The following is a 230,686-nucleotide window of genomic DNA, read 5'->3' as shown; positions in this document are numbered from 1 at the left end:
CTGCTGAATTGAATCCATTACATAAATCACCTTTGATGGATTATTATAATTACTAATAAATTCTCTGATGTTTAGACTGTATATTTGATTTTCTGTTTTTCTTCATGACGCTCCAAGGCAAGCTTCACAAGTGTTTCAATTAACGCTGGATAGTCAATGCCTGTGTGCTTCCACAATAACGGGAACATACTGAATGGAGTAAATCCTGGCATTGTATTAACTTCATTAATATAGATTTTTCCTTCTTTTGTTAAAAAGAAATCAGCTCGAACCAGTCCAGAACAGTCTAATGACTTAAAGGCCGTTATAGCCATTTCAGATAAAGCTGCATATTCACTTTCCTTTATCTCCGCTGGAATGACCATCGCTGAATTACCGTCAACATATTTTGCTGAATAATCATAGAAGGCAAAGTCTTTCTTAGGAATAATTTCTCCTGCTACTGAACAAGAAGGGTCATCATTACCAAGAATACCAAACTCAACTTCACGAGCAATGACTCCTTCTTCGATGATTATCTTTCGGTCAAATTGAAATGCTTCTGCAACTGCTTTTTCTAATTCGTCTGCATCATTACATTTGCTGATACCGACACTTGAACCTAAATTAGCCGGTTTAACGAAGCATGGGTACCCTAACTCTTCTGCCACCTTATTAATGGAGCTTTCAGTATTTTTCTCCCACTCAGAGCGGATAAACCAAGTGTACTTCACTTGCGGAAGACCAGCCTGAGCAAAAATATTTTTCATGATTACCTTATCCATTCCAGCAGATGAAGCTAGAACTCCATTCCCTACATAAGGAAGATTCAATAGCTCAAGCATCCCTTGTACGGTTCCATCTTCCCCATTCGGTCCGTGAAGGAGTGGGAAAATGACATCATATCCCGTAGACCCACTATTTTCATCCGTTGAATGAGCTTGTATAGCAAGAGGAGAGATCGATCTTTCAGTTGTAAAAGTTAGAGCCTCCACACTCTCAGCAGGTCCTGTTAACTTCGGTCCATTTATCCAAGAACCATCTTTTGTTATGTAAATCGGATATATATCAAACTTTGCTAAATCGAGAGCTTTAATGACCGCTAAAGCCGTCTGCATAGAAACATCATGCTCCGCAGATTTCCCACCATAAAGCAAACCAAGTTTAGTTTTCATGAGTTATTACCCTCCAATATTCTATTAACCTTGTTCATTGTATCATTTTACACTAAAACGGATAAAGTGAAACTTCTATCATTGGTGGTTTTCCAATGATTACCTTAGTGAGATCGCAGGCTAAATTCGCCACGTCCTGTGGCAACTCCTGCGCTAGCACATCCTGTGCGTCGGAACCAATCGGGCATTTACAGGCTGTTGACCCGAATTTCCCCCTTTTTTATTACCTTTACAGCCTGTTGATGCGGGGAAAAGTGAAACTTCTATCATTGGTGGTTTTCCAATGATAATATAGACCATTAATTACTTTATGCATGGGATAGTAATTTTTACACCTAAAAACCTCATATATATCAAGGGTGCAAAAAATTCCTTCTATGTAACCCCAGTCAACTTTCGAGGGATTATGAGAATGAGTTGCTTTTTATAACACTCTCCCATACTTTTTCCTTTCGATGAAAGGTGATAAAGACATCAGGTTCTTTTATTTTTCTATCAGAAAAGTCGTCATACATCTCATCCATGTTTAAATAATCCCCCACAACCCATGCCGGAACCTCAATCTTAGTCCTTGAGTACTTAACATGCCTGAATGAAAAAATGAGACCCTCTGCCAGAATAGGGGCCAAGGCAGTAATGATATCTATGGGAATAGCAGTTAATTCTTTTTTCTTTCTGATCCTCAACCAATTTCTTTCCACTTTTAACGGCTCCAGCTTCAATGGAATTAGACTCCCTAACATATTATAATATGTCGAAAGAGAACGAAAATAAATTTTATTAAACCAGCCGTCATCCTGAGCAAGATACACGAACTGATTATTCAGTTTACGAAAAAAAGGAGGCTCCAAATGATTTTTCGTATGCCCTAAATATAAAAGTTCCGATATTTCCCTCCCCTCTAATTCATCTAATCCGTCTGCCTCTTCAAAATCGATCCAACAGAAATCCCCATACCCTCGAACATTCTCTTTAAGGAGTTTAGAAATATCTTCAGATGATACGCTTTCAAGCAGAACATTCAAATTATATTCCCCACCATCGAATTGATGTTTCAATAATAAGATGGAATTCAAGGTATATGGCAGTGAGAAGGCAAACTCTTGAAAAGTAAGACCGTTAAAAAGGACAAACCGTTCGGAAGCCTGCATATGCATATATAAAATATCATTACTTTCATTTTTCATAACCTTATCCCCTCCGATCCTTTCAATCATTAGTGTTATTTTATCAAACTTTTTGGATTTCACGAAGGTTATATAATTAAGAATGTAAATCCACACCTGCATTTATGACATCATAGTGAAAGATATATGCCTTTATTTCTTACCATGTAAAAAGTTCAGCCTTTAATTTAAATAAGATAGATCCAAGCTCGACAAAAATAAATAACCATATTATAGTAAAAATAAAGGTTTGGAGGAATGACGATGGATAAAATTGATAAAGGTTTTATCATTAATTCTTTTCATGAAGCCGCTCCCCTTTATGCCGATGCAACGAAAAAGATAGGCCTGTGGCAATCTGAAAAGTATGCATTCGAGAAATATTTTTCCCAAGATGACAAAATCCTTGATATCGGTTGTGGTACAGGAAGAACCACCTTTTCCTTATATAGACAAGGTTTCCATAAGATAACCGGGTTCGACTTAACTCCTGCCATGCTACAAGAAGCCCGGAAAATATCACGTGAAGAAAACCTAGATATACCTTTTATCCTTGGCGACGTCACAGACCTTCCTTTCAATAACTCATCATTCGATAAAGCAATCTTCACCTTTAATGGTTTAATGCAAATCCCTCAACGAAAAAACCGCATTCTAGCTTTAAAAGAAATTAACCGTGTTTTAGTACCTGATGGCATTTTCATTTTTACCACCCATGACCGTGACAAAAATGAAAATTACCTGAATTTTTGGGAGCAGGAAGAAATGATTTGGTGTGAAGGTAAACAGGATGACCGGCTATATGAGTTTGGTGATATTTTCACCTCTGGAAAGACCCTACAAAAAGATACCTTTCTTCATATACCTAATCAACGGGAAGTCTTTGACTGTCTCAATGAAGCAGGTTTTACTGTCCTAGAAAGTTTTTACCGAAGTGAATTATTCCATGAAAGCGATGATGTCATCACTTTCTCATCAGATTGCCGCTTCTGGATTGTTAAATAAGAATTAGTTTTTTAAAATTCACAAAAAAAAACCAGAGTGACATATCACTCTGGTTTTTTATATTAAGAAACTTGTTCTAGTTTTTCATTATTGGCAGGAGGGTTGAATTGACCTTCCCATTTTGAGATAACGATTGCCGCAAGTGAATTACCAATAACGTTTACTACTGTACGGCCCATATCAAGAATACGGTCAATACCAGCAATAAATGCTAAACCTTCAATTGGAATACCAACTGTTCCTAATGTTGCTAAAAGAACTACGAAAGATACACCAGGTACACCTGCAATCCCCTTAGATGTGATCATTAACACTAACATTAGTGTAATTTGTTCATAAGCGCTTAAATCAATCCCATACATTTGAGCGATGAAGATAGCTGCTAACGCTTGATATAATGTAGAACCATCAAGGTTAAATGAGTATCCTGTCGGAATAACAAACGTAGCAATATGTTTCGGGCATCCCGCTTTTTCCATTTTTTCCATGATTCTCGGAAGAACTGCCTCTGAACTTGCTGTCGAGAACGCGAGAATTAATTCTTCTTTAAGAAGCTTAATTAACGTAAAGATATTGAAACCTACAAATTTTGCAATAAGGCCTAAAACGACAATTACAAAGAAAATCATTGTTCCGTATACAGAAAGCGCTAACTTACCTAATGGAATTAAAGATTCCAAACCGAACTTGGAGATGGTCACACCGATAAGTGCGAATACCCCAATAGGAGCAAATTTCATGACCATATTAGTTAAGTAGAACATTCCTTCTGCTGAACCTTGGAAGAAACGGAATACAGGTTTACCTTTTTCACCGATAGCCGCAATACTAAGTCCAAACAAAACAGAGAAGAAAATGATCGCTAGCATATCGCCTTCTACCATAGCTTTAATTGGATTGGATGGTACAATGTGAACAATTGTATCTACAAAAGATTCATGTTGCTTAGTTTCGGCTGTATCAACATAGGTAGAAATATCAGTTTGTTCTAGCTTGTCCATATTTACACCAACACCAGGCTGGATAATATTCGCGGAAACTAGACCAACAACAATCGCTATCATAGTTACCACCACAAAGTATGATATTGATTTAGCTCCAAGTTTACCTACTGATTTTAAATCACCTACACCTGCAACTGCAACGATAAGACTTGACACAATGATTGGTACAACAATCATTTTAATCATTCGTAGGAAAATGTCTCCGAATGGCTGTAAAAAGTTTTGGGCCGTCTCATTACCATAAAAAATGGCACCAACAATAATCCCTAGAATTAAACCAATAAAAATTTGGCTAGCTAAACTTAATTTAAATTTCTTCATTTACTTTCCTCACCTTCCATAAAGTCTTTGATGCAAAAACATTTTGTCTCGGTAAGGGAAACAAGATACTAATAGAAAGAAAGTAATTTTTCTTTTATTGAAAAACTCTATCTTTACGCCGAAAAAAAAGACACTTCATGTGTCGATTTCCTATAGGCGTGAATATTCACACATGTTCCCTTAAAGACGCTGACGAGGTTAGCTGTCGGGTTAGGAATTGGAAACACAAAAGCCCTTTCATTTCTGAATTCACCCCTAGCGAAAAAAATCCGCAAAAATGGGTCCCCCGTTCTTGTAAAAGATTAAGCGAATACTTAATAATAAAATATTATACTAAAAATGTTATTCTGTAAATATTTTTTCTTGTCCCTTTAAGAAAAAACCTTTGCAAATGTCTGAATATTCTGTATTAGTGACCATTTTACCTATAATAACACATTCTCTATTTTGCTTAATTTTGTTATATGGATATATAAATAACAATAAAACTGATTGATATGTCCCCTCTCTTGAATAATGAAAAATGGATTATTTTTCTAACATTCCCAGTAATATATACCTCACTTTTTCCCGAGTGGTGAATTTTTTATAACTAGCAGATTTCACCTTCTCAAACTGAATTGGAGTAACAAAATAAGAATGATTTTTCACAATCCTATTCGGTTCTATTAGGATGACATCACCTACCGCCGGTCCCTTTATGAGTTCTTGCTTTCCTTCTGCTTTAAGCCCTTTTATAATATAGTGTTTATCCACATAGCCTTTTTTAGTCAATTTGTAGACATGCGGCTGTTTTTTATGATGTACTGCCTCTACAGGGATAGAGGGTACACCCGCTTTCTCATTGGTTATTACAGTAAGATTGACTTTTGACCCTACCAACAAAGGTTTAGTTACTTCATCTCCCGGTTCAATCATTGCCTGAAATGGAAATCTGTTATCTTTTTTTAGTGATGGCTCCTCCGCTGGATAAGAATGTATACGACCTATTGTTCCGTTCAACGCCTTTTTTAAATCAGGGGAACTTGCCTTTATAGTCATGCCCACTTCAGCTTTTTTCATCTCCTCTTCGGAGAAATCCCCTTCAATTGCCACATTTGTTGAAACAATGGATATAATGGGATTATTCAGGTTTTTATTGATATTTTTCACAACACCATCAGCCTCACTCGCCGTCTCAACCGCGCCTTTTTGCTCCTCAATTGAACTTAATTGAGCATCCAGCATAACAACCTTTTCTTCCAAGCGGTTTATTTCAAGTTCCAGCTTGTACATTTCTTGCTCAATATTACTTTCAATCAAGTCTGAAGAGGTAGTTGTTATATCAATATTTAAGCTCTTTTCTATCGAATTATCGATTACTGCTTTATTAGAATTACTTGTCAAACTTCCTTGATAAGCTTTCAACTTATCAATGTAATCATTAATCCCCACAATTTCACCCTCAGCGGCAGTTTTTTCCGCTTCTAGATTTCCTTTGAGAGCATCCAGTTCGGGTGTAGTATATTCAAACAACGAAGATCCAGCCGTTACCTCATCTCCCTCTTTTACAAGGAATTTCTGAAAATCATTTTTCTTGGTATCGAAATAGATATCATACTCTTCTACAGGTTTAATTACCCCTTTTGTTTGAAAAGTATCCGTAATTGTATCTTTTTTTACCTTTGTCCAGTTTTCAGCAAAAACAGTTCGTTCCACTTTGCTTTCTTTTTTCTCGATCAGGTAAAAATTAACGGTTATTAATGCAGCAGATGCCACTGATACGGCTGCAATTTTCCATTTTTTCATTGTTTTCACCCACCTTATACAAATACGCCCACTTGGATGTACGCTAAAAAGGCTTTAACAAACCACGTGGCCAGATAGAATAGAACAATCATTAAAAGCACCAAATAATTATTCCGTTCTGAAAATTCCTTTAAATAGAAATATTGCAGAGCAATAATCAGAAATTGAAAAATGGTGATTTCACTGAAAAAGTGAATAAAGTAATCACTTCTGAGAAAGTACTGACTGATAACTCCCAATGAAAAAGGATTTGCATCGTTTCCGATATCCATTAATACTAATATAGGGATTAGAAACACCTTTTCTAATAATTGCAAACCAAAAATAATCATTTGAACGATTACTAATTTTATGTATGGGATATCTATAACAATCCAAAAGAATAGAGATGATAAAAATAAGTATATGGTAGGGTAAAATAGACCCGCTATTATATTGCCGCCTACTATCAACAACTTTCCCACTTCAAATTCACTAGCATCCATCTTCGCAATTTCTTTGGAAAACGATTCCGATCCAACGCCAAAATATCCTTCCACAGCAAAAACTATGAAACTAAGAAAATATAATAATAGTAATTTCCATCCAAGTCGTGTGACTGCTTCTGCATTTTGCAGCTGATAACGACTCCTACGAGGCTCTAAAATGCCCTTTAACAATCTGACCTGGTACACCATATGTGTTCCTCCTGCAATAAATGAAATATCACTCTATATTTTATCTTATTTTGGAAACAATTGCAGAAATAAGGAATGAATAAAACAAAAAAAACACATTAATATTAAATAATACTTTCTCTCCCTAATTTGGAGTTAATATAGAAAGATGATGCTTAATGACGTTGATTCGCATTGGCGATTTGCTATAATTCCCTCCATACTTATCTACCTCAAACGGCACCTTTGTTTCAATATTCAGATGCTCCGCCTTCACATTCTTCAACCCTGACTGAGTTAGGATTTTCAGATTAGGAAAGCTTGAATTTGCGACGATGGCACGTTAAAAAACCCAGCGCCTGGACTGACCATGGGGAAATGCATTAAACTCGGGCCTATAAAACTCTTCTGGACCAAAACCATCATAGTCTTCCCTACATCAATCGACGAAACTTGCTATTTAATTAAGCTTCTAGACTTCTTTCAAACTTATCATTTCCATAATTTTTATTATAAATTAACATTCCCTTTTTCCTTTTCTGACCTCAATCTCATATAAAAAGTTACCTTCTTCCTACTCTTTCCTAATAATCAATTTTGAAATTTAATCATAATCATGAGAAGAAATTTATATAGGAGGTATTTAGAAAAAGGTTTAAATAAAAGAAGAGGCAGTATGCCTCTTCAGAAAAATCTTTAATTTTTTGTCAAATAATCTTTCATTAAAATGATAAGCTTAGAACACATGGTATTTCGTTTTTCGTTTTTTTCTAAAAATAATAAAAGTCCTTCTAATATTATGCCATTTGGTCTAACTTTAGAGAATTCCTCTTGAATTGCTTTTAACGCTTCAACATTTTTACTTGTCTCTAACCCCTCTTCTTTATGTTTTCCTACTTCCAATACCTGGCGAATGATTGAATTAATTTCCTCTTTAGGGCTCACTTTTTGTATGGAACATTCAATTAAAGGGAATTCTTTCAATAAAGGATCGTCCGTTTTATGTAGACCTTTTATAATGGAATCCATCCGATTTAAAATGAAGATAGGCAGCCTCTCCACTTCAAATGAATGTCTGTTTCTGAATAAAATTCCGATATAACCTTTGAAAAGTGCGTCTAACATAATAGTACAATCTGGCAGGAAGTTTGTCGGTATTTCTGGATACAATTCTACTATTTTACGTTTGAACCAAACTAAGCCCTCTTCATGGATATAGTGTAAAAACCTATCTAGCTCTTTACTGATATGAACCATTTGTTCCTGCATCATCATTCGAATTAAGTTGGTATTTCCTGTCACATGCTCTATTTGTACAATGATTTGCATCAAAAATTTCTCTTTACTGGATAAAGAATCATCTAACTCAATATCAAGCAACGAGTCCGTTAATGCACCATAATAATATTTGAAAATTGAAACAAGCAACTCTTCCTTCGATTTAAAATAATTATAAAAGGATCCCTTGGCTATCCCACACTTTTCAGTAATTTCCTGAACGGAAGTAGCATGATAACCTTTCTCTGCGAAAATCTCTACGGACTTATCTATAATTATTTTATGCTTTTCATTCATCAAATTCATCCTATCTCTTAAATATTGTCCCCTAGATGACCAGTGAGTCATTTCTTCCACATTGTATCTCAAAACCCTTGAAATCACAACGTTACACCAACTGAATATTATTTATTGCATTCATAATCTATATACTATATATTTGAGTTTATGACCGACTAGTCACAATATAAAGTATGGAGGGTAAAAGTTTGAATTCAATCATTAAATTTTCTTTGAAAAACAAACTGGCAATCTGGTTGCTGACAATTATCATCGTTGCAGCAGGTCTATATTCCGGTTTAAACATGAAGCAAGAGACCATTCCAAACATCTCTACTCCTTTAATAAGCATTTCCACGGTATACCCTGGTGCTGCACCTGAAGAAGTAGCCAATAAACTTACAGATCAAATTGAACAAAAAGTCACAAACTTATCAGGAGTTGAATTAGTTAGTTCTTCTTCTATGGCTAATGTTTCTTCAATCCAATTACAATATGACTATGATACGGATATGGACGATGCAGTAAAAGAAGTGAAAGAAGCATTAGAAAAATTAGAACTACCTGAGGGGGTTGATAGCCCCAGCGTATCTAAACTAGAGTTAAACGCTTTTCCTGTTGTAGCACTCAGTATAACAGATAAAGATTCGGATTTACCTGCCCTAACAAAAAATGTCGAAGAGGTGTTAGTCCCTAAACTTGAAGGAATTGACGGAGTGACTTCCGTAACAATTTCAGGACAACAGGTAAATGAGGGTAGCCTTGAATTCAATCAAGAAAAGATGGCTCAATACGGGCTAGATGAAGAGACCGTAAAAAAAGTCATCCAAGCTGCTAATGTAACAATGCCACTTGGTCTATATAACTTTGATGATAAAGAAAAAACAATTGTTGTTGATGGAAACATCTCCACTTTAAAAGACTTAAAAAACATAAAAATACCTTTAACAGGCGGTTCTAACACAAAGACACCAACTCAAACAGCGCCGGGAACCAATCAAGTATCACCTGAACAAGCACCTGGTGCAACAGTTCCTCAACTACAAAGTGTCAAATTATCAGACATTGCTGATGTGAAAATCACCGGTAAGGCTGAGACTATATCAAGAACAAACGGTAGTGAATCAATCGGGATTCAAGTAACCCGATCGCCGGATGCCGATACAGTTGCAATCGTAGACGAAGTACAAGAAGAAGTCTCGAATTTCAAAGAAGAATTTATAGGCGTAAGCGCACATACTACGCTAGATCAAGCCAAACCAATTAAAGATTCTGTTGAAACCATGATAAGTAAGGCAATTTTCGGCTGTCTGTTTGCAGTCATTGTTATCATGCTTTTCCTAAGGAACTTAAAAACGACTCTAATTTCTGTCATTTCGATTCCACTATCATTGTTAGCAGCCCTGTTGGTGCTCAAACAATTGGACATCTCATTAAATGTTATGACACTAGGAGCTATGACAGTTGCCATTGGCCGAGTCGTCGATGACTCCATCGTCGTAATTGAAAATATCTACAGAAGAATGGCTTTAAAAGGCGAACAATTAAAAGGCGGCGAATTAATTCGCTCAGCCACAAAGGAAATGTTCATCCCTATCCTGTCATCGACAATCGTAACCGTTGCTGTATACTTGCCGTTAGCAAGCGTTACAGGACCTGTTGGCGAACTATTCATGCCATTCGCTTTAACGATGGTTTTTGCATTAGTCGCATCATTAATAATTGCCATCACTCTTGTACCGGCCATGGCAGACTCATTATTTAAAAACGGCCTTTCCGAAAAAGAATTGAAATCACATGAAGAAAAGCCAAGCAAGCTATCTGGATTCTACCGTAAAGCACTGAATTGGTCATTAAGCCATAAGTTGATCACATTCGGTACAGCAATAGTATTATTAGTCGGTAGCTTATTCCTCATTCCAAGCATCGGTGTCAGCTTCATGCCTGCGGATGAAGAGAAGCAGATCATCGTCACTTATACCCCAGCACCTGGCGAATTAAAAGAGGACATTGAAAAGGAAACGGAAAAAGTAGAAAAGTACCTAATGGATAAAGATGATGTGAAGACAGTCCAATACACACTAGGTGAAAACATGATGAGTGGCATGATGGGCGGCTCTAGTAACTCAGCCCTCTTCTATGTACTTTATGATGAAGACACCGAAAACTTCGGGGAAAAGAAAGAAAAGATCATAAAACATTTAACCAATCTTGACTCTCCTGGAACGTGGAAGCAACAAGAATTCACTTCCACATCAAGCAACGAAACGACCCTTTATGTCTATGGAAATACACAAAAAGACATTGAACCGGTAATCGATGATATTCAAAACATCATGAAGAAAAATAAAGAATTGAAAGATGTCGATACAAGTCTTTCCGATGCATATGAGCAATACACACTCGTGACAGACCAGAAGAAACTTAGTGAACTTGGATTAACAGCCGCCCAAGTTGGCATGTCCATTGCAAATTCAAACAAAGATGATGTTCTAACTACAATTAAGAAAGATGGAGAAGAAGTCAAAGTATATGTAGAGACAGAAGAAAAGACATTCGAAGATAAAAAAGATCTCGAGAATACGACAATTACTTCTCCAATGGGAATGGAAATTCCTTTAAAAGAGCTTGTTAAAATCGAGGAAGGCAAGGCATCCGATACTATAAGCCGTCGCGATGGAAAAATTTACGCGGACGTTTCTGCAACAATCAAATCGGATGATGTTGCAGCAGTAACATCAGAGGTACAAAAGGAAGTTGAAAAATTAGACCTTCCAGCAAGTGTCACTGTAGACTATGGTGGAGTAACCGAAGATATCCAAGAATCATTCACTCAACTTGGAATCGCTATGTTGGCAGCCATCGCTATCGTTTACTTTGTCCTTGTCGTTACTTTCCATGGCGGGTTAGCGCCAATCGCCATTCTATTCTCCTTACCATTCACGGTAATCGGAGCTTTAGTAGGCTTATTCATTGCCGGTGAGACCATCAGCGTTTCGGCCATGATGGGTGTGCTCATGCTTATCGGTATCGTTGTAACCAACGCCATCGTATTAGTGGACCGGGTAATCAAAAATGAAGAATCCGGCTTATCTACACGTGAAGCATTACTCGAGGCGGGATCTACCCGTCTACGTCCAATCTTGATGACTGCCCTTGCTACGATCGGTGCTTTAATACCATTGGCCATAGGAGCAGAAGGCAGTGGCTTGATCTCACAAGGTTTGGGAATTACCGTTATCGGCGGACTAGTGAGTTCTACATTGCTGACACTTGTCATCGTACCGGTAGTATATGAAGTAATAATGAAAATTGGTAAAAAGAAAAAAACAGCTAAGTAAGCAAGCAAGAGGGTATCTCATACTGGGATACCCTCTTTAGTTTGATAATTTGAACCCACATCGTTATCCAATACATCATAATTCTTATCGATGTTATTAATGTGGTGGCTTCTAAACCTAAAAAAATGTTTTATTGACTTAACCCTCACCTTCCTTGAGAGATAAAACAGTTAAAAGTTTATTCTTACAAGTTTTCGGTTTCTGCTTCACTAAGAGACTCCATATTGTGCATCATTAATTGTTTCAGGGTGCTACATCAATCAGACTCCGTATTCCTTTTCATCCAACCCTGCCGACAGAAACTAGACAACTGACTCCCTATCCCCTGACAATCCATAGTCTCAAATACCAATTTTTATAACAAAAAAAGGAAGGGTTACCCCTTCCTTTTTAATTTATATAGATTAATGCTTGGTAAAAGTCTGATCTATCGCATTTTCAAGATTCAGTGATTTATCTTTCAAATAACGCTTCGTGACGTTCAAATCTTTATGACCAGCTAACTTGGAAATGGTTTGTACATCTATCCCGTTATCCACTAATCTTTGACAAAATGTATGACGTAATTTATGTGGGTGTACATTGTACTTTTTCAAAATATATTGTACCGATCTCGGAGTGATTCTTTGATTGTAACTTGAAATAAACAACGGATCTGCTTTTTCTTTTAATGAATAAAGATAATTTTTAACATGTTGTATAGCCGATACTGTAAGTGGGACTTCCCTATCAATTTCACCCTTCGCGTTCCGGACAAGGATATAATTTCGATCTGTATCCATGATGACATCTCTACTATTTAAGTCGCATAATTCAGAGACACGAATTCCAGTATGTAATAATAGGTAGACGATGGCAATATTCCTCAGATTTCCCTCTGCCTCTATATCCCTTAAAAGTGCCTCCTGCTCTTTGATACTTAAGGTTTCTGGCACCTCATGCTTGTGCTCCTTTACCTTACGCTCAACAGAAAGCATTATCTGTGGCTTTTCTAAAAATTTAAAGAAGACATTTAGAGCAATATAATGCTTTTCAATTGTCCCTGGACTTTTCTTGCAATTTTCTAAATAATCGAGATAATCTTGAATATCCTCAGAGTGAATCTCCATTAATATCTTCTGTGTCTGCTCACAAAACTGTGAAAGAACACCAGTATACGTTTTGATCGTATTATCTGATTTGCCTTGGTCTCTCAACCATCCAGCAAACGAAAAAATCATTTCATCTTTAGCAGAGGTATCCATCGGCTATTCCCCCAATGACAGTTTCAGAACTAAGTTAAGTTTAACATATATCCCTTTAGAAACGAAGAATTCTGTCCATTTGTCTTTACACAGGTATGATTATACAGAGATAAGAAAAATATCCCTCACGAACAATAAAAAGTAAATTTAATGTATCATTGGATATAGTATGTCTATATCCTACACACTTCCCTATGCTACATCCAATTTTTCTCTACAGTTATCATTCTCTACCTTTTATGTTAACACAATGGTGTTTAGACCTTTATTATACCAATATAAATATAATACAAAAAAAGACCAGCCAAGGATGGCTGATCTTTTCAAAATGGCTTGGCGGCGTCCTACTCTCACAGGGGGAAACCCCCAACTACCATCGGCGCTGAAGAGCTTAACTGCCGTGTTCGGAATGGGAACGGGTGTGACCTCTTCGCTATCGTCACCAAACAATAAAGGAACGTTGTTCCTTCAAAACTAGATAATAAGAAGGTATTTCATTTTTTAAAGCGTGGTTAAGTCCTCGATCTATTAGTATCAGTCAGCTCCACATGTCGCCACGCTTCCACCTCTGACCTATCAACCTGATCATCTTTCAGGGATCTTACTAGCTTGCGCTATGGGAAATCTCATCTCGAGGGGGGCTTCATGCTTAGATGCTTTCAGCACTTATCCCGTCCGCACGTAGCTACCCAGCTATGCCTTTGGCAAGACAACTGGTACACCAGCGGTGCGTCCATCCCGGTCCTCTCGTACTAAGGACAGCTCCTCTCAAATTTCCTGCGCCCGCGACGGATAGGGACCGAACTGTCTCACGACGTTCTGAACCCAGCTCGCGTACCGCTTTAATGGGCGAACAGCCCAACCCTTGGGACCGACTACAGCCCCAGGATGCGATGAGCCGACATCGAGGTGCCAAACCTCCCCGTCGATGTGGACTCTTGGGGGAGATAAGCCTGTTATCCCCGGGGTAGCTTTTATCCGTTGAGCGATGGCCCTTCCATGCGGAACCACCGGATCACTAAGCCCGACTTTCGTCCCTGCTCGACTTGTAGGTCTCGCAGTCAAGCTCCCTTGTGCCTTTACACTCTACGAATGATTTCCAACCATTCTGAGGGAACCTTTGGGCGCCTCCGTTACTCTTTAGGAGGCGACCGCCCCAGTCAAACTGCCCACCTGACACTGTCTCCCACCCCGATAAGGGGCGCGGGTTAGAATTTCAATACAGCCAGGGTAGTATCCCACCAACGCCTCCACCGAAGCTAGCGCTCCGGCTTCTCAGGCTCCTACCTATCCTGTACAAGCTGTACCAAAATTCAATATCAGGCTGCAGTAAAGCTCCACGGGGTCTTTCCGTCCTGTCGCGGGTAACCTGCATCTTCACAGGTACTATAATTTCACCGAGTCTCTCGTTGAGACAGTGCCCAGATCGTTACACCTTTCGTGCGGGTCGGAACTTACCCGACAAGGAATTTCGCTACCTTAGGACCGTTATAGTTACGGCCGCCGTTTACTGGGGCTTCGGTTCAAAGCTTCGCTTGCGCTAACCTCTCCCCTTAACCTTCCAGCACCGGGCAGGTGTCAGCCCCTATACTTCGCCTTGCGGCTTCGCAGAGACCTGTGTTTTTGCTAAACAGTCGCCTGGGCCTATTCACTGCGGCTTTTCTGGGCTATTCACCCTAAAAAGCACCCCTTCTCCCGAAGTTACGGGGTCATTTTGCCGAGTTCCTTAACGAGAGTTCTCTCGCACACCTTAGGATTCTCTCCTCGCCTACCTGTGTCGGTTTGCGGTACGGGCACCTTACATCTCACTAGAGGCTTTTCTTGGCAGCGTGGAATCAGGAACTTCGGTACTATATTTCCCTCGCCATCACAGCTCCGCCTTAATGGAAACGGGATTTGCCTCGTTTCCGGCCTAACTGCTTGGACGCGCATATCCAACAGCGCGCTTACCCTATCCTTCTGCGTCCCCCCATCGTTCAAACGATGTATAGGTGGTACAGGAATATCAACCTGTTGTCCATCGCCTACGCCTTTCGGCCTCGGCTTAGGTCCCGACTAACCCTGAGCGGACGAGCCTTCCTCAGGAAACCTTAGGCATTCGGTGGAAGGGATTCTCACCCTTCTTTCGCTACTCATACCGGCATTCTCACTTCTAAGCGCTCCACCAGTCCTTCCGGTCTGACTTCAACGCCCTTAGAACGCTCTCCTACCATCGACACCATACGGTGTCAATCCACAGCTTCGGTGATACGTTTAGCCCCGGTACATTTTCGGCGCGGAGTCACTCGACCAGTGAGCTATTACGCACTCTTTAAATGATGGCTGCTTCTGAGCCAACATCCTGGTTGTCTAAGCAACTCCACATCCTTTTCCACTTAACGTATACTTTGGGACCTTAGCTGGTGGTCTGGGCTGTTTCCCTTTCGACTACGGATCTTATCACTCGCAGTCTGACTCCCAAGAATAAGTATTTGGCATTCGGAGTTTGACTGAATTCGGTAACCCGTTGGGGGCCCCTAGTCCAATCAGTGCTCTACCTCCAATACTCTCATCTTGAGGCTAGCCCTAAAGCTATTTCGGAGAGAACCAGCTATCTCCAGGTTCGATTGGAATTTCTCCGCTACCCACACCTCATCCCCGCACTTTTCAACGTGCGTGGGTTCGGGCCTCCATTCAGTGTTACCTGAACTTCACCCTGGACATGGGTAGATCACCTGGTTTCGGGTCTACGACCTCATACTCATTCGCCCTATTCAGACTCGCTTTCGCTGCGGCTCCGTCTTATCAACTTAACCTCGCATGAAATCGTAACTCGCCGGTTCATTCTACAAAAGGCACGCCATTACCCATTAACGGGCTTTGACTACTTGTAGGCACACGGTTTCAGGATCTATTTCACTCCCCTTCCGGGGTGCTTTTCACCTTTCCCTCACGGTACTGGTTCACTATCGGTCACTAGGTAGTATTTAGCCTTGGGAGATGGTCCTCCCTGCTTCCGACGGGATTTCTCGTGTCCCGCCGTACTCAGGATCCACTCAGGAGGGAACGAAGTTTCAACTACAGGGTTTTTACCTTCTTTGACGGACCTTTCCAGATCACTTCATTTACCCCGTTCCTTTGTAACTCCATGTTGAGTGTCCTACAACCCCAAGAGGCAAGCCTCTTGGTTTGGGCTAATTCCGTTTCGCTCGCCGCTACTCAGGAAATCGCATTTGCTTTCTCTTCCTCCGGGTACTTAGATGTTTCAGTTCCCCGGGTCTGCCTTCAGTACCCTATGTATTCAGGTAAAGATACTGTTCCATTACGAACAGTGGGTTTCCCCATTCGGAAATCTCCGGATCAAAGCTTACTTACAGCTCCCCGAAGCATATCGGTGTTAGTCCCGTCCTTCATCGGCTCCTAGTGCCAAGGCATCCACCGTGCGCCCTTTCTAACTTAACCGTTAAAAAAGATCTTACTGATGCTTTGAAAAAATTAATTGCCTTCTATCTATTATCTAGTTTTCAAGGAACAAAGAAGAAAGAATTCCATCACTACGTGATGAGATCTTTCGAATCTGAATGAATTACTCATTCAAAACTGAACAAAACAAAAGCGCTCTCGTATTTATCCTTAGAAAGGAGGTGATCCAGCCGCACCTTCCGATACGGCTACCTTGTTACGACTTCACCCCAATCATCTGTCCCACCTTAGGCGGCTGGCTCCATAAAGGTTACCTCACCGACTTCGGGTGTTACAAACTCTCGTGGTGTGACGGGCGGTGTGTACAAGGCCCGGGAACGTATTCACCGCGGCATGCTGATCCGCGATTACTAGCGATTCCGGCTTCATGTAGGCGAGTTGCAGCCTACAATCCGAACTGAGAATGGCTTTATGGGATTCGCTTACCTTCGCAGGTTTGCAGCCCTTTGTACCATCCATTGTAGCACGTGTGTAGCCCAGGTCATAAGGGGCATGATGATTTGACGTCATCCCCACCTTCCTCCGGTTTGTCACCGGCAGTCACCTTAGAGTGCCCAACTGAATGCTGGCAACTAAGATCAAGGGTTGCGCTCGTTGCGGGACTTAACCCAACATCTCACGACACGAGCTGACGACAACCATGCACCACCTGTCACTCTGTCCCCCGAAGGGGAACGCCCTATCTCTAGGGTTGTCAGAGGATGTCAAGACCTGGTAAGGTTCTTCGCGTTGCTTCGAATTAAACCACATGCTCCACCGCTTGTGCGGGCCCCCGTCAATTCCTTTGAGTTTCAGCCTTGCGGCCGTACTCCCCAGGCGGAGTGCTTAATGCGTTAGCTGCAGCACTAAAGGGCGGAAACCCTCTAACACTTAGCACTCATCGTTTACGGCGTGGACTACCAGGGTATCTAATCCTGTTTGCTCCCCACGCTTTCGCGCCTCAGTGTCAGTTACAGACCAGAAAGTCGCCTTCGCCACTGGTGTTCCTCCAAATCTCTACGCATTTCACCGCTACACTTGGAATTCCACTTTCCTCTTCTGCACTCAAGTTCCCCAGTTTCCAATGACCCTCCACGGTTGAGCCGTGGGCTTTCACATCAGACTTAAGGAACCACCTGCGCGCGCTTTACGCCCAATAATTCCGGACAACGCTTGCCACCTACGTATTACCGCGGCTGCTGGCACGTAGTTAGCCGTGGCTTTCTGGTTAGGTACCGTCAAGGTACCAGCAGTTACTCTGGTACTTGTTCTTCCCTAACAACAGAACTTTACGACCCGAAGGCCTTCTTCGTTCACGCGGCGTTGCTCCGTCAGACTTTCGTCCATTGCGGAAGATTCCCTACTGCTGCCTCCCGTAGGAGTCTGGGCCGTGTCTCAGTCCCAGTGTGGCCGATCACCCTCTCAGGTCGGCTACGCATCGTCGCCTTGGTGAGCCATTACCTCACCAACTAGCTAATGCGCCGCGGGCCCATCTATAAGTGACAGCTAGAGGCCGTCTTTCCATCTTCTCTCATGCGAGAAAAGAACGTATCCGGTATTAGCTCCGGTTTCCCGAAGTTATCCCAGTCTTATAGGCAGGTTGCCCACGTGTTACTCACCCGTCCGCCGCTAATCTCAGGGAGCAAGCTCCCATCGATTCGCTCGACTTGCATGTATTAGGCACGCCGCCAGCGTTCGTCCTGAGCCAGGATCAAACTCTCCGAAGAAATGTTTGACTTGCTCATTTTGCTTTTTGATAGTGTGTGCTCACTTAAAAAATTAACGTTGGCGCTTTGTTTTGTTCAGTTTTCAAAGAGCAATTTCATCGTTGTTCTTTCGAACAACTTGTTTATTCATCATAACACGCTATTGATTAGTTGTCAACTTCTGCGAAGTTTTTAACTTATTTTAAATCGCTGTGTTTTTCAGCGACCATTTCATCTTAACACTTTCATAATAAGAAGTCAATAGTTATTATTTCTTTTAGTAATCTACCAAAAGTGGATGATTTTTTTGTTTGTCGTACTTGGTGCTTATTTATATTAATCCTTTCCTACCTTAAAGTCAACACATTATATATAAAAATTTCTGTTTTATTTTAAGTTCTAGTAAGAATGCCCTTTATTAAGAAGAAACAATACCTATAATTCTTCTTGGTATGCAGCTTCATTGTAAAACCACTAGGATAGTGACTGCCTCTAAGATAGTTTGTCTTGAGAGATTGCCACTCTTATAAGATGCAACTTCGACCTTTAAGGGATTAATCAACTGAAAACCTTCTACCCCAGCACAAAACCGTTGCGGTCTGCAGCCGCATGAAATGAATAGGCAAACTGTTTTATTCGTTCATCTTTTACATAGTAGCCACTCTCAGGGTCAGTTGTACTTTCTTTAATTTCTTTGGTTTCTTCTTTATCAAATTTATCCGGTGGAAAAGGCTTAACTTTCTTTCTGAAGCTGTCATTAAGATACGATAAAAAATCTGTTCAAACAGGTCTGTATTCTTTAAAGCGACGCTCATAATTTTTCCCGAACGTTGAGAAGTGAGGTACTTTATCATGGAAACCGTAACCTAAAAACCAACTGTAAGCCATATTCGTTTCAACTTCTTCAATCGTTTTACGCATCGAACGAATACCGAAGGTATATTGAATGAATGTCAATTTAACTAAAATAACTGGATCAATACCTGGGCGCCCTATCTCTGAATACATCTCTTTCACCAAGTCATAAATGAAAGTGCAGTCAATGGCCCCCTCAATTTTACGAACCAAATGGTTCGCTGGCACCAGTTGATCCAAAGTAATCATTTCAAGTTGATCTCGCTGAATAGAATTATGTTTCGAAAGCATCGTCATCACCTCAAGTTTTAATACTCCTATATTAAAACAAAAAAAACTGTAGGCAAAAGTGTTTATATCTAATTGTTAAAACAAAGTTGATTGGAACGGAAGGTGCGAGACTCCTGCGGGAAAAGCGTGTCCAAGGGAGACCCCACAGGCGCAAAGGCGCCGAGGAGGCTCCCTGACCGCCCGCGGAAAGCGAGTGCCTGGAGTGAAAATCAACGTTCGAATTTTTACAACCCCTCAAAAAAAGCGATAAAGACAAGACCGTTTATACGGTCTTGTCTTTATCGCTTTTTTCTTCATATTTGATATTGTGTTTTGTATCTTGTGCAGGGTGATTTCTTTTAACATCATCTTTTTTTCCCATAACCATGTCATCATAAGGTGTATACATGTTAGAAGGCGTTTTCTTTTTGAAAATCATTCTGTAACCAATCAGTCCTATAATGCCAACCACAATTATAGTAAATACATACGCCACCATACATACCCCTCCAAAAAAAGTTACTATATAAATTGAACTTATCAATGCAGCAAATATTCATTACCATATTATAACATATAACTTGTGAGTCAAGATTACTCTGGTATCCCTTCAATATCTCTTTTCTTGCGTACTATTTCTTACTTGATTGCGTGAAATTATTGTTTTTTAAGGATGGTGTTTATCTCTAGATTTTAAAAAAAGATGCACAGCTGACTTATCCATTGAAGAAAAACAAATTCTTATTCTATAAAATCAAATGAAGTAAATAATCATAAAAGTTACAAAAGGCAATAAAAGTAAGGCGATATTGGAAAAGTGGAGTGAAGCATACTTAGAGAAGGAAATCACATCAATTTTAAGTGAATCACAATTTTATTATCAACAAATGCCACAAGACAATAACCGTTTTATTCATATGGTTAGTAAACTACTACCATTTTCTTTTCTATTAAGTAGACATCTACCGGTATAGGGAAACGATAGACTTATAACCAATAAGAGATTAATGGGATCTTATTTTAGAACAAAAAATGGCGAATACCCATAAGAGCACCGCCGTATAAAGTAATATAAAGAAAATGGCATCAAAAATACACCTCTAAATATGGATATTTTTTTAAAGGTTTAAGCCAGATTTGCGCTTTTTTGTGAGTACGGTACTTTTCCCAAATCGTTGGTAGTGGTGCTTCCACTTGATGGTAAAACGTTTCAATATCCACCAATATATAAGTTACTATCATCTAAGAATTGAATCACATATTCTTGAAGCTTTACATTAATAAAGACTCCAACAGATTTTATCTTGTTTCCTTTACGCATTAGTCTTCCAGTTGCTCTAACTTTTGACGTTTCTTCATTATATGCTTCCTTTTCAATAATGCGGAACCTGGCTTAATATGTAATCCTTACTTACGACCCAAAATTGCGTTATAATTTTTGTTCTGCACTTTTCAAATTATATAAACACAAAAAAGACCAGCCAAGGATGGCTGATCTTTTCAAAATGGCTTGGCGGCGTCCTACTCTCACAGGGGGAAACCCCCAACTACCATCGGCGCTGAAGAGCTTAACTGCCGTGTTCGGAATGGGAACGGGTGTGACCTCTTCGCTATCGCCACCAAACAATAAAGGAACGTTGTTCCTTCAAAACTAGATAATAAGAAGGTATTTCATTTTTTAAAGCGTGGTTAAGTCCTCGATCTATTAGTATCAGTCAGCTCCACATGTCGCCACGCTTCCACCTCTGACCTATCAACCTGATCATCTTTCAGGGATCTTACTAGCTTGCGCTATGGGAAATCTCATCTCGAGGGGGGCTTCATGCTTAGATGCTTTCAGCACTTATCCCGTCCGCACGTAGCTACCCAGCTATGCCTTTGGCAAGACAACTGGTACACCAGCGGTGCGTCCATCCCGGTCCTCTCGTACTAAGGACAGCTCCTCTCAAATTTCCTGCGCCCGCGACGGATAGGGACCGAACTGTCTCACGACGTTCTGAACCCAGCTCGCGTACCGCTTTAATGGGCGAACAGCCCAACCCTTGGGACCGACTACAGCCCCAGGATGCGATGAGCCGACATCGAGGTGCCAAACCTCCCCGTCGATGTGGACTCTTGGGGGAGATAAGCCTGTTATCCCCGGGGTAGCTTTTATCCGTTGAGCGATGGCCCTTCCATGCGGAACCACCGGATCACTAAGCCCGACTTTCGTCCCTGCTCGACTTGTAGGTCTCGCAGTCAAGCTCCCTTGTGCCTTTACACTCTACGAATGATTTCCAACCATTCTGAGGGAACCTTTGGGCGCCTCCGTTACTCTTTAGGAGGCGACCGCCCCAGTCAAACTGCCCACCTGACACTGTCTCCCACCCCGATAAGGGGCGCGGGTTAGAATTTCAATACAGCCAGGGTAGTATCCCACCAACGCCTCCACCGAAGCTAGCGCTCCGGCTTCTCAGGCTCCTACCTATCCTGTACAAGCTGTACCAAAATTCAATATCAGGCTGCAGTAAAGCTCCACGGGGTCTTTCCGTCCTGTCGCGGGTAACCTGCATCTTCACAGGTACTATAATTTCACCGAGTCTCTCGTTGAGACAGTGCCCAGATCGTTACACCTTTCGTGCGGGTCGGAACTTACCCGACAAGGAATTTCGCTACCTTAGGACCGTTATAGTTACGGCCGCCGTTTACTGGGGCTTCGGTTCAAAGCTTCGCTTGCGCTAACCTCTCCCCTTAACCTTCCAGCACCGGGCAGGTGTCAGCCCCTATACTTCGCCTTGCGGCTTCGCAGAGACCTGTGTTTTTGCTAAACAGTCGCCTGGGCCTATTCACTGCGGCTTTTCTGGGCTATTCACCCTAAAAAGCACCCCTTCTCCCGAAGTTACGGGGTCATTTTGCCGAGTTCCTTAACGAGAGTTCTCTCGCACACCTTAGGATTCTCTCCTCGCCTACCTGTGTCGGTTTGCGGTACGGGCACCTTACATCTCACTAGAGGCTTTTCTTGGCAGCGTGGAATCAGGAACTTCGGTACTATATTTCCCTCGCCATCACAGCTCCGCCTTAATGGAAACGGGATTTGCCTCGTTTCCGGCCTAACTGCTTGGACGCGCATATCCAACAGCGCGCTTACCCTATCCTTCTGCGTCCCCCCATCGTTCAAACGATGTATAGGTGGTACAGGAATATCAACCTGTTGTCCATCGCCTACGCCTTTCGGCCTCGGCTTAGGTCCCGACTAACCCTGAGCGGACGAGCCTTCCTCAGGAAACCTTAGGCATTCGGTGGAAGGGATTCTCACCCTTCTTTCGCTACTCATACCGGCATTCTCACTTCTAAGCGCTCCACCAGTCCTTCCGGTCTGACTTCAACGCCCTTAGAACGCTCTCCTACCATCGACACCATACGGTGTCAATCCACAGCTTCGGTGATACGTTTAGCCCCGGTACATTTTCGGCGCGGAGTCACTCGACCAGTGAGCTATTACGCACTCTTTAAATGATGGCTGCTTCTGAGCCAACATCCTGGTTGTCTAAGCAACTCCACATCCTTTTCCACTTAACGTATACTTTGGGACCTTAGCTGGTGGTCTGGGCTGTTTCCCTTTCGACTACGGATCTTATCACTCGCAGTCTGACTCCCAAGAATAAGTATTTGGCATTCGGAGTTTGACTGAATTCGGTAACCCGTTGGGGGCCCCTAGTCCAATCAGTGCTCTACCTCCAATACTCTCATCTTGAGGCTAGCCCTAAAGCTATTTCGGAGAGAACCAGCTATCTCCAGGTTCGATTGGAATTTCTCCGCTACCCACACCTCATCCCCGCACTTTTCAACGTGCGTGGGTTCGGGCCTCCATTCAGTGTTACCTGAACTTCACCCTGGACATGGGTAGATCACCTGGTTTCGGGTCTACGACCTCATACTCATTCGCCCTATTCAGACTCGCTTTCGCTGCGGCTCCGTCTTATCAACTTAACCTCGCATGAAATCGTAACTCGCCGGTTCATTCTACAAAAGGCACGCCATTACCCATTAACGGGCTTTGACTACTTGTAGGCACACGGTTTCAGGATCTATTTCACTCCCCTTCCGGGGTGCTTTTCACCTTTCCCTCACGGTACTGGTTCACTATCGGTCACTAGGTAGTATTTAGCCTTGGGAGATGGTCCTCCCTGCTTCCGACGGGATTTCTCGTGTCCCGCCGTACTCAGGATCCACTCAGGAGGGAACGAAGTTTCAACTACAGGGTTTTTACCTTCTTTGACGGACCTTTCCAGATCACTTCATTTACCCCGTTCCTTTGTAACTCCATGTTGAGTGTCCTACAACCCCAAGAGGCAAGCCTCTTGGTTTGGGCTAATTCCGTTTCGCTCGCCGCTACTCAGGAAATCGCATTTGCTTTCTCTTCCTCCGGGTACTTAGATGTTTCAGTTCCCCGGGTCTGCCTTCAGTACCCTATGTATTCAGGTAAAGATACTGTTCCATTACGAACAGTGGGTTTCCCCATTCGGAAATCTCCGGATCAAAGCTTACTTACAGCTCCCCGAAGCATATCGGTGTTAGTCCCGTCCTTCATCGGCTCCTAGTGCCAAGGCATCCACCGTGCGCCCTTTCTAACTTAACCGTTAAAAAAGATCTTACTGATGCTTTGAAAAAATTAATTGCCTTCTATCTATTATCTAGTTTTCAAGGAACAAAGAAGAAAGAATTCCATCACTACGTGATGAGATCTTTCGAATCTGAATGAATTACTCATTCAAAACTGAACAAAACAAAAGCGCTCTCGTATTTATCCTTAGAAAGGAGGTGATCCAGCCGCACCTTCCGATACGGCTACCTTGTTACGACTTCACCCCAATCATCTGTCCCACCTTAGGCGGCTGGCTCCATAAAGGTTACCTCACCGACTTCGGGTGTTACAAACTCTCGTGGTGTGACGGGCGGTGTGTACAAGGCCCGGGAACGTATTCACCGCGGCATGCTGATCCGCGATTACTAGCGATTCCGGCTTCATGTAGGCGAGTTGCAGCCTACAATCCGAACTGAGAATGGCTTTATGGGATTCGCTTACCTTCGCAGGTTTGCAGCCCTTTGTACCATCCATTGTAGCACGTGTGTAGCCCAGGTCATAAGGGGCATGATGATTTGACGTCATCCCCACCTTCCTCCGGTTTGTCACCGGCAGTCACCTTAGAGTGCCCAACTGAATGCTGGCAACTAAGATCAAGGGTTGCGCTCGTTGCGGGACTTAACCCAACATCTCACGACACGAGCTGACGACAACCATGCACCACCTGTCACTCTGTCCCCCGAAGGGGAACGCCCTATCTCTAGGGTTGTCAGAGGATGTCAAGACCTGGTAAGGTTCTTCGCGTTGCTTCGAATTAAACCACATGCTCCACCGCTTGTGCGGGCCCCCGTCAATTCCTTTGAGTTTCAGCCTTGCGGCCGTACTCCCCAGGCGGAGTGCTTAATGCGTTAGCTGCAGCACTAAAGGGCGGAAACCCTCTAACACTTAGCACTCATCGTTTACGGCGTGGACTACCAGGGTATCTAATCCTGTTTGCTCCCCACGCTTTCGCGCCTCAGTGTCAGTTACAGACCAGAAAGTCGCCTTCGCCACTGGTGTTCCTCCAAATCTCTACGCATTTCACCGCTACACTTGGAATTCCACTTTCCTCTTCTGCACTCAAGTTCCCCAGTTTCCAATGACCCTCCACGGTTGAGCCGTGGGCTTTCACATCAGACTTAAGGAACCACCTGCGCGCGCTTTACGCCCAATAATTCCGGACAACGCTTGCCACCTACGTATTACCGCGGCTGCTGGCACGTAGTTAGCCGTGGCTTTCTGGTTAGGTACCGTCAAGGTACCAGCAGTTACTCTGGTACTTGTTCTTCCCTAACAACAGAACTTTACGACCCGAAGGCCTTCTTCGTTCACGCGGCGTTGCTCCGTCAGACTTTCGTCCATTGCGGAAGATTCCCTACTGCTGCCTCCCGTAGGAGTCTGGGCCGTGTCTCAGTCCCAGTGTGGCCGATCACCCTCTCAGGTCGGCTACGCATCGTCGCCTTGGTGAGCCATTACCTCACCAACTAGCTAATGCGCCGCGGGCCCATCTATAAGTGACAGCTAGAGGCCGTCTTTCCATCTTCTCTCATGCGAGAAAAGAACGTATCCGGTATTAGCTCCGGTTTCCCGAAGTTATCCCAGTCTTATAGGCAGGTTGCCCACGTGTTACTCACCCGTCCGCCGCTAATCTCAGGGAGCAAGCTCCCATCGATTCGCTCGACTTGCATGTATTAGGCACGCCGCCAGCGTTCGTCCTGAGCCAGGATCAAACTCTCCGAAGAAATGTTTGACTTGCTCATTTTGCTTTTTGATAGTGTGTGCTCACTTAAAAAATTAACGTTGGCGCTTTGTTTTGTTCAGTTTTCAAAGAGCAATTTCATCGTTGTTCTTTCGAACAACTTGTTTATTCATCATAACACGCTATTGATTAGTTGTCAACTTCTGCGAAGTTTTTAACTTATTTTAAATCGCTGTGTTTTTCAGCGACCATTTCATCTTAACACTTTCATAATAAGAAGTCAATAGTTATTATTTCTTCTACCAAAAGTGGATGAAGTTTTTTGTTTGTCGTACTTGGTGCTTATTTATATTAATCCTATTCCACTTGAAAGTCAACGATTATTCCTATTTTTATAGTTTTTATTTTGTTAGGCATTTTAACAACCTCTTAGATCGGTATTTTAGTAAACATATATTATAGAAGGAGTTGTATTAATTGAAACCAAGCTAGATTTCTTTGTTATATTTAGGTACTCGCGTCAACGTATATCTTCCACAAGTATTTGCAGCCCTGTTTTTTTCTTGCCTTAAGTACCTTCTTGATGTATTGAACAAGAAACATAACCAAGTTGACTTTCTAAATCTTGTTATGATATTATATAACCAAGTAATATAATCGGAATAGTTAATATTGTTAAAAAGACAGAGTCTAATAATCAATAACCCCTTTTTTAATAGATTATGATTTAAAGGAGATGGAGATATGACAGCAGCAAAGGTAATACCAGGTGCAGAATCTTTTTTCCTCCCTGGCAATTCTATCGGAATCCTCATTTGCCATGGCTTTAATGGAACACCACAAAGTGTAAGGTATTTAGGTGATAACCTTGCTGCCAAAGGCTATACAGTCTATGCTCCACGTTTGAAGGGCCATGGAACCGATGAGCTGGATATGGAAACGAGCCATTATCAAGATTGGGTACATGATGTCGAGACTGCCTATGCAAAGCTAAAGCAAACCTGCACATATGTATTTGCAATAGGACAATCAATGGGCGGCGCCCTTGTTTTGGATTTAGCGACAAAAGTACCTTGTGAAGGAATTCTCACTATTAACGCCGCACTTCAAGTTCCTGAGTATGAAATCTATCGTAACCAACCGGTTCCGCGTTTCATTCCTGAAGGTGAGCCTGACGTAAAAGACGATACTGTTACTGAAATCACTTATGACCAAGTTCCCTCAAAAGCAATTAATCAGTTACTTGATATTATGGAGCATACAAGTCAACAGCTCGAAAACATTAGCTGCCCGATACTTCTTTTTCATTCTCCAGAAGATCACGTTGTACCAGCCCGCTGTTCCAATCAAATATACGATACTGTATTGTCCCTTGATAAGGAATTAATCGCCCTTGAAAATTCCTATCATGTTGCTTCGTTGGATTATGATAAAGATCAAATCATTGAACAGGCTTATCGGTTCATTCAAATTCACAGTAAAAAGGCAACAATCGCTTCATAAATGATTCTTATATACAACTTGGTTTACTCGACCTATACACGGGTATATATAGTATATAAAGAAAAAGGAGGCAGCATAATGAGTAGTTTATCAGACAAAGTAAAAAGTACGGTCAATAAAGTAAAAGGCGAAACAAAAGACCAGGTCGGTAACGCGAAAAATGATCCTCACTTACAAGCAGAAGGTAAAGTTGATAAATTAAAAGGCAATCTCCAAGACGCTGTTAGTAAATTGAAAAATAAACGTTAATTAGCAAATTAAAATCGCAGGATACTACATTGAATCTCTCCTATTCAAGAACATTCACAATTTCCACACCCCCTTATATACAGAAGAGGCTGCAGGTATAAACTGCAGCCTCTTCCTTTTTCAATTAGCTTGAATTACAACAACACACATATCATCCGGCTGGTCTTGTTGCATTTCAGGGGGCATAACAAAATCAATAGGAGCGGTTTCCTTGATATCAAACCAACTCGTTGAGACCGCTTCTTGTATTTGATTCAGCCCTTCGGTGCCATCCCGATCGATAGCCTCCATGACTCCATCTGTAAATAACAGAAGTTGAATTCTGTCTTCATAATGAATGATTGATTTCTCTATATTCATCTCAGTGAAGAATCCCACAGGACATGTCCCTTTTGAAAGAGAAGCCACTTTTCCATCATCCATTAAAGCGAAGCCTGGAGGATGTCCAGCGTTAACATATTCCACTGTTTTTTGCTCTGTATCAATAATCATATAAATCGCTGTAAAATAATAGTGCACTTGGTTATCTTCTTTATTAAGGACACTCATCCAGTGATTCATTTCGTTTATGACTGCAACAGGATCTGTATGTGTCCGAATCGCATCCCTCAAAACAGAGGAAATAAACATACAAACAAGTGAAGCGGATATTCCATGTCCCATCATATCAAGCAGAATGATTCCATATCGATTTTCATCAATGCGATGCCAATAGTACATGTCTCCCGCTAACTTATTTGCAGGTAAGTATGAGGCTTTGATAGTTAAGTGGTCATTGTGAATGGGCTCACTTAAGAGACTGCTTTGGACCTGCATCGAGAGATCTAATTCATTACGAATTTTTTCATCCTGCATTTTATGCCAATCTTTTTCATATTTAAGCCTTAATCCCACACGAATCCGGGCCAACAAGTCAATTTTATTAATAGGCTTCATTATATAATCAATACCGCCCACATCAAGCGCCTCGGCCACCTTGTTTGAATCTTCAAGTGCGGTCACAAAAATCACGGGTATATCTTTAAGGTGTGGGATATTTTGAAGTCGTCTGCACGCCTCTATTCCATCGATTTCAGGCATCATAATATCAAGCAGAATGATATCAACAGAAGTCTCCTTTGGTTTCAGACCATCCACCTGTAAATATTCAAACATCTCCACAGCAGAAGTTAATGATAGAAAATCCGTATAGCCAGCCCTCTTTAGAATTTTCTCTATAACGAAAAGGTTAACCTGGTTATCATCTACGATTAATATCGTCATTCTTTTATTCCCCTTTTGGCTTATATCGAGCGGCAAGTTTTTATCTTTATTATGTAAATGCGTTTCATTATTGTGGTTCCCTATAGGGTAGTTTCCATTTTATTATAACGAAGCTCAGTCTCTTTTAATAATAATAAACCACTTTATCATCACATTCGCAGACCAATTCATTATATATACCCGTTACTATGACACTCTAAACATATTATAAGAATTTTTTTGTATCACCCAAAAACAGGGTGAAAACATATTACTAGTTGCCCCTAATAAAAAGAGGAGTCCGCTAGATATGCGAACTCCCCCTTCTTATAATTTCCGATAAATCCGTTCCTTTGAATCAAAGTCCTCATAATCTTCCGATAAGTAAGATGTATGAAGTGTTTCCTTACTACCAACTGCAAGAAAGCCTTCTTTACTAAGACTGTCATAAAACAAATGGTTTACATAGGTTTGTAATTCACCGGTAAAGTAAATCATCACATTTCGGCACAAGATAATATGAAACTCATTGAATGAACCATCAGTGACCAAATTATGCTGGAAAAACACTATGTTTTTAAGAAGGCTAGAATTAAGATAGGCATTTTGATAATCCGTCGTATAATACTCCGAAAATTCCTGTTTTCCGCCGGCCTGCAAATAGTTTTTTGTATAAGACTGCATTCTATTTAGCGGAAGTATCCCTTTTTCCGCATGACGGAGGACATCTTCATTCATATCAGTCGCATAAATTTTCGCCTTTTCATAAAGCCCCTCTTCCTTAAGAAGGATGGCCATTGAGAAGGCTTCTTCACCAGTCGAACAACCCGCATGCCAAATTCTAATTTCCGGAAGCTGTTTTAAAAGCGGTACAATTTTTAATCGAAAAGCTTTAAAGAAATCCGGGTCGCGAAACATTTCAGTAACGTTTATCGAAAAATCATTCAGAAGTTTCTCGACATACCCTTTTTCATATAAAACCATTTCAATCATTCCACTTATCCTACGAATATGGTCCAGCCTCATCCGATTTTCAACTCTCCGCTTTATAGAAGAACGCATATATTTCCGAAAATCGAAGCCGGAGACAGAATAAATGGCTTGCAATAATAATTCAATTTCTATATCTTCTCGTTCTTCAACAGTTAATGTATCCTTCATGAAAAACCTTCCTTACCCGTACTATCAATTAATTAGTCAGCCACACACGAAGAACTGATAGCAACTGATCTAATTTTAATGGCTTACTGACATAGTCGGACGCGCCAGCTTTCAGGCATTTTTCCCTATCGCCTTTCATCGCTTTAGCTGTTAAAGCGATGATTGGAAGATTCTCGAACTTATTCTGCTCGCGAATTCTAGTCATCGTTTCATAACCATCCATTCCTGGCATCATTATATCCATTAATATTGCATCTATATTATTCCCTTTTTCAAGAAGCTCCAAACATTCATAGCCATTTTCAGCCGTAAGGATTTCCATCCCCTCATGCTTCAGGGCATTTTTTAGTGCAAAGATATTACGGTGGTCATCATCGACGACCAGTACGGTTTTATTGCAGAATGGATTACCATTTTTCTTGCCGTCACCATCGAATATTACGACATCCTGTTCTTCCTGCTCTATAAAAGATTCGGTTGCTTCATGGGTAGCTGCTGCCACTTCAGGAGAAGCAGCTATTGCTTCGCCAACATGTTTGAAGCCCTCTGGCATGCTTGGAATAAAGAAGGTAAATGTACTACCTTGGCCTTCTTTACTATCTACAATGACCCAGCCTCCTAGCAGCTTAGCAAATTCACGACATATGGAAAGCCCAAGTCCTGTACCACCGTATTTTCTCATTGTAGCTCCGTCGCCTTGCTGGAACGCCTCAAAGATTAGTTTTTGCTTTTCTTTGGAAATTCCAATACCAGTATCCGCCACATTAATTTCAATCCAATTACTTGCACCTTTTGTTTGAATCCACTGTGCGACATTTTCTTCATCCGCTTTTTTAATTTGGACAGACACAGAACCTTTTTCCGTGAATTTAAATGCGTTGGACAATAAGTTTTTCAAGATTTGCTGGAAGCGCTGTTCATCCGTAAAGAAAATGTCCGGTACATTTTTATCTTTATTGATTAGAAAGTCGATGTTCTTTTTCTTCGCTACATGATCAAAGTTACGGTGCAATAGCTCAGGCAGCTCACTCATATTCATTTCGTCAAAGACAACTTCAAGTTTTCCAACTTCAACTTTTGATAAATCCAAAATATCATTAATCAATGTTAATAAATCTTGACCTGAAGAGTTAATAACACGAGCAAATTCCTGCTGCTCTTCATTTAATTTACTATCGTTAGGATCAGAAAGCATTTCAGATAAAATCAAAATACTGTTAAGCGGCGTCCGCAATTCATGGGACATATTAGCCATGAACTCCGATTTGTATTTTGAACTTAACTTTAATTCTTCTGCTTGTTTTTCAAGATTTAATTTTGCGACTTGAAGCTCTTTCGATTTATCTTCGGTTTCGCGATTTCTCTCTTCTAATTGTTCGTTAATCATCCGCAACTCTTCAGCCTGTGTTTGCAATTCCTCTGATTGGGCCTGCATTTCCTCTGACTGAGATTGTAACTCTTCCGATTGAGCCTGCAACTCTTCGGTCTGTGCCTGTGATTCTTTCAATAAACGCTCTATTTCCATCCGACCTTCTACGTTATTGATCGTGATGCCCAGAGTATCCAACACACGGGTTAAGAAACTTTTTTGCAACTTCGTAAAGGTCTCCAAACTTGCCAATTCAACCATTGCAATAACTTCATCCTCAAATACGACCGGTGCAATGACAATACTTTTAGGATTGACTTCCCCTAGCCCTGTTGTAACCAAATGGAAGTCTTCAGGAATATTTTCGATGAATTTCGATTTTCCTTCTTGGGCGCATTGGCCAATCAAACCTTCACCCAATTGGAATTCACGTCTGCCTGCATCCTCACCATCTCCTGCAAAGCTGGAAAGCTTTACAAAACGCATATCTTTTCCCTTTCCTCGCCTGACGTAAAACGCCCCAATGGACGCTCCCATCATAGGAGCAAGCCTTGTAATGAATCTGTCAGCAAGAACCTCCACATCAACAATACGCTGATACATGGTAGCAATATCTGCAACACGAGTCTGAATCCAGTTCTGTTCACTGATTTTTTCAGTGAAATCTTTCTCCTTTTGATTATAGGCTTCAAGCGATTCTGCCATATCATTGAAGGATTGAGCGATATCACCAATTTCATCTTTTGTTCGAACTGAAATTCTTGGTACTACCGATAAGTTTTTAAAATCAATATTCTTGATGACTTTCGTAATGGATTGCAAATCTTTTGATGTGCTGCGAATCATCCAAACCATCGTTACTGAAATAACTAAAATGCTAAGAATAACAGCGAAGATTGTGAAACTAATCATATCTTCATAGGTTTGTTTCGCATTCCTTAAGGTTTCTTTCATAACGCCTTCTTGGTAATCTTTAAAGTCATCCATCGCGCTGATAACTTTTGTCCGCTTTTCCCGCTGATCTCTCATCAACCTGGAAATATTTTTAGAAGAATTTTCTTCTTGTATATTTTGAATAATCTCAGTCTCTGTTATGGAGTAAGATGTATATTGAGTCTCAAACTCTTTCAACAATTGCTTTGCTTTTACTTTATTTAAAGTACCTGATAATTCAGCAATTTGTGATTCAATCAAACTATGATTCTCTTTTATAATTTCTAGACTATTGGCTCTTTCTTCTTTATTCGCATCATCAGCTGCAAACAAAATTTCACGGTCTGACCTTGAAAACAACTGACGGATTTCCATCGAAGCTTGAACTTTTTCATAGCGGTTTTCAACTATTTCGGTCATACTGCTCTTTAAATTGTTAAGCGTAAACATCATGAAAGAAAGTAATATAGCCAAGAAAAGCAAGATTAAACCGAATCCTAACATTTGCTTCCTCTTAAAACCCATTTTTCCGCCTACCTTCTTTTCTTAATTTATAATCAGCCAGAAAAAGAATGTCTTTGCAAAGATAAATCTTATTACTAACATTCCAATATATTTATATTTAGATAGATTTAATGTCTCACTCTACATTTTAACATTTCCATAGTATAAATTGTGACCTACAGCGTTATTATTCATGAATTCCTTTTCCATTAGAGTAGTAGTCTACCTTTTTAATTGTAAGAAAATCCAAAGCACATTGTGTTCGAATCCATACTCAATTATTAATTCATTATTTAGTAAAATTATAAAAACCGAAAGCTTTCGCTTTCGGTTTTTCATGATTATTAAATTTTCTTAACTTCAACATATAAGACATGATGGCCATCCATCTCTTTTACGGTAAATTCAAAGCCGGCATATTCTATTCTATCGCCGACTGCAATTTCAAATCGCCCTGTTAGGAACCAGCCGCCCAATGTATCTATATCTTCTTCTGGTAATTCTATTGCAAGGGTATCATTAACATCTTCGACCAATGTTTTTGCATCAAAAACATAATGTCCCTCATCAATTTTTTGAATAAGCGGCCGTTCGTCTTGGTCAAATTCATCTCGTATTTCTCCGACGATTTCTTCGAGAATGTCTTCAACCGTAACAAGACCTGCAGTACCGCCATATTCATCTGTTAAAACGGCCATATGAATCCGTTCCTTCTGCATTTTCAGTAGTAAATCATGAATTGCGATTGTTTCAAGAACACGAATAATTGGTGTTACAAATGAATCAACCGTCAATTCTGAAACATTTTCTTCTGTAATTGTTGCTGTATAAAGACGCTTGATATTGACCATACCCACTACATTATCTTTATCACCGTCTATAACAGGATAACGAGTGTATTGCTCTTCTTGAATGAGTTCAACAACTTCCAATAAGGGCATACCTTTTTCAATTACGGTCATTTCCGTTCGAGGAACCATAATCTCATTGGCAATACGCTCATCAAATTCAAAAATTTGGTTTACATATTTATATTCTGATTGATTAATCTCACCGCTTTTATAGCTTTCTGATAAAATAATGCGCAGTTCTTCTTCTGAGTGAGCCATTTCAGATTCAGAAGCAGGCTTTAACCCGAACATGCCTGTAAGAACACGAGCAGAACCATTCAATAACCAAATAAATGGGTACAAAATACGATAAAACAGAATTAATGGCTTTGAAAACATTAATGTTACTTCCTCAGCCTTTTGAATCGCAACTGTTTTTGGTGCTAGTTCCCCGACTACAACGTGAAGGAATGTGACAGAACCAAACGCGATCACGAAAGAGATAATATGACTTACGGACTCATCTAATCCCCATCTTAAAAACAATGGTCTAAATATTGCCTCCACCGTAGGTTCACCCAGCACCCCTAAACCTAATGCGGTTACTGTAATCCCCAATTGACAAGCAGATAAGTACTCATCAATATGTGTGGTTACTTTCTTGGCTGCAAGTGCATTTCTATGTCCTTCTTCAATCAATTGATTAATGCGAGAACTTCTGACTTTTACGATTGCAAATTCTGAGGCAACAAAAAATGCCGTTAATGCTATTAATACAGCTACTGCTAATAATTTTATAAAAATCTCCAATATGTGCGGGTTTACCATGTATATACCCTACCTTGAGTAATACCAAGGAATAGGCAAACACGGTTTAATCCCAAGCACCTCCTGTGTAAATGGTTAATGTCCATTTCAAAAACAAACTGAATTTTAACATGAATGCCGCATCCCAACCATTTTGTGAAGATGTCCTTTATTAATATGCACCTTAGTACAGTAAACTATCGAGAATAAATCTGGATTATACTAACAACACTAATAATGATTGGATTAAGGCAATGCTTTCGTGAGAAATCTGTTTTTTTAGAAGAAGTTCATTTTTTTCGTCCTTTTCAATCAGCCTGATTACTTCCCGTAGCTCCTCATTCAAGCCATCCAGTTTACTTTTCAGTTGAAGTCCTGTTTCCTCAATGGCAGATGAAACTTCCTTGTCCTGGTTAAATAGTTCCTTTATATCTTCTAATGAAAGGTTTTTTCTTTTATACTCCTCAATACGGTGAAGCCGTTCAAGTTCCCTGACTGAATAATAACGGTAGTTAGAGGCGGAACGTTCTGCTTTTAGCAGGCCCATGTTTGTATAGTAATCAACAGTTCTCTTCGTAACATTCGCCATTTCCGCCAACTCGCCAATTTTCAACGTCTCGATCCCAATATAACCCCTCCCAACCGTCACGTGATGGTTTAGACACTAATACATTGTCTTTTGTTCCACCCTGACATTAAATTCTATTCTCTAATCGTACATTATTTTTACTCAAAATAAAAATATTTAATATTGGATAAAAAGATACTTTTTTTAGTTACACATCTTTACACTCCACAAGTAAACAAAAAACCGATTATTTCCAATAACCGGTTTAATTTATCATTCTATTTTATGCAGTTTATTTTTTTGTTTTAGCTGAAAATTGATTGCTCAATATTTTAGGACCGCATTGGCATATTGAAGAATGCTTTAGTTTTTTTATTGGTGTACCGCATGTTTGACAAACTTTTGTTACCATTATACCGTCCTCCTACTTTAACTAATTGTTATATATTATATTATACTGTTTTAATAATAATAATCAATACTAAATTAAAATTATTACAAATAAGAAGGTTGAGTTTTGATTTTATAGGCTTTGTTATCATTCCCACTTAACAAGTAGCTATAATAAAGATAAAAGATAAAATATAATAAAACTCATCAGGGAGGTTGGCATTCAAATGACGAGTGAAATTCGTTCTATTCCCCGTCCCTTAGTACGCACGAATCAATGGGTCATATTTTCAAGTGTGGTGACTGCCTTACTAACCGGTCAAATATGGATATTAGCGATTCCGTTTACAGCAGGACTTTTAGGGCTTATCTTTAATTTCAATCCGATTATGCGGCTTGCAAAGCTCTTCTTGAAAAAGCGGCCTTCTGATTATATTCCGGAAGATCATTCACAACAGCAATTCAACCAAGTTATTGCAGTCGTTTGCTTGGGACTTGGATTAATTTCTTTCTTGCTTGGTTGGACCGTTTCAGGATATATTTTTACGGTGATGGTCGGACTTGCTTCTTTCATAGCCATCCTTGGATTCTGCATTGGTTGCTTTATCCTCTATCAATGGAAACAATATTCCTATCGCCGATCTCTGCGCTAGATACTACAAAAGAGGACTGACATTTGAAGTGAACCCAAAAAGTTAGACACTTTATTTAATTAGGCAGCCTTGAGGGCATGAACCCGGTAATCTACCGGGCTCATGCCTTTTAATTTTACCTTGATTCGTTGATGATTGTAGTAATGGATATATTCTTCTAATTCTTGTTTGAAATGCTCCATGCTTTCAAATTCTTGAAGATAAAGTAACTCTGATTTTAATAGGCCAAAGAAGTTTTCTATGACCGCATTATCGAGACAATTTCCTTTACGGGACATGCTTTGTGTAATGTTATGTCTTTTCAAATCATGCGAATATTGTTTCATCTGGTAATGCCAGCCCTGATCTGAATGAAGAATGGGTGAATCTTTCGATTCCAAGCGGTCAAAGGCTTTCTCCAGCATTTTGGAAACGAGGGGATAAACAGGCCGAGATTCGATATTATAGGCGATGATTTCTCCATTAAACAGATCAAGAATGGCCGATAAGTATAGTTTCTCCCCAGCTAGATGGAATTCTGTGACGTCTGTCACCCATTTTTCATTTGAGTTTGCCGCCTTGAAATCACGTGCTAGAATGTTGGGCGCAATCTTGCCGATTTTCCCTTTGTACGAACGGTATTTCTTCATGCGAACCAATGACTTCAATCCTAGTTCATTCATCAATCGGAGAACTGTTTTATGATTGATGCGAGCACCTCGGTTACGTAATTCTAGTGTGATACGCCGATACCCATAACGCCCTTTATGCGTATGGAAAATCTCTTTGATAAGGGATTTCATTTCTGTGTATTTATCCTTACGCCCGAAGGCGTTTACCCAATAATAGTACGTACTCCGTGCCATTTTAGAAATGGATAGAAGCAGATTTAAATCAAATTGTTCCCTTAGTTCATGGACTACTTTCGCTTTGTCTTTCTTTGTAGGGCTTCCTTTTCTTGAACTAAGGCATTCAACTTTTTTAGATAGGCATTCTCTGCACGTAAGTATTCTAATTCGGCAAGAAGTGCTTCTTGAGAGCCTTTAGCTGGTGATGTTTTCTTGGTTTCTTTTTTCATGGATAGACGCCCCTTTTTCTTTGGTTTAAGGGCGTCTATACCTCCTTCCTTCAACTGATTTGACCATTTCAAAAGTGTAGAATCGGAAGGAAGATTATAGTGTACAGCGGTCTCGCTGATCGATGCCCCATAATCGTTCATATATTTAAGTACCTCTAGTTTAAAGGGCAGAGTGTAATTTGTATAGGATGAAGCAATTCCTTCCATCCCATGTTCTAGATAGCGAGCGACCCATCTCTTCAAAGGGGATAAACCTACATTTCTTTCTTGTGCAATGGATTTATAGGATTTTTTCCCCTCCAAGTACTCTAAAACTGCATGTAATTTTTCGTCTATCGTATATTTAGTCAAAAAAACTGCACCTCCAATTGTTAGATGTTGTCTAACAATTGGGGTGCAGTTCAATTCGTCAGTCCCTTTTTTTATTCAGATGCATGTACAGAATTGTTTTTTTTAACCCAATAGGTAGCCAGTAAGATCAACAGAATTAATACAGCTTGCGGCAGTATCGTTTCTACTGTCGGATAAAGTCCTATCCATTCTACAAACGGGAAGGAAGTAATCGTATGTGTCTTCAGCACTTGTGAAACTTGAAGTGAATGAATAGAGACCCCAAGAATCTTAAATGCCAAAACATAGATGAGTATCGTTGCTCCTTTAAAGAATAGGGTAATCGGTAGTTTCACGCTGTAACGTAGCATGATAAAACCAATCACTACTAATATGAGGAAGGCAATTGCAATCCCGCTTAATAGCTGCTTCAATTCCATATACGGCGCCATTCCTGCATAAAAGATAATTGTCTCCGCACCTTCACGGAAAATGGATAGAAAGCTAATTAAAGCAAACGAGACGATACTACCTGTAGCAATTGCTTGGTCCATTCGCTTGCCAATATAACGATTCCATGCATGGATATTCGATTTACTATGGAGCCAAAGGCCAATTGTCAACATCATCAATACTGCCACTATTCCAGTGATTCCCTCAATGTACTCACGGCTTGACGCAGCCGTAATTTGAGAGAAAACAATATTGATGATGACCGCAAAGATGGTACTCGCGGCTAATCCAGCACCGACCCCTGTCCAAATCCATTTTTGTTTGTCAGCTTGTCCAATTTTCTTTAGAAAAGACAATAATGTCGCTACAATCAAGAGTGCTTCTAGCCCCTCCCGTAAAAGAATCAAAGCAGCATCCCATGTTGTATAGCTCGTATCATCAATCAAGGGTAGCAACCGGGTGTTTAAATCCGAAACGATATCCTTCGCTTCCTCTGCTTTTATCTTTTTCGATTGTAACAAGCTGATTGCGGTCGGAACTTTTGTTTCCATATCACTGTACAACTTGCTGTCTCTTGTTGAAACTTCCCCTTCGACATTAGGCCAAATTGTTAAAATTTCATTTAACTGATCAATCGCCGAATCGATATCATTTTTTTCAATATCGGCTACGCTTCCTTGTAAGAGTTGTGTAACATCTCCAAGTGAATAAGTCACCTTCTGGTCTTCTTCTTCAACCTTACCAGCAAGAAAATCCTCCATTAAACCTTTTAATTCAGTAAGATTCGTTAAGGCTTTTTCCGAATCAGGAGGATCCTGTGTAATGGCTATCCGCACAAAGGCCATAGCTGTTTCAATCTTACCGTATGAAGCAACACTTTCCTCCCGGACAACAACCTCAGCGTCAGTCCATTGATTCAGCAGGTTTGCATATTGACTCTTAGCTTGAACAAAGTCTCCTTCAGCTATCGTTGCATCCAACTCATCAATTAATGGGATTAACGCTTGTAACCGGTCTTTATAGTCCGTCTTATCTACTGGATTTTCCTCTGTATCATATGTAATTAGAGTACTTGATAAAGCCGATAATTGCTTTTTAATTTCATCTGCGTCTGCTTGGTTCTTCACAGCACTTTTTACAGCCAATAATTGCTTGTCAACTTTCTTCGCAACTTCACTGTCCGTTTTTATCATTTTCCATTCTTTTTCAAATTGAGCTATATTATCCGAAACTGCGTCAAGGTCGCCGGATTTTGTCTTCATTAAACTATCGCCAATATAGACAAAAAGCTGATCATGATTTTCACCTGCTGAAACAACTCGTACTGCAGATGAAATAAATAAAAGACTGACTATTAAAACCAATATCCCACTTTTCCATTTAGAAACAGTCATACTGGTCCCTCCTTATTTATGAACTAAAATCGCCAACCCGGATACGCATCCATGCTGGCGATTTTCTCGTCTATCTTTTAAAATTCAATTACCTAAAAAGGGATTCTCCGATATAGCCACCCTTTTTCACACCTGGCAAACAAGCAAATACAGCACTACCTCGGTGAATGATATATTCATTCAGCTTATCATTTTTCGCAAGGCGTTCCTGTATAGGAACAAATTGTTTACTTGGGTTGCGTTGATAACAAATGAACAGAAGGCCAGCGTTCAAGCTTCCTGTTTTAGGATCCATTCCATCCGCATATGAATAAGGACGCCGCAGAATCTTTGCTTTTCCGTCCCCCCTGGATAGACTCATATGCGAATCTTCTGGAATAATCCGATTTCCATTCTTATCTTTAGCTTCTAAATCAACCTTATCAAATTCATTCTTCATCCCTAATGGAGCTCCACTGTCACGGTGACGGCCAAATGTATTTTCCTGCTCTTTCAATATAGTACGGTCCCATACTTCAATGTACATCTGAATTCGGCGTACAACCATATAACTGCCGCCAACAAGCCAGTCTGGACCATCCCCAGCCTTTACCCAAACATGTTCATTCATTTCACTGCTGTTCTTCTTATCCGGATTGGCAGTTCCGTCCTTAAACCCGAATAAGTTACGCGGTGTTGTTTTTTGAGAATCGGCTTGTTTAGTACGTTGGAAACCTGTTTGGGCCCAATGAATAATCGTTTTCCCTCTCCCGATTCTCACTAAGTTCCTAACGGCATGAAAAGCAACCTGAAGATCATCTGCACATGCTTGAATACAAATATCTCCGCCGCTCCAAGAATCTTCTAACGCATCTAAAGGGAATTTGGGCAGATCCTTTAATTCAGCAGGCTTTTTCGATTTCAAACCAAACCGATCTTTACCATTCTTCGTAAATAGGGTAGGACCCACTCCAAAAGTAATCGTCAAATTAGAAGGTGACAATTCTTTTGCTTCCCCAGTATCTTTTGGAGGCATACTAGTATTTAGAGAAGCTTCACCTACCAATTTTCCCTCTGTCATCTGAGCCGCTGCTTCTGTCCAGTCCTTAAATAGCTGGATTAAGTCGGATTTATTATCTGTCGTAACTTCCAGTGCTGCAAAATAAAGGTTATCCTGAGCTTCAGTAGTAATGCCCGCTTGATTTGTCCCATAAAATGGAACAACATTATTAGTTTGTCCATTTGCCTTCGAATCAGATAGATTCAAAAGCCCACCAAATCCAGAGGCTCCTATCACGACTCCGACCCCACCAACTCCTGCTGTTTTCAACATATTGCGACGACTTACTTTTTTAGTAAAAAGCGAAGTTTCGTCATTTGGCGTGTTTTCTTTCAATTATGATTCCTCCGTTACAATCCCTATTTGCGAAAGTGGTTCAGCTAATGCATCAATGGCTTGGCTTAGCTCTTTAACCTCAGATTCTTTTAAATCCGTATAAGAGGTATAGCCATTACCTTCTTTATGCTTCTCAAGCAAGCTGTATACATCGTCAAAACGTTGTTGGATTTCCGTTACAAGCTTTTCGTCTTTTTCTTTAAGAGCTGGTGTAAGAAGTTCGTAGATTTTTTCGGCACCTTCTACATTTGCAACAAAGTCATATAAATCTGTATGAGAGTATCGATCCTCTTCTCCAGTTACCTTACTCGTAGAAACTTCATTTAATAAATCAACCGCACCTGTGATTAATAAATCCGGTGTGACCTCAACAGTTTCAACTTTGGCACGAAGCAAATTGACATCACTCATCAACTGATTTGCATACTCTTCATAACCTTTTGTTGTGTTTTCTTCCCATAAACCCATTTCAATCCGGTGGTATCCGCCCCACTCTTCATCTTTAACGTCCCCTTTACGCGCATCAATTTTGGGATCAAGATCGCCAAATACTTCTGCAATTGGTTCAGCTCTCTCATAATGCATACGGGCCGGTGCGTATACTTCCTTCGCTTTTTCAATATCACCAGACGTTACAGCTGTCGTAAACTCTTCAGTCGCTTTTACAAACTCCTCTATTTCACCAATCGCATATTCCCGATATTCGCTAGATACATCATCTAAAGCACTCGCACTTGCACTCGTTTCTTTGGCATTCTTGTCTGCCGGTTTTACTTCTTCCTTTTCCTGTGAACAGCCAAATAGTAGGCTAGTAGATAGTAAGACTGCTAATGATGCCTTTGTTTTCTTCATATATGAATCTCCCTTTTAAATGAATTCTAGATTCATATTAGCAGACAATGAAAATCATTATCAATATAAATTTTGTTGAAAACGAGACATTTTTCATATGTTGTGGAAGAATTTGTTATATCTCTAACGTTTTTCTTTCTCATTAAAAAGGGAAAAACGCCTATTTCACACTCCTCATATCTCTAAAAGTAAAAAGGGTAGCCTTTATTTCAGCCACCCTTCCCGTTCACTCATTAACTTGTCATTTTCCTTGTCCATAATTTCTGAGATATCCTCCACAAATTGAAGGATAAATGTAAGCTCTTGCTCATTATAAGCGGAACATAGATTTTTGGTAGCCGTAGAGAGTGATTGATAATGCGATTTGATCTGTTCTTGTCTTGCGGGCATCGGGACAATCATTACCCGCCTTCCATCCAATTGATCTCGTTCCCTTTTTACATAGCAAGATTTTTCAAGACGATCGATTAGCGCCGTTACCGAGCCCGTGCTCAACCCCGTAATTTTCGATAGTTCACCGGCGGTTATCGGTCCTGTTTCATTCAATATCTCAGCAGTCTTTAAGTCCGTATGGGTAACTCCTATTTTTTGGGCCATGTTTTGTTGAAATAAAACCGATCTCATTCCATATCTTTTCAGACTATGCGTTAACTTCTCTAACAAATCTGCATTCACCATATTATCGCTTGACATAAAATACCACCCCTCTTACACTTAAATTTATCTTGATAATCAAGATAAATGATTTTATTTTATCTTAATGGTTATCATTCATTTATGTAAATAAAATTATGAAATATTAGTACGCACTAAGGAGGAAAATAAATGAAAGAACAAAAAAACCAAAAATTCATTGTTGCCGGTTTATTATTAGGTATCTTGATGTCAGCAATGGATAATACGATTGTTGCGACTGCCATGGGAACGATCGTTTCAGATTTAGGCGGTTTCGATAAGTTTGTCTGGGTGACATCCGCTTATATGGTCGCCACAATGGCAAGCATGCCAATTTTCGGTAAGCTTTCCGACATGTATGGACGGAAGAGGTTTTTTATTTTTGGCCTCGTAGTCTTTCTAATCGGCTCTGCATTATGTGGTATGGCTCAAAGCATAGTCCAGTTAAGTATTTTTCGGGCAATCCAGGGGATTGGTGGCGGCGCTTTAATGCCGATTGCTTTTACAATCATATTCGATATTTTCCCACCTGAGAAACGCGGAAAATTAACTGGGCTTTTCGGAGCTGTATTTGGAGCTTCAAGTGTATTGGGCCCGCTTTTAGGTGCTTATATTACAGAGTATTCTAGCTGGAACTGGATTTTCTATGTCAATGTTCCAATCGGAATCATTTCTTTATTTTTCATCATGCGATATTACAAAGAGTCAGCCAATACCCAGGAACAAAAAATTGATTGGGGTGGGGCAGCAACACTCGTTATTGCCGTTATTAGCTTAATGTTTGCCCTCGAACTGGGCGGAGAGTATGGTTGGGATTCATTTCCTATCATAGGTCTGTTTGCAAGCTTTTTAGTTTTCTTCATTTCTTTTTTCTTTTTCGAAAAAAGAGCAAAAGATCCTATCATTTCATTATGGTTATTTAAAAGACGGTTGTTTGCAACCTCTCAAATCTTGGCCATCCTATATGGCGGTACATTTATTATTTTAACTGTCTATATACCAATTTTCGTCCAAGCTGTTTACGGGGGATCTGCAACAAATGCCGGGTTAATTCTTACTCCCATGATGCTTGGTTCCGTCGTTGGTAGTGCAATTGGTGGGATATTCAATACAAAGACCAGCTTCCGCAACTTGATGACAATTTCTGTCGTCTGCTATTTTGCAGGAATGCTTCTGTTAGGGACAATTACCCCTGATACAAGCAGAACTTTACTAACACTTTACATGATTCTGACTGGCTTCGGCATGGGCTTTTCGTTCTCTCTTTTGCCTATTGCTTCGATTCATAATTTGGAACCGAGGTTTCGCGGATCGGCCAACTCTACAAACTCATTCCTACGTTCTTTTGGGATGACACTCGGTGTTACGATTTATGGAGCGATACAGAATAATGTATTCACAAGTAAAATGACAGACGCATTTAAAGGGATGCAGGGAGGACCGGACACATCAGTACTAATGGAGGACCCTCGTCAGCTCTTCCAATCAGATGCACGTGCCCAGATTCCGGACTTTATCCTAGATAAAATTGTTCATGCAATGTCTGATTCAATTTCCTTAATATTCACTTTGGCCCTCATCCCAATCGGTCTTGCTGCAATCACGGTTTTCTTTATGGGAAAAACAAGAGTAGAAACGCCTCCAAAAGAGGAATCGTTACAATAGACTAAAAAAGCGCTGGGCTTTCAGCGCTTTTTTAAGTTTTTATTAAGGAAAAGCGGGTACTATTTCAATAAAATACCTCTCTTCTATATGAATAGAAAGTAAAGTTTGCTGAAAAACTATTCTACTACTAAAATAATAAGTAACACAGTCACATACCGAGGTGAGAAATTTGAAGATTGTATGTTTTGGGGATAGTTTAACCAGAGGTATTTCTTATGTTAAAGGTCGGCTTCGCATTATTAAAGACAATTATCCGAACTCTTTAGCTAAGCTTACAGAATCGTTGCCATTCGTTGAAGTATTGAATAAAGGGGTTTTCAATGACAACTCCGACCTGCTAGTTAGCCGGATCGATAAAGATGTCATGTCAGAAAATCCTGATATCGTATTAATAGAGGTTGGTGGAAACGACTGTAACTTCCATTGGGATGAAGTCGCCAAAAATCCAGAAGGTGATCATGAGCCAATTGTTCCCATCGAACGGTACCTAGAAAATATTACTCATCTTGTCAAACAGGTTCAGGACAAGCATGTCACACCTTTTCTTTTAACCCTCCCACCACTAGATCCAGCTAGGTATTACCGGTCTATTGCTGAAAGGTTCGGGCCTTCAATCGGGCATTTTGTGTCCCAAGTCGGCGGAATTGAACATTGGCATGGAATGTATAACCGCCAATTGAAAAACCTCGCTGAAGAACTTAAGGTGCCACTGATTGATGTGCGTTCCTACATTAAATCCGCTGGCGACTTGAACCACTTAATTAGCGATGATGGCATCCACCTCACTTCCAAAGGATACCAACAAATGAGTATGGCCATATTCAGTGATTTACAGAAGCATATGGCAGGGAGAATTCTTCCACAATCTTAAACATGTAAAAAGGCAAAGCATTGGCGCTTTGCCTCTTTGGTATTACAAGCTTTTCACTTCTACATTTTCTGGAAGCTTGAAAGGGTTCTCGATATTGATACGATCATAAAACATCATCCCGTTTAAATGATCTAGCTCATGTTGAAACACGATAGCAGCAAAGCCCTTCAGCCGCATCTCGATTTGCTCACCTTTGCTATCCAATGCTTTAATTTTAACCCGTTCATAACGAGGTACATAGCCTTTTATATCACGGTCAACAGAAAGACAGCCTTCACTTTGCGGTAAATAAATCATCGTAGCTGAATGGCTGATTATTTTCGGGTTCACAACGGCATATTCAATCAGCTTCCCTTTTTCATCCGGAAAATACATAACAAACATGCGTTTATTCAAGCCAATCTGATTTGCCGACAAACCAACACCTTCACGCAAATTGTATTTCTTTTGAAGTTTTGGGTCTTGGCTATTTTTTAAATATTGCATCATGCACTCCAGCGTTTCACGATCTTCATCTGAAATCGGCAGGCTAACTTCATCCGTTACCTGGCGCAGAATTGGATCTCCTTCTCTGACGATATCCTTCATTGTAATCAAATAGTCTTTTATAAATTTACTCATAGAACTTCACACTCTTCTACCTTTTTATTTTTTCATGACTTAGACCATTTCACTTTAGCATTTCATTTTTAAAAAGTCTAATATGCAGGTTGAAAATAGACTAGTACTCATCCCTAAGTTATTGCCATTTCGCACCTTTACATTATTTACCTAGATTTCAAGGACTAAAGACCTATAGAATACACGTTTAAATATTCTATACTGAATATATATCCTTAAAGGAGATGAAAATTTGAACTCGAATTCTAAATTTGTCTCGAAGTTGCTGCCGTTCTTAACGGCTTTCATTGTGATAATAGGTGGAATTAGTTGGTATGTTGTAACTCAATCAAAGGAAATGGTTATTCCCTTTTCTTCTGTTGAAAAGACAATTAAAGCTCAAAATGGGGCCCTTGTCTCAATAGAAGAGAAACGAAACGGTACCCTTCACATCACTACACCAGATGGAGAATATGTTTCTAATATTCCCCCCAACAGTCAAATGATCAATAAACTAGTCGAAACTTATAATGTTCAATATTCATTCTCATCAACTAATAAGTCAGCATTATGGATTTTAGGTGGATTGATGGCAGCATTAGTCACAACCATTGTTATTATACAGAAAAGGTCAAAAGGTGGATTACTTATTGGCAGCAAGAAACAAAGCATTTCTGCTCCTAGAGCTTTGCCCGAGATAACTTTGGAGGATGTAGGCGGTTTGCAAACCGAAATCAAACAAGAAATCCTGCAAACCCTAACTACTCTAAAAGAACCAGAACGTTCAGCTAAAATTGGAATTAAGCCTCCTCAAGGCATTTTATTATACGGCCCCCCAGGAACTGGGAAAACGCTTCTTGCACAGGCAATTGCAAAAGAATTGGGTGCCAACTTCTTCTCAACAAGCGGTTCGGCCTTCAACGAAATGTTTGTCGGTGTTGGAGCAGCCCGTGTCCGTAGTCTTTTTCAAAATGCACGTAAGCAATCACCAGCTGTCATTTTCATTGACGAAGTAGACGCATTAGCGGGTAAACGGAAAGCTCATGGTGGAGAAGAAGGCGAAAAAACGCTGACTGAACTACTTGTCCAATTGGATGGAGGCCATCCAAATGAAGGCATTTTATTTATTGCCGCAACAAACCGGAAAGATATGCTCGATGAGGCATTTCTTCGCCCTGGTAGAATTGATTTTTCCTTTCAAGTACCACTTCCAGATACACAGGGAAGAAAAGAAATCATTGCTATCCATACTAAAGGAAAGCGACTCGCAACAGATGTACTTGCTTCCTTGGATGAACTGGCTGAAAGCACATCAGGTTTCTCCGGGGCAGATTTAAGGTCTCTATTTGATACTGCTTCCCGTCATGCTCTCAGAAATGAACAGGAAATGATTCGCAAACAAGATCTCGATTATGCAATTGACCGTACAATTCTTGGTGCCACATCACGTACCTTGAATGATGTAGATACTAAACGCCGCGTGGCCATCCATGAAAGTGGACATGCTTTGATTGCAGCCCTAACCAAACCTGGCTCTGTTCGAAAAGCTACCATCATACCGCGTGGTGAAGCTCTTGGATATGTAGCACCGATTCCGAAAGAACTTCATTTATCTACAGCAAGTGAATTACTTGATCAAGTCAAAATGATTTTAGCAGGTGGCGTTGCAGAAAGAATGTATTTAGGGGAACACAGCATCGGTGTAGGCGGCGACGTACAACAGGCGAAACATCTACTTGAGCAAATGGTCGATACCGGAATGCTTCAAGATGGATTTACCCTAACATTTAATAAAGGCGAGAAAGAACAAAAGATGCAGGAACTGTTCACAAAAGCGATTCAGGAAACGGAAAAATTGCTCGATTCAAATCGCCCGCAGTATGAAGAGCTGGTCGAAGAGCTACTGAAAAAAGAAACGCTTGAAGGGACGGAAGTTCAAAATATTGTTGATGCTTCACCTCAGGAACTGGTTTTGGTTTAATTTAAAAGAAGGCGTCCTATTGGACGCCTTCTTTTTTACTGTTATTTAAAGTTTTTCCAACCGAACGATGTCTGCTGTATTTTGTTTCTGGAACCCTGTCTTCTGTAATTTCACTGCCGTTCCTTCAGGTAAGTTAGTGAATATGATAGGAGTAACAGTAGACGGAGCATTTATTTTTATGAAATCTAGGTCAACTTCCAAAAGAGGCGTTCCTTTTGTTATCTTTTGACCTTCTTGTACAAGAGATGTAAAGCCTTCTCCATTTAATTTAACTGTATCTAAACCAACATGGATCAGAATTTCCAGACCATTATTCATTTTCAATCCCAATGCATGCTTTGTTGGGAAGATACTTAACACTTCCCCATCAATTGGTGATACGAGTGTCCCATTTACCGGCTCAATTGCGAAGCCGTCACCCATCATTTTCATAGCAAACACTTGATCAGGAACTTGGTCCAACGGCAAAACATTACCTTCTAACGGAAGAACAAAATCATTTACACCTAATGCTTGGTTTTCTACTACTGTTTCAGCCATTACTTGTGCTGATGGATTTGTTTTAACTTGGCTTGAATAGGCATCATTCTTTACAAGTTGTTTCATCGCATTGGCAACAAATTCTACATTTGTTCCAACAATGACCTGAACACTTGATTTATTTAACTTCATTACGCCACGTGCACCATGTCTTTTTAATGCTACTTCATTCACATTATCTGAATTGCCAACCTCTAAACGTAACCGTGTTGCACAATTATCTATAACTTTAATATTTTCTTTACCGCCAAGGTCTTGAATGAAAAGTGACCCCATATCGGCATATTTATCCCCTGTTTTCACAACAGTATCTTCTTCTGCTTCTTCCTCATCATCTTCACGACCAGGTGTTTTTAAATCCATAATTTTTATAACAAAATAGAAAATCACAAAGTAAATTGCAGCGTAAACTAATCCAATCGGTATTAACCATAGTGGTTTTTGAGCAATACCAAAGTTCAAGAAATAATCAATGGCTCCTGCTGAGAATCCAAAACCATGATGGATATCCAATAGAACAGCGAGAGCTAATGAGATCCCAGTTAAAATTGCATGTATTACATATAATACTGGAGCAATGAACATAAACAGAAATTCAATTGGTTCAGTGATTCCTGTTAAGAAAGAAGTGAAAGCTAAACCAACCAGCATCCCCGTTACTAATTTACGTTTCTCTTTCTTAGCAGCTGCAATCATCGCTAATGCTGCTGCTGGTAAACCGAACATCATGATAGGGAAAAATCCTGTCATAAATGGCCCAGCAGTTGGATCACCTGCGAAGAAACGGTTTATATCACCAGTTGCTCCATTGTATTCACCAAAAACAAACCATACCATACTATTCAAGACGTGATGCAAACCTACTGGAAGCAATAAGCGATTCAATACGCCAAATACACCAGCACCTAAAGCTCCTGCACCTGTAATCCAGTCTCCAACGTTATTGATTACATCTTGAATTGGCGGCCATACAAAACCAAATATTCCTGCCAGTATTATCATCGCTAACGATGTAATAATCGGAACAAATCGTTTCCCTGAAAAGAATCCAAGCCATTCAGGGAGTCTTATTTCAGAGTATCTATTATATAGGAAGGCAGCAACTATACCTGATAAAATCCCACCTAAAACAGCCATATCGATATCTTTATTAATTGCTTGTGTACCATTCGTTAAAACAAAGTAACCAACAAGACCAGCTAATGCTGCTGCACCGCTTCCGTCTTTAGATAATCCTATCGCTATACCTAAAGCGAACAGTATGGCAAGATTATCAAAAATCGCTTTTCCTGCGGCAGCTATAAATGCAATATCAAGTAAATCCGGTTGACCTAGGCGAAGCAATAAAGCCGCTGCAGGCAAAACAGCGATCGGTAACATCAAAGCTTTCCCAATCTTTTGTAAAAAATTTAACATCGAACTCATCTCCCTTGTTCCTAACTTCTTTTGATTCAGCAGAACGAAAAGACGTATAAAGCGTTTTCATTTTGTCAATATAATAAGTTTTCTTTGGATTATACTAGCATAGAAAATATATAGATGTCTATACCAATTCATTTGAAAATATACTATATTCTTCGAAAATAAAGCAAAAATATCATTTTTATTCCCGTCACTCCATAACTGGTCTAGACAACTTATAATAAAAGCGATAAAATGAGGGCAAAATATATGAGACCAATTTATGACTCATTCATTAAGTTTTACTTTCATAAAGGAGATTATGTATGAAAACATTCATTATTAATAATCTAATAGTTTATAGCGAAAAGGAAACATACAAAAATGGGTACATTAAAGTCGTCGACGGAAAAATTGCCGAAGTAGGTCCAGTCAACCAATACAAACATGACGATGATGCTAAAGTAATTACACTTTCACCGGATTATCAGGTGATTCCAGGTGCCATCGATATTCATATTCACGGGGCATCTAATGCTGATGCAATGGACGCCACATATGAAGCTTTATCTACAATGGCAGAAACTCTTCCAAAAGAAGGAACTACCAGCTTTCTGGCCACTACAATGACTCAATCAACAGATGCCATTGAATCAGCACTTCTTAATGCGGGTAATTATATCGGAAGTCAAACACAGAATCACGCTGAAATAGTTGGGATTCATTTAGAAGGTCCTTTCATTTCACCAGCACGTAAGGGAGCACAGCCTGAAGAGTACATCGTTGATCCTGATGTCCCTCTATTTAAAAGATGGCAGGAAATTGCCCAAAATCAGATCAAGCTTGTAACGCTTGCACCTGAACAACAAAACGGATTAGATCTTGCAGCTCACTTAAAGGAAACAGGCGTCGTCGCTTCCATTGGACATTCAGATGCAACGTATGACCAAATAGGTGAAGCGATTTCTGCAGGGACTACTCACGTCACGCATCTTTATAATGGGATGCGGGGTCTTCATCACCGCGAGCCTGGTGTATTGGGTGCTGCTTATCTTAGAGACGAGCTGTTTGTTGAACTTATTGCTGATGGCATTCACTGCCGACCGGAAATGGTGAAGTTAGCTTATAGCCAAATTACCAGTGACCGGATGATCTTGATAACGGACTCGCTTCGTGCCAAATGGCTTGAAAAGGGTACCTATGATTTAGGCGGCCAGCCCGTGTATGTTAACGAAACGACAGCAACCCTATCAAATGGAACACTCGCAGGCAGTATATTGAAAATGAACGATGCCATTAAGAACACCTTGCAATATACAGGTTGTTCCATGACTGACATTATTAAAATGACGGCAGAAAATCCTGCCAAACAGCTTCGGATTTTTGATCGAAAAGGTAGTATACATGTTGGAAAAGATGCTGATCTTGTAATATTAAATGAAAAATTGGATGTTGAAATGACGTTCTGCAGAGGTAAATTAGCATTTAAAAAGGAGAATGTATAATGAATATTATTAAAGTGCAGGATTACAAAGAAATGAGTCAGTCAGCTGCAAATATAGTCATTCGAAAAGTTAAAGAGAATTCGAAAATCAAGCTCGGTCTTGCAACAGGCGGGACGCCAAAAGGGACGTACGATACGCTAATTGAAGATCACATGCAAAATAATACTTCTTATGAAAACGTAACATCATTTAATCTTGATGAGTATATCGGCTTAGATTCAAATGATCCAAACAGTTATCATTATTATATGGACCAGTCATTATTTGCTCATATTAATATAAATAAAGAACAAACTTATCTTCCAAATGGTACAGCCGATAATCTGGACAAGGAATGTACTCGTTTTGACAAAATGATTGAAACATTGGGTGGGATTGACCTTCAAATACTTGGAATTGGACAAAATGGTCATATTGGTTTTAATGAACCAGGAACTTCTTTCTCATCTGGTACACATGTAGTCGCACTTGAGGAATCAACTCGACAAGCGAACGCACGCTATTTCGACTCCATCGACGAAGTACCCACACATGCAATTACGATGGGTATTGCCACAATAATGAAAAGTAAAGAAATTCTGCTGCTAATATCAGGAGAAGAGAAAGCCGAAACCTTGAAGAAATTAATACACGGGGAAATAACAGAGGAATTTCCTGCATCTATCCTTAAAAAACATAATAATGTTACAATTATCGCGGACCAAAAAGCGTTATCTGGAGTGTTAATACCCTAAAGGAGCGAAAATCAATGATTGATAAAAACTCACCTCTTCCAATTTATTTTCAAATCGAAGAACAAATAAAAAGACAAATAGAAAGTGGTGAGTTCCAAGCGCACAATGCCCTTCCATCTGAACGTGAATATGCAGAACAATTTGAAATTAGCCGAATGACTGTCCGTCAAGCCATAAATAACCTAGTTAATGATGGATACCTATATCGTCAGAAAGGCAGAGGAACCTTTGTAGCCGATAAGAAGCTGGAGCAGCAGCTTAATGGACTGACTAGCTTTACAGAGGATATGAAAGCCCGAGGGTTAAACCCAAGCAGTAAACTGCTGAGCTTCGAAATCATTCCGGCAAATAAAAAAATTGCTAATGAACTGCACATTTCCACTTATGCTCCTGTTTATGAAATAAAGCGGATACGATTGGCCGATGACGTTCCAATGGCACTCGAAACGATGTATATGTCTGCGAATTTAATTAAGGGATTAACTGAAGAAATTATCAATCTGTCTCTTTACCAATATATAGAAAATTACGCTAAACTTAAAATCGACTATGCTACGCAAACATTAGAATCAGCGATTGCTTCAGATACAGAAATTACCCATTTAGCGATTCCTAAACATTCGCCCATTTTATTCATTCAAAGGAATACGTTTTTACAAGATGGAACCCCCCTAGAATATGTTAAATCAGCTTATCGTGCAGACAGGTATAAGTTTATAATCAACATTACTAGATAATTTGAATATTTTCACCGGATATGCAAGTTAGGACAAATTCATCACTATAATCTTTTAATGCTAAAGGTAATCGGAGGGTGTCACATATGAACTCATATTTTGAAGCAGTGCAGGATTTACTCTCAACTGTGGTAGAACAGGAAAAGCTTTCGATTAAGGAATCTGTGAAACACATCTCAAAAGCAGTAATGTCAGATGGAATCATCCATTTGTTCGGAAGCGGACACTCTCATATTTTGACAGAAGAGGTATTCTACCGCTCAGGCGGGTTAGCAGCCATTCGTCCTATTTTCGTTGAAGATTTGATGCTTTTTAAGGGAGCATCAAGGTCATCGCAACTTGAAAGACAAAATGGCCTATCAGAGAAATTCATGAATGATGAGGATATCCGTCCTGGTGATGTCTGTATCGTTATTTCATCCTCTGGTGTGAATCCCGTTCCCATCGATGTTGCTACAATCGCAAAAGAAAAAGGCGCCTTTGTTATTGGATTAACTTCACCTGAGTATGCTAACAGTTGTTCTTCACGGCATAAACAGAAACTTTATCTCCACGATGTCGTTGATTTAGTCATAGACAATCATATTTCCAAAGGTGATACATTACTGAAATCAAACAATATATCATTTGGATCTGGATCGACTGTAATTGGAGCTGTCCTTCTAAATATGATTTTCACCCAAGTCATTGAGACCATTATTAAATCAGGGGTGACCCCTCCCGTTTTCCTAAGTGGGAATATCGAAGGGGCAGATGAACACAATCAAAAACTAATAGCGAAATATAAAACAAGGATTCCCCAATTGTGAATCCTTTTACCCAAAAAGAATACATAAGTTTTTTGTTTCGTTAGTTCCATATGCAAAATTAAAAGAAGGCATCCGTATGGATGCCTTCTTTTAATTTTAGAGGTACTCCCTTTTATTCCTTGTTTTTATTATACAAGTTTAAGCTATGGTAAATAAGGGAAAACCCTAATAAGCAATCAATCTACTATTCTTAGAGGAGGAAATATAGATGACACAACCAACTATTGAAACTGAAACGAATAGCAAACTGTTAAAAGGTATTCTTATAGGCGGACTTGTAGGCGGTGCTTTAACCTTACTTGACTCCAACACAAGGAATAAAGTAAAAAGATCGGCAATCCTTTTAAAAGACAACTCCGTGAATATGATTGAACAAGTTAAGGAAAATCCAGACGAAGTGAAGGAACAGATGGTATCTGGCGTTAAAGGAGCAACCAACACGATTAAAGAGGCAATCAATGACGTTGAAACTTTATATGAAAACGTTAATGAAGACGTGGTAGGTAAGGTAACCGAAGTAAAGGATATCTCCACTGATGCCCTTGATTCAGCCAAAGAAGCAACAAGTGAACTAAAATGCATCAGCTCCAAAGTTGTAGTGGCGGGAAAACAATTGAAAGAAACCCCAGCTCAGTCATTAAAAGATGACAATAATAAAGGAGAAAAAGAAAGTGATGAACTAGTTACAAAATCAGAACTCTCCAATGAAAAGTCCATTTCATCTAACTTCTAACAAATAAAAAAGGAGAAGAGGACATTACGTCTCTGCTCCTTTTTTCTAAATATGGTCCTATCCTCTTCAATGATCATATTTTCAAAAAGATTACTAAATACAATGGATAGTGTTATAAAAAAGATGGTCCAAAGTGGATGTTATTCGATTTGGAATCATCCTTTTCACCCCTTATTCAGTACCTTCTAATTTATTCGTTATCTCATGATCTTCTTTTACTTCAGCTAACCAAACAGAATATTCCTCTTGTAATCTTTCAGAAAGAAGCGTTTCTTTAATTTCTTTTTTACTGTCTTCTAAATTAGCTTTTTTCGCTTCCTTCTTACCGGTTACTTTTATGATATGGTACCCATAATCGGATTTAACTGGATCACTGACTTTATCTATATCAAGATCAAAGGCAACGTCTTCAAATTCCTTCACCATATCACCTTTACCAAAGTATCCTAAGCTTCCACCCTTTTCTGCCGTTTTTGTATCAGTAGAATATTCAGCTGCCAATTTAGCAAAATCGCCACCTTCTGCAATTTCTTTCGCAACTTTCTTAGCCGTTTTTTCGTCATCAACTAAAATATGACTAGCTTCCACTTGTTCTGCTTGAGCAAAGGTATCTTTATTATCTTCAAAATACGTACTGATTTCATCATCTGTCACGGTAATTCTCGGTTCAATCAATTTTTTCGTTTGAAGATAAACCACGATGTCTTTTTTCAAGGCATCCATGGAAGAACCGCTTGCTTCCAATTGTTCTTTGAACGCTTTTTCATCACCATAGGATTCTACCAGAGTATCGATCTCTTTCTGGATTTCTTCATCCTTAATTTTAATTCCCTCTTTTTCCGCTTCCAATGCAACCAATTTATTTGTAATTAATAAGTTTAATGTATCCGCTCCATACCCCTCAACAAGTGCGTCATAAAGCTCATCCTTATTGATTTTCTCTCCATCCACGCTCGCCATTGTCTTATCTGTAGACGAAATCATCGCAAATACCATGATACCGGCAATGATTAAACTGCTTCCTGCCCAAACATATGCCTTCTTGCTTCTTAATAGTTTCATGAATACTCTCCTTAATTTTTCTATTATAATAGCTTGGAAATATTAATAAATCCTTAAGATTTTACTCCCACTGCTGTATGCACCTTATCCTGTCATTATACTAACATACTTACCTCTCAACTGATATTTTAGAGTACTTTTACTAAAGACTGATCGTCTACCCTTTGACCAGGTCAATAAAGATTCGTTATTCCAAAGATGATAAGTTATATCATAATACTGAATTTTGGAGTGAAGTCATCAGAGGTGATGGTGTACTTTTCTATGTTTAGCACGAAATCCCCATTAGAACTTGTCACAAACTTAGAAAAGAAAAAGCATGGTGTAAGAAGAAGATTCCTCTTACACCATGCTTTTTTTGTGTTATTTACGATGCATTTTGAATTCCAAAAAGAGTTCATTGTAATGGGCTAAGTTTTTCTTCCCAAGGTTTTCGTACACTTCCAGTTTCTCTGTTAATTCTGGTGATGGATAAAAACGTTCATCCTTCACTACTTCTTCCGGCATATATTTCAACGCTTCTTTATTAGGAGTTGAGTAGCTAACATATTCAGCATTTTGTGCCGCTACTTCTGGATCCAGCATGAAATTGATAAACTGATGAGCCGCGTCCACATTTTTGGTCGTTTTCGGTATAACCATATTATCAAACCATAAATTGGACCCCTCTTTTGGCACCACATATTCGAGATCTTCATTTTCAGCCATAATTTCAGAAGCCACTCCAGACCAAACCAGACCAATCGCCGCCTCCTGTGCTTCCAATAGCATGCGGCTTTCATCCCCAACAATTGCTTTAATGTTCGGAGTGAGTGTATCTAGCTTGGCTTTTGCCTCTTGAAGATGTTCTTCATTCGTATCATTCAGTGAATAATTCAAAGAGTTCAGCCCCATACCCATTACTTCTCGGGCACCATCTGTTAAGAGGATTTCATTTTTCAAATCCTTATCCCATAAATCTGCCCAGGCAGTAATCTCTTTACCACCAAGCATCTTAGAATTATAAACAATGCCAACAGTTCCCCAGAAGTAAGGAACGGAAAATTTATTTTCTGGATCGAACGGCAGGTTGATAAATCGCTCGTCGATATTTTTCAAATTAGGAAGCTTGGAATGATCCAAGGGAACAAGTAAATCTTCTTCACGCATTTTATCAATCATATATTCGGACGGAATAGCGATATCATAAGTCGTACCGCCCTGTTCGATTTTGGTCATCATTGCTTCATTAGAATCGAACGTCTCATAAATGACCTTGATGCCTGTTTCTTCTTCAAAACGGTCGATTAAATCTGAATCGATGTAATCGCCCCAATTATAGATGGTAAGCGTATTGCTGCTCGTAAAACCCTGCGATGTATTCAATCTTGAAATCGCATATAAAAGCAGGGCAGATACGACAGAAATGACTAAGAACATTTGGACGAGCTTTTTCATCGTCTCCCCCCCATTCCCGTCTGCCTGACTCGTTGAGTAATAAAATAATAAACGACAACCAACAGAAGTGTTACTGCGAACAGCAATGTCGATAACGCATTAATATTTAATGAAATTCCACGGCGCGCCAATGAATAGATTTCCACGGAAAGGGTGGAGAATCCGTTACCGGTCACAAAAAATGTAACCGCAAAATCATCGAGTGAATAAGTCAAAGCCATAAAAAACCCAGCAAAGATACCTGGTAAAATGTAAGGCAAGATAACCTTCGTCAATACATCCCACCGACTTGCCCCTAAATCACGGGCAGCATCGATTAAGGTCGGACTCATCTCCTGAAGTTTTGGAAGCACGAGTAGAACAACAATTGGAATACTGAAGGCGATGTGTGACAACAGTACGGAGTAAAACCCGAGCTTGATTCCGGCCATTGTGAAAAGAATCAGGAAGGAGGCACCAATAATCACATCTGGGCTGACGATCAATACGTTATTCAGAGACAATAACGTATTTTTTGCTTTACTGCTCGTAAAGGACCGGATTCCAATTGCTCCAATCACGCCAATGATCGTAGCGATTAGTGCAGATAATAAAGCAATCACAAGTGTATTTAATACAATGATCAACAACCTTGTATCTTGGAACAGCTCCTTATACCATTCAAAGGTAAACCCTTTAAAGTCATACATCGTACCACCGCTGTTAAACGAGTAAAATACTAAAAAGAAAATCGGTGCATAGAGTATGAGAAAAATCAAAACGAGAAACGCTTTTGATAATGGTGATAATTTATTACTCATTTTACACACCCTGCTTTCGGTTACCCGTTACAAACATAATCAGGAACATTATAATAATCAAAAAGACAGCAATTGTGGAACCCATTCCCCAATCCTGTGTCACGAGAAAATGCTGCTCGATTGCCGTACCAAGGGTAATGACACGATTACCGGCAATCAACCTTGTCAACATGAACAATGAAAGTGCTGGGATGAAGACGACCTGGCACCCCGTCTTAACACCATCGATTGTTAACGGGAAAATCACGCGGCGGAATGTCATCCATCGGGACGCTCCTAAGTCATTTGCCGCATCTAAAAGTGTTGGATTCATTTCGTCCAGTGCATTGAATATCGGTAAGATCATGAACGGGATAAATATATAAACCGAAACGAATATGAAACTGAAATCTGTAAAGAGAATTTGCTGCTTCCCAATTCCTATCGCTTCTAGAAAACCATTCGCCACACCATATGTGCCAAAAATACCGATAAAGGCATAAGCTTTTAAGAGTAAATTAATCCAAGAAGGTACGATGATCAGTAACAGCCACAACTGCTTATGTTTGGTTTTTGTCAACAAGTAAGCAGTCGGATAGGCCACTAACAGCGATATCCCTGTAATTAAAAAAGCATACCAAAATGAGCTCAAAGTCATTTTTAAATAAACGGGTGTAAAGAATTTTTGATAGTTAATCAATGATAGATTTCCTTCGATATCAAAAAAAGAATAATAAAGGATGAGCAGAATAGGCGCAATAACAAATAGAGCAATCCATAGGACATAAGGAATGAAGTAAATATTACGGGACATTTTATTCTGCATGACTTTCCCCATCATGATACGCTTCTAGACGCTTATCGAATTCTTCCTCTGTTTCACCTAACCTCATGACATGAATTGCTTCAGGATCGAAATACAGTCCAATTTCGTCTCCAACTGTCGCCTTTTTAGTAGATTGGACAAGCCATTCATTACCATCATGGTCATAGCAGCTGATTTCGTAATGCACACCACGAAATAGCTGAGAATCCACTCGAACCTGCAGTTTCCCGCGATCAACAGAAGTAATCTCTAAATCTTCTGGACGGATGACAATATCCACTGCTTCATTACGATTCAAACCTTGGTCGACGCATTCAAATTGCCTGCCGACAAATTCCACTAGATAATCTTCAATCATTTTTCCTTTTACGATGTTAGACTCACCAATGAAATCGGCAACAAATCGATTCAGCGGCTCATCATAAATATCCGTAGGCGTCCCACTTTGCTGAATTTTCCCTTTGTTGAGGACAAAGATTTCATCCGACATCGCGAGTGCTTCCTCTTGGTCATGAGTGACGAAGATAAAGGTGATTCCAAGCCTTTGTTGTAGTTCACGTAATTCATATTGCATTTCTGTACGCAATTTCAAATCAAGGGCAGATAACGGTTCATCAAGAAGGATAACTTCTGGTTCATTAACAATCGCTCGTGCAATCGCTACCCGTTGGCGCTGACCGCCGGACATTTCCCTGATTTCACGTTTTTCATAGCCCTCCAAATTTACGAAGCTCAGAGCTTCCTTTACCTTTATTTCTACATCCGCATTTTTCATTTTTTTGATTCTGAGCCCGAATGCCACATTTTCAAATACATTTAAATGCGGAAAAAGTGCATAATCTTGAAAAACCGTATTAACTTGTCGTTTATTGGCTGGAACATTATTGATTTTTTTTCCTTCAAAATAAATATCGCCCTTGGAAGCTTCCGTAAATCCCGCAATCAAGCGAAGGATAGTTGTCTTACCACAGCCTGAAGGACCTAAGAGTGTGTAGAACTTGCCCCTCTCAACTTCAAAACTAACATTATCGAGAACAACGGTATCATCATCAAATTGCTTTGTAACGTGTTCGAAGCGTATAATCTTCTCGTTTGTCATAGCTACTTCCCTCTTTCCATTACCTTAATAATCTATTTTTACCCTAAACAAACGGCAGCATATGTTTTAGTTTCTATAAATATGATTCCGTCACCACAAGCAATAACTCCGATGGACCATCAAAATCATTGATGATTTGGTGTTCATCAGATGCATGAAAATAAATCGATTCCCCGGCTTTTACGAGATAAGTATGTGTACCTAGCTTTACAATAACTCTTCCGCTTAATACGTAACCGAATGTTTCCGATAAGGATGGTTCAAATTTTTTGAATTCCCCTTTTTCCTGAAGAGTCAGGCGAATTGGTTCCATTTCCTTCTCATTCGATTCAGGTACAAGCCACTGAATTTGATAGCCTCGTTCCTCATCGATAAAAAATGTTTGTGCCTCTTCCTCATAAACTACTTTCTGGACCTGTTCCTCTTCATCGAAGAATTGCTTTGGGGTACAGCCTAGTACTTCTAAAATATTGAAGAAAGTTTCAATTGAAGGCGAACTCAAATCTCTTTCTAATTGTGAAATATACCCTTTGCTTAAATCAGTTCTTTCTCCCAACTCTTCTTGGGTCAATCCCTTTTTCAAACGAAGGTTTTTTATTTTCTTTCCAATTTGCATAATTTTACCCTCAATCGGTTTACAAATAGTAAACTCAAAGTGCATAAAGTTTTGTATTAGTAAACTTAAAGTTTAATTTAACGAATATTATTATACAGGAAATGCAGGAAACTTCAAACGAAATTTCCAGGATAGCAGATACAAAAAAAGGACTGCCCCCCTGGCAGTCCCCCTTTACAACTTCGCATAAATCTCTTGTGCTTTCTTTTCCCCATCTGCAATACAGTCCGGTATTCCGACACCATTGTATGAACAGCCAGCAAGTAAAATATTCGGATAATTCTCGGCGATTTTCGCCTCCAACGATTGAACAATGTGAGGATGCTTTATATGGTAGTTCGGCATATCTTCATGCCATTTTGTTACTTCACTAGTTATAGGAGTCCCGGAAATACCCAAGCTATTTTTAATATCACCTAAAGCCACCTGTATTAATTCCTGTTTCGTTAGGGACTGTAATCGATCATAGTCTGGACTTGAGCTTTTATAAAAGAGCCTTACTAAAAGCTGACTGTTTTCAGAGGTATGCCCCCATTTCCTGCTCGTCCACGTACAGGCGTTACAAATTAAATCACTATTATCACCAGCAATGAAACCTGTCCCATCATTAGGAAGCATGCTATCTGGTATATCAAACCCAAGATAAATGCTAATCATCGAGCTATTGATTAAGCCCGCGAAGTCTTTATCCAGCTCCTGATCACCCAATAGTTTCTGGGCAATAGTGTGCGGCGTACTCAATACGACGAAATCTGTTTCCAGCATTTCACCATTTGCCAATGAAATTATATACCCTTCATCATTCTTTATTATTTTTTCCGCCTGGGTCCCTTTTAAAATTTCCACCATATCGAGACTTTCCTCAATACGGTCAATCAATACAGATAAGCCATTTTTAAATGAAAGGAACTTCTTATTTCCCTTGCTCTGGTATTTCTGCTTATTTTCAGATAGACCGCGTATGATGCTGCCATATTCATTTTTATAATCCAGCATCTCTGGCAGTGTTTTAGCAATGGTCAATTCATTCAATTTCCCTGAATAAACACCCGATAGGACAGGTGAAATTTGTTTTTGCACCAATTCCTTACCTAAGAAACTTTCAAGAAATAAGCCGATTGAGTCATTCTTCGTAAACGTCTCATTTTTTGTATAGAAATCCTTTAAGGCGTCGACTTTCCCTTGTGCAGATACAAGTTCACTCTCCGCCAAAGACTCTATGCTCATTGGAATTCCAAATAAGGCATCTTCCGGGATTTTCTTTAGCACGCCATCCGTATGGATAAATGATTTTCCTGTAGCATTATAGACCACTTGATCCTCTAGGTTCAATTCTTTAAGAAATGGTTTTATATTTTGTTTCCTGGCAACAATCGAATCGGCACCCGCTTCTATTTTAAATGGCCCTTCATGCACGGTCCTGATTTTACCGCCTAATTCCTCATTACCTTCTATTAATATTAATCGTACGGAGAGACTGTCCGCTTTAGCTGCTTTTTGTAAATAATACATGGTTGATAAACCTGTAATGCCTCCACCTACGACTACGACTGTTTTCATTAGGACTACACCTCGATTAACGAAATTTTCATTAAGTAAAGTGTACCATAAGGCAGCCGTATTATTAAAAGCGACCCTCTAAATCATCAAGTTTCCTAATGAAACTTGTAACAAATTGGACAAAGAAAAAGACCTTCCCTGTTTCGAAAAGTCTAATTGCCCTATGCATATATCAGTTGTTACCTATTTAATAATTCGTAATCGAATGAATCTATATTTACGTGTGGTTCCTTTTTCTTTTTTTCCAATCAGAAGGAAAGCAATACCCTTCACAAACCAACCCATCAAATGCAATCTCAAAATCTATATTCCATTATCTCCATCCACCCGCTTCTTCCTTCTTTTTGAATTCCTGTATCTTGAAATCCCGATTTCTCATATAGAGTTTTCGCTACCACGTTCATGGCGTCCACTGCAAGAATAATCGAATCTTTGTTTGGAAAAATCCCCTTTGCGAATTCTGGAAGGACTTGCAAGGCTTTCTTCGCAATTTTTTGGCCTTGGTGCTTTTGATCAACGAGAAATCCACGGAGTAAAATTGCTTTCTTATTGTTGGTGAAAGGGCTAATGTTTTCTCCAATGTGTAAAACGAAAAAACCAACAGGGATACCATCAGCCAATATAACGAAAGGATGCCTGTCTACATCTTCCCGGCAGTATTGTAGTGACTGTTCCGGTAGAGCTGAAAAGGAGGTTTGTGTTTCCGGTAAATAAAACTGTGACAGCTCCTGATGATGCTCCAGCAGATAAGGCTTTAAAGTGATGGTCTCGATTTTCTGATCCTGTTCCACCTGATCACACTCCTTCAATATTGAATACCTTAATAATTCGATACTTCCTCCGAAAATCCCTCCACTAACTGAAGAAGCGCTGCCGAAGATATCGGCAGCGCTTCTTCATATATTCAGTGAGTGTTTTCATTGATTGTTAGTGCTTCACGTAAATTGATTTGCTGGCGGAGTATATTGGCGACATCACGGGAAATTTGTCGTTTTTCAAACATATCCTGTACTTCGTCACGCTCTGCCTGAATCGCTTTATAGAATAGCTCTCTTTCATATTCGACCATTTTACTGGGAACACGGCCTCTATTTTCTCGTTTGCATCTTAAAATAAGCACTTTATACTCTTCAATAATCATGGAAGACGTCTCATGGCTTTCAGAAGTAATCCCGGCTTGGATCTCTTGGATGGCAGCTTTATACATCCTGATTTTAAGGTCTCTTACCTTTTCCAATCTCTCTATATTGATTCTTCTTATTTCATTTTTATTAGGGAAAAATAATTTAAAAACTCGCAACATACTTCTTCTAAAAAGTGTTACTGCCCTGAAAAAACGGAATTTCATTCGGTTTGTGACCGCGCCTTCCATACGTTGAATATATTCCTTGCATATAAATGCCGTTTCTCGGTCCACTTTCTCATCTTTAATAAGTTTATCTAGGAATCTTTGCTCTGCCTCAAGAGCTTTAAAGCGAAGAACCCTTTCTTCTTCTCTTAGTGCAGCAGGCTCTTTCTCTTGTTCTACATAGGACAGTGCGTTGATTTTCGTATGATATCTTGAAATGATCGATAAAGCCGCTTCTCGGTTTTCATCTGTCATTTGGGATTCTACAACTCGAATCGCCGCTTGATGTGTGTGAATGGTAGCCGATTTTGTTTTATCAGCCTGCTTATCTACGATTTCCACTTCTTCTGATCTTGCTACAATAGGTAGAAATACACTCGCAACAATCAAGGTCAATAGTATAACTCCTGCTGCAATAAAGATGATTAACGAGCGCTCTGGGAAAGGACTTCCATCTGCCAATACGTATGGAATCGAAAATGATCCAGCTAATGTTACCGCTCCTCTTACTCCGGAAATGGTAATGATTCCGGCCGCTTTCAAGTCTGGTTTTTGGGCTCCAGCTTTTTTTGTGATCCAGCCAATCGACCAAGCTGCGATAAGCCAAATGAATCGTAAAGCAAAAAGGAACAGTGTAATAATCACAATATAAATAATCACTTGTCCATTATTGAAAGCTGGATCTTCAAATATAGTTTTCGCCACGCTTGGAATTTGCAGGCCAAGTAATACAAACACAAGTCCATTTAGTACATACAAAATGACAGACCATGTACTCTTTGAAACAACCTGCAGTTCTACCGTCGGTGATAATTCCCGATCCCGTTCAATGGCATGGACAATACCCCCAGCCACAACTGCTAAAATCCCAGAAAGGTGGAAATGTTCCACAGCGAGGAAAATAATAAAAGGAGTCAGGATTTGGATTAACATGTGCATCGTAACATCTTCCATTCCTAAACGGCGAAGAAATACACGGAGCCTGATAATGATGAAGGCAATAATTGCTCCACCTACAAAACCACCAGTCGCAATCCATATGAAACTGAACGTTGCGTCCACTAAGGAGAAAACACCAGTGACTGTAGCTGCAACAGCAAATTTAAAGGCCACAAGACCTGAAGCATCATTCATTAACCCTTCGCCTTCAAGAAGATGCATTATGCTCTTCGGCAGCTTAACGCGGCTCGCCAAAGCGCTGACTGCCACTACATCGGTAGGTGATAAAATGGCAGCTAAAGCAAATGCAGCCGGCAGTGGAATCGAAGGAATCATCCAGTTGATTAGATAACCTCCTGCCCAAACCGTTATGAATACTAGGCCTAATGCAAGCATGAGAATAGGCGCTCTCAGCCTCCATAGGGCTGTACGGGGCACATTCTTCCCATCGTTGAATAAAAGAGGTGCGATAAATAACAGCAAAAACAGCTCTGTCTCCATCTCTACGTGGATACCAAAAGGTAAAAGCGCCAGCACAACACCCAGCGTTATTTGAATTAACGGTACAGGTATAAAGGGTATAAAATGGTTAATTACATTAGACATTCCAATTAATATTAGAAGGGCTAATATAACAAGAAAAAACTCCATACAAACATCAAACATCCTCTCTCATCTATTTTCATAACTATAAGCGTACCATATATATACCCCTTCATTCATTCAATAACTATTATTTCCTAGAAGCACCCGGAATAATGATACCTTTTTATAAAAGCAAGGGACCCTCACGTTGCGGGATAGATAAAGTTGAATATTGAGGTGATTGGCGACATTTACCCTATCAGCTTTTTCCGATTAGTGTACTCGACTTCTATACCTATACATTCATATTGTTCGCGGAACAAAAAGACGAAGGTGTTTGTGCAACACATTTGCCTGAATAGGTAAAAGACACCCTTCATCGCCATCAATATTGATTGCAAGTTCCTCTGATGTAGATAAATGCAGCTTAGAAGTTTGAATATATTCTACTTCTTCGTGTCCCTTTATCTCGCCCTTTATTAAACTCGGAATAATCTTGATAATAAGAGGAAGGGATAAATCTTTAATAATAAATGTGTGCAACTTTCCATCATTTACTTCCGCCTCGGGTGCAAGTTGTTCGAAACCGCCGACTGAATTAGTCATCGTGGCAATTAATAAATAAGCCTCTCCCAACCACCTTCCCTGATCATGTTCAACAGTTAAAGGAAACGGAGTCTTTTTGACTAATGTTTTTGCTCCTTCTATAAAATAAGCAAGTGAGCCCAGACGAGTTTTTTTCTCAACGGTCACATTATAGGTAGCCTCGGCAATTGCACCGACCGCCAGCACATTCATGAAATAACGATCATTGATCTTCCCGATGTCAGCATCCTTAATCTGTGCTTCATTTAACATCTCTATGGATTTATCAGGATCCATAGGTATGCCAAGAGACCTAGCGAAATCATTTACTGTTCCTAGTGGAATGATGCCGAAAACAGGCCGATGCTTCTGTTCGGCCAACCCATTCACTGTCTCATTTACTGTTCCATCTCCCCCCATCGAAATGACAGCATCAAATTTTTCTGCACAGGATTCCTTAGCAAACTCCATAGCATCACCTTCGACTTCCGTTTTACGAACAATCACTTGATCATAGATACACCTTAGTACCCTTTCTGCATTCGGCAAAATCTGTCCTGCCTTTTCCTTCCCTGAAGATGGATTTATGATAATCATCACTTTTGACATATGCGACCTCCCATTAATGTACTTCTACTACCAAGTTACCTCTTTACTAAAGTACTAAAACCGCACACCCTCTTTTCAGGAGCTTAATATTCATTTTTTTGAATCAAAAGTATCTGGTCACGAAAAAAAGAACGAAACACTACTGACAAGTCAGATACTTTCCTTCTTTACGATGATATTTTCCGCCGTACTTTAACAAGTTGAGAATGCAAGCCATCGTTTCATATTTCTAGTATTCACTCTGTTTTTTGCTTATCGGTGCTTAAAGGAGAAAAAGTTATATTCATTAGTCCTGCACAGGAACTTTCATATATTAACTGCTGTCTTAAGAACTTACCGACATTTTAGAGCAAGCAGCTAAAAGACATATAGAAATAGAAACAGGTTAGCCATCAATTTGTTTTTTGTGTAATTTATCTGTACTTCAATCTGTTACATAAAACACTATTTCGTTTCATTGAATATTGCAAAACCTTTCGTTCGCTCTTAATTTTCCTCACTTCTCAACCTATATATTTCTTCAGATTTTCACTTTTTTTAATAAATGATCCAAAAAAATATTAACAAAAACCCTATTCCTATAGGGTTTTTGTGCTCAATCTGAAATATTTTTTAAATTTTCTGTAAAATACCTATACATTTTCCAATTTCGGGTATATACTGTATTATAACAACAGGCAAACAACAATAACTGTACTATATAGAGGAGGAGCGAGACATGCAAACAAATCAATCAAGTTTATTAATAAACCATTCATTTAAACATTGCCCGGAATGTGGTGAAACACTTGTTGAACAATCAGATTCCTATCTGATGGAATGCGATCGCTGCCTTTCTAAACGTGAAGAATAAATCATTTTAAGAAAAAATATAAAAAGGAGGAAATAATCATGCAAACGAAAAAACCCATTGAATTTTTCAACAATATCCCTGCTAAACATTGCCCTGAGTGCGGTGATCATATTGTCGAACATGCTGAGTCCTACTTAATGGAATGTGACCGCTGTCTTACCAAACGTGAAGACTAGTTTAACCAAATTAAAAGGAGGAAACCACATGCAAACTAAAAATCCGTTAGAGTTCTTTAGAACCCTGCCACCTAAACAATGTCCCGAGTGCGGTGATCAAATCACTGAACAAGCTGAATCTTACTTAATGGAATGTGACCACTGCCTTTCTAAACGCGAAGACTACTAAACCATTTAAAGGAGGAAACCATCATGCAAACTAAAAATCCGTTGGAGTTCTTTAGAACCCTGCCACCTAAACAATGTCCCGAGTGCGGTGATCAAATCACTGAACAAGCTGAATCTTACTTAATGGAATGTGACCACTGCCTTTCTAAACGCGAAGACTACTAAACAATTAAAAGGGGGAAACTATCATGCAAACTAAAAATCCGTTGGAGTTCTTTAGAACCCTGCCACCTAAACAATGTCCCGAGTGTGGTGATCAAATCACTGAACAAGCTGAATCTTACCTCATGGAATGTGACCACTGCCTTTCTAAACGCGAAGACTACTAAACAATTAAAAGGGGGAAACTATCATGCAAACTAAAAATCCGTTGGAGTTCTTTAGAACCCTGCCACCTAAACAATGTCCCGAGTGTGGTGATCAAATCACTGAACAAGCTGAATCTTACCTCATGGAATGTGACCACTGCCTTTCCAAAAAAGATGAATATTAAAAAAAGATACTGACATCAAGAAGCTGTAAAGGCCAACTTTTTGATGTCAGTACATTTCCGATAAATCACCAATATATTAACTTGCCACTCCAACTCCCTTTCAGTGCATTATAAAAAGGATGTCCTTTGAACACCCTTGGTTTTTTTTTCTATTTACCCACATATTTATCCATATATTTCCCACTAGTCTTACTACTACTGTTCTGTAAGTAATCCAAGGCAAAAATCATGAATTCGATGCCCAGGCGTTGATCTGAGCGCATAAAATTTGACCCTAATAGTTTTTCTAATTTTTCTAGCCGATGGTACAGTGTTTGCCGGACAATAAATAGTTGTTTTGAAGTTTCCTGTTTCGATCCATTACAAGCGAGATAGGTCTTCAGGGTAGGCATCAATTCACCGTTATTTTGTTTGTCATATTCGATAACAGGACCTAAATATTCATGAACGGTTTCTTCCAAATTACCATGCTTATTGATTAGAGAAATCATACGATACATATGTAAGTCCTGATAAAAAAAGCTTCTGTTCTCCTCTGGTAAGGTATCCTGAAGCAATAAAGTCTCACGAGCCGTTTCATAACTTTTATAAATCTCACTTAACTTTTGAACGTGTTTTCCAAACCCAATAGTAAGCAGGCTCATACGATTACGTCCGCTGACATCCATTTTCATAATACGATCCAAGGCACTTGTCACCCTTCCTTTCCAATCTTCGGATGAACGATTATCGCCTAGGATGAAGACAAGGTGCTGATGAATTTCCATAGAGAAAATCTGAAAGCCATATTGTTCAAAAACTGTCCTAAACATTATCTTAAAATAGGTTCCATCTAATTTTGCCGAACTTTTATTATACCGCGGATGTTGTTTGCAAATGCAAACAATCCCGCCATCTAGCTGCATTTTCGGATCAATATAGGAAAGCCGCTCACGGATTGCTTCGTCGCTATACTCCCCTTCAATCCAGTTTGTCAGCCATTTGCTTTCTTCTGACATTTTCTTTTCTTCTATATATAATTCCCGTAATAGATGCTGAGCCAAAGCAGTGGCTGTCCGATCCAAGATCAGTGAATCAAAATCCGTCAACTCTCTATCGCTACTGCAAATGAGCAGTTCCGCATAATTCTCACCGAGCACTTGAATCGGTTGTCTAAGAACGGTTTTGTTCAAAGTTCTCTTTTCTTCATTTACTTCCACTAACATTTGATAGGTTATTTTTTTCTTTATTTTTGGAATACTGGCTATATCGTTTTCATTAAAGATAAGAATAACCTGTACATTTAAATAGTTATGGAGAAATTTTAGAATTGATTCATAATGGTCAATTTCGAGGAGATTTTTATTTAGCTGCTGGGAGTAGTTCTCTAAGTTGGAGATCATTTGATATTGTTTATTAATGATTAGGGAATGAATATCCTGAGTAATTTCTACGAATGGAACTTCTTGATGAAATAGGATGATAGGGAATTGGTGTTCATCTGCAAGATCTATCGCACATTGGGGAATTGCCATGGTGCGGGTACCTATCTCTATACACAGTCCTGCTGCATTACATTGAATTAGCTGATTTAAATAGGAAAGAAATGTGCTATCACAATCTTTCCACCCCAAACCGGTGGTCAGAATCAGTTCATTTCCATTTAACAAATGGCTGATTTGGGTGACTTCCATGCAGTGGACCCATTTCACTTGACGCTTTATTCCACTGCTGCCGGCGATTATATCCGTCTGATTAAAATGCCTGCGCGTTAGAATTTCCTCGATTGTAATCGAAGTATTCATTCATCCATCCACCATCCTTCTATAAAACTGCTATAAAATCTATTATAAACGGACAGTCTATAAATCTCCAGACACTTGTCAGAAAATCTAACGTCAAAATTCAACAAAAAATTCATCACTTATGTTCAAAATGATGCTATGAACTCAAATTCTACATTGATTATCTATATCTATTGGCTATCTATCTTATCATTTCTATCAGAAAGCCAACAATATTGATTTCTTAGGTTTAAAAGCATTCTCGAACTTTGATTCAAGACAGCTACACAAAAGTGGCCTATTCATTTAACGAATAGGCCAGCATTTCAAATTTATAAGTGAATTTTAATGCAACTTCCTGAAAAGCAATGTTGAGAAGTATTTTCTTCCTTCCGGGGTTTTGATATTCAACTGCTTCCATTCCTGCTTCGTACCTTCTATCAGTTCGAAATCGAGAAAAGCCCCACTTAAATTTTCCGAGACTCGGGTGATTCGATATCCTCTTTCAAGTAAAAAATCAATTTGTTCCCTTTCTAAGCGATACTCTTGATATTCGGACATTTCTACTCCCCCTTTTTTACACATTCTCCCCGCCAGTAGCAGTCGTAATAACCAATTCTTTTTCAATTTCTAATTCCTTTTCGATTTTCCAATCCCTCCCTATTGAAATACCTAAATATTTCTCATCACTTGGGTCAATAATTTCAGCTTGTTCATATTTCTTAAACCACCAAAATTTTGCCAATACATAATAACTTGCGCTACCAAGCACGAATCCCACAATAAACGAATAGTTTGAAAAAACTGTGGCACCTATTCCACCAATCGCCCAAGAAATGATTCCCGCCCAATTCACACCATTCAAGTATTTATATTGACCTTCACTTTCATATAGTTCTGGTACATTAACACGTCGTTTACGAAGGAAATAATAATCAGCCACCAGGATGCCAACAATAGATGCTAAAACTCCACCTACAATTAACAAAACTTCTATTATTATGCCGAACAAGCTCCATGGCTGAACTACGATTCCAATAAACCCGGCGACAACAACTCCCGCCCAAAAAGGCATTTTAGGACCCATGATATTTGAGAAAATGGTAGCTGCCGGGATTACATTGGCAGTAGTATTCGTCGACCATTGAGCAAAAACTATCATGATTAAAAGGACTCCAAGAGCAATTCCACTTGCCGATCCTTGTATAGCAACGACGGGATCATAATTGGAAACAGCCATGTAAGAAACCCCTCCGATAATAACCATGAACGTCTGAGTAATGGGATAGGTAATAATATTCCCAATAATCTGCCCCTTATTGCGCCTGAACCAATTTTTTTCATTTTTAGGTGCCTTGATATAACGAGAAAGTGTCGGCATATCCGCCGCCAACGTACCCCAAAATCCCATATTAGCCATTATGACGACCATGAAAGCCGTTGCCGCTGCACCTCCAGTTACCGGACTTTCAATCCAGGTCCATACATCTCTTCCTTGGGCCACAGCTTGATCGGAAAGAGTAAAATACATCCAGCCTGAAATCAAGATGATGACTGGTGCTGCTAAGTCAGCAAAACGTTCAATCGACTTGATTCCCATTGCCGTGTTAACTAATTGTAAAACGGCAAAAATGAGGAAGCAGATAAACCAATTATCAAAGTTAAAAAGGGTTGCAAAGATTGCATTCATTGCAGTTGCACCGAAGTAGGTGTTAAGACCAAACCAGCATGAGGCAACAAACCCCCTAACAACCGATGGAATATGGGTACCAATCGTACCGAATGGCGCCCTCATATAGACTGGGAAAGAGATGCCATGCTCAACCCCGATATCTCCTGTCATTGTCATCAAAAAGCCAAGAACTACACAAGCAATGACCGTTGCCAGCACGACCCAACCAAGCGCTAAGCTTTGTACACCGTTACCGCCAATTGCAAAGGCAGCCAATACTACAGCCATTCCTACCCAAATAAATCCAAAACCGGCTGCACTTATGTTCTTCTCACTATGAGGTATAGGCAGCAAATCGGGAGACTTTAAATAATCTTTCTTCTCACTCATATAAAATCCCCCAATATTAATTTGCTTGTTTTTCTTTACAGACGTTTTAGACAGGAAGCTTTTGCTCTGTATCCGACTCCAGCGACGTGTTATATTTAGCCCGTTTCAAGAATTGCCCTTTTCCAGCCTCACCTACAAATTGCTTTTCTCTAATGACAAATTGACCGCGTGATAAAACAGAAACCGGTTCACCTGTTATTTTCATTCCCTCAAACGCATTATAATCGACAGCCATATGATGAGTATCTGCAGAAATAGTCCGCTCCACCTTTGGATCAAAGATGACAATATCCGCATCTGATCCTACAGCAATCGTTCCTTTTTTAGGGAACAATCCAAAAAGTTTGGCTGACCGGGTTGAAGTGATGTCCACGAATTGATTCAAGGTGATACGCTCTTTCTTGACTCCTTCCGAAAACAGAATACTCATTCGGTCTTCTATTGTAGGACCACCATTGGGGATTTTCGTAAAGTCTTCACGCCCGAGATCTTTTTGACCTTTAAAATCAAAAGAGCATTGGTCGGAGCCTATCGTTTGCAACTGGCCTGTTTTTAAAGCGTTCCATAGTACTTCCTGATTTCTCTTCTCCCTTAATGGTGGAGACCATACATATTTAGATCCTTCGAAATTGGGCTTTTCAAGGTAGGTTTGGTCAAGGACCAAGTATTGCGGGCAAGTCTCACCCCAAATATCAACCCCTTTATTTCTTGCCTCTGTAATCTTTTCAACCGCATCTTCACATGTGACATGAACGACATAAAGCTGACTGTTTGCCATCTCCGTCAACTTGGCTGCTCGTCCCGTTGCTTCTCCTTCAAGTTCCGGAGGCCTTGTTAACGCATGATAAATCGGATCAGTATGACCTTCAGCAAGCGCCTGCTTTGTTAAATAATCAATCACATCACCATTTTCAGCATGGACCATGACAAGTGCGCCAAGTTCTTTCGCTTGAAGCAGTGTACGGTAAAGTGTCGCATCATCGGCTTGAAAAACATTCTTGTAAGCCATAAACACTTTAAACGAAGAAATCCCTTCATTCTCGATGATACTTGGCAACTCAGCCAGAACCTTATCATTAATTTCACTAATCATTAAATGAAAACTATAATCTATTGCTGCTTTTTCACTTGCCTTTTCGTGCCACGTTTCTATAGATTTCTTTAATGGCGCCCCTTTTTCGGTCAAACAAAAGTCGATGACCGTAGTTGTACCTCCATATGCAGCAGCTATCGTACCTGTTTCATAATCATCCTTTGTTGTAGTCCCACCGAACGGCATATCAAGATGGGTATGTGGGTCAATACCTCCTGGAAAAATATACGCGCCTTTTGCATCAATGATTTCCGCTCCCTCTGCTGAAAGGTCTTTACCAATCATTGTAATGATTTCATTTTCAATTAAAATATCCGCTTGATACGTATCTGCAGCCGTTGCAATTGTTCCATTTTTAATAATCTTCTTCATGATCTTCTTCATATATAATCTCCTCCATTATTTTACGAAATCAACACTTTCATTACCGATGTTCCCAAGGAATGCCTGACGTTCATTCCAAGTCATTGGAGGCAAATCACTTGTCAGTTCAATCATGTCGATTGCTCCATCAACCGGGCATACAATCGAACAAAGATTACATCCGACACAATCTTCTTCACGGACTCGTAAGAAGGAGCTGCCTGACGGGTCTTTTAACATATCTATACATTGATGTGAAGTATCTTCACATGCAATATGACATTTATTGCAGTTAATGCACACATCATTATTAATGCGCGCCACTACCTTATAATTAAGATCTAAATTTCCCCAATCGGAATAACGGGGTACAGACTTACCAACAATATCCATCACAGAGGATATCCCTTTTTCATCGAGGTAATTAGACAGACCATCAATCATGTCCTCGACAATTCGAAAACCGTGATGCATGGCAGCGGTACAAATTTGTACCCCCGTTGAACCCATCAATAAAAATTCAACCGTATCCTGCCAATTAGATATTCCACCGATTCCCGATATCGGAACATTAATCAGTGGATTCCTTGCACATTCTGCAACCATATTTAAAGCAATCGGCTTCACAGCAGGACCACAATACCCGCCATGGGCACCCTTACCGCCTACATGGGGAATCGTATTCCATGAATGGATATCCACTCCCGCCAGGCTGTTAATCGTATTAATCATACTAATTGCATCCGCTCCACCGCGTATAGCGGCTTCCGCAGTAACCGTGATGTCAGTTATATTCGGAGTAAGTTTGACAATGACAGGTTTCGATGCCGCTTCCTTTGCCCAATATGTTTGCTTTTCCACAAGCTCAGGAACCTGTCCAGAAGCAGCGCCCATACCCCGCTCAGCCATACCGTGCGGGCAGCCAAAGTTCAATTCATAACCATCAACCCCCACGTCTTCTATGCGTTTGATAATTTCATGCCACTTATCTTGATGCGGTTCGACCATTACTGATGCAATGATTGCGTGGTCAGGGAAACGTTTTTTCGTTTCATATATTTCTTTTAAGTTCACCTCAAGTGGTCGATCCGTAATCAATTCAATATTGTTGAAACCAGCTACTCGCTGGCCATTAAAACCCACAGCTGCAAAACGTGATGAGACATTCAGAATAGGGTCTCCCAACGTCTTCCAAACGGCTCCTCCCCAGCCAGCCTCAAATGCCCGCTGCACTTGATACCCCGAATTAGTAGGTGGTGCCGACGCCAGCCAAAAAGGATTGGGAGATTTAATACCCGCAAGATCAATTGATAAATCAGCCATGTTAAGCCTCCTAATTTTCATTTTTATTAAGCAATATCTACCGCTTCGCTCATTAAAATTCGGTCAATTTCATAGGCTGTCTTCTTCCCTTGCTGGGCAGCGGAAACAACCATTGCCTCACCTTGGCCTTTTCCAAAAATAACGTCACCACAGGCAAATACTTTTTCATTCGACGTTTTATATGAGTCTCCATCTAATGTTACGACGCCTCCATCATGCTCAATGCCAAACTGTTCAATCAGTCCTACATATCTAGATTGGCCGATAGCACGGATAACGCCATCGACAGGTATAACAAATTCTGATCCAGAAATCGGCACTGGACGACGGCGACCATCTTCTCCTGCCTCACTAAGCACCATTTTTACACACTCAATACCCGTTACCTGACCATTGCTATCTGAAATAATCCTAGAAGGGTTCGTCAGCCAGTGAAACCCGACACCTTCCTGTTTAGCAAACTCATATTCAAAATCGTAAGCTGTCATTTCCTTCTGGGTACGACGATAGATAATTCCAACTTGTTCGGCACCAAGACGTACAGAACAGGTTGCTGCATCAATCGCTGTATTCCCAGCTCCAATGACCGCCATCTTCTTCCCAACGAATTTATCAGTGATAGCCTCTGTTTTCGTTGCCTTGACGAAGTCGATTGCATCATATACTTCAGCCAGGTCTTCTCCCTCAATTCCAAGTTTTGGAACATCAGACATTCCAATCGCCAAAATAACGGCATCATAGTCGGTGGTTAACTGGGTAGCAGAAACATCAACACCAACCCTCGTATTCGTTTTAATTTCAACATCTAAACTCTTTACTTGCTCAACTTCCCAATAAGAAATGCTCTGTGGCAAACGGAAAGATACGATACCGTACGTATTTAATCCACCTGGATTTTTTTCAGCTTCGAAAATGGTTACACTGTAGCCAAGCAAGGCTAATTCCCTTGCTGCAGATAAGCCCGCAGGTCCGCTTCCGACAATGGCAACCTTTTTGCCATTCTTCTTCCCGGCCTTGAATAGAGCTTGTTTATTTTGGATGGCCCAATCTGTGGAATAACGCTGGAGATTGCCAATCATGATTGGCTTTGTAGAATGGTTTAGGACACATGCCCCCTCACATAATTCTTCTGTCGGGCATACTCGCGCGCAACTGGCACCGACTGGATTGGCTGTCATGATCGTCTTGGCCGATCCTTTAAAATTCCCTGATGCTATTTTCTTAATAAAACTTGGAATATCTATCCCTGTCGGACAGGCTTGAATACATGGGGCATCATAGCAGTATAAACATCGATTCGATTCTTCCAAAGCTTCACGTGGGGTTAACCCCCTCTCCACTTCCTGAAAGTTCATCGCCAGACCATCTTTTAACGGACTCGTCATACTCATCTACTATTCTCCTTCCAAAAATTTATTTGTGAAAAATAAAAAGGGAGGAATTGCATGTATTCATCTAAAGTAGCATTTCCTATCCTTGCAATTAGAGAATTTATGGCAGTAACCCACTGTCGTTCTTCATCGTTCTATTTAGAAAGACAGTCACGACGATATAATTGCCAATAATCTCACATTCCGTTTATTATTTTCTTTTATTTTCTTGATGATCGCGCCTTGGTCTCTGCTTCCTTCGGCCATTAAAAGCCCCCCCAATCGTTCTTAAAAACTCACAATCTGGTAATAACCAGATAAATTGAGTATTCTTTATTTTATAATGATAAAAAGCAAGTTACATTATACAAAGTGTAAAATATTGTTAACTGTTTAATGTGCACTATGTAATAACCATGTGATATTTCCTAACAACAAATGATAAACATCGTCATTTTTCTACAAACCTTACTTAATATTCATCACACTTACTGAATTTTTTTAATAAAACTAACTTATCAACACTTTGTCCACAAATTAAAAAGCCCTAGAAAATATTGAATACAATTTTCTAGGGCTTTTTAATTTTATTCACAGGTTATCCACATAAATATAATATGTGGATAACAAGAAATACTGAGTTATTTCAACGTTTTCCAGTAAGTATTGTACTTTTCTTAAAAAACTATACACAGGTTCAATAGTGAATTTTCAGTCATTAACAACTTGCTAACAACTTATACACATATTATCAACAAAATGATTACTTAGAGTTAATAACGTATTGATGATATTTTTCATAATCTGTTTTCTTGCACTCAAGTTTTAATTTAGATCCATTCTCATCATATTCTGTTTCCGTTATATGACCATGCTCATTGAAATAGGATACCAACTGTCCCTGGTCATACGGAATCAGCATCTCACAGCGAATATAGTCTACAAAAACATGTCCTCGGATTTGATCGATCAATTCCTGTATGCCTACTTTGTTTTTCACTGACATATAAACAGAGTCACGATTCACCTGCGGGATATCTATTTCAGTCAGATCTGCTTTATTATAAGCAAAAATAGTTGGAATTTCTTTAATGCCTATATCATTCAAAGTTTGATCTGTAATCTCTATTTGCTGCTCATAATTGGGATTGGAAAAATCAACAACATGAATCAATAAGTCCGCTTCGACCACTTCTTCTAAGGTTGAACGGAACGCTTTCACAAGATGATGCGGTAGTTTTGAAACAAAACCAACCGTGTCCGTCAGTAAAAATTCCTTATTATCCGGCAAAGGAATGTTTCGCACGGAAGTCTCAAGCGTAGCAAACAGCATATCCTTTTCCAAAACCTGCTTTTCGGTTGTTGGGTGAAACATTTCAATCAAAGCGTTCATGATCGAGGATTTCCCTGCATTCGTATAACCGACTAAAGAAACGACTGGGATGGCATTCTTTTTCCGCTGCTTCCTCTGCGTTTGACGGTGTGCAACAAGTTCTTCCAGTTCTTTATTCAAAACACTTATATTTTCCTCTATTCTCCTACGGTCAAGCTCTAACTGCTTTTCCCCAGCACCTTTGTTTGTACCAACTCCACCACTCTGACGACCTAATGACTCCCTTAATCCAACGAGACGTGGGAGCATATATTGAAGTTTTGCCACTTCTACCTGAAGCTGAGCTTCCTTTGTTTTTGCTCGGTGTGCAAAAATGTCTAGAATCAAGATTGTGCGATCAATTACCTTACAATCCATGTCCCTCTCCAGATTCCGAAGTTGTGAAGGCGACAACTGATCATTAAAGATGACGACATTCGCTTCCTTATACTCCACAAGATTTTTTACTTCCTCTATCTTTCCGGTTCCGATAAAATGTGATGAGTTCACCCGATGCAAATTCTGTGTGATCGTCCCGACAACCTCTACCTCACAGGCCTCCGTTAAATTAGCCAATTCCTCCATTGAATAATCAAAATCCTTTTGGCTATTGAGGTTTACCCCAACTAAGATTGCCCTTTGCTCTAATTCCATTCTTTCAAATCCCTTCCTGTAACTGCCATACTCAATTTAACAATCACACAGGATCATCCTATGCCTCATTAAAAGTCAGCCACATTGTAGCACACTACATAGATCATGCATAACGATTGCTTGGCTCTGCATTCAAAAATGTTCTTATTAGGATTCCTTTTACTTAAAAGAAAATTCAACATATTAAATACCAGGCCTTATTCAGACCTGGTATTTTTGATATTCTATTGTTTCTTTTATTTTCTTTCGACCTTATAGGATTGAATTCAATCGTTTATTAATCGTCCCGCTCTACTTTACCCTCTTTTACCTCGTCATTTTCCTTAAGCAACTCGAGCCATAGTTGAAATTCAGATTCAGCTATATATGCGCCTTTTTTATACGATACCAGGACTCTTCCAGTATCGAACCGCTTCTGTACATCCCTTCCTCTTTTCTCAATAATGGTTTCGGTAACGATCGATCACTTCATCTCGCGGCGTTGTACTCGCCCATTCAATTGCTTTACTGTTGAGTGGAAAAACTTCTGAACTGTATGTGAATTATCAGTTTCACATGAAACATTTTGAAGCAGTACAAGAAAAGGAAAAGGCTTCCTTGCACCTTTAAAAGGAGCCAGGAAGCCATATTCTAATACTCTTTTATTCTTAGCAATCTAAGACTGTTCAATGTGACCAATAACGTTGCTCCCATGTCTGCAAAAATTGCCATCCACAGTGTTAACCAGCCTGGTGCTATCAATAGTAAAGCCAGAATCTTAATCGCTAACGAAAACGTGATGTTCTGCTTAATAATTTTTAACGTTTTACGACTTAGGCGTATCGTATAAGGCAGCTTTGATAAGTCATCACCCATTAAGGCAATATCTGCGGTTTCAAGGGCGGTGTCCGTCCCCGCTCCCCCCATCGCAATCCCAACCGTGGAAGCCGCTAAAGCCGGTGCATCATTGATACCATCGCCAATCATAGCCACTCGATTATATTTCTGTTTCCATTGTTTGATAAAGGCCAGTTTATCTTGCGGCAATAGCTCCGCTTGAATCTCATGAACGCCAGCTTCTGCTCCAATCGCTTTTGCTGTTCCGATATTATCCCCGGTCAGCATTATCGTTTTTTCAATCCCGAGAGCATGCAGTTTCCGGATTGCTTCCTTACTGCTTTCCCTTATTTCGTCCGCAACTGCAATCAGTGCAAGGAGTTTTATTTGATTGCCAAGCACCATCACCGTTTTCCCTTCATTTTGATAATCATTTATTTGGATACGAACATCTTCAGAAAAGGTTAAACCGCCCTCTTCTTCAAAAAGATGTGGTTTCCCAATGTAATAGACTTCTCGATTTATTGTTCCTTTTATACCTTTACCCGTGATTGCGGTAAAATCCTCAACCACAAGAGAGTGATAGTCCATGTTCTGGCTCTCTGCTTTTTGGAGAATGGCCGTGGCAAGAGGATGTTGTGAACAGCTTTCTAAAGCTGCAGCAATCCCTAGAACTTCCTGTTCACTTACCCCGTCAACCAATACTGTGAAATCAGTCACTTCAGGTATTCCCTTTGTCAAAGTACCTGTTTTATCAAACGCAATCGCCTTTATGGCTCCAGCTTCCTCCAAATGGACTCCGCCTTTAATCAGTACACCATTTTTCGCAGCATTTCCGATGGCTGTTACAATTGCAATTGGTGTAGAGATAACTAAAGCACAAGGACAACCAACAACCAGCACAGCTAATCCCCGGTAAATCCATTCACTCCATTCCCCGTTTATGACAAGCGGCGGAATAACGGCAATGGCCAACGCTATCAGCATAATGGCGGGCGTATAGAATTTTGCAAATCTATCAACAAATGCCTGGGAAGGTGCTTTTTCAGCCTGAGCTTCTTCAACAAGATGTATGATTTTTGCAATCGTCGTATCCTCTACTCGTTTCGTGACCTCCACTTCCAGCAGTCCTTCACCATTTAAGGTTCCAGCAAATACTTCGCCCTCAACCGTTTTAAATATTGGCTCTGATTCCCCTGTAATGGCTGCCTGATTCAGTGTCGAGGCACCTTTCGTGATCCTGCCGTCCATAGCGAGCTTCTGACCGGGTTTGACAATCATGGTGTCGCCCACCTCAATCTCATCAACAGCAACCATCATTTCGTGATGCCCCCTACGAATCAAGGCCTCTTTAGGAGCTATATTCATTAATGATTCTATAGAATTCCGGGCTTTATCCATCGAATATTTTTCCAGAGCTTCACTGATTGCAAACAGAATAACGACTGTTGCTCCCTCGCCCCATTCACCCAGCACAGCTGCTCCAATAATTGCAACCGTCATTAGGGTGTGCATATCAAAGCGCAGTCTGACAAGATTTTTCAGTCCATTGATAAATAGTGAATATCCACCAACTAAAATTGCAACCGCATAGCCAATCACTGACATGTTGCTTCCATCACCATATTGTTTATCCAATATCCAACTGATTAAAAGAAGGATAGCAGAAAACACTACTTTAATATTTTCTTTTTGCTTCCAAAACGGTTCCTTTTCCATAACCTGTTCTTGTTCATCCCGGATTTTAAGATTATCAAAGGCTCCCGCTTTTTCAATTTCTTCAATTGTCGTACTTCCTTGAATCGAAATCTTCGAAGCCCCGAAGTTGATTTTGGCAACTTTCACTCCCTCAAGGTCACGGACATTATTTTCAAACTTAGCCGCACAATTCGTACAGGATAGACCTTGAATTCGATACGTTTTTGATTGGGATTCAGCCATCGACCCTCACCTCCTGCTGATGTTCTAATGCAATAAGAATTAACTGTTTTATATGATGATCATCTAATGAATAAAATGCTAACTTACCTTCTTTTCGATATTTTACGATTGCATGTTTATATAGGGTACGAAGATGATGTGAGGTTGTCGCCATTGAGGCACCAATGATATTCGCCAAATCACACACACACAACTCCTCATCCGTACATAGCGCATAAGCAATTTTCGCTCTGTTTTCATCACCGATAACTTTAAACAGCTTCGATATACTAGAGATATTCACCTGGCTCATTTCTTCTTGAATGCAGTTCACCTTTACTTCATCATGCAGGTGAACATCACACATATCCTTCATTTCCGCCATCTTCTCACCTCCTTCATTCAAATATACGTTTGATTATAATATACCATAATTTGCTGAATATTCAAACCTAGATTTGAATGTAAAAGAAACTTACTCCCTCCCCAAAGCAGACTTGATAAAAGCGGCATATATGACTATATATGAAAAACACTGGCTTTTGTTTCAATTTGAACTTCATCCACTAACACCAAGATCAGATCAACGCATGACTAGAAATCGTTCATAACTCATAAATTTTATTGTTGTATAAACGAACAGAGGTCAAAGTGCCTATTTCGGCAACCTGACCTCTGTATTATTAATCTCTATACCTTTATAGGTGTTATAGAAGGCTTCATTCTAAAATGGTTTAAAAATGTCTTATCAAATATCCCCTGAATCGTATCAATTTTTTCTTTGATCATCTTCTAATGAAAAAAAAGATTGAAAGGATATGAGCTTCCCTCATGTCCCTTCAATCTAATGATTTCCGTACTTTCCTATCCCAATGCCTTAATAGAATAAAATACTTAATTTAGTATTTTTTTTGAAAAACTATGATATACTTAGTCAAACCTTTTAAGCGTTTTACTTTACTTGTACCATTTACCCTGCTCAATCTTTGAGCAGGTTTTTTTGACTTTCTTTTTACAAAACAAAAAGACAGACCCTATAACTAGGATCTGTCTTTATTTGTTTTGAAATTATGCTTTTTGAACGTTAGAAGCTTGAGGTCCACGTTGACCTTGCTCTACTTCAAAAGTAACTTCTTGACCTTCGTCTAAAGATTTGAAACCTTCGCTTTGGATAGCTGAGAAATGTACGAATACGTCGTCTCCGTTTTCGCGTTCGATGAATCCAAAACCTTTTTCTGCGTTAAACCATTTCACTTTACCTTGTTCCATTGTTGTTGCCTCCTAGTGCATTTAAGCACATTGTATTACTATCCTTGCTCTAAGTCATCATCGAAAACGAAAAGTAGTACTTTTAGTATCCTTAGTACCGAACAAAAATAATTAAGACTAAGCATAACATTAAATGGCAGCGATTGCAAATAGTTTAAGTAAACTTTTTTCAAGCAATTTTTAATACTCTTAAAATTCGACTTCAATCAACTTCTATATACTAAAGTGGTCTGATCACATAAGCACTTTTTTACTTTTTAGGAACTGTTACTCCTATCGGCCGATAATGTATGATTTTAACAAGTTGCTCAGCCATATATTCAGGTGTATTTTTAAATTCATCCTGTACCCATTGTATGATCATTCCCAATATAGAATAAGCATGATAACTAGCAAGTAAGTCTTTATTAATGGCTTTGTCATCACTTCCTACTAATAAGTCCTCTAGAGATAATTGTTTTATGACAGTCCCCAATCTGTTCTGAAAACCAGACAAGGCCGTTGGCTTCAATATCATTTGGTAAAAGGTCCTATGATTTTCTACATGATGAAAAATACGTATAGTAGAAGACTGCAACCGCTCTATATCCAAAACCTCAATAGTCTTGTAAGGTGCTTGATACGATTCAATTAAGTCATTCATCACGTCATCAATCACGTCATTAAACAAGTCTTCTTTGTACTGAAAATGCTTATAAAAAGTGCCACGATTAAGATCCGCTCGTTGTACGATTTCTGAAATTGTTATTTCTCTAAATTCTTTTTCAACCATTAAAGATATAAGGGCCTCTTTTAATGCAGCTATAGATTTTTTTACCCGCCTATCCATTTCATAACCTCCAACACATTTTAATGCACATACTTTCATTTATTTGTCTATTAATAAACAAATTCTGGTTTATTTGCTGATTGTACCTCTTTATATAGGGGATTATAATATAGATATAAAAAGTTAACAAACAAGTGTTCATTAAGTATCCAGTAATTAAACATTATGAATCTGGGGGAACAAATATGAAATTACAAGGGAAAGTAGCCGTTGTTACAGGCGCTGCATCTGGTATGGGGAAAGAAATCGCGGTTCTTTACGCAAAAGAAGGAGCAAAAGTAATCGTTTCGGATATTAATCTAGAAGCGGCACAAGCAGTCGTTTCTGTTATCGAAGCAAACGGTGGCACAGCTGCTTCCATCTTAGCTAACGTTGCTAAAGAAGAGGACGTACAAGCCATGATCGACCTTGCTGTTGAAAAATATGGTACTCTAGACATTTTAGTAAATAATGCAGGCATCATGGATAACTTCATTCCAGCTGCTGAAATTACAGATGAACATTGGGAACGGCAATTTGCAATCAATACAACGAGTGTAATGCGCTCAACAAGAAAAGCCCTTCCAATCTTTCTTGAAAAAGAAGCAGGAGTAATTGTGAACATTGCCTCTGCTGGCGGATTATTCGGTTCAAGAGCAGGTGCTGCCTACACTGCTGCTAAACATGCTGTAATGGGTTTTACAAAAAACGTTGGCTTCCAATATGCAACAAAAGGTATCCGTTGTAACGCCGTTGCCCCAGGGGCCGTAGCCACAAATATCGGTACAACCATTAATCAGCCAAATGATTTTGGTATGGAGAGAGCAATGGTTGGAATCAACGTCAACCCTCGTGTGGGCGATGCTACAGAGATTGCTAAAGTAGCTTTATTCCTGGCTTCTGATGACTCGAGCTTCGTGAATGGAACAGTTGTCACAGCTGATGCCGGCTGGACTGCCTATTAATTTATAAAAATACTCACTGACGCCTTTCTCAGTGAGTTTTTTTAAATGATTATCTTACCTTTTTTATTTTTCGGTAATAAACTTTTCGACCATTTCCTCTAATAAGGCTGATTCTTTTGCCAAGTCTTTGTTCTGTGCCTTTAATCCGGTCATAATGTTACTTTGTTGAATAGCAGCAGCAGAAATTTGTTCAGTTGTTGCTACTCCCTCTTCTGAGATTGCAGCGATTTCCTGAATAGATGCTAAACTTTCATCTGAGGATACATTAATTTTTTGCGAATGGTGCGCTAATTGTTCTGTTCCTTTCAATAGTTTTTCTACAGAATCAAAAATCTTATTGAAAATCTCACCATTGTTCTCCACTAAGGATACTCCATTTAATATATCTTGGAAGCTCTCATCATTATTTTGGATAACCTTTGCGGTTTGTTCATTAATTCGCATGATAGATTCAGAAATAACATCAATGGATTCATCTGTTTGTACAGCCAGTTTTTGCACTTCTTGGGCAACTACAGCAAAACCTCTGCCTGCATCACCCGCTCGTGCAGCTTCAATGGAAGCATTCAAGGATAGCAGGTTCGTTTGAGAAGCAATGATTCGTATTAAACCAATCACTTCATTTATCTTAACTACATCCTCTTCCAAGCTCACCAAATTGGCTTTACTCGCTTGGCCATTTCCCATAATTTTATCCATCTGACTCGTTACATCCTGTACTTGTTTACTCCCCTGTTCAGCAAGTTTGTTCGTATGTAGTGTAAATTCGTTCATTGTATTCGTTTGCTCGCTCATTAAACGAATTGTTTCCGTTAAATCACTGATCATATTAGAAATTCGGTCAATATGGTGGGCCCGTTCTTCTGAAGCTTTTGCTTCTTCCGTTGTCCCTGTTACGATCTGATCATAGGATTCTACCATCTCTTCAAAAGATTGATGAATGGACACTGTGGTTTTATTCATCGTTCGAGCACGTTCACGGACATTTTGAATAATATGGGACAAGCTCACTCGCATACCTTCAAACCCGTGTGATAGATCCCCAATTTCATCTTGTCGAACACTAGTGATAGGTTTACTTAAATTTCCTACTGCCATTTCACTCGTGAAACCAACTAGTTCATTAACAGGACGGGAAATTTGTCTCCCTATAACATAAGCGCTTATGGCACCCAATAATACTGCACTTATTAAAAATAGAATATTAAAGACAATCATTTTGCTTTTCATCTCAGGAATAAACGAAGCATCCATATCAATACCTACAATAGCATCCGTTCCTTCGATAGGTGTAAAGTAAGACTTGTGTGTGCCCCATTTATCGTTATAGATTTCACTTAACACTTCTTCTTTTCCATTTATCGATTTTGCCTGTTCTGGTGTAAACGGGGATTCCACCATAAAATCCTTGCTGCCATTCAAGGCCACAATGACATCTGAACCATTCTCACGCTTCAGGACATAAACATATTCAATGCCTTTTCTCTTTTCAACGAAGGCATCTAATTTTCCCAAGATAGCTTCTCCCTGATCTGAAGCATTTTCTATCAAATCCGGATCAATGCCTGCAGCCAAACTGCGGGCATTTTCAGATAGCCGCTCATCAAATTGTGGAAGGACATTTTCATTAATCATATTATTAGTAATATATGAAAAACAAAAATCCATAGCACCTGCAAATAGTACGAACGGAATTATGTAGAATACGAATAATTTAGCTAGTAAAGATCGTTTTGGATTTAGCTTTGAAATTTTCAACCTTACATCCTCCTTAGATTAAAGCCAGCTCTTTTATAGTTAGAAAAGGAAATAAATCTAAATGAAGCAATTGTAGATTTTTGTTCAAATCCTCACTTCTATAAAAGATGATTGCCATACTTCGATCATGTTGAAAAGGAAGCTGCCTATATTCCAAAATATGTTCAAACTCATTTTGAAGTCCTATATGATTAATCCGTTCAACATCTTCTAAATTTATTTCCAATGGAACCTCGGCAAAGAAAAAGCTATAAATATTATCGTCCATCTCATCCAATATTCGATTCCAATCAGGTTTCGTTCCTAAAAAATAGTGTTCATACATATTCATCCCATAGGCATGATACCCTAGATCTGTTGTGCCCGCTCCCGCAAAACGCAAGGGATTAATTTCAATGGGAATAACCCCGTCTCCTTTTTTACGAATCTCAAAGTGTACAGGGTAATTCCTTAGGGGTAGAACAGTTTGGACTTTCTTCATAAACTGTAGGGCATCATCATAGATTTCATTTACTGCTATCTTCGACGTGTAATAGATTCGATCGGATGTATCATAATCATCCTTAAATAAACGTTTAAACGCGTTCAATATAATTGGTTCACCATCCTGATTAAAATAACCATCAATGGCATATTCCTCTCCCTGAATCCACTCTTCTATTAAAACAGTCTGAGAACCTACTACGGTTGAATCATACAATCCATCGGAATGCAGTAAATCTTCCTTCAAATGGCTTACGGCTATATCCCAATCCTGTTCATTCTTAACTTTGTGTACCCCTACACTTGAATAGCCAATATTAGGTTTGATAACCACAGGAAACGGAATTTGTTTTTTATCCATATCACTTATTATGGATAGATCAATTTCTTGGAAATAGAAATCAGGATATAATGATTTCGTTAGATTACGAACCTGACTCTTATCTTTTAATAGCTTAGACCATATGTATTCATTGCTATTTGGTTGAAAATGACCTAATAATGTAATGCCATTCTCAGAGTTTGTAAGAATCCTTTTGCCCATTTCCATAGACTTAAAAAACTCCGTATCTTTTTGAATGTTTAGCTTTTCTGATGATAGTGTGTTTCTCCATCGCCCATGCTCCAACACTGGAATCTGCTGTTTCTCTAATACCTTTAGAAGATTGGTGACACAATGGGCTCATTCAAAATAATCATGTTTTCCACCTAACTTATACTGTTTTATGTATCCCCATATTTAATCGGTTAAAAGTGGTGAGTATTTAGCTTATGTAGGTATTTATTATTATTTAATTAAACAATAGTCACAATATAAATAACAATACATATTTCTTTTTACCTATTTTTATTCAAAAAGATACAGAAGCATGTCGATCTTCATTACACGTCCCCCTGAACAGAACAGGTAAATGGTATCTAATAATATTTTTTTGACATAACAAAAAGCCCGGATTCTATCCAGGCATTCCTTTTTCCTATTTTTAAAAGTGATAATAATTTCTTTTACCTCTAAACAATATTTATATTCCTTTATTTGTCGCAATGGCTCGAAAAAGGAATTTTCCAAAAACCTTTAGAGTACCTTTCTCTATAAGTCCCGCCATTGCACAAAACACCCTTAGGATGGTTGGTATTTGGATTTCGCATAACAAGTGAATCTATAAAACTATGAAGGAATAGAGATTACCGAATAATTCATGTACTCTCACTGATTCCTAAAAACAAGCATAAAAAAACGTGCCTTAGAATAAATTCTAAGGTGTTGGTTTTTAATAAAGTTTGATCATAAGCATGCTACGAACGTTGATTTTATAATAGAAGTAAATTTCACTTTTGTAAAAAAGTTTGATCAAAATACGAATCATTTATATTATTTACAAATATCTTTTTATAAAAAAGTTTGATTAAAATTAATTGAACCGAACCCCGAATAGTGGACACTTTAAAAAAAGTGGACCTATTCGGGGTTCAGTTCACCTTTAATAATCCGTTTTTTTTATTTCCGCCATAAAGTTGAACAGTCTGTCTTATCCAAAATATTAAACTCGATCATTTTCTCAAGTAATGAGAAATCAACCGGACTATCCCACTGGATACGTACCAACTGCTTGGTGTGATCATAGCCAGCCTGTACAATTTCATCAGAAAAATGAATAATCCCTGCCCTTTCAGGGGCAACAGCCAAATGATGTTTGGCTATGCTAAAGCCAATAATAAATGTGCCATGATCGGTAAACATAGGCTGATTCCATGCAATTTTTGGCATTAAATTTGGGAATTTCTTAGTTACCCAAACCAAAACTTCTTCCGTTCGGTCCCGATGTTGCGGGTTATCAATACTCGCTAAATATTCTGCAAAAACTTCCATGTCATTCTCTCCTAAAATAAAAAATTATTTTTGAACGATGTAATTTTTCATGCCAATACGCCCTGACATCAATTGCGCCATTCGCAACCTCATCCGTATCTTTGACAGGATACCTAGACACCTCAAAAATCGCCTTTTGTTCATCCAAAGTTTTTTTACTTCTTCTTCAATTTCGACAAAGTCCGCAGACTCTTTTTAGGTTTAACTTTTTCTATATGCACAATCGTTTTGTAATCTAACCTCATTGTGTGTATATATAATAAAGTTGTTTAATTTTAATTTTGTTCTTAAAGATGCAGCAATTACCTACCGATAGATTTGATAGAAGGTATTAAATGACTTTATTATTTTTCAAACAACTTTAATGTCACTGCACACCAATTCCTATTCCTCGGCCTTCTTTAATCCACTTATCAACTTTAGATGTTCTCGCTCTTTTAGACATAAAAAAACACCCCTTTAGATAATCATATCCAACGGGGTGAAACGGTGCAACTTTTGAAAAAACAGTTAATCTTTTTTCAAAACGGTTAAACTTTATTTCAAATCTACATAAGGCACGTTATATTCATTCCAGCTTACTCAACCGTTACACTTTTCGCAAGGTTACGTGGTTTATCCACGTCACATTCGCGGTGCAAGGCAGCGTAGTACGCAATGAGTTGCATCGGGATAACAGAGATAAGAGGTGTTAATAGTTCGTTCACTTCCGGGATGACAAAGCGATCATCTTCTTCTTCCAACCCATTCATAGAAATAATGCATGGGTTAGCACCACGGGCAACGACTTCTTTGACATTACCACGGATGCTTAGGTTGACGCCTGCTTGCGTAGCAAGAGCTATAACAGGTGTACCTTCTTCAATCAAGGCAATTGTTCCATGTTTAAGCTCACCACCAGCAAAGCCTTCTGCCTGGATGTAAGAGATTTCTTTCAGCTTAAGCGCCCCTTCAAGACCAACATAGTAGTCAAGGGACCGGCCGATGAAGAAGCAGTTTCTTGTAACAGACAAATATTCATGGGCAATAGCTTCCATCTCTTCTTTCGAATCGCATAGAGCTTCCATTGCTGTCGCAACAATTCCAAGCTCCTTAACAAGGTCGAAATCAAACTCTAGGTTACGGAATTGTCCAGAAACATTTGCTAATATAGCCAATACAGCTACTTGAGCTGTGTAAGCTTTTGTAGAGGCAACTGCAATTTCAGGGCCAGCATGCAGCAAGAGCGTATAATCCGCTTCACGTGACAATGTAGAGCCCGGTACGTTTGTAATGGTTAATGCTTTATGACCAAGCGCTTTAATTGCCACTAATACCGCACGGCTATCCGCAGTTTCTCCACTTTGGGATATGAAGATGAAAAGCGGTTTTTTCGATAATATCGGCATGTTGTATGTGAATTCCGATGCTACATGGACTTCAACCGGAATTTCAGTCATTTTTTCGATGAATTGCTTACCAATCAAGCCTGCATGATAGCTAGTTCCACAAGCGACGATATAGATACGGTCAGCCTCAGTTACTGCTTCTCCAATGCTATAATCGATTGCCAGTTTGCCTTCTTCATTTTGATAAGCTTGAATAATTTTACGTATGACAGCAGGCTGCTCGTCGACTTCTTTAAGCATATAATGAGGATACGTACCTTTTTCAATATCACTCGCATCCAGTTCAGCAGTGAATGGCTCACGAAAAACTTCTTCGTTAGAAAGATTCTTAATCGTTACCTCTTCATTTGTCACTATAACCATTTCTTTATCCATCAGTTCAAGGAATTGATCTGTGACTTGCAACATAGCCATTGCATCAGAAGCGACAACGTTAAAGTCTTTTCCTACACCAATTAGCAGCGGGCTTTTATTTTTTGCGACAAAAATGGTTTCATCATTTTCAGCATCTAAAAGGGCAATGGCATATGAGCCTTCTAAAAGAGTGAGTGTTTGACGGAACGCCTCTTCTACTTCCATACCATCGTTTACAAACTTCTCTATAAGTTGAACGATGACTTCCGTATCTGTCTCACTTTTAAAAGCAACATCCTTCAAATATTCCCGTTTTAGAATCGCATAGTTTTCAATGACCCCATTATGAACTAAAGTCAAGCGACCTGAATTACTTTGGTGAGGATGAGCATTATCACGACTTGGCACACCATGAGTGGCCCAGCGCGTATGACCTATTCCAGTATGTGCTATAGTTTTTTCATCCACAGCTCCACGGAGGTCTGCAATTCGTCCCTTTTCCTTAAAGATTGTCACACCTGAATCATTTTTGACAGCAATCCCTGAAGAATCGTAACCGCGGTATTCAAGCTTTTCAAGACCTTTTAATAGAATTTCTTTCGCATCATTAAGACCAATATATCCAACAATTCCACACATAATTTCTGTTCCTCCAACCGATTTGAGGGAACAGGAATGCACGGGGGCACCCCTGCCCCCTCATCTCTGATATTTATTTTTATAAAGGAAATGCTTATAGCCTTTTTTCCCTTTGTGCATTTCCAACCCTTTGTGCAGTAGGTTGCCCCACTGTTTTAAGATTGAAATTATTGCGGCTGTGCACTTCAGCCGGGAGGTATCCGCCGATCATTCGATAAACCTCCTCCTCGTCAACTAAGCCTTTCTCGACCAGGCTTAGTTCAGGCGCTTTGTAAATACTTTTCTCTCTGCCTACCCTCCTTTAAACAAAATATGTTTTAAATCAGGATAATCATACCTTACAAAAGGGACATAGGTCAATTCTTTGTTACCTTAACCAATGAAAAAAACACTTCTTTATAAAAATATGCATAAAAGGATATTCTGTTCCTTTTATGCATATGATTAGTTATTCGTTTATTCCCATTTCCGCTCTCACCACAGAGACGATGCGATCAACATAGCGATTGCATTCTTCTACAGTTGGTGCTTCAGCCATAACACGGACAAGAGGTTCAGTTCCAGATGGTCTAACCAATATACGCCCGTTTCCTTCCATTTCTGCCTCAACATCTTTAATGACTTCCTGCACCTTTTCATTATCAGTTACAGCATGCTTGTCAGTAACTTTAACATTGATAAGCGTTTGTGGATATTTTTTCATCTCATTTGCAAGCTCTGATAAGGGTTTTTGTGTTTCACTCATAATGTTTACAAGCTGTAAGCCTGTCAATAAGCCATCCCCTGTCGTATTGTAGTCCAGGAAGATAATATGCCCGGATTGCTCACCGCCAAGGTTGTAGCCGCCTTTTCGCATCTCTTCTACAACATAGCGATCGCCCACTGCTGTTTGGGCACTTTGTATTCCGTGCTCCTCAAGACCTTTATAAAAACCTAGGTTACTCATGATTGTAGAAACCACAGTCCCCTGTTTCAAACGATTGTTTTCTTTCAAGTATTTCGCACATATATACATAATTTGATCGCCGTCAACTATATTTCCTTTTTCATCTATGGCAATGATGCGGTCGCCGTCGCCATCGAAAGCAAGTCCAACATCGGCCCCTTTTTCTTTTAAGAATTCAGCAAGTGCTTCAGGGTGCGTGGAACCTACCTTATCATTGATGTTCAAGCCATTGGGCGATGCCCCCATTGTAGAGATATCTGCATCTAGATCCGCAAACAAATGCATAGCCAAGGATGATGTCGCGCCATGTGCACAATCAAGCGCAACATGAATGCCTGTAAAATCTTCATCGACTGATTGCTTTAAGTACTGGAGGTACTTTTGTCCACCTTCGAAATAGTCGTTTAGATGGCCTAAATCTCCGCCTACCGGACGTGGAAGTTCATCTTTTTCTAAATCTAACAATGTTTCAATTTCCGCTTCTTGATCATCCGATAGCTTAAAACCATCCGGACCGAAGAATTTAATACCGTTATCTGCAACCGGATTATGTGAAGCAGAAATCATGACCCCTGCTTCAGCACTTAACGCCTTTGTTAAATAAGCAACTCCTGGTGTTGAAATTACACCAAGACGCATAACTTCAGCCCCAATAGATAATAGACCAGCAACTAGTGCACCTTCCAGCATTTCACCTGAAATACGTGTATCGCGTCCTATCAGCACTTTAGGTTTTTCTGTATTTTTAGTAAGAACGTAGCCGCCAAAACGGCCTAGTTTAAATGCCAACTCCGGTGTTAATTCGCTATTCGCTATACCCCTAACTCCGTCTGTTCCAAAATATTTACCCATTTTTTTATCGCTCCTTCTTCGAATCGTTACTAAATTAAATGATGTTAAAGGAAGGTTATGTTTCTTCTTCGTCTTTTTGAGTAATAGAGACCTTAGCCGTTTTTGAATCTAGTTCCCAATTCACTCCTGCAGGCGCTTTTACTACCAGTTCTACATCATGTATACCTTCATCTAAATTACTCACATCTACTGTAAGTGTAATGTCGTTTTTAGTTATTTCTTTCAAATCATCCGCTTTCCCACGCAAAGTAATGCTCGCTACATCGGACTCCAATTCGGCTTCTTGGTCTTCCTGTATACCTACAGGTTCTATTTTTAAATTGGTGAAAGTTTTAGTCTCGATGGCAGGTGATTCATCCTCTTCAACTACCTCTTCTTCGACTTTTTCGACTTCTTCGACTGCCTCTACATCCTCTACATTCTCATCTTCTACATCAATTTTTTCTGTATTAATTTTGACCTTTGCCTTACCCAAGGACATTTTTTGTACACTTTCTGGTTTAGTAAGATCCAATTCCAATTCGGCATCTCCATCAATTTTGGAAATATTAACAGGGAGATTTATTTCGCTTATTTGTTCAAGGCTGGCTTCTGACCCATATAGGATTACCTCTTTTGGATCGACACTTATACTCTTAATACGGATGCCGTCCTTTACTTTTCCAGTTTGCTTAGGTGCAATGGTTACCGTTTTCGAAGGGATACTAACTTTTAGTGACACTGCAACTGAAGCAGGTTCAATCGTAACATCCAACTTGTTTAAGTCCCGGTCAAGAGCTTTTACTGTCGCCTTGCCGTTCATCGTTTCGTTAAGACCCTTACTTATTTCAAGATTTGCCTTAACATAGGAAATTTGTTCAATTACATCTTTAGCACCAGTTATTTTAACAGTTTTAGGGCTGACTGTTGGCTGTCCAGCGGTATAACCCTCTTCAAGTAAAGAATTATTATATTCTGCTTCGACGGAGAATTCCTTCGTCACTCGTTCCTGAACATTGACTTCTGCATATTCAGGCTCGATTGTCGCCACTAACTTTTCGTTTAACTCGCTTATTTTGAAGGTAACAGTTCTGTCTCCCATCGAGATTTCAGGATCAGAAAGGTCTACATATACCTTAAAGTCTCTTTGGTTTTTTGCACTTATCAGTAGGCTTTTAGCTCCCTTTAAAGTAACATCCACCGTTTCTGGTACTCCGCTCACCACCAAATTTTCACGGTCATAGTACACTTCAACCGGTACATTTTCAATGGTTTCCGTACTAATCTCAGGGGCAGTAGATAAACCAAGAGATTTTTTATCTGACTCCATCTCAAAATTAACGGAGATGAATAAAAGAGCTGCCAAAGCAAAAGCAACAATTCTCATAAACCATGTACTATTGGTGTATTTATCCATTTTTCTTCCCCCTCCAATTCCAGATACTCGAGGAAGTTGTTTTGATATTTTCTACTACCAGTTCACTAGTAAGCATTGCCCTAAATGACTCTTGATTCAAATCTCGGAACAGTTCTCCATTTTTAGTAACAGAGATTCCTCCCGTTTCTTCAGATACAACGATTGTAATACTATCCGTCACTTCACTCATACCAATAGCTGCCCTATGCCGAGTACCAAGTTCTTTTGAAATGAACGGACTTTCTGATAAAGGCAGATAGCAAGCTGCAGCTGCCACCTGGTTATTTTGTAAAATCACTGCACCATCATGGAGCGGCGTATTAGGTATAAAGATATTTATAAGCAACTCTGAAGAAATATAGGACTTTAGAGGAATCCCTGTTTCAACATAATCGCCCAGTGCCGTTCCTTTTTCAATCGTAATCAAGGCTCCAATTCGCCTTTTCGCCATATAAGTGGACGCCTTTAATATTTCTTCCACTAAACGCTCTTGCTGGTTCTCTTCTGGAACGCTACCTCTTGTAAAGAGCTTCCCACGTCCTAATTGTTCAAGCGCTCTCCTCAGTTCAGGTTGAAAAATGACAAGAATCGCCAGTACTCCCCAATTCATGACTTGTGCCATTAACCATCCAAGTGTATTGAAACCAAACAGGTTGCTTAAGCTTTTTACAATGACAATTACAAAAATTCCTTTGAGCAGCTGTATAGCCTTCGTGCCTCGAATAATAGTTAACAATTTATATATCACAAACCAAACAAGGAGAATATCAATGAAATTTACTACATAGTCCCAAACATTCAAATTGGATAAAGACATGTTGTTTCCTCCAGTCAGTATTACTCCAAATAACAATAACAATCGTTATGTAATAACCTTAATAGTATACCATTTTTTAAATAATACTTCTAAAACTAGTGTGATAAAGTTACACGTTAAGGTCTAATGAAGTAAAAAATTCCCTCCTTTTACAAAGTAAAGCTGAGCGATGGCACCGTATATTGAAAACGATGCATTCGCTCAGCTCCTCTTACTCCTTATTCCCTGTTTCCTCTTTAATAGGAAGCACAGACGTTGCGGTATCCTTAATTTTGTACCACATCCACTCAAAAGCTTGGTCAATAACATGGATGCTTCCGGTCACATTCCCCGCCTTAGACATATAATTATGTCCATTTATGACCGTCACATCTCCCTTCACTTCACCTTCAATTCGAATGTTACCGTTTTGAACTACCACATTCCCCTCAACGGTCTCACCTGCAGGCACAATCACCGTTTCTCCTTCGACTAATAAATTAGATTGCTTGGAAACTGAAAAATGTTCGTCCTGATTATATGTGGAAAAAAGAGAACCTGTCATCAATACAATGAACACGGCTGCTGCCGTCATAAAAGGATGGCTTTTTAACCAACGTTTGGCACCCGTTGTTTTCGTTTCCTTTGGCAATTGAGCCATTACCCTTGCTGTAAAGTCATCTGGAGCCTTAATATGGGAGGTACTTTGTACAAGAGCGACTGCCTTTTTCATTTCATGAAAATAATCCCGGCATTCAGCACAAGTATGCAAGTGATCACGTAAAGCTTCTTTATGCTCTGGTTTGATGTCCTCATCTAAATAATCATGCATATAATCAATGATTTCCTCATGGTAGTTCATTTTTCTCACCTTCTTTTTATAAATGGCGTAGTTGTTTACGCAAGGCTTCCCGACCACGATGTATTCTCGTCTTAACCGTGCCGACTGGCAAATCAAGTATTTCACTGATTTCCTTTAACGATAATTCTTCAATGTACTTCAATACGATTACCGACCGATATTTCTCCGGCAACTTCATAATTTCTACTTGAATGGTTTCCTGAAGTTCTAAAGATTCAACTTCATCCTCGGGCTTTGCCATATCTGATGCAATTTGGGAATACATATTCAATCCCTCAGTTCCACTAACTTCTGCATCCAAATAGTAATCCGGCTTTTTCTTACGAAGACGGTCAATGCAAAGATTCGTCGCAATACGGTATAACCACGTAGAAAATTTCATTTGTATATTGAAACTACGAATATTCACAAAGGCTCTAACAAAGGCCTCTTGTGCCAAATCTTCTGCTTCTTGCCTGTTTCCGAGCATCCTAAAACATATCTGGAAAACTTTGTCCTTGTATAGTTCGACAATTTCCCCAAATGCATTATGGTCTCCCTTTAATACTTGATTAATTCTCTCTTTAATGAGTGCATCCATTTTCCGGTTTTTACCCCCGCTCATGCGGCTATACGATTATTACGAATCGTAAGCTAAAAGGTTTCAAAATTTATTACTTTAATTTTAACAAAGTTTTACAATTTATGTTTAAGAAAAAAAAAACAAGGCTATATAATTAAAAATTGTAAAACCTAAGGGAGTGAATCGCTGTATGACTGCTGAACAAATTTTAGATCATATTGAACTATACAGACAGAAAATGATAATTTTAGCTTCCCGCTCCTCGATGGCTGATAATGAAGTTATTGAAGTAAGCAGTAAACTAGATGTTTTGATCAATCAATACTTCCATTTAACTAAAAATGGAAGCCAAATCGACCGATGTGCTCTAAAGTGAATATGGAGCTGAGATTACAACCATATAAATATAGATATTATAAAATCATCCTGAAAAATCAACTTACGTCTTCTAGCATATAAAAAACAGTAACCTAACACAAGCTGGTTACTGTTTCTTTTATTTTATCAGTTATACTAGCTTTTCTCCAAATAGCGAGCCCATTAAGGCCACGGCAACGATTGCGGTTTTATTACGTTCATCTAAAATAGGGTTTACCTCAACAAATTCAGCTGATGTAATTAACTCAGACTCCGCCAGCATTTCCATAGCCAAATGACTCTCCCGATAACTAATACCACCAATTACCGGTGTTCCTACCCCAGGCGCATCCGCTGGATCTACTCCATCCAGGTCCAAAGAAAGGTGAACACCATCTGTTCTTTCTCTTAAATAATCTATACACTCTTCCATGACTCTAGCCATTCCCATTCGGTCAATTTCATGCATTGTAAACACTTTAATCCCTTTTTCACGTATTAATTCTTTTTCACCTTCATCTAAGGAACGTGCCCCGATAATTACGATATTTTCTGGTTTTACTTTAGAAGTTGAACCATGAATATTGACTAGATCGGGATGGCCAAGCCCCATACTGACAGCTAGAGGCATACCATGTATATTCCCTGATGGTGAAGTTTCCTCCGTATTTAAATCTCCATGTGCATCATACCAAATTACACCTACATTTTCATAGTGCTTCGAAACCCCTGCGAGTGTTCCGATGGCTATCGAATGGTCTCCCCCAAGAACAAGCGGGAAAGATCCGCCTTGTATAATTTTATCTACTCTTGTTGCTAATTGAATGTTTCCCTTAGCAACTAGCGATAAGTTTTTTAAATTTGTACCAGATTTCTGTGCATTTTCAGGGCGTCCTACTACTATATCTCCTAAATCCTCAACTTCTATTTTTAATCGTTCAAGCCGTTCGACAATCCCTGCACAGCGGATTGCACTCGGTCCCATATCCACCCCTCGTCTCGCCTGACCAAGATCCATAGGTAGACCGATAATGGAAATTTTCTGAATAGACATACAATTCCCCCTTTCTACCATTTTATATCTTATATGCCTAGTGGTTCAACTGAACATTTATATGTATAAAGATGCAGCTAATTAGCTTTTTTACCGTATTTACTCTTTTTCTTAAAATCCCTAATTGAACCGTTCTCTTAAGGAGGTAAAGTAATAAAAGTTAGATATTTAAAATAAAAAAAAGTCTTAAGCCGCAATCGGCTTAAGACGTAAGTTTTAGTGTATGTAGTTAGATGGTGGAGCCTAGCGGGATCGAACCGCTGACCTCCTGCGTGCAAGGCAGGCGCTCTCCCAGCTGAGCTAAGGCCCCTAAAGGAATAAATATATAGTAAGCGGAAGACGGGATTCGAACCCGCGACCCCAACCTTGGCAAGGTTGTATTCTACCACTGAACTACTTCCGCAAATGGCTGGGCTAGAAGGGATCGAACCTTCGCATGACGGAATCAAAATCCGTTGCCTTACCGCTTGGCTATAGCCCAATATATAATATGTATAATTAATATTCAACAAAATAAAAAGGTGGTAATCATATATTTCCCTTTTACAGAGAATATATAACTGATCCACAGGTTTTTATTAAAATGGTGGAGGGGGGCAGATTCGAACTGCCGAACCCGAAGGAGCGGATTTACAGTCCGCCGCGTTTAGCCACTTCGCTACCCCTCCGCAATATATGGTTGTAAATGGTGCCGGCAAGAGGACTTGAACCCCCAACCTACTGATTACAAGTCAGTTGCTCTACCAGTTGAGCTACACCGGCAAATATTTTTAAAATAAAATGGTGGAGGATGACGGGATCGAACCGCCGACCCTCTGCTTGTAAGGCAGATGCTCTCCCAGCTGAGCTAATCCTCCGGACTAATAAGTATATAATGGTGACCCGTACGGGATTCGAACCCGTGTTACCGCCGTGAAAGGGCGGTGTCTTAACCGCTTGACCAACGGGCCGATATTTTTATGATAATAGATAGATTGGGAAGCTCCCAAGCGGATTCGAACCGCTGACCTCTTCCTTACCATGGAAGTGCTCTACCTACTGAGCTATGGAAGCATATGGCTCCGCAGGTAGGACTCGAACCTACGACCGTTCGGTTAACAGCCGAATGCTCTACCACTGAGCTACTGCGGAATAATATAATGTTTCCTAATACTCATTTACAGATTTTAAATGAATAGCCTGGCAACGTCCTACTCTCACAGGGGGAAACCCCCAACTACCATCGGCGCTGAAGAACTTAACTTCCGTGTTCGGAATGGGAACGGGTGTGACCTCTTCGCCATCATTGCCAGACTATATTCATTTTTTTGAAGAAATTTTCATTCCTTCAAAACTAGATAATAAGAAGGTATTTCATTTTTTAAAAGCGTGGTTAAGTCCTCGATCTATTAGTATCAGTCAGCTCCACATGTCGCCACGCTTCCACCTCTGACCTATCAACCTGATCATCTTTCAGGGATCTTACTAGCTTGCGCTATGGGAAATCTCATCTCGAGGGGGGCTTCATGCTTAGATGCTTTCAGCACTTATCCCGTCCGCACGTAGCTACCCAGCTATGCCTTTGGCAAGACAACTGGTACACCAGCGGTGCGTCCATCCCGGTCCTCTCGTACTAAGGACAGCTCCTCTCAAATTTCCTGCGCCCGCGACGGATAGGGACCGAACTGTCTCACGACGTTCTGAACCCAGCTCGCGTACCGCTTTAATGGGCGAACAGCCCAACCCTTGGGACCGACTACAGCCCCAGGATGCGATGAGCCGACATCGAGGTGCCAAACCTCCCCGTCGATGTGGACTCTTGGGGGAGATAAGCCTGTTATCCCCGGGGTAGCTTTTATCCGTTGAGCGATGGCCCTTCCATGCGGAACCACCGGATCACTAAGCCCGACTTTCGTCCCTGCTCGACTTGTAGGTCTCGCAGTCAAGCTCCCTTGTGCCTTTACACTCTACGAATGATTTCCAACCATTCTGAGGGAACCTTTGGGCGCCTCCGTTACTCTTTAGGAGGCGACCGCCCCAGTCAAACTGCCCACCTGACACTGTCTCCCACCCCGATAAGGGGCGCGGGTTAGAATTTCAATACAGCCAGGGTAGTATCCCACCAACGCCTCCACCGAAGCTAGCGCTCCGGCTTCTCAGGCTCCTACCTATCCTGTACAAGCTGTACCAAAATTCAATATCAGGCTGCAGTAAAGCTCCACGGGGTCTTTCCGTCCTGTCGCGGGTAACCTGCATCTTCACAGGTACTATAATTTCACCGAGTCTCTCGTTGAGACAGTGCCCAGATCGTTACACCTTTCGTGCGGGTCGGAACTTACCCGACAAGGAATTTCGCTACCTTAGGACCGTTATAGTTACGGCCGCCGTTTACTGGGGCTTCGGTTCAAAGCTTCGCTTGCGCTAACCTCTCCCCTTAACCTTCCAGCACCGGGCAGGTGTCAGCCCCTATACTTCGCCTTGCGGCTTCGCAGAGACCTGTGTTTTTGCTAAACAGTCGCCTGGGCCTATTCACTGCGGCTTTTCTGGGCTATTCACCCTAAAAAGCACCCCTTCTCCCGAAGTTACGGGGTCATTTTGCCGAGTTCCTTAACGAGAGTTCTCTCGCACACCTTAGGATTCTCTCCTCGCCTACCTGTGTCGGTTTGCGGTACGGGCACCTTACATCTCACTAGAGGCTTTTCTTGGCAGCGTGGAATCAGGAACTTCGGTACTATATTTCCCTCGCCATCACAGCTCCGCCTTAATGGAAACGGGATTTGCCTCGTTTCCGGCCTAACTGCTTGGACGCGCATATCCAACAGCGCGCTTACCCTATCCTTCTGCGTCCCCCCATCGTTCAAACGATGTATAGGTGGTACAGGAATATCAACCTGTTGTCCATCGCCTACGCCTTTCGGCCTCGGCTTAGGTCCCGACTAACCCTGAGCGGACGAGCCTTCCTCAGGAAACCTTAGGCATTCGGTGGAAGGGATTCTCACCCTTCTTTCGCTACTCATACCGGCATTCTCACTTCTAAGCGCTCCACCAGTCCTTCCGGTCTGACTTCAACGCCCTTAGAACGCTCTCCTACCATCGACACCATACGGTGTCAATCCACAGCTTCGGTGATACGTTTAGCCCCGGTACATTTTCGGCGCGGAGTCACTCGACCAGTGAGCTATTACGCACTCTTTAAATGATGGCTGCTTCTGAGCCAACATCCTGGTTGTCTAAGCAACTCCACATCCTTTTCCACTTAACGTATACTTTGGGACCTTAGCTGGTGGTCTGGGCTGTTTCCCTTTCGACTACGGATCTTATCACTCGCAGTCTGACTCCCAAGAATAAGTATTTGGCATTCGGAGTTTGACTGAATTCGGTAACCCGTTGGGGGCCCCTAGTCCAATCAGTGCTCTACCTCCAATACTCTCATCTTGAGGCTAGCCCTAAAGCTATTTCGGAGAGAACCAGCTATCTCCAGGTTCGATTGGAATTTCTCCGCTACCCACACCTCATCCCCGCACTTTTCAACGTGCGTGGGTTCGGGCCTCCATTCAGTGTTACCTGAACTTCACCCTGGACATGGGTAGATCACCTGGTTTCGGGTCTACGACCTCATACTCATTCGCCCTATTCAGACTCGCTTTCGCTGCGGCTCCGTCTTATCAACTTAACCTCGCATGAAATCGTAACTCGCCGGTTCATTCTACAAAAGGCACGCCATTACCCATTAACGGGCTTTGACTACTTGTAGGCACACGGTTTCAGGATCTATTTCACTCCCCTTCCGGGGTGCTTTTCACCTTTCCCTCACGGTACTGGTTCACTATCGGTCACTAGGTAGTATTTAGCCTTGGGAGATGGTCCTCCCTGCTTCCGACGGGATTTCTCGTGTCCCGCCGTACTCAGGATCCACTCAGGAGGGAACGAAGTTTCAACTACAGGGTTTTTACCTTCTTTGACGGACCTTTCCAGATCACTTCATTTACCCCGTTCCTTTGTAACTCCATGTTGAGTGTCCTACAACCCCAAGAGGCAAGCCTCTTGGTTTGGGCTAATTCCGTTTCGCTCGCCGCTACTCAGGAAATCGCATTTGCTTTCTCTTCCTCCGGGTACTTAGATGTTTCAGTTCCCCGGGTCTGCCTTCAGTACCCTATGTATTCAGGTAAAGATACTGTTCCATTACGAACAGTGGGTTTCCCCATTCGGAAATCTCCGGATCAAAGCTTACTTACAGCTCCCCGAAGCATATCGGTGTTAGTCCCGTCCTTCATCGGCTCCTAGTGCCAAGGCATCCACCGTGCGCCCTTTCTAACTTAACCGTTAAAAAAGATCTTACTGATGCTTTGAAAAAATTAATTGCCTTCTATCTATTATCTAGTTTTCAAGGAACAAAGAAGAAAAAATTCCATCACAACGTGATGAGATCTTTCGTATCTGAATGAATTACTCATTCAAAACTGAACAAAACAAAAGCGCTCTCGTATTTATCCTTAGAAAGGAGGTGATCCAGCCGCACCTTCCGATACGGCTACCTTGTTACGACTTCACCCCAATCATCTGTCCCACCTTAGGCGGCTGGCTCCATAAAGGTTACCTCACCGACTTCGGGTGTTACAAACTCTCGTGGTGTGACGGGCGGTGTGTACAAGGCCCGGGAACGTATTCACCGCGGCATGCTGATCCGCGATTACTAGCGATTCCGGCTTCATGTAGGCGAGTTGCAGCCTACAATCCGAACTGAGAATGGCTTTATGGGATTCGCTTACCTTCGCAGGTTTGCAGCCCTTTGTACCATCCATTGTAGCACGTGTGTAGCCCAGGTCATAAGGGGCATGATGATTTGACGTCATCCCCACCTTCCTCCGGTTTGTCACCGGCAGTCACCTTAGAGTGCCCAACTGAATGCTGGCAACTAAGATCAAGGGTTGCGCTCGTTGCGGGACTTAACCCAACATCTCACGACACGAGCTGACGACAACCATGCACCACCTGTCACTCTGTCCCCCGAAGGGGAACGCCCTATCTCTAGGGTTGTCAGAGGATGTCAAGACCTGGTAAGGTTCTTCGCGTTGCTTCGAATTAAACCACATGCTCCACCGCTTGTGCGGGCCCCCGTCAATTCCTTTGAGTTTCAGCCTTGCGGCCGTACTCCCCAGGCGGAGTGCTTAATGCGTTAGCTGCAGCACTAAAGGGCGGAAACCCTCTAACACTTAGCACTCATCGTTTACGGCGTGGACTACCAGGGTATCTAATCCTGTTTGCTCCCCACGCTTTCGCGCCTCAGTGTCAGTTACAGACCAGAAAGTCGCCTTCGCCACTGGTGTTCCTCCAAATCTCTACGCATTTCACCGCTACACTTGGAATTCCACTTTCCTCTTCTGCACTCAAGTTCCCCAGTTTCCAATGACCCTCCACGGTTGAGCCGTGGGCTTTCACATCAGACTTAAGGAACCACCTGCGCGCGCTTTACGCCCAATAATTCCGGACAACGCTTGCCACCTACGTATTACCGCGGCTGCTGGCACGTAGTTAGCCGTGGCTTTCTGGTTAGGTACCGTCAAGGTACCAGCAGTTACTCTGGTACTTGTTCTTCCCTAACAACAGAACTTTACGACCCGAAGGCCTTCTTCGTTCACGCGGCGTTGCTCCGTCAGACTTTCGTCCATTGCGGAAGATTCCCTACTGCTGCCTCCCGTAGGAGTCTGGGCCGTGTCTCAGTCCCAGTGTGGCCGATCACCCTCTCAGGTCGGCTACGCATCGTCGCCTTGGTGAGCCATTACCTCACCAACTAGCTAATGCGCCGCGGGCCCATCTATAAGTGACAGCTAGAGGCCGTCTTTCCATCTTCTCTCATGCGAGAAAAGAACGTATCCGGTATTAGCTCCGGTTTCCCGAAGTTATCCCAGTCTTATAGGCAGGTTGCCCACGTGTTACTCACCCGTCCGCCGCTAATCTCAGGGAGCAAGCTCCCATCGATTCGCTCGACTTGCATGTATTAGGCACGCCGCCAGCGTTCGTCCTGAGCCAGGATCAAACTCTCCGAAGAAATGTTTGACTTGCTCATTTTGCTTTTTGATAGTGTGTGCTCACTTTAAAAAATTAACGTTGGCGCTTTGTTTTGTTCAGTTTTCAAAGAGCAATTTGTTTCGCTTTATCTCTTAGCGACTTTTAATATCTTAACACCTTATCTCTGCTTCGTCAATAACTTTTTTCAAAAAGTTTTTTTTGTTCTTTTTTTAAAAGCTATTATCTTGCAGCAACTTTTATAATATACCAGCGTATAAATTAATAGTCAATAGATTTTTTAAATTTAATTCACTTTTAAAAATCAGGACTAATTCTTCTCATTAAAGTTTGTTTTTACTCTCATATAAATAAGGCATTCCTTTTCTGTACTTAGCCTTTTAAACAATCTGAAAAGGATATTATATTTTTCATTTATAGCTCTTTTAACTATGCAATCGATTCTATCATCTTGTAAATCAAATAATATTTCATCCATCTCTCTTTTTAAGAGGTACTCTAATTCCTTCTTTTCTTTTTCATTAATCAATAAGCCAAGCATAACTCACACCTCCATCAGTCATTTTTCCCCATTCATCTTAATTATATGAATTTTTATATTGATTTTTTTGCATAACGGAACAGCCTCTGCATAAATATGAAAACAAGAGCTTTTGGACAAGGGGATGGATTAATGAAATTTTTCATGGTGCTCCAGGCAAAGAACATCAAACATTATTCGTTAATTTTACTTACGGCACTTTTTACCGCTTGGTTCCTTTTTGTACAAAACATTCTTCATTCACCTGTTTTTTCTACCGAAGATGGACCAAAAGCGGTTTATAAAGGGGAAAAGAATGTCGCCATCACATTCAATATTGGCTGGGGCGATGAAAAAGCAGCCCCAATTTTAGAGACATTGAAAAAAGAAAAGATTAAATCCGCTACCTTCTTCCTTTCCGGATCTTGGGCAGAACGTCACCCTGATATAGTGGATGAAATTGAAAAAGAAGGCTATGAAATCGGAATGCTCGGATACGATTACAAAGATTATTCCGATCTGGAAGACCAAGAAATCATCCGTGATATTTCAAAAGCACAGGAAGCTTTTAAAAAACTAAATGTTAAAAATATCGAGCTTTTACGTGCGCCCACCGGACACTTTGATAAGCGCCTCCTGAAAATCAGTGAAAAATTCGGCTATACTGTGGTTCATTGGAGTATTGATTCAAAGGATTGGACTAACCCAGGCGTTGATCGAATTGTTCATAACGTTAACAAGGCTCAAAAGGGCGATATCATCTTATTACACGCTTCAGACTCAGCAAAACAAACTAATAAAGCATTGCCTGAACTAATAGATGAACTTCGCTCCAAAAATTTAAACTTCGTAAACGTTTCTGAGATGATCTCTAATTCATCAGCAAGCAGTGAAGAAATCCGGTAACATCATTTACTAAAACACAAAAAACTGCGTACTAAGGGTCATGCTTAACCTTTAGGACGCAGTTTTTTATATGTAGAATTTCTTATGTATTCCGCTTTCCAATAAGGTTAGCCACTTTTACCTACTTCCCTAATTCTCCTGCTTTTAATTTCTTTCCCTTTGCTTTAGTTTGCAACCGTGTTTTTTTACTGGCTAATTCCTTTTGTGAACGATCGATTAATTTGCTTAAAACCAATAATTGATAAGCATTGCATACTAGTAATGGAAACAGCATGAAGTAGAGCCAGCCTTCATCATTAGAACTTAGTACAGGTACCCACTCTAATACTGTGGCCACAACCATAAAAAACATCGCCGGAATAAATGACTGTTTATTTGTTTGTTTCATTTTAAAATAGGCCGTAATCAACGCTGCGGCTAATACAACCAAAGCTAACACAATGTAGGAACTAATCCCCTCACCTGAACCAAAATTAAGATATCGTAAATAGACTAGATCAAATACAACGAAAAGGATAAGTACGAGTTGTACTGCATTCCATAAGGAAGTACTTTTAAATATCCCTAGACCGAAACGATGTATCGTTAAATAGGCAAAAAAACCAGCTTGGCTTATGACACTAAAAATTAATCCGACACCGAATAACCATAAAAACGTTGAAAGAATGGCACTGATTTCAAAAGAAGAAAAATAAGGCTTAAACTCACTCCAACGAGCTAAGAACCCTACAACTCCGCCCGTTACACCACCGATAAGCAATGTTGTTAAAAACAATTTAACTAAATTACGGCTGTTCATTGTTTTCCTCCATACATTTCTATTTCATTTCCTTAATTGTACCAACCAAATTTGGAAAAATCCACTTATTCTACAAGGGAATAATATCGTCGATTGGAACCATATTAACAATAAGAAGGATGAAAGGGGCCCTGCGTATGAGAGTGGGAGTTGCTTTGCTTTTCACGTCATTCTTACTCGTTTGTTCCGGTTGTGCGCAGAATGGAGCAAGCGCAGATAAAAATGAGTATGAAGAGACAAAGAAAATGGTCGTCGATATTTTAAAAACAGACGATGGAAAAAAAGCCATCCAGGATATCATTTCTGACGATAAAACGAAAACTGAACTTATTATGGACTCAGAGATCATTAAGAAATCCATTGAAGATACGGTCACTTCAGATAAAGGGAAGGAATTTTGGAAAAAGACCTTTAAAGATCCGGAATTTACCGCTGCCTATGCTAAAGCTTTAAAAGACGAACATAAAAAGATGATGAAAGAATTAACCAATGACCCCCAGTATCGCGGAATGCTTATTGAAATTTTAAAAGACCCAGATTTGGAAAAAGAAATGAATAAGTTACTGAAGACTAAAGACATGCGAGCCATTTATAAAGAAGTTATCATAGAAACTATGGATAGTCCTTTAGTTCAAGCGAAGATCCAAGAAAGATTGGATCAAGCTGTAACAAAAGCAGCTGAAAAGGCAACAAAAGCGGGATCAGGTGATAAAACTGAGAAAAAAGACAAAGAATAACAAAAGGCTGATTCCAATTGGAATCAGCCTTTATTTTTATTGCAACTTTTCAATGACTTTTTTAGCAATATCTTCATAAATTCTGCCTAATCTATGGTCTGCTGCATAAATAGAAGGTGCAAAATCTTCTTCGTTCCAATCTGGCTGTTGCAAAGGAAGCTGCCCTAAGACTTCTGTACGTAGTTCATCTGCAAGCTTCGCACCGCCGCCTTTACCGAATACATATTCTTTTTCACCTGTCGTTTTACTCTCGAAGAACGACATGTTTTCAATGACACCAATGACTTCATGTTCAGTCTTGATGGCCATCGCGCCCGCTCTTGCTGCAACAAAGGCTGCAGTTGGATGCGGTGTCGTTACGATAATTTCCTTACATGAAGGTAGCATTGTATGCACGTCCAACGCAACATCGCCTGTACCCGGTGGTAAATCAAGAACTAAATAATCTAACTCTCCCCATTCTACCTCGTTAAAGAAACTGTTCAGCATCTTTCCTAGCATTGGCCCTCTCCAGATAATAGGCGCGTTATCTTCTACAAAGAATCCCATTGAGATAACCTGAACACCAAAACGTTCCACAGGAATAATTTTCTCCCCACGCACCACCGGCCTTTTTGTAATCCCCATCATATCTGGTACGCTAAAACCATAAATATCAGCGTCCACAAGTCCAACCTTTTTACCAAGTCGTGCAAGTGAAGTAGCAAAGTTCACTGAAATCGTTGATTTACCAACTCCGCCTTTACCACTAGCAATCGCAATGAATTGCGTCTTGCTATTCGGTCCAAGTAAACCTTGATCCACTTCATCCTGTGGTATATTTTCACGATGCTTGGATAACTCTTCTTCAGAAAGTTCTGTGAAACGAATCCCTACAGATTCTGCCCCGCCTTCTTTCAGCAAGTTTACCACTTCCGTTTGCATTTGCATTTGCTCGGCAGTCCCTGTTTTTGCGATGGCAAGCTTAACGCTCACATGATTTTTTTCAGGCTTTATTTTCACTTCAATGATTCCATTTGTTTCTTCAAGGCTTTTATGTAGAAAAGGGTCTTTAAGATCCTTTAATAAATTCAGTACTTTCTCTTCAGTTAACAAGTCGAGCACCCCTTTGAATTCGTTTTATTTTCCCATTTAAGTATACCATATCACTTAAATAAAGCTTATTATCTGCCCTTTAAGTGAGCACATGACTTTTATCTCAATAATAAAAAGGCCTTGTACCATACAAGACCCGAACTAGAGAATCACTCTTCATCTGAAAGTTTTTCCTCTGTGAAATACCGTAAAATCCCCATATAAATCGAACTTGCAATCTTTTCTTGATACCCATCACTGATAAGGCGTTCCCTTTCCTCCGTATTAGAAAGAAAGCCAATTTCAACAAGCGCCCCTGGTTTCTTCGTATAATTCATCAAATACACATTATTAATCGTTTTTGCATCTCGCTTTGTATTTTCTAGGTTTCTTATGATTTCAGTCTGAATAAACTTTGCCACCTGTTCATTTTCCTCAAACCTATTCGTATAAAATGTTTGAGCACCTTTTGATGATGCTGACGGAAAAGAATTTAAATGAATACTTAAAAATAAATCCGCTTCTGAATCATTAATCATTTCAACCCGATTTCGCAGGTCTTCCTGTTTTCGCTGACGGATCCCTTTTGTATCCCCCTGTGCCAGATCTTCATCTTTCTCACGAGTCATAATGACAAGGGCACCCTGTTCCTGTAAATAGTCCCTAACCTTTAACGAAACAGCAAGGGCAATTTCTTTTTCCATTACCTCTTGCACATTTGCCCCGCCATCCATTCCTCCATGTCCAGCATCCAAAACGATTACCTTTCCTGCCAAGGGAAGGTTCCAGGAGTCCCAAGAATCATCTTCAACAAATTTTAAAGTTACAATTAAAAAAAGGATAAACAATCCCATCGCGATTCCTGTATATTTTAGCTTACTACGCATGAACGTTCTCCTTCCACAAGTCCCTATATCTAAAAGTATGGGACAAACCATGGAATTAGAACAAAGAATGGATACTTCACTCCTTCTTAGTGCAACTTCATTTTATATCGCTTTTCACCCGTCTTAAAGCCGTCCATCCACCATTCACCTACAAACCCTTCACAGCAATAAAACAACCCTTCATTGAAAGCGTTATTTGCCGTCACTTCCCGCCAATACAAAATAAAATTAAAAAGGGTATCAATCAAAAATTTCTCTTCCCTCCAGCACCGAGCCCTTACATCATCCTCCGACTCACCATAATAGCCAAACTTACTATAGTTAGCTCCCAATAAATAGGCCTCAATGGCAACATCAAAATAGCCTTCCTCCAACACCTCCATGAAATCCTGTCCAAAGTAACGCTGAATCCTCCCCTTCATATCCTCGATTGAAAGTTCCCTAAGTAACCTTCGCTCAAACTTCAACTGCCTCTCCCTTTGCATCTCCTGTAAACCTAAAATCACAGCCATCATATCACCTCCGGGGTCAGACCCCATTTCCCAAATTATTTCCCAAGTAATATGTAGTTTTTGCGTTCTATCATGAACCATTCATTTATACAGTTGGCAATAATTAATGAGGATAGTTTTAGATATGTTTATAAACGCCAATAATATCAAAATTAACATTTGAAAACTGAAGTGGACGACTTGTACCTCAGACCTTATTTTTACGTTCTTTTGTTTAGAAGAAGCATGTAATAAGACTCCCCTTAGATTAAAGAGGTAATCCTCTACCATCTATGTTGAAAAAGGCAGGCAACACCGTCTTGGATGTAATGCCTGCCACCTTATTTTTATTAAGATTTTATAGATAGAAATATTTACTTACTTCATGTTTAAAAAAACCAGAGGTGAATTCCCGGAAATCTATTGCAGCTTGAGAGAGATAGTGAGTTCTTTTCCATGCTATCCCAATCGTTCGTTTGCAATTCGGATAGGTGATTGGAATCTGAACGGTTTTCGGCATTGATTGGCGTAATAAAGACAATTGAGGCGTGAATGAAATACCCATTCCCATTTCTACAAGTCGGAGTATTGCTCCTGCTTCTTCTAGTTCAATTGGGGTGTAAGGTTCAAAGCCCGCTTCCCTGCAATACTCATCCGTAACGTCCCGGAATCCGTACCCTGACGTTCTGCTGATGAAGGTCTCATTTGCTTCTTCATGAAGAGCAATGGATTTTTGCTTTGCTAAGTGGTGGCTTGGTGGTAAAAAAATCTCTTCTTCTAATAAGGGCATCCATTCAATGTCGTCTCCATAAATAAGACTCATTGAAATACAAAGTTCGACTTCGACATTCTCTAGTTGTTTTTTCATCCCAGTGGATGAAGCTGAATACTGGCTAATATGTACATTAGGGTTAAGTTTCAAAAATTCAACGATTAATATAGGAAGAATATGAGGCAACGCAATAGACACAGAGATCGACCTTTCTATTAATCCAGCCATGTCTTTCAATTGGCGTTCTCCTTCTTCTAATTCGTGAAAAATACGATTTACACGTTCGAGAAATATTTTACCGAATGCATTTAAATGGATTTGCCTTCCTTCACGACTAAATAACGGTGCACCGAGATTTTCTTCAAGTCATGCGATTGTTTTGCTTAACGCAGGTTGTGATACCTGCAATTCCTGCGCAGCCTTAGTCATATATCGCTTCTTACTTCAAAGAAACAACGGGATCCTTTACAACAGCTTACATCTCTGCCGCTATTTTGACTGCAATTGGTATCGTTCTAGTAGGGCTTATTCTTTACATGAATAAAAAGAAACAACAAAGCCAAGTTAGTGTAAACTAATCATAATTCTTTAGCCTTTATTACCCTTTATCCTATTGCTATTATCGATAAATTAGACATAATTTTTCGCTAAAGTAATTAAGGATTATCATCAATAATTTGTTAAGCGTAGCCTTTTGGGTTACGCTATTTTTATTACCATTAATAGCTTTCTCCTTATTATGAAGTATAACTATCCTCCGGTAACTTGCTTCTCGGGTTGCTTCTCGAGGCTATCCTTGCCACCGCGGGTCGCTCACTGCTAGCGTCGCTTAAACTCTTTTATACGTCCCCTGTACTTCATTCAAACTTTCCACTACCTAACAATAGCTTTGTATTCTCAAAGGATCTTCTACTGGTTAATAAGTAATTCCATGTTTGAAAAATCCAGCATTTATTTTTGCATTAAAGGTAACATTGGAATATTATTCTACCCAAGTATCATGATGTAAAGCCATTATATGTATCCCAACTTACACACCGTCAGAATTTTCAGATTTCTTTGATTGCATCATTAACTTCATCCGTTAGAAGTTCGGATAATTTAATATTTTTCCGTCGGTATCTTTTAAATAATGTTGATTCCAGCAGCCGCTTAAAAGAAGGACACAGATGCAAGCAAGATAGCAGAAACCAATAAAAAGATAGATGGTAAAACTTACGTCTCTTTTTAAAGCTGGAACGTGGTGCAAAGCGAATCTATGTTTCTATTAATCGTTTTCCGCAACAGAGCCGGACGAGGTCTAAGGGTGTGATACAATTAGCTTCATATTCCCCTTTAAGATAAATTCACCATATTTATACGGCAAAATAAAATGAGCTCCTTTTCTTATTGTGTAACCTTCACTGCCTTTCAACAATCTTCCTTCCCCATCGATGATGCTTACAAGCATAAACGCTTGATTTTGCTGAAATGTCGCTTCTCCATTTACATCCCATTTATTAACAGAGAAAAAGTGATTTTGTACAAACTTTGTAACTTCTACACCTTCTCGCTTTTCTATTTTAGGAGCGATATTGGTATCAATATGAGGTGCATTAATGACGCCCATTGCTTTTTCTAAATGCAGCTCACGTTTACTCCCTTGATTATCTACACGGTCATAATCATAAACTCGGTATGTTGTATCTGAGCTTTGTTGTGTTTCTAACACCAACGTCCCATTACATAAGGCATGAACGGTTCCACTTGGTACGTAGAAAAAATCACCAGGTCTAATGGTAACTTTACGTAAAAACCTCTCCCAATTTCCACTTTGAATCATTTCTCGTACTTCTTCTTTTGTTTTAGCATGATGTCCAAACACTAATTCAGCATCTTGATCACAATCAATGATGTACCAACATTCCGTTTTACCATACTCGCCATTTTCATGCTCGTTGGCATAATCATCATTTGGATGTACTTGTACAGACAATTCTTCATTCGCATCCAAAATCTTTATAAGAAGCGGAAATTTCTCACTCTTATAGTTTCCAAACAACTCATGGTGATTTTCCCATACTTCTTTTAATGATTTACCTTGAAACTTACCATTTTCAATAAGACTCAGGCCGTTTGGATGGGCAGAAATTGCCCAGCATTCTCCTGTAATTGCTGATGGGATTTCATAGCCAAAACGGTCATAAAGAGCTGTTCCACCCCAAATACGTTCTTGAAAAACCGGTTTTAAAAATAATGGTGTATCATTCATTTTTCTATTCCTTTCTTTATTAGAATAAGTAAAAGAGGATATCAATTTTGTGAGATACTCCCTATTTTCGATTCAAGAAATAAAATAAGGCTCCAATTAAGTTTGCATCGTTATCAAATTTACAAGCTTCAACCGTAATATCCAATGTAGAGATATCATCCTTCAATTTTGCCAATTCATTATTTATGCCTTCAATTACATCCGGTCGCTTGCTGATTCCCCCGCCAATTAGGATCTTGTTAGGATCTAGTACATACTTCAAATTATAGATTCCCATTGCCAGCTTCTTATATAGGTTGGCAATGCATTCATTCGCAATGGAGTCTCCTGCTTCCGCCAATCGAAATATTTCTTCTCCGTCCAACGTTCCCCTTACTAGAGATTTTCTCATTTCGACTTCTTCTACAAGTGAATTTGTCGATGCAACTTTGCTCCAAGTTGATTGTAGAGGGCTCTTACATGATTCTCCCATTATCATGTACCCAAACTCACCTCCGTGAAGGGTAGCTCCACGTAAAATTGATTGGTTAATCACAATTCCCCCGCCAATTCCTGTACCAATTACAACACAAATGTAGAAATCAGTTTCCTTCGCTGCACCTAACCAGCCTTCTGCCAAAGCCGCGCAGTTTGCATCATTTTCAACGGACACCTCCAGACCTGTTCGTTCCTTTAGTAAGCTTGTCATGTTTACTCCATGTATAAAGGGAATTGCACTTGCCCCGCCAATAAACCCTGTTTCCACGTCTACGGCACCGGGCGAACTTAAAGCGATACCTTGAATTTCAAATGACTCCGAATAATGTTTAACTATTTCGGTAATGTGATCTAAAAACATATCTAATCCTTCTTTAGGAGTTGGAATCTTCCCGCATTCCAGTTTCTTTGATTTGTCATCCATTACCGCATACTTTATATAAGTTCCGCCAAAATCAAACACCATGTAAGCTTTCATTGTCATCCCCTTCACTTACTGGAACTATGCTTGCTGTGTCAACAGAGCCGCGCCGATAACACCAGCTTTTGTTCCTAACGAGGCACATTCAATTTGTACCCTATTACGTAACTGTGGATATAAGTAAGCATTTACTTTTTCAAGAAGAATCGGCATTATATACTCTTTTGATTGCATGACCCCCCCGCCTAACACAATCATGTGCGGGTCAATTGTATGAACAATATTGGAGATTCCTTTTGCCAAATAAGTTAGCATGGTATCAACAATCGCTTCCGCTTCTTGCTGGCCGTTCATCGCCAAAGTAAACACTTCTCCAGCATGTCCTGTTATACCTAACTTTTCTTTTCCGAGACGATGCACAGCTGTACCGCTTGCCAAAGATTCCAAAGAGCCAATATTCAGATTATAATGCGTTGGACCATCTCGATTAACCATCATGTTGCCAACTTCACCCGCACAGAAATTAGCACCTTGAATCAACTGATTGCGATATACATATCCTCCGCCGATTCCTGTACTGATCGTCATATAAAAAACAGATTCTTTTCCTTTGCCTGCCCCAATCGTTGCTTCCGCTAAAGCAGCTGCGTTGGCATCATTATCGAGCACTACTTTTTTCTCTAAAGCTTTTTCTAACATTAGAGCTAAAGGAACCTCATCCCACCCAGGTAAATTGGGAGGGCTTAAAATAATACCTTGCTTTGAATCTAAAGGACCCGGAGCTCCGATTCCTATTGCTTCAATATTTCTTTTCTGTAACAGCCCCTCGCATATTTTAATCATGTTATCGATGACATGATGTGGTCCTTTGTCACTTTCCGTTTTTACATTGACCTCTTCTATAAGTTTGCCTTCCAATGTTACAACGGCAATTCTCAAGTTTGTTCCACCCAAATCAATGCCAAGAAGATACCTGTCCATTCCCTTCACTTCCTTCGTGATATTCTGATAGAATAAATGCTTAGTAGCACTCTTCTAATAATCAAAAACCGTTGTTTTCAGATAATTCTTTGTACCATTTACCTGATTTCTTGATTGTACGCTTGAAGTTTTTATTTAAATCTACTTCTACTAGTCCGTATCGGTTCTTATATGAATTTAACCATGACCAGTTATCCATAAATGTCCATACATGATACCCTTTTACATTGGCACCTTCGTTTAATGCCTTATGTATCCACTTTAAATGATCTTCGTAAAAGGTAATTCGATAATCATCCTGAATCATTCCACTCTCATCCTTAAAGCGTTCTTCTGCTTCAACTCCCATACCGCTTTCCGATATGAAACATTCAATATTCCCATAGTTTCCCTGGATGTTTTTTAAAATATCGTAGACACCCTTTTCATAAATCTCCCAGCCTCTGTATGGGTTCACCTTTTTCCCTGGCATGTCATAATTATCAAAGTACCGTTCTGGCATGAATGGAGCATTCGGATTTGGGATGTTTTCCTTCGCCTTAACTCTTCGTGGTTGGTAGTAATTAATCCCTAAAAGGTCAACTGTATTTTCACGGATAATATCCAAATCTTCAGTTAAATACTTAGGTAAAAAGTTTTCTACCCGCAACATGTCAATTAGCTTCTCAGGAAAAGTGCCTTTGACTGATGGATCTAGAAAGGAACGGTTAAATAGCAAATCCGCTTTTTCAGCAGCGTCTAAGTCAGCAGGGTGATTACTCCTTGGATACGAGGGAGTAACATTCAGTATAATTCCAATTTTTCCTCCTAGCTCTTTATCATGGTATGCCTTAATTGCTTTTGCGGAGGCTAATACAGAATGGAACCCAACTTGAACACCCTTTCCAAAATCACAAAATGCTGGATAATGATGTCCATATAAATAACCGCATTCAACAGGTACGATTGGCTCATTATGTGTGAACCATTTCATCACACGGTCTCCAAAGTTCTCAAAACAAGTAGACGCATATTCCACATACGCATCAACTACAGAGCGGCTTTCCCAACCACCCTCTTCTTGCATAGCCATAGGCATGTCAAAATGATAGAGATTCACAAAAGGCTCAATCTCATTTTCTAGTAAGGTGTTAATGACGGTATTATAAAAGTCAATCGCCTTTGGATTTATTTCTCCACGCCCCTTTGGAAACATGCGGGACCACGAGATAGAAAAGCGAAAACTGTTATGTCCCGTTTCTTTCATGAGCTGAATATCGTCAATAAAATTCGTATAAAACAGTGAAGTGTTATCAGGTCCAATACCCTGGTAAAAACGATTCGGTTCTGTTTCATACCAGTAGTCCCATATATTCTTCCCTTTACCATCTGCCCCTGAAAATCCTTCCATTTGTGTTGCAGATGATGCAGATCCCCACCAAAAGTCTTTCGGAAACATGTAAATATTCTTTTCTACTTCTGTACTCATTTTCAATCCTGCCTTCCCTTAAAAGAAAGCAGTCGGAAAATTAAGTTTCCGACTTTGCCTCCTGAATGAGATCTATTAGTTATTTTTCTTCCACTCATCATATTGTTTTTGAATTTCTGCAAGCACTTTATCTAATCCAGCTTCTTTAAACTTCTTATTAGCCTTTGGTAGATATTCCTCAGGGTCAACACTGCCAGTTAATAGCGGAGGTGCATATTCATTCGCAACGTTTGCAATTGCTGCGATCTCTGTACGAACAGGATTTGTATCAAAATAGAAACCTAAGGTTGGTGCTTGAACAGAAGCATCATTGAATTTTTTGAACGCATCCCATTTATCTTCAGGATCATTTTCATATAACTTAAGAATGAAATGGTTTCCTAGAGAGTAACTTGGCATGTTGTAGCTTTCTACACGAGCTGGAAGGTCTTTAATTTTACCGTTATCGACCTCTTCATAATGCACACCTTCAATACCTCTATCAATTAAATTACGAAGGTATGGATCTGTATTTAATAGATTTAAGAACGCCATAGCCTTCTCTGGATGTTTGGAAGTTGCTGAGATAGCTTGAATAGCCCCTGTTACAGAGTTGTTAAATGTAATCGGATCATGCATTGGTTGAACGGCTACATTATAACCTGCAGAACGAGACCATATTAATTCCGCATATGGCTGGTACATTTCTTTACGTACGAACCAGTTTTGCACCTCTAACGGCCATGGATCTGTACTTGTTGCTGCATCCGCTTTTATATAACCAGCTTTATAGAATTCGTGCATTGTTTTTAACGTTTCCATCATAATATCTGATTCAAAGATATTAACTACCTTTCCTTTATCTCCTTCTAGAGGAAACGCAAACGGCAATTCATCTTCTAATACATAATCGAATGGTAAATACGGTTTGAAAGTTGCAATTGGTGTAAAGTCTGGCTCATTTTCTTTAACTGTTTGCAATAAAGGTTTCAAGTCTTCTAAAGAGTTAATGCTTGAAATATCCATATTGTATTTATCGACTATATCCTTATTAAATACGTACACACTTTGCTGACCTACTTCTTTGTTAGAAGGAATACCGTAAAGCTTTCCATCAATTTTAGCCCCTTCTAAGTACGCTGGATCAATTGTTGCTTTTAATTCTTTTCCATGTGTGTCAAGAAGTTCATTTAGGTCTTTAAATGCGCCTTTTTGTGCATTTAACACATAGTTTCCACCTGCAGTATAGGCAATATCAAAGGATTCACCTGAAGCAATCATAACTTGCATTTTTTGATCATAATCGCCCCAGTCAATTTGTCTCATTTTAACGGTTGCGTTAATTTTCTCTTTCGTGTATTTACTTACTTCCTCCATTACTTTATCGACATCTTTTTGAGGTGTCCCAATCGTGTACCACGTAATTTCATAAGGTTTTTCTTCACCGGCTTTACTTCCGCTCGTTTTATCTGAATTCCCTCCACTACACGCAGCTAAAAATGTAGATAAACTTAATAAGAGTACTAGAATAATAGCTAACTTCTTATTCATTTTAACTCCCCCCTTTTATTTGTTTATTTCAAAAAGCAATTATTCCTTAACCCCACCGATTGTCAATCCACTAACAAAGTATTTTTGAAAAAATGGATATGCAATTGCTATTGGCAAAGTTGAAATAACAACCATTGCCATTTTTGCAGCATCTTGAGGTATTGCACTTAATAAATCATTTTGTATACCGCCTGCTAACGAATTTTGCCTTAAAAATTCTATGTTGTTTTCAATTTTCATCAGCATTGATTGCAGTGGCACCAAGTGCGGTTCATCAATGAACAACAGTGCATTAAACCAATCATTCCAGTAACCCAATGTACTAAAAAGGGCAATAGTTGCAAGACCTGGTAATGAAAGTGGAGCAACAATTTTGACAAAGATTCGTAATTCACTTGCTCCATCAATTCTAGCCGATTCCAAAATGGATTCAGGTACAGACCTTTGGAAAAAGGTTCTCATAATTAGAATGTAGAATGCATTCATTGCAAGTGGTAATATCAATGCCCAAATAGAGTTACGTAGATGTAAAAACTGTGTTGCTACTATATAGAAAGGAATTAGTCCTCCACTAAAAAGCATTGTAAAGAATGCAATAAAAGTAAAGAAACCGCGATATTTGAATTGCTTTCTAGAAATAGCGTAGGCATATAAAGAAATCATTATTACACTGACAAGTGTACCAAGCACCGTTACTACAATCGTTATAGTATAAGATTGAAGTAATTGATCCTTCATTTGCCACAAGTATCTATATGCTTCAAAACTCCATATTTCAGGTAGAAGCTGATATCCATTTCGCGCTAAGGTTTTCTCATCAGTTAAAGAGATGACGATTACATATAGAAATGGAAAGATACACATTATAGAAAATGACCCTAATAAAATGTTCATTAAAAGATTAGGAAACCCACTTAGACCATGTGGTGTGTACTTTTTCTTACGCTTACTTTTTTTGTTTGGTTGATTCACTTGGTTTTGAGCATTCCCTTTATTTAATGGAGTAGGTTGAGAGCTATTTTGATTTGTTATCATTGTAATTTGCCACAAAACTGCGGCCACCCTCCTTTCTCTCTCGATTTTTTAAAATAGGGCATATTCTTTATCAACCTTCTGAACAAGATAATTTGTCAGCATTACTAATGCAAATCCTACAATTGATTGGTAGAGACCAGCGGCAGTACTCATACTAATGTCCCCCATTGTCGTTATCCCTCGGTATACATAAGTATCTATAACGTTTGTTACTGAATATAACGGACCTGAATCACGAGGAACCTGAAAAAACAGACCAAAGTCTGCACTAAAAATTCTACCAACGTTTAAAATGGTTAAAATAACAATGAGCGGTGTTATCATCGGAATCGTAATATTACGAATTTGTTGCCACTTATTTGCACCATCTATCATAGCGGCTTCGTAATAGTTTTTATCAATCCCAACTATAGCTGCTAAATAAACAATACTTCCATAACCAACGCCCTTCCACATACTTGTTAGAACGATAATAACAGGCCAATATTTTGCTTCGTTATACCACGATATAGGGTCTTCTACTCCAAACCATAGAAGTATATTATTAAGTAGACCTCTATCCACGCTTAGAAACGTGAATACGAAATAACTAACAACAACCCATGATAAAAAGTGTGGAAACAGCATTCCTGTTTGGTAAATTTTAGACAACCTCTTATTTGCGAGCTCACTTAGAACAATTGCTACAAACACTGCTAATATAAGCCCAACAACGATAAAGACTAAATTATATAGAACCGTATTTCTTGTAATGATCCAGGCGTCATTTGTATTAAATAAAAACTTGAAGTTTTCAAAGGCAACCCACTCACTATTTAGGATACTTGCAAAAAAACCATTCGGATCATATCGGAAATTTTTAAAGGCAATGACAGTTCCAAACATCGGAAGATATGAAAATAACAATAGCCAAATGGTTCCTGGTAAAACCATGAGGAGCCACACACGATTCTTATAAACATCTTGGAAAAAACTCTTGATACGATTCACAAAGCCCCTCCTCCCTTATATTGAAAACCCTTACATCTCTATATTAAGAAAAAGTCAAAAATGTATAAAGTTAACAATATTAAGATTTACTGTACTTATTAAACATTCGATAGTTAATACAGCATTTTTTATCATTTTTTGATTCTTTTAGGATCAGAGACGCTCCTCAAAACGAAAAAAATCCCGAATAACGGGATATCAAGATTTGATATTCATTGTTCTCCATGCTGATGGTGTAATCCCCACCGCCTTCTTAAACTGTTTATAAAAATAAGCAGAATCCGAATAGCCAACTTGTTTTCCAATTATTCCAGCCTTTAAATGTGTCCCTCTCAACAATTGCTTTGCTTTTTCGAGTCTTAAATGATTAATATACTCAGAGAATACTAAGCCAGTTTCTTTCTGGAAAAGTTGTCCTAAGTAAATCGAATTTATATGAAATTTATAGCTTAATGTTTTCAAAGAAAGTTCCTCATAAAAATGTTCTTGAATATATTGCACCACGCTTTGAATAATAGGACTTCGATGCTCCGACTTTTGTTCCAATGTTCTAAAAATTCCTTCGATAAAATCAATAAGAATGTCAACTAAAATTCCAATTGAATAGGCCTCTAAGATTCGCTTTACAATACCTACTGTTTGATCATTTGCATGTGACGATACATCTTTTTGGATAGACGTAACTATTTCAATAGCGAACCCTCTAATAATAGTTGGAGCAACCTTTTTAGTAGATTTATTAATCTCATCGAAGGCACCTTTGATCCACAAAAACGCCTTTTCTTGTTCTGAGCCAACAATATATCTCTTTAGATCATCCAATTCATTCGAAGTAGAAAGGCTTGCTTGCGTATACTGCTTTGTTAATTCATCTGTTATGAGTCCACTTTCTTTGAGTACTAATCGATAGCTAGATAACTCTTTTGCACGTTGATAGCTCTTATACAATTCACTTGTGGAGCAAACAAATGATCCAACATTAATATGATACTTTCCAGAAACATATCCAGCAAATAGCATATTCAATTCATCTAGTTTTTTCTTAAGGCCATCTTCACAATTAAACGAAACTAAAAGGATAAGTTCGCCATCTGGATTAATAATACAGACAGACTGAAATAACTCCTCTACTCTTTTTCTAAAAAAGGAAGAGTTTTCATGTTCACCATCTGATATTTGCATTAAAACAACAGCTAGATTCTGACCATCGAACTCCAAACTATACAGCTCTACTCTTTCACGCCATTCTTTTGCATCGATGTCTTGATTAAGACATCGCCAAATCGTATTATCTCTTAAAATAGTATAGGCTTCCTCATTATTTGTAGATTTCTCAAGTTTCTCTATACTATTTTCCAATGTTGAAATGAGTTCTTGCTCATTGACAGGCTTTAAAAGATAATTTTCGATTCCTAGCTTCATACCCTTTTTCACATATTCAAATTCTTCGTACCCAGATAAAACGATATATTTTGTATTAGGATGACGTTCTTTCAACGTACTAATTAACTCTAATCCATCCATTATGGGCATCATTATATCAGTTAATAATATATCAACATGACACGTTTCTAACTTTTTAATAGCCTCACTACCATTAGAAGCTTCACCAACAACTTTTAGTCCATAATCTTCCCAAGGTACCAACGCTCTCATGCCTTCAATAATAAATGGTTCATCATCTACTAAAAATACGTTATACATGTTATATCTGTTCCCTCCTAGCTGCTGGAATTCTAACTTCTACAATAGTTTCTTCTCCTTCATTACTACTAATCTGAATTCCATAATTTTGTCCGTATTTTAATTGTATTCTTTGATGAACATTACTCAGCCCGATTGAGCCCTCAGAGGTGGTAGTTCCTTCTAATAATTTAGTTTGAATAGCCAATAGTTTATCTATTGGAATACCTCTCCCATTGTCTTTTATTATTATTTCTATTTCCCGATGAATTCTTTGAACTTTTATTAGTAATTCATTATTATTTGTTTCTTTTCGGAAGCCATGAATCAAATAATTTTCAATAAGGGGTTGAAGGGTAAATTTGAGAATTTTTTCGTCTAAACAATTTTCTGGAATCTCGTACGTTACGTGTAAGCGGTTAGAATATCTAATCTGATTTAGACCTATATACTCCTTAACATGTTGGATTTCATCAGAAATTTGAACGATTTCTTTACTACTTAAAGAATAACGAAATAATTGTCCTAAACTATAAATCATATTACTAGTTGGTTTAGATCCGTCAGCTATAGCTTTCATGCGAATAGCTTCCAATGTATTATATAGAAAATGCGGCTGAATTTGTGACTGAAGCGCTTTCATTTCAGCCTCTCTTTGGCGGATATTTAAAACATATACATCTTTAATATACATGTTTAGATCATCTAACATATCATTGAAACTTTCTGATATGGCTGTTAACTCGTCTTTTTCTCTACTATCAGGTATTCTAATTTGCAAGTTTCCATCTCGAACTTCGTGAATGGCAGTTTCTATTTTATTAATTCTTCTAGAATAAGATCTCATCGCAAAATAGGTTACAGCAATTGCTATACAGGAAAGTAAAACTGTAGATAATAACATATACCTATGAACAATCGTTATTTTCTTAATATCATCCTCAGGCATGAAACCTACATATAAGTAGCCCATGTGGTCATCGGCCAATGTATTAATATAGTAGTTTTTTCCCTTCCACTTTATTTTCTTAAAGCTCGTTTCAAATGATATATCTTTCAATGGTACTGGAATGGTACCATCGTCTGACGAGTAAAGATAATCCCCATTACGTTGAAAAATATGGACTGTTCCTTTAAATTGGGATTTCCTCAAACGAATCAAATCTTGAATTCCCGCTGTATCATAAAAAACCGTCAGATCCCCTAATTTCTTAAGGGTCGCAGGATCATTAATGGAACGAGATATTTGAATATTGTTGAAGATACTCCTTTCTTGCTCCCACTCAACTTGCTTAAGTTGCAAGTCTTGAGGATGAACAGCTATACCTTCCTGATTCCCTTTCTTTTGCTCTCTCTTATCCATATATTTATTCCATCTATAGTGGCTATTTATATATTCATACTCTGTACCGGGGCTTGCACTTTTTAAACGCACTGCATTGATATCAGGGTCTTGACTAAAATACGCTTGGAAAAATGTATTAAGGTTGTTCGGAATAAATGAAGAGTTTTCACTGTACTTATCTAGTCGATACGCAAGATATGAATCATAATCATGCTGCAATGCAAATGCAATATCATTATAAATCAGATCTGTTTTTAAATATAATTCTTGCATAACATATTGTACATGCTCATCTTTTTGCTGGAGATAAGATTCAACCCTTTCTAGTGTTTCTGTACTTGCGTCCATTTCTTTCTGAATAATAACTTCTGTATAATAGCGTGATAATACAAGTAGTAATAGAAACATTGTAAGAAGGATTGTTACGGAATAAGTGATTAAAATTTTGCTAAACACCTTATTCGTTAGCCGCCTTATTATATTACTCAAGAACATCCTTTATATCCTCCCATGATGACTTACTAACTCAAGAACATCCCTTATATCCTTCCCTGCAGATTTACTAACTCAACTACTATTTTACTGTATTTCCTGTCGGAAAGTGAAGTTGATTCACTGCCCGACAGTGGGATAAATAGTTTATAATGTATTATCTTATTTCATCATGAAAATAGACTAATATTGTTTTAATTTCATACGGTTTTATTTCTAAGTCGATTTGTTCGGTTTGTTTCTTGCTATCAACTTGTTCCATCAAGTTTGTTTCATACCATTTTTTAACGTTTCTTGGGAATTCAATCAAGACATTTCCGCGTCGCCCTTCATACTCATGAAGGCGAATAATTACTGCGTCATCACCCTCTTTTTTCTTTATCGCATCGACCTTAACATGATCGTTATTCAGATTCATAAACGAGCTTTCTTCTGGTGAAAATCCACCTTTTACTACTTTCAATCGATTATTTAAAAACCAAGCTTGCTTTACTGTTTGCCCAACTCTCCAATCTCCCTGATGAGGTAGCAGTGAATACGTAAATTCGTGTTCTCCTTGATCTGCGGTTGGATCAGGGTAGATTGCTGCTTTTAGCAAGGATAAGCGAATCGTTTGGTCTTTAATGTCATACCCGTATTTGCAATCATTTAACAAACTCACTCCGTACCCTGTTTCAGAAAGGTCTGCCCACTGATGTCCAACTGTTTCAAATCGTGCCATATCCCAGCTCGTATTCCAATGTGTCGGTCTCTTAACATTACCAAATTGAATATCATAAGTTGCTTCGGTAGAACGAATATCAACTGGGAATGCTACCTTCATTAACTTACGTTGCTCATGCCAATCCACTTTTGTTTTAAAATCAATACGTCTATTTTGAGCATAGAAAATCATATCTTGTTCAACCAAAGAACTTTGATACTTCCATTTCGTCCGGATGACAATACGAAGCGGACCATTTTCAACAACTTCACTTGATACTACATTACGGATTTCCTCCATTTTTTCTTGGTAATACAAATCAATATCCCACGCATCGTGTGCTAATGGTTTATCTTCAAAAATTTGAATGATGTTTCCTTTTTCCTGTTGTGCTAGTACTTCACGCCTAGCTTCCTTATCAAATATACGAGTCAGTTGAAGGGAGTCATTCCATTCAACTTGATAAAAAGGTGTTTCTAACAACATTCCCTTAATAAGAAATGGTGTTTTATTTTCTACCATAGGATCTTGTTTGAATTGAATTTCTACTGCACCAAATTGTTTGGTCTCCTCTAATTCAACTAACCAACCATTTTCAGTTCGTTGGCTATTTAGAATTTCACCTGAACCTGATGTCCATCCTCCAACCACATCATTCGTTTGATCGTATGGGATGAATACACTTTGTTGATCTTGCCAACTAGTTGCATTGAAGACTGTATACGTTCCATGCTTAGGTTCAATAAACTCATTGAAATTATTCTGATCAATTTCGAGTTGTATATCTTCTGCTTGTTTATATTCCACTTTTGCATCTTCATATACTTCCTTAATGGATGAACCAGGAATAATATCATGGAATTGATTTCGTAAAATAATCTTCCAACCTTCATCAAGCTGTTGCTTAGGATATTTCGCCCATGAAGACATTAGAGAGTTCCACACAGACAACCATTCCGACTCCCTATAACTCAACTCGAGTTTACGATTCATTCGTTTTGTATATGCTTGACTTGTATAGGTCCCCCTGTGGTATTCAAGGTACAATTCACCGTCCCAAGTGTGGACATACTCATTTGAATTCTCAATATTTTCGTGTAACTTTTGGAAGTACTCTCCAGCTTTTGTCGTTTTTACTTTTGGCAGTCCTGGCATATTCTCAAATCTGCGACGAAGCTCTATCATCTCTCGATTGACTCCTCCACCCCCATCACCATACCCATAGGAAAGAAGTAAATCTTGGTTAACATCTTTATTCCGGTATGAATTCCATGTACCGTTTACAGTCTTTGCGGTAATCAGCCCATTATATGTATAAAACCATGAATCTTCCGAATTCCAAGGTTCAGGAGTGGTTACAAAATGAGTTAGGATTTCTGTCCCATCAATTCCACGCCATTTAAAAGTATCATTTGGCATACGATTGTACTGATTCCAACTTATTTTGGTGGTCATAAATGTATCGATTCCTGACTTTTTCAAAATTTGTGGAAGTGCCCAGCAATACCCAAATACATCTGGCAGCCATAGATACTTGCAATCTACCTCAAATTCCCTTTTAAAGAATTCCTTCCCGTACAAAATTTGTCTCACTAGTGATTCCCCGCTTGGAATATTACAATCTGCTTCTAACCACATTGCACCCTCAGTTTCCCAACGACCTTCTTTTACACGCTTTTTAATATTTTCATAGATTTCTGGGTAGTCTTCTTTAATATATTCATATAACTGTGGCTGTGTTTGGAGAAAATAATATTCAGGATATTGTTCCATTAATCTTAAAACAGTAGAAAAAGATCGAGCAGCCTTTTCACGTGTATGTTTTAAACGCCATAGCCATGCAACATCAATATGCGTATGACCAACACAATGAATGGTCACAGGATGATGTTTTTCGATTTCGTTAAGACTTTTATTTAATTCCACACTAGCAATCTCACAACTACTAAAAAATGCTTCATTACCTGGTTTACTCCAATTTATTTTCATAAAAGCTTGATTCAACGCTTTTATAATTGCATGTTTTTCTGGTCGGTCATCACCAAGTTCTTTAATTGTTTGCCACGCTGCTAGGGATGTATAATATAAATCATCTACAGCCTCGTCTAACCAAGCCAATTGGGCCATCTCAAGTGTATGAATTTGCTCCTTTGGCTCTCCACCACCTTCAAGTCCAGACCAAAGTCTGAAATCTAATTGAACAGTGTTTCCTATTTCGGTTGGTGGAAAAAATACTTCCTGATGGTTAGAATCAACACCTTGGTATGGATTTCCATTTAAGAATAATAATGATTCAAATCCAGAATTATTTCCTCCGCCTGTACGTCCAAAGTCAAATAAACCAACTACTTTTCTATTTGCCCATTCCGTCGGAAGTTGAACATCTGCATGTAGCCAGAGATACCGGTCTCGCCCCGTCCATTGGTCTCTTAGCTGTAAAGTCGATTCACCCTTTTCTATAGGAGGATATGTGCCTACTACACCCTCATCCTCAATCGTACTAAACTGACCAATCTCAATTCCATCACGATAGCGGTACTGCGCCAATTCTTGTATTCTTGCTTCTAGCTTTCTTTCTACTAAAAACATATAAATCCCCCATTTTTATATTAATTTATACTTTCCTCGATCTTCATATGTTCATTTACTTGTGATTGCTGTTGTTCTAGAGTTTTAAACCTTTTTATACAAACATTCATAATCCAATATGCAGGTAGTACACCTGAAATAAATGGTATAAGTCCCGGCATATTCGTGATTAAATAGCCAATAAAAAACAAACCAATACAAATCATTAATGTAGAAAAAGGACTAATAAGTGAAATAATAAATGATTGTTTTATGTAATCCTTTAGTGAGTAATGATAATGTACATACAGAGGGAAAAAGTGAACAATAGCATTCAAATATAAAAGAATGATAAAGCTAATAAAGACATAAAGAATAACGGAAAACGTTCCTTCCATGCTTTCAGCAATTCTTAAATCGACATATAAAAAAAAGCCAATTACTGCATAAATCAGCCCAATACAATTTGAACGGACAAACTCTTTTTTAAAGGTTTCTTTAAATGTTTTCAATAAGGAAACATCCAGGTCCTTCATCTTCCACTTTCGTGTAACAGCAAATAAAGCAACAGTCGCCGGCATAATCCCAAAAACACCTAATCCAGCCACAATAAATACAAACCAAAGAATATTCGTCCATACTAACCTAACGATCCATTCACTTACTTCTTGTAACATTCTCCCCATGTTTTTCATCCCCTACCAATATGATAATCGGAAAGGGGGAAAACCCCTTTCCGATTATCATATTATTTAATATCCATATGCTTCGACTTCAAATATTCTAATTGCTTGATCTCCACCTTGTGTTGGTTGTTGGACAGAAAAGCGAATATATCGAGCTTCTGTCGTTGTAATGGCATGTTCTGAGATAGCATCTGTATTATTTGTGACAGTTACTGCTTTCGTCCAATTTTCACCGTCAAGACTTACCTCGATCGTGAATGCCCTCGTATTAAAGGCTGCTGGCTCTCCACCTGCTTCAGCATGTTTGACAACAAACTTTGATAGATGAAACGCCTCACCGAAATCGACTTCTAACCAATGATTTGCACCAATTGCACACCATTTACTATTATTCGTCATGATTCCATCAATCGCGTACTTTGGTCCTTCAGAAGGGGCGCATTGTCCACTAGCAGTTGCTGTTTTGTTCAGTGCAACGTTAGTAATGTTTTTTGCATCCTTTGAAATTGTAATAAAGCCTTCTTTTGTAAGGATATCCTCTCCTTCGCTATTTTTAGCAATTAGAGTAACTGAGTACACTCCTTCTTCTTCATACCTTACAACTGGATTATTCTCAGTACTTACTAAAGGTGTACCACCTTCAATCTGCCATTCAACTTCTTCTGTCGCTTCAGATGAATTGTTGAAAAATTGGATTTCTTCACCTGGTGCTGCGACTGTTTGACTTACGCTAAGGTCTGCCTTTGGTTGTGGGTATGCAGGCCATTTAAACATTACCTTCGCAGCTTTACCTCGAACAAAATCAGTAGTTACAGCTACGATTTCTAGGGTAGTTGCTGTTTCCTTACCACTTCTTCGTAAATTCGAAATGTAGTATGCATCGTTTGGAACTGCTCCGATAAATTCTTTTTTACCTTTAGGAAGGTCGCGATAAATTTCATAATGCTGAATATCACCTTCGACTGACTCCCATGATAAATCTAAATCAGCATATAGTCCCTTCGAGAAAGTTGGATTTTTCACCTTAGCTTTCGTTGGTATAGCTGGGACCTCTTTATCGTTATGTTTATTTGTAACTTTAATTTCTCCGATGTTGATTTGATAATCTTTTATTGCTTCATCACTCTCGAAGAATAGAGAAATAGTTGCAATTTTTTTTCCTTTATATTTGTTTAATTTAAATGTTTCTTCTATCCATTGATCTCGACTCTTTTTCTTCACATCAAAAAACACAAAATCATCAGGTTGATCCACAAAGCTTACACCAAGCTTCATGTTAGGCTTTTTCACATCAGTTTTGTAAGTTACAGAGATCTCAGTATCCTTTTCAACTGGTAGATTCGTTTTATAAAGCTTCACATGTGTCGCATTTTTTTTCGTTAGGTTACCAGAAACCTTCAAAGAGCTACCACCGTAAAATGCTGTATCCCAATCGAAATCTACATTTAGAGGCTCCCCTTTGCTATCCTTTAACCAGCGCCATGTTGGTAAAATATCCTGTAAACTACGGTTATTCCATTCTTCTATACTTTGTGTAGAACCACCTACTGCAAAGAATTTCCCACTACCTGTATTAAAATGTGTTACAAACGGAAGCTCTTGAATTACCGTTTTTGCAGTAAAATAGTGAGCCATCCCTTTCCAGTTTCCATTTTCACCAGTCTTGCGAGGATCCCCAGCTTTTCCAGTCCAGAATTCTTGTTCTTTCTGATAGAATGCTTCCATTGTTTCAGATGTTTTAAAAGCCCAGTCTGGACGGTAAATCCCTAACGAAGTCAAAGGTTTTTGTCCTTCTGGGAAAATGCCATTCCAAGGAATGTTTGTCTTAGTTCCATTTGCTTCTACATCAATGCCAGTATATAGGTCATATGGACTTCTACCAATTTCCAATGCCTTATCATGAGAAGATTGTTGATTCGTCCACCAGAAATTTAAAAACATACTATCGGAAATTCTGTCATTACCATCTTGTAAGAACATTTTATTACGATCTGTTAAGTGATTTTGCCAGTTAATTGATCCGTTTTCTACCATTGAGTCATACCACATAATGTGCATGTCTTCTTGCTTATTGTCTTGTAGATATTTTAAAAACTTTTTCGTTTTTTGTGCAGTTTCATTATTTCCACCTGCTGTTTCTTGGTTGATAAACCAGCCGTCAAATCCGTAATATTTAGCAACCTCTAAAAGTTTGTCAGCAGCAGGAAATGACCCATCCTCACGCTGTGTAAGCATTTGGCCTACCCATTTCGCTTGTCCTCCGTACGTTATTGGAGGAAAGAAAATAGTACCTAAGATGGGAACGCCATTTTTATGAGAAGCATCAATCACATCAGCGCTTGGAGGAGTAATAATTCCTTCTCCAGCAGAACCCGCCCAATACACCATTAAATCAACGTACTGCCAGTAGCTAAATGTATTTGCAAAAAATTTATTTCCACCTTGAGATGGAACCCCGCTTGTGTTGGGATTTAATGCCGATAATGCAACCAATTTAGCTTCTGACTGAGATGTTTCATTCACATTGAAAACAACTTCTCTATCAGCTAATGGAACAGTACTTTTGTTATATACAGCATCAGAATCATTTTCTGGACTCCACTTTAATAATGTTTCAGGATACCAATAAGATGATTCCGGCTGTTTTGCAAAACCCGTAATCGGAAGTACACAAACTAAAAGCAAACCTAAGAACGCAGTGACAAGACCATATCTTATTTTCAACAAATTCCCACCCCTGTTAGTAAGATTATTTTATCCATCCTCTGTAACAACCAAGATGCGGTACTGTGTCTTAACTAGATATTGTTTTCTTGTAGCTTTTTATAAAGCGGACTACCTTTAACTGCAAAACCACATAAACTTAATACAAATTCACTAAACATCGAATTCGCCCATGAGAACCACTCTCTCGTAAATTCTTCTGGTTGGTCTGCATTAAAGCCCTCATGCATAAATCCAGTTCCGCCATCCGATTGCTTCATCTCTTCCATAATTCTCTTTTTATCAGAAGCATCTGTAGATGTCATCCCCTCAATTGCTAATGCAATATGCCATATATAATGATCGGGTGTATGAGGACTCCCAATTCCATTGGCCACTTTTCCTTCATAAAAGTAAGGATTATCTCTACTTAATAAAAATCGTCGAGTATTCTGATAGGTTTTATCATCAAATTGGCACCAGCCCAGATAAGGAGCTGCTAGTAAACTAGGGATGTTCGCATCATCCATAAGATGATATCTTCCCATTCCATCCGTTTCATAGACATATAAATCTCCATAAATCGGATGTTCTAACACTGCATATTCTTCTATTCCTGCTTTTATCTCAGAAGCTAGTTGCTCACATTGCTTTGCAAGACTTTCATCCTTTAAAACTTCTCTACAAATCTCTGATGCATAACCTAGTACTACTACCGCAAACATATTTGCAGGTACTAAATAACCATATAAACAAGCATCATCACTTGGTCTAAATCCACTCCAAGTCATTCCTGTTCTTACAGTTTTAGATCCTTTCCCATCCCTGTTCAGAGTATCTGATTGTCTTACATCCATTCTTTCAAAGCTATATGGTGATTCATCCTCATGATTTTGTTCCACTTTCCAGACATGCAAAATCTTGTTCAATGCTTTTACAAATGTGTCATCAAAGTAGGCCGTTCTTCCAGTTGATTTCCACAAAAGATAAGAAAGCTGAATTGGATAGCAAAGTGAGTCAATTTCATATTTACGTTCCCATGTCATTGGGGACATATCAGTTTTATCATCTTGATGTCCTTTTCCATTAGCGGTTTCATTGAATGCATTTGCATATGGGTCATGAACGATATAGTTCATTTGACGACGAACAACACCTTCAATTAATTTCGCCATTTCTTCGTCCTTTTCAGCAGCAAGTAAATATGGACGTACTTGGGCAGCTGAATCTCTTAACCACATAGCTGGAATATCACCAGTAATGACAAATGTTGTTCCATCTTCTTGTGGCTTTAGTGTTGTTTCATACGTATTAACAAAACATTGTTCAAACATTTCCTGAAGCTTTTTATCTTCAGGAAAATTCTTCTTCACCTTTTCGATTAAATAAGATAGTGATTGTGGGATTGTTTTCTCAGTGTTCATTACCTTCACTCCTTCACTTGCCAACCAAGGCTAATAATTTCAAACGGTTTTACTTTTTCTTGAATTTGCGTATTTTCAAACGGCTCTTTCACATTCTCAACGATAGTACTCTTATAGCTATTTGTACCTTGCATTGGTTGAGCAATTACCATTGTTTCTTTTTCAGATGTGTTAAACCATCGAGCAATTACATCATCTCTTTCCTCCGCTAACTTGATAGAAGAGATTGCTAATGATTTACCTTCCCAAGTAAAAAATGTCTTTTCGGTTGGAAGTAACCCTTCATGTACATCTGTTTGTACAGCAATCACAGGCACTTGGAAGTCATACGCCTCTTTGAATACTTCTGACTCAACCACTGTACCTTTGTGAGGGATAACCATCCATTCCGCTTGGTACGTTCCAATACATTGAGCCTCTGGTGTTGAAAATAGGCCCCAATCCCCTAACTCAGAAGTTGAACGGAGAATCGTAACGGCTATTGTTTGTTGTTCCTCAAGGATTTCATACTCATGTAATCCTTTATTCGCAATTGTCATCCCATGCTTTCCATCTGTTACACTTACAAAAGCCTGTTGGTGATGATCGAAACTAGGATTGTCCCACTCTCTTTCAGGTATATTAGGACGTTTTGCCACTTCAAAAATACTGTCTGCATAGTGTTCATTCGTACTTAGATTAGTTGGAAAAAGAACACGTAGACGATGATCCTTTGCTTGGTTTTCAATTGTAACCTTAACAGAAGGCCCCTTCGCTTTTTGATCTAACTGAATATGAGTAGTTAAACGAATTGTTACATTTTCAGAAGATCGACCTGATAGCCGGTCTTTATGCCAAACTAGTAGTTCCTTTTCTCGTTGAAACTGTTCATCAGCCTCTTTTGGAATCTCCCACTCATGAACAAGTTCTATAACGGAACGTAATGAATGGTCTTCAACTACTCTTATCTCCGCTTTCAAATCTTTCGTTGTAAGTGGAACTTCACCATTTGGCTTCCTAAACATATATTCGTTACCAATGTCCCCGCTATTTTCATAGATTCCTAGATTTTCGAATACTTTCCCAGTCTGTTTGTCAGTCAATGTATACGAACCATTTTCATGAACAAACAAATGAACAAATTCATTTTCCAATTCACGAGCACATTGATTAATCGATGGCTGTTCATTCAACTTCGTTTCCTTGGCCGGTTTGATATAAAATGTTTTATATCCATAGCCCGGAAGAGATTGAGCTAGGAATGTTAATTTGATAATTCTTGCATAATAGGGACGTCGGAAACCATCTCCTGGTAACTCATATCCAAAACGGGTACCAAGGTCCTTTGTTTTACAAACATGTACCTTACCACTTTTATCAACCAAATTAATATCAGGTAAATCCTTCGAACCAAGGAAATCTGGAATCTCTGAAAAAGGCATATCTGAAAAGTAGACTTTTTCTAGCTCAACTTCCTTTTCGATAACCACATCTCGTGTATTTCCTGATGTGTTAAAAACAACAACTGGAATCATATCCACATCAACAACACTTTGTTTCGTTGAAATATGAGATACAACTTCATTGGCCTTCTCCTCGATAATAGTTGATGCAGTCTGCTGAACCTTCTCGAAACGAGTTACCATTTCTCGATGTACTTCATCTACACTACAACCGCAAATACTGTCATGTGGATGGTTTTCCATCAAAGTTTTCCATGCATATCGTAAATAATCACGTGGATATTCATGACCAAGAAAATATGAAAAAACGGATAGTGGTTCAGCCACTTTTTCCAAAAGTGTTTGACACTTTTGATTCATCTGCTTTAAATAGATGCGGGCAGAGGCTGTATTTACAAGAGTTGACCACCCATCTGTACGTTGATTCCGCAGTTCACCGGTAATCGTCTGGAGTTGTTCTGGTAATGATTCCTGAAGTACATCCATATAATCATCAAAATTAGAGTGTACAAACGTGATATCTGGAAAAAGTTCTTCAGCCACCTTGATTGCTTCTCCTATATCCACTTGAATTGGCTGATGATCACAACCATTCATGAAAAGAAGATTTGGTGTTGAAGAATATTTCTTAGCATCGGCTAGTTTTGTTTCCCAATACTTTTTCGCACTCTCCCTATCTACTGGTACTTCATTGCCGTTTGAATACCAATTCGCAAACAAAACACCAAGCACCGCCGAGCCATCTGGCGACTTCCACTTAAGTTCTGAATATGGCGATTCAAATGTTTTCGCATCGCTCACCATATTATTAAATCCGGTTGGTTTCACACCTCTCCCAAACGCAGCAGTTTTAATATTAGCTTGCTGAAGCAATTGAGGTGCTTGACCGTAAATGCCAAATGTATCTGGGAAGTACCCTACCTTTGACACAACACCGTATTCCTTTGCAGCTTGTAACCCATACAACATATTTCTGACATTCGCTTCCGAGCTTGTTAAAAATGCGTCCTGTAACACATACCAAGGACCAATATGAAGCTTTTTTTCTTGTACTAGCTTCTTAATCAATTCTTTTTTATCAGGACGAATTTGGAAATAATCTTCTAAAATAATCATTTGTCCATCCAAGTGAAAGCTCTGAAAATCTTCCCCCTTTTCAAACAAATCGATAAGTGTATCCATCAACTTCACTAAGTGGTACCGATGCTTTTCAAAAGGCATATACCATTCCCGATCCCAGTGGGAGTGAGAAATAATATGCGCAGTAGTCTTAAATTCCATTTTGTTTCCCTCCTATATCTCAATCCTTCGACAGGATAGTAGCCGCAGCACCCTTTATTCCCGTCAATGTACCATGACGCTTTTTCTAACTTCAGTAATTAGCTATCTTGGTGTAAAAGGTAATTGGTTATTTTCTACTAGCCATTAATAAAATGTTGGCTGTTCGATGATAGCACCACCACCTAATACGAACAGCTAAGGATTTAATACTTGAACTGCTAGGATCGGCATTAGGAAAGCGCTATCAATATTTTGTACTATAGGATAACCATGCCACGATTTAGATTGTGTGGATTTAGTACCTTCACTTGTTTTGAATCTAGCTGACTCGGAGCACCTATACCGATTCCTGTAATGGTTGGGAATTGTTGCATTGAATTCTTTTACACACGATACACTCAAGTTGGTAGCGTTTAACCTGGTATTTTACTTAGGTCGGAAATTCATGTGCTGTTAGGACGTCTCCATCCTCTTGTACAAAGTCAATCGCTATATTCGTTCCTCCAATATCATGCCTATAGCAGTTTTCATGTACAATCGCCTTCTTCTACTTTTCTTCACATTAACGATATGTTTCAGCAAATCAATAGTCAATCACCACAGAGAAATTGATAAGCTTTTTCCATATAATCTAAAATTTATCCATATTTTATGAAAGTGTAAATTTTTTTTAGTTTAAGACCTTGTTCAAATAGAAAGACAAAAAGAGCCGAGTAGGTCAATGCACCGAAATTTAGAGTAGTGGGGGAGATATCCTTATAAAGGCAAAATTTCAATGCTTGGCTAGCTTATATGATAAGTATCTGTAATTTTTGAGAAGCATGAGGAACTTCAGCCCATTACTATACATGCTTCCCTTTTATTTGAAGCTGGTGTAGGTATAAAAGAGGCTCAAGAGCGGTTAGGTCATCTGGATATTCAAATTACAATGAACGCCTATAAACACCTTACAGACTCCTTAATAGAGCAGGCAGGAGAGCCCCAAAGGTACATTGAGCTATGATAGTGATGAAATATGTGTGGGCAAAAAATTTTATACAAAAAAAAGACCCCCAACCAAAATGGTTGAGAGCCTTTGAAACGGTAATAGAATTAACGTTTTGAGAACTGAGGTGCACGACGTGCGCCTTTAAGACCGTATTTTTTACGTTCTTTCATACGTGGGTCACGAGTTAGTAAACCAGCAGATTTAAGAGCTGGACGGAATTCTGGATCAACTTGAAGCAATGCACGAGCGATACCGTGACGGATTGCTCCAGCTTGACCAGTGTATCCACCACCGCTAACGTTTACAAGAACGTCGTAATTTCCAGTAGTTTCTGTTGCAACTAGTGGTTGGTTAACAACTTCACGTAATGCTGCGAAAGGAATATATTCATTAATGTCACGACCGTTAATAACGATGCGACCTTCGCCTGGTACTAAACGTACACGAGCTACTGAGCTCTTACGGCGACCAGTACCATAATATTGAACTTGTGCCAAGATAGTAACCTCCTTAGTAATTATCCGCGTAATTCGTATACTTCTGGTTGTTGAGCAGCGTGTGGGTGCTCAGCTCCAGCGTATACGTGTAATTTTTTATAGATTTGACGACCAAGAGAATTCTTTGGAAGCATACCTTTGATAGCAAGTTCAAGCATTCTCTCAGGGTAGTTTGTACGCATTTCAAGAGCAGTTCTAGTTTTAAGACCGCCTGGATGCATAGTGTGACGGTAATAAATTTTGTCAGTCAATTTTTTACCAGTCAAATGGATTTTTTCAACATTGATCAAAATTACATGATCACCAGTGTCAATGTTTGGTGTAAAAGTTGGTTTATGTTTACCACGTAAGATGGATGCTACTTCAGTAGAAAGGCGACCCAAAGTTTTGCCTTCAGCGTCAATCACATACCATTTACGTTCTACTTCATTAGCTTTCGCCATAAATGTCGTACGCATGGTTAACCTCCTAAAAAACTTTTTAATTTTTTATATTTATTTTCAATCACAATAAACTTCCGGGGCTTATCGTGGGATTAAAATACATACCATATTATATTAACTTCTCCCAGTTTCATTGTCAAGGGAATGTTACACTAGGATAAGTTGTCTATAAAACACTTTCTAGAACTTAGCGAAAAGATCAGTATCGCCTCAACCCTCTTTACTATTGATCTTAACCATTTTGTCACTTGTAAAAAAACTGGTATCACACTTAAAATATTTTTATTTGTAAAATACTTTCCATAAATACAGTCCATGACCTGGTGCTGTTTTCCCAGCAAAACTGCGGTCTTTCTTGTCCAATATCCCAATTAGATCTCGAGGTGCTATTTTGCCGCTCCCGACTTCTAGAAGCGTCCCAACTAAGATACGCACCATATTATACAGAAAGCCTTCTCCAACAAAGCGAAAAACCATAAATCCATCAGTCTCATTAAAATCCATTTCTTGAATAGTTCGGACTTTATCGACCACTTCTGTTTTTGCCGAACAAAAACTTGTAAAGTCATGGGTCCCTATTAAATAGGAAATTGCTTCCCTCATTGCCTTCTCATCTAATGAATAAGGATAATGATAGGCGTAATTGCGTTGAAACGGATCCTGCAGTTTTGAACGGGCAATAATATATCGGTACTCCTTGCCAGTCGTATGGAACCTTGCATGAAAATCTGCAGACACAATATCGACTTCCAAAACGACGATATCGCTTGGAAGAAGGGCGCTGAACGCCTTTACCCAATTTTCAGTAGGAAATGTAAGGGGTGATTCAAAATGAATGACCTGACCCTTTGCATGAACCCCTGAATCTGTCCGGCCTGAAGCTGTCACTTTTACAATTTCACCCTTATGCATTTTGGCTAGGACTTCCTCAAATTCACTTTGTATCGTTCGTTTCTCAGGTTGCACCTGATAACCAGCGAAATCTGTGCCATCATAAGCAATCACACATTTATATTTTGGCATATAGTACTCTTCCTTATTATGAACGTAATAAAAATAACATGACCGCAAGAGCACCTAGAGAGACCATCAACAGGCTGTCACTAGTCTTCCAACTTAATTGACGGTATTTTGTACGGCCTTCCCCACCACGGTATCCTCTGGATTCCATGGCTGTTGCCAATTCTTCTGCCCGTTTGAACGAGCTCACAAATAATGGGACAAGCAGCGGTACTATCGATTTAACCCTATCCTTTATTGGACCTGATGAAAAGTCAACTCCCCTTGCTGTTTGTGCCTTCATGATTTTTTCGGTTTCTTCCATTAGCGTTGGAATGAAGCGAAGGGCAATGGACATCATCAATGCTAGTTCATGAACCGGCATCTTCCATTTTTTTAAGGGCCCCAACAACTCTTCCATTCCATCAGTAATGGATATCGGGGTTGTCGTCAACGTTAATAGAGACGTAACCAGAATTAGTAAGGTAAACCTTAAGGATATAAATAACCCTTGAATCAAGCCACCTTCGTAAATTTCAAACCAGCCATATTTAAAAAGGACTTCTCCTTCTTTCGTAAACAAGATATGCAGTAAGAATGTAAAGACGATTAAGAAAAAGATAGGTTTTAATCCATTATAAAGATAGCGAAGCGGAATCTTAGAAAGACTAATCAACATTACAGTAAATACAGCAAGCAAAGAGTATGAAACGACATTATTCGCCAAAAAAACGACACAGACAAACAGGAATACCAACAGTAGCTTAGCCCTCGGGTCCATTTTATGCATCACAGAGTCAGAAGGGACATAACGCCCGATAATCATTTTATCCAGCATTAGCGGTTCCCCCGTTTCATCGCTTTATCGATTTCTATCGCTAAATCCCCGATATTAAGACAAGGGTGATCAAAACGAACACCTAGTTCCTTCTGAAGCTTGAGCTGAAAACGGACCGTATCAGGTACATCCAGACCAAGCTCTAGCAACTGCTCAGGCTGGGAAAAAATCTCCTGAGGAGTTCCTTTCTTGAACACCGTACCCTGGTGCATGATAACGATGTCATCCGCATACTTAGCTGCATCCTCCATGCTATGAGTCACCAGAATCGTTGAAATGCCGCGAACTTTATGCAAATCATAAAACATATCCATAATCTCTTTCCGTCCTCGTGGATCAAGTCCGGCTGTAGGCTCATCTAGTACCAATACTTCCGGTTCCATAGCCAGTACACCTGCTATGGCTACCCGTCGCATTTGACCACCGGATAAGTCGAATGGAGATTTTACCAGGATATCCTCACTTAGTCCAACTTGTACAATGGCTTTCCTTGCTAATTTCTTAGCTTCTACTTCAGAAACCCCAAAATTCATTGGCCCGAAACATATATCCTTTTCAACGGTTTCATCAAATAGCTGGTGTTCCGGAAACTGAAAAACAATACCGACCTTTTGTCTAATCGGCCGTAATAACTTTTCTTTTTTTCCGGCTTCTATCGTCCGGTCTCCAATGAAGACTCGCCCTTTAGTCGGTTTTAAAAGAGCATTTAAATGCTGCAGTAACGTTGATTTCCCGGAGCCTGTATGGCCTATTATTGCAGTATAGGTTCCCGATTCCATTGAAATATTAACATCATGAAGGGCTAGATGTTCAAAGGGAGTATTGACCTGATAGCGGTATTCTACATCATCGAGTGTAATTCGCATAAATCCTTCACCAACTCTTCCTCTGTCAAATGCCCATTCACAACACGAACACCATTTTTTTGCAACTCTTTAGTTAGTTTTACCGAAAAGGGAATATCTAGACCAAGAGCTATTAATTCTTCCTCTAATTCAAAAATATCTTGAGGAGGCCCTTCGCGATATAACTGACCTTGATTCATGACTATCATACGATCAGCTTTCGCAGCTTCCTCAAGATCATGGGTAATCGATATAACTGTAATCTCATTTTCCTGTTTTAATTCTCTCACAGTTTCAAGCACTTCTTCACGGCCTCTTGGGTCAAGCATAGAGGTTGCTTCATCTAAGATGATGATATCTGGCTGTAAGGCAATGACACCTGCTATGGCCACTCGTTGCTTTTGACCGCCGGATAGATGGTGCGGCTCTTGATTAAGAAAGGCATTCATTTTAACCTTATTCAGCGCACCATGAACACGCTCCACCATAACCTGCTGAGAAACACCGGCGTTTTCTAAACCAAAAGCCACATCATCCTGAACTGTAGTGCCTACAAATTGATTATCTGGATTTTGAAAAACCATGCCAATTTTCTGGCGTACATCCCAAACGGTTTCTTCCGTTAATATTTGATCATTAATCATAATCGTACCTGAGTGGGCGAACTGAAGACCATTCAATAACTTCGCTAATGTCGACTTGCCGGAACCATTATGGCCAACGATCGCAAGCCACTCCCCTTGATAAATATCAAAAGAAACATCATCTAAGGCGTTTCGAGACTGACCCTCATATCTAAAAATAATATTCTCTAAAGAAACCAGCTTCTTCCCCATGTGGCCCTCCTCATCCTCGACTGCACTCATCTTATCTTAACTCTGCTGAATTAACATAAATAAACAATGAAATATCAGTATTTATTCTTCTGAAAATATAAAAAAACGCTGCACCCCTTCCACCGAAAGAATTTTCGGTAAATTAAGAGCAGCTTACAGCGGGCCTGTTACGAAAAACAGGTTATCTTATAATCGCTTATAAAAAGCGGGAAGGGATGCTTGAGCTAGACGTGAAGGCTCCCTGTAGAACAGGTTCCGCCAGCCATCGTAACACTCAATGCGAATTTCTAAAAAAACAGAATTTCTATAAAAAAAAGAAAAAGGGCAAAGAACAAGTGAGTATATTCATTTGTCCCGCCCTTTTTCATCGTTGTTATTAAACTAATTCAATAACCACGACTGGTGCACCGTCACCGCGGCGTGGACCAACTTTCATGATACGAGTGTATCCGCCTTGACGTTCTTCATAACGTGGAGCAACGTCACTGAATAGCTTTTGAAGGGCATCTGTACCATTCTCAGCGTCAGCGATTTCGTTACGGATGAATGCTGCAGCTTGACGGCGTGCATGCAAGTCACCACGTTTACCAAGAGTGATCATTTTATCTACTACAGAACGTAATTCTTTTGCACGTGCTTCAGTAGTTTCAATGCGCTCATGGATAATAAGATCCGTAGCTAAATCACGAAGTAATGCTTTACGTTGTGCGCTAGTGCGTCCTAACTTTCTGTAACCCATTAGAGATTCCCTCCTTTGTTGAAGTTCTATATTGTGTGTCTATTACAAGGCTCACAACATAATGGATGATTCCGCCATGTTATCAGTCGTCTTTACGAAGACCTAAGCCTAATTCTTCTAGTTTCGCTTTCACTTCTTCAAGTGATTTACGGCCTAGATTACGAACTTTCATCATATCTTCTTCCGTTTTGTGAGCAAGCTCTTGAACGGTATTGATTCCAGCACGTTTCAAGCAGTTATAAGAACGAACAGAAAGGTCTAATTCTTCGATCGTCATCTCAAGAACTTTTTCTTTTTGATCTTCTTCTTTTTCAACCATGATTTCAGCATTTTGAGCTTCGTCAGTTAACCCAACAAAGATATTTAAATGCTCTGTTAAAATCTTAGCTCCAAGTGCTACCGCTTCTTGCGGACCCGTACTGCCATCAGTCCAAACATCGAACGTTAACTTGTCAAAGTTAGACAACTGTCCAACACGTGTATTTTCAACTTGGAAAGATACTCGTGAAACTGGAGTGTAAAGAGCATCGATTGGAATTACACCAATTGGCTGATCTTCTCTCTTGTTTTGAACAGCAGGAGTGTAGCCGCGGCCGCGACGTGCAGATAAACGCATACGCATATGACCGTTTTTACCGATTGTAGCAATATATAAATCCGGATTAAGAATTTCTACATCACTATCATGAGTGATATCAGCAGCCGTAATGACTCCGTCACCTTGAACGTCAATTTCTAGCGTCTTCTCTTCATCAGAGTAAATCTTTAGAGCTAGTTTTTTCACATTAAGAATGATAGATGTAACATCCTCTACGACGCCTTCAATTGTTGAGAACTCATGTAGCACTCCATCAATTTGTATAGCTGTGACAGCAGCACCTGGGAGTGAGGATAAAAGGATACGACGTAAGGAGTTACCCAATGTAGTACCATACCCACGCTCTAGTGGCTCTACGACGAATTTACCGAATTTGGTATCGTCGTTGATTTCAACCGTTTCGATTTTTGGTTTTTCTATTTCGATCATCAATAAACCCTCCTTCAAAACGTCAAAACCCCGGTAAGTAAACATGTCACTTAAACCGAAATTCCCCATGTATACGTTCCCGCTGTGCGCAACAACTGAAAATTAATCTTCTGTAAGAACGCAAACTTAGTATTATATCCCATTATTGACAGGAATACAAAATCTATACAGAAAAATTAAACACGGCGACGTTTTGGTGGACGGCATCCGTTATGTGGAACTGGAGTTACATCTTTAATTGCAGTTACTTCTAGGCCAGCAGCTTGAAGTGCACGAATAGCAGCCTCACGTCCAGCACCAGGTCCTTTAACTGTAACTTCAAGAGTTTTCATACCATGTTCAATTGATGTTTTAGCAGCTGTTTCAGCAGCCATTTGTGCAGCGAATGGCGTAGATTTACGAGATCCACGGAATCCTAAAGCTCCAGCACTTGACCAAGAAATAGCATTACCATGAGAGTCAGTGATCGTAACGATTGTGTTATTGAATGTTGAACGAATATGTGCAATACCAGTTTCTATATTCTTTTTCACACGACGTTTACGTGTATTAGTTTTACGTGCCATGAAAAGTAACCTCCTTTACTAATTATTTTTTCTTGTTAGCTACAGTACGACGAGGTCCTTTACGCGTACGAGCATTGTTTTTTGTATTTTGTCCACGAACAGGAAGTCCACGACGGTGACGTAAACCACGGTAAGAACCGATTTCCATTAGACGTTTAATGTTAAGGGAAATTTCACGACGAAGGTCGCCTTCTACTTTTAACTTGTCAATGATATCACGAATTTTGTTCAATTCGTCTTCCGTTAAGTCACGAACGCGAGTTTCTTCAGAAATACCAGCTTCTGCAAGAACTTTAATCGCTGTTTGTTTTCCAATACCATATATATATGTTAATGAGATAACAATACGTTTGTCACGGGGAATATCTACTCCAGCAATACGTGCCATGCTTGAGTGCACCTCCTTCTATTTAGCCTTGTTTTTGTTTATGTTTAGGGTTTTCGCAAATAACCATAACTTTACCTTTTCTGCGGATAACTTTACACTTTTCGCAGATTGGTTTGACTGATGGTCTGACTTTCATTGCTATCTAACCTCCTTATACAGATCGGAGCGTAACCGGATTATTTAAACCGGTATGTGATTCTGCCGCGAGTTAGATCATACGGGGAAAGCTCAACCGTAACTTTATCTCCAGGCAAAATGCGAATAAAGTGCATACGAATTTTACCGGATACATGAGCTAAAACAGTATGACCATTTTCTAATTCTACCTTAAACATTGCATTTGGCAAAGTCTCTTGTACTGTGCCTTCTACTTCAATTACATCATCTTTCGCCATTAAAGTGATTCTCCCTTCTCTATGCGTGAACCTATTAAAGGTACACATCTTTCCGTCAACATTACTCCAGTCCAATTATCCTCAAAAGTCATACAATTCTGCATCAAGTATTCACCATTTTGTAGAACCAGGCTTTAACTGAGGACCTTTATCAGTTGGACCGAAATGAGGAATTTATGGGTCCTCATGTAAGTCTTGACCGATTCCGTGACCGACATACTCTCAAAATAGAGAAGCAATTAGTCTCGACATAGGTTTGAATAGCATGGGAGATGTTTGAAAGGCGCACGCCTGACATAGCTTCTTTCAACCCTCTATATCATGACTCTTTAGGAATCCTAATAGAGTCACTGCATTTCTTCATCAATTTTGCCGACCGGATATGTCCATGAAGATTACTTATAAAGTAATCGCCCAATTCAGGGAATACCAAGTACAAGAACCTGATTAATAAATGTGAGAATGCTCTAGCGAAATCCATTATACCCTTTGTATTAAAGGAATGCACCAAGTTTAACTAGTAAGTTGTAAAAATGGTATGAATTTCATAAATCAATACGATGATTAATTTTGCAAAGCACCAAGTAACACATCAATGTTTTCAAATACCTTATTAATATCTTGCTGTCCGTTAATGTTTACCAAGTATCCTTTTTCTCCGTAGAAATCAAGAAGTGGCTTAGTTTGTTTCAAATTCACATCTAAGCGATTTTGAACCGTTTCTTCATTATCGTCAGCACGTTGATATAATTCTCCGCCACAGCGGTCGCATACATCATCTTTAGCAGGAGGATTGAATACAAGATGATATGTCGCACCACATGATTTGCAAATACGACGTCCTGTCAATCTTTCCATTAAGATGCTTTTATCCACATCGATATTAATGACAAAATTTATTTTGCGATCTAAATCAGTAAGGATGCTTTCAAGTGCTTCTGCTTGTGCCACAGTACGTGGGAATCCATCAAGCAAAAATCCTTTTAGGCAGTCCTCCTTGCTTAAACGCTCACGTACAATGCCGATGGTAACTTCATCAGGTACCAATTCGCCTTTGTCCATGAATGATTTTGCCTTTAGACCTAATTCTGTTCCATCTTTGATAGCTGTTCGGAACATATCTCCAGTAGAAATATGAGGGATATTATATTTTTCTACGATTTGTTCGGCTTGAGTGCCCTTACCAGCACCCGGCAGACCCATTAACACTAGATTCAATTTTCTTCCCCCTCAAACTCTATAATGGGTAAAGGGAACATGTTGTTCCCAAAACTCATTACTTTATAAAGCCTTTATAGTGTCTTTTCACAAGTTGTGACTCTAGCTGTTTCATCGTATCAAGGGCTACCCCTACAACGATTAGTAAACTAGTTCCACCAATCTGTGCAGATTGAGGAAGATCAGCAAGCTTTATGAAAAATACCGGTAAAACGGCGATGACTGCTAAGAATATAGAACCAACAAACGTTAGACGGTATAAAACACGTGTTAAATATTCTTGTGTACTCTTACCTGGACGAATCCCTGGCACATAGCCACCTTGCTTTTTCAAATTCTCAGCCATTTGTTCAGGATTAACCTGAATGAATGCATAAAAATACGCAAAAGCAATGATAAGAGCAACATATATGATCATACCAATTGGATTGGTATAAACAAGATGTTCTGTAATCCAACTAGTAACACTGTTCTTTCCAAAAAAAGAAGCGATTGTAGTTGGGGTGATAAGAAATGCCATTGCAAAGATTACCGGAATAACCCCCGCAGCATTTACTTTCAATGGTAAATGTGTAGACTGGCCACCCATTTGTGTACGACCTACCGCAGCACGCTTGGCATACTGAATAGGAATTTTACGCAATGCCTGCTGAATAAAAATAACAGCAACCACGATTGCTAATACTGCTAAAACAATAAGGACAATAGTTATTATTCGTAAAAATAATTGATCTCCAGCATTTTCGAACTGTTGTGCGTAGATCTGGTTTGCCGTATTTGGCAAACTAGCCACGATACCAGCAAAGATTATGATAGAAATCCCATTACCTACACCTTTAGCAGTGATCAGCTCTCCTAACCACAAAAGAAAAGCTGTTCCTGCCGTTAAGACAGTCGCAATAAGCAAGTATGTTGCAATTCCAGGATTTTCAATCAACTGGCCACCTGACATATTATTGAACCCATAAGACATACCAAAAGCTTGGATAAATCCGAGTATAATAGTGAAGTACCGCGTGAATTGAGCTAATTTACGGCGCCCTGCTTCTCCTTGTTTAGACCATTCAGTGAACTTTGGTACAACATCCATCTGTAATAGTTGAACGATAATAGATGCCGTGATATACGGCATAATACCCATCGCTAAAATAGAGAAGTTTTGAAGTGCTCCGCCGCCAAAGGTATTTAAAAGACCTATGACGCTTAGCTGGTCCTGTGCAGCGAGAAAATCGGCATTCACATGCGGCACAGGAATAAATGTACCGATGCGATAGACGATTAACATTAGAAGGGTAAAAATAATCTTATTCCTTATTTCACCCACGCGCATAAAATTGGAGATCGTGCGAAACATTAGATCACCTCTGTATTACCGCCAGCAGCTTCGATAGCTTCTTTAGCAGTAGAAGAGAATTTGTGAGCTTTAACAGTAAGCTTTTTCTCAATGCTTCCTTTTGCAAGAATTTTGATTCCTGCTTTTTCTTTACTTACAATACCAGTCTCAAGTAATAGAGCTGGTGTTACTTCAGTACCGTCTTCGAAAAGATTTAACGTATCAAGATTCACGATAGCATAGTCTTTACGGTTAATGTTGGTAAATCCACGTTTAGGTAAACGTCTGAATAGAGGAGTTTGTCCCCCTTCAAATCCAAGGCGTACACCGCCGCCGGAACGAGCGTTTTGTCCTTTGTGACCTTTACCTGCTGTTTTACCGTTACCAGATCCAATACCGCGACCTTTACGTTTACGTTCTTTACGAGAACCTTCTGCAGCTTTTAACTCATGAAGTTTCATGTTGGCACCTCCTTGTTAAGTTAAAAATTATTTTATTGTTCTTTTACAGTAACAAGATGAGCAACTTTGGTAATCATACCGCGAATCGCAGGGTTATCATCATGAACAACCGTTTGATGCATTTTACGTAAACCCAAAGTGTTAACTGTAACACGTTGATCTTCAGGACGACCAATCAAGCTGCGAGTGAGGGTAATTTCTAATTTATTAGCCATAATTTGATTTCCCTCCTTATCCTAACAGTTCTTGTACTGATTTTCCACGTAACTTAGCTACGTCTTCAGCACGTTTCAATTGCTTCAATCCTTCGATTGTTGCGCGAACCATATTAATAGGTGTGTTAGTACCTAATGATTTAGACAAGATATCGCTAACTCCGCCTAATTCAAGTACCGCACGAACAGGACCACCAGCAATTACTCCTGTACCTTCAGAAGCTGGTTTCAATAGAATGTGACCTGCGCCATAGCGTCCGTTCACAAGGTGAGGAATTGTAGTTCCAACCATTGGTACAGTAATTAGATTTTTCTTAGCGTCCTCAATAGCTTTACGGATTGCATCCGGAACTTCTTGAGCTTTACCAGTACCAAATCCAACATGACCGTTTTTATCACCTACAACTACTAGTGCAGTGAAACGGAAACGACGTCCGCCTTTAACAACTTTAGCTACACGATTTACTGTAACTACGCGTTCTTCAAGTTCTAATTTATTAGGATCAATGCTACGCATCTGTTTATGTCCCTCCTTATCCATTAAAATTCTAAGCCGTTTTCACGAGCAGCGTCAGCCAATGCTTTAACACGACCATGGAAGAGGTAACCACCGCGGTCAAATACCACAGCTTTGAAACCTTTTTCAACAGCACGTTTCGCAATAAGTTCGCCAACTTTTTGAGCTGCTTCAGCATTGCTACTAGCTTCGATACCGATCTCTTTATCAAGAGTTGAAGCACTTGCTAATGTTACGCCTTTTGCATCGTCAATTAATTGTGCGTAAATGTGTTTGTTTGAACGAAACACATTTAAACGAGGACGAGCTTCTGTTCCAGAAAGCTTTGCACGCACACGTGCATGTCTTTTCTGACGAGTAGCATTTTTATCAAGCTTCGTAATCATTTACGTCACTCCTTTCGTTTACTTATGCGGCATTACTTACCAGTTTTACCTTCTTTACGACGAACGAATTCGCCTTCGTAACGAATACCTTTACCTTTATACGGTTCAGGTGGGCGAACATCACGGATATTAGCTGCAAGAGCTCCTACACGTTCTTTGCTAGCACCTTTAATAATTACTTTTGTATTAGAAGGAACTTCGACTTCAACACCAGCTTCTGGTTCTATTTCTACAGGGTGAGAATATCCTACGTTAAGGATAAGCTTAGTACCTTGCTTTTGCGCACGGTACCCAACCCCAATAAGTTCAAGTGATTTTACAAATCCTTTTGATACACCTTCAACCATGTTAGAGATAAGTGCGCGAGTAGTACCGTGTAAAGAACGGTGAGCCTTCTCGTCAGACGGGCGTGTAACAGTTACCACGTTCTCTTCAACAACGATTGTAAGATCAGGACTAAATGATCTAGATAATTCACCTTTAGGTCCTTTTACAGTTACTTCACTTCCGTTAACAGTAACTGTTACACCTGCAGGGATTTCAATAGGTTTTTTACCTATACGAGACATATTGTGCACCTCCATTCTTGTGAAAATGTATTACCAAACGTATGCTAAAACTTCTCCGCCAACTTGTTTAGAGCGAGCTTCCTTGTCAGTTAAAACTCCGTGAGAAGTAGAAACAACTGCGATACCTAAACCGTTTAAAACGCGTGGTACTTCTCCAGTTTTTGCATATACACGCAAACCAGGTTTGCTGATACGTTTTAGACCAGTGATAACACGTTCGTTGTTTGCACCGTATTTTAAGAAGATACGGATGATACCTTGTTTGTTGTCTTCGATTAATTCAAAGTCACGTACGAAGCCTTCACGCTTTAAGATCTCAGCAATTTCTTTCTTGATCTTTGAAGCAGGAACTTCTAGTTTTTCGTGACGAACCATATTCGCATTACGGATGCGAGTAAGCATATCTGCAATAGGATCTGTCATGACCATTATATTTTACCTCCTTCCCAAACTCGGGTTTTACCAGCTAGCTTTTTTAACGCCAGGAATTTGTCCTTTATATGCAAGTTCGCGGAAACAAATACGACAAAGCTTAAATTTACGTAATACAGAATGTGGACGTCCGCAACGTTCGCAACGTGTATATTCTTGTACTTTAAACTTTTGTTCGCGTTTTTGCTTTACGATCATAGACTTTTTAGCCACGATTTCGCCTCCCTTTATTTAGAGATTACTTTTGGAACGGCATTCCAACTTGAGTAAGTAGTTCACGAGCTTCTTCGTCAGTGTTGGCAGTCGTTACGATAACGATATCCATACCACGAACTTTGCTCACTTTATCGTAATCAATCTCAGGGAAGATAAGTTGTTCTTTAACACCTAATGTATAGTTCCCACGTCCGTCAAAAGATTTCTTTGAAACGCCGCGGAAATCACGTACACGTGGTAAAGATACTGATACTAGCTTATCAAGGAATTGATACATACGTTCTCCACGTAATGTAACTTTCGCTCCGATAGGCATACCTTCACGCAAACGGAAGCCTGCGATTGATTTTTTAGCTTTTGTTACAACTGGTTTTTGACCAGTGATAAGTGTAAGTTCTTCAACAGCTGTATCTAAAGCTTTTGAGTTAGATACTGCGTCACCAACACCCATATTAATAACGATTTTCTCAATGTTTGGTACTTGCATTACTGATTGATAGTTGAATTTACCCATCAATGATGGTGTAATTTCACTTTTGAATTTTTCTTTAAGGCGGCTCATTGCTTAGTGTACCTCCCTTCATTTATGACTTATTTATCTAAAGTTTCACCTGATATTTTAGCTACGCGTACTTTTTTACCATTTTCAATCTTATATCCAACACGAGTCGGTTTACCTGATTTTGGATCAAGTGGCATTACATTGGATACGTGAATTGCAGCTTCTCTGCTAATAATTCCACCTTGTGGATTAATTTGAGATGGCTTGGAATGCTTTTTCACGATGTTAATTCCTTCAACAAGCACACGATTTTGTTTCGGATATGCTTCAAGAATTGTTCCTTGTTTGCCTTTGTCCTTACCAGAGATGACTACGACTTTGTCACCTTTTTTAACATGCATTAGCTTGGCACCTCCTTGAAAGGCTTTATACAAATTTTACATATTATAGAACTTCTGGAGCTAGAGAAACGATCTTCATGAAACTATTGTTACGTAATTCACGAGCAACAGGTCCAAAAATACGAGTTCCACGTGGGCTCTTATCGTCACGGATAATTACACATGCGTTTTCATCAAAACGAATGTAAGAACCGTCAGGACGACGCATACCACGTTTTGTACGGACAACAACAGCCTTAACGACTTCACCTTTTTTAACAACGCCTCCTGGTGTTGCCTGTTTAACTGTACAAACGATAACATCACCGATGTTAGCATATTTACGGCCAGAACCACCTAGGACTTTAATTGTTAGTACTTCACGAGCACCTGAATTGTCAGCGACTTTTAAACGAGATTCTTGTTGAATCATGTACGGTACCTCCCTTCGGAATTAGCTTAATCCGAACTATATTAAATAATTACTGCTTTTTCTACTACTTCTACAAGACGGAAGCGTTTTGTAGCTGAAAGTGGACGAGTTTCCATAATACGTACTACGTCGCCAGCTTTCGCTTCATTTAGCTCGTCATGAGCTTTTAACTTTTTAGAGTATTTCACGCGTTTACCGTATAAAGAATGCTTTTTATAGGTTTCTACAACAACTGTTACTGTTTTATCCATTTTATCGGATACTACGCGGCCAGTGTAGATTTTGCGTTGGTTGCGTTCGCTCATTCTGCAAACCTCCATTCATTATCGATTAGTGACACCGATCTCTCTTTGACGAACAACTGTTTTCATACGAGCAATCGATTTGCGAACTTCACGGATGCGAGCTGTATTTTCAAGTTGTCCAGTAGCTAACTGGAAACGAAGATTAAATAGTTCTTCTTTAAGAGATTTTAGTTTTTGTTCAATTTCAGCAGTGGTTAGATCTTTGATTTCATTAGCTTTCATTTGTTTCACCACCAATTTCCTCTCTTTTTACAAACTTACATTTGATTGGAAGTTTGTGTGCTGCAAGGCGCAATGCTTCTCTTGCCACCTCTTCAGATACACCAGAGATTTCAAACAATACTTTGCCCGGTTTAACTACTGCTACCCAACCTTCAGGAGCACCTTTACCGGAACCCATCCGTACTTCAAGCGGTTTTGCAGTGTAAGGTTTGCTTGGGAAAATCTTAATCCAAACTTTTCCTCCACGTTTCATGTAACGAGTCATCGCAATACGAGCTGCCTCGATTTGACGGTTAGTGATCCAAGAAGCTTCTTGAGCTTGAAGTCCAAATTCTCCAAAATGAACTTCAGTGCCGCCCTTAGCCATCCCTCTCATCTTACCGCGATGTTCACGACGGTATTTTACGCGTTTTGGCAATAACATATTATTTTCCTCCTTCCTCAGATTTCTTCTTAGTAGGAAGAACTTCTCCACGGTAGATCCAAACTTTCACGCCTAGCTTCCCGTAAGTAGTATCTGCTTCAGCATGAGCATAATCTATGTCAGCACGAAGTGTGTGAAGTGGAACTGTTCCTTCGCTGTAGTGTTCAGCACGAGCAATATCAGCACCGCCAAGACGACCAGAAACTTGTGTTTTGATTCCTTTTGCGCCAGAACGCATAGTGCGTTGAATAGCTTGTTTTTGAGCACGACGGAATGAAACACGGTTTTCTAATTGACGAGCGATGTTTTCAGCAACCAATTTTGCGTCAAGATCTGCTCTTTTAATTTCAATGATATTAATATGAACTCTTTTGCCAGTTAGCTGGTTCAAAGCTTTACGAAGTGCTTCAACTTCAGTACCGCCCTTACCGATAACCATTCCTGGTTTAGCAGTGTGAACTGATACATTGATGCGGTTAGCAGCACGTTCGATTTCAACCTTGGATACAGAAGCATCACTTAAGCGTTTCGCGATATATTCACGAACTTTAATGTCTTCATGCAAAAGAGTAGCGTAGTCTTTATCAGCGTACCATTTGGATTCCCAATCACGAATGATTCCGATACGCAAACCGATAGGATTTACCTTTTGACCCACAGATTACCCCTCCTTCTTTTCTGATACAACGATTGTAATATGACTAGTACGTTTGTTTATTGCACTCGCACGACCTTGAGCGCGAGGACGGAAACGTTTTAATGTTGGTCCTTCGTTAACGTATGCCTCTGAAACGACTAGGTTATTAATATCCATTTCGTAGTTGTGTTCTGCATTTGCGATAGCAGATTTCAGAATTTTTTCTACGACTGGAGAAGCAGATTTTGGTGTTAAGCGAAGAATCGCCACTGCTTCACCTACTTGTTTTCCTCGAATTAAATCTGCGACTAAACGCACTTTACGAGGAGCAATACGAACTGTTTTAGCGACAGCTTTTGCTTGCATGAGATGCCCTCCTCTCATTAACGTCTTGTTTTCTTGTCATCACTTGCGTGACCTTTATAAGTGCGTGTAGGCGCGAATTCGCCTAGTTTGTGACCTACCATATCTTCTGTTACATAAACCGGCACATGCTTACGACCGTCATAAACAGCGATTGTATGTCCGATGAATTGCGGGAAGATTGTTGAGCGACGAGACCAAGTTTTTACTACCTGTTTCTTGTCAGCTTCATTTAATTTTTCAACTTTTACCAATAAATGATCATCAACAAAAGGCCCTTTTTTTAAGCTACGACCCATGCGAGTACCTCCCTTCGTGACTGTTCTACGGTTCTATATATGAACCGTAGGTCAATCCCGTTATTTTTTACGACGACGTACGATAAATTTATCGGATTTATTTTTCTTCTTACGAGTTTTGAATCCAAGAGTTGGTTTACCCCATGGAGACATTGGTGATTTACGTCCGATTGGAGATTTACCTTCACCACCACCGTGTGGGTGATCATTCGGGTTCATTACTGATCCACGAACAGTTGGGCGTTTGCCTAACCAACGATTACGACCAGCTTTACCAATGTTGATAAGTTCATGTTGTTCGTTACCAACTTGACCGATTGAAGCACGGCAAGTAGCAAGAATCATACGAACCTCACCTGAGTTTAAACGTACAAGTACATAACGACCTTCTTTACCAAGTACTTGAGCAGATGTTCCTGCTGAACGGACTAATTGTCCACCTTTTCCTGGTTTAAGTTCAATGTTATGAATTACTGTACCAACTGGGATGTTAATAAGAGGAAGAGCGTTACCCACTTTAATGTCAGCTTCTGGACCTGACATGATTTCCAAACCTACTTCTAGGTTTTTCGGAGCTAGGATATAACGTTTTTCTCCATCAACATAATTAATTAATGCAATGTTTGCAGAACGATTTGGATCGTACTCAATAGTAGCAACGCGTCCAGGTATACCATCTTTATTCCGTTTGAAATCGATGATACGGTATTGACGCTTGTGGCCGCCACCTTGATGACGAACTGTTAACTTACCTTGGTTATTACGGCCGCCTTTGCTGTGTAAAGGAGCAAGTAATGATTTTTCCGGTTTGTCTGTAGTAATCTCAGCAAAATCGGAAGTTGTCATATTACGTCGACCGTTAGAGGTAGGTTTATACTTCTTAATCGCCATTTGTATTTCCCTCCTTCTCTAATGAATTAAGCCTCGAATAGCTCGATTTCTTTGCTGTCAGCAGTTAATTTAACAATAGCTTTACGGCGCTTGTTAGTATAGCCTGCATGTTTGCCCATACGTTTGAATTTACCTTTGTAGTTCATGATGTTTACTTTCTCAACTTTAACGCCGAAAATTTCTTGAACAGCATCTTTAACTTGAGTTTTGTTAGCTCTAACATCAACTTCAAAAGTATATTTTTTCTCAGCCATTATGTCTGAAGAGCGTTCAGTGATTACGGGGCGCTTAATGATATCGCGTGCATCCATTATGCAAGCACCTCCTCTACTTTTTCGACAGCTGATTTAGTCAAGATCAATTTGTTGTGTGAAACAACATCAAGAACATTAAGACCAACAGCTTCCACTACAGTAACACCAGGGATGTTACGTGCAGAAAGAGCAACTTTCTCATCTAAACCGTCAGTAACGACTAACGTTTTAGTATCAACAGAAAGGTTTTTAAGTACTGCTACAAATTCTTTTGTTTTTGGAGCTTCGAAAGACAAGCTTTCAAGTACCAAAATGTTCTCTTCCAATGCCTTTGCAGACAATGCAGATTTAATAGCTAAACGACGCACCTTTTTAGGTAGCTTGTAAGCGTAAGATCTTGGAGTTGGTCCAAAAACAACGCCACCGCCACGCCATTGTGGAGAACGGATAGAACCTTGACGCGCACGTCCAGTTCCTTTTTGTTTCCAAGGTTTACGTCCACCGCCTGCAACTTCAGAACGGTTTTTAACTTTATGAGTTCCTTGACGTAAGGAAGCTCGTTGCATAATGATTGCTTCAAATAATACATGATTATTAGGTTCGATACCAAAGATGGATTCATTTAGTTCGATGTCGCCAACTTGTGAACCTGTTTGGTTGAACAATGTAACTTTTGGCATTCTATTGCTCCTCCTTTCTCAGAAATTACTTTGCTTTAACAGCAGTTTTTACTTTGATCAATGCTTTTCTAGCACCAGGTACATTACCTTTGATCAATAGTAGGTTACGTTCAACATCAACTTTAACGATAGCTAAGTTTTGAACAGTAATTTGTTCCCCACCCATACGTCCTGGTAATAGTTTACCTTTGAATACGCGGTTTGGAGCAACAGGACCCATTGAACCTGGGCGACGGTGGTAACGAGAACCATGAGACATTGGTCCGCGTGATTGTCCATGACGTTTGATAGAGCCTTGGAAACCTTTACCTTTTGAAATTCCTGTTACATCTACTAAATCGCCTTCAGCGAAAATACTAACATTGACTTCTTGACCGATCTCATATTCAGTAAGATCCGTTCCGCGGAATTCGCGAATGAAGCGCTTAGGAGTAGTATTTGCTTTTTCAACATGTCCCTTTTCAGGTTTGTTAGAAAGCTTTTCACGTTTGTTTTCAAAACCAACTTGAACTGCTTCATAGCCATCAGTTTCAACAGTTTTCTTTTGAAGAACCACGTTATTAGCAGCTTCGATAACTGTTACCGGGATAAGTTCGCCGTTTTCAGCAAAAACTTGAGTCATACCGATTTTTCTTCCTAAGATTCCTTTGGTCATAAGTCACACCTCCTAGAGTAATTGTTCATATTTATATGAATTATAATTTGATTTCAATGTCAACGCCTGATGGTAAATCTAAACGCATCAATGAATCAACTGTTTGTGGAGTTGGATTAACGATGTCGATTAGACGTTTATGCGTACGCATTTCGAATTGTTCACGAGAATCTTTGTATTTATGAACCGCACGTAGGATCGTGTATACCGATCTTTCAGTAGGTAATGGAATTGGACCAGATACAGCCGCACCAGAACGTTTTGCAGTTTCAACAATTTTCTCAGCAGATTGATCAAGAATTCTGTGATCATATGCTTTTAAACGGATACGAATTTTTTGTTTTGCCATAATTTTCCCTCCTTTTCGCCTATTTTAAAATAGACCTTCTCAATGGAAATTTCCCACACACTCGCCATGGCAAAGCGGCCGGGTGTGTCAGCAACCTTCCATATCATCGCAGTCAAAGACCAACATTGTCTATTATACATAAAGCACAAGTAGAATGCAAGTTAAACTTAAACTTTTCTTGTGCAACACACTTTTATTATTATACATACTATCACAAGTATTTACAAGTACATTCTACACGGTCTTTCATATCCATTTTCTTCTTTTGAATTATCATTATAATTCTCTTTAAAATTTAATTACTTTTTAGTCAATACTATAAAAGAAATAAATTAAAAGTCTTTAATAAATAAAAAAAAGCAGATGGCGTCCCATCTGCTTTTCCTGGAAGGCGTCCCTTCCAATATTCATTAAAGAATCAATTACTCAGTGATTGTAGCAACGACACCAGCGCCTACAGTACGTCCACCCTCACGGATAGAGAATTTAGTACCTTCTTCGATAGCGATTGGAGCGATAAGTTCTACAGTCATTTCAATGTTGTCTCCAGGCATAACCATTTCTACGCCTTCAGGAAGGTTACAAATACCAGTTACGTCAGTTGTACGGAAGTAGAACTGAGGACGGTAGTTTGTAAAGAATGGAGTGTGACGTCCACCTTCTTCTTTAGAAAGAACATAAACTTCAGCTTTGAAACTTGTGTGCGGAGTGATTGTACCTGGTTTAGCAAGTACTTGTCCACGTTGGATATCTTCACGAGCAACACCACGAAGTAGTGCACCGATGTTGTCACCAGCTTCAGCATAATCAAGAAGCTTACGGAACATTTCAACACCTGTTACAGTTGTTGGTTTAGACTCTTCGTTGAAACCGATGATGTCAACAACGTCACCGACTTTAACTTGTCCACGCTCAACACGGCCAGTAGCAACTGTACCACGACCAGTGATAGAGAATACATCCTCAACTGGCATCATGAATGGTTTGTCAGTGTCACGAGTTGGTTCAGGGATATACTCATCAACAGCTGTCATTAATTCATGAATTTTTTCTTCCCAAGCAGCTTCTCCTTGAAGAGCTTTTAGTGCAGATCCTTTGATAACTGGAATGTCATCGCCAGGGAATTCGTATTCAGATAGAAGATCACGGATTTCCATTTCTACTAATTCAAGAAGTTCTTCGTCATCAACCATGTCGCATTTGTTCATGAATACTACTAGGAATGGTACACCTACTTGACGAGAAAGAAGGATGTGCTCACGAGTTTGTGGCATTGGGCCATCAGCAGCAGATACTACTAAGATTCCGCCGTCCATTTGTGCAGCACCAGTGATCATGTTTTTAACATAGTCAGCATGTCCTGGGCAGTCAACGTGTGCATAGTGACGAGTAGCTGTTTCGTACTCAACGTGTGCAGTAGAGATTGTGATACCACGTTCTCTTTCTTCTGGAGCACCATCGATTTGGTCATAAGCGCGAGCTTCTGCGCCACCAGTTTTAGCAAGTACAGTTGTGATTGCAGCTGTTAGAGTTGTTTTACCATGATCGACGTGACCAATTGTTCCAACGTTAACGTGCGGTTTTGAACGATCAAATTTAGCTTTTCCCATTAGGAATTCCTCCTTAAAATTATATATAAAATATTAAGTATATAAGGGCTGTGAAAGAAGACTAATTCTTCCAACACAGCTTACATAAGATAGTTATACTTTAATAAGAGATGAAAATCAATTATTCACCTTTATTTTTTTTGATGATTTCTTCAGAAATGCTCTTAGGTACTTCTTCATAATGATCGAAGTGCATAGAGAATGTTCCGCGTCCTTGTGTGTTAGAACGTAGAGATGTAGCATATCCGAACATTTCAGATAGTGGAACCATCGCTTTAACCATTTGTGTGTTACCGCGAGCTTCCATACCTTCTACACGACCACGACGAGATGTGATATCTCCCATGATGTCGCCTAGGTAATCTTCAGGAATTACAACTTCTACTTTCATAATTGGTTCAAGGATAACAGGTTTACATTTAGAAGCAGCATTTTTAAGAGCCATGGATGCTGCAATTTTAAATGCCATTTCATTGGAGTCAACGTCATGGTAAGAACCGTCAAATAATTTTGCTTTGATGTCAACTAGCGGGTAACCAGCAAGTACACCACGGTCAAGTGAATCAACTAATCCAGCTTGTACAGCAGGGATGTATTCACGTGGTACTACACCACCGACAATAGCATTTTCAAATTCGAATCCTTTACCTTCTTCGTTTGGACCAAATTCAATCCATACGTGTCCGAATTGTCCACGACCACCTGATTGGCGAACGAATTTACCTTCAACTTTAGCTGAACCACGGAAAGTTTCACGGTATGCTACTTGAGGAGCACCAACGTTAGCTTCCACTTTAAATTCGCGACGCATACGGTCAACAAGGATGTCCAAGTGAAGTTCACCCATACCAGCGATAATCGTTTGACCAGTTTCTTGGTCAGTATGCGCACGGAATGTTGGATCTTCATCTTGTAGCTTTTGTAAAGCTTGACCCATTTTGTCTTGGTCTGCTTTCGATTTTGGTTCAACTGAAAGAGAAATAACTGGTTCTGGGAATACCATGGACTCAAGAATAACTTGGTTCTTGTCGTCACATAGAGTATCACCAGTTGTAGTATCTTTCAATCCTACAGCTGCAGCAATATCTCCTGCGTATACAGTTGATATTTCTTCACGGCTGTTTGCGTGCATTTGAAGGATACGTCCAATACGTTCACGTTTACCTTTAGTTGAGTTGATTACATAAGATCCTGATTCTAATGTACCTGAGTACACACGGAAGAATGTAAGTTTACCAACGTAAGGATCCGTCATTACTTTAAACGCTAAAGCGGAGAACGGTTCAGAATCATCTGAGTGGCGTTCTACTTCTTCTTCTGTATCTGGAAGAGTACCTTTAATTGCAGGTACATCTAAAGGAGATGGAAGGAAGTCGATAACGTTATCTAGCATTAATTGGACACCTTTATTTTTGAAAGCTGATCCACAGATAACTGGGAAGAATTCAACGTTAACAGTTGCTGTACGAATAGCTGCTTTTAATTCAGCAATGCTGATTTCTTCGCCGCCAAGGTATTTTTCCATTAAGTCTTCATTAACTTCTGCTACTGCTTCAATTAACTTTTCACGGTATTCTTCAGCTAGTTCCCGATGTTCTTCAGGAATCTCACCAACAGTGATATCAGTTCCTAGATCATTGGCATAGAAATGAGCTTTCATTTCAATAAGGTCAATGATTGCAGAGAATTGATCTTCAGCACCGATTGGTAACTGAACTGGATGAGCATTAGCTTGTAGACGATCGTGGATTGTTCCAACTGAATATAGGAAATCCGCACCGATTTTGTCCATTTTATTTACGAATACGACACGCGGTACACCATAAGTTGTAGCTTGGCGCCAAACTGTTTCAGTTTGAGGCTCAACACCTGATTGGGCATCAAGTACAGCTACAGCTCCATCAAGTACACGCAATGAACGTTCAACTTCAACTGTGAAGTCTACGTGTCCTGGTGTATCGATGATGTTTACACGGTGACCTTTCCACTGTGCAGTTGTTGCAGCGGATGTGATCGTGATTCCGCGTTCTTGTTCCTGTTCCATCCAGTCCATTTGTGAAGCACCTTCGTGTGTTTCACCAATTTTATGGATTTTACCAGTATAGTATAGAACACGCTCTGTTGTTGTCGTTTTACCAGCATCGATGTGAGCCATGATACCGATATTACGAGTGTTTGCTAAGGAGAACTCTCTTGCCATTTGTCTTTCTCCTTCCTTCTATAAGGATTTTATAGTAATTGATCTTACCAGCGATAATGAGCGAATGCTTTATTAGCTTCAGCCATTTTGTGTGTATCTTCACGTTTCTTAACAGCTGCTCCAGTATTGTTAGCAGCATCCATGATTTCATAAGCTAAACGCTCTTCCATCGTTTTTTCTCCACGAAGGCGAGAGTAGTTTACTAACCAACGAAGTCCTAGAGTTGATTTACGATCTGGACGCACCTCAACTGGTACTTGGTAGTTAGCTCCACCCACACGGCGTGCTTTTACTTCTAATACAGGCATGATGTTTTTAAGTGCTTGATCGAAAACTTCGATTGGTTCATTGCCAGTACGTTCTTTGATTAAATCAAATGCAGAGTAAAGAATTTTTTGTGATTTACCTCTTTGTCCATCAACCATTAATTTGTTGATTAAGCGAGTCACAAGTTTTGAATTATAAATTGGATCTGGTAATACGTCTCTTTTCGTTACAGGTCCTTTACGAGGCATTATATTTCCTCCTTTCAAGAAAGTTAATTTTTTGTTTCAAATTATTTTTTTGCTGCTTTCGGACGCTTAGTACCGTATTTAGAACGGCTTTGCATACGATTGTTTACTCCTGCAGTATCAAGAGCACCACGTACGATATGATAACGTACCCCTGGTAAATCCTTTACACGACCGCCACGGATAAGAACCACGCTGTGTTCTTGTAGGTTGTGACCAATACCTGGGATATAAGCTGTTACCTCGATACCGTTTGTTAAACGTACACGCGCATATTTACGTAACGCGGAGTTTGGTTTCTTCGGTGTCATAGTACCCACACGAGTGCAAACACCACGTTTTTGCGGAGATGATACGTTAGTTTGTGCTTTTTTAAAGCTGTTGTAGCCTTTGTTAAGTGCTGGAGATTTTGAATTAACCTCTTTAGACTCGCGTCCTTTACGCACTAATTGATTAATAGTAGGCATTACATTTTTCCTCCCTTCACGTTTTCATTTCTAGTACCACACATCCAGGTGGTTCATAAATGGGTAAAAACAAAGTCTTTGCAAATAGTATTGCAAAAACATTTTTACTTTTTAATGGCAACAGTTGCTGCTCCGACATCAATACCACATGCTTTGCCAAGCATTCTCATCGAATCAACATATGTGATAGGAACATCCAATTCTTTAGCGGTCTCAACGACACGCCCAGTCAAGTATATATCTGCATCATCAGCGATGATAACTTCTTGAATTAAATTGTTTTTCAGAGCTCTAACTGCTTGTTTCGTCCCTATAATCACTGACTTTGCCTGTATTACTTTTTCATAAGACATGGTCCATATCCTCCAAAGTTACAGGGTAACATAGGAGCACCTTTGCTATAGTATCATCTTTAGTCGGATACTGTCAACTTCTTTCAAAAAATTAATTTAAGCAAAAGGTTTTCCTTACATAATACTATTAAGATTTTCACTTTGCCTAAAATGGAAATAAAGCGAGTTCTCACACGTCTATTTAGTTAGTTGTTCTTATTAATAGAGACCAGCTCAATAAATTCTGATTCTTCAACTCCTCCAAAGTGAAGGAGTGCGGTCTTCAGTTTTAATAGATGAGCTGGCCCTATTTCATTTAATCTACTGTTACTGTATCTGTGCTTTCGCCACCAACAACGACAGGGTTTGCTTTTCTGTAACGAAGCATACCTGTTCCTGCAGGGACAAGTTTACCGATGATAACATTTTCTTTAAGTCCAAGCAATTCATCACGTTTTCCTTTTATGGCTGCATCAGTCAAGACTCTAGTTGTTTCTTGGAATGACGCTGCGGACAAGAAGGAATCCGTTTCTAGAGATGCTTTTGTAATACCTAGTAATACAGGACGTCCAGTAGCAGGTAATTTGCTAGTCAGTAATGCATCTGTGTTCGCAGTTGTAAACTGGTTAACATCCAATAATGTTCCTGGAAGAACTTCAGTTTCACCAGCGTCAAGCACGCGGACCTTACGCATCATTTGTCTAACCATAACCTCGATGTGTTTATCACCGATTTCTACCCCTTGCATCCGGTATACTTTTTGTACTTCATGAAGCAGATATTCCTGAACAGTAAGTACATCAGTAACTTTCAGCAATTCTTTTGGATCGATTGAACCCTCTGTTAACTCTTCGCCTCGACGTACGAATGTATCAACAGCTACCCTTAAACGCGCTGTGTACGGCGCAGTATAAGTGCGTGATTCAACTGCACCTTGAACAACGATTTCCTGTTGTTTATCGCGGATTTCATTAATCGAAACAACTGTTCCTTCGATTTCAGAAATGATAGCTTGACCTTTAGGATTTCTCGCTTCAAATATTTCTTGGATACGAGGTAAACCTTGAGTAATATCATCTCCGGCAACCCCACCAGTATGGAATGTACGCATCGTTAACTGTGTACCTGGTTCTCCGATTGATTGAGCAGCAATAATACCAACTGCTTCGCCCACTTCAACTTCTTGACCAGTAGCCAAGTTACGTCCATAACATTTTTTACATACACCATGACTAGTGTTACATGTAAAGGCAGAACGAATCCATGCTGTTTCAATACCAAGAGATTCAATATAATTAGCCAGATCCTCAGTGATAAGATCGTTTTCAGCTACAATCACTTCATTTGTTTCTGGATGTTTAATCGCTTTTCTTGCATATCGGCCTACTAGACGTTCTTCAAGATGCTCGATTATTTCCGTACCCTCTCTCAAGGCAGAAATTTTCAAGCCGCGGTCTGTACCACAATCATCATCACGAATGATAACGTCTTGGGCTACGTCAACTAGTCGGCGTGTAAGGTAACCGGAATCGGCTGTTTTAAGTGCTGTATCAGCAAGACCTTTACGAGCACCATGTGTAGAGATGAAGTACTCTAACACTGTTAAACCTTCACGGAAACTTGATTTAATCGGTAATTCAATGATACGTCCAGCCGGGTTGGCCATCAATCCACGCATACCCGCAAGCTGCGTAAAGTTGGATGCATTACCACGGGCACCGGAGTCACTCATCATGAAGATTGGGTTGCGTCGGTCCAGAGAGTCCATAAGTTTCGATTGAATGGTATCCTTAGCGGCACTCCAAATTGAGATAACGCGATCATATCGCTCATCTTCCGTAATTAGACCCCGTCTAAATTGTTTCAGGACGTTATCTACTTTCGTTTGAGCTTCAGTAATGATTCCTTGTTTTTCTTTTAAAACAACAATATCAGCCACACCAACGGTAATACCTGCTTTTGTCGAATATTTGAAACCAAGATCTTTCATCCTGTCTAGCATTTTAGAAGTTTCGGTAATTTTGAAACGTTTAAAGACTTCCGCAATAATATTTCCAAGAATTTTTTTCTTGAATGGATCAATAGCGGGTTGAGCCTTAATCAATTCAGGTATATCAGCGCCTTTTTCCACGAAATACTTCTCTGGAGTTTTTGTTTCCAAATTATAACGTGTTGGTTCGTTAATATACGGGAATGATTTTGGTAAAATTTCATTGAAAATCAATTTACCAACAGTTGTTATTAAGAGTTGGCTATTTTGCTCTTCCGTGAATGTTTCATTATTTAGTGATGATGCATGCACAGCACAACGGGAATGTAAGTGTACATAACCATTTTGGTATGCAAGCAACGCTTCACTTGTATCTTTAAAGATCATACCCTCACCGATAGCGCCTTCTCTTTCCAATGTTAAGTAATAGTTACCTAATACCATATCTTGAGAAGGTGTAACAACAGGTTTACCATCTTTAGGATTCAAAATATTTTGCGCAGCAAGCATTAGCATACGAGCCTCTGCCTGAGCTTCAGAAGATAAAGGAACATGGACCGCCATTTGGTCACCGTCAAAGTCAGCATTGTAAGCTGTACATACAAGCGGATGCAAACGAATTGCGCGACCTTCAACTAGAGTTGGCTCAAATGCTTGAATACCAAGTCTATGAAGAGTCGGTGCACGGTTCAGTAGTACCGGGTGTTCTCTAATAACTTCTTCCAGCACATCCCAAATTTCAGGAGATAGTCGTTCAATCTTACGTTTAGCAGATTTGATGTTATGCGCTAAACCTCTTTGAACTAGTTCCTTCATAACGAATGGTTTGAATAATTCAATCGCCATTTCTTTCGGCAGACCACATTGGTACATCTTTAAGTTAGGTCCAACTACGATAACAGAACGACCAGAGTAATCAACACGTTTACCAAGAAGATTTTGACGGAAACGGCCTTGTTTACCTTTTAACATATGAGATAAAGATTTTAATGGACGGTTACCAGGTCCAGTTACTGGACGACCACGACGGCCATTATCGATTAAAGCATCGACAGCTTCTTGAAGCATACGTTTTTCGTTTTGAACGATAATGCTTGGTGCTCCAAGGTCCAATAATCTTTTCAACCGATTATTACGGTTGATAACACGACGATATAAATCATTTAAATCAGATGTAGCAAAACGACCACCATCAAGTTGTACCATTGGACGAAGTTCCGGTGGAATAACCGGTAGCACGTCTAGTATCATCCATGAAGGTTCATTACCAGAGTTACGGAATGCTTCTAGCACTTCCAAGCGTTTAATTGCACGGGTTCTGCGTTGTCCTTGAGCTGTTTTAAGCTCTTCTTTCAACGACTCTACTTCTTTTTCCGTATCAATGTCTTGTAAAAGTTTTTTAATAGCTTCCGCACCCATCGCTGCTTGGAACTTCTTACCGTATTTTTCACGGTATGTACGATATTCTTTTTCAGAAAGAAGCTGTTTCTTCTCTAAAGTTGTATCGCCTGTTTCAGTTACCACGTAAGATGCAAAGTAAATAACTTCTTCCAATGCACGCGGAGACATATCAAGAACAAGTCCCATACGGCTCGGAATTCCTTTAAAATACCATATGTGTGAAACTGGAGCTGCCAGCTCAATATGACCCATACGTTCACGACGAACCTTAGCACGAGTGACTTCAACGCCACAACGGTCACAAACTACGCCTTTATAACGAACACGTTTATATTTTCCACAATGACATTCCCAGTCCTTTTGAGGTCCAAAAATTCTCTCACAGAATAAACCGTCTTTTTCTGGCTTTAACGTACGATAGTTGATTGTTTCTGGTTTTTTAACTTCTCCATGGGACCAAGAACGAATCTTGTCTGGCGAAGCAAGACCAATTTTCATATACTCGAAATTATTAACGTCTAACAAGGGGCCTACCTCCCTTTTAATCTCCAGGTTTAACCCTTGATTGCCGTCTTAATATCAGGCAATCTACACCGGATGATGGTTGATTGAATCAATAAGACTCTAACAAGGCAGCAGGATCTTAAAAGAAACATCTTGCTGCCAGTCAGAGCGGATAATATATAAATTGATGTGTTTATATTTAATTTATTCTTTAGCTGGTGCCCCTACTTCGGAAGCAACCATATCTTTTGTTTCTGAATCAAGGCTTAATTTGTCTGCTTGGTTGGCTTCTTCTTCATCTTCCAAGTCACGCATTTCAATTTCACGGTCTTCGGCATTAAGAATTTTAACATCCAATCCTAAGCTTTGAAGTTCCTTAATCAATACTTTGAAGGATTCAGGGACACCAGGCTCAGGGACATTTTCACCCTTGACAATCGCTTCGTAAGTCTTCACACGACCGACGACATCATCTGATTTAACGGTAAGGATTTCTTGTAATGTATAAGCAGCACCATAAGCTTCAAGTGCCCATACCTCCATCTCACCGAAACGCTGTCCACCAAATTGCGCTTTACCACCAAGTGGCTGTTGCGTAACAAGGGAGTAAGGTCCAGTTGAACGAGCATGAAGTTTATCATCAACCATATGTGCAAGTTTAATCATATACATGACACCAACAGACACACGGTTATCGAATGCTTCACCTGAACGTCCGTCATAAAGGACAGTTTTTGCATCACGGGACATCCCAGCTTCTGCAATCGTACCCCAAACATCTTCCTCAGTAGCACCATCGAATACCGGCGATGCTACATGAATGCCAAGCGCGCGTGCTGCCATACCTAAGTGAAGCTCCAGCACCTGCCCGATGTTCATACGTGATGGTACACCCAATGGGTTTAACATGATGTCGACCGGTGTGCCATCTGGTAAGTAAGGCATATCTTCTTCAGGAAGAATCCTAGAGATTACCCCTTTGTTACCATGACGTCCAGCCATTTTATCGCCTTCGTGGATCTTACGTTTTTGAACGATATATACACGCGCAAGTTGGTTTACACCAGGAGGTAGTTCATCGCCATCTTCTCTGTTAAATACTTTAACATCAAGAACGATTCCACCGCCGCCGTGAGGTACACGAAGTGATGTATCACGTACTTCACGTGCTTTTTCACCGAAAATTGCATGTAATAAACGTTCTTCAGCAGTCAATTCTGTTACACCTTTAGGCGTAACTTTACCAACTAGAAGGTCTCCGTCTTTTACTTCAGCGCCGACACGGATAATTCCGCGCTCATCAAGATTGCGAAGCGCATCTTCCCCAACATTCGGGATATCACGTGTGATCTCTTCCGGTCCCAATTTCGTATCACGGGACTCAGACTCATATTCTTCAATATGAATAGAAGTGTACACATCATCTTTAACTAAACGTTCACTCATGATGATGGCATCTTCATAGTTATATCCATCCCAAGTCATGAAGGCAACTAATACGTTACGTCCAAGCGCTAACTCACCTTTTTCCATTGAAGGACCATCAGCAAGAATCTCACCTTTTACAACGTTGTCACCAACACTTACGATTGGGCGTTGGTTATAGCACGTTCCTTGGTTGGAACGGATGAATTTTAATAAACGGTATTTATCAATGTTTCCTTTTACTTGCTGTCCGTCAACCTCACTTACCCTACGTACCCATACTTCACGTGATTCAACGTGTTCTACGATACCAGGATGTTTACAGATGACAGCAGCACCAGAGTCTTTCGCTGAAACATATTCCATACCTGTTCCAACACGAGGGGCTTCTGGTTGAAGCAAAGGCACTGCTTGACGTTGCATGTTCGCTCCCATAAGGGCACGGTTGGAGTCATCATTTTCCAAGAAAGGAATACATGCTGTCGCGGCAGATACAACCTGTTTAGGAGATACATCCATGTAATCTACGCGGTCACGCGGTACAACGGTATTTTCACCGCGGAAACGAGCAACGACGTCATCATCAAGGAATGATCCGTCATCTGATAGACGAACATTCGCTTGAGCAACTACATAGTTATCTTCTTCATCAGCTGTTAAGTAATCAATTTGGCTAGTAATTTTACCTGTCTCAGGATCAACACGACGATATGGTGTTTCGATGAAACCATACGGGTTTACCTTTGCGAAACTAGATAATGAGTTAATCAAACCAATATTTGGTCCCTCAGGCGTTTCAATCGGACACATACGGCCATAGTGGGAGTAATGAACGTCACGTACTTCAAAGCCCGCACGTTCACGTGTTAAACCACCAGGTCCCAATGCAGATAGACGACGTTTATGCGTCAACTCAGCCAACGGGTTAGTTTGATCCATAAATTGAGAAAGCTGAGAGCTTCCAAAGAATTCTTTAATAGATGCAATAACTGGGCGAATGTTAATTAGTTGCTGTGGAGTGATTGTATTCGTATCCTGAATAGACATTCTTTCACGAACGACACGTTCCATACGAGATAAACCAATTCTAAATTGGTTTTGCAGCAATTCACCAACAGAACGCAGACGACGGTTTCCTAAATGGTCAATATCATCTGTGATTCCTACACCATGCAATAAGTTAAAGAAATAGCTAATAGAAGAAATGATATCAGCCGGTGTAATGTTTTTAACCTGGTCGGTCACGTAAGCATTACCGATGATATTAATCACTTTTTCGCCTTCAGCATCGTTTGGTGCAAATACTTTAATAGGTTGAAGAAGAGTTTCTTCTTCTACCACACCACCAGATGGGTGGAATGTTTTAAAACCGATTCCCGCTTCAATATGAGGCAGAATTCTATCAAGAGTCCGACGGTCAAGCATTGTACCTTTTTCAACTATAATTTCCCCTGTTTCTGGATCAATCAAAGTCTCCGCAATACGTTGCCCAAACAAACGGTTCTTAATATGCAGTTTTTTGTTTATTTTATAACGACCTACGTTAGCTAAATCATAACGTTTTGGATCAAAAAAGCGGGATACTAAAAGACTTTTCGCGTTATCGACTGTAGGTGGTTCACCTGGGCGTAGACGCTCATAAATTTCTAGTAATGCTTTTTCCACACTCTCAGTGTTGTCCTTTTCAAGAGTGTTACGAAGGTATTCATTGTCACCGATTAAATCAATAATTTCTTGATCGGTTCCGAATCCAAGCGCACGCATCAATACCGTAATAGGCAATTTCCTAGTGCGATCGATTCGAACATACACAACATCCTTGGCGTCTGTTTCGTATTCGAGCCATGCGCCACGGTTAGGAATAACGGTCGCAGAGAATCCAAGCTTACCGTTTTTATCCATTTTACCATTGTAGTAAACACTCGGTGAGCGCACTAATTGGGATACAATTACCCGTTCTGCACCATTGATGACAAATGTACCTGTTTCAGTCATCAGAGGGAAGTCGCCCATAAATACATCCTGGTCTTTTACTTCCCCTGTTTCTTTGTTAACAAGGCGCACTTTCACACGAAGTGGAGCAGAGTAAGTAACATCGCGTTCTTTTGTTTCTTCCACAGAGTACTTCGGTTCAGCTAGGCTGTAATCGATGAATTCTAATGATAAATTACCTGTAAAATCCTCAATAGGAGAAATATCCTGGAACATTTCTTTTAAACCTACATCTAGAAACCATTGATAAGAAGCTGTTTGAATTTCAATCAGATTCGGAAGATCCAAAACCTCACTGATTCTTGCATAACTTCTACGTTGGCGGTGTCGTCCATACTGAACAAGTTGACCTGTCAACTGATTCACCCCTTAAATCAAGCGTTATAAGGATCAATTTGCCTCGGAAAAGGAATCATTTCCATAGACAAAAAGAAAATGGTTTTTATTTTAAAAACCACTATTTCTCATAAAACGAACTATTATTTATATATTTTTCCCATATTATCCATTGGTTATACACCAATGGTATAAAAATTGCATAGTTACGGAATTATATATATGCATTTTATAATACTAACATAGCGAAATTTTAGAGTCAAACCTTTTTGGATAATAGTATATAGTAACCCTTTTTCTTAACTGGCACTTCAATATTTCCAAATAATTGCTCCATTTTATCCATGGCGGATGGTGCACCTTGTTTTTTTTGAATGACAACCCATAATTCTCCACCAGCTACCAAACTTCGATAGCTTTCTTCTAAAATTTCGTGGACAACACTTTTACCTGCGCGAATGGGAGGGTTCGTAAGAATTGCAGCGAATTGATTGGAGCCAACTTTGTCAAAACGATCACTTTCGAATATTTTTACATTGGCGATCCCGTTAGAAGCGGCATTCTCTTTTGACAATTCAACTGCCCGGCTATTTATATCAATCATTTCTATTGTTCTATCGGGATAAGCTGCTGCAATTGATATTCCAATTGGTCCATAACCGCAACCTACATCAAGAATATCTCCTTCCACAGCTTCATTAAGATTAAAGGTTTCAACCAAAAGACGAGAACCAAAATCAACTTCTTTTTTTGAAAAAACGCCATTATCGCTTTTGAAGCGGAAAGTACGTCCCTTTAATGTAAAATCCCAAAATTTCGGATTGCTTACGACATCCGGTTTATGTGAGTAGTAATGCTCTGTCAGAGTCATCTCCCCCTATCAGAAAGGAATATTGAAGATTTAATGAGAGAAGAGATTTGAAGAATGGATGCTTGCATGCCGTTAAGTTTGTAGAATCTTTTAACCAAACTATTAACAGCGATTTTCCGTCATTTTCTTTAAAATGAAGAGAAAAAAGCCCGCCAGTGATAGCGAGCTTTTTGTTTATGCAAGATTACTTAACTTCAACGCCAGCTCCAACTTCTTCAAGTTTAGCTTTAACTTCTTCAGCTTCTTCTTTAGAAGCGCCTTCTTTGATTGCTTTTGGAGTGTTGTCAACAAGTTCTTTTGCTTCTTTAAGTCCAAGACCTGTAACTTCACGTACAGCTTTGATAACTTTGATTTTTTGATCTCCAGCAGATGTAAGGATTACATCAAACTCAGTTTGCTCTTCAGCAGCAGCGCCACCAGCAGCAGCTACAGCTACAGGTGCAGCAGCAGTTACGCCAAATTCTTCTTCGATTGCTTTTACAAGGTCGTTTAATTCTAAAACAGTCATGTTTTTAACTGCTTCTAAGATTTGATCTTTAGTCATTGTTATTTCCTCCTCGAAATGGTTGGTTTTTTTTTTTGAATCAATAGGCTAATTAAGCGGTTAGCTTACGCGCCTTGTTCTTCTTTTTGATCTGCAACTGCTTTTGTAGCAATAGCAAGTCCGCGCATAGGTGCTTGTAGCACGCTGAGTAGCATTGAAAGTAGGCCTTCGCGTGAAGGTAGTTCTGCAAGAGCTTTAATTTCTTCTGCAGTTGCAACATTTCCTTCGATAACTCCAGCTTTGATTTCTAACGCTTCATGTTTTTTCGCAAAATCGTTAAGGATTTTTGCTGGCGCAATAACATCTTCAGTTGAGAATGCAATTGCGTTTGGTCCTGTTAATGATTCGTTCAAAGTGCTAAGTTCAGCACTTTCAGCAGCACGACGAGTTAAAGAGTTTTTGTAAACTTTAAACTCAACGCCAGCATCACGAAGTTGCTTACGAAGTTCTGTTAATTCAGCAACAGTCAATCCACGGTAGTCAACAACTACTGTTGATTGGCTTGCAGTTAATTTTTCAGAAATCTCAGCAACGATTTTTTGCTTTTGTTCAATAATTGCGTTCATCCTTACACCTCCTGTAGATTTGCTTGAAAACATTTATACCGTTTCAAAGAAAAAGCCTTCATCTCTATTGCAGACATGAAGGCAGTAATTTCAAAGGTCATAGTCAACGACTATTATTATCGAATTACCTCGGCAGGGAATTAAGCTCTAGTTGAGCACCTACTGTCTACGGTACAAATGATATTCATTTATTCACAACAAAACATATTATAACAATAATAGTTTTGGAATGTCAATTATTTATTGAAAGAAGAAGAATCAACTTTCACACCAGGGCCCATTGTAGTTGTTACAGAAACGTTTTTCATGTAAGTTCCTTTAGCAGCCGCAGGTTTCACTTTCATTAACGTATCATAGATAGTAGTGAAGTTTTCCACTAGTTTAGCATCCTCGAAAGATACTTTACCGATTGGAGCATGGATGTTACCAGCTTTATCTACGCGGTATTCAACTTTACCAGCTTTGATTTCGTTAACAGCTTTTGTTACATCAAATGTAACTGTGCCTGTTTTTGGGTTAGGCATTAAACCTTTAGGTCCTAAAACGCGACCAAGTTTACCAACTTCACCCATCATGTCTGGAGTCGCAACGATTACATCGAATTCGAACCAACCTTGTTGGATTTTGTTGATGTAGTCAGATTCGCCAACGTAGTCAGCACCAGCAGCTTCAGCTTCTTTTGCTTTTTCGCCTTTAGCGAATACTAATACGCGTTGAGTTTTACCAGTACCATTCGGTAGAACAACTGCTCCACGAATTTGTTGGTCTGCTTTCTTAGGGTCTACACCTAAACGGAAAGCCACTTCAACAGTTGCATCGAATTTTGCGAAGTTAGCTTTTTTAGCAACTTCAATTGCTTCAGTTACAGCATAAGCCTTAGAAACTTCTACAAGCTTAGCTGCTTCAAGATACTTTTTACCTTTTTTCGCCATGATATAAATCCTCCTAAATTGTGGTTTTAACGGTATAACCTCCCACGAATAAAGGTTGCGAGTATCAATCGCAACCCCGTAGAAACAAATAGCAATTACATGGATTAGTCTTCGATGACAATACCCATGCTGCGAGCAGTACCTTCAACCATACGCATTGCAGCTTCAACGTTTGCAGCGTTTAGGTCAGGCATTTTAGTTTCAGCAATCTCGCGCACTTGATCACGCTTGACTGTAGCAACTTTTTTACGGTTAGGTTCACCAGAACCAGACTCAATACCTGCTACTTTCTTAAGCAATACAGCAGCGGGTGGAGTTTTTGTAATGAATGTAAATGAACGGTCTTCAAATACCGTGATTTCAACAGGAATAATTAGACCAGCTTGATCTGCTGTACGAGCGTTGAACTCCTTACAGAATCCCATGATGTTTACACCAGCTTGACCTAATGCAGGACCAACTGGGGGAGCCGGATTCGCTTTACCAGCAGGAATTTGCAATTTAACCATTTTAATTACTTTTTTAGCCACGAGACACACCTCCTTATAAGTCCGTGATGTGGTAATAGGGATATACCCTCCCACTCATCTTGAATTCTTTATATATTAATAAAGAATACTTGTATCGTTGAGGCCTAAAAATTGAAACATACTGACCTTTGAAATTTTACCACTTTCAAATGGCAATTTCAAGTTTTTTTCCGTTTATAATTTTTCCACTTGATTAAAGTCAAGTTCAACTGGCGTATCACGGCCAAACATATTAACTAGAACTCTTACTTTACCTTTATCTTTATCAAGTTCTTCAATAGGACCTGCAAAGGTTGCAAATGGTCCTTCTTTAACCTGAACGGTATCGCCGATTTCAAAATCAACTTCGATTTTGCTTTCATCAACGCCCATCCGCTTAAGAACGACTTCAATTTCTTCAGGAAGAAGCGCTGTCGGTTTAGATCCAGCTCCTGACGAACCCACAAAACCTGTTACGCCAGGTGTATTCCGAACTACATACCAGGAATCGTCCGTCATAATGATTTCCACTAGTACATACCCTGGGAATACTTTCTTTTTCGTTACTTTCTTTTTGCCATCTTTAATTTCTGTTTCTTCTTCTTCAGGAACTACAACTCGAAAGATTTTGTCTTCCATCCCCATTGTTTCAACACGTTTTTCCAAGTTAGCCTTAACCTTGTTCTCATAACCTGAATAGGTGTGAACTACATACCAATTCTTTTCCATGTGTTAGGACTTTAACGTCCTTCCCTCCCTGCAACAATCATTTTCTTTATTAAACTTTATCTTTGAACGTTTTAGCCAAAAATCAATCCCCGGCGTTATCCCGACTTAACTAGAATATATTGTGATAATTCATTTTACAGCAGTGCTGAATTTTGAACTTCTTCACTTCTTAAAAAAGACAAATTAAAAAACCCGTTTCCGGGCTTTTCTGCTGACACATATTATTCTATCACTATTATACCTTATTTTCGAATCTCTTATTCAATAACTAAGCGAATTAATTCGGAAATGCCCAAATCTACCACCGTAAAGAATAAAGCCATAAACAATACAGTTGTTACTACCACGATTGTATATTTGGTAAGCTCTTTGCGTTTCGGCCAGCTTACTTTTTGCATTTCGCGAGCCACTCCGCTGAAAAATTCGGTCAAGCGTTTCATGAATGTATCCTCCAAGCATTAGACAGCTTCTTTGTTAATCTATTAATAAAACGGTTATTTCGTTTCCTTATGAATCGCGTGTGAATTGCATGTACTACAAAATTTCTTTATTTCAAGGCGTTCGCTGCTTGTTGATTGATTACTTTCATAACTATAATTTCTTGAACCACATTCAGTACAAGCTAGAACAATTTTTTTTCTCATTTGATACACCTATCCTATCTACTATATCCATAAAACCTTATCACGACTGTCTTTTATTGTCAATAATAAAGCGGGCTGAGCCCATCCCAGTATAGATAATCGTGTATCGAAAACCTTTGTTTCTTAACATCCAATTTCAAATCTTAGTGAATAAAACTTCCAAGTGGAGATGGGACAGATGAGATTAAGCGGAAAAAGCGGAGGGATTATAAACTGATTTCCCTTACTTCCAAATAGCGCTCGAGCTTTCTTTTCACCCGCTGAAGGGCGTTGTCGATTGACTTCACATGTCGGTTCAACTCTTCCGAAATCTCTTGGTAAGTTTGTCCATCTAGGTAAAGAGCTAACACTTTTCTCTCCAGATCACTCAGAAGCTCGGCCATCTTTAATTCGATATCGTCAAACTCTTCTTGATTGATAATCAGCTCTTCCGGGTCTAAAACTTTTGTACCCGATATTATATCCATAAGAGTTCGATCGGATTCCTCATCATAAATAGGCTTGTCCAGGGAAACATAGGAATTGAGCGGAATATGCTTTTGACGCGTTGCTGTTTTAATAGCTGTAATGATCTGCCTCGTAATACATAGTTCGGCAAACGCTTTAAAGGAGGATAACTTATCACCTTTAAAATCACGGACGGCTTTATATAAACCAATCATACCTTCTTGAACGATGTCTTCCTTATCTGCACCAATTAAGAAATAAGTCCTTGCCTTTGCTCTAACAAAATTACGATACTTTTGGATCAAGTAATCCAGCGCTTCACTGTCTCCAGTGTGTACCAACTCTATCAATTCATCATCATCAAACTGCAGATACTTTTCGTTCAGTTTCATTCCGAATTTGAGACCCACATTATATCCCCCTGACCTGACTCAGATAGAAATATTATACAGCAGGTAAAAATTACCCGTCAATGGTTCAAATCTTCCCTCGACGCCATTTTTCGAAAATTTCTGCAACTTCTTCACTTAAAGGGATTTTAGCAGCGGGTTTTATTATGGTTGTTTTTTTTACATCTTTCTCAATTTCCCCTTGAATTTCTTCCATCTCAATAAGAAGTTCGCGGGCAGATTTCCTTAGAGCCCCTTGGCCAAATATCACCCACTGCTCCGTGAAGTCGGAAGTCGCCACTTGAATCTGCGTTTTGATATTATTCAGTTCAATGGCCATCTTTTCTATTCTCTCATCAGCAGTTTCATTTTCTTTTGTAAAAATTACATCTACCTTATGATTTTTGAATATCCGGGCAATTCCTTGAACATATTGGGCGTCAAATACGACAATTACGCGATACCCGGTAAAGGCTTGATATTCCGCCATCATTTCAATTAACCGGTCCCTTGCAGCAGCAAGATCCCGTTCTTTCAATTCTCTCAGTTCCGGCCAGGCCCCAATAATGTTGTAACCGTCCACTAACAGAATATTCATCCCATTATTGGCCTAAAGGATTTCTTTTTCTATAGACCTCATACATCAATAAACCAGCTGCTACCGATGCATTTAACGACGTTACTTGTCCTGCCATAGGGAGACGGATGAGGAAATCGCATTTTTCCTTCATTAAACGGGCCATTCCTTTACCTTCGCTACCAATTACAAGTCCAATGGGCATCTTGCCGTCCATGTTACGGTAATCATCGCTACCTTTCGCATCTGTACCGACAATCCAGACACCACGCTCTTTTAACTCTTCAACTGCTCTTGCTAAATTCGTAACACGAGCAACTGGAATATACTCAATTGCACCGGTCGATGCTTTCGCTACTGTTGCCGTTAATCCCACTGCTCTCCGTTTTGGAATAATGATTCCATGGGCTCCGACAGCATCTGCTGTTCTCATAATTGATCCTAAATTATGTGGATCTTCAACTTCATCAAGAATCATGAAAAATGGCGCTTCATCCCGTTCTGCCGCTTTGGCGAATAAGTCATCCAATTCTACATATTCATAAGCCGCCACTTGTGCGACAACACCTTGATGAATACCATCTGCCATTTGATCAATTTTTTTCTTTGGAACAATTTGCACAAATACCTTCTTTTCTTTAGCAAGACCAATAAGTGGTTGCATTGACCCTTTTTGTGAGCCTTCTGCTATCCAAATTTTATTTATATCCCGTTCGGAGCGAAGTGCTTCCAATACGGGGTTTCTTCCAATGATGTATTCTTCACTCATGGGTTACTCCCCTTTTCTTCTTCAATGAATTCAATAGATTTTCTAATAAGCTCTTCCATTCTTTCTATTCGACCGGATAGATACAGAAAGCCCATAAGAGCCTCAAAGGCCGTACTGTAACGATACGTTTGCACATCTGTATTCTTCGGAACCGAACCGGATTTCGCATTACGGCCGCGACGGACGACAGCGGATTCTTCTTCTGATAACCAACCTGACTCCAAGAAAAAATGAATAATCCTATTTTGAGCTTTAGCTGATACAAAAGATGTTGCTTTTTTGTGAAGAAGATTAGGCTTGACCGCTCCTTTTTGAATGAGATGATGCCGGATATACGTTTCATATACGGCATCACCTATATAGGCTAGAGCAAGACTGTTTAACATTTTTTCATCTACTTTATTATCGTAATGAAGCATCAATTACCCTCTTTTCCATCTTGTACCTTGAGGGGTATCCTCTAATATAATATTCATGTTTTTCAAGCGGTCACGAATTTCATCAGATAACCCAAAGTTGCGATCTTTCCGCGCTTGAATTCTCTGCTGAATCAAGCCTTCAATTTCTTCATCCAACAACCCTTCTTCTTCTAGAGACAAACCTAGAACTGAAAACAGTGTTTGGAATTCTTCAAGGAAAGCCTCAATTACTTCCTTGTCGGTATTTTTCTCCATCAAGTAATAATTTGCTTGCTTGGACAGTTCAAAGAGAATGGATATCGCGTTAGCTGTGTTAAAATCATCGTCCATTTCTTGAATGAACTGTTCATGTAACGCATTTACTTTCTCCAGCCAAACATCATTATTCTCAGTCAACCCATCGCTTACTTGCAGACGATGCTTTAAGTTTTGGTAAGATGTTCTTAAACGATCAAGTGCCGCTTTTACATTCTCTAGTACTTCTTCGCTGTAATTGATAGGATGGCGGTAATGTACGGATAACATGAAGAAGCGTAGCACTTGTGGATCATGCATCTGAATGATTTCATGCACAAGAACAAAATTGCCTAAGGACTTAGACATTTTTTCATTATCAATATTGATATACCCGTTATGCATCCAATAATTCGCAAAGGTCTTGCCCGTTAATGCCTCAGATTGTGCAATTTCATTTTCATGATGGGGAAAAGCTAGATCTTGGCCGCCTGCGTGTATATCAATTGTATCACCCAAATACTTTCTGACCATGGCAGAGCATTCGATATGCCAACCAGGACGCCCCTTACCCCATGGACTCTCCCAAGATATTTCACCTTCCTTAGCCGCTTTCCAAAGGGCAAAATCCAGGGCATCTTGTTTTTTCTCACCAATTTCAATGCGTGCCCCAACTCGCAGCTCATCGATGGATTGGTGGGACAACTTTCCATACCCTTCAAATTTACGAGTTCGGTAGTACACATCACCTTCAGATTCATAAGCGAATCCTTTTTCAATCAATGCCGAAATAAATTCAATAATTGTATCCATGTTCTCCATCACGGTCGGATGTGCATCCGCCTTTTTGCAACCAAGCGCAGAAACGTCTTCAAAATACGCCTTAATAAAACGTTCTGAAATGGTCGGGACATCTTCCCCCAATTCTTTTGCTGCGCGAATGAGTTTATCATCAACATCTGTGAAATTCGAAACAAATTGAACTTCATACCCACGATAATCTAAATATCTTCGAACGGTATCAAATACTATTGCGGGTCTAGCATTTCCAATATGAATGTAATTGTAGACAGTAGGTCCGCACACATACATTTTCACCTTTCCTTCTTCAATCGGAACGAAGGCTTCTTTCTGTCTTGTAACTGTGTTATATATTTTAATTGCCATATTATAAACTCCTTTCTTCCTGCCTCTGCTCAGCCAACTTCGCTCTTAAGGCAAGGATTTCTTTATCCATTTCCTTGAAACGGTCAGCAATCGGATCAGGAAGATCTGAATGATTTAAGTCTTTATTGATTTTGATACCATCTCGAATGACTACTTTACCTGGAATGCCTACCACCGTTGAATTAGGAGGTACTTCCTTTAAAACGACAGAACCTGCACCGATTTTTGAGTTTTCACCGACAGTGATGGAACCCAGCACTTTTGCTCCTGTTGCAATCAATACATTATCTTTTATCGTAGGATGGCGTTTTCCCTTTTCCTTACCTGTTCCTCCAAGCGTGACCCCTTGAAAGACAGACACATTGTCGCCAATTTCACATGTTTCACCAATGACGATCCCCATTCCATGGTCAATGAAAAATCGACGGCCTATAGTAGCCCCTGGGTGAATTTCAATCCCGGTAAAAAACCGACTGATCTGAGAAATACTTCTCGCTAGGAAAAAAAACTTCTTCTTGAAAAGTGCGTGAGCCATTCTATGACTCCAAATTGCATGTAAACCAGCATACGTTAAAATAACTTCAAAATAACTACGCGCAGCAGGATCTTGATCAAAAACCACTTCGATATCCTCTTTAAACATCTTGAACAAAATGATTCCCCCCTATGTTCCTTCCTTTTCTAACATCCCCTCATAAACCTTTTAAAGCATATAAAAAAGCGCCTCTGTCCTAATAGACAGAGACGCTCTAAGCGCGGTTCCACTCTGTTTGGAATGGTTTCCAGCAGGTAAAAAGCACCCCTGTTTTTCCATTCCCAACTTTTATCCCTATAACGGAGGATATTCCGCCTGTGCCTACTAGAGGTTAGTTCAGCAAAGGACTCAAGGGTGCATTTCAGAAAACGAGAGGCTTGAACCACTTTCAGCAGGTTATGGTTCTCTCTAATAAGCTTCGTTTACTTACTTCTCCCCATCTACGCGTTCTTTTGTAAGATTATTAAATACTATATTACATTTTTGACAAATTGTTAATATAAAATACTTTGAATACGTTGTTTAATTTTTTCTTTGCCAAGTAATGAAATAGCTTTAGGCAAGTCAGGTCCATGTGTTTGACCAGTCACAGCTGCACGAATTGGCATGAATAATTTTTTCCCTTTATGCCCTGTGCTTTTTTGTACAGCTTTAATTGACTTCTTGATTTCGTCGGCCTTAAATTCCTCCAGCCCTTCGATTTCTTGAAGGAAAGCATTCATGACTTCTGGTACTTGTTCTTCTGCTAGGACTTCTTTCGCTTCAGTCTCAAACTCGACCTCATCCTTGAAAAATAGTTCAGACAGCTCAACAATTTCCGCTCCATAGCTCATCTGCTCTTGATAAAGAGAAACAAGCCCGTGTACCCACTCTTCTTCTTCAGCAGTTAGGGACGCAGAAACCTTCCCAGCCTTGATTAAGTGTGGCATAGACAATTCCACTGCACGATCCTCATCCAATTGCTTCACATATTGGTTATTCATCCAAGTAAGCTTTTGCTTATCGAAAAGTGCAGGCGATTTAGACAATCGATCAGCATCAAAAAGATTAATAAACTCTTCTTTTGAGAAGATCTCTTCCTCGCCGCCCGGTGACCATCCTAGTAAAGTAATGAAGTTGAATAACGCTTCAGGCAAATAACCCAACTCTTCATATTGCTCAATGAATTGAATAATCGATTCATCACGTTTACTTAGTTTTTTTCGGCTTTCATTTACAATTAGAGTCATATGACCGAACACAGGCGGTTCCCAACCGAATGCTTCATAAATCATTAATTGCTTTGGAGTATTGGAGATATGATCATCACCGCGAAGAACATGGGAAATCTTCATCAAGTGATCATCCACCGCTACCGCAAAGTTATAAGTTGGAATACCATCTTTTTTAACGATAACAAAGTCTCCAAAACCATCTGTCTCAAACGATACATCATCCTTAACCATATCTTTGAACGTAAGGACCTTACCCGAAGGAACGGCAAAACGAACGCTAGGCTTTCTGCCTTCTGCCTCTAGTTTCACTTGCTCTTCATCAGTTAAATGCCTGCACTTCCCTGAATACTTTGGTGTTTCATTACGTTCAACCTGTCCTTCCCGCTCTGCTTCAAGTTCCTCTTCCGTACAATAGCATTTATAAGCCAAGCCCTTGTTCAGAAGCTCTTGATACAATTCTTGGTACAGGTCGTTTCTCTCTGATTGACGATACGGGCCATATTCCCCGCCAATATCAACACCTTCGTCCCAGTCCATACCAAGCCATTTTAAATATTTCAGCTGACTTTCTTCGCCGCCTTCAATATTTCTCTTTTTGTCGGTATCTTCAATCCGGATGATGAATTTCCCGCCTTTATTTCGTGCGTATAAATAATTAAATAAAGCCGTCCGTGCATTTCCTATATGTAAATGTCCAGTCGGACTCGGTGCATAGCGAACTCGAATATCGCTGCTCATGATATATCTAGACCTCCCAGTCTTTCTTTTCTATCGTTTATTTTATCATTTAAATTCATTGGGATAAAGGCATCCACTCTAAAAACGAATTTAGTTTGATTTAACCAATAAGACAACAGCCTGTGCCGCAATTCCTTCACTTCTGCCAGTAAATCCAAGCTTCTCGGTTGTGGTTGCTTTTACATTGATTTGATCAACTGAAGCATCTAAAAGTTCTGCAATCCTGACTCGCATTTCTTCAATATATGGAGCCATCTTCGGACTTTGTGCAATGATTGTACAATCAGCATTCCCTAGTACATAGCCTTCTTTTTTTACAATCGCCCAAATATACTGCAGCAGTTTTGCCGAATCAGCGTCTTTAAATTCCGGGTCAGTATCCGGAAAATGCTTACCAATATCTCCTGCACCAATTGCCCCTAAGCAAGCATCGGCAACAGTATGTAGAAGCACATCCGCATCCGAATGGCCAAGTAACCCTTTCTCATAAGGAATTGTAATCCCACCAATAATTAAAGGTCTTCCCTCTACAAGCTGATGAACGTCATATCCTTGTCCAATTCGAAACATCTTATTCTCCCCTATCATCAAAGTTGTTGTTTATGTAAAATCGCTTCTGCAAAATAAAGGTCTTCCTGTGTCGTAATTTTAATATTATCATAAGTGCCTTCAATAATAACTACCTGTTCGTTGATCCGTTCTAGCAAACTTGCATCGTCCGTACCTAAAAATGACTCTAACTCCGCCTGTTCATGCGCCCTTTTTAATATAGATACACGAAAAGCTTGTGGAGTTTGTACCGCCCACAAGCTTGATCGTTCCACCGTTTCTAGAACCTTTTTATCGGCGGCTTTTTTTATGGTATCCTTTACTGGAACCGCAATGACCGCCCCTCCATGAAGGGAAGCAGAAGACGCTAATTCACTGATTTGCACCTGATCGATAAAAGGGCGAGCACCGTCGTGGACCAGGATAATTTCTTCTCCTGCATGTTTTAGCCCATTATAAACACTCTGTTGACGTTCCTTGCCGCCTGTCACGAGTTTCTTGACCTTCTTAAGGTCATAAGTCGCTATCATTTGTATGAAATAATCCTCTTCTGCCGGATTTATCGAAAGGATAATCCCCCGACAGTTAGGATCTTCTTCAAAAACACGAAGTGTATAAACAATAATCGGGGTACCTGATAGTTCAATAAAAAGTTTATTTTTGCCCGCTTTCATTCGTTTTCCTTGTCCAGCTGCAGGTATCACTACTTCATAAAACATAACGGTTTCTCCTACTCTTCTTTATAATGCTTTTTCTAATAGTTTCGGTTTAGCAAAAATCATCCGACCTGCTGAGGTTTGCAGTACACTTGTCACAAGTACATCAATGCGTTTTCCAATATGATCACGACCACCTTCGACAACAATCATCGTACCGTCGTCTAAATAAGCAATGCCTTGATTCTGCTCTTTCCCATCCTTAATGACTTGCACATTCATTTCTTCCCCAGGAAGTACAACAGGTTTAACAGCATTCGCCAGGTCATTAATATTAAGGACTGCTACATTTTGAAACTCGCATACTTTATTTAAATTAAAGTCATTTGTAACAACCATCCCACCTGATATTTTGGCAAGCTTCACTAATTTACTGTCCACTTCTTGGATGTCTTCAAAATCCCCTTCGTACATCTCTACTTTAATCGGTAGTTCTTTTTGAATCCGGTTAAGGATATCCAATCCACGTCTACCGCGGTTCCTTTTCAAAGCATCTGAGGAATCAGCAATGTGCTGAAGCTCGTTTAATACGAATTGTGGTATTACTATGGTCCCCTCTAGGAAGCCTGTCTGACAGATATCTGCAATTCTACCGTCAATAATAACGCTTGTATCGAGGATCTTCAATCGCTTGCTGTAACCTTCTTCGTCCTCTTCACTCTCTTCACCGTCTGAAGTTTTTTTCTTATTATTTTTCGTAAATAAATTCAATAGTTCATCACGTTTTTTAAAGCCAACCTGAAACCCAAGATAACCAAACAAAAGCGTAAGGATGATAGGAACTACTGTATTTAAAATAGGCACCCTAATTGCACTAAAAGCGGATCCAACTAAAAATGCCGCAAGTAGTCCCACTAAAAGACCGACGCTGCCAAAGATTATGTCCGTACTTGGTATCTTAACAAGCTGTTCCTCCAGCCACTTCATAAAATAGATCACATGATCTACTGCCCAAAAAGTAATAAGATAAAAGATAATGGCACCCAACAGTACACTTACATAAGGATTGTTTATTAAAGCAATATCATCTGCATGTAAAACAATTAATAATTCCGGAATAAGTAACATACCAAGTGTCCCACCGACTATTAAGAAGCATGCTTGTATAATGCGTTTTAACATCCCTTTCACCTCCCTCTACTCATTATTGACCAATAAAAAAAAATGAAACCTTCGAAAATTCGTTTTCATTATATACGTGAAATTCACCTAAGGAATTAGTGGATTTACAAATACGATTCCTTCTCTTTTTCGTATTATTAGCCTAGCACCCTAAGTTTTGAGTGTCAAAAATAAACACCAATCAATTTCAAGCTAATATAGGAAAATTCAGATGTAAGTTTGCACCTTACATCCTTCGATTTGTGACAAGCTGATTTTTCAAAATACGAAGTCCTTCTCTAATTTTATTGGCACGGACTTCCCCAATACCTTCTACATCGTCAAGATCTTCAACCGTCGCTTTATTGACCTCCTTAAAGCTTTCGAACTGTTTCACTAAATTTTCAATGATCAAACCCGGCAAGCGTGGGATTTTATGAAGAATCCGGTATCCACGGGCATGTATAGCCTCATCAAGATGAATGTAACCATGATAGCCCAGTACTTTTAAAAGTATGCTTTCGTCCAATTGTTCCTGCATGGCCAACTCTTGAAGACGGAAAATGATTTCTTCAGGTTTTTCATCATTACTAGAGGTATAATCCTTGATAAGCCATTTTCCTTCCGTTTCAATATCCGCCAGAATTTCGTTCATTTGCAGACGGATCAGCCGTCCTTCTGTACCGAGTTCATTTAGGTAGGTAAGTAACTCCGCTTTGATTCGAAGAACCATAACATAACGATGAAATACTTGTAAAAGGTCAGCATAGGTCACAAGTTCTTCAAATTCCAGAGCTCCTAACACCGATATGCTCTGCTGCAGAACCACCTTATATTTTTCCAAGGTTTGAATGGCTAGATTAGCCTTAGCGAGTATGACACCAATATCTTTAAGGGCATATCGAAAATTACCTTGATATAAAGTAATTACATTTCGACGTTGTGAGATTGCAATTACTAAAGACTTGGTCTCCCTGGCTACACGTTCCGCTGTCCGGTGCCGCATACCTGTTTCAGTGGAGGGTGTACTATTATCAGGTACTAATTGAGCATTGGCGAAAATGATAGTATCGGCCTTTTCATTTAAAATGATGGCTCCATCCATCTTCGCCAACTCATATAATGTACTTGGGGTACAGTTACAATTAATTTGGAAGCCACCATCTACAATTGTGCGCACCTTTTCGTTATATCCAACTACAATCAACCCACCCGTATTTGCCCTCAGGACATTTTCAATGCCTTCCCGAAGCGGGGTACCCGGGGCTACAATTTGCAAAATCTCCAATTTTGTTTTCTCATACCCTTTTTTATCTGTCATCTTTACCCCCCTAACGAATGATGAAGAGCCTCCGAAACCGATGAAACCCCAACGATCTTAATACCCTTTGGAGCTGTCCATCCACCTATATTATTAGCTGGTATAATGACCCGTTCAAACCCTAGTTTTGCTGCTTCCTGTACTCGCTGTTCGATCCGGGACACCCTTCTTACTTCCCCCGTTAACCCAACTTCTCCAATGATGCAATCGGCAGGATTTGTTGGTTTATCACGGAAGCTTGAGGCAATGCTAATTGCCACAGCCAGATCAATTGCCGGTTCATCCAGCTTGACACCTCCAGCAACCTTTAGGTACGCATCTTGGTTTTGTAATAACAAACCCACTCTCTTTTCCAAGACCGCCATTAAAAGCGAGACCCTATTGTGATCAATCCCAGTAGCCATTCGCCTTGGATTTCCAAAACTCGTCGGTGAAATTAATGCCTGAATTTCAACAAGCACCGGTCTTGTTCCTTCCATTGACGCAACAACGGTGGATCCCGAAGCACCTTGTGACCGTTCCTCAAGGAAAATTTCCGAGGGATTCGCGACTTCTTCTAGACCATGTTCTTTCATTTCAAAAATACCCATCTCATTTGTCGAACCAAAGCGGTTTTTGACCGCGCGTATAATTCGATATGTATGGTGTCTTTCTCCTTCGAAATATAAAACAGTGTCTACCATATGCTCAAGCAACCTTGGCCCTGCAATCGCCCCTTCTTTCGTAACATGCCCGACGATAAAGATCGCAATTCCATTCGTCTTCGCAATACGCATGAGCGATGCCGTACATTCCCTTACTTGTGAAACACTTCCCGGCGCGGAAGTCACTTCAGAATGATACACCGTTTGAATTGAATCAATAATAACTAAATCCGGATTTACCTCTTGAATTGCCTGTTGGATATAATCCATATCAGTTTCCGCATAAACGAGTAGATTTTCTGACATAACCCCAAGCCGGTCCGCTCTCAGTTTGGTCTGTTTAACTGATTCTTCACCTGAAATATATAGCACTTTTTTCTGTTTATGCGCCAACTGTGAAGATACTTGCAAAAGTAGGGTAGATTTACCAATACCCGGATCTCCTCCAATTAACACAAGTGACCCCTGCACAATCCCGCCACCAAGCGCACGATTCAATTCCATTAAATCTGTCTTAATCCGAGGTTCCTTGTCTGACTGAATAGTAGTTATAGGTGCCGCCTTCACACGTTCCCCGGAACCTCTAACCTCTGAATGAGTAAAAGCTCCTTTTCTAGCCGGTTTAACAATTTCGGTTTCCTCGACCATCTTATTCCATTCTCCACAGCCCGGGCATTTTCCCATCCACTTCGCCGATTCATACCCACAAGACTGACACATAAACTTCGTTTTCTTTTTTGCAGCCATAATTACTCCTCTTCCTATTTGAAAAAATACCTATATAAAGGATATTATATCTCGGTTTTATTTAAACCTTCTTAATGATAAGTTTTTTAGAAAATAACTCCTGCACCCATATTTCCCTTTTTTTCGCCAGATATTGATTGCTTAAAAATTTTAAATATGAACATTTCTACCTATGAATAAAAAACAGAGGTACACTGCAAAAAATCTGCGTGTACCTCGAAGTTTAGAATCAGATTATTCACTTACGTTAACAGGCTCGCCTTGTCGGATTGCAAACTCATTATTCACAACGTCCATCACGACTGTTTGCCCTTTTTTCACATTACCTTTCAGCAACTCTTCGGACAAATAATCTTCTACATGTTTCTGAAGCGCTCTTCGGATTGGACGTGCCCCGTATTCAGGATCAAAGCCTTCCGTAGCAATTTTTTCTCTAGCCGCATCTGTCAGCTCCAAGTATATTTCCTGTTCTTTTAAACGAGTAGTCAGCTGATTAGACATTAATGTAACAATTTGTTTCAAGTGATCTTTCTCTAACGAGTGGAACACGATGGTTTCATCAATACGATTCAGGAATTCTGGACGGAAGGCACGTTTAAGTTCTTCCATCACTTTCCCTTTCATATTTTTGTAGTCCTGGCCAGTGTCCTGGATGTTAAAGCCGACATACTTATCAATTTTTAATGCAGAAGCCCCAACATTTGAAGTCATAATCAGAATCGTATTCCTAAAATCGACAGTACGGCCTTTAGAGTCTGTCAGCCTTCCGTCTTCTAGTACTTGAAGAAGAATATTAAAAACATCTGGATGTGCCTTTTCAATTTCATCAAGCAGAACGACGGAATATGGTTTTCTCCGCACTTTTTCTGTTAACTGTCCGCCTTCTTCATATCCTACATATCCTGGAGGTGATCCAACAAGACGTGAAGTTGAATGTTTCTCCATATATTCAGACATGTCGATCCTTATCATGGCATCTTCATCACCAAAGATGGATTCAGCTAGAGCACGGGCAAGCTCGGTTTTACCAACTCCTGTAGGCCCCAAGAAGATGAATGAACCGATTGGACGCTTAGGATCTTTCAATCCTGCTCTTGCACGTCGTACCGCTTTAGAGACCGCTATGACGGCTTCTTCCTGCCCAATTACACGATCATGGAGGATTGATTCCATATTAAGCAGTTTATCAGACTCAGTTTGCGCCAGTTTAGTGACCGGAACTCCCGTCCAGCTGGAAACGACATGGGCAATATCGTCCACTGTCACTTCACTGTTCTCTTGCCCTTGTTTTTCTTTCCATGTTTTCTTCGTTTCTTCCAATTGTTCTCTTAAACGTTGTTCTGTATCGCGAAGTGAAGCAGCTTTTTCAAACTCTTGACTTTGAACGGAAGCGTCCTTTTCCTTACGAACATCATCTAGTTTCACTTCAAGTTCTTTTAAGTTTGGTGGTGTTGTATATGAGCGTAACCGTACTTTTGAACCTGCTTCATCAATCAAGTCAATCGCTTTATCCGGTAAGAAGCGATCGGAAATATAACGATCAGATAATTTAACTGCAGCGTCAATCGCTTCATCCGTAATTGAAACGCGGTGATGGGCTTCATACCGGTCACGTAAACCCTTCAATATTTGAATGGACTCTTCCATCGTTGGCTCGTCGACTTGAATTGGTTGAAAGCGTCGTTCTAGCGCAGCGTCTTTTTCGATATATTTACGGTACTCATCCAAAGTCGTTGCACCGATACATTGTAATTCACCACGGGCTAATGAAGGTTTAAGGATATTAGAAGCATCAATGGCACCTTCAGCCCCGCCAGCACCAATCAATGTGTGCAACTCATCGATGAATAAGATGATATTGCCTGCCTGACGAATTTCGTCCATTACTTTCTTTAAACGGTCCTCAAACTCACCACGATATTTCGTACCAGCTACAACAGTACCCATATCAAGTGTCATAACGCGTTTATCGCGCAGGATTTCAGGTACCTCATTATTAATGATCTGTTGGGCAAGACCTTCAGCGATGGCTGTTTTACCAACCCCAGGTTCACCGATTAATACTGGGTTATTTTTTGTACGACGACTTAATACCTCAATGACCCTCTGTATTTCCTTGCTTCTTCCGATAACAGGATCCAGGCTGCCTTCACGAGCAATCGCCGTTAAATCTCGGGCAAGACTATCCAGGGTTGGTGTGCTTGCATTTGAGGCTGCTGACCCCTGATGTCCACCTGATTCATTACTGCCTAACAGTTGTAATACCTGTTGGCGTGCTTTATTTAAGCTTACTCCAAGGTTGTTCAGTACTCGGGCTGCAACACCTTCGCCTTCTCGGATTAGACCAAGAAGTACATGCTCTGTCCCAACATATGAATGGCCTAATTTTCTTGCTTCATCCATAGAAAGCTCAATGACTTTTTTAGCTCTTGGGGTATAGTGTATTGTTTGGGCAGTATCCTGTCCACGGCCAATCAGGTTTTCTACTTCTTTCTGGATTTTTTCTGCTCCTAAACCAAGAGCATATAACGCTTTAGCTGCAATTCCATCGCCTTCTCGAACCAGGCCTAACAAAATATGTTCTGTACCAATATTATTATGTCCTAAGCGGATTGCTTCTTCTTGGGCTAATGCTAATACTTTCTGGGCTCTTTCAGTAAAACGACCAAACATCATAGGGAATTCCTCCTTAAGAATTTTCGTTTTGAGTAAAGCTACTCTAAGTAACGGCAGAGGCTTCATTGCACTACATTTATTACATGAATATAGGTACTCACTCAGAGGTAATTAACCTCTATGAGGAGGAAGTTTCCGTGAAGTTTAAGCGTTCTCGAATGAGTGCTGCTCGACGGATATCCCTTTCATGGGATCTTAATGGGCCACCTGCGTATTTTTGTAAAAATCCTGACTGAGTTAATATCATCAACTCATTTAAGATGCTTTTAGAAATATTTTTTATATACCCAAGATCTATACCTAACCTAACATCGGAGATACAGGTAGTTGCTTCCTTAGTCTCAATGACTCGAGCATTAGACAAAATCCCATAAGAACGGTAAACTCTATCTTCTAATTGTATGTGAGAGGACTTCACTAATGCATCCCTTGCTGACCTTTCCTGGGCAATGATTTGTTGAACTACACTCGTTAGATCTTCAACAATGTCTCTTTCAGACTTTCCGAGAGTAATTTGATTAGAGATTTGAAAGATATTCCCTAACGCTTGACTGCCCTCTCCATAAATCCCTCGAACTACCAACCCTAATTGATTGATAGCCGGTATAATTTGATTCATCTGCTGTGTAAGGACTAGGCCCGGCAGATGCATCATGACCGAAGCCCTTAATCCTGTTCCCACATTAGTTGGACAACTAGTTAAGTATCCTCTTTCTTCATCATATGCATAGTCTATGGATTCTTCAATCCAATCGTCAAGAACATTTGCGAGCTTTAACGTTTCTTTTAGCTGCAGCCCAGACATTAAACACTGAATACGGAGATGATCCTCTTCATTGATCATGATACTTATTTCTTCATTTTCTGAGAGAAGACAAGCACCTTTTGCTGATTCATCAACTAAATGAGGACTGATTAAATGCTTTTCAACGAGAACACGCTTTTCTAGTGGTTTGATTTGGTCAATCTCTAGAAGTTCAAGTTTACCAATCTCCGGGGTAACTTCCTCTTCAATTCTTTTTTTTACTAATTCAATGATTTCTTTAGCTTCTTCGTTAGAAAAGGAGGTAGGAAAGGTGAAATCTTTGAAATTCCTGGCCAACCGAATTCTAGAACTTAATACAATATCAATTTCAGGCCCTTCGGCACTCATCCAGGAACTCAAGGCGTTTTCTACAAACTTTTCTAAACTCATAATTCGTCGCCTCCCTCTTGTGCTTCATACCTTTTTTCAAGGGAACGAACCTTATCTCTTACTTCTGCTGCTTTCTCAAATTCCTCTTGATTGATGTGAACCTTTAAAACCTCTTTCAAATCTGAAATTTGTTTTCGAAGATAAATGGTGCCACCAATCCTTTTTGGAATTTTACCTATATGTGCAATATTGCCGCTATGAACCCTCTTTAAAATCGGATTTAATTGATCGTTGAAAGTTTTATAACATTCAGCACATCCAAATTTACCAAGGTGGACAAACTCTTTATAGGATCGGTGACAATGAGGGCAGCGCTTCTCTTCTGTCTTAGGAAATGCATTTGCCTTCGTCTGTTGAATATTCGACTCCATATTCAACAATCCTGCTAATAAATTATTTATTGAAAAACCATGTCCTCCTGCAACCATAGTCATTTCACCTTTTTCCTGAGCACATTTCTCACAAATCATAACCTCGGTTTTTTTTCCATTAATGATCTTGGTGAAGTGCAGGGTAGCAGGCCTTTGATGACATTCTTGGCAAATCATGTTCATCACCTCTGCCAGTTTTATTTATATTTTAAAGTTGTAAGCATCGCAGTTAAAATCCTTGCCCTAAGCTCATCTCGGTCGGGTAAATCTATATAAATCACCGATCTATCAATGACGCTCATCATGATCTTGGCTTCTCTTTCATTTATAACTTCTTCACTCATAAGCCGAGAAATAACACCTTCAGCCATCGATTGAGTTACCCTAGAACCAATAAGGGATAATAATTGGTTAATAAGATGCACGTAATCCTGCGATTTCACTTTCATGATCCGTATATAACCGCCGCCTCCACGCTTACTCTCTACAACATAACCTCTTTCGATTGTAAACCTGGTATTAATTACGTAATTGATTTGAGAAGGAACACACTGAAATTTATCTGCTATTTCACTTCTTTTAATTTCTAAGATATCTTTCTGACTTATTTCTAGTACTTGTTTCAAATAAGTTTCGATAATATCAGATATGTTTCTCACTCAGCCTCCTCCAATCTGACTTTGACTATATTTGACTATTATTATACAAGGAAAAATGCATTTTGCAACTTAAATGCACTCATTTAAATGTATTATCCATTTTCTCCAAATTATATGTACTTACATACCCTAATGCACACTAAAATTTAAATATCTTACTTAAATACCCTAAACAGTTAAACACAAAACCTATTTTATAATAGAATATTCTATTACGTGTATTAATTCTCCTGCCGAATCCAAACACCTGGTCAAATACAAAGAAGACCAACATCTTTGCTGATCTTTAAATCGCTATCTATTTGTAAAAGAAAAAAGACCAGCCAAGTATGGCTGATCTTTTTGAATGGCTTGGCGGCGTCCTACTCTCACAGGGGGAAACCCCCAACTACCATCGGCGCTGAAGAGCTTAACTGCCGTGTTCGGAATGGGAACGGGTGTGACCTCTTCGCTATCGTCACCAAACAATAAAGGAACGTTGTTCCTTCAAAACTAGATAATAAGAAGGTATTTCATTTTTTAAAGCGTGGTTAAGTCCTCGATCTATTAGTATCAGTCAGCTCCACATGTCGCCACGCTTCCACCTCTGACCTATCAACCTGATCATCTTTCAGGGATCTTACTAGCTTGCGCTATGGGAAATCTCATCTCGAGGGGGGCTTCATGCTTAGATGCTTTCAGCACTTATCCCGTCCGCACGTAGCTACCCAGCTATGCCTTTGGCAAGACAACTGGTACACCAGCGGTGCGTCCATCCCGGTCCTCTCGTACTAAGGACAGCTCCTCTCAAATTTCCTGCGCCCGCGACGGATAGGGACCGAACTGTCTCACGACGTTCTGAACCCAGCTCGCGTACCGCTTTAATGGGCGAACAGCCCAACCCTTGGGACCGACTACAGCCCCAGGATGCGATGAGCCGACATCGAGGTGCCAAACCTCCCCGTCGATGTGGACTCTTGGGGGAGATAAGCCTGTTATCCCCGGGGTAGCTTTTATCCGTTGAGCGATGGCCCTTCCATGCGGAACCACCGGATCACTAAGCCCGACTTTCGTCCCTGCTCGACTTGTAGGTCTCGCAGTCAAGCTCCCTTGTGCCTTTACACTCTACGAATGATTTCCAACCATTCTGAGGGAACCTTTGGGCGCCTCCGTTACTCTTTAGGAGGCGACCGCCCCAGTCAAACTGCCCACCTGACACTGTCTCCCACCCCGATAAGGGGCGCGGGTTAGAATTTCAATACAGCCAGGGTAGTATCCCACCAACGCCTCCACCGAAGCTAGCGCTCCGGCTTCTCAGGCTCCTACCTATCCTGTACAAGCTGTACCAAAATTCAATATCAGGCTGCAGTAAAGCTCCACGGGGTCTTTCCGTCCTGTCGCGGGTAACCTGCATCTTCACAGGTACTATAATTTCACCGAGTCTCTCGTTGAGACAGTGCCCAGATCGTTACACCTTTCGTGCGGGTCGGAACTTACCCGACAAGGAATTTCGCTACCTTAGGACCGTTATAGTTACGGCCGCCGTTTACTGGGGCTTCGGTTCAAAGCTTCGCTTGCGCTAACCTCTCCCCTTAACCTTCCAGCACCGGGCAGGTGTCAGCCCCTATACTTCGCCTTGCGGCTTCGCAGAGACCTGTGTTTTTGCTAAACAGTCGCCTGGGCCTATTCACTGCGGCTTTTCTGGGCTATTCACCCTAAAAAGCACCCCTTCTCCCGAAGTTACGGGGTCATTTTGCCGAGTTCCTTAACGAGAGTTCTCTCGCACACCTTAGGATTCTCTCCTCGCCTACCTGTGTCGGTTTGCGGTACGGGCACCTTACATCTCACTAGAGGCTTTTCTTGGCAGCGTGGAATCAGGAACTTCGGTACTATATTTCCCTCGCCATCACAGCTCCGCCTTAATGGAAACGGGATTTGCCTCGTTTCCGGCCTAACTGCTTGGACGCGCATATCCAACAGCGCGCTTACCCTATCCTTCTGCGTCCCCCCATCGTTCAAACGATGTATAGGTGGTACAGGAATATCAACCTGTTGTCCATCGCCTACGCCTTTCGGCCTCGGCTTAGGTCCCGACTAACCCTGAGCGGACGAGCCTTCCTCAGGAAACCTTAGGCATTCGGTGGAAGGGATTCTCACCCTTCTTTCGCTACTCATACCGGCATTCTCACTTCTAAGCGCTCCACCAGTCCTTCCGGTCTGACTTCAACGCCCTTAGAACGCTCTCCTACCATCGACACCATACGGTGTCAATCCACAGCTTCGGTGATACGTTTAGCCCCGGTACATTTTCGGCGCGGAGTCACTCGACCAGTGAGCTATTACGCACTCTTTAAATGATGGCTGCTTCTGAGCCAACATCCTGGTTGTCTAAGCAACTCCACATCCTTTTCCACTTAACGTATACTTTGGGACCTTAGCTGGTGGTCTGGGCTGTTTCCCTTTCGACTACGGATCTTATCACTCGCAGTCTGACTCCCAAGAATAAGTATTTGGCATTCGGAGTTTGACTGAATTCGGTAACCCGTTGGGGGCCCCTAGTCCAATCAGTGCTCTACCTCCAATACTCTCATCTTGAGGCTAGCCCTAAAGCTATTTCGGAGAGAACCAGCTATCTCCAGGTTCGATTGGAATTTCTCCGCTACCCACACCTCATCCCCGCACTTTTCAACGTGCGTGGGTTCGGGCCTCCATTCAGTGTTACCTGAACTTCACCCTGGACATGGGTAGATCACCTGGTTTCGGGTCTACGACCTCATACTCATTCGCCCTATTCAGACTCGCTTTCGCTGCGGCTCCGTCTTATCAACTTAACCTCGCATGAAATCGTAACTCGCCGGTTCATTCTACAAAAGGCACGCCATTACCCATTAACGGGCTTTGACTACTTGTAGGCACACGGTTTCAGGATCTATTTCACTCCCCTTCCGGGGTGCTTTTCACCTTTCCCTCACGGTACTGGTTCACTATCGGTCACTAGGTAGTATTTAGCCTTGGGAGATGGTCCTCCCTGCTTCCGACGGGATTTCTCGTGTCCCGCCGTACTCAGGATCCACTCAGGAGGGAACGAAGTTTCAACTACAGGGTTTTTACCTTCTTTGACGGACCTTTCCAGATCACTTCATTTACCCCGTTCCTTTGTAACTCCATGTTGAGTGTCCTACAACCCCAAGAGGCAAGCCTCTTGGTTTGGGCTAATTCCGTTTCGCTCGCCGCTACTCAGGAAATCGCATTTGCTTTCTCTTCCTCCGGGTACTTAGATGTTTCAGTTCCCCGGGTCTGCCTTCAGTACCCTATGTATTCAGGTAAAGATACTGTTCCATTACGAACAGTGGGTTTCCCCATTCGGAAATCTCCGGATCAAAGCTTACTTACAGCTCCCCGAAGCATATCGGTGTTAGTCCCGTCCTTCATCGGCTCCTAGTGCCAAGGCATCCACCGTGCGCCCTTTCTAACTTAACCGTTAAAAAAGATCTTACTGATGCTTTGAAAAAATTAATTGCCTTCTATCTATTATCTAGTTTTCAAGGAACAAAGAAGAAAAAATTCCATCACAACGTGATGAGATCTTTCGTATCTGAATGAATTACTCATTCAAAACTGAACAAAACAAAAGCGCTCTCGTATTTATCCTTAGAAAGGAGGTGATCCAGCCGCACCTTCCGATACGGCTACCTTGTTACGACTTCACCCCAATCATCTGTCCCACCTTAGGCGGCTGGCTCCATAAAGGTTACCTCACCGACTTCGGGTGTTACAAACTCTCGTGGTGTGACGGGCGGTGTGTACAAGGCCCGGGAACGTATTCACCGCGGCATGCTGATCCGCGATTACTAGCGATTCCGGCTTCATGTAGGCGAGTTGCAGCCTACAATCCGAACTGAGAATGGCTTTATGGGATTCGCTTACCTTCGCAGGTTTGCAGCCCTTTGTACCATCCATTGTAGCACGTGTGTAGCCCAGGTCATAAGGGGCATGATGATTTGACGTCATCCCCACCTTCCTCCGGTTTGTCACCGGCAGTCACCTTAGAGTGCCCAACTGAATGCTGGCAACTAAGATCAAGGGTTGCGCTCGTTGCGGGACTTAACCCAACATCTCACGACACGAGCTGACGACAACCATGCACCACCTGTCACTCTGTCCCCCGAAGGGGAACGCCCTATCTCTAGGGTTGTCAGAGGATGTCAAGACCTGGTAAGGTTCTTCGCGTTGCTTCGAATTAAACCACATGCTCCACCGCTTGTGCGGGCCCCCGTCAATTCCTTTGAGTTTCAGCCTTGCGGCCGTACTCCCCAGGCGGAGTGCTTAATGCGTTAGCTGCAGCACTAAAGGGCGGAAACCCTCTAACACTTAGCACTCATCGTTTACGGCGTGGACTACCAGGGTATCTAATCCTGTTTGCTCCCCACGCTTTCGCGCCTCAGTGTCAGTTACAGACCAGAAAGTCGCCTTCGCCACTGGTGTTCCTCCAAATCTCTACGCATTTCACCGCTACACTTGGAATTCCACTTTCCTCTTCTGCACTCAAGTTCCCCAGTTTCCAATGACCCTCCACGGTTGAGCCGTGGGCTTTCACATCAGACTTAAGGAACCACCTGCGCGCGCTTTACGCCCAATAATTCCGGACAACGCTTGCCACCTACGTATTACCGCGGCTGCTGGCACGTAGTTAGCCGTGGCTTTCTGGTTAGGTACCGTCAAGGTACCAGCAGTTACTCTGGTACTTGTTCTTCCCTAACAACAGAACTTTACGACCCGAAGGCCTTCTTCGTTCACGCGGCGTTGCTCCGTCAGACTTTCGTCCATTGCGGAAGATTCCCTACTGCTGCCTCCCGTAGGAGTCTGGGCCGTGTCTCAGTCCCAGTGTGGCCGATCACCCTCTCAGGTCGGCTACGCATCGTCGCCTTGGTGAGCCATTACCTCACCAACTAGCTAATGCGCCGCGGGCCCATCTATAAGTGACAGCCGAAACCGTCTTTCCATCTTCTCTCATGCGAGAAAAGAACGTATCCGGTATTAGCTCCGGTTTCCCGAAGTTATCCCAGTCTTATAGGCAGGTTGCCCACGTGTTACTCACCCGTCCGCCGCTAATCTCAGGGAGCAAGCTCCCATCGATTCGCTCGACTTGCATGTATTAGGCACGCCGCCAGCGTTCGTCCTGAGCCAGGATCAAACTCTCCGAAGAAATGTTTGACTTGCTCATTTTGCTTTTTGATAGTGTGTGCTCACTTAAAATTTAACGTTGGCGCTTTGTTTTGTTCAGTTTTCAAAGAGCAATATCTGATTCCTTTAAAGAATCAACTTTTACATCATATCAAAGCTTGTTTAGCTTGTCAAGTTTTTTTGGTGGAGCCTAGCGGGATCGAACCGCTGACCTCCTGCGTGCAAGGCAGGCGCTCTCCCAGCTGAGCTAAGGCCCCAAAAATCAATGGTCGGGAAGACAGGATTCGAACCTGCGACCCCTTGGTCCCAAACCAAGTGCTCTACCAAGCTGAGCTACTTCCCGAAAAAACATGGTGCGCCCGGCGGGAGTCGAACCTACAACCTTCTGATTCGTAGTCAGATGCTCTATCCAATTGAGCTACGGGCGCATATTAAGATGGTGCCGAGGACCGGAATCGAACCGGTACGGTAGTCACCTACCGCAGGATTTTAAGTCCTGTGCGTCTGCCAGTTCCGCCACCCCGGCATAAATAAATAGTGGAGCGGAAGACGGGATTCGAACCCGCGACCCCAACCTTGGCAAGGTTGTATTCTACCACTGAACTACTTCCGCAAACATGCGGGTGAAGGGACTTGAACCCCCACGCCTTGCGGCGCCAGATCCTAAGTCTGGTGCGTCTGCCAATTCCGCCACACCCGCATAATAAAATGGTGAGCCATGAAGGATTCGAACCTTCGACCCTCTGATTAAAAGTCAGATGCTCTACCAACTGAGCTAATGGCTCATAGAAACTATTTATAAATGCTATATTAAGCTTGTATGAAAATGGTGCCGGCAAGAGGACTTGAACCCCCAACCTACTGATTACAAGTCAGTTGCTCTACCAGTTGAGCTACACCGGCAGGTGTAAAAATGGTGGAGGATGACGGGATCGAACCGCCGACCCTCTGCTTGTAAGGCAGATGCTCTCCCAGCTGAGCTAATCCTCCATATGAAACTGCTTGGCGGCGTCCTACTCTCACAGGGGGAAACCCCCAACTACCATCGGCGCTGAAGAGCTTAACTGCCGTGTTCGGAATGGGAACGGGTGTGACCTCTTCGCTATCGTCACCAAACAATAAAGGAACGTTGTTCCTTCAAAACTAGATAATAAGAAGGTATTTCATTTTTTAAAGCGTGGTTAAGTCCTCGATCTATTAGTATCAGTCAGCTCCACATGTCGCCACGCTTCCACCTCTGACCTATCAACCTGATCATCTTTCAGGGATCTTACTAGCTTGCGCTATGGGAAATCTCATCTCGAGGGGGGCTTCATGCTTAGATGCTTTCAGCACTTATCCCGTCCGCACGTAGCTACCCAGCTATGCCTTTGGCAAGACAACTGGTACACCAGCGGTGCGTCCATCCCGGTCCTCTCGTACTAAGGACAGCTCCTCTCAAATTTCCTGCGCCCGCGACGGATAGGGACCGAACTGTCTCACGACGTTCTGAACCCAGCTCGCGTACCGCTTTAATGGGCGAACAGCCCAACCCTTGGGACCGACTACAGCCCCAGGATGCGATGAGCCGACATCGAGGTGCCAAACCTCCCCGTCGATGTGGACTCTTGGGGGAGATAAGCCTGTTATCCCCGGGGTAGCTTTTATCCGTTGAGCGATGGCCCTTCCATGCGGAACCACCGGATCACTAAGCCCGACTTTCGTCCCTGCTCGACTTGTAGGTCTCGCAGTCAAGCTCCCTTGTGCCTTTACACTCTACGAATGATTTCCAACCATTCTGAGGGAACCTTTGGGCGCCTCCGTTACTCTTTAGGAGGCGACCGCCCCAGTCAAACTGCCCACCTGACACTGTCTCCCACCCCGATAAGGGGCGCGGGTTAGAATTTCAATACAGCCAGGGTAGTATCCCACCAACGCCTCCACCGAAGCTAGCGCTCCGGCTTCTCAGGCTCCTACCTATCCTGTACAAGCTGTACCAAAATTCAATATCAGGCTGCAGTAAAGCTCCACGGGGTCTTTCCGTCCTGTCGCGGGTAACCTGCATCTTCACAGGTACTATAATTTCACCGAGTCTCTCGTTGAGACAGTGCCCAGATCGTTACACCTTTCGTGCGGGTCGGAACTTACCCGACAAGGAATTTCGCTACCTTAGGACCGTTATAGTTACGGCCGCCGTTTACTGGGGCTTCGGTTCAAAGCTTCGCTTGCGCTAACCTCTCCCCTTAACCTTCCAGCACCGGGCAGGTGTCAGCCCCTATACTTCGCCTTGCGGCTTCGCAGAGACCTGTGTTTTTGCTAAACAGTCGCCTGGGCCTATTCACTGCGGCTTTTCTGGGCTATTCACCCTAAAAAGCACCCCTTCTCCCGAAGTTACGGGGTCATTTTGCCGAGTTCCTTAACGAGAGTTCTCTCGCACACCTTAGGATTCTCTCCTCGCCTACCTGTGTCGGTTTGCGGTACGGGCACCTTACATCTCACTAGAGGCTTTTCTTGGCAGCGTGGAATCAGGAACTTCGGTACTATATTTCCCTCGCCATCACAGCTCCGCCTTAATGGAAACGGGATTTGCCTCGTTTCCGGCCTAACTGCTTGGACGCGCATATCCAACAGCGCGCTTACCCTATCCTTCTGCGTCCCCCCATCGTTCAAACGATGTATAGGTGGTACAGGAATATCAACCTGTTGTCCATCGCCTACGCCTTTCGGCCTCGGCTTAGGTCCCGACTAACCCTGAGCGGACGAGCCTTCCTCAGGAAACCTTAGGCATTCGGTGGAAGGGATTCTCACCCTTCTTTCGCTACTCATACCGGCATTCTCACTTCTAAGCGCTCCACCAGTCCTTCCGGTCTGACTTCAACGCCCTTAGAACGCTCTCCTACCATCGACACCATACGGTGTCAATCCACAGCTTCGGTGATACGTTTAGCCCCGGTACATTTTCGGCGCGGAGTCACTCGACCAGTGAGCTATTACGCACTCTTTAAATGATGGCTGCTTCTGAGCCAACATCCTGGTTGTCTAAGCAACTCCACATCCTTTTCCACTTAACGTATACTTTGGGACCTTAGCTGGTGGTCTGGGCTGTTTCCCTTTCGACTACGGATCTTATCACTCGCAGTCTGACTCCCAAGAATAAGTATTTGGCATTCGGAGTTTGACTGAATTCGGTAACCCGTTGGGGGCCCCTAGTCCAATCAGTGCTCTACCTCCAATACTCTCATCTTGAGGCTAGCCCTAAAGCTATTTCGGAGAGAACCAGCTATCTCCAGGTTCGATTGGAATTTCTCCGCTACCCACACCTCATCCCCGCACTTTTCAACGTGCGTGGGTTCGGGCCTCCATTCAGTGTTACCTGAACTTCACCCTGGACATGGGTAGATCACCTGGTTTCGGGTCTACGACCTCATACTCATTCGCCCTATTCAGACTCGCTTTCGCTGCGGCTCCGTCTTATCAACTTAACCTCGCATGAAATCGTAACTCGCCGGTTCATTCTACAAAAGGCACGCCATTACCCATTAACGGGCTTTGACTACTTGTAGGCACACGGTTTCAGGATCTATTTCACTCCCCTTCCGGGGTGCTTTTCACCTTTCCCTCACGGTACTGGTTCACTATCGGTCACTAGGTAGTATTTAGCCTTGGGAGATGGTCCTCCCTGCTTCCGACGGGATTTCTCGTGTCCCGCCGTACTCAGGATCCACTCAGGAGGGAACGAAGTTTCAACTACAGGGTTTTTACCTTCTTTGACGGACCTTTCCAGATCACTTCATTTACCCCGTTCCTTTGTAACTCCATGTTGAGTGTCCTACAACCCCAAGAGGCAAGCCTCTTGGTTTGGGCTAATTCCGTTTCGCTCGCCGCTACTCAGGAAATCGCATTTGCTTTCTCTTCCTCCGGGTACTTAGATGTTTCAGTTCCCCGGGTCTGCCTTCAGTACCCTATGTATTCAGGTAAAGATACTGTTCCATTACGAACAGTGGGTTTCCCCATTCGGAAATCTCCGGATCAAAGCTTACTTACAGCTCCCCGAAGCATATCGGTGTTAGTCCCGTCCTTCATCGGCTCCTAGTGCCAAGGCATCCACCGTGCGCCCTTTCTAACTTAACCGTTAAAAAAGATCTTACTGATGCTTTGAAAAAATTAATTGCCTTCTATCTATTATCTAGTTTTCAAGGAACAAAGAAGAAAAAATTCCATCACAACGTGATGAGATCTTTCGTATCTGAATGAATTACTCATTCAAAACTGAACAAAACAAAAGCGCTCTCGTATTTATCCTTAGAAAGGAGGTGATCCAGCCGCACCTTCCGATACGGCTACCTTGTTACGACTTCACCCCAATCATCTGTCCCACCTTAGGCGGCTGGCTCCATAAAGGTTACCTCACCGACTTCGGGTGTTACAAACTCTCGTGGTGTGACGGGCGGTGTGTACAAGGCCCGGGAACGTATTCACCGCGGCATGCTGATCCGCGATTACTAGCGATTCCGGCTTCATGTAGGCGAGTTGCAGCCTACAATCCGAACTGAGAATGGCTTTATGGGATTCGCTTACCTTCGCAGGTTTGCAGCCCTTTGTACCATCCATTGTAGCACGTGTGTAGCCCAGGTCATAAGGGGCATGATGATTTGACGTCATCCCCACCTTCCTCCGGTTTGTCACCGGCAGTCACCTTAGAGTGCCCAACTGAATGCTGGCAACTAAGATCAAGGGTTGCGCTCGTTGCGGGACTTAACCCAACATCTCACGACACGAGCTGACGACAACCATGCACCACCTGTCACTCTGTCCCCCGAAGGGGAACGCCCTATCTCTAGGGTTGTCAGAGGATGTCAAGACCTGGTAAGGTTCTTCGCGTTGCTTCGAATTAAACCACATGCTCCACCGCTTGTGCGGGCCCCCGTCAATTCCTTTGAGTTTCAGCCTTGCGGCCGTACTCCCCAGGCGGAGTGCTTAATGCGTTAGCTGCAGCACTAAAGGGCGGAAACCCTCTAACACTTAGCACTCATCGTTTACGGCGTGGACTACCAGGGTATCTAATCCTGTTTGCTCCCCACGCTTTCGCGCCTCAGTGTCAGTTACAGACCAGAAAGTCGCCTTCGCCACTGGTGTTCCTCCAAATCTCTACGCATTTCACCGCTACACTTGGAATTCCACTTTCCTCTTCTGCACTCAAGTTCCCCAGTTTCCAATGACCCTCCACGGTTGAGCCGTGGGCTTTCACATCAGACTTAAGGAACCACCTGCGCGCGCTTTACGCCCAATAATTCCGGACAACGCTTGCCACCTACGTATTACCGCGGCTGCTGGCACGTAGTTAGCCGTGGCTTTCTGGTTAGGTACCGTCAAGGTACCAGCAGTTACTCTGGTACTTGTTCTTCCCTAACAACAGAACTTTACGACCCGAAGGCCTTCTTCGTTCACGCGGCGTTGCTCCGTCAGACTTTCGTCCATTGCGGAAGATTCCCTACTGCTGCCTCCCGTAGGAGTCTGGGCCGTGTCTCAGTCCCAGTGTGGCCGATCACCCTCTCAGGTCGGCTACGCATCGTCGCCTTGGTGAGCCATTACCTCACCAACTAGCTAATGCGCCGCGGGCCCATCTATAAGTGACAGCCGAAACCGTCTTTCCATCTTCTCTCATGCGAGAAAAGAACGTATCCGGTATTAGCTCCGGTTTCCCGAAGTTATCCCAGTCTTATAGGCAGGTTGCCCACGTGTTACTCACCCGTCCGCCGCTAATCTCAGGGAGCAAGCTCCCATCGATTCGCTCGACTTGCATGTATTAGGCACGCCGCCAGCGTTCGTCCTGAGCCAGGATCAAACTCTCCGAAGAAATGTTTGACTTGCTCATTTTGCTTTTTGATAGTGTGTGCTCACTTAAAATTTAACGTTGGCGCTTTGTTTTGTTCAGTTTTCAAAGAGCAATGTCTTTCGAAACAGCTTATTTATAATAACACATTTCATTACTTCGAGTCAACAACTTTTTAAAACTTTTTTAAAAGTTTGTAATTCATTTGAAACTCGTTCGTAACAACAGATATAAATATAACATCATTACGTTAACTGCGCAATACCTTTTATAAAGTTTTTTTGAGATAATATTGTTTTTCTTTCATGCCTTAGAATTCAATCAATAAATAGCTGTTAAATTATTATTAAAAAACAAAAACCGAACTGGACTGCCCGAGGACCAGAGCTATGCTCTACGGATCCTCAGGCCCAACTCGGTTTCCTTTTTTACTCTTCATATATTATTAGCGATGTCTCATTAACGGGAATAACAGGACGTCACGGATTGAAGGTGAATTGGTTAATAGCATAACTAGTCGGTCAACACCAATTCCCAAACCACCAGTTGGTGGCATGCCGTATTCTAAGGCTTCCAAGAAGTCCTCATCCATTTCATGAGCTTCATCATTACCTTGCTCACGCTCTTTTAATTGAGCTTCAAAGCGTTGACGTTGATCAATAGGATCATTAAGTTCCGTGAAAGCATTTGCATGCTCTCTGCCCACAATGAATAGTTCAAAACGATCAGTAAAACGGGAATCTTCCGGATTTTTCTTAGCTAATGGAGAAATTTCTACCGGATGTCCATAAATGAACGTAGGTTGAATTAATTTGTCTTCTACCTTCTGTTCAAAGAATTCATTTACAATATGTCCAAACTCCATGGATTCCTTCACTTCAATGCCATTGTCTTTAGCAAGCTGTTGTGCCTCTTCCTTACTCATGTGAGTCCAGAAGTCTACACCTGTGTATTCTTTTACAGCGTCAACCATGTGAAGTCGTTTCCATTCTGGTTTTAATTCTATTTCATATTCCCCATATTGAATGGTTGTTGTACCCAGAACCTCTTGAGCAATATGAGCAACCAGGTTTTCTGTCAGACTCATAATATCCTTATAATCCGCATAGGCCTCATACAATTCAATTAGAGTGAATTCTGGATTATGTCTTGTAGATACACCTTCATTTCTGAATACACGGCCGATTTCATAAACTTTCTCTAACCCACCGACAATCAGGCGTTTTAGATGAAGTTCAATAGCAATCCTCAAGTTCAATGGCATATCAAGCGCATTATGATGAGTAAGGAAAGGGCGCGCAGCAGCTCCACCTGCAACAGAGTGTAATAGCGGCGTTTCAACTTCCAGATATCCATGATCGTCTAAATAACGTCTCATAGCCTGAACAATCCGACTGCGCATGATTAAGGTGTTTTTGCTTTCCTCATTTGTAATTAAATCCACATAACGTTTCCGATAACGTTCTTCGACATCCTTTAGACCATGAAATTTATCAGGTAGCGGGCGAAGCGCTTTGGCAAGGAACACAAAGTCATTAGCTTTAATAGAAAGTTCTCCAACTTTTGTTTTAAAGATAACACCAGTGATCCCTACGATATCACCAAGATCCGTTTGGTTGAATAACTTGTATGAATCTTCACCAATTTTATCTAAACGAACGTAGATTTGGATTTGACCGCTGATATCCTGAATATGAGCAAATCCTGCTTTCCCTTTCCCACGTTTAGTCATTACACGACCTGCAATCGTAACCTCGATCTCTTTTTCCTCTAGTTCTTCTTTCTCTAATTCACCATATGCGCTTACAATCTCCTGGGCGTTATGGGTACGTTCAAATCTGCTCCCAAAAGGGTCTTGTCCATTATCAATCATGGCCTGCATTTTATCGCGTCTTACCTGCAGTTGGTCATTTAATTCTTCATGACTCACGAAAATCATCTCCATCTCTATTAATAAAAAACTTATATAATTATTGAGGATTTCTTTTGCATACATATTTATTCTTACATAAAGTAAAGGAATTCAACAGCTTTTTATCTTAAAATCTTGTTTATGTACATATAAAAACTGCCAGGATTACTGGCAGTTTTAGATAAGCGTATTATAGGAAAACAGGAAGGTAATGTCAAACATCAGACCATTTGAATATTCTGTTGCTTCGCTTCAATATCATCAACAAGTCCATAAAGAAGGCTTACAACATCTTCTCTTGTCTCACAATCATTAATGCCTTTACGAGCATTAGCATTCCCTTTAACACCCTTTAGGTACCAAGAAGCATGCTTGCGCATTTCACGGACAGCAACATTTTCATTTTTCAATGCAATTAGTCGATCCATGTGAAGAACGCAAACATCCATTTTTTCACGAACTGTAGGCTCATCCATCAGTTGTCCTGTTTCTAAATATTTAACAGTACGGTAGATCATCCAAGGATTACCTAGAGCTGCACGGCCAATCATGACTCCATCGACACCAGTCTCTTTTAACATTCTCTCCGCTTCCTGAGGTGTTTCCACATCACCGTTCCCGATAAGGGGAATATTAATGGATTTTTTCACTTCACGAATGATATCCCAGTTAGCTTTTCCTTCATACATTTGAACTCGAGTTCTACCATGGAGAGAAACTGCTTTACCACCTGCACGTTCCACAGCTTGAGCATTTTGAATAGCAAAGATATGTTCCTCGTCCCAGCCCATACGCATTTTAACAGTAACTGGCTTTTCAACAGCATCAACAACCGCTGAAACCATCTCATAAATTTTTTTCGGGTCTAGTAACCATTTTGCACCAGCATCACATTTGGTGATCTTCGGAACAGGGCAACCCATATTTATATCAATGATGTCGGCATTTGTATTTTTATCTACAAACTGTGCAGCTTCTACCAATGATTTCTTTTCACCACCAAAGATTTGCAAGCTTAGCGGCTTCTCTCTTTCATCTATATAAAGCATATTCATCGTTCTTGCATTTTGAAGAACGATTCCCTTATCACTGACCATCTCCGCGCAGACTAATCCAGCACCAAATTCTTTGACCGTCAAACGGAATGCTGAGTTACATACTCCAGCCATCGGTGCAAGCACTACTGGATTCTTCATTTCAATATCGCCTATTTTTAACACGGTGTGGCCTCCTATAACATTCTTTCATTTATCCTCAGGCGGTCTAAGCTCCTCAATGGAAACACGGAGCACATCCGCCACTTCTATTAAAAACGACTCTGAAGGATTGCGGTTCCCTCTTTCGACTTCTCCTAGTAAGGAAACAGAAACGCCAATTTCTTTCGCAAACCCTTCTTGGGTAAATCCCTTTAACTTTCGAAAAGCGCGAATACGCCTTCCCCATTTTTCGCCTTCCATAATCGAACTCCTTCTTTATCCGGAATCTGTTCAAGCAGGCCGCTCAAAGGTGTATACATTTGCGGAAGTTTAATATCAGGGTCCACTTCCATTAAAGGCACGAGCACAAATGCCCTTTCTTGCATCCGAGGATGTGGGACTGAAAGAATCTCTGTCTCAATATTTTCATGATTATATAACAAAATGTCAAGGTCTAAAGTACGGGGTCCCCACCTAACTTCCCTTTTTCTTCCTAATTCTTGTTCAATCTGCATACAAGTTCGCAGTAACTCCTCTGGTTTTAAATCCGTTTTCACTTTGAAAACAGCGTTTAAAAAACAATCCTGATCAGCGTATCCGACTGGGTCTGTTTCATATAAAGACGAGCAGGCAACCAACTCGATGTGTGAGTTTTCATCCAATAATCGGAAAGCGCTTTGGATAGTGACAAGGCGATCTCCTAGATTCGATCCAATTGAAAGGTACGAAATATTTACCACCGTCAGCGCCCTCTTACAATTTCTATAGCAACCGATTCATAGTGCCCTGCTATAGGCGGATCTGGTTTATAGACTTTCACGGTGCACTTCTCAATTGAAGAAAACTTATTAAGCAATTCTGAGGCAATCTCTTCGGCAACGGCTTCCACTAACTTAAACGGCTTCCCTTCAACAACGCCTTTACAAACTTCATATAACTCTCCATAATTTATTGAGTCCTCTAGTTCATCACTCTTCCCCGCCTTGGCTAAATCGGCCTCTACAGTCAAATCCACTTTAAACCGCTGCCCAAGCTTCGTTTCTTCCGGAAACACACCATGATAACCATAAAACTCCATTTTATTCACAAAAATTTTATCCATTGAAATCACCTTTTCCTAAAAGGGCATCCATCATCTTAGCGGTGCGTGCCATTTCCTTAACGTCATGAACACGTACCATTTGACAGCCTTGTTGAATTCCATTACAGATTGTGGCAGCCGTACCTTCCACTCGCTCACTAGGCGGCAAATCGAGAACATGTCCAATCATGGACTTTCTTGATGTCGCAAGAAGCACAGGATAACCTAATGATACCAGCTTATCAAGATTCCTCATCATTTCCAAATTTAACTTTAAGTCTTTCGCAAACCCTATGCCGGGGTCAAGAATGATGTTTTCATCCTGAACACCCGCTTTCTTTACAATCGTGATGCTTTCAAACAAATCTTGAAGGACATCCCGGACAAAATGACGATAATCCATTTTTTCCCGGTTATGCATTAAAATAATCGGCACCTGATACTTTGCTGCAACACTTGCCATCATGGTATCAGCCTTTGCCCCCCAGATATCATTTAATATATGCGCTCCTGCTTTTACTGCTTCCTCTGCAACCCGAGACTTATATGTATCGATTGAGATTGGAACTTGAATATTACGGGAGATAGCCTCAATGATAGGGGCTACTCTCTCTATCTCTTCCTCATCCGAAATCCGCTCATAATTAGGACGGGTGGACTCTCCGCCAATGTCCAAAACATCAGCTCCGTCCTTAACCATCTGTTCAGCATGCCTCAAAGCAGCATCTACCCGGTTATATTTCCCGCCATCCGAAAAGGAATCTGGCGTAACATTTAAAATCCCCATAATTAAGGTCTTCTTGCTGTAATCCAATTCAAATGAACCACATGTAATCTTTAAAGTATCAGATAATGACATCCAGCGTTCTCCTTCACCAAAAAAATCTATATATACGAGTTTACCTATTTACATAGGTAAAGTGCAAGCACCTTAGAAAATAGAAAAAATCTGTTGGTCTTTACTACAAAAAAGAAAAGCAAAGCCCCTATAGGAACTTTGCTTCTCGTTTAATGGTTAATCTTACTCAAAGTTATATAACGGTGTACTTAAGTAACGTTCACCATTACTTGGTATGATAGCAAGGACTTTTTTGCCTTTTCCAAGTTTATCAGCTACTTTAATAGCCGCAGCGATGGCACCACCAGAAGAAATTCCACCAAGGATCCCTTCCTCTTTGGCTGCACGACGTGCGTAATCAAACGATTCCTCTGTATCAACTTGTATGATTTCATCGTAAAGATCAGTATTTAAAATACTTGGGACGAAGCCTGCGCCGATTCCTTGAATTTTATGTGGCCCTGGTTTCCCGCCAGATAATACAGGAGAATCTGCAGGCTCAACAGCGTAGATTTTAATGTCAGGGTATTTTTCACGTAGCACTTCTCCAGCCCCTGTAATTGTTCCGCCAGTACCGATTCCTGCAATAAATGCATCCAGACCATCGTCACCAAAAGCTTCTACAATTTCAGGACCAGTAGTGTTACGGTGCACTTCAGGATTTGCTTTGTTTTCGAATTGCTGTGGAATAAAGTATCCTTTTTCTTTAGATAGCTCCGTTGCCTTAGCAATTGCGCCTTTCATTCCTTCTGGCCCAGGTGTAAGAACTAACTCTGCTCCATAAGCACGAAGCAAGTTACGACGTTCCAAGCTCATTGTTTCTGGCATAACAAGGATAGATTTATATCCTTTTGCTGCAGCTACCATTGCAAGCCCTATTCCAGTGTTTCCGCTTGTAGGTTCAATGATCGTATCACCTTGTTTAAGGTCTCCGCTTTTTTCTGCCGCTTCAATCATCGCAAGAGCGATTCGGTCTTTTACACTACTGCCCGGGTTAAAATACTCAAGTTTCAAATAAATATCTGCACTGTTTTCATTTTGAAGCTTGTTTAATTTTACAATAGGTGTTTGTCCAATTAAATCTATTACAGAATTAGCTATACGTGCCATGTTCTCCACTCCTTATCATCCCAATACCGAGTATGTTTATTGGTTTTATTAATTTAAAGTTACCAGTTTTAATAGTTCATTGTCAATGATTATCTACTATATTCTAAATTTTCTTTCACAACTATTGACCTATTTCTGTTCTTTCAATCCATAAAACCATTCTACATCTAATTCGTCCCAAAAAATCTTTCCGGAAACCGGTGACTGAATCTGTTCAAGAGCTATTTGGCGGTGAATTTGGTCTTTAACTTCATCATACGTATATTGATTGCCCTCTATTTTTTCATGCAAATAGAGAACAGCCCACCCTTCATCTGTTTCTACAGGACCACTCCACTTATTTACCTTTAATTTCTCTGCAGTTGTAATGTATTCCTTAGAAACTTGCTCGTTATCTTGCGATATATATCCCAAGTCGCCCCCTTGATTGGCAGTAAATTCATCAAGGGACTTTTCCATTGCTAAAACAGCAAACGAGACGCCTTTCTCCAACTCATTAATGATTTGATCTGCTTGCTTTTTTGTAGACGAGGTAATATGAGAAATATGATACGTAGTAGGGATTCGGTATATATCCTTATTGTCATCATAATATTTCTGCATCGCCGTTTCGGAAACCGAAACGTCCTTGGTAAGCAGCTTCTCAAGCAGGAGACTCGATTGAATTTCCTGCCTCAATTGGTCTGTACTTTTATTAAGAGTCTGACCGGCGGTTCCATACATCGTTTTCATCATTTTAAGTTCCCGATCAACCTCTTCATCCGAAGTTTTCACTTTGTATTTTTCTGCAGCTTGTTTCACTACCTCTTTATCAACCATTTCCTCAAGAACATCTTCCCCGTATCTCTTTTCGAGTTCATTAATCCATGCTTCCCGGGAAATATCTGTAGATCCAATCTTTGCAACCGTTTCTTCTCCAATAACGGATTTTGAGATGATTAATGGTTTTATGACAAAGATAACGATAGTCAATAGGTTCAACAAGGCAAGGCCGGCAATAATTGCCCGAAGCTTTTGTTTAGGCAAAACCCTTTTCCCCCGTCAATTATTTTTTGGTTTCTGCTTCTAGTTCCTCAAGGTCTTCTTTCGAGAACTGGTAGGTCTCATTACAAAAATGGCATTGTGCCTCTGCATGTCCCTCTGTCTCAATAATATCCCGAATCTCATTTTGTCCAAGACTAATCAGTGCGTTGGCAATTCTCTCCCTTGAACATTGACAGGAGAACTCGACATCCATTTTTTCTAAGATTTTCACATTACCCTCACCTAGAATCTCCGTTAGGATTTCCTCTGGAGTCAGGCCATTTTGAATCATTTTAGAGACAGGAGTTATCGTGCTTAGTCGACTCTCGATTTTAGAAATCGTATCATCGGATGTACCAGGCATTAGTTGAATGATAAATCCACCTGCTGCAAGTATCGAATTATCCGGATTCACTAGAACCCCAACCCCCACTGAAGAAGGCACCTGTTCGGAAGTTACAAAATAATAAGTGAAATCTTCTCCTAATTCTCCCGATACAAGCGGTACTTGTCCTGAAAAGTGATCACGTAGACCAATATCTTTCACAACGGTCAACAATCCATCAGTACCAACCGCTCTACTGACATCTAACTTTCCTTGTTTATTCAGGTCAAAGTGGGTTTGAGGATTTGTCACATAACCCCGAACTTCGCCCTTTGCGTTACTGTCGACAAGAATTGATCCAATTGGACCTCCGCCTTCGATTTTAATCGTCAGCTTTTCTTCACCTTTTAACATGCCGCCCATCATCACGCCTGCCGTCATTGCACGTCCAAGGGCTGCGGAAGCAGTAGGCCATGTATAATGGCGTCGCTGAGCTTCTCCTACGGTATCCGTTGTTGAAACAGCATATGCCCGAACCTGTCCTTCATAGCCTAACGCCTTTATTAGATAATCCTTCATTTGTTGTGCTCCTTCCATGCTGTGATTCCTTCTTTATTTCTTCACTTGCTCACGATTACGTTTATAAATCAGCTGCAATCCTTTTAAGGTCAAAAATGGTTCAACAACGTCAATCACAGTAGACTCATTAGCAATTAAGGTCGCTAGTCCGCCAGTAGCTATTACTGTTGGCTCTAGATTACTTTGTGCTTTAATTCGATTTACGATTCCTTCTACCTGCCCGACATACCCATACAAAATGCCTGACTGCATAGCGGATACTGTATTTTTCCCAATAATCCCATCAGGACGATTAATTTCTATTCTTGGAAGCTTGGCTGCTTTTGAATAAAGTGCTTCTGTAGAAATGTTAATACCCGGGGCAATGGCTCCACCCATGTATTGTTTATCCTCATTTATATAGCAATATGTCGTTGCCGTGCCAAAATCCACGATAATCAGAGGGCTTCCATATTCCTGAATGCCTGCAACAGCATTAACAATACGGTCCGCTCCCACCTCACGGGGATTTTCGTATTTAATATTCAATCCAGTTTTTATTCCAGGTCCCACTATAAGCGGTTTTATACCAAAGTATTTTTTACACATGCGTTCAAGTGCAAACATAATTGGCGGTACAACTGAAGAAATGATGATGCCATCGAATTGATCAAACGAAAGACCTTCATGTTGTAGCAAAGACTTTATTACCATTCCATACTCATCTTCTGTCTTATTACGGCTCGTCTCAATTCGCCAATGATATTTTAAAATATCTTCATCGTATACGCCCAATACAGTATTCGTATTCCCAACATCCAATACAAAAATCATCGTTATCATCACTCCGGTAAATTATTCTCCCACATCATACCACACTGTTATTTCCCACGCTATTAGTCAAACTTTTCGATAGGTAAAAAAATCCAACCCTATTTTTCTTAGCCCCACATATTTATTTAAGGGTTAAGAAAAGGGTATTTCCGAGGCGGAAATACCCTTTTGAATTAGTCAACTTAAGACTTTTTATTGTCATCTTCGTTCGGGAAGGAAAGCGGCTGATCTTGAGGTGTTCCTTCTTTGATTGGAGGAGTATTCAATCCTTCCTCCGTTACTTCAAGGTCCTCAAGTCCTCTCTTATCCAATGGATCTAAAAGAGCTTCTTTTTCTTCCTTCTTCGTATTGATGTTTACCTTGACATTCTCATCAGTAGTTAAATTCCCATTCAGAGCGGTATAATCCCGTTCTGGCAATTTACCGTTATGGAATAAACTTTTGATTTGTTCAGCATCAAGTGTTTCTACTTCAAGCAAGGTTTTGGCAACCAAATCAAGTTTTTCACGATTTTCAGTAAGAATTTTCTTACATCTTTCGTACGCTTCTCTAATGATACGTTGAATTTCAAGATCAATTTCATATGCTATTGCATCTGAATAATTTTGATCATTATTGAAATCGCGGCCTAAGAAGACCTGACCTTGTGAATTACCGAATTGAAGAGGCCCAAGCTTACTCATACCATATTCCATAACCATGCTACGAGCTATGCCTGTTGCACGTTGGAAGTCATTATGAGCTCCGGTACTCACTTCACCGAATGTAACTTCTTCGGAAACCCGGCCACCTAAAAGACCAACAATCTTATCTTTTAGTTCAGGCTCCGTCATGAAGAAACGATCTTCTTTCGGAAGCATTACTGCATATCCACCAGCTTGACCACGAGGGACAATCGTAACTTTATGAACCACTTCGGCATCATCAAGAACCAATCCAATAATAGTATGGCCCGCTTCATGCCATGCTACAATATTCCGTTCTTTCTTAGAAATAACACGGTTTTTCTTAGCAGGTCCGGCAATAACGCGATCCGAGGCTTCATCCAAATCGGACATGTCGATCTTCTTCTTATCTTGACGGGCTGCTACAAGAGCTGCTTCATTTAGTAAGTTTTCAAGATCGGCACCAGAAAATCCTGGTGTACGCTGAGCTATTGCTTTTAAATCAACAGTCTCTGCTAAAGGCTTGTTACGTGCATGGACCTTCAGTACTTCTTCACGGCCTTTAACATCCGGGCGGCCAACCGTAATTTGACGGTCAAAACGTCCAGGGCGCAATAGTGCCGGATCTAATACATCAGCTCGGTTTGTCGCGGCGATAATAATGATACCTTCATTTCCACCGAAACCGTCCATTTCTACAAGTAATTGGTTTAGCGTTTGTTCACGTTCATCGTGTCCGCCACCAAGACCAGCGCCACGTTGACGTCCTACTGCATCAATTTCATCAATAAAGATGATACATGGTGCATTTTTCTTAGCATTTTCAAACAAATCACGAACACGTGATGCACCGACCCCTACAAACATTTCAACGAAATCAGAACCACTGATTGAGAAGAAAGGAGTACCGGCTTCTCCAGCTACTGCCCGGGCAAGTAAAGTTTTACCTGTACCAGGAGGTCCCACTAAAAGTACTCCTTTTGGAATACGGGCACCGAGCTCGGCATATTTGCGAGGATCTTTTAAAAATTCAACGACCTCTACAAGTTCCTGCTTTTCTTCGTCCGCTCCAGCAACATCATTGAAGCGCACTTTTTTCTTATCATCATTATACAATTTCGCCTTACTTTTCCCGAAGTTCATGACGCGACCACCGCCGCCACCTTGAGCTTGGTTAAGTAAAAAGAAGAAGAGGATAAAAATGATTACAAATGGAATAATGGAAGTGAAAAATGTCACCCAGCCACTTGTCTTTTCTGGAGGTTCAACAGTGATGATGTCTTTACCTAACTTAGTTACGGCATCATTAATTCGACTCTGCGAATATTCACTGAATGGCACGTACGTCACAAAGTATTTGTTTTCCTCATAACCTTTGAGCTTCCCTGTGATTTCAAACACACTGCTTTCGGGCTGCATCGTTAGTGATGTAACGTCCCCACTCTCCAAATGCTTATAGAATTCATCTTGGGTCATTTTCTGTGTTGGTTCATTGTTATTATTAAAGATGCTTACAATCCCAATGATGACCAAAAAGATCAGTAAATAAAATATGGTATTACGGAAGATCCGATTCATCCCTTACCTCCTCCCACGGGTAAACAAACTATAGTAAATACTATCATATAAAATTAATGAATTACAATAATTTAACACCGCTGTTTTTATCTGGTCTTCTCTTTCAAACAGGTACTATTAATTCGAGTAAATTTCAGGCTTTAATATGCCAATATACGGGAGATTACGATATTTTTCTGCAAAATCAAGACCGTATCCGACAACAAATGCGTCTGGTACGATAAATCCAAAATAGTCCGGAGTAATATCTGCTTTCCTGCCTGTTGGTTTATCTAATAAGGTAACGATTTTAATTGATTTTGCTTTTCTATAACGGAAAAGTTCAGCAAGGTAGCTCAGGGTCAAACCGCTGTCGATAATGTCTTCAATAATTAAAATATCACGGCCTTCTACTGATGTATCAAGATCTTTAATGATTTTCACTTCACCAGAAGATACAGTGGAGTTGCCGTAGCTTGAAACATCCATGAAGTCCATTTCAAGGTGTGTATCCACACGTTTTAGTAAATCTGACATAAATGGCATGGCGCCTTTTAGCACACCGATAGCCAACGGAAACTTACCTTGGTAATCAGCTTCAAGCTGTGCTCCAAGTTCCCTGATTTTTTTTTGAAGTTCTTCCTCTGTTATTAAAACTTTTTCAATGTCATTTTGCATGGTCATTGTAATTAATTGCCCCCCATGAAGAATTAAGCTTTTTTATATTCTAAGTAGATTAAAGATGTTTCATCAGAAATTATATCCGGTTCAACATTCGATTTTTTCAAGCCAGGAAGCCAAATAACCGTTCCTGCCTGATCGACGATAACCGGCCATACATTTCTTTCTAGCAACGGGATTTTTTCATTAATAAAAATCTCCTTCAACTTTTTACTTCCACCCAATCCCTTAACTGCCATCCGTTCGCCTTCATTCCTAGTTCGGACTGTAAGCGGAAACTGAACCGCGGATTCGGGAAGAATAAAAGAATAGTTTCCTCTAAGAACGGGAATTTCTTCTTTTATATAGTGCGCTTTAATCTTATATCCATTCGGAAGAATAGTCTCACCGGGAATTTGTAATTTAAGGGAATATTTTAGGCTTTCTTGCCGAAAAAATCTAAAGGTACAAGTTTTATATGATTTTTCCGCAATAAGGCCCTCCGGAAGATGCAATTCTGCAGATGGTTGAGGATTTAAAAACAAAGCTAAAAGTTGGTCAATATGTAATGCTGAAAGCGATGAAGGTCTCTCCAAATAAAGATAGTTTAATATTAGTTGAATCGCTCTTCTTTGTAAAGGTTTAGGCATCGCCAGAACCCTATCAATCTGAATTACTGCATAATCTTTTTCCTGTTGAGCCCAAACCTCAGGCATTTTGCTTGAGACAAGGTTCAGAAAAAACTCTTCATCTTCATAAAGTTCTTCACTAAAGCGTTGAAAATGATCGTGAACCTTTCTATTTTCTTTCTTTAAAAATGGAAGAACTTCATGTCTAAAACGGTTTCTTACATAGTCATCTTTTTCGTTGCTCGGGTCATACCTTGGCTCAAGTTTATGAATACCCGCATATTCAATTATTTCGTCTTTGGTAAGTTCAAGAAAGGGCCTTATTAGATAACCGGTATGAAAAGGTCTCTTTAGAGGAATACCCGCTCTGGCCTTACCTGTCGCCCCTCTTGTTAAACGCATGAGCACCGTTTCAATTTGATCATCTCCATGATGCCCTAAAACAAGAGTGGAGGTTTGGTGTTTAGCCATCATTTCTTCATAGAAAGAAAAACGTAACTTTCTTGAAGTTAATTGGGAGCTTTCTCCTGTCTGTTCTATATAGGCTGGTACGTCGATCCTTCTACCTTCAAAAACGATGCCCCACTGTTCACATATTTGTTCGACATACTTATAATCTTCGTAGGATTCCTCGCCACGGAACATATGGTCAACACTCGCTACAGTTAACTCGTAATGAAAAAGAGGTTGAACTTGCTTTAGAAAATGGAGAAGAACCAATGAGTCAGGACCCCCAGAAACACCTACGAGCAACTTCGACTTTTCCTGAATTAATTCGTTTCTATAAATGGTCTTAAGAACTTTTTCCTTTAACATACAATCTTCCTTCTTTTATGGACAGGTATTATTTTATACGATTCAAGCATGAAATGGTTTCAAATATTCCATGTTGGTAACGTATTTAACTATATCATAACAACTGTTCATATATGTAAATAACATAGAGTATCGATATTATGGCAACCAGCAAAAAAGTTTCAAAAAAACCTCCCCTCATTTTTTTAGAATGACTCTGAGACCTTCTTGCTTGTCTCGTTGTAGCTTGCCTTGTCGCAGCTTGACTCGAGGGCTTTTTCTTTAAATGATTTTGATTACTTAGCATAGTAACTAGGTCCTCCCGCATTTGTAATGCTGAATCATACTTCCCGAGTAGTGCTTTATCTAGCATCTTTCTATATGGGTGTAATTCCTTTTTCTGCTTAATCAAGTCGATAAGCTGCCTATACCCCTCCCCTTTCTTGTGAAAACGTGCAGGATAGGCAGAATTGATGATTATCATCGCTACCGCGAACAAATCATATTGTGGATCAGCCTTTCTTGACCCAAGTCCCCAATAACCTCGGTCGAAGAACTCGGTGAACTCTTTAACAGATCTACCAATCAAGGTTGTCCCACCTACATCTACACATCGGACTTTGTAGGCTGGAGAGGTCACTATTAAATTCTCAGGTTTTAAATCACCGAATACCCAGCCATTTGTATGCAAAGCTGACAAACTAGTTAATAACTGAAGCATTAAGACACCAATCCACGATGATCCTTTTTTTTCAATAAAACGCAAAAAATCGTGTCCATGGATATATTCCATAACATAAAAAGGTAGCTGCTTTCCTGTTTCCATAAAGTCGTCCGCTTCCAAAAAGGAAGGTCCAAGGGTAGACCCCTGGACCTTGGAAAAGGATTTTAGGATATTCATCTCTGAAATAATAGACGTCCCATTATCACTGAGCTTAAGCGCATAATGACGATTTTCACTTTCCACCAAATAGACAATCCCGTTAGCGCCACACCCCAATTCCTTGATAATTTTGTACCGGTTTTTATTCCACTTTCCAGTGATTAAGCTGCCAGGAAGGAGTTTACATTGATTCCTCAAAGTATTGTTCATCATCATGTGATAACAATCCCCTCAATGAACGTTTTTTATTAAAATAAGATAGAGCTTCACGAATTGCTGGCCCTGTTGGAGTGAGCCCACCTGTACTAAGCTTAGGGAAAGTTGCCGTCAAAGCTTCAAGGTTCGGGGTCCAATCAAGCAACTTTTCCACATCATTTCTTTTCCCAGGAAATACGAATACGGAAAATCGGCTGTCACCCATTCTTGCATTCATACTTAGGGAAAGATCTAATAAGGATTCTTTTACAGTTGGCAGCTTATGTTTCATACTCGCACTTGTATCGACAAGAATTAACACTTCAAGCTTGCTAGTTTCCCCAAGCTCATCAACCACCTCCATCACTTCTCCTCGTTTATCCGGAGGGAGATCTTCCATTGTTCTTGAATCACCTAATATTTGTTGAAGTTCACGATTAATAACTCCCTGTATGGTTTGAGTCATTGCCTTTTGGGTAACCATTTGGACGGTTTGTGACAACTGCTGTGCATAAACAATTTGGCTTACACCACCCCCGGAACCAGCAATCTTCTCAATTTCTTTAAGTCCCTTTTCATCTATCACATCATTTTCCATGACACCTATGACATTGATGGTTATGCCTTGCTCCCGTGCTAAAGCAGCCATAGCAGCCGGCTCCTCACCATGATTTGAACAGCCGTCGGTAATAAGCAAAACCTGTCTTAATGTTCCTGCTTTCATGTTTGGCTCTCCCTTCCATTCAATCTATTACCATAATTGACTAAAAGGGGATAATTTATACACCAAAAACACACACTACCAAGTCACATTTCTTATACACTTTGACAGGGAATCCATAGAGTTAACCAACTATTTCTTTACATAGCTGCCAACATAACACCTCGTTTGTAGACGACCTCCTTATCTTAATTTATGGAAAGATTTCTCGTTACTGGGCCTTTTTCCGTTTTGGTGAAACGGGGATGGATGCCCATTTCGGTGTATTATGTTTAATTTTTGAGGTTACCACTGTCATATCATCATCTATAATCCCTTTTGTTCGAATGACCTCTTCTAATATTAAATCAGATATTTCCTGTGGGTCGTCTGTCTCCATTTCCTTGATTTTTCGTTTAAGCCAGAACTCGATATTTTCCACATGAGAGGGACCATCGAATACCCCATCACTCATCATTATTAAAATATCCCCTGCCTTTAGCTCCTCGGATACGACATCAACATCGAAATCCTGGATGATACCCATCGGCAGGTTACTTGATTCAATTTTAATGATTTTATCCCCCCTTTTAATGAAACTTGGTATCGAACATATTTTTAAAAACTTAGCCTTTGCATCCTGAAGATCAATCATTGCCAGATCAAGAGTTGAAAATATTTCATCGGTCGTGCGAAGGGATAATACGGAGTTTACGGATTTAATGGCTATTTTTTCTTCTATTCCCGATTGTAAAAATTTTTGTAGCAGCTTCAAGGTCTCGGTGCTTTCAAAATGGGCCCTTTCCCCATTACCCATCCCATCACTAATGGCTATTGCAAATTTGCCGCAACCAATTTCCATGGTCGTATAACTATCTCCTGAAACAAGCCCTCCCCCCTTGGCAGCATGAGCCACACCCGTTTCGACCGTGAATTTTTTTGCTGACCTAAATATCACCTCACATTGCCCGTTTGGATAAGTTGCACACTCTTCGGAATGGACAACAATCGTTTCTCCTAAAATGTCGGAAAGCATAGGTGCAATCAACTTCTCACATTCCCCTCTGCCTTGGCAGTATGGGACACTCATCTCTATATCAACACTTCCCTGTTCAAGGCTGTATATTTCCACATAACCGATATGCAGGCCAAAATCCTGAATGGCCTCCATAATGGATTCCTCGTGTAAATGATGATTCTTCCTTTCCCTTTGAATTTCTTTCGCGAAATCATCCATCACTGCAGAAACTCCACGCAGTTGGTCCGCCACTAGCTTCCTGCTTTCTTTCACCTGCCTTTTTAACTTTTGGTTAGCTTCAAAGTAAGTAAGTTCCTGAGAAATTGCCCCAATGACCTGCGGCCCACGACTACAGTATTTCCCCCATTCTTTTGAAGTTTTTTGGGGGAGCTGTCCATTATTTTCACTTAATTGAAGCATAATCTCCTGCATACCGTCATAGGTTGTATTAAAGTTTTTAGCCCAGCATTGTTCCTTTTTAAAGCAGATTTGGCACGTTTTTTCAGTTACATTACTTAAAAAATAATCGAACTCTTTCTCATCTTCCTCCAATCTTCCTCGTTCATCTATTTGGGAAAAGCTATTTGAGAGCGCCTCAAATACATGAGAGAATTGTTCCACTCTTTGGGCGGTAACGTCCCTCACTTTCCGGGCATACTGTTGCTGTTCATCCGAGTTCTCTACGGTCCCGGGTATATGCTTTGCTATTTTATTGATTATGGAAGATGGCGTTAAAATAAATAACACCACAGCTATAAGTGATTCATAGAGGGTAACCATAATATTATTAGTTCCCTCTCCGTATAGACCTATTAGTAACGTAGCAATTAACAGGCCTGCCGCAACCCCTATCTTCCTACCCTCCTTCAACAAACCACCGAGCAGGCCTGAAAAAGCGAGGAGGCTCATTTGATAAAGGCTGGCTATACTCGCTAAGCTGAATATTAATCCGGTAACGACTCCTACAGTGGAGCCTATGGCGGCCCCTCCCGCCAGCCCGAATAGGAGGACAAGGTATCGTGAAAATATATGATCGAGTGACAGGTCATATATCATCCACCCAATTGTTCCGGTCATCACCGACGCGAGTAGAATGATAATGCTGACGATCTCTTCTGTCTTTAATGATTGTGACTTCGTCCGTATTGATAGCAGCGGGATGGACTGTATGAAAATTAAGGTTAAAATCATGGCGAGCCCCGCCTCTACTCCTATCATCATCAGGTCGTACAGCTGAATCGTTCGAAACACAAGATATTGCTCGGCCAGGTTTACCAGGAAGAGTGAAGCAAAGACGTACATCGACATCGTCTTAAATTGCCCTTCTACGGCCGGCCTCTTGATTTTATGAAATAAGAGAAGCAGGAACGCCGATGTAAAGATGACTAAACTATTAGAATAGTGAACGGTGAGCCCCCCAGCGATTAAGCCAAACAGTGCGAGTGGAGCTCGGTCACGTCTCATGAGAAAAACGGCTGCGAAAAACGGAAGCCCAAATGGTGCTAACTGTGAAAGAATTAATGCTCGTCCTAATAAAAAACCGATAATGGCTAAAGAGATACCTTTCTTTATAAATATATCATCTGTTTTCGTTTGCAGCTGTTGGATCCAATTGATGGCTCCCTCCTTTGCTTCTTTTAACTGAACATCCCCAAGAGGTTCCATCATAGGTCTTTCTACTTTTTCCATTTCAACACCCCATTCATATTAGTGATTTTTATTATATAGAGGGCTTAACCATTTTTTTGTCAGAATTTTAAAAGCGCAAATGAAAAACGTTCGACGAAATTCTCCTTGAACAATCATTTGTATACAGGTTTTTATACCTTTTTTTAAAATACAGAAACAGGCGTTCTTTTTTTTTAAAGGAAAAGCAAAGTTTTTAGGTTATTTTTGTGGAAAATAACACGAATATATCTTTAAAAAATGGAAACCGACAATCTTTCTTTTTTTTGTTGACAATCTTCCCTCACGAATGTAAGATATAACTTGTGCTTCAGTAGCACTTACCATTATGGCGGCGTAGCTCAGCTGGCTAGAGCGTACGGTTCATACCCGTGAGGTCGGGGGTTCGATCCCCTCTGCCGCTATCTTTTAATATTAATTTTGGCCCGTTGGTCAAGCGGTTAAGACACCGCCCTTTCACGGCGGTAACACGGGTTCGAATCCCGTACGGGTCATCTCATATAAAAAAAGCGCCTCAGTACACTCAATCGAGAAAGTGTACATAAGGCGCTTTTTTTTATTGGTATTGAAGGCGAATCTAATAAGAGAAACACCTTTATATATATAAAAGAAGACAAGCCAGCAAGCTTGCCTTTATCTACACTATGAATAATTTCACAGGAAAAGTTGCTAATCTATTATTTTCAGCAGCAGTTTTATCCGCGTCTTCCTCCTCGACCTCCCCGTTTTGTTTCGGTGCTACGTTTAAGGGTTGTTAAGCGGTCTTCGCTATCTTTTAAGAATTTAGCCATTTTTTGCTCAAAGTTTTCCTTGGGTTGGAAACTACTACCTTTTGAGCGGAAGTCTTTGGAACGGTTGTCGTTCCCTCTTCCTTGGCGCGGACGTGGTGTGTATGCAGGTTTTTGCTCGCCTTCAGGACGGTCTATTGCTTTTTTAATGGACAAGCCAATTTTGCCATCTTTCTCTACATTGATGACTTTCACTTCAACTGTATCGCCCACTTTTAAGTGATCATTAATATCTTTGACATAGTTATCTGCTACTTCACTGATATGGACAAGACCTGTTGAACCTTGAGGGAGCTCTACAAATGCACCAAAATTAGTTATGCCTGTTACTTTACCTTGTAACTTGCTGCCTACTTCGATTGACATAAAAAAAATGTTCCTCCTTAGAAATGTTAAAAATCTCTTCACACTATATTATAACGAAAGTAAAAAAACAGTGTCAATATTAGTCACTATCTTCCTTTGCTTTTGGAAGATTAAAAATGATTTCACCATTGTCTGATAAGAAATAATCTCGTCTTGCGATTTTAGCAATATAGTCATCATCATTGAGTTTTACAATTTCTTCTTTAAGAAGGGTTTCACCTTTTTCCAATTTAGCTAACTTTACTTCTAATTTTTCTTTCTGCTGTACTTTTTCATCTAGTGCAACATTTTGCGTAATGAGGGTGGAAACAGCCAAAATCAAAAAGATAGCGGCGAAAACTGAATACAGTGTTAATCTACGCATAAGACCACGCTTCTTTTTTTCAACAGTTTGTACTTTTTTCTCTTGTAGAGCGACATAGGGATTTTCTATTTTTGCCACTTTCCTCTTCCGAAGGCTACTCATGTTTTATCACTCCTCATTTCTTTTTAGTTCTCCATCTAATTACCATGCTAACTATAGAATTCTTTATTTTCAATAAAATCCCTTTTCCTTTATTATAAAACTTCCCGACGTTTTTTGTAACAAAAACCGGCAATAAATTCCATATCCTTGTTAGTATCCATTTTAAAGGTTTCCATAAAACATTTAAAATAAAGAGAATTATTTTCCCTATCCATTTTAAAAGGACTAAAACAAATCTGCCCATACCTATGATGATGGAAATTGCAGTAACTATTACCCATTTTATCGGAAGAAATATCAGCATTTGAACCGATTTAGTTAAAAATCTGACCACCTTTATTACCAGTAAAATCAAAAACTCTAAAAAGCGTTGATAGACTCCTTTAAAAAGTGCTTGATATGCTGAAAAACCACATAATAAGGCCAAAAACAAATATAGGCGAAACTCTCCTTCATTCACTAAAAACAAAACATAAAAAATAAGGAGACCCTGAATAATCCAGAAAAGAAAATCATGGAGGAAGACAATCCACCTCTTCCTTACTGAACGCTTCAGAAACCGGTTATACGTATCGAGGGCAGCTCCAAAACAACTGCCCATGCCTATCATCGCAAGCAACGTATAAAATTGAATCGATAAGGTCATTTGAACAGCTTGCCAAAGAAGCCTTTAGCTTTCTCCCCGGATTGCTCATCTAAATATACAAGGTCAAAAATCTTCCCCTTGATTGAAACAATCCCTTTATCGACGTCTAAATTCTTCATTTGCAAGTTCTGACCACGTATAGATAAGAAGCCCATTGACGTTTCAAGCAAAAATTCTTCATTATCAAAGCTTTCCACTTGTTTTACTCCGGTAATATCCAATAAACGGCGGCCTTTCATCGTTACATCATGCTCTTGGATTGTTCCCTTTGTGTAACCAGCATTCGGATCAATATATTGGCTCATTTTTCATCCCTCACAGTACCACTGATTTTGTACAAGTGTATGTCCGTAAGAGGGAAATTAGAACAAAGCCTGTCCTTACTCCTCTGCTAGCTTTTCTTCTTTTACGATTGTATACATATCGGCAGCAGCTTCTTTTTTCGTCGTTTCTTGAATTTTGTCGACGCGTACCGTGACTAGCTTTTGACCAAAACGCACGGTTAATTCATCACCATCTTTTACATTCGAGCTTGCTTTAGCCTGTTGGCCGTTAATTGTAATTCTCCCTTTATCCGCTACTTCTTTAGCAAGAGTGCGGCGCTTAATCAACCTTGATACTTTTAAGAATTTATCTAATCTCATCGACATTCAATTCTCTCCTTTAATTAAAGTCCTTTAGTTTTTGCCTCATCCCAATATGAATCCAGTTCTTCTAATGTATAATCAGCAAACTTCTTGTCTTCCCTTTGAATACGCTCTTCGATATATGTAAAACGCTGGTGAAACTTCTGGTTTGCTTTATAGACAGCTTCTTCTGCTTGTATGTCATAATAGCGCGAAATGTTGACAATCGCAAAAAAGAGGTCTCCCAATTCGGATTTGATCCGGTCGATATCGGGATTCGGGTTCAGTATCTCATCTTCAAGTTCCTGCACTTCTTCTTTAACCTTTTTCCACGCTTCGGAAACCTCATCCCAGTCAAATCCGACCTTCGCAGCCCTTTTTTGATACTCCTCAGCACGAAGTAAGTTTGGCAGCGATTTTTCTATACCATCTAGAATGGATTGTGGAACATTTTTCTCGCTTCCTTTTTCTTCTTCCTTGATTTTCTGCCAGTTCACTAAAACATCTTCTTCACCGGTCACTTCTACATCTCCGAACACATGAGGGTGGCGTCGAACCATTTTTGCTGTAATTCCTTCGATCACATCATCTATAGTGAACATGCCCTCATCCTCTCCGATTTGCGCATGAAGCATCACTTGAAGGAGTACGTCCCCTAGTTCACCAATCATGCCCTCATCGTCCTCGGCATCAATGGAATCAATAAGTTCGTATGCCTCTTCTATTAGATATTTCTTCAAGCTTTGATGAGTCTGTTTCTTATCCCAAGGACATCCGTCAGGTCCCCTCAGTTCCGCAATGATCTGTCGTAACTTAGAAAATTCACGATACTGTAATGCATCTTCTTTAACGGGCGGCACATAGACACTCGTTAAGTTACTTAACTCCATTTGGCGGTCCAGTTCATAAAGTGCACATTTTGTTACTTTTTCCTGGCTACTGCCTGCCGCTGTAACGATATATACCTCGTAGTCATCTGGAAGCTTTTCCATCAAAGTCAACTTCACATTGGACGCACTGAACGCGTCATACACCTGCCCGATTATCATATGCTGTCTAATATGCAGGTCATCTGGTGAAAGAGCAGTTCCATCTAGAAGCTGAAATCCTTCAATTGGGTCAATTTGAACGGCCTGAAATAACGGGTCAAGAAAACTTTGTCCTCCCTCTAGCTTAATAGCAATACCTCTAGCTGGACCTTTCTCTAGCAAGAGTTGGACTGTTTTTTCTGCAACCATTGGATGCCCTGGAACCGCGTACAGAACAGAACTATTTACAGCTTCTTGTAATAATGCTTCTGAAATTTCTTCGTATACCTCTTCAAATTGATCGTGTTTTTCATATACCTTGTCAAAAGCAGTGAACTTAATTCCTTCAATTGTTAAATCTCGGATCACCGGATGATCTATCGTCCGGACGAAGCATTCTTTTGTCTTTGTTAATTTTTTATAAATCCCAAATGGAAGCTGGTCTAAATCGCCTGCCCCGAGTCCTATTATAGTAATCTCATTCATGATTTCATTTACTCCTATTCGTTATGATAAATCGTTTAAACTTTGACCCTACAGGTATAAAGGAGAGTTCTTCCTGGCTAAATAAACCTGCCCGAATGACTGCCATAACAAAAACAACTGCACCAATTCCCACACCAATCAATGCCTGAATTGTAGCTAACAGTCGGCTTTCATCTGGCAACACCACTTGAAATACGGTGTTGAATAACAGAACTGATGTGCCCATGTAGACCGTACTCTTTAAAATTATAAACAGCTGCTTCTTTTCAATTAAAGGTTTTTTTATATGTACTTTCAATACTATATAAAACAATACAGTCATGATTATAAAGGCAAGTACTGTTGCTGAGGCTGCCCCTGCAATTTTGTAACGGGGCACAAGAACAAGGTTCAACGCCCATTTGCTGCACACCCCTACAATCGTAATGATCACCGGGGCAATCGAATACCCTAAACTTTGAATAACTGCCGCTTTCGCCATAATGAGCGATGTAAATAATATCGATAAGGAGAAAATTGCCAAAGTAATTGTCCCCTTATCGTCAGTAAACAGCATATAATTGACAGGTTTCATTGTTACTACCAACCCGATAGCGGCCGCCATTCCAATAGTCGCACTTACACGCAGTGCTAATTTTATCTTATTAAGTAATTCCTGTTTATTTCTCCTCTGAACGAATCCAGCAATAACTGGTACAAGTGCCAATGCAAAAGAGTTCGCCACGACTGTCCCTAGCTGAAGTAAGGGCTGTCCACGGTCATAAACCCCTTTCCATTCTTTTGCTTCTATTTCTCCCATCCCCGTTTCCCTTAATAGAGAATACAGGTGCAGTGAATCAACGAACTGAAACAAGATTAGAATAAGGCCCGTGATGCAAAAGGCCAAACCTTGAAAGATTAAAGCTTTGGAAATCCTGATGAAAATTGCCGGTTTGATTTTCATTTTGGAAAAAAGCTTCCGTTCTTCTCTTAAGAAAACGAAAACAAAAAGCAGTACCAGTCCTGTTATGCCACCCGTAATCGAACCAAAGACTGCTCCCTTACCGACATCATAATCGGAGTAATCCCAATACACCAATAGAGTAGACAACACCAGTATTGTTAAAACCCGGATACATTGTTCAGCGACCTGCGAACTTGCTGTAGGGATCATGTCGTTTATTCCTTGGAAGTAGCCCCTTAAAACAGAAGAAAATGGCATTAATAAATAGGAAAAAGCAATGATTTTCAGCAGACCTGATAGTTGAGGATCTTTCATCATCCCGGCAATCCATTCTGCCCCTAGTAACAGTGCAATAAACATCATGATCCCTATCGAACATAAGACGACAAACGAGGTCAATAAAATATCTTTAACCGCAAAACTATTTTTAGAAGACTCCCGTTCTGCAATTAGTTTAGATATGACAACCGGGAAGCCTAGTGTAGAGAGCGTTAAAGCAACCCCATAAAACGGATATACCTGCTGATAGATATAAAACCCGATATCTCCAGCTATGTTTTGATAAGGAATGCGATAGGCCGCGCTCAAAATCTTTACGATAATCGCGGCTGCACTTAGGATTAACGCACCCCTGAAAAGTTCTTTTGAAGTTTTGTAAGGCTTTGCAGCCATTTTTTTTCCCCTTTTCACTCATATGTGGTAGTAATTATAGCATAATTGAGTGGTTGTTTTTCATAGGTTAACCATACTGTTAATGATTTTCCAATTTCCACAAAGAGGCTTGGACCTCCCCGCTTTAAATTTTCCTCCATATTTTTTTGACTTTATTAAAAAACAAAAAGGACAGCGATTGCTGCCCTTTTTACATCCAAAAATATAATGGCATGTCCTAACCTATTGTTCCATTTGTCTAGCTAGGAAACTTGCTGCTGTTTCAACCGATTTCTGTTCCACTTCACCTAATGTTCCTTCTTTAGAGAAAATCAAGACGGCACCAATCGGGTCACCACTCGCAATGATTGGAGCTGCTGTATATGATTGAATCTCTTCATCATTCGAATCCACGAAGGAAATCTGTCCATTTGGAGATTCCAGTACGGGATTTCTTTCTTCCATAATTTTTTCTACTAGTTCACTAACACTTTTATTTAAGTATTCTTTTTTAGATCCACCTGCCACTGCAATGTAAGTATCCCGGTCACAGATCATAACTGGGTTTCCAAGGCTATCATAAAGTGCTTCTGCATATTCTCTTGCAAAATCGCCTAATTCACTAATAGGAGAGTATTTCTTTAAGATGACTTCTCCATCTCTGTCCACAAAAATCTCTAATGGATCACCTTCACGAATGCGGAGAGTCCTTCGAATTTCTTTCGGGATGACAACTCTTCCTAAATCATCAATTCGGCGAACGATACCAGTTGCTTTCATCTAATGTTGCCTCACTTTCCTCTAATTGATTTGATAAATCCTCTTTTCGTAGCAAAATCAACACCAGCTATTGTACTTAGTATTTTTCTAATGGTAAGTTCTATGCACTTTGAAAAAATTTTTCTTTTTGATACACTTTTTTACCATAACATCTTAAAAACAGACAACTTCAAAAAGACAATCTTTTTCTTTAATTTTTTGTTGCTTGAATTTCTTTTTTTACATGTTGTAAGCCTTTAGCCATCTCAAAGAGGATGTCTAACCACTTGCTTTGTTCTACACCTTTAATGTGTAAGACAAGCTTCATTCGATTGCCATCCATACCAAAGCCAACCATACGGCCGTACTTTGATCCTAGCTCAAATACCTTTTGTCCATCTACGCCGCTACTTACTTTTTCCCTGAGAAGAATGCTGATTTCCTGCTTCAATTGCTTAATGCTTTCAATTCCAGCTTTTTCAGCATACACCTTCATTTCAGCAATTAGAAATAAATAGGCGACTTCATCAGGATATTCACCGAAGCGATCGAGCATTTCATCTTGTAATTCTTCCACTTCTTCTAGAGAAGTAATGCCTCTGAATCTTTTATACATTTCGATTTTCTGATGTCCATCCGCTATGTAGGCATCAGGGATATACGCATCTACTTCAACGTCAATTTCAAGTGAAGCCTTTTCTTCAACTGGTTGATCATTACGTTTCGCCTCTACAGCTTCTTTCAGCATTTGAGAGTACAAATCAAAACCGACTGAATCGATGAAGCCATGTTGTTGAGCTCCTAGTATATTCCCAGCTCCCCTGATGGATAAATCACGCATCGCAATTTTGAACCCTGATCCCAATTCTGTAAATTCCTTAATGGATTGGAGACGTTTTTCTGCTACTTCCGTCAAAACTTTATCTTTTCTGTAAGTAAAGAATGCATATGCTACCCGATTGGATCGCCCAACACGACCACGCAGCTGATAAAGCTGGGAAAGTCCCATTCTATCTGCTTCATTCACAATAAGCGTATTGACATTTGGAATATCCACACCGGTCTCTATAATAGTTGTACTTACTAAAACATCGTATTCGCCTTCTAAAAATCCAAACATAACAGCTTCTAGTTCCTGCTCAGACATTTGCCCATGTGCATATGTGACGCGGGCATCTGGCACCAACATGGAAATTTCTTCTGCTTTTCTTGCTATATCTTCTACCCGATTATAAAGAAAATAAACCTGACCATCCCTTGCCAATTCTCGCTCAATCGCTTCTGTTACCAGCGAGCCATTATACTCCATTACATACGTTTGGATTGGGAAACGGTTCTCTGGAGGTGTTTCGATGACAGACAAATCCCGCACGCCAAGCATGGACATATGGAGAGTCCTTGGAATTGGCGTCGCTGTCAAAGTCAATACATCGACATTGGTTTTTAAGCGTTTGATTTTTTCCTTATGCGTTACGCCAAACCGCTGTTCTTCATCAATAATAAGTAAACCTAAGTCTCGATACACAATATCTTTGGATAAAATCCTGTGCGTACCCACAACGATATCCACCGTTCCAGCTTTTAATCCCTTTATCGTTTCCGTTTGCTGCTTTTTCGTCCGAAAACGACTCATAAGCCCAATCGAAATGGGATAGTCCTGAAAACGCTCTCTCAATGTTTCAAAATGCTGTTGGGCAAGGATAGTGGTTGGAACGAGAAAAGCAACCTGCTTGCCATCCATAATAGCTTTAAAAGCAGCGCGAATAGCTACCTCTGTCTTCCCATAACCGACATCACCACATAATAAACGATCCATTGGCCTTTCACGTTCCATATCTTTTTTAATCTCTACAATAGAACGCAGTTGATCTTCTGTTTCGTTATAGGCGAATGATGTTTCAAATTCCCTCTGCATATCCCCATCAGGTGAAAAGGCATAACCCTTTGCCGCTTCCCTTTCTGCATACAGCTTGATTAAATCATCCGCAATATTCTCAACAGATGATTGAACCTTGCTTTTAACACGTTTCCATTCCGTCCCGCCTAATTTGTAAAGCTTCGGCTCCTTGCCTTCGGAACCGACATATTTTTGGACAAGATCAATTTGGTCAACTGGTACATACAGCTTGTCATCCGCCTGATACCGGATATGTAGATAATCCTTATGAACTCCATTGATGGTTAGCGTTTCAATCCCCAAATATTTCCCGATACCATGGTTAACATGAACGACATGGTCACCGATTTTCAGTTCGGAATAACTCTTTATTCGTTCCGCATTCGATAGTTTCTGCCTGCGAATTGATTTTTTAGATTTCTTATTAAATAATTCCGTTTCCGTAATAATACTAAATTTTTGCATAGGTAATTCAAAGCCACTGTTAAGGCTCCCGCGTAAAATCTGTACTTTCCCCGGAAGAATACTGTTCGCATCAAAAAGCTCTGCCGCTTCAATATCATAATCCGCTAAAACCGAATGCAGCTTTTTCACCCGTTCATCATCCTGGCCTAGTATAACGACTGTATACTTTCCTTTTTTCCAACGTTCCAGTTCAGTTTTAAACACGTTCATCTGTCCATGGAAATTTTGCATCTGTTTACTGGCAAAATTCAGGATATTCTGAGGATTTGTATGCGGTACATGCCGTAAAAATAATGAAAGATACACAAACGGCCTGTTTGATTTCATAATTAATTCATGCATGGGATGAGCCAATTTAATATCATGGATAATCTGCCCCTGACTTAAAAGGTCGGTATACCATCCTGCCTCTTCCTTTTCCAAAGAATCATTGATTTCCTGGATTCTACTGATTTCATCTAAGAAAACTAAGCCATTTACAGGTAAATAGTCTATTAAACTAGCGGGTTCCTCATAAGCTAAACTTAAGTATTTAAAGATTTGGTCGGGCTTATTCCCCATTTTCAGCTGTTCAAGTTCAAAGCTGATCGTTTGAACCAATTGTTCCTTTGTTTTTTCATCTTTAAGCTTTTTCAAACTTTTACTTAATCCGCTTTCGAGTTTCGATATAATTCTTTCAATGTGCCTTTCTTCTAGCAAGGCCTCACTAACCGGACCGATTGTCACTTTTTGGAGCTTCTCAATTGATCGCTGATCTTCCGTAGAAAAGGTTCTAATGGAATCTATTTCCGTATCAAATAACTCAATTCGCATTGGATTAGGTTCCGTAATCGGATATATATCGATGATACCGCCCCGAATGCTGAATTCTCCTGGAGAGGCAACCATTTCCGCCCGGTTATAGCCCATTGCAATAAATTTATTAAGCGTTGGGTCAAGTTCAATTTCTTCCCCTAGTTTAAAAGTAAGCTGATGCCTCTTCCAAATATCCTTTGGAGGAAGCACACGGCGAACCCCAGGAATAGGCGCAATGACAATCCCTTTCTTTCCCTCCGTCCAAAAATTCAATGCCTCTACACGTTGGGCTCTTAATTCAGGACTGGCTACACTCAAATCAGCAGCAATTAACTCATTGGCGGGATAAATATATAGTTCATCCTCTGGGATAAAACTGGATAAATCCTCATGGAATTTTTGTGCTTGCAATAAATTATGGGTTACTAATAAAATCGGCCTGTTCGTCTTTTCATATACGGCCGCCAGCAGAAGTGATCTCGAAGAACCTGTTAGACCAGATACTATTTGTTCCTTAAGTCCCTCATCAATGCCGGCTATTAACGAATGAACATCATCTTGTTTGGAGAATAAGTTTTGCAATCCATTCACAATCTGTCCCTCCTCTCTTTAACGTGCGAAAACCGTTTCAAGTCCTTGTATTTTTAACCTGGCATATTCAGCCAAGGTCTCTCTTTATAACTGGCTCATTCTCTATCTTCATATCTTTAAAACAAAACAAACGGAAAAATGCTTTGGATTTTGTCCAAAGCCCTCTCCCGCTAATGAATAATATAATCGCTTTCATATAATTCAGGGTTTCTTTGCAGCGATTCATGACAATCTTCACATATCGCCCTCACATGCATATCTCCCTCAGAATCATAAACGATCATCTCTTGACGCTCTTCATCAGTAAGTTGATTAAAACCTAACTGCTCCGTACTCAGTGCGTGTGCCTCGATAGAACCTAGCTTAGTTCCACAATGTCGGCAACGATAATGGAGAGCCATTTGGTAACCCCCTATTTTGTAATAGTGTTAGTATGTACAAAAGTAAGGGGGATTTATTCAGCGAAAGATTTTATTCTTTACTTATATCTACTCTTAGCTTATTGGTTATATTCGTTCATGACCTGTATAAATGGTTTTTCCAACCAAGCTTCACAAGAAGCGGCGCTTTTTTCAATCGTAGCCCCGACATGATTCCATTCTTCTTGGGAGAAACGCCCCAATACATAGTCAGGTACCGGAACATGGCCGATCGGGCGACCGATACCTATTCTAATTCGGTTAAAATCTTGTGTACCCAAATGAGAAATTGTAGATTTTATTCCATTATGACCGCCTGCACTTCCTTTTTGACGAAGACGGATTCTTCCTGGCGGTAAATCGAGGTCATCATATATAACAACCACATCCGCTATTTCCACCTTAAAGAAATGCATAACGGCCGAAATCGATTCACCTGATAAATTCATGTAGGTTAGCGGCTTAAGTAATAAAACCTTTTCTCCCCGTACCATTCCTACACCATAGATTCCCTTATGCTTGGCTTGATCGAGTGAGATCGACCACTTTTTAGATAACTCATCTATTACTTCAAAACCGACGTTATGCCGTGTTTTTTCATATTGTTTACCTGGGTTCCCTAACCCTACAATAATTTTCATGATTCACACTCCGTCATTACCGATATTTAGGGAGTTACGTGTGGACGAAAATTCTAAGATCAGAATGACCTTAGAAAAATAGTACCTCAATTTCAAGCTTACCTGCAAGCGACCGGAGAACTAATTAGAAATAAACTCTATTTAAAGAAATCAATTCCTAATAGTTACCAGATGTAAATGGACGCATCCAGAAGTAGAAAAGACGTAACTCATTAAGAGCTACGCCTATTATACCATGACTTACTTGTTTAATCCCGGCATCATGACTCTGGTGAAGCCTTAGTCTCCCTGCCTTCTTCATTTATAGGAATACCGCCATCTTGCTGTTCACCTGTACTAATTTCCTCTTCCTGACGAGGCGCCAATACGGAGGCAACGACTTCTTCACCATCGTTGTTAATTGTAACTTGCTGATTTGTTTGAATGTCAGATATGTAGATTGTATCGCCGACCTGAAGCTCAGTAACATCAACATTAATGGATTCAGGAATATCATTAGGCTTAGCCGTAACCGTTACTTCATGAAGAGACTGCTGTAGGACACCACCGTCTTTCACCCCTTTACAGACACCGGTAAGGTTGATGCGTACTTGTGCCTGTAATTGAGCAGACATATCTACAATTAAAAAGTCAGCATGATAAATGAAATTCTTTATCGGATCCTTTTGATAATCAGAGAGCATGACTTTAAATTCAGTTCCATTCAAGTCAAGAGAAATAATACCATTTCGTCCTATTTCTTTCATTGTTTTTTGAAGTTCAATATTATTGACTGAGATGGCCGTATTGCCGTTTTGATTACCATATACAATAGCCGGTATTTCTCCGCTTTCTCTCAAGTTCCTTAAATTAGAGTGTTTTAAATCCGTACGTTCTTTTGCAGCTAATAAATTACTCATACATCCTCCGCCTTCCTAAAATATTAATTACAGGTTCACTATAATTAACAGTTCCCTAAATAGCGGTGTATTAAACATGAAAGGAATGACAGAAAGCTCTAATATGAACTTAAACGTATGATAAACAAAGAAAAGTATCGAATGGAATTCTTTTTTCCTCACTCCTTTCAGTATTTATCACAGGTTTTTCAATTACAGACTTTATGCATGAATCGCCTTTTTTTCTACCTGCTCCTCAACTTGCATGACTCTATTAAGAATTTGGCCAGCCAAGGATGAGTAAAGAATATTGTCCTTTTTCCGTGGCCTCGGTAGATTAATTTCCTTATTCATCACCACTTTGCCTTCTTCAATTAATATGACCCGGTCAGCCAGCGTAACCGCTTCTTCCACATCATGTGTAACGAGTAAGGCAGTAAAGTCTCTTTTTCTCCATAATTCTTCAATTAACCTTTGCATCTCGATTCTTGTCAAAGCGTCCAGCGCCCCTAATGGTTCATCCAAAAGAAGAATGTCAGGTTCGTTCACCAATGCCCTAGCTAAGGCAACCCTTTGTCTCTGCCCTCCCGATAGAACCGATGGCCATTCATATGCTCGGTCTGCCAGCCCCACCTGCTCTAGTAGCTCTATAGCTTTTGGCTTCCAATCCCCTTTTAAACCAACACCAACATTTTGGAGAATTTTTTTCCAAGGGAAAAGCCTCCCATCCTGAAACATCGTGCGGGATGATCGATTCAGTCCGTTTAATGACTCGCCATCCACCAGTACCTTCCCGTCCGTTGGTTCATCCAGGCCTGCCGCAAGACGTAGTAAGGTACTTTTCCCGCATCCACTCTTGCCGACAATAGCTACGAATTCCCCTTTTTTAAAAGTAAGGTCTATTCCCTTTAAAACTTCAAAACCTCCAAAATCCTTCCTAATATTCTGCAGCTCCAATGAACTTCCACTTTTCATATAAAAGGCCTCCTCATTGGTATGATGGATGCCATTTCAAGCATCTTTTTTCTATTACCTTGGCAAAAACATCTGATATTTTCCCTAATAAAGCATATAAGAGAATACTGAGTACAACGATATCCATTCTCATGAATTCCCTGGCATTCATAGCCATATACCCAATTCCAGAATTGGCGGATATTGTTTCCGCGACTATTAATGTGACCCACATAATTCCAAGCGAAAAGCGGATGCCCACTAAAATGGATGGAAAAGCTGCAGGGAGAATCACATTCCAGAATAAAGAAAAACCGCTTAACCCATAAACCTTCGCCGCTTCAATTAAACCTTTATCGACCGACTTCACACCATGAAACGTATTTAAATAGATCGGGAATAGAACTCCTAAGGCAACTAGGAATATTTTCGCTTCTTCCTCAATACCAAACCAAAGAATTACGAGCGGAATCAAGGCTAAATGTGGGATGTTTCGCAACATTTGAAGCGAAGTATCGAATAATGTTTCAGCAATGGATGAAAGCCCATTTAACATACCAAGTACAAAACCAATAATCCCACCAATCAAAAAGCCGATTAAGGCACGCTGGGCACTGATGCCGATATAGCCTATAAGTTCTCCTGTTTTCAATAAAGCAATGCCTGCTTTAAGTACTTCAGTCGGGGCAGGTAATATCCGATCCGACAGAATGCCCCACAATGACAGCAACTGCCAAGCTACCAGTAGAAAAACAGGTACAAGCCACGTTATGAAAGGGAACTTATTGAACTTTTTGTTTAACTTTTTCTTCATGTTTATTTTCACTTCCTTTTGTAGGGTAGTGGTCGTTGGCTAATATTTCTCCAAATGGACTCGTAGCTTTTGACACGGGACCTTGCAGCTGTTCAACAGGGAGTATAGGGAATAACAGTTCCGCCACTCGGTATGCTTCTTCTAAATGAGGATAGCCAGATAAAACAAAGGATTCTACCCCAATTTCCTCATATTCTTTCATGCGTGCAGCAACGTTCTCTGCGCTTCCGACTAATGCTGTACCGGCGCCACCACGCACAAGACCTACACCTGCCCATAGGTTAGGGCTGATTTCAAGGGAATCCCTACTGCCGTTATGAAGTTGGGACATCCTCTTCTGACCAACTGAATCAAACCGCTCGAAAATCCTTTGTGAATTTTCAATCATTTCATCATCTACATATTTAATGAGTTCATCTGCTGCCTGCCAAGCCTCTTCTTCTGTTTCCCTTACAATGACATGCATACGGATACCAAATCGAACTTCGCGGCCGTACTCTGCTGCCTTTTTACGAACTTTTTCAATTTTTTCAGCCACTTGTGCTGGTGGTTCACCCCAAGTTAAATACACATCAATATGCTTTCCTGAAATATCAATGGCCGGGTCAGATGAACCTCCAAAGTATAGTGGAGGGTAAGGTTTTTGTACCGGAGGCAACAGAATATTCCCACCTTCAACCTTCAAGTGCTCCCCTTCAAAATCTACCTGTTCTCCAGACATTTCCGCTCTCCAAATATCCAAAAATTCATCTGTTAACCTATAACGATCCGTATGGTTCAGAAATACACCATCTCCAGCCAATTCGACAGGATCTCCTCCAGTTACTACATTGATTAGAAGGCGACCACCCGACAACCGGTCAAAGGACGCAGCCATCCGGGCTGCCAAGGTCGGTGACATTAAACCTGGACGAATGGCTACTAAAAATTTCATTCTTTCCGTTGCAGATATTAATGAAGATCCCACTACCCAGGCATCTTCACAAGAGCGTCCTGTTGGAAGTAATGCTCCTTCAAACCCTAGATGGTCAACCGCCTGAGCAATTTGCTTCAAATAAGGAAGTGTAATAGGTCTCCCACCCTTAGTTGACCCTAAATAACGACTTTCTCCATGTGATGGAATAAACCAAAATACTTTCATTTTTATTTCCCCCTTAATTTTTTTTAACATCTATTGATGCATCGAAAACATTTACTTCGGTTGGAATTAATTTAAGATTGTAAAATGTATCAGCAATTTTTTGTTGGTCGTTCAGAGCCGTTTTTGAAATTTCCTCTAGTCCATATTCTTTTCTTTTTAATGTTTTATCTAATGTCTCAACACTCATCCCAATCTCTGGAGCTAAGAACTCTGCAACATCCTTTGGGTTTTCTTCTATCCATTTATCTACTTTTTTCAGTTCCTCTTTAATAATCTTCAAGACTTCTTTATTCTCTGCGAATGTATCAGTTGCCAAAAAGAATTCGCGATTCGCCACTAATCCTTCTCCATCCTGAATTGTTTTTGTTTCAAGTTCTAGTTCCGCTGCGGATAAAAACGGGTCCCATATTACCCAAGCATCAATCTGATTTCCTTCAAAAGCGGCCCTCGCATCAGCCGGTGGCAAGTAGACGGGCTGAATATCATCAAGAGTAAGATCCGCCTCCTCTAATGCTTTAACTAATAAATAATGAACATTGGACCCTTTATTCAAGCCTACTTTCTTGCCTTTTAAATCTTCCACACTCTTTATAGGCGAATCCTTTTGCACGACTATGGCTTCTCCTGAGGGGTTTGCTGGCTGATTAGCCACATAGACAAGTGGGGCCTTAGCAGCCTGTGCAAATATCGGTGGTGCCTCTCCTGTGTGCCCAAAATCAAGGCTT

The 230,686-nt window shown here is 40.2% G+C and carries 191 protein-coding genes, 20 tRNA genes, 15 rRNA genes, 3 pseudogenes, 1 riboswitch and 2 other annotated features (1 of these 232 running past the window's edge); of the genes and pseudogenes, 25 read left to right on the top strand and 204 right to left on the bottom strand.

Annotated elements, in window-relative coordinates:
* Positions 1 to 71: 71 nt before the first annotated feature.
* A complete protein-coding gene (locus tag NST21_RS01440) occupies positions 72 to 1,154 on the bottom strand; it encodes a D-alanine--D-alanine ligase (RefSeq protein ID WP_340887384.1) in 1,083 nt (360 codons plus the stop codon).
* 404 nt (positions 1,155 to 1,558) lie between these two features.
* On the bottom strand, positions 1,559 to 2,341 hold the full coding sequence (locus tag NST21_RS01435; RefSeq protein WP_340887382.1) for a hypothetical protein: 783 nt from the start codon (positions 2,339 to 2,341) through the stop codon (positions 1,559 to 1,561).
* 243 nt (positions 2,342 to 2,584) lie between these two features.
* Between NST21_RS01435 and NST21_RS01430 the strand changes: the two genes are divergently transcribed.
* The gene (locus NST21_RS01430; protein ID WP_340887381.1) at positions 2,585 to 3,325 is read left to right on the top strand and encodes a class I SAM-dependent methyltransferase; all 741 of its coding nucleotides are present in this window, start codon (positions 2,585 to 2,587) and stop codon (positions 3,323 to 3,325) included.
* Positions 3,326 to 3,387: 62 nt separating this feature from the next.
* On the opposite strand, the gene NST21_RS01425 is transcribed toward NST21_RS01430, so the two are convergent.
* The 4 genes from NST21_RS01425 to NST21_RS01410 all read right to left on the bottom strand — a co-directional run bounded on the left by NST21_RS01425 (position 3,388) and on the right by NST21_RS01410 (position 8,669).
* The gene (locus NST21_RS01425) at positions 3,388 to 4,650 is read right to left on the bottom strand and encodes a cation:dicarboxylate symporter family transporter (RefSeq protein WP_340887379.1); all 1,263 of its coding nucleotides are present in this window, start codon (positions 4,648 to 4,650) and stop codon (positions 3,388 to 3,390) included.
* A 172-nt stretch (positions 4,651 to 4,822) separates the two neighbouring features.
* A riboswitch (cyclic di-AMP (ydaO/yuaA leader) is annotated at positions 4,823 to 4,969 on the bottom strand.
* Positions 4,970 to 5,178: 209 nt separating this feature from the next.
* Positions 5,179 to 6,438, bottom strand: coding sequence for an efflux RND transporter periplasmic adaptor subunit (locus tag NST21_RS01420; protein ID WP_340887377.1), 1,260 nt, complete (start codon positions 6,436 to 6,438; stop codon positions 5,179 to 5,181).
* A gap of 14 nt (positions 6,439 to 6,452) precedes the next feature.
* On the bottom strand, positions 6,453 to 7,115 hold the full coding sequence (locus NST21_RS01415) for a hypothetical protein (RefSeq protein ID WP_340887376.1): 663 nt from the start codon (positions 7,113 to 7,115) through the stop codon (positions 6,453 to 6,455).
* A gap of 675 nt (positions 7,116 to 7,790) precedes the next feature.
* The gene (locus NST21_RS01410) at positions 7,791 to 8,669 is read right to left on the bottom strand and encodes a TetR/AcrR family transcriptional regulator (RefSeq protein ID WP_340887374.1); all 879 of its coding nucleotides are present in this window, start codon (positions 8,667 to 8,669) and stop codon (positions 7,791 to 7,793) included.
* A 191-nt stretch (positions 8,670 to 8,860) separates the two neighbouring features.
* Here NST21_RS01410 and NST21_RS01405 point away from each other — a divergent pair, with 191 nt between their 5' ends.
* Entirely contained in the window at positions 8,861 to 11,992 is a 3,132-nt protein-coding gene (locus NST21_RS01405) for an efflux RND transporter permease subunit (protein WP_340887373.1), read from the top strand.
* A gap of 404 nt (positions 11,993 to 12,396) precedes the next feature.
* Here NST21_RS01405 and NST21_RS01400 read toward each other — a convergent pair whose 3' ends face one another.
* The 9 genes and pseudogenes from NST21_RS01400 to NST21_RS01360 all read right to left on the bottom strand — a co-directional run bounded on the left by NST21_RS01400 (position 12,397) and on the right by NST21_RS01360 (position 25,853).
* Positions 12,397 to 13,236, bottom strand: coding sequence for a tyrosine-type recombinase/integrase (locus tag NST21_RS01400; RefSeq protein ID WP_340887371.1), 840 nt, complete (start codon positions 13,234 to 13,236; stop codon positions 12,397 to 12,399).
* Between the two features lie 331 nt (positions 13,237 to 13,567).
* Positions 13,568 to 13,683, bottom strand: a 5S ribosomal RNA gene (gene rrf / locus NST21_RS01395).
* Positions 13,684 to 13,744: 61 nt separating this feature from the next.
* Positions 13,745 to 16,677 (bottom strand): 23S ribosomal RNA (locus NST21_RS01390).
* Positions 16,678 to 16,852: 175 nt separating this feature from the next.
* A 16S ribosomal RNA gene (locus NST21_RS01385) occupies positions 16,853 to 18,404 on the bottom strand.
* The 16S, 23S and 5S rRNA genes sit together here, the layout of an rRNA operon.
* A 555-nt stretch (positions 18,405 to 18,959) precedes the next feature.
* A pseudogene (locus NST21_RS01380) lies at positions 18,960 to 19,529 on the bottom strand (transposase); the annotation flags it as partial.
* A gap of 262 nt (positions 19,530 to 19,791) precedes the next feature.
* Positions 19,792 to 20,007, bottom strand: coding sequence for a DUF3951 domain-containing protein (locus NST21_RS01375; RefSeq protein ID WP_328116960.1), 216 nt, complete (start codon positions 20,005 to 20,007; stop codon positions 19,792 to 19,794).
* Between the two features lie 1,009 nt (positions 20,008 to 21,016).
* Positions 21,017 to 21,132, bottom strand: a 5S ribosomal RNA gene (gene rrf / locus NST21_RS01370).
* Between the two features lie 61 nt (positions 21,133 to 21,193).
* Positions 21,194 to 24,126: ribosomal RNA gene (locus NST21_RS01365) — 23S ribosomal RNA — on the bottom strand.
* A 175-nt stretch (positions 24,127 to 24,301) separates the two neighbouring features.
* Positions 24,302 to 25,853 (bottom strand): 16S ribosomal RNA (locus NST21_RS01360).
* 701 nt (positions 25,854 to 26,554) lie between these two features.
* Here NST21_RS01360 and NST21_RS01355 point away from each other — a divergent pair.
* The gene (locus tag NST21_RS01355; protein ID WP_340887367.1) at positions 26,555 to 27,313 is read left to right on the top strand and encodes an alpha/beta hydrolase; all 759 of its coding nucleotides are present in this window, start codon (positions 26,555 to 26,557) and stop codon (positions 27,311 to 27,313) included.
* Between the two features lie 78 nt (positions 27,314 to 27,391).
* On the top strand, positions 27,392 to 27,562 hold the full coding sequence (locus NST21_RS01350; protein WP_082527580.1) for a CsbD family protein: 171 nt from the start codon (positions 27,392 to 27,394) through the stop codon (positions 27,560 to 27,562).
* 120 nt (positions 27,563 to 27,682) lie between these two features.
* Here NST21_RS01350 and NST21_RS01345 read toward each other — a convergent pair whose 3' ends face one another.
* The 5 genes from NST21_RS01345 to NST21_RS01325 all read right to left on the bottom strand — a co-directional run bounded on the left by NST21_RS01345 (position 27,683) and on the right by NST21_RS01325 (position 35,021).
* On the bottom strand, positions 27,683 to 28,825 hold the full coding sequence (locus NST21_RS01345; RefSeq protein WP_056525851.1) for a fused response regulator/phosphatase: 1,143 nt from the start codon (positions 28,823 to 28,825) through the stop codon (positions 27,683 to 27,685).
* A gap of 306 nt (positions 28,826 to 29,131) precedes the next feature.
* The gene (locus NST21_RS01340; protein WP_340887364.1) at positions 29,132 to 29,965 is read right to left on the bottom strand and encodes a CheR family methyltransferase; all 834 of its coding nucleotides are present in this window, start codon (positions 29,963 to 29,965) and stop codon (positions 29,132 to 29,134) included.
* Between the two features lie 28 nt (positions 29,966 to 29,993).
* Positions 29,994 to 32,771, bottom strand: coding sequence for a response regulator (locus tag NST21_RS01335; protein ID WP_340887362.1), 2,778 nt, complete (start codon positions 32,769 to 32,771; stop codon positions 29,994 to 29,996).
* A gap of 344 nt (positions 32,772 to 33,115) precedes the next feature.
* Positions 33,116 to 34,429 (bottom strand): hemolysin family protein, encoded by a 1,314-nt coding sequence (locus tag NST21_RS01330; protein WP_445670465.1) that lies wholly within the window; start codon positions 34,427 to 34,429, stop codon positions 33,116 to 33,118.
* 196 nt (positions 34,430 to 34,625) lie between these two features.
* Positions 34,626 to 35,021 (bottom strand): MerR family transcriptional regulator, encoded by a 396-nt coding sequence (locus NST21_RS01325; protein WP_235566074.1) that lies wholly within the window; start codon positions 35,019 to 35,021, stop codon positions 34,626 to 34,628.
* Between the two features lie 572 nt (positions 35,022 to 35,593).
* On the opposite strand from NST21_RS01325, the gene NST21_RS01320 reads away from it, so the two are divergent.
* Positions 35,594 to 36,019 carry a DUF4395 domain-containing protein gene (locus NST21_RS01320; RefSeq protein ID WP_201250164.1) on the top strand — a complete coding sequence of 142 codons (426 nt, stop codon included), beginning with the start codon at positions 35,594 to 35,596 and terminating at the stop codon, positions 36,017 to 36,019.
* Between the two features lie 59 nt (positions 36,020 to 36,078).
* Here NST21_RS01320 and NST21_RS01315 read toward each other — a convergent pair.
* From NST21_RS01315 to NST21_RS01295, 5 genes are all read right to left on the bottom strand, one after another.
* A protein-coding gene (locus NST21_RS01315) for an IS3 family transposase (protein ID WP_340887359.1) occupies positions 36,079 to 37,427 on the bottom strand; the annotation gives its coding sequence in 2 pieces (ribosomal slippage) (positions 36,079 to 36,983 and positions 36,983 to 37,427; 1,350 coding nt in all).
* 71 nt (positions 37,428 to 37,498) lie between these two features.
* Positions 37,499 to 39,253, bottom strand: a complete 1,755-nt coding sequence (locus NST21_RS01310) for an FTR1 family protein (protein WP_340887357.1) — start codon at positions 39,251 to 39,253, stop codon at positions 37,499 to 37,501.
* A gap of 88 nt (positions 39,254 to 39,341) precedes the next feature.
* Positions 39,342 to 40,628 (bottom strand): iron uptake transporter deferrochelatase/peroxidase subunit, encoded by a 1,287-nt coding sequence (gene efeB, locus NST21_RS01305; RefSeq protein WP_340887355.1) that lies wholly within the window; start codon positions 40,626 to 40,628, stop codon positions 39,342 to 39,344.
* Positions 40,629 to 41,480, bottom strand: coding sequence for an iron uptake system protein EfeO (gene efeO, locus NST21_RS01300; protein WP_053348261.1), 852 nt, complete (start codon positions 41,478 to 41,480; stop codon positions 40,629 to 40,631).
* A 204-nt stretch (positions 41,481 to 41,684) separates the two neighbouring features.
* A complete protein-coding gene (locus NST21_RS01295; protein WP_340887353.1) occupies positions 41,685 to 42,173 on the bottom strand; it encodes a MarR family winged helix-turn-helix transcriptional regulator in 489 nt (162 codons plus the stop codon).
* 132 nt (positions 42,174 to 42,305) lie between these two features.
* Here NST21_RS01295 and NST21_RS01290 point away from each other — a divergent pair, with 132 nt between their 5' ends.
* Positions 42,306 to 43,820: an MDR family MFS transporter gene (locus NST21_RS01290; protein WP_053348259.1), complete on the top strand. Its 1,515-nt coding sequence runs from the start codon at positions 42,306 to 42,308 to the stop codon at positions 43,818 to 43,820.
* Between the two features lie 169 nt (positions 43,821 to 43,989).
* Complete coding sequence (locus tag NST21_RS01285; protein WP_252432540.1) at positions 43,990 to 44,691, top strand: SGNH/GDSL hydrolase family protein; 702 nt, start codon at positions 43,990 to 43,992, stop codon at positions 44,689 to 44,691.
* Positions 44,692 to 44,733: 42 nt separating this feature from the next.
* Here the strand turns inward: NST21_RS01285 and def are convergent, their stop codons facing one another.
* Positions 44,734 to 45,312: a peptide deformylase gene (gene def / locus NST21_RS01280; protein WP_053348257.1), complete on the bottom strand. Its 579-nt coding sequence runs from the start codon at positions 45,310 to 45,312 to the stop codon at positions 44,734 to 44,736.
* 232 nt (positions 45,313 to 45,544) lie between these two features.
* On the opposite strand from def, the gene NST21_RS01275 reads away from it, so the two are divergent.
* A complete protein-coding gene (locus NST21_RS01275) occupies positions 45,545 to 47,272 on the top strand; it encodes an AAA family ATPase (protein ID WP_053348256.1) in 1,728 nt (575 codons plus the stop codon).
* 45 nt (positions 47,273 to 47,317) lie between these two features.
* Here NST21_RS01275 and nagE read toward each other — a convergent pair whose 3' ends face one another.
* On the bottom strand, positions 47,318 to 49,228 hold the full coding sequence (nagE, locus tag NST21_RS01270) for an N-acetylglucosamine-specific PTS transporter subunit IIBC (RefSeq protein ID WP_340887351.1): 1,911 nt from the start codon (positions 49,226 to 49,228) through the stop codon (positions 47,318 to 47,320).
* Positions 49,229 to 49,539: 311 nt separating this feature from the next.
* On the opposite strand from nagE, the gene nagA reads away from it, so the two are divergent.
* The 5 genes from nagA to NST21_RS01245 all read left to right on the top strand — a co-directional run bounded on the left by nagA (position 49,540) and on the right by NST21_RS01245 (position 53,731).
* Entirely contained in the window at positions 49,540 to 50,718 is a 1,179-nt protein-coding gene (nagA, locus tag NST21_RS01265) for an N-acetylglucosamine-6-phosphate deacetylase (protein ID WP_340887350.1), read from the top strand.
* Positions 50,718 to 51,452, top strand: coding sequence for a glucosamine-6-phosphate deaminase (gene nagB, locus NST21_RS01260; protein ID WP_201188279.1), 735 nt, complete (start codon positions 50,718 to 50,720; stop codon positions 51,450 to 51,452). Before nagA ends, nagB begins: the two co-directional genes overlap by 1 nt.
* Before the next feature lie 14 nt (positions 51,453 to 51,466).
* Positions 51,467 to 52,189 carry a phosphonate metabolism transcriptional regulator PhnF gene (gene phnF / locus NST21_RS01255; RefSeq protein ID WP_340887347.1) on the top strand — a complete coding sequence of 241 codons (723 nt, stop codon included), beginning with the start codon at positions 51,467 to 51,469 and terminating at the stop codon, positions 52,187 to 52,189.
* An 86-nt stretch (positions 52,190 to 52,275) separates the two neighbouring features.
* Positions 52,276 to 52,998 carry an SIS domain-containing protein gene (locus NST21_RS01250; protein WP_340887346.1) on the top strand — a complete coding sequence of 241 codons (723 nt, stop codon included), beginning with the start codon at positions 52,276 to 52,278 and terminating at the stop codon, positions 52,996 to 52,998.
* Positions 52,999 to 53,206: 208 nt separating this feature from the next.
* Positions 53,207 to 53,731 (top strand): YtxH domain-containing protein, encoded by a 525-nt coding sequence (locus tag NST21_RS01245; protein ID WP_340887344.1) that lies wholly within the window; start codon positions 53,207 to 53,209, stop codon positions 53,729 to 53,731.
* 171 nt (positions 53,732 to 53,902) lie between these two features.
* On the opposite strand, the gene NST21_RS01240 is transcribed toward NST21_RS01245, so the two are convergent.
* The 10 genes from NST21_RS01240 to NST21_RS01195 all read right to left on the bottom strand — a co-directional run bounded on the left by NST21_RS01240 (position 53,903) and on the right by NST21_RS01195 (position 65,176).
* Entirely contained in the window at positions 53,903 to 54,793 is an 891-nt protein-coding gene (locus NST21_RS01240) for a peptidylprolyl isomerase (RefSeq protein WP_340887343.1), read from the bottom strand.
* A gap of 363 nt (positions 54,794 to 55,156) precedes the next feature.
* Positions 55,157 to 56,230, bottom strand: a complete 1,074-nt coding sequence (locus NST21_RS01235) for an ABC transporter substrate-binding protein (RefSeq protein WP_340887341.1) — start codon at positions 56,228 to 56,230, stop codon at positions 55,157 to 55,159.
* The gene (locus NST21_RS01230; RefSeq protein ID WP_340887339.1) at positions 56,227 to 57,030 is read right to left on the bottom strand and encodes an ABC transporter permease; all 804 of its coding nucleotides are present in this window, start codon (positions 57,028 to 57,030) and stop codon (positions 56,227 to 56,229) included. Before NST21_RS01230 ends, NST21_RS01235 begins: the two co-directional genes overlap by 4 nt.
* 1 nt (position 57,031) lies before the next feature.
* A complete protein-coding gene (locus tag NST21_RS01225; RefSeq protein ID WP_053348246.1) occupies positions 57,032 to 57,835 on the bottom strand; it encodes an ABC transporter permease in 804 nt (267 codons plus the stop codon).
* Entirely contained in the window at positions 57,825 to 58,934 is a 1,110-nt protein-coding gene (locus NST21_RS01220; RefSeq protein WP_053348245.1) for an ABC transporter ATP-binding protein, read from the bottom strand. Before NST21_RS01220 ends, NST21_RS01225 begins: the two co-directional genes overlap by 11 nt.
* 73 nt (positions 58,935 to 59,007) lie before the next feature.
* Positions 59,008 to 59,550: a helix-turn-helix domain-containing protein gene (locus tag NST21_RS01215; protein WP_053348244.1), complete on the bottom strand. Its 543-nt coding sequence runs from the start codon at positions 59,548 to 59,550 to the stop codon at positions 59,008 to 59,010.
* A 174-nt stretch (positions 59,551 to 59,724) separates the two neighbouring features.
* Complete coding sequence (locus tag NST21_RS01210; protein WP_340887335.1) at positions 59,725 to 61,110, bottom strand: protoporphyrinogen oxidase; 1,386 nt, start codon at positions 61,108 to 61,110, stop codon at positions 59,725 to 59,727.
* A gap of 296 nt (positions 61,111 to 61,406) precedes the next feature.
* The gene (locus NST21_RS01205) at positions 61,407 to 61,901 is read right to left on the bottom strand and encodes a GNAT family N-acetyltransferase (RefSeq protein WP_340887333.1); all 495 of its coding nucleotides are present in this window, start codon (positions 61,899 to 61,901) and stop codon (positions 61,407 to 61,409) included.
* 113 nt (positions 61,902 to 62,014) lie between these two features.
* Positions 62,015 to 64,048: a Na+/H+ antiporter gene (locus NST21_RS01200; RefSeq protein ID WP_340887332.1), complete on the bottom strand. Its 2,034-nt coding sequence runs from the start codon at positions 64,046 to 64,048 to the stop codon at positions 62,015 to 62,017.
* A gap of 237 nt (positions 64,049 to 64,285) precedes the next feature.
* Entirely contained in the window at positions 64,286 to 65,176 is an 891-nt protein-coding gene (locus NST21_RS01195; RefSeq protein WP_340887331.1) for a diacylglycerol/lipid kinase family protein, read from the bottom strand.
* Positions 65,177 to 65,894: 718 nt separating this feature from the next.
* Here NST21_RS01195 and yhfH (NST21_RS01190) point away from each other — a divergent pair.
* From yhfH (NST21_RS01190) to yhfH (NST21_RS01165), 6 genes are read left to right on the top strand one after another with little or no spacing between them, the layout of a single operon-like run.
* The gene (gene yhfH, locus NST21_RS01190) at positions 65,895 to 66,029 is read left to right on the top strand and encodes a protein YhfH (RefSeq protein ID WP_082527581.1); all 135 of its coding nucleotides are present in this window, start codon (positions 65,895 to 65,897) and stop codon (positions 66,027 to 66,029) included.
* 38 nt (positions 66,030 to 66,067) lie between these two features.
* Positions 66,068 to 66,205 carry a protein YhfH gene (yhfH, locus tag NST21_RS01185; protein ID WP_082527582.1) on the top strand — a complete coding sequence of 46 codons (138 nt, stop codon included), beginning with the start codon at positions 66,068 to 66,070 and terminating at the stop codon, positions 66,203 to 66,205.
* Positions 66,206 to 66,233: 28 nt separating this feature from the next.
* Positions 66,234 to 66,374 carry a protein YhfH gene (yhfH, locus tag NST21_RS01180; protein WP_082527583.1) on the top strand — a complete coding sequence of 47 codons (141 nt, stop codon included), beginning with the start codon at positions 66,234 to 66,236 and terminating at the stop codon, positions 66,372 to 66,374.
* A gap of 23 nt (positions 66,375 to 66,397) precedes the next feature.
* Entirely contained in the window at positions 66,398 to 66,538 is a 141-nt protein-coding gene (yhfH, locus tag NST21_RS01175) for a protein YhfH (protein WP_082527583.1), read from the top strand.
* A gap of 23 nt (positions 66,539 to 66,561) precedes the next feature.
* Entirely contained in the window at positions 66,562 to 66,702 is a 141-nt protein-coding gene (yhfH, locus tag NST21_RS01170) for a protein YhfH (RefSeq protein ID WP_082527583.1), read from the top strand.
* Positions 66,703 to 66,725: 23 nt separating this feature from the next.
* Positions 66,726 to 66,866, top strand: a complete 141-nt coding sequence (gene yhfH, locus NST21_RS01165; protein ID WP_082527586.1) for a protein YhfH — start codon at positions 66,726 to 66,728, stop codon at positions 66,864 to 66,866.
* Positions 66,867 to 67,015: 149 nt separating this feature from the next.
* On the opposite strand, the gene NST21_RS01160 is transcribed toward yhfH (NST21_RS01165), so the two are convergent.
* The 11 genes from NST21_RS01160 to NST21_RS01110 all read right to left on the bottom strand — a co-directional run bounded on the left by NST21_RS01160 (position 67,016) and on the right by NST21_RS01110 (position 81,700).
* Positions 67,016 to 68,650, bottom strand: coding sequence for a PucR family transcriptional regulator (locus NST21_RS01160; protein WP_340887330.1), 1,635 nt, complete (start codon positions 68,648 to 68,650; stop codon positions 67,016 to 67,018).
* Positions 68,651 to 68,974: 324 nt separating this feature from the next.
* A complete protein-coding gene (locus NST21_RS01155; RefSeq protein WP_053348238.1) occupies positions 68,975 to 69,190 on the bottom strand; it encodes a hypothetical protein in 216 nt (71 codons plus the stop codon).
* A 16-nt stretch (positions 69,191 to 69,206) separates the two neighbouring features.
* Positions 69,207 to 70,691 carry an NCS1 family transporter gene (locus tag NST21_RS01150; protein ID WP_098176678.1) on the bottom strand — a complete coding sequence of 495 codons (1,485 nt, stop codon included), beginning with the start codon at positions 70,689 to 70,691 and terminating at the stop codon, positions 69,207 to 69,209.
* Between the two features lie 46 nt (positions 70,692 to 70,737).
* On the bottom strand, positions 70,738 to 72,156 hold the full coding sequence (gene hydA / locus NST21_RS01145; protein ID WP_340892436.1) for a dihydropyrimidinase: 1,419 nt from the start codon (positions 72,154 to 72,156) through the stop codon (positions 70,738 to 70,740).
* 27 nt (positions 72,157 to 72,183) lie between these two features.
* Positions 72,184 to 73,470 carry an NAD-dependent dihydropyrimidine dehydrogenase subunit PreA gene (gene preA, locus NST21_RS01140; RefSeq protein WP_098176677.1) on the bottom strand — a complete coding sequence of 429 codons (1,287 nt, stop codon included), beginning with the start codon at positions 73,468 to 73,470 and terminating at the stop codon, positions 72,184 to 72,186.
* A 26-nt stretch (positions 73,471 to 73,496) separates the two neighbouring features.
* A complete protein-coding gene (locus tag NST21_RS01135; RefSeq protein ID WP_340892435.1) occupies positions 73,497 to 74,855 on the bottom strand; it encodes an NAD(P)-dependent oxidoreductase in 1,359 nt (452 codons plus the stop codon).
* Positions 74,856 to 75,603: 748 nt separating this feature from the next.
* Complete coding sequence (gene hflX, locus NST21_RS01130) at positions 75,604 to 76,866, bottom strand: GTPase HflX (RefSeq protein WP_340887329.1); 1,263 nt, start codon at positions 76,864 to 76,866, stop codon at positions 75,604 to 75,606.
* Between the two features lie 630 nt (positions 76,867 to 77,496).
* Complete coding sequence (locus NST21_RS01125; protein ID WP_340887328.1) at positions 77,497 to 79,623, bottom strand: heavy metal translocating P-type ATPase; 2,127 nt, start codon at positions 79,621 to 79,623, stop codon at positions 77,497 to 77,499.
* Positions 79,616 to 79,978, bottom strand: a complete 363-nt coding sequence (locus NST21_RS01120; protein WP_376107593.1) for an ArsR/SmtB family transcription factor — start codon at positions 79,976 to 79,978, stop codon at positions 79,616 to 79,618. Before NST21_RS01120 ends, NST21_RS01125 begins: the two co-directional genes overlap by 8 nt.
* Positions 79,979 to 80,670: 692 nt before the next feature.
* The gene (locus tag NST21_RS01115) at positions 80,671 to 80,871 is read right to left on the bottom strand and encodes a cold-shock protein (RefSeq protein WP_034304915.1); all 201 of its coding nucleotides are present in this window, start codon (positions 80,869 to 80,871) and stop codon (positions 80,671 to 80,673) included.
* A 250-nt stretch (positions 80,872 to 81,121) separates the two neighbouring features.
* Positions 81,122 to 81,700: a TetR/AcrR family transcriptional regulator gene (locus NST21_RS01110; protein WP_056525955.1), complete on the bottom strand. Its 579-nt coding sequence runs from the start codon at positions 81,698 to 81,700 to the stop codon at positions 81,122 to 81,124.
* A gap of 185 nt (positions 81,701 to 81,885) precedes the next feature.
* Between NST21_RS01110 and NST21_RS01105 the strand changes: the two genes are divergently transcribed.
* Positions 81,886 to 82,644 carry an SDR family oxidoreductase gene (locus NST21_RS01105; RefSeq protein WP_056525958.1) on the top strand — a complete coding sequence of 253 codons (759 nt, stop codon included), beginning with the start codon at positions 81,886 to 81,888 and terminating at the stop codon, positions 82,642 to 82,644.
* Between the two features lie 63 nt (positions 82,645 to 82,707).
* On the opposite strand, the gene NST21_RS01100 is transcribed toward NST21_RS01105, so the two are convergent.
* From NST21_RS01100 to sigW, 9 genes are all read right to left on the bottom strand, one after another.
* On the bottom strand, positions 82,708 to 84,402 hold the full coding sequence (locus tag NST21_RS01100; protein ID WP_340887327.1) for a methyl-accepting chemotaxis protein: 1,695 nt from the start codon (positions 84,400 to 84,402) through the stop codon (positions 82,708 to 82,710).
* 13 nt (positions 84,403 to 84,415) lie between these two features.
* The gene (locus NST21_RS01095; RefSeq protein WP_340887326.1) at positions 84,416 to 85,435 is read right to left on the bottom strand and encodes an ATP-grasp domain-containing protein; all 1,020 of its coding nucleotides are present in this window, start codon (positions 85,433 to 85,435) and stop codon (positions 84,416 to 84,418) included.
* A gap of 948 nt (positions 85,436 to 86,383) precedes the next feature.
* A complete protein-coding gene (locus NST21_RS01090) occupies positions 86,384 to 86,755 on the bottom strand; it encodes an iron chaperone (protein ID WP_340887325.1) in 372 nt (123 codons plus the stop codon).
* 578 nt (positions 86,756 to 87,333) lie between these two features.
* A complete protein-coding gene (glmS, locus tag NST21_RS01085; protein ID WP_340887324.1) occupies positions 87,334 to 89,136 on the bottom strand; it encodes a glutamine--fructose-6-phosphate transaminase (isomerizing) in 1,803 nt (600 codons plus the stop codon).
* Between the two features lie 448 nt (positions 89,137 to 89,584).
* Positions 89,585 to 90,934: a phosphoglucosamine mutase gene (glmM, locus tag NST21_RS01080; protein ID WP_056525971.1), complete on the bottom strand. Its 1,350-nt coding sequence runs from the start codon at positions 90,932 to 90,934 to the stop codon at positions 89,585 to 89,587.
* A gap of 55 nt (positions 90,935 to 90,989) precedes the next feature.
* Positions 90,990 to 92,330: a CdaR family protein gene (locus tag NST21_RS01075; RefSeq protein ID WP_340887322.1), complete on the bottom strand. Its 1,341-nt coding sequence runs from the start codon at positions 92,328 to 92,330 to the stop codon at positions 90,990 to 90,992.
* On the bottom strand, positions 92,323 to 93,147 hold the full coding sequence (gene cdaA, locus NST21_RS01070) for a diadenylate cyclase CdaA (RefSeq protein WP_056525977.1): 825 nt from the start codon (positions 93,145 to 93,147) through the stop codon (positions 92,323 to 92,325). Before cdaA ends, NST21_RS01075 begins: the two co-directional genes overlap by 8 nt.
* 211 nt (positions 93,148 to 93,358) lie before the next feature.
* Positions 93,359 to 93,988 carry an anti-sigma factor family protein gene (locus tag NST21_RS01065; RefSeq protein WP_056525980.1) on the bottom strand — a complete coding sequence of 210 codons (630 nt, stop codon included), beginning with the start codon at positions 93,986 to 93,988 and terminating at the stop codon, positions 93,359 to 93,361.
* A gap of 16 nt (positions 93,989 to 94,004) precedes the next feature.
* On the bottom strand, positions 94,005 to 94,568 hold the full coding sequence (gene sigW / locus NST21_RS01060; protein ID WP_098176663.1) for an RNA polymerase sigma factor SigW: 564 nt from the start codon (positions 94,566 to 94,568) through the stop codon (positions 94,005 to 94,007).
* Between the two features lie 172 nt (positions 94,569 to 94,740).
* Here sigW and NST21_RS01055 point away from each other — a divergent pair, with 172 nt between their 5' ends.
* Positions 94,741 to 94,926 (top strand): aspartyl-phosphate phosphatase Spo0E family protein, encoded by a 186-nt coding sequence (locus NST21_RS01055; protein ID WP_056525986.1) that lies wholly within the window; start codon positions 94,741 to 94,743, stop codon positions 94,924 to 94,926.
* A 132-nt stretch (positions 94,927 to 95,058) separates the two neighbouring features.
* On the opposite strand, the gene rocF is transcribed toward NST21_RS01055, so the two are convergent.
* The 14 genes from rocF to NST21_RS00985 all read right to left on the bottom strand — a co-directional run bounded on the left by rocF (position 95,059) and on the right by NST21_RS00985 (position 102,508).
* Positions 95,059 to 95,961, bottom strand: a complete 903-nt coding sequence (gene rocF / locus NST21_RS01050) for an arginase (protein ID WP_056525989.1) — start codon at positions 95,959 to 95,961, stop codon at positions 95,059 to 95,061.
* Between the two features lie 234 nt (positions 95,962 to 96,195).
* A tRNA-Ala gene (locus NST21_RS01045) sits at positions 96,196 to 96,271 on the bottom strand.
* A gap of 21 nt (positions 96,272 to 96,292) precedes the next feature.
* Positions 96,293 to 96,364: transfer RNA gene (locus tag NST21_RS01040), tRNA-Gly, on the bottom strand.
* Between the two features lie 3 nt (positions 96,365 to 96,367).
* Positions 96,368 to 96,442, bottom strand: a tRNA-Gln gene (locus NST21_RS01035).
* Positions 96,443 to 96,545: 103 nt separating this feature from the next.
* A tRNA-Tyr gene (locus NST21_RS01030) sits at positions 96,546 to 96,629 on the bottom strand.
* Between the two features lie 18 nt (positions 96,630 to 96,647).
* A tRNA-Thr gene (locus tag NST21_RS01025) sits at positions 96,648 to 96,723 on the bottom strand.
* 19 nt (positions 96,724 to 96,742) lie between these two features.
* Positions 96,743 to 96,818, bottom strand: a tRNA-Val gene (locus NST21_RS01020).
* Positions 96,819 to 96,836: 18 nt separating this feature from the next.
* Positions 96,837 to 96,911, bottom strand: a tRNA-Glu gene (locus tag NST21_RS01015).
* Between the two features lie 30 nt (positions 96,912 to 96,941).
* Positions 96,942 to 97,014 (bottom strand) — tRNA-Thr (locus NST21_RS01010).
* Positions 97,015 to 97,017: 3 nt separating this feature from the next.
* Positions 97,018 to 97,092: transfer RNA gene (locus tag NST21_RS01005), tRNA-Asn, on the bottom strand.
* Between the two features lie 46 nt (positions 97,093 to 97,138).
* Positions 97,139 to 97,254, bottom strand: a 5S ribosomal RNA gene (rrf, locus tag NST21_RS01000).
* Positions 97,255 to 97,329: 75 nt separating this feature from the next.
* Positions 97,330 to 100,262: ribosomal RNA gene (locus tag NST21_RS00995) — 23S ribosomal RNA — on the bottom strand.
* A gap of 175 nt (positions 100,263 to 100,437) precedes the next feature.
* Positions 100,438 to 101,989, bottom strand: a 16S ribosomal RNA gene (locus NST21_RS00990).
* Positions 101,990 to 102,277: 288 nt separating this feature from the next.
* Positions 102,278 to 102,508 (bottom strand): hypothetical protein, encoded by a 231-nt coding sequence (locus NST21_RS00985; protein ID WP_056521930.1) that lies wholly within the window; start codon positions 102,506 to 102,508, stop codon positions 102,278 to 102,280.
* A 132-nt stretch (positions 102,509 to 102,640) separates the two neighbouring features.
* Here NST21_RS00985 and pdaB point away from each other — a divergent pair, with 132 nt between their 5' ends.
* Entirely contained in the window at positions 102,641 to 103,393 is a 753-nt protein-coding gene (pdaB, locus tag NST21_RS00980) for a polysaccharide deacetylase family sporulation protein PdaB (RefSeq protein WP_053349026.1), read from the top strand.
* A 121-nt stretch (positions 103,394 to 103,514) separates the two neighbouring features.
* Here pdaB and NST21_RS00975 read toward each other — a convergent pair whose 3' ends face one another.
* Entirely contained in the window at positions 103,515 to 104,192 is a 678-nt protein-coding gene (locus NST21_RS00975; RefSeq protein WP_340887319.1) for a KinB-signaling pathway activation protein, read from the bottom strand.
* A 137-nt stretch (positions 104,193 to 104,329) separates the two neighbouring features.
* Here NST21_RS00975 and gerD point away from each other — a divergent pair, with 137 nt between their 5' ends.
* Positions 104,330 to 104,929, top strand: a complete 600-nt coding sequence (gene gerD / locus NST21_RS00970) for a spore germination lipoprotein GerD (RefSeq protein ID WP_340887318.1) — start codon at positions 104,330 to 104,332, stop codon at positions 104,927 to 104,929.
* A 36-nt stretch (positions 104,930 to 104,965) separates the two neighbouring features.
* On the opposite strand, the gene NST21_RS00965 is transcribed toward gerD, so the two are convergent.
* From NST21_RS00965 to spoIIE, 116 genes and pseudogenes are all read right to left on the bottom strand, one after another.
* Positions 104,966 to 106,024, bottom strand: a complete 1,059-nt coding sequence (locus NST21_RS00965; RefSeq protein WP_201188234.1) for an Mrp/NBP35 family ATP-binding protein — start codon at positions 106,022 to 106,024, stop codon at positions 104,966 to 104,968.
* A 149-nt stretch (positions 106,025 to 106,173) separates the two neighbouring features.
* Positions 106,174 to 106,890 carry an N-acetylmuramoyl-L-alanine amidase CwlD gene (gene cwlD, locus NST21_RS00960; protein ID WP_340887316.1) on the bottom strand — a complete coding sequence of 239 codons (717 nt, stop codon included), beginning with the start codon at positions 106,888 to 106,890 and terminating at the stop codon, positions 106,174 to 106,176.
* A gap of 86 nt (positions 106,891 to 106,976) precedes the next feature.
* Entirely contained in the window at positions 106,977 to 107,402 is a 426-nt protein-coding gene (locus NST21_RS00955) for a DUF2521 family protein (protein ID WP_053349031.1), read from the bottom strand.
* Positions 107,403 to 107,739: 337 nt separating this feature from the next.
* Positions 107,740 to 108,582, bottom strand: a pseudogene (locus tag NST21_RS00950) (LysR family transcriptional regulator).
* Between the two features lie 871 nt (positions 108,583 to 109,453).
* Entirely contained in the window at positions 109,454 to 110,404 is a 951-nt protein-coding gene (manA, locus tag NST21_RS00945) for a mannose-6-phosphate isomerase, class I (RefSeq protein ID WP_328114540.1), read from the bottom strand.
* A gap of 61 nt (positions 110,405 to 110,465) precedes the next feature.
* Positions 110,466 to 111,359, bottom strand: coding sequence for an ROK family protein (locus tag NST21_RS00940; protein WP_340887315.1), 894 nt, complete (start codon positions 111,357 to 111,359; stop codon positions 110,466 to 110,468).
* Between the two features lie 24 nt (positions 111,360 to 111,383).
* The gene (locus NST21_RS00935; protein ID WP_340887313.1) at positions 111,384 to 112,283 is read right to left on the bottom strand and encodes an ROK family protein; all 900 of its coding nucleotides are present in this window, start codon (positions 112,281 to 112,283) and stop codon (positions 111,384 to 111,386) included.
* 61 nt (positions 112,284 to 112,344) lie between these two features.
* Positions 112,345 to 113,751 carry a glycoside hydrolase family 1 protein gene (locus NST21_RS00930; RefSeq protein ID WP_340887311.1) on the bottom strand — a complete coding sequence of 469 codons (1,407 nt, stop codon included), beginning with the start codon at positions 113,749 to 113,751 and terminating at the stop codon, positions 112,345 to 112,347.
* A 75-nt stretch (positions 113,752 to 113,826) separates the two neighbouring features.
* On the bottom strand, positions 113,827 to 115,281 hold the full coding sequence (locus tag NST21_RS00925) for an ABC transporter substrate-binding protein (protein WP_201188219.1): 1,455 nt from the start codon (positions 115,279 to 115,281) through the stop codon (positions 113,827 to 113,829).
* A gap of 39 nt (positions 115,282 to 115,320) precedes the next feature.
* A complete protein-coding gene (locus tag NST21_RS00920) occupies positions 115,321 to 116,175 on the bottom strand; it encodes a carbohydrate ABC transporter permease (RefSeq protein ID WP_053349095.1) in 855 nt (284 codons plus the stop codon).
* A 189-nt stretch (positions 116,176 to 116,364) separates the two neighbouring features.
* Positions 116,365 to 117,249: an ABC transporter permease gene (locus NST21_RS00915; RefSeq protein ID WP_053349096.1), complete on the bottom strand. Its 885-nt coding sequence runs from the start codon at positions 117,247 to 117,249 to the stop codon at positions 116,365 to 116,367.
* A 255-nt stretch (positions 117,250 to 117,504) separates the two neighbouring features.
* The gene (locus NST21_RS00910; RefSeq protein ID WP_252432339.1) at positions 117,505 to 119,010 is read right to left on the bottom strand and encodes a response regulator transcription factor; all 1,506 of its coding nucleotides are present in this window, start codon (positions 119,008 to 119,010) and stop codon (positions 117,505 to 117,507) included.
* Position 119,011: 1 nt separating this feature from the next.
* On the bottom strand, positions 119,012 to 120,829 hold the full coding sequence (locus NST21_RS00905) for a sensor histidine kinase (RefSeq protein ID WP_340887308.1): 1,818 nt from the start codon (positions 120,827 to 120,829) through the stop codon (positions 119,012 to 119,014).
* A 154-nt stretch (positions 120,830 to 120,983) separates the two neighbouring features.
* On the bottom strand, positions 120,984 to 124,118 hold the full coding sequence (locus NST21_RS00900) for an alpha-mannosidase (protein WP_340887306.1): 3,135 nt from the start codon (positions 124,116 to 124,118) through the stop codon (positions 120,984 to 120,986).
* 20 nt (positions 124,119 to 124,138) lie between these two features.
* Positions 124,139 to 124,783, bottom strand: a complete 645-nt coding sequence (locus NST21_RS00895; RefSeq protein ID WP_056521893.1) for a YesL family protein — start codon at positions 124,781 to 124,783, stop codon at positions 124,139 to 124,141.
* A gap of 66 nt (positions 124,784 to 124,849) precedes the next feature.
* Positions 124,850 to 127,507 carry an endo-beta-N-acetylglucosaminidase gene (locus NST21_RS00890; RefSeq protein WP_340887303.1) on the bottom strand — a complete coding sequence of 886 codons (2,658 nt, stop codon included), beginning with the start codon at positions 127,505 to 127,507 and terminating at the stop codon, positions 124,850 to 124,852.
* Positions 127,508 to 127,581: 74 nt separating this feature from the next.
* Positions 127,582 to 128,910 carry a glycoside hydrolase family 125 protein gene (locus NST21_RS00885; RefSeq protein ID WP_340887301.1) on the bottom strand — a complete coding sequence of 443 codons (1,329 nt, stop codon included), beginning with the start codon at positions 128,908 to 128,910 and terminating at the stop codon, positions 127,582 to 127,584.
* Positions 128,911 to 128,915: 5 nt separating this feature from the next.
* The gene (locus NST21_RS00880; protein WP_340887300.1) at positions 128,916 to 131,633 is read right to left on the bottom strand and encodes an alpha-mannosidase; all 2,718 of its coding nucleotides are present in this window, start codon (positions 131,631 to 131,633) and stop codon (positions 128,916 to 128,918) included.
* A 1,092-nt stretch (positions 131,634 to 132,725) separates the two neighbouring features.
* The gene (gene rpsI / locus NST21_RS00875; protein WP_053349043.1) at positions 132,726 to 133,118 is read right to left on the bottom strand and encodes a 30S ribosomal protein S9; all 393 of its coding nucleotides are present in this window, start codon (positions 133,116 to 133,118) and stop codon (positions 132,726 to 132,728) included.
* 20 nt (positions 133,119 to 133,138) lie between these two features.
* Positions 133,139 to 133,576, bottom strand: a complete 438-nt coding sequence (gene rplM / locus NST21_RS00870) for a 50S ribosomal protein L13 (protein WP_034304960.1) — start codon at positions 133,574 to 133,576, stop codon at positions 133,139 to 133,141.
* 267 nt (positions 133,577 to 133,843) lie between these two features.
* Complete coding sequence (gene truA / locus NST21_RS00865; RefSeq protein WP_340887299.1) at positions 133,844 to 134,584, bottom strand: tRNA pseudouridine(38-40) synthase TruA; 741 nt, start codon at positions 134,582 to 134,584, stop codon at positions 133,844 to 133,846.
* 16 nt (positions 134,585 to 134,600) lie between these two features.
* On the bottom strand, positions 134,601 to 135,398 hold the full coding sequence (locus tag NST21_RS00860; protein WP_056521844.1) for an energy-coupling factor transporter transmembrane component T family protein: 798 nt from the start codon (positions 135,396 to 135,398) through the stop codon (positions 134,601 to 134,603).
* Positions 135,398 to 136,264 carry an energy-coupling factor ABC transporter ATP-binding protein gene (locus NST21_RS00855; RefSeq protein ID WP_056521841.1) on the bottom strand — a complete coding sequence of 289 codons (867 nt, stop codon included), beginning with the start codon at positions 136,262 to 136,264 and terminating at the stop codon, positions 135,398 to 135,400. Before NST21_RS00855 ends, NST21_RS00860 begins: the two co-directional genes overlap by 1 nt.
* Positions 136,240 to 137,079, bottom strand: coding sequence for an energy-coupling factor ABC transporter ATP-binding protein (locus tag NST21_RS00850; RefSeq protein WP_056521838.1), 840 nt, complete (start codon positions 137,077 to 137,079; stop codon positions 136,240 to 136,242). The genes NST21_RS00855 and NST21_RS00850 overlap by 25 nt, the downstream gene beginning before the upstream one ends.
* Positions 137,080 to 137,455: 376 nt before the next feature.
* Positions 137,456 to 137,818 (bottom strand): 50S ribosomal protein L17, encoded by a 363-nt coding sequence (gene rplQ / locus NST21_RS00845; protein ID WP_056521835.1) that lies wholly within the window; start codon positions 137,816 to 137,818, stop codon positions 137,456 to 137,458.
* Between the two features lie 82 nt (positions 137,819 to 137,900).
* On the bottom strand, positions 137,901 to 138,845 hold the full coding sequence (locus tag NST21_RS00840; RefSeq protein WP_053349049.1) for a DNA-directed RNA polymerase subunit alpha: 945 nt from the start codon (positions 138,843 to 138,845) through the stop codon (positions 137,901 to 137,903).
* A 176-nt stretch (positions 138,846 to 139,021) separates the two neighbouring features.
* Positions 139,022 to 139,411 carry a 30S ribosomal protein S11 gene (rpsK, locus tag NST21_RS00835; RefSeq protein WP_028390438.1) on the bottom strand — a complete coding sequence of 130 codons (390 nt, stop codon included), beginning with the start codon at positions 139,409 to 139,411 and terminating at the stop codon, positions 139,022 to 139,024.
* Between the two features lie 22 nt (positions 139,412 to 139,433).
* Positions 139,434 to 139,799: a 30S ribosomal protein S13 gene (gene rpsM, locus NST21_RS00830; protein WP_340887297.1), complete on the bottom strand. Its 366-nt coding sequence runs from the start codon at positions 139,797 to 139,799 to the stop codon at positions 139,434 to 139,436.
* Positions 139,800 to 139,821: 22 nt separating this feature from the next.
* The gene (gene rpmJ, locus NST21_RS00825) at positions 139,822 to 139,935 is read right to left on the bottom strand and encodes a 50S ribosomal protein L36 (RefSeq protein ID WP_003156543.1); all 114 of its coding nucleotides are present in this window, start codon (positions 139,933 to 139,935) and stop codon (positions 139,822 to 139,824) included.
* Between the two features lie 40 nt (positions 139,936 to 139,975).
* The gene (gene infA / locus NST21_RS00820) at positions 139,976 to 140,194 is read right to left on the bottom strand and encodes a translation initiation factor IF-1 (protein WP_028390440.1); all 219 of its coding nucleotides are present in this window, start codon (positions 140,192 to 140,194) and stop codon (positions 139,976 to 139,978) included.
* 177 nt (positions 140,195 to 140,371) lie between these two features.
* Positions 140,372 to 140,589: pseudogene (locus tag NST21_RS00815) on the bottom strand (M24 family metallopeptidase); the annotation flags it as partial.
* Between the two features lie 169 nt (positions 140,590 to 140,758).
* Positions 140,759 to 141,412, bottom strand: a complete 654-nt coding sequence (locus NST21_RS00810; protein ID WP_201188204.1) for an adenylate kinase — start codon at positions 141,410 to 141,412, stop codon at positions 140,759 to 140,761.
* Positions 141,413 to 141,470: 58 nt separating this feature from the next.
* Positions 141,471 to 142,766 (bottom strand): preprotein translocase subunit SecY, encoded by a 1,296-nt coding sequence (secY, locus tag NST21_RS00805; RefSeq protein ID WP_053349052.1) that lies wholly within the window; start codon positions 142,764 to 142,766, stop codon positions 141,471 to 141,473.
* Positions 142,766 to 143,206 (bottom strand): 50S ribosomal protein L15, encoded by a 441-nt coding sequence (gene rplO, locus NST21_RS00800; RefSeq protein ID WP_053349053.1) that lies wholly within the window; start codon positions 143,204 to 143,206, stop codon positions 142,766 to 142,768. Before rplO ends, secY begins: the two co-directional genes overlap by 1 nt.
* A 32-nt stretch (positions 143,207 to 143,238) precedes the next feature.
* Positions 143,239 to 143,421, bottom strand: a complete 183-nt coding sequence (gene rpmD / locus NST21_RS00795) for a 50S ribosomal protein L30 (RefSeq protein ID WP_053349054.1) — start codon at positions 143,419 to 143,421, stop codon at positions 143,239 to 143,241.
* 16 nt (positions 143,422 to 143,437) lie between these two features.
* Positions 143,438 to 143,938: a 30S ribosomal protein S5 gene (rpsE, locus tag NST21_RS00790; RefSeq protein ID WP_034304987.1), complete on the bottom strand. Its 501-nt coding sequence runs from the start codon at positions 143,936 to 143,938 to the stop codon at positions 143,438 to 143,440.
* Positions 143,939 to 143,961: 23 nt separating this feature from the next.
* On the bottom strand, positions 143,962 to 144,324 hold the full coding sequence (gene rplR / locus NST21_RS00785) for a 50S ribosomal protein L18 (protein ID WP_053349055.1): 363 nt from the start codon (positions 144,322 to 144,324) through the stop codon (positions 143,962 to 143,964).
* 32 nt (positions 144,325 to 144,356) lie between these two features.
* Positions 144,357 to 144,893, bottom strand: coding sequence for a 50S ribosomal protein L6 (gene rplF, locus NST21_RS00780; protein ID WP_340887295.1), 537 nt, complete (start codon positions 144,891 to 144,893; stop codon positions 144,357 to 144,359).
* A gap of 30 nt (positions 144,894 to 144,923) precedes the next feature.
* Entirely contained in the window at positions 144,924 to 145,322 is a 399-nt protein-coding gene (gene rpsH / locus NST21_RS00775; protein WP_053349057.1) for a 30S ribosomal protein S8, read from the bottom strand.
* Positions 145,323 to 145,352: 30 nt separating this feature from the next.
* Entirely contained in the window at positions 145,353 to 145,538 is a 186-nt protein-coding gene (locus NST21_RS00770) for a type Z 30S ribosomal protein S14 (protein ID WP_034304998.1), read from the bottom strand.
* Positions 145,539 to 145,563: 25 nt separating this feature from the next.
* Complete coding sequence (rplE, locus tag NST21_RS00765; RefSeq protein WP_053349058.1) at positions 145,564 to 146,103, bottom strand: 50S ribosomal protein L5; 540 nt, start codon at positions 146,101 to 146,103, stop codon at positions 145,564 to 145,566.
* A gap of 29 nt (positions 146,104 to 146,132) precedes the next feature.
* Positions 146,133 to 146,444, bottom strand: a complete 312-nt coding sequence (rplX, locus tag NST21_RS00760; protein ID WP_053349059.1) for a 50S ribosomal protein L24 — start codon at positions 146,442 to 146,444, stop codon at positions 146,133 to 146,135.
* Positions 146,445 to 146,487: 43 nt separating this feature from the next.
* Complete coding sequence (rplN, locus tag NST21_RS00755) at positions 146,488 to 146,856, bottom strand: 50S ribosomal protein L14 (RefSeq protein WP_053349060.1); 369 nt, start codon at positions 146,854 to 146,856, stop codon at positions 146,488 to 146,490.
* A 41-nt stretch (positions 146,857 to 146,897) separates the two neighbouring features.
* On the bottom strand, positions 146,898 to 147,161 hold the full coding sequence (rpsQ, locus tag NST21_RS00750; RefSeq protein ID WP_034305007.1) for a 30S ribosomal protein S17: 264 nt from the start codon (positions 147,159 to 147,161) through the stop codon (positions 146,898 to 146,900).
* Positions 147,162 to 147,179: 18 nt separating this feature from the next.
* Positions 147,180 to 147,383, bottom strand: coding sequence for a 50S ribosomal protein L29 (gene rpmC, locus NST21_RS00745; RefSeq protein ID WP_034305010.1), 204 nt, complete (start codon positions 147,381 to 147,383; stop codon positions 147,180 to 147,182).
* On the bottom strand, positions 147,373 to 147,807 hold the full coding sequence (rplP, locus tag NST21_RS00740; protein WP_053349061.1) for a 50S ribosomal protein L16: 435 nt from the start codon (positions 147,805 to 147,807) through the stop codon (positions 147,373 to 147,375). The genes rpmC and rplP overlap by 11 nt, the downstream gene beginning before the upstream one ends.
* Position 147,808: 1 nt before the next feature.
* Positions 147,809 to 148,465, bottom strand: coding sequence for a 30S ribosomal protein S3 (gene rpsC / locus NST21_RS00735; protein WP_053349062.1), 657 nt, complete (start codon positions 148,463 to 148,465; stop codon positions 147,809 to 147,811).
* A gap of 3 nt (positions 148,466 to 148,468) precedes the next feature.
* Complete coding sequence (gene rplV / locus NST21_RS00730; RefSeq protein WP_034305017.1) at positions 148,469 to 148,810, bottom strand: 50S ribosomal protein L22; 342 nt, start codon at positions 148,808 to 148,810, stop codon at positions 148,469 to 148,471.
* A 17-nt stretch (positions 148,811 to 148,827) separates the two neighbouring features.
* Entirely contained in the window at positions 148,828 to 149,106 is a 279-nt protein-coding gene (rpsS, locus tag NST21_RS00725) for a 30S ribosomal protein S19 (RefSeq protein WP_034305018.1), read from the bottom strand.
* A gap of 60 nt (positions 149,107 to 149,166) precedes the next feature.
* A complete protein-coding gene (gene rplB, locus NST21_RS00720) occupies positions 149,167 to 149,997 on the bottom strand; it encodes a 50S ribosomal protein L2 (RefSeq protein ID WP_340887293.1) in 831 nt (276 codons plus the stop codon).
* A 26-nt stretch (positions 149,998 to 150,023) separates the two neighbouring features.
* Entirely contained in the window at positions 150,024 to 150,308 is a 285-nt protein-coding gene (gene rplW / locus NST21_RS00715; RefSeq protein WP_034305023.1) for a 50S ribosomal protein L23, read from the bottom strand.
* A complete protein-coding gene (gene rplD / locus NST21_RS00710) occupies positions 150,308 to 150,931 on the bottom strand; it encodes a 50S ribosomal protein L4 (protein WP_053349064.1) in 624 nt (207 codons plus the stop codon). The genes rplW and rplD overlap by 1 nt, the downstream gene beginning before the upstream one ends.
* 25 nt (positions 150,932 to 150,956) lie before the next feature.
* A complete protein-coding gene (gene rplC / locus NST21_RS00705; protein ID WP_053349065.1) occupies positions 150,957 to 151,586 on the bottom strand; it encodes a 50S ribosomal protein L3 in 630 nt (209 codons plus the stop codon).
* Between the two features lie 40 nt (positions 151,587 to 151,626).
* Positions 151,627 to 151,935 (bottom strand): 30S ribosomal protein S10, encoded by a 309-nt coding sequence (gene rpsJ / locus NST21_RS00700; protein ID WP_019244375.1) that lies wholly within the window; start codon positions 151,933 to 151,935, stop codon positions 151,627 to 151,629.
* Between the two features lie 422 nt (positions 151,936 to 152,357).
* Positions 152,358 to 153,545 carry an elongation factor Tu gene (gene tuf, locus NST21_RS00695; RefSeq protein ID WP_056521833.1) on the bottom strand — a complete coding sequence of 396 codons (1,188 nt, stop codon included), beginning with the start codon at positions 153,543 to 153,545 and terminating at the stop codon, positions 152,358 to 152,360.
* A 121-nt stretch (positions 153,546 to 153,666) separates the two neighbouring features.
* Entirely contained in the window at positions 153,667 to 155,745 is a 2,079-nt protein-coding gene (gene fusA / locus NST21_RS00690; protein ID WP_056521830.1) for an elongation factor G, read from the bottom strand.
* Positions 155,746 to 155,789: 44 nt separating this feature from the next.
* The gene (gene rpsG / locus NST21_RS00685) at positions 155,790 to 156,260 is read right to left on the bottom strand and encodes a 30S ribosomal protein S7 (protein WP_048677878.1); all 471 of its coding nucleotides are present in this window, start codon (positions 156,258 to 156,260) and stop codon (positions 155,790 to 155,792) included.
* A gap of 41 nt (positions 156,261 to 156,301) precedes the next feature.
* Positions 156,302 to 156,724 (bottom strand): 30S ribosomal protein S12, encoded by a 423-nt coding sequence (gene rpsL / locus NST21_RS00680; RefSeq protein ID WP_053349068.1) that lies wholly within the window; start codon positions 156,722 to 156,724, stop codon positions 156,302 to 156,304.
* A 104-nt stretch (positions 156,725 to 156,828) separates the two neighbouring features.
* A complete protein-coding gene (locus tag NST21_RS00675) occupies positions 156,829 to 157,077 on the bottom strand; it encodes a 50S ribosomal protein L7ae-like protein (RefSeq protein WP_034305040.1) in 249 nt (82 codons plus the stop codon).
* Positions 157,078 to 157,372: 295 nt separating this feature from the next.
* Positions 157,373 to 160,972 carry a DNA-directed RNA polymerase subunit beta' gene (gene rpoC, locus NST21_RS00670; RefSeq protein ID WP_056521826.1) on the bottom strand — a complete coding sequence of 1,200 codons (3,600 nt, stop codon included), beginning with the start codon at positions 160,970 to 160,972 and terminating at the stop codon, positions 157,373 to 157,375.
* Between the two features lie 183 nt (positions 160,973 to 161,155).
* Positions 161,156 to 164,725 carry a DNA-directed RNA polymerase subunit beta gene (gene rpoB / locus NST21_RS00665; RefSeq protein WP_053349070.1) on the bottom strand — a complete coding sequence of 1,190 codons (3,570 nt, stop codon included), beginning with the start codon at positions 164,723 to 164,725 and terminating at the stop codon, positions 161,156 to 161,158.
* A 238-nt stretch (positions 164,726 to 164,963) separates the two neighbouring features.
* Positions 164,964 to 165,569 (bottom strand): class I SAM-dependent methyltransferase, encoded by a 606-nt coding sequence (locus tag NST21_RS00660; RefSeq protein ID WP_340892434.1) that lies wholly within the window; start codon positions 165,567 to 165,569, stop codon positions 164,964 to 164,966.
* A gap of 190 nt (positions 165,570 to 165,759) precedes the next feature.
* Complete coding sequence (gene rplL / locus NST21_RS00655) at positions 165,760 to 166,119, bottom strand: 50S ribosomal protein L7/L12 (RefSeq protein WP_053349071.1); 360 nt, start codon at positions 166,117 to 166,119, stop codon at positions 165,760 to 165,762.
* Between the two features lie 65 nt (positions 166,120 to 166,184).
* Positions 166,185 to 166,685 carry a 50S ribosomal protein L10 gene (rplJ, locus tag NST21_RS00650; RefSeq protein WP_056521822.1) on the bottom strand — a complete coding sequence of 167 codons (501 nt, stop codon included), beginning with the start codon at positions 166,683 to 166,685 and terminating at the stop codon, positions 166,185 to 166,187.
* 39 nt (positions 166,686 to 166,724) lie between these two features.
* Positions 166,725 to 166,875: a sequence feature (ribosomal protein L10 leader region), on the bottom strand.
* 46 nt (positions 166,876 to 166,921) lie between these two features.
* Entirely contained in the window at positions 166,922 to 167,617 is a 696-nt protein-coding gene (gene rplA, locus NST21_RS00645; protein WP_056521819.1) for a 50S ribosomal protein L1, read from the bottom strand.
* 104 nt (positions 167,618 to 167,721) lie between these two features.
* On the bottom strand, positions 167,722 to 168,147 hold the full coding sequence (rplK, locus tag NST21_RS00640) for a 50S ribosomal protein L11 (RefSeq protein ID WP_053349074.1): 426 nt from the start codon (positions 168,145 to 168,147) through the stop codon (positions 167,722 to 167,724).
* Between the two features lie 174 nt (positions 168,148 to 168,321).
* Positions 168,322 to 168,855 (bottom strand): transcription termination/antitermination protein NusG, encoded by a 534-nt coding sequence (nusG, locus tag NST21_RS00635; RefSeq protein WP_053349075.1) that lies wholly within the window; start codon positions 168,853 to 168,855, stop codon positions 168,322 to 168,324.
* Between the two features lie 257 nt (positions 168,856 to 169,112).
* Entirely contained in the window at positions 169,113 to 169,295 is a 183-nt protein-coding gene (gene secE, locus NST21_RS00630) for a preprotein translocase subunit SecE (protein WP_053349076.1), read from the bottom strand.
* Positions 169,296 to 169,349: 54 nt separating this feature from the next.
* Positions 169,350 to 169,499 carry a 50S ribosomal protein L33 gene (rpmG, locus tag NST21_RS00625; protein ID WP_082527447.1) on the bottom strand — a complete coding sequence of 50 codons (150 nt, stop codon included), beginning with the start codon at positions 169,497 to 169,499 and terminating at the stop codon, positions 169,350 to 169,352.
* Between the two features lie 206 nt (positions 169,500 to 169,705).
* Entirely contained in the window at positions 169,706 to 170,338 is a 633-nt protein-coding gene (sigH, locus tag NST21_RS00620; RefSeq protein ID WP_098175004.1) for an RNA polymerase sporulation sigma factor SigH, read from the bottom strand.
* A gap of 85 nt (positions 170,339 to 170,423) precedes the next feature.
* Positions 170,424 to 170,933: an NYN domain-containing protein gene (locus tag NST21_RS00615; RefSeq protein WP_053349078.1), complete on the bottom strand. Its 510-nt coding sequence runs from the start codon at positions 170,931 to 170,933 to the stop codon at positions 170,424 to 170,426.
* A gap of 4 nt (positions 170,934 to 170,937) precedes the next feature.
* Positions 170,938 to 171,681 carry a 23S rRNA (guanosine(2251)-2'-O)-methyltransferase RlmB gene (rlmB, locus tag NST21_RS00610; protein WP_056521815.1) on the bottom strand — a complete coding sequence of 248 codons (744 nt, stop codon included), beginning with the start codon at positions 171,679 to 171,681 and terminating at the stop codon, positions 170,938 to 170,940.
* Positions 171,678 to 172,100 (bottom strand): Mini-ribonuclease 3, encoded by a 423-nt coding sequence (locus tag NST21_RS00605; RefSeq protein WP_053349080.1) that lies wholly within the window; start codon positions 172,098 to 172,100, stop codon positions 171,678 to 171,680. The genes rlmB and NST21_RS00605 overlap by 4 nt, the downstream gene beginning before the upstream one ends.
* A 3-nt stretch (positions 172,101 to 172,103) precedes the next feature.
* Entirely contained in the window at positions 172,104 to 173,501 is a 1,398-nt protein-coding gene (gene cysS / locus NST21_RS00600) for a cysteine--tRNA ligase (RefSeq protein ID WP_056521812.1), read from the bottom strand.
* A 1-nt stretch (position 173,502) separates the two neighbouring features.
* A complete protein-coding gene (gene cysE, locus NST21_RS00595; protein ID WP_340887290.1) occupies positions 173,503 to 174,153 on the bottom strand; it encodes a serine O-acetyltransferase in 651 nt (216 codons plus the stop codon).
* An 85-nt stretch (positions 174,154 to 174,238) separates the two neighbouring features.
* Positions 174,239 to 174,488: a binding site (T-box leader), on the bottom strand.
* A gap of 42 nt (positions 174,489 to 174,530) precedes the next feature.
* Entirely contained in the window at positions 174,531 to 175,988 is a 1,458-nt protein-coding gene (gltX, locus tag NST21_RS00590) for a glutamate--tRNA ligase (RefSeq protein ID WP_056521807.1), read from the bottom strand.
* A gap of 90 nt (positions 175,989 to 176,078) precedes the next feature.
* A complete protein-coding gene (ispF, locus tag NST21_RS00585; RefSeq protein WP_056521805.1) occupies positions 176,079 to 176,558 on the bottom strand; it encodes a 2-C-methyl-D-erythritol 2,4-cyclodiphosphate synthase in 480 nt (159 codons plus the stop codon).
* Between the two features lie 17 nt (positions 176,559 to 176,575).
* The gene (gene ispD, locus NST21_RS00580) at positions 176,576 to 177,256 is read right to left on the bottom strand and encodes a 2-C-methyl-D-erythritol 4-phosphate cytidylyltransferase (RefSeq protein WP_056521802.1); all 681 of its coding nucleotides are present in this window, start codon (positions 177,254 to 177,256) and stop codon (positions 176,576 to 176,578) included.
* A 21-nt stretch (positions 177,257 to 177,277) separates the two neighbouring features.
* Positions 177,278 to 178,375, bottom strand: a complete 1,098-nt coding sequence (locus NST21_RS00575) for a PIN/TRAM domain-containing protein (protein ID WP_056521799.1) — start codon at positions 178,373 to 178,375, stop codon at positions 177,278 to 177,280.
* Between the two features lie 226 nt (positions 178,376 to 178,601).
* Positions 178,602 to 179,675 (bottom strand): DNA integrity scanning diadenylate cyclase DisA, encoded by a 1,074-nt coding sequence (disA, locus tag NST21_RS00570; RefSeq protein WP_053349087.1) that lies wholly within the window; start codon positions 179,673 to 179,675, stop codon positions 178,602 to 178,604.
* 2 nt (positions 179,676 to 179,677) lie between these two features.
* On the bottom strand, positions 179,678 to 181,066 hold the full coding sequence (radA, locus tag NST21_RS00565) for a DNA repair protein RadA (RefSeq protein WP_340887286.1): 1,389 nt from the start codon (positions 181,064 to 181,066) through the stop codon (positions 179,678 to 179,680).
* Between the two features lie 234 nt (positions 181,067 to 181,300).
* Positions 181,301 to 183,742: an ATP-dependent protease ATP-binding subunit ClpC gene (gene clpC / locus NST21_RS00560; RefSeq protein WP_056521792.1), complete on the bottom strand. Its 2,442-nt coding sequence runs from the start codon at positions 183,740 to 183,742 to the stop codon at positions 181,301 to 181,303.
* 118 nt (positions 183,743 to 183,860) lie between these two features.
* Positions 183,861 to 184,937, bottom strand: a complete 1,077-nt coding sequence (locus NST21_RS00555) for a protein arginine kinase (RefSeq protein WP_340887284.1) — start codon at positions 184,935 to 184,937, stop codon at positions 183,861 to 183,863.
* The gene (locus NST21_RS00550) at positions 184,934 to 185,485 is read right to left on the bottom strand and encodes a UvrB/UvrC motif-containing protein (protein WP_056521789.1); all 552 of its coding nucleotides are present in this window, start codon (positions 185,483 to 185,485) and stop codon (positions 184,934 to 184,936) included. The genes NST21_RS00555 and NST21_RS00550 overlap by 4 nt, the downstream gene beginning before the upstream one ends.
* Positions 185,486 to 185,505: 20 nt before the next feature.
* Entirely contained in the window at positions 185,506 to 185,967 is a 462-nt protein-coding gene (locus tag NST21_RS00545) for a CtsR family transcriptional regulator (RefSeq protein WP_053349092.1), read from the bottom strand.
* 349 nt (positions 185,968 to 186,316) lie between these two features.
* Positions 186,317 to 186,432 (bottom strand): 5S ribosomal RNA (gene rrf, locus NST21_RS00540).
* Positions 186,433 to 186,493: 61 nt separating this feature from the next.
* Positions 186,494 to 189,426: ribosomal RNA gene (locus tag NST21_RS00535) — 23S ribosomal RNA — on the bottom strand.
* Positions 189,427 to 189,601: 175 nt separating this feature from the next.
* Positions 189,602 to 191,152, bottom strand: a 16S ribosomal RNA gene (locus NST21_RS00530).
* Positions 191,153 to 191,311: 159 nt separating this feature from the next.
* Positions 191,312 to 191,387: transfer RNA gene (locus NST21_RS00525), tRNA-Ala, on the bottom strand.
* A 9-nt stretch (positions 191,388 to 191,396) separates the two neighbouring features.
* A tRNA-Pro gene (locus NST21_RS00520) sits at positions 191,397 to 191,473 on the bottom strand.
* Between the two features lie 8 nt (positions 191,474 to 191,481).
* A tRNA-Arg gene (locus tag NST21_RS00515) sits at positions 191,482 to 191,558 on the bottom strand.
* Between the two features lie 9 nt (positions 191,559 to 191,567).
* Positions 191,568 to 191,656: transfer RNA gene (locus NST21_RS00510), tRNA-Leu, on the bottom strand.
* A gap of 12 nt (positions 191,657 to 191,668) precedes the next feature.
* Positions 191,669 to 191,743, bottom strand: a tRNA-Gly gene (locus NST21_RS00505).
* 5 nt (positions 191,744 to 191,748) lie between these two features.
* Positions 191,749 to 191,830, bottom strand: a tRNA-Leu gene (locus tag NST21_RS00500).
* A 9-nt stretch (positions 191,831 to 191,839) separates the two neighbouring features.
* Positions 191,840 to 191,915 (bottom strand) — tRNA-Lys (locus NST21_RS00495).
* Positions 191,916 to 191,957: 42 nt separating this feature from the next.
* Positions 191,958 to 192,033 (bottom strand) — tRNA-Thr (locus tag NST21_RS00490).
* 11 nt (positions 192,034 to 192,044) lie between these two features.
* Positions 192,045 to 192,120, bottom strand: a tRNA-Val gene (locus NST21_RS00485).
* Between the two features lie 10 nt (positions 192,121 to 192,130).
* Positions 192,131 to 192,246: ribosomal RNA gene (gene rrf, locus NST21_RS00480) — 5S ribosomal RNA — on the bottom strand.
* A gap of 61 nt (positions 192,247 to 192,307) precedes the next feature.
* Positions 192,308 to 195,240: ribosomal RNA gene (locus NST21_RS00475) — 23S ribosomal RNA — on the bottom strand.
* A gap of 175 nt (positions 195,241 to 195,415) precedes the next feature.
* A 16S ribosomal RNA gene (locus NST21_RS00470) occupies positions 195,416 to 196,966 on the bottom strand.
* 421 nt (positions 196,967 to 197,387) lie between these two features.
* Positions 197,388 to 198,887, bottom strand: a complete 1,500-nt coding sequence (gene lysS, locus NST21_RS00465) for a lysine--tRNA ligase (RefSeq protein WP_277950976.1) — start codon at positions 198,885 to 198,887, stop codon at positions 197,388 to 197,390.
* Positions 198,888 to 199,075: 188 nt separating this feature from the next.
* On the bottom strand, positions 199,076 to 200,074 hold the full coding sequence (gene dusB, locus NST21_RS00460; protein WP_340887281.1) for a tRNA dihydrouridine synthase DusB: 999 nt from the start codon (positions 200,072 to 200,074) through the stop codon (positions 199,076 to 199,078).
* A 24-nt stretch (positions 200,075 to 200,098) separates the two neighbouring features.
* On the bottom strand, positions 200,099 to 200,311 hold the full coding sequence (locus NST21_RS00455; RefSeq protein WP_098177753.1) for a helix-turn-helix domain-containing protein: 213 nt from the start codon (positions 200,309 to 200,311) through the stop codon (positions 200,099 to 200,101).
* Positions 200,263 to 200,790, bottom strand: a complete 528-nt coding sequence (gene folK / locus NST21_RS00450) for a 2-amino-4-hydroxy-6-hydroxymethyldihydropteridine diphosphokinase (protein WP_056525441.1) — start codon at positions 200,788 to 200,790, stop codon at positions 200,263 to 200,265. The genes NST21_RS00455 and folK overlap by 49 nt, the downstream gene beginning before the upstream one ends.
* 2 nt (positions 200,791 to 200,792) lie before the next feature.
* Positions 200,793 to 201,152: a dihydroneopterin aldolase gene (folB, locus tag NST21_RS00445; RefSeq protein WP_056525444.1), complete on the bottom strand. Its 360-nt coding sequence runs from the start codon at positions 201,150 to 201,152 to the stop codon at positions 200,793 to 200,795.
* The gene (gene folP, locus NST21_RS00440) at positions 201,145 to 201,990 is read right to left on the bottom strand and encodes a dihydropteroate synthase (protein ID WP_340887277.1); all 846 of its coding nucleotides are present in this window, start codon (positions 201,988 to 201,990) and stop codon (positions 201,145 to 201,147) included. Before folP ends, folB begins: the two co-directional genes overlap by 8 nt.
* Before the next feature lie 162 nt (positions 201,991 to 202,152).
* Positions 202,153 to 203,079, bottom strand: a complete 927-nt coding sequence (gene cysK / locus NST21_RS00435; RefSeq protein ID WP_340454422.1) for a cysteine synthase A — start codon at positions 203,077 to 203,079, stop codon at positions 202,153 to 202,155.
* Between the two features lie 129 nt (positions 203,080 to 203,208).
* A complete protein-coding gene (locus NST21_RS00430; RefSeq protein WP_340887274.1) occupies positions 203,209 to 204,105 on the bottom strand; it encodes a peptidyl-prolyl cis-trans isomerase in 897 nt (298 codons plus the stop codon).
* A 19-nt stretch (positions 204,106 to 204,124) separates the two neighbouring features.
* Positions 204,125 to 205,006, bottom strand: coding sequence for an Hsp33 family molecular chaperone HslO (hslO, locus tag NST21_RS00425; protein ID WP_057217165.1), 882 nt, complete (start codon positions 205,004 to 205,006; stop codon positions 204,125 to 204,127).
* 33 nt (positions 205,007 to 205,039) lie between these two features.
* On the bottom strand, positions 205,040 to 205,819 hold the full coding sequence (locus NST21_RS00420) for a type III pantothenate kinase (RefSeq protein ID WP_057217154.1): 780 nt from the start codon (positions 205,817 to 205,819) through the stop codon (positions 205,040 to 205,042).
* Positions 205,820 to 206,001: 182 nt separating this feature from the next.
* Positions 206,002 to 208,062, bottom strand: a complete 2,061-nt coding sequence (ftsH, locus tag NST21_RS00415) for an ATP-dependent zinc metalloprotease FtsH (protein WP_340887272.1) — start codon at positions 208,060 to 208,062, stop codon at positions 206,002 to 206,004.
* 117 nt (positions 208,063 to 208,179) lie between these two features.
* Positions 208,180 to 208,719: a hypoxanthine phosphoribosyltransferase gene (hpt, locus tag NST21_RS00410; protein WP_053349019.1), complete on the bottom strand. Its 540-nt coding sequence runs from the start codon at positions 208,717 to 208,719 to the stop codon at positions 208,180 to 208,182.
* 32 nt (positions 208,720 to 208,751) lie between these two features.
* Positions 208,752 to 210,146, bottom strand: a complete 1,395-nt coding sequence (gene tilS / locus NST21_RS00405) for a tRNA lysidine(34) synthetase TilS (RefSeq protein ID WP_340887271.1) — start codon at positions 210,144 to 210,146, stop codon at positions 208,752 to 208,754.
* A 94-nt stretch (positions 210,147 to 210,240) separates the two neighbouring features.
* Positions 210,241 to 211,224, bottom strand: a complete 984-nt coding sequence (locus NST21_RS00400; protein ID WP_377377052.1) for a protein kinase domain-containing protein — start codon at positions 211,222 to 211,224, stop codon at positions 210,241 to 210,243.
* The gene (locus tag NST21_RS00395; RefSeq protein ID WP_053348980.1) at positions 211,190 to 211,927 is read right to left on the bottom strand and encodes a VWA domain-containing protein; all 738 of its coding nucleotides are present in this window, start codon (positions 211,925 to 211,927) and stop codon (positions 211,190 to 211,192) included. Before NST21_RS00395 ends, NST21_RS00400 begins: the two co-directional genes overlap by 35 nt.
* Before the next feature lie 208 nt (positions 211,928 to 212,135).
* On the bottom strand, positions 212,136 to 214,610 hold the full coding sequence (spoIIE, locus tag NST21_RS00390) for a stage II sporulation protein E (protein WP_340887270.1): 2,475 nt from the start codon (positions 214,608 to 214,610) through the stop codon (positions 212,136 to 212,138).
* Positions 214,611 to 214,937: 327 nt separating this feature from the next.
* On the opposite strand from spoIIE, the gene NST21_RS00385 reads away from it, so the two are divergent.
* A tRNA-Met gene (locus NST21_RS00385) sits at positions 214,938 to 215,011 on the top strand.
* Positions 215,012 to 215,029: 18 nt separating this feature from the next.
* A tRNA-Glu gene (locus NST21_RS00380) sits at positions 215,030 to 215,101 on the top strand.
* 201 nt (positions 215,102 to 215,302) lie between these two features.
* Here NST21_RS00380 and NST21_RS00375 read toward each other — a convergent pair.
* The 16 genes from NST21_RS00375 to NST21_RS00300 all read right to left on the bottom strand — a co-directional run.
* Positions 215,303 to 215,761 carry a S1 domain-containing RNA-binding protein gene (locus NST21_RS00375; protein WP_053348982.1) on the bottom strand — a complete coding sequence of 153 codons (459 nt, stop codon included), beginning with the start codon at positions 215,759 to 215,761 and terminating at the stop codon, positions 215,303 to 215,305.
* Between the two features lie 79 nt (positions 215,762 to 215,840).
* Positions 215,841 to 216,203, bottom strand: coding sequence for an FtsB family cell division protein (locus tag NST21_RS00370; RefSeq protein WP_309446321.1), 363 nt, complete (start codon positions 216,201 to 216,203; stop codon positions 215,841 to 215,843).
* 37 nt (positions 216,204 to 216,240) lie between these two features.
* The gene (yabQ, locus tag NST21_RS00365) at positions 216,241 to 216,873 is read right to left on the bottom strand and encodes a spore cortex biosynthesis protein YabQ (protein WP_340887267.1); all 633 of its coding nucleotides are present in this window, start codon (positions 216,871 to 216,873) and stop codon (positions 216,241 to 216,243) included.
* Positions 216,870 to 217,178, bottom strand: a complete 309-nt coding sequence (gene yabP / locus NST21_RS00360) for a sporulation protein YabP (RefSeq protein ID WP_053348985.1) — start codon at positions 217,176 to 217,178, stop codon at positions 216,870 to 216,872. The genes yabQ and yabP overlap by 4 nt, the downstream gene beginning before the upstream one ends.
* Before the next feature lie 75 nt (positions 217,179 to 217,253).
* Entirely contained in the window at positions 217,254 to 217,517 is a 264-nt protein-coding gene (locus NST21_RS00355; protein WP_034316386.1) for an RNA-binding S4 domain-containing protein, read from the bottom strand.
* Positions 217,518 to 217,540: 23 nt separating this feature from the next.
* A complete protein-coding gene (mazG, locus tag NST21_RS00350; RefSeq protein WP_340887264.1) occupies positions 217,541 to 219,013 on the bottom strand; it encodes a nucleoside triphosphate pyrophosphohydrolase in 1,473 nt (490 codons plus the stop codon).
* Positions 219,014 to 219,017: 4 nt separating this feature from the next.
* A complete protein-coding gene (locus NST21_RS00345; RefSeq protein ID WP_340887262.1) occupies positions 219,018 to 220,628 on the bottom strand; it encodes a putative polysaccharide biosynthesis protein in 1,611 nt (536 codons plus the stop codon).
* A gap of 222 nt (positions 220,629 to 220,850) precedes the next feature.
* On the bottom strand, positions 220,851 to 221,387 hold the full coding sequence (spoVT, locus tag NST21_RS00340) for a stage V sporulation protein T (RefSeq protein WP_053348988.1): 537 nt from the start codon (positions 221,385 to 221,387) through the stop codon (positions 220,851 to 220,853).
* Between the two features lie 190 nt (positions 221,388 to 221,577).
* A complete protein-coding gene (gene mfd, locus NST21_RS00335) occupies positions 221,578 to 225,114 on the bottom strand; it encodes a transcription-repair coupling factor (RefSeq protein WP_340887259.1) in 3,537 nt (1,178 codons plus the stop codon).
* A gap of 170 nt (positions 225,115 to 225,284) precedes the next feature.
* On the bottom strand, positions 225,285 to 225,515 hold the full coding sequence (locus NST21_RS00330) for an anti-sigma-F factor Fin family protein (RefSeq protein ID WP_056525473.1): 231 nt from the start codon (positions 225,513 to 225,515) through the stop codon (positions 225,285 to 225,287).
* Between the two features lie 98 nt (positions 225,516 to 225,613).
* On the bottom strand, positions 225,614 to 226,174 hold the full coding sequence (gene pth / locus NST21_RS00325) for an aminoacyl-tRNA hydrolase (RefSeq protein WP_056525474.1): 561 nt from the start codon (positions 226,172 to 226,174) through the stop codon (positions 225,614 to 225,616).
* 260 nt (positions 226,175 to 226,434) lie between these two features.
* Positions 226,435 to 227,073 carry a 50S ribosomal protein L25/general stress protein Ctc gene (locus NST21_RS00320; RefSeq protein WP_056525475.1) on the bottom strand — a complete coding sequence of 213 codons (639 nt, stop codon included), beginning with the start codon at positions 227,071 to 227,073 and terminating at the stop codon, positions 226,435 to 226,437.
* A gap of 201 nt (positions 227,074 to 227,274) precedes the next feature.
* Positions 227,275 to 228,027 carry an ATP-binding cassette domain-containing protein gene (locus NST21_RS00315; protein ID WP_057217161.1) on the bottom strand — a complete coding sequence of 251 codons (753 nt, stop codon included), beginning with the start codon at positions 228,025 to 228,027 and terminating at the stop codon, positions 227,275 to 227,277.
* A 13-nt stretch (positions 228,028 to 228,040) separates the two neighbouring features.
* The gene (ssuC, locus tag NST21_RS00310) at positions 228,041 to 228,820 is read right to left on the bottom strand and encodes an aliphatic sulfonate ABC transporter permease SsuC (protein WP_056525480.1); all 780 of its coding nucleotides are present in this window, start codon (positions 228,818 to 228,820) and stop codon (positions 228,041 to 228,043) included.
* Positions 228,789 to 229,961 (bottom strand): FMNH2-dependent alkanesulfonate monooxygenase, encoded by a 1,173-nt coding sequence (ssuD, locus tag NST21_RS00305; protein WP_340887256.1) that lies wholly within the window; start codon positions 229,959 to 229,961, stop codon positions 228,789 to 228,791. The genes ssuC and ssuD overlap by 32 nt, the downstream gene beginning before the upstream one ends.
* 13 nt (positions 229,962 to 229,974) lie before the next feature.
* Positions 229,975 to 230,686: the 3' portion of a sulfonate ABC transporter substrate-binding protein gene (locus tag NST21_RS00300; protein ID WP_340887254.1), read on the bottom strand. It continues 269 nt past the right edge of the window; the window shows 712 of its 981 coding nt (coding positions 270–981); its start codon lies off the right edge, out of view; it ends in the stop codon at positions 229,975 to 229,977.

Source organism: Peribacillus sp. FSL K6-1552 (genome assembly GCF_038005205.1).
GTDB classification, from domain to species: domain Bacteria; phylum Bacillota; class Bacilli; order Bacillales; family DSM-1321; genus Peribacillus; species Peribacillus butanolivorans.
Note: the sequence above shows the minus strand (reverse complement) of the source record. Positions and strands in the feature narration are given on the sequence as shown.

Coding starts and splice junctions, on each gene's coding strand:
- lysS (WP_277950976.1), bottom strand. CDS start 198,887: ATGGAGATGATTTTCGTGAGTCATGAAGAATTAAATGACCAACTGCAG.
- nusG (WP_053349075.1), bottom strand. CDS start 168,855: ATGGAAAAGAATTGGTATGTAGTTCACACCTATTCAGGTTATGAGAAC.
- rplE (WP_053349058.1), bottom strand. CDS start 146,103: ATGAGCCGCCTTAAAGAAAAATTCAAAAGTGAAATTACACCATCATTG.
- rplA (WP_056521819.1), bottom strand. CDS start 167,617: ATGGCGAAAAAAGGTAAAAAGTATCTTGAAGCAGCTAAGCTTGTAGAA.
- fusA (WP_056521830.1), bottom strand. CDS start 155,745: ATGGCAAGAGAGTTCTCCTTAGCAAACACTCGTAATATCGGTATCATG.
- NST21_RS01065 (WP_056525980.1), bottom strand. CDS start 93,988: ATGAACTACCATGAGGAAATCATTGATTATATGCATGATTATTTAGAT.
- NST21_RS00975 (WP_340887319.1), bottom strand. CDS start 104,192: ATGAACAGCCGTAATTTAGTTAAATTGTTTTTAACAACATTGCTTATC.
- NST21_RS00915 (WP_053349096.1), bottom strand. CDS start 117,249: ATGGTTTTACCAGGAACCATTTGGCTATTGTTATTTTCATATCTTCCG.
- rpsG (WP_048677878.1), bottom strand. CDS start 156,260: ATGCCTCGTAAAGGACCTGTAACGAAAAGAGACGTATTACCAGATCCA.
- rpsH (WP_053349057.1), bottom strand. CDS start 145,322: ATGGTCATGACAGATCCTATTGCAGATATGCTTACTCGCATCCGTAAT.
- rplQ (WP_056521835.1), bottom strand. CDS start 137,818: ATGGGTTACAGAAAGTTAGGACGCACTAGCGCACAACGTAAAGCATTA.
- NST21_RS00920 (WP_053349095.1), bottom strand. CDS start 116,175: ATGAACATTTTATTAGGGTCATTTTCTATAATGTGTATCTTTCCATTT.
- NST21_RS00850 (WP_056521838.1), bottom strand. CDS start 137,079: ATGGGGAAGAAGCTGGTTTCTTTAGAGAATATTATTTTTAGATATGAG.
- rpsK (WP_028390438.1), bottom strand. CDS start 139,411: ATGGCACGTAAAACTAATACACGTAAACGTCGTGTGAAAAAGAATATA.
- yhfH (WP_082527583.1), top strand. CDS start 66,398: ATGCAAACTAAAAATCCGTTGGAGTTCTTTAGAACCCTGCCACCTAAA.
- glmM (WP_056525971.1), bottom strand. CDS start 90,934: ATGGGTAAATATTTTGGAACAGACGGAGTTAGGGGTATAGCGAATAGC.
- NST21_RS00860 (WP_056521844.1), bottom strand. CDS start 135,398: ATGCTGGATAAAATGATTATCGGGCGTTATGTCCCTTCTGACTCTGTG.
- NST21_RS01230 (WP_340887339.1), bottom strand. CDS start 57,030: ATGAGTAATAAATTATCACCATTATCAAAAGCGTTTCTCGTTTTGATT.
- NST21_RS01110 (WP_056525955.1), bottom strand. CDS start 81,700: ATGGATAGGCGGGTAAAAAAATCTATAGCTGCATTAAAAGAGGCCCTT.
- rpsL (WP_053349068.1), bottom strand. CDS start 156,724: ATGCCTACTATTAATCAATTAGTGCGTAAAGGACGCGAGTCTAAAGAG.
- gerD (WP_340887318.1), top strand. CDS start 104,330: ATGAGAGTGGGAGTTGCTTTGCTTTTCACGTCATTCTTACTCGTTTGT.
- rplC (WP_053349065.1), bottom strand. CDS start 151,586: ATGACCAAAGGAATCTTAGGAAGAAAAATCGGTATGACTCAAGTTTTT.
- NST21_RS01210 (WP_340887335.1), bottom strand. CDS start 61,110: ATGAAAACAGTCGTAGTCGTAGGTGGAGGCATTACAGGTTTATCAACC.
- NST21_RS00895 (WP_056521893.1), bottom strand. CDS start 124,783: ATGGGGAGAATGTTACAAGAAGTAAGTGAATGGATCGTTAGGTTAGTA.
- NST21_RS00315 (WP_057217161.1), bottom strand. CDS start 228,027: ATGAAAAGTGGAAGTTCATTGGAGCTGCAGAATATTAGGAAGGATTTT.
- NST21_RS01215 (WP_053348244.1), bottom strand. CDS start 59,550: ATGCAAATTGGAAAGAAAATAAAAAACCTTCGTTTGAAAAAGGGATTG.
- NST21_RS00395 (WP_053348980.1), bottom strand. CDS start 211,927: ATGAAAGCAGGAACATTAAGACAGGTTTTGCTTATTACCGACGGCTGT.
- rplW (WP_034305023.1), bottom strand. CDS start 150,308: ATGGATGCACGCGATATCATTAAGCGCCCCGTAATCACTGAACGCTCT.
- mazG (WP_340887264.1), bottom strand. CDS start 219,013: ATGAATGAGATTACTATAATAGGACTCGGGGCAGGCGATTTAGACCAG.
- NST21_RS01320 (WP_201250164.1), top strand. CDS start 35,594: ATGACGAGTGAAATTCGTTCTATTCCCCGTCCCTTAGTACGCACGAAT.
- NST21_RS01400 (WP_340887371.1), bottom strand. CDS start 13,236: ATGGATACCTCTGCTAAAGATGAAATGATTTTTTCGTTTGCTGGATGG.
- clpC (WP_056521792.1), bottom strand. CDS start 183,742: ATGATGTTTGGTCGTTTTACTGAAAGAGCCCAGAAAGTATTAGCATTA.
- rpsS (WP_034305018.1), bottom strand. CDS start 149,106: ATGGGTCGTAGCTTAAAAAAAGGGCCTTTTGTTGATGATCATTTATTG.
- rpmG (WP_082527447.1), bottom strand. CDS start 169,499: ATGAGAAAAAAAATTGTTCTAGCTTGTACTGAATGTGGTTCAAGAAAT.
- yhfH (WP_082527583.1), top strand. CDS start 66,234: ATGCAAACTAAAAATCCGTTAGAGTTCTTTAGAACCCTGCCACCTAAA.
- NST21_RS01155 (WP_053348238.1), bottom strand. CDS start 69,190: ATGTCCGAATATCAAGAGTATCGCTTAGAAAGGGAACAAATTGATTTT.
- NST21_RS00905 (WP_340887308.1), bottom strand. CDS start 120,829: ATGTTCTTGAGTAATATAATAAGGCGGCTAACGAATAAGGTGTTTAGC.
- NST21_RS01200 (WP_340887332.1), bottom strand. CDS start 64,048: ATGGAGTTTTTTCTTGTTATATTAGCCCTTCTAATATTAATTGGAATG.
- NST21_RS01095 (WP_340887326.1), bottom strand. CDS start 85,435: ATGGAAATGGGCAAAAGGATTCTTACAAACTCTGAGAATGGCATTACA.
- rplJ (WP_056521822.1), bottom strand. CDS start 166,685: ATGAACGCAATTATTGAACAAAAGCAAAAAATCGTTGCTGAGATTTCT.
- rlmB (WP_056521815.1), bottom strand. CDS start 171,681: ATGAGTGAAGAATACATCATTGGAAGAAACCCCGTATTGGAAGCACTT.
- NST21_RS00550 (WP_056521789.1), bottom strand. CDS start 185,485: ATGATTTGCCAAGAATGTCATCAAAGGCCTGCTACCCTGCACTTCACC.
- def (WP_053348257.1), bottom strand. CDS start 45,312: ATGAGTAAATTTATAAAAGACTATTTGATTACAATGAAGGATATCGTC.
- NST21_RS00605 (WP_053349080.1), bottom strand. CDS start 172,100: ATGCTTCATTACGATAATAAAGTAGATGAAAAAATGTTAAACAGTCTT.
- rplM (WP_034304960.1), bottom strand. CDS start 133,576: ATGCGTACGACATTTATGGCGAAAGCTAATGAAGTAGAACGTAAATGG.
- NST21_RS01055 (WP_056525986.1), top strand. CDS start 94,741: ATGACTGCTGAACAAATTTTAGATCATATTGAACTATACAGACAGAAA.
- hflX (WP_340887329.1), bottom strand. CDS start 76,866: ATGGAATTAGAGCAAAGGGCAATCTTAGTTGGGGTAAACCTCAATAGC.
- NST21_RS00345 (WP_340887262.1), bottom strand. CDS start 220,628: ATGGCTGCAAAGCCTTACAAAACTTCAAAAGAACTTTTCAGGGGTGCG.
- NST21_RS01125 (WP_340887328.1), bottom strand. CDS start 79,623: ATGGCTGAATCCCAATCAAAAACGTATCGAATTCAAGGTCTATCCTGT.
- rpsJ (WP_019244375.1), bottom strand. CDS start 151,935: ATGGCAAAACAAAAAATTCGTATCCGTTTAAAAGCATATGATCACAGA.
- NST21_RS01150 (WP_098176678.1), bottom strand. CDS start 70,691: ATGAGTGAGAAGAAAGATTATTTAAAGTCTCCCGATTTGCTGCCTATA.
- rplB (WP_340887293.1), bottom strand. CDS start 149,997: ATGGCGATTAAGAAGTATAAACCTACCTCTAACGGTCGACGTAATATG.
- yhfH (WP_082527582.1), top strand. CDS start 66,068: ATGCAAACGAAAAAACCCATTGAATTTTTCAACAATATCCCTGCTAAA.
- NST21_RS01430 (WP_340887381.1), top strand. CDS start 2,585: ATGGATAAAATTGATAAAGGTTTTATCATTAATTCTTTTCATGAAGCC.
- sigH (WP_098175004.1), bottom strand. CDS start 170,338: ATGAAACTGAACGAAAAGTATCTGCAGTTTGATGATGATGAATTGATA.
- ssuC (WP_056525480.1), bottom strand. CDS start 228,820: ATGAAGAAAAAGTTAAACAAAAAGTTCAATAAGTTCCCTTTCATAACG.
- rplL (WP_053349071.1), bottom strand. CDS start 166,119: ATGACTAAAGATCAAATCTTAGAAGCAGTTAAAAACATGACTGTTTTA.
- NST21_RS01235 (WP_340887341.1), bottom strand. CDS start 56,230: ATGAAAAAGCTCGTCCAAATGTTCTTAGTCATTTCTGTCGTATCTGCC.
- NST21_RS00330 (WP_056525473.1), bottom strand. CDS start 225,515: ATGGCTCTCCATTATCGTTGCCGACATTGTGGAACTAAGCTAGGTTCT.
- phnF (WP_340887347.1), top strand. CDS start 51,467: ATGATTGATAAAAACTCACCTCTTCCAATTTATTTTCAAATCGAAGAA.
- NST21_RS00375 (WP_053348982.1), bottom strand. CDS start 215,761: ATGTCAATCGAAGTAGGCAGCAAGTTACAAGGTAAAGTAACAGGCATA.
- infA (WP_028390440.1), bottom strand. CDS start 140,194: ATGGCGAAAGATGATGTAATTGAAGTAGAAGGCACAGTACAAGAGACT.
- ispF (WP_056521805.1), bottom strand. CDS start 176,558: ATGTTTCGAATTGGACAAGGATATGACGTTCATCAGCTTGTAGAGGGA.
- NST21_RS01350 (WP_082527580.1), top strand. CDS start 27,392: ATGAGTAGTTTATCAGACAAAGTAAAAAGTACGGTCAATAAAGTAAAA.
- ftsH (WP_340887272.1), bottom strand. CDS start 208,062: ATGAATCGGATCTTCCGTAATACCATATTTTATTTACTGATCTTTTTG.
- NST21_RS00985 (WP_056521930.1), bottom strand. CDS start 102,508: ATGCTTGGCTTATTGATTAATGAAAAAGAAAAGAAGGAATTAGAGTAC.
- NST21_RS00575 (WP_056521799.1), bottom strand. CDS start 178,375: ATGTTAAAACGCATTATACAAGCATGCTTCTTAATAGTCGGTGGGACA.
- hpt (WP_053349019.1), bottom strand. CDS start 208,719: ATGCAAAATGACATTGAAAAAGTTTTAATAACAGAGGAAGAACTTCAA.
- NST21_RS01160 (WP_340887330.1), bottom strand. CDS start 68,650: ATGAATACTTCGATTACAATCGAGGAAATTCTAACGCGCAGGCATTTT.
- NST21_RS01075 (WP_340887322.1), bottom strand. CDS start 92,330: ATGGATAAATACACCAATAGTACATGGTTTATGAGAATTGTTGCTTTT.
- yabP (WP_053348985.1), bottom strand. CDS start 217,178: ATGAGCCAATATATTGATCCGAATGCTGGTTACACAAAGGGAACAATC.
- NST21_RS00555 (WP_340887284.1), bottom strand. CDS start 184,937: ATGAGTTTAGAAAAGTTTGTAGAAAACGCCTTGAGTTCCTGGATGAGT.
- NST21_RS01410 (WP_340887374.1), bottom strand. CDS start 8,669: ATGAATGAAAAGCATAAAATAATTATAGATAAGTCCGTAGAGATTTTC.
- NST21_RS00615 (WP_053349078.1), bottom strand. CDS start 170,933: ATGAATATTCTGTTAGTGGACGGTTACAACATTATTGGGGCCTGGCCG.
- NST21_RS01335 (WP_340887362.1), bottom strand. CDS start 32,771: ATGTTAGGATTCGGTTTAATCTTGCTTTTCTTGGCTATATTACTTTCT.
- NST21_RS01195 (WP_340887331.1), bottom strand. CDS start 65,176: ATGTCAAAAGTGATGATTATCATAAATCCATCTTCAGGGAAGGAAAAG.
- rplP (WP_053349061.1), bottom strand. CDS start 147,807: ATGTTATTGCCAAAACGCGTAAAATACCGTCGTGAACATCGCGGTAAG.
- rplF (WP_340887295.1), bottom strand. CDS start 144,893: ATGTCTCGTATAGGTAAAAAACCTATTGAAATCCCTGCAGGTGTAACA.
- NST21_RS01105 (WP_056525958.1), top strand. CDS start 81,886: ATGAAATTACAAGGGAAAGTAGCCGTTGTTACAGGCGCTGCATCTGGT.
- tuf (WP_056521833.1), bottom strand. CDS start 153,545: ATGGGAAAAGCTAAATTTGATCGTTCAAAACCGCACGTTAACGTTGGA.
- hslO (WP_057217165.1), bottom strand. CDS start 205,006: ATGAAGGATTATCTAATAAAGGCGTTAGGCTATGAAGGACAGGTTCGG.
- nagB (WP_201188279.1), top strand. CDS start 50,718: ATGAATATTATTAAAGTGCAGGATTACAAAGAAATGAGTCAGTCAGCT.
- rpsE (WP_034304987.1), bottom strand. CDS start 143,938: ATGCGTAGCATTGATCCTAATAAATTAGAACTTGAAGAACGCGTAGTT.
- NST21_RS00420 (WP_057217154.1), bottom strand. CDS start 205,819: ATGATTTTTGTATTGGATGTTGGGAATACGAATACTGTATTGGGCGTA.
- NST21_RS00320 (WP_056525475.1), bottom strand. CDS start 227,073: ATGAGTAATTTATTAGCTGCAAAAGAACGTACGGATTTAAAACACTCT.
- rocF (WP_056525989.1), bottom strand. CDS start 95,961: ATGTCTATTCAGAAAATTTCCATTATCGGTCTACCTATGGATCTTGGT.
- NST21_RS01420 (WP_340887377.1), bottom strand. CDS start 6,438: ATGAAAAAATGGAAAATTGCAGCCGTATCAGTGGCATCTGCTGCATTA.
- radA (WP_340887286.1), bottom strand. CDS start 181,066: ATGGCTGCAAAAAAGAAAACGAAGTTTATGTGTCAGTCTTGTGGGTAT.
- NST21_RS01310 (WP_340887357.1), bottom strand. CDS start 39,253: ATGACTGTTTCTAAATGGAAAAGTGGGATATTGGTTTTAATAGTCAGT.
- rplX (WP_053349059.1), bottom strand. CDS start 146,444: ATGCATGTTAAAAAAGGTGACAAAGTCGTAGTCATCTCTGGTAAGGAC.
- NST21_RS01245 (WP_340887344.1), top strand. CDS start 53,207: ATGACACAACCAACTATTGAAACTGAAACGAATAGCAAACTGTTAAAA.
- NST21_RS01440 (WP_340887384.1), bottom strand. CDS start 1,154: ATGAAAACTAAACTTGGTTTGCTTTATGGTGGGAAATCTGCGGAGCAT.
- cdaA (WP_056525977.1), bottom strand. CDS start 93,147: ATGTCTTTATCCAATTTGAATGTTTGGGACTATGTAGTAAATTTCATT.
- secY (WP_053349052.1), bottom strand. CDS start 142,766: ATGTTTCGCACGATCTCCAATTTTATGCGCGTGGGTGAAATAAGGAAT.
- cwlD (WP_340887316.1), bottom strand. CDS start 106,890: ATGCGTAGTAAGCTAAAATATACAGGAATCGCGATGGGATTGTTTATC.
- NST21_RS00400 (WP_377377052.1), bottom strand. CDS start 211,224: ATGATGATGAACAATACTTTGAGGAATCAATGTAAACTCCTTCCTGGC.
- yhfH (WP_082527583.1), top strand. CDS start 66,562: ATGCAAACTAAAAATCCGTTGGAGTTCTTTAGAACCCTGCCACCTAAA.
- rpmJ (WP_003156543.1), bottom strand. CDS start 139,935: ATGAAAGTCAGACCATCAGTCAAACCAATCTGCGAAAAGTGTAAAGTT.
- NST21_RS01435 (WP_340887382.1), bottom strand. CDS start 2,341: ATGAAAAATGAAAGTAATGATATTTTATATATGCATATGCAGGCTTCC.
- NST21_RS01090 (WP_340887325.1), bottom strand. CDS start 86,755: ATGGAAGTTTTTGCAGAATATTTAGCGAGTATTGATAACCCGCAACAT.
- NST21_RS01220 (WP_053348245.1), bottom strand. CDS start 58,934: ATGACAAACGAGAAGATTATACGCTTCGAACACGTTACAAAGCAATTT.
- NST21_RS00900 (WP_340887306.1), bottom strand. CDS start 124,118: ATGTTTTTAGTAGAAAGAAAGCTAGAAGCAAGAATACAAGAATTGGCG.
- NST21_RS00885 (WP_340887301.1), bottom strand. CDS start 128,910: ATGAACACTGAGAAAACAATCCCACAATCACTATCTTATTTAATCGAA.
- preA (WP_098176677.1), bottom strand. CDS start 73,470: ATGGCTGATTTATCAATTGATCTTGCGGGTATTAAATCTCCCAATCCT.
- NST21_RS01295 (WP_340887353.1), bottom strand. CDS start 42,173: ATGTCAAGCGATAATATGGTGAATGCAGATTTGTTAGAGAAGTTAACG.
- glmS (WP_340887324.1), bottom strand. CDS start 89,136: ATGTGTGGAATTGTTGGATATATTGGTCTTAATGATGCGAAAGAAATT.
- ssuD (WP_340887256.1), bottom strand. CDS start 229,961: ATGAAAGTATTTTGGTTTATTCCATCACATGGAGAAAGTCGTTATTTA.
- efeO (WP_053348261.1), bottom strand. CDS start 41,480: ATGAAGAAAACAAAGGCATCATTAGCAGTCTTACTATCTACTAGCCTA.
- NST21_RS00355 (WP_034316386.1), bottom strand. CDS start 217,517: ATGAGATTAGATAAATTCTTAAAAGTATCAAGGTTGATTAAGCGCCGC.
- rplN (WP_053349060.1), bottom strand. CDS start 146,856: ATGATTCAACAAGAATCTCGTTTAAAAGTCGCTGACAATTCAGGTGCT.
- spoIIE (WP_340887270.1), bottom strand. CDS start 214,610: ATGGAAAAAGTAGAAAGACCTATGATGGAACCTCTTGGGGATGTTCAG.
- rpsQ (WP_034305007.1), bottom strand. CDS start 147,161: ATGAGCGAACGCAACCAACGCAAAATCTACACTGGCCGCGTAGTATCC.
- rplO (WP_053349053.1), bottom strand. CDS start 143,206: ATGAAACTTCATGAGTTAAAAGCTGCAGAAGGTTCTCGTAAAGAACGT.
- NST21_RS00955 (WP_053349031.1), bottom strand. CDS start 107,402: ATGGCTGTGATTTTAGGTTTACAGGAGATGCAAAGGGAGAGGCAGTTG.
- truA (WP_340887299.1), bottom strand. CDS start 134,584: ATGCCAAAATATAAATGTGTGATTGCTTATGATGGCACAGATTTCGCT.
- yhfH (WP_082527581.1), top strand. CDS start 65,895: ATGCAAACAAATCAATCAAGTTTATTAATAAACCATTCATTTAAACAT.
- folB (WP_056525444.1), bottom strand. CDS start 201,152: ATGGATAAAATTTTTGTGAATAAAATGGAGTTTTATGGTTATCATGGT.
- nagE (WP_340887351.1), bottom strand. CDS start 49,228: ATGTTAAATTTTTTACAAAAGATTGGGAAAGCTTTGATGTTACCGATC.
- rpmC (WP_034305010.1), bottom strand. CDS start 147,383: ATGAAAGCTAATGAAATCAAAGATCTAACCACTGCTGAAATTGAACAA.
- NST21_RS01415 (WP_340887376.1), bottom strand. CDS start 7,115: ATGGTGTACCAGGTCAGATTGTTAAAGGGCATTTTAGAGCCTCGTAGG.
- NST21_RS01115 (WP_034304915.1), bottom strand. CDS start 80,871: ATGGAACAAGGTAAAGTGAAATGGTTTAACGCAGAAAAAGGTTTTGGA.
- folP (WP_340887277.1), bottom strand. CDS start 201,990: ATGTCATTATCTGATACTTTAAAGATTACATGTGGTTCATTTGAATTG.
- NST21_RS00455 (WP_098177753.1), bottom strand. CDS start 200,311: ATGGAAGGCGAAAAATGGGGAAGGCGTATTCGCGCTTTTCGAAAGTTA.
- yabQ (WP_340887267.1), bottom strand. CDS start 216,873: ATGACCTTATCGATTCAATTTTATACGTTGCTTGCGATGATAGGCATG.
- NST21_RS01355 (WP_340887367.1), top strand. CDS start 26,555: ATGACAGCAGCAAAGGTAATACCAGGTGCAGAATCTTTTTTCCTCCCT.
- rpmD (WP_053349054.1), bottom strand. CDS start 143,421: ATGGCTAATAAATTAGAAATTACCCTCACTCGCAGCTTGATTGGTCGT.
- NST21_RS01425 (WP_340887379.1), bottom strand. CDS start 4,650: ATGAAGAAATTTAAATTAAGTTTAGCTAGCCAAATTTTTATTGGTTTA.
- NST21_RS00910 (WP_252432339.1), bottom strand. CDS start 119,010: ATGTATAACGTATTTTTAGTAGATGATGAACCATTTATTATTGAAGGC.
- NST21_RS01345 (WP_056525851.1), bottom strand. CDS start 28,825: ATGACGATATTAATCGTAGATGATAACCAGGTTAACCTTTTCGTTATA.
- NST21_RS00940 (WP_340887315.1), bottom strand. CDS start 111,359: ATGAAAGCTTACATGGTGTTTGATTTTGGCGGAACTTATATAAAGTAT.
- NST21_RS01240 (WP_340887343.1), bottom strand. CDS start 54,793: ATGAAACTATTAAGAAGCAAGAAGGCATATGTTTGGGCAGGAAGCAGT.
- NST21_RS00935 (WP_340887313.1), bottom strand. CDS start 112,283: ATGGACAGGTATCTTCTTGGCATTGATTTGGGTGGAACAAACTTGAGA.
- pdaB (WP_053349026.1), top strand. CDS start 102,641: ATGAAATTTTTCATGGTGCTCCAGGCAAAGAACATCAAACATTATTCG.
- rplR (WP_053349055.1), bottom strand. CDS start 144,324: ATGATTACGAAGCTTGATAAAAATGCTACTCGTCAGAAAAGACATGCA.
- NST21_RS00840 (WP_053349049.1), bottom strand. CDS start 138,845: ATGATCGAAATAGAAAAACCAAAAATCGAAACGGTTGAAATCAACGAC.
- cysK (WP_340454422.1), bottom strand. CDS start 203,079: ATGGCACGTATAGCTAATTCTGTAATAGATTTAATTGGACAAACACCT.
- NST21_RS00880 (WP_340887300.1), bottom strand. CDS start 131,633: ATGGAATTTAAGACTACTGCGCATATTATTTCTCACTCCCACTGGGAT.
- ispD (WP_056521802.1), bottom strand. CDS start 177,256: ATGTTTTATGAAGTAGTGATACCTGCAGCTGGACAAGGAAAACGAATG.
- manA (WP_328114540.1), bottom strand. CDS start 110,404: ATGAATGATACACCATTATTTTTAAAACCGGTTTTTCAAGAACGTATT.
- rplV (WP_034305017.1), bottom strand. CDS start 148,810: ATGCAAGCAAAAGCTGTCGCTAAAACAGTTCGTATTGCTCCTCGTAAA.
- pth (WP_056525474.1), bottom strand. CDS start 226,174: ATGAAAATTATTGTAGGGTTAGGGAACCCAGGTAAACAATATGAAAAA.
- NST21_RS01375 (WP_328116960.1), bottom strand. CDS start 20,007: ATGGTGGCGTATGTATTTACTATAATTGTGGTTGGCATTATAGGACTG.
- NST21_RS00855 (WP_056521841.1), bottom strand. CDS start 136,264: ATGCGAATTACACTCGATGATGTAGAATACCGCTATCAGGTCAATACT.
- rpsM (WP_340887297.1), bottom strand. CDS start 139,799: ATGGCACGTATTGCTGGAGTAGATATTCCCCGTGACAAACGTATTGTT.
- yhfH (WP_082527586.1), top strand. CDS start 66,726: ATGCAAACTAAAAATCCGTTGGAGTTCTTTAGAACCCTGCCACCTAAA.
- rplD (WP_053349064.1), bottom strand. CDS start 150,931: ATGCCAAAAGTTACATTGTTCAACCAAACAGGTTCACAAGTTGGCGAC.
- cysS (WP_056521812.1), bottom strand. CDS start 173,501: ATGGCAATTAAAATATATAACACAGTTACAAGACAGAAAGAAGCCTTC.
- hydA (WP_340892436.1), bottom strand. CDS start 72,156: ATGAAGAAGATTATTAAAAATGGAACAATTGCAACGGCTGCAGATACG.
- nagA (WP_340887350.1), top strand. CDS start 49,540: ATGAAAACATTCATTATTAATAATCTAATAGTTTATAGCGAAAAGGAA.
- NST21_RS01250 (WP_340887346.1), top strand. CDS start 52,276: ATGAACTCATATTTTGAAGCAGTGCAGGATTTACTCTCAACTGTGGTA.
- NST21_RS01135 (WP_340892435.1), bottom strand. CDS start 74,855: ATGACGAGTCCGTTAAAAGATGGTCTGGCGATGAACTTTCAGGAAGTG.
- NST21_RS01330 (WP_445670465.1), bottom strand. CDS start 34,429: ATGGTAAACCCGCACATATTGGAGATTTTTATAAAATTATTAGCAGTA.
- spoVT (WP_053348988.1), bottom strand. CDS start 221,387: ATGAAAGCAACTGGTATCGTTCGCCGAATTGATGATTTAGGAAGAGTT.
- gltX (WP_056521807.1), bottom strand. CDS start 175,988: ATGAGCAGCGATATTCGAGTTCGCTATGCACCGAGTCCGACTGGACAT.
- NST21_RS01120 (WP_376107593.1), bottom strand. CDS start 79,978: ATGAAGGATATGTGTGATGTTCACCTGCATGATGAAGTAAAGGTGAAC.
- secE (WP_053349076.1), bottom strand. CDS start 169,295: ATGAAACGCTTGACCGAATTTTTCAGCGGAGTGGCTCGCGAAATGCAA.
- disA (WP_053349087.1), bottom strand. CDS start 179,675: ATGACAGATAAAAAAGGGTATGAGAAAACAAAATTGGAGATTTTGCAA.
- NST21_RS01340 (WP_340887364.1), bottom strand. CDS start 29,965: ATGAAGGATACATTAACTGTTGAAGAACGAGAAGATATAGAAATTGAA.
- NST21_RS00675 (WP_034305040.1), bottom strand. CDS start 157,077: ATGTCTTATGAAAAAGTAATACAGGCAAAGTCAGTGATTATAGGGACG.
- sigW (WP_098176663.1), bottom strand. CDS start 94,568: ATGGATGCACTCATTAAAGAGAGAATTAATCAAGTATTAAAGGGAGAC.
- NST21_RS01290 (WP_053348259.1), top strand. CDS start 42,306: ATGAAAGAACAAAAAAACCAAAAATTCATTGTTGCCGGTTTATTATTA.
- NST21_RS00930 (WP_340887311.1), bottom strand. CDS start 113,751: ATGAGTACAGAAGTAGAAAAGAATATTTACATGTTTCCGAAAGACTTT.
- tilS (WP_340887271.1), bottom strand. CDS start 210,146: ATGTTAAAGGAAAAAGTTCTTAAGACCATTTATAGAAACGAATTAATT.
- NST21_RS00925 (WP_201188219.1), bottom strand. CDS start 115,281: ATGAATAAGAAGTTAGCTATTATTCTAGTACTCTTATTAAGTTTATCT.
- NST21_RS01225 (WP_053348246.1), bottom strand. CDS start 57,835: ATGCAGAATAAAATGTCCCGTAATATTTACTTCATTCCTTATGTCCTA.